The organism is Citrobacter sp. RHBSTW-01044 (genome assembly GCF_013781945.1).
GTDB lineage: Bacteria > Pseudomonadota > Gammaproteobacteria > Enterobacterales > Enterobacteriaceae > Citrobacter > Citrobacter braakii.
Window position 1 is genome coordinate 2470040 of record NZ_CP056180.1, and the last position, 230686, is coordinate 2700725.

Consider the following 230686-nt stretch of genomic DNA (forward strand, 5'->3'; position numbering starts at 1 on the left):
CTGCTGAAGAACCTGCGCGGCGTAAGTTATGACGGCATGGATCGCAGCGTTGATGTCGCGATTTCCCGGTTACGCAAAAAACTGCTCGATAACGCGACTGAACCCTATCGAATCAAAACGGTGCGCAACAAAGGTTATCTGTTCGCACCGCACGCCTGGGACGATGAACCTCAAATGTAATCCCATCGGGCCGACCATTATACGTTACACCGTCACTTATAATATCACCCAGATTTGGGTGATGAAGATGGTGTGTATCATCACCGCGAATTAGTCAGCCCTCAAGTAAGATCCGAGCCTTCCCTTTCACGGAAGGCTTTCTTTTGTGTTAACTAAACGTCAGCCCGTCGTATTTTTTCCAACGGTAATTTACTGCAGAAATAATCCAGCAGCCGATAAAGACGCCAATAATCGCAAACCCGACATTCCCCATATGGTCACTCAACTCGCTGACGGTATCCCACAAACCTCCCTGGAGCGAAAATGCGTCAGAGAGAAGCCCCAGCGCCTCCAGCCCGCCAATAAATAGCGCAACAATTACCGAGGTCCCGGTGATGGTCATATTGTAATAGAGCTTACGCTGCGGCTTATTGAATGCCCATCCGTAGGCCTCAACCATCAGGATACTGTCAAGGCAGTCAATCAGCGCCATGCCGCAGGTAAACAGCGCCGGGAACACGAGAATTGACCACACCGACATGCCACTGGACGCGCTTGAAGCAGAAATTCCGAGCAGAGAAATTTCAGTAGCGGTATCAAAACCCAGGCCAAACAAAAAGCCGACAAAATACATATGCCAGTCTTTGCCTACCAGCCGAAACGCCGAGCGGAAAAGCCAGTTCAGCGGGCCTGAAACTGTCATATCCTCTGTGGTGCCATCGTAAGTACCGGTGCGTTTTAGATGACGAAAAGCCTTCCAGACATGACAGAAAATAACGAGATTAATGGTAGCCAGAATCAGCAGAAATACGGCAGAGACCGTGGTACCTATCAGACCGCCGACATTCTGAAACCATGCCATGTGTTGCTTAAACACGCTGGTGGTCAACGCAATGCCAATGCTTGCCAGTACCACAATGGTGGAATGCCCCAGGGAAAACCAGGCTCCCGTCGTCAGGGCGCGTTTTTTCTGCTGCATAAGTTTGCGCGTAGCGCTATCTATCGCGGCGATATGATCGGCATCAACAGCATGGCGCAAACCATAGCACCATGCGATCAGACTAAGCGCCAGTAACGACGTGTTGTTGCTAAACGCGGTGAAAGCCCACAGCCACGCCACGATGTTTGCCCCGATGAGTAAGACCATCAACAAAATAATGTTCGGGCGCTTTTTTAATAATAAAAACAATGCGTTCATTGCTCACAGCCTGTCAAATTTGCGCTAAAAAACACACTACACCGCCGTTCACTGATTGATTAATAAAACATTTACCAGGCTAATGATAACTCTAAAGAATTACCAGCCCAGTGTCGTAGATCAAAATTGATTACCCCCAAAAGCGAGTTCCGCGCTCGCTAACTCTGCGATGCGCAGGGGTATCGTGGCGCAGTCTCCTTCTTGCAGAAACCAGGCAGACGACAACCCACACCAGGCAATAATCCACATCAGCAAACGCTGCCGTTCAATCCTCGCGATTTCAGACACAATATTTACCCGTTGTGCGAATCTTTCTGGCTCAATGGCGACAGGTTTGGTGGGATCGGCAAGATCGGGATTAGTAAAAATATTGGCGTAATCAAAGCCACGCTCGCCCACCAGCCCTTTAGGATCGATAGCCAGCCATCCTTTCGTTCCGAAATCAAGAATATTGCCGTGGTGTAAGTCACCGTGCAATACGACTTCATTCTGGGGAGAGGAGAGCAATACGTTTGCCACCTCTGCACAATGCGTCAGGATGCCGCCATGCTTTTTCGCGGCAGGAGCCAGATCGCGAAACCAATAAAGTAGCGGTGTTAACGCAGGCGTTGACGCATTCCGGGGGAGATGGAGTCGACTGGCTGCATGGCAAATAATGCGACAGGCCTGCGCATCATTGCCGGACCAGGACATGTCCGCTAAAGACCCCGCCCCTGTTGCACGTTCTAACAGAATCGCCCCTGCTGCATGAGCAAGCACTTTCGCAGCACCATTCCCGTTCCACCAGACCATTAGTTCGCAGCCGTTTCGTTCACTGTCATCGTCGGTGAGTTTGAGTATGGCTTTCTGACCATCTTTGGTCACCACGGGCAAAAGCTGTGATGTGTGCGTCTCAAGCGGTTGGCCATCAGGAGTAAGTCCCCAACGGCTGAGCCAGGAGTTGAACAGACTATTTTCCAAACATTATCCTCATTTTTTCGCCGGAAATGACCCTCGACAGGGACGGTGTAGACATTATTCCTGCTTTCTGCTGGTTGGGCCACAACGACCCACGCCCACCATTCCTGGCTTATCGTGTAGAGCACTAAAGGGCACACCCTTGCGTATCGGTGTGCCATGCTGACTGTGTTTTTTCAATAGAGGAAGACACGATGATCACGTTATGCAAAGCCTGTGGAACATCCTATGAGGTGGCAGACGCCCTTCCTGAACATTGCGATATCTGCCAGGACGAACGTCAGTATGTCCCCGCGACCGGGCAGGAATGGGTCGATTTTGCCGCACTTTGTGCTTCGCACACAAATAAGTGGCGGCAACATGACAGCGACCTCCTCAGCATCCGCACCGTTCCTGGTTTTGCAATTGATCAACGGGCGTTTATTCTGCGTACTCCGGAAGGCAATATTTTATGGGACTGCATTGCCACGCTCGACGACGCCACAAAAATGCTAATAACGTCCCTGGGCGGGCTTAAGGCCATCGCGATTTCGCATCCTCATTACTACACCACCATGCAAGACTGGGCTGACGAATTTAACGCTCCCATTTATCTCCATGCCAATGACCGCAAGTGGGTAATGCGCGACAGCCCATGGATTAAATTTTGGGATGGCGACACCCTGGAACTGACACGCGACGTCAGTGTGATACGCCTCGGCGGACACTTTGCTGGCGGCTGCGTTCTGCACTGGGCGCGAGATGAAGGCGTGGTGCTTTCCGGCGATATCGTTCAGGTCACCCCTGGGGCGCATGCCGTCTCCTTTATGTGGAGCTACCCCAATATGTTGCCATTGCCAGCCGCAACGGTCAGCGACATTACCCACCGCCTGAGTACGGTGAAATTTAAGCAACTCTATGGCGCGTTTGAAGGGAAAGACATAACGAAAAATGCCGATGACATCGTGCAGCGCTCAGGTGAAAAGTACGTTTCCTGTCTCAAGTAAGCAGGCTGCCTGTCACTGACGTTCACCAGGATGAAATGGGATAGAAATGATAGGCCGCTCCGATGACAGACACATTCACTATCACACTGATAATGAAGTAGGTTTTGAATGGCTGTTTTTGTGTTTTATGGCGAAAGAGTTGTTGAGCGGCTATCGCGCCCCCCCACCCGCCAATAACGCCAAACAGCAGCAAAGTGGACTCCGGCACTCGGCGCCAGGCCCTGCGCGCTGCCATTTTATCCGCACCGTACATTGCCAACGTCAGTATGTTGGCGAGCAAAAACCATATAACAAAGGGATGCGAGGTGAAAATGCAGCCTAACGCTGCGAAAATAAGTAGTAAATAACAACAGCGATTGAAATTCATATTTTTATATCACAGCAATTTTGAGAGTATCGGTGAGCATTATATTATGTATTCGGTGATTTTTTATGAAGAAGCTGTTTGTACAGTTTTATCTCCTGCTGTTTGTCTGCTTTCTGGTGATGACCCTGCTGGTCGGCCTGGTCTATAAATTCACTGCAGAGCGCGCAGGCAGACAATCGCTCGACGATTTAATGAAAAGCTCGTTATACCTGATGCGCAGCGAGCTTCGCGAGATCCCGCCACGTGACTGGGGTAAAACGCTGAAGGAGATGGATTTGAACCTCTCCTTTGACCTGCGCGTTGAACCGCTAAATAAGTACACGCTGGACGTTCAAACAATGCAACGTTTGCGCGAAGGCGATATCGTGGCGCTTGACGATCAGTACACATTTATTCAACGGATCCCACGCAGCCATTACGTGCTGGCCGTCGGCCCGCTTCCCTATCTCTATTTTCTCCATCAAATGCGCTTGCTGGACATCGCGTTGATGGCGTTTATTGCCATCTCGCTGGCCTTTCCGGTACTTATCTGGATGCGTCCGCACTGGCAGGAAATGCTACGACTGGAAGCTGCTGCACAGCGTTTTGGGGAAGGACATCTGGGCGAACGCCTCCATTTTGACAGCGGTTCCAGCTTTGAGCGATTGGGTATCGCGTTTAACCAGATGGCAGACAATATCAATGCGCTAATCGCCAGTAAGAAACAACTTATCGATGGCATTGCCCATGAGCTTCGTACCCCACTGGTACGCTTACGTTACCGGCTGGAAATGAGTGATAACCTCACCGCGCAGGAATCCCAGGCGCTGAATCGCGATATTGGCCAACTGGAAGGGTTAATCGAAGAATTACTGACCTATGCCCGGCTGGACCGTCCGCAAAATGAACTGAAGCTCAGCGTACCGGATCTGGCCGTTTGGCTGACAACCCATCTGGAGGATGTGCAAAGCGTAAACCCTGAGCGTGCGGTGCGCTTACGCCATCTTAATATTGGCGACTACGGCGCGCTGGATATGCGCCTGATGGAGCGCGTACTGGATAATCTACTGAATAACGCCCTACGCTATTGCCAGTCTACGGTGCAAGCGAGCCTGTTATTGAATGGCAATCAGGCAACGCTGGTTGTGGAGGATGACGGTCCCGGTATTGCTCCAGACGCCCGCGAACAGGTTTTTGAACCGTTTGTACGCCTTGACCCCAGCCGTGACCGGGCGACCGGTGGTTGCGGGCTTGGGCTAGCCATTGTTCACTCGATCGCATTGGCTATGGGCGGTACGGTCGTCTGTGATGAAAGTGAACTCGGCGGTGCCCGCTTTTGTTTCAGTTGGCCCGTCTGGCATAACATTCCTGAAATTTCAGCTACCTGACCCATTCGGCTCGGTGGTCAAATGGTGTAGGTTGTGCTATAAAAAAGTATGTTGTAACTAAAATGGTAAATCTATGGCCCGTTACGATCTCGTCGACCGCCTGAACGGCACCTTCCGCCAGATGGAGCAAGAGCTGGCGCTTCTGAACGACAATCTGTTGCAGCAGACGCTGCTGATTGCGCGCGTCTTCTCGTTACCGGAAGTGGCCAAAGAGGCAGAGCATGCCCCACTGCAGAACATTGATGTTAAGCAACATTTAGGTAAAGAGGCTGAAACGCTGGCGCTACGCCACTATCGTCATCTGTTTATCCAGCAACAGTCCGAGAATCGTAGCAGCAAAGCGGCCGTCCGCCTGCCAGGCGTACTGTGTTACCAGGTAGATAACGCAGCTCAGCGCGCTCTGGAAGAGCAAATACAGCGTATTAACCAGCTAAAAACCACCTTCGAGCGCATTGTCACGGTGGAATCAGGGCTGGCACCGGCAGCGCGTTTCGAATGGGTGCATCGCCACCTGCCGGGACTGATTACGCTGAATGCCTATCGTACGCTCACCCTTGTCAGAGAGCCTGCCACCCTGCGATTTGGCTGGGCCAACAAACACATTATTAAAAATCTGAAACGCGATGAAGTACTACAGCAACTGGAAAAAAGCCTGACGTCGCCGCGCAGCGTACATCCCTGGACGCGGGAAGAGTGGCAGGCGAAGCTTGAACGGGAATATCAGGATGTCGCCGCTCTGGGCCAGCAGGCGCGCCTGAAGATTAAACGGCCGGTAAAAGTGCAGCCCATCGCCCGCGTCTGGTACAAAGGAGAACAAAAGCAGGTGCAATATGCCTGCCCGACGCCCTTGATCGCGTTGCTCAACAATGAAAACGGCATGACCGTACCAGATATCGGCGAGTTACTGAATTATGATGCCGACAATGTTCAGCATCGTTTTAAACCTCAGGCGCAGCCGTTGAGATTGATTATTCCCCGGCTGCACCTGTACGTTGCGGATTAACTGCCTGACCGCATACTGCCAACCATCAGTTCCGGGCGTACCCAGCTGTCAAACTCCGCTTCGGTTAGATACCCCAGCGCCAGGGCGGAGGCTTTTAACGTCAGCCCCTCTTTGTGCGCCTTTTTGGCAATTTCAGCGGCTTTATCATAACCGATATGGGTATTGAGCGCGGTCACCAGCATTAGCGACTCGTTGAGCAGTTGATCGATTCGTTCACGATTAGGCTCGATTCCTGTCGCGCAGTGCTCGTTAAAGCTTTCCATACCGTCAGCCAGCAGACGCACCGACTGCAGGAAATTGTGGATGACCATTGGTCGGTAAACGTTGAGCTCAAAATTACCTGACGCTCCGCCCATGTTGATGGCGACATCGTTGCCCATTACCTGACAGCAAAGCATGGTCAGCGCTTCACACTGGGTAGGATTGACCTTACCCGGCATAATGGAGCTGCCCGGTTCATTTTCTGGAATCGAAATTTCACCAATCCCGCAACGTGGACCGGATGCCAGCCAGCGCACATCGTTGGCGATTTTCATCAGCGATGCCGCCAGCCCTTTTAGCGCGCCGTGGGCGTGAACCAGAGCATCGCAGGTGGCTAGCGCTTCAAATTTATTCGGTGCGGTAACGAACGGCGCACAGGTAATGTCCCGCAATTCATCCGCGACCCGACGGGCATATTCCGGATGTGTGTTCAGTCCGGTCCCTACCGCGGTTCCCCCCAGCGCCAGCTCCGCCACGTGGGGTAAGCTGTTTTCAATGTGTCTGAGGTTATGTTCGAGCATTGCCACCCAGCCGGAAATCTCCTGCCCAAGCGTAAGCGGGGTTGCATCTTGCAGATGTGTACGACCAATTTTGACGATATCCGCGAAAGCGTGTGATTTATCACTGAGCGTTTTGGTTAAGACATTTAACTGCGGGATCAGTGAGTTACGCAGCGCCAGCAGCGCGGCAACGTGCATTGCGGTCGGGAACACATCATTCGAGCTTTGGCTTTTATTGACATCATCGTTGGGGTGAACTTTCCGTTCCATCCCCCGCACGCCGCCCAGCAACTCGCTGGCCCGGTTTGCCAGCACCTCGTTCATGTTCATATTGCTTTGCGTACCTGACCCGGTTTGCCAGATGGCCAGCGGAAACTCATCGCGGTGTTTATCCGCCAACACCTCATCTGCGGCCTGCATAATAGCCCTGGCTTTATCCTCCGCCAGTAGCCCGAGATCCTGGTTAACCTTTGCTGCGGCGCGTTTCGTCAGCGCCAGCGCATGGATCAGCGAGACCGGCATTTTCTCCGTAGAGATACGAAAATGCTCCAGCGAACGTTGGGTTTGCGCGCCCCAAAGCTTATCGGCTGGAACATCAATCGCCCCCATTGAATCATTCTCGCGGCGTACCGTTACCATTACCTGCTCCTTACATTAACAATTGATTAGGTTATGTTTCGACATTGCCCATTTGCATTGGTCTTATGAGTATTAACGAGGATTAATCTGTCGTTTGGTGGTTCGTGCGGTAAAAAAAACCGCCCCGAAGGGCGGCTGACGTTACTTAACGCAGCGTGCGCACTGCGACGTCTGAATCTGCTTGAAGAAATCGTTGCCTTTGTCATCCACCAGGATAAACGCAGGGAAATCTTCCACTTCAATTTTCCAGATGGCTTCCATCCCCAGTTCAGGGTATTCCACACACTCCAGACTCTTGATACTGCCCTGGGCCAGCACCGCTGCCGGGCCGCCGATGCTGCCTAAGTAGAAGCCGCCATGCTTATGACAGGCATCGGTCACCTGCTGGCTGCGGTTGCCTTTTGCCAGCATGATCATGCTGCCACCTGCGGACTGAAGCTGGTCAACATACGAATCCATACGCCCTGCCGTGGTTGGTCCAAGCGAACCAGAGGCATAGCCTTCCGGCGTTTTTGCCGGGCCAGCGTAATAGATCGGATGATCTTTAACATACTGCGGCAAACTTTCGCCGTTATCCAGCCGTTCTTTCAGTTTCGCATGCGCAATATCACGGCCAACAATGATAGTACCGTTAAGCGACAGACGTGTAGAAACCGGGTACTGCGACAGCTGAGCCAGGATCTCTTTCATCGGACGATTGAGGTCAACGCGTACCGCTTCGCCTTCTCCCGCCTGGCGCAACTCTTCTGGTATATATTTGCCTGGATTATGCTCCAGTTTTTCGATCCAGATACCTTCACGGTTGATCTTAGCTTTGATATTTCGATCGGCTGAGCAAGAAACGCCCATACCAACCGGACACGACGCACCGTGACGCGGCAGGCGGATCACGCGGATATCATGAGCGAAATACTTCCCGCCGAACTGCGCGCCCAGCCCCAAATTCTGTGCCTCAATCAGCAGCTCTTTTTCCAGCTCCACATCGCGGAATGCCTGACCATGTTCGTTACCTTCGGTCGGCAGCTCATCGTAATATTTAGCCGACGCCAGTTTCACCGTTTTCAGCGTGGCTTCCGCTGACGTTCCACCGATCACAAACGCAATGTGATACGGCGGACAGGCCGCTGTTCCCAGCGTTCGCATTTTCTCAACCAGGTAATTTTTTAATTTGCCCGGCGTAAGCAGCGCTTTGGTCTCCTGGTACAGATAGGTTTTGTTCGCCGAACCACCGCCTTTAGCAATACACAGGAATTTGTATTCATCGCCATCGACGGTATACAAATCTATCTGTGCCGGCAGGTTGGTACCGGTGTTCACCTCTTTATACATATCCAGCGCGGCGTTTTGTGAATAGCGCAGGTTGTCTTCGATGTAGGTGTTATACACACCGCGCGCCAGCGCAGCTTCATCCCCGCCGCCAGTCCAGACGCGCTGACCTTTTTTACCCACGATAATCGCGGTGCCGGTGTCCTGACAGGTCGGCAAAATACCTTTTGCCGCAATATCAGAGTTACGCAGGAATTGCAGGGCCACATATTTGTCGTTTTCGCTGGCCTCCGGGTCACGCAGAATGTCGGCCACCTGCTGTTGATGCGCAGGACGCAGCATAAACGATGCATCATGGAAGGCCTGACGAGCCAGCAGCGTTAAGGCTTGCGGCGCGACTTTAACGATCTCCTGCCCTTCAAATTCGGCAACGGAGACATGGTCGCTGGTCAGCAGATAGTATTCGGTATCATCCTTTTTGAGGGGGAAAGGATGCTGATAATGAAAGGGTTTGTTTGACATTGTGCTCTCACTTACTGCTCGGTCTGGTTATTCTCTGGGCAGATGTTCCATTGCCCTGCTTCCCTGCCGCAGGTCGGGTTGTAGAAGGAAAGGCTTTCTGCAACCGGAATTACTCAGGGTATTAAAAGCGAGTCACCATATCCTACACAATTTTTTAACAAAAACTGAGACAAGTACGACTTTTTACATGTGCAGGTTACTTCGCTCAGGGTTTCTTGGTTTAATAGCCGTAGAAAATTCCACATTGAAACAGGGCTTGAGAATGCAAAAACTCATCAACTCAGTGCAGAACTACGCCTGGGGAAGTAAAACTGCGTTAACGGAACTTTATGGGATTGCCAACCCCACTCAGCAACCGATGGCTGAGCTGTGGATGGGCGCGCATCCGAAAAGCAGTTCGCAGGTTCTGGACGCTAACGGCCAGACGGTCGCTCTGCGTGATGTCATCGAACACGATAAATCCGCACTGTTAGGCGATGCTGTTGCGAAACGCTTTGGTGAACTGCCTTTCCTGTTTAAAGTGCTGTGCGCCGCGCAACCTCTTTCGATTCAGGTTCATCCTAACAAGCACAACTCTGAAATCGGATTTGCCAAAGAAATCGCGGCGGGGATCCCGATGGATGCCGCAGAGCGCAATTACAAAGATCCTAACCACAAACCGGAACTGGTTTTTGCTTTGACGCCGTTCCTGGCGATGAACGCATTCCGCGAGTTCTCAGACATTGTCGCATTGTTACAACCGGTGTCCGCCGCGCATCCGGCTATTGCGCATTTCCTGCAGGAACCGAGCGCGGAACGTCTGAGCTATCTTTTCGCCAGCTTGCTGAATATGCAGGATGAGGAGAAATCCCATGCGCTGGCGATCCTGAAATCGGCGCTGAACAGCCAGCAGGGTGAACCGTGGCAAACCATTCGCCTGATCGCCGATTTCTATCCGAATGACAGCGGGCTCTTCTCCCCGCTGCTGCTCAATGTGGTGAAGCTCAATCCTGGCGAAGCGATGTTCTTATTTGCCGAAACTCCACACGCCTACCTGCAAGGTGTGGCGCTGGAGGTAATGGCTAACTCGGACAACGTGCTGCGCGCCGGACTGACGCCAAAATACATTGATATCCCGGAGCTGGTCGCCAACGTTAAGTTTGTCGCCAAGCCAGCCAATCAACTGCTGACCACGCCAGTTAAGACTGACAGCGAACTGGACTTCCCCATTCCGGTCGACGATTTCGCGTTCTCCTTGCATGAACTGACCGCCAATGGCGCAGATATCAGCCAGCAAAGTGCGGCCATTTTGTTCTGCATCGAAGGTGAAGCCGTGCTGAGCAAGGGCGAGCAGCGTCTGGTGCTGCAGCCGGGTGAGTCGGCCTTTATTAGCGCGAATGAATCGCCGGTAAACGTCAGCGGCACGGGCCGTTTAGCTCGGGTTTATAACAAGCTGTAGCAAGATACTGATATTTTTAACAACTCTTGCTAAGCTGTAGTGAGTTAAAGACATGTCACTCCTCCAGGCGTCTTCAAACGCCTGGTTTTATTTTATGGATATCAAAATGAAAAAATCGCTGGTAGCTGCGGGTGTGGTGGTTGCACTGGGTATCGTCTGGACGGGCGGCGCCTGGTACACAGGAAAGAAACTCGAAACGCATCTCGCCGAGATGGTGACGCAGGCAAACGATCAGTTAAAACGCTACTCCCCGGAGGCGGGCATTGAACTGAGTTATCAAAACTACCAGCGCGGCGTGTTCAATAGCCAACTGCAGTTGGTGGTGAAACCTGTCGCCGGGCAGGCAGATTCCTGGCTGAAACCGGGACAAAGCATCGTCCTGAATGAAACCGTTGATCACGGTCCTTTCCCGCTGGCTCAGCTGAAATCACTGAATCTTGTTCCGGCAATGGCCTCCGTGAAAACGACGCTGGTCAATAACGACGTGACGAAACCGCTGTTTGATATTGCCAAAGGTGAGACGCCATTCATCATTAATTCCCGTATTGGCTACAGTGGGGATACCCGTTCCGATCTCTCCCTCAAACCGCTGAACTACGAGAAAGGCGACGAAAAAGTGGCCTTTAGTGGCGGGGAGTTCCAGTTTACGGCAGATAAGGATGGTAATGCGGTGTCGCTGACTGGCGAGGCGCAAAGTGGCCTGGTTAATGCCGTCAATGAGTATGATCAGAAAGTACAAGTTACTTTCAATAACCTGAAAACTGAAGGTTCCAGCAGTATTGCAAGCTTTGGTGAGCGCATCGGCGATCAGAAATTGTCCCTCGAAAAACTGTCGATTTCAGTCGAGGGCAAAGAGCTGGCGGTGCTGGAAGGCATGGGTATCGATGGCAAATCCGATCTGATTAACGATGGCAAAACCGTCAACAGCCAGTTGGATTACACCCTGAACAGCCTCAAATTGCAGGGCCAGGATATGGGGAGCGGTAAGCTGACGTTGAAAGTTGGCCAGATTGACGGTGAAGCGCTGCACCAGTTCAGCCAGCAGTACAGCGCCCAAACCAAAGCGCTGATGGCGCAGATTGATGTGGTCCAAAATCCTGAGCTTTATCAGCAGAAAGTCACCGAAGCCTTCTTTAATGCGCTACCGATTCTGATGAAAGGCGAACCGGTTGTCACTATTGCTCCACTAAGCTGGAAGAATGCAAAAGGTGAAACCACATTTAATCTGTCACTGTTGCTAAAAGATCCGACCGCAAACACGGTAGAGCCGCAAACGCTGGCCCAGGAAGTGGATCGTTCCGTCAAATCGCTGGATGCGAAACTGACCATCCCTGTCGATATGGCGACTGAGTTCATGACGCAAATTGCCAAACTGGAAGGATATCAGCAGGAAGAAGCGGCTGGTCTGGCGAAGCAACAGGTTAATGGCCTGGCGGCGATGGGGCAGATGTTCCGCATTACGACTTTGCAGGACAACGTTATCGGCACCAGCCTGCAATACGCAAACGGCCAGGTGACGCTGAACGGACAAAAAATGCCGCTGGATGAGTTTGTTGGTATGTTCGGTATGCCTTCTCTTACACAGCCGGATGCCCCTGCCATCCCGCAACAATAATCACTCGTCGGTGACAGGCCCGATAACAGTGTTTATCGGGCTTTTTTATTTCGCCGCCACCAGACGAGCGGAAAGCGTCAGATTGCGTGAATGACCTTCATCGTGGGCAATGCGTTGTAGCATACGTTCAGCAAGGGTGTATCCCATTTCCCGTGCGGGCGAACAGGCCCAGGTAATCGGGATATCGTCCAACGCGTTTTCCGCCACATCAGCGAATCCGGCCAACGATATTTGCTGTTCGAAATAGCGATCGACACCAATTTCACCACTCTGACGTCCTGCTCTCATCAGGCCAAACCAGGCGCCTATGGCGATTATTTCGTTGTAGCACACCACCGCGCTGATCGTGGGATTGCGGCGTAACAGCGCCGTTACCTCTTCTGCGGCCTGCTTCTGGCTGGATGAGCACTCCAGCACCCAGTCGCTATGAAACGGTAAACCATATTTTAGTAACGTTGCACAATAGCCGCCGACGCGCTCTGCGCGAGTCAATGAAGAACTCTGCCCGCCCAGCCAGGCAATACGCTGGTGTCCGTGGCGGATAAGATGTTCAACCAGTAACTGTGCAGCCTGCATGTTATCGGGCCTGACGGTGTCTGCGTCATCCATGTAGCTGGCGCGTGATGCAAATACCACCGGGATCCCTTTATCAGCGGCCAACTGTTGCAGCGCATCACTGCTGCCAGCGGCCCCGGCAATGACCACGCCATCTACCCCTTGGTTGAGTAACATCGCGAAACGCTGCGCCAGCTGCTCCCCATCTTTACCGCCGTGCAGTAAGAAGACCATGCGCCCCTGCGCTTCTAACGCTTCCGTCAGACCTGCCGTCAGCTCGGCGTAAAACGGCGTTGAAAGATCGCGTACAATCAAACCAACTACTCCGCTCTGCCCGCCGCGCAGCGCTGATGCCTGGCGGTTACGCACAAACCCCAGTTGCTCAATAGCAGCATTCACCCGCTCCCCGGTCGCTGATGAAATTCGCCCTTTTCCACTGAGCACCAATGAGACGGTGCTGACCGAAACCCCCGCAGCCAGCGCAACATCATGGATGGTTATTTTTTTGGCTATAGCCATAAAAACAGAAAACTCCCTGATAACGTGACAGATAAAACGTTTTATCAATCACTTATATTTATACCTCCTATTATCGTTCGATAATGTGATTTATACCGCACTAAAATTAGGTAAAACGTTTTATCTTCTCGCCATCATTAGTCAGCTAGCCTTTACAAGGAGTCGTTTGATGACGGCGAGAACCACACCAAAAATAACGTTATGGGAATTTTTCCAGCAGTTGGGCAAAACCTTTATGCTGCCTGTAGCGCTGCTTTCATTTTGCGGGATCATGTTGGGGATCGGCAGCTCGTTGAGCAGCCATGATGTCTTAACGCTGATCCCGGCGTTGGGGAATCCGGTGCTGCAGGCCATCTTTACCTGGATGAGTAAAGTTGGCTCATTTGCGTTTAGCTTCCTGCCAGTCATGTTCTGTATTGCCATTCCTCTGGGCCTGGCGCGCGAGAACAAAGGTGTTGCGGCGTTTGCCGGTTTTGTCGGTTATGCGGTCATGAACCTCGCCGTCAATTTCTGGTTAACCGCCAAAGGTATCTTACCCACCACAGATGCGGCGATCCTGAAAGCCAACAACGTGCAAAACATTCTGGGGATCCAGTCGATCGACACCGGGATCCTCGGTGCCGTTATTGCAGGGATCATTGTCTGGATGCTGCATGAACGCTTCCACAACATTCGTCTGCCAGATGCGCTAGCGTTTTTCGGTGGTACGCGCTTTGTGCCTATCATCTCCTCGGTGGTGATGGGACTGGTCGGGCTGGTCATTCCCCTGATTTGGCCGGTTTTCGCCATGGGCATTACCGGACTCGGTCACATCATCAATAGCGCGGGGGAATTTGGTCCTATGCTGTTTGGCACCGGTGAGCGTCTGCTGCTGCCTTTTGGCCTGCACCATATTCTGGTGGCACTCATTCGCTTCACCGAAGCTGGCGGCACACAGGAAGTCTGCGGCCATAGCGTGAGCGGCGCACTGACTATTTTCCAGGCTCAACTGAGCTGCCCGACAACGCAAGGTTTCTCTGAAAGCGCAACACGCTTCCTGTCCCAGGGTAAAATGCCGGCGTTCCTCGGCGGTTTACCGGGTGCGGCATTAGCCATGTACCACTGCGCACGCCCTGAAAATCGTCATAAAATTAAAGGGTTATTAATTTCTGGCCTGATTGCCTGTGTCATCGGCGGTACAACTGAACCACTTGAGTTCTTATTCCTGTTCGTCGCTCCGGTTCTGTATGTAATCCACGCCCTGCTAACCGGTCTTGGCTTCACCGTGATGGCGGTGCTTGGCGTCACTATCGGTAACACTGACGGTAACCTGATTGACTTCGTGGTGTTCGGCATCCTGCACGGATTGTCCACCAAGTGGTACCTGGTCCCTGTTGTCGCGGCTATCTGGTTTGCGGTGTACTACGTGATCTTCCGCTTCGCCATCACGCGTTTCAATTTGAAGACGCCGGGCCGTGAAGTCGAAATTGCCAGCAATATCGAAAAAGTAATGGCCGGAGCGCCTGGTAAATCAGGTTACAACGTCCCTGCTATTCTGGCGGCGCTGGGCGGCGCAGAAAACATTGTCAGCCTGGATAATTGCATCACCCGTCTGCGCTTGTCAGTGAAAGATATGTCGCTTGTTAACGTACAGGCTCTGAAGGACAATCGTGCCATTGGCGTAGTACAACTCAATCAGCATAACCTTCAGGTCGTTATCGGTCCGCAGGTCCAGTCAGTGAAAGACGAGATCGCGGTTCTGATGAACACCGTACAGGCTTAAGGACAACAATATGTTTGATTTTTCAAAGGTTGTGGACAGGCACGGTACCTGGTGTACTCAGTGGGATTACGTTGCCGACCGTTTTGGTTCAGCCGACCTGCTGCCATTCACCATCTCCGATATGGATTTTGCCACCGCACCTTGCATTCTGGAGGCGCTGACTCAGCGCCTGTCACATGGCGTGTTGGGTTACAGCCGCTGGAAAAACGATGAGTTTCTGGCGGCGATAAGCCATTGGTTTCTTTCGCGACATAACACTCAAATAGATCCTCAGTCGCTGGTATATGGCCCCTCGGTCATCTATATGGTGTCGGAGTTGATCCGCCAGTGGTCATCCGTGGGCGATGCGGTGGTTATCCATACTCCGGCTTACGATGCGTTTTACAAAGCGATTGAAGGTAATCAGCGCCAGGTACACGCAGTCGGACTGGAAAAACGCGCCGACGGCTGGTTTTGCGACATGGTTGCGCTGGAGAAAGCCCTGTCTCGACCTGAAAGCAAAATTCTTCTGCTTTGCAGCCCACAAAACCCAACGGGCAAAGTGTGGACGCGCGACGAGCTGGAAGCCATGGCGGAACTGTGTCAGCGCCATGGTGTAAAAGTCATCTCCGATGAGATTCATATGGATATGGTATGGTCAGACCGGCCGCACATCCCGTGGAGTAACGTCGCGCGTGGCAGTTGGGCACTGCTCACTTCCGGCTCAAAGAGTTTTAATATTCCGGCATTAACCGGGGCTTACGGACTCATTGAAGATGCTCAAAGCCGCAACGATTACTTCAGCGCGTTAAAAGGCCGCGATGGTCTTTCCTCGCCTGCGGTGCTGGCGCTTAGCGCACATATTGCCGCTTACCAACAGGGTGCAAGCTGGCTTGATGCGCTGCGCGATTATCTTGCCAGCAATCTGCATTACGTTGCGCGTGAGCTTAATGCCGCATTCCCCGAACTCAACTGGCAAATTCCGCAATCCACTTATCTGGCATGGATTGACCTGCGTCCGCTCAATATTGATGACCATGCCTTGCAGGATGCTCTCATCCACCAGCAGAAAGTGGCTATCATGCCGGGATACACCTACGGAGAAGAAGGTCGCGGTTTTGTACGTCTCAATGCCGGATGCCCGAGATCCAAGCTTGAAAAAGGCGTTCAGGGGCTGATTAACGCCATCCGTTCTGTACGCTAATTAAGTTTGCGCAATGAAATTATTCATTGCGCAACATAGCTTTTTATCCCGATTTTTTCATATAATACGACGCACTTTACCTAAATACACGAGTGCGACCATGATTGATACTTCCCTCCCCCTGACCGACGTCCATCGCCACCTTGATGGTAACATCCGTGCCCAAACGATCCTGGAACTGGGTCGTCAGTTCAATTTAACGCTTCCGGCACAAACGCTGGAAACGCTGATCCCTCATGTGCAAGTCACATCAACTGAGCCGGATTTAGTGAGCTTTTTATCCAAGCTCGACTGGGGCGTGAAGGTACTGGCCTCGCTGGATGCGTGTCGCCGCGTGGCATTTGAGAATATTGAGGATGCAGCACGTAACGGCCTGCACTATGTAGAATTACGTTTTTCACCCGGCTATATGGCGATGGCGCATCAGCTCCCGGTTGAGGGCGTGGTTGAAGCCGTCATTGCCGGCGTACGCGAGGGCTGCAAGACCTTTGGCGTCGAAGCTCGCTTAATTGGCATTATGAGCCGTACCTTCGGCGAAACCGCCTGCCTGCAGGAACTGGATGCGCTGTTAGCCCACCGTGACCATATTACGGCGCTGGATCTGGCGGGTGACGAACTGGGTTTCCCGGGCAGTCTGTTCCTGTCGCATTTCAATCAGGCGCGCGACGCCGGCTGGCGTATTACCGTACATGCGGGCGAAGCCGCGGGACCAGAAAGTATCTGGCAGGCCATTAAAGAGCTGGGCGCAGAACGTATTGGTCACGGCGTAAAAGCCGTTGAAGATCGTGCGTTGATGGATTACCTCGCCGAACACCGTATCGGCATCGAATCCTGCCTGACATCGAACATTCAGACCAGCACCGTCGCCTCTCTGGCAACCCACCCGCTGAAAACATTCCTTGAGCATGGCGTTTTAGCCAGTTTGAATACGGACGATCCGGCGGTACAGGGTGTGGATATTATTCACGAGTACACCATTGCCGCGCCAGCGGCAGGACTCACGCGCGAACAGATCCGTCAGGCGCAAATCAACGGCCTGGAAATGGCATTTCTGAGTAACGAAGAAAAACGTGCCCTGCGCGAGAAAGTCGCCGCAGCGTGACGGTTAAAGTGCCGGATGCGATGCTGAGCATCGCCATCCGGCATTTGCCTAATCAGGCAAGGCACAACGTCGAGCGATGTTTCGCCGATTCAAGACCCAGCTCAATCAGCTCCATGATTTGAATAGCTTGTCTCGCCGGTACCGGGTTTTCACCATGACCATTTAGCGCATCACGAATGCCAGCATAGTACGCCGGGTAATTACCCGGTACAGTCAGCCAGGTCTCTTCAACCTGCTCTTCGCCTTCTATTCGCGTCAACACGCCATCGCGCATGTCATAACCCCAGTCTTCCTGAGGCAGTCGCTCGCCATTTTTCAGGCGCTCTTCCTGCGGGTCAAGACCATACTTCACATAGCTGCCACGCGATCCGTGCACGATATAACGGGCCGACTCAGCGGCAGCGAGCATGGTGCCGTGCAGAATCACACGACGCTGCGGATAAGTCAGGATGGCATGGAAGTAATCCGTCGCTTGCGCACCTGGGCGGAGCTGAGCCAGGTCTACCGTCATGCTGACGGGCAAACCAAACAGGTTAATCGCCTGATCCAGAAGATGCGGTGCTAAATCATACCAGATGCCGCTTCCCGGCCCCCCCTGTTCACGCCAGCGGTCACGAACCTGGGGGCGGAATCGATCGAAATGGGATTCGAAATACGCCACCTCTCCCAAAACGCCATCCGCCAGCAGGGCTTTCAACGTCAGAAAATCACTGTCCCAGCGGCGGTTATGGAAAACGGACAGCACGCGGCCAAGGCTACGCGCCAACGCATCCAGTTCGCGTGCTTGTGACAGTGTCACGGTAAAAGGCTTATCAACAACCACATGCTTGCCCGCTTCCAGTGCAGCCTTCGCTAACGGGAAGTGAGTGTCATTAGGCGTGGGGATCACAATCAGGTCGATATTCGGATCGTTAAAAAGGTGTTTAGGCTCAGCAACAACCGCCACCGTTGGCCAGTCTGCCTTCACTTTTGCTTCATCACTACTGGAAACCGCAGCCAGTTCGAGGCCCGGTGTGCCCACAATCAGGGGGGCATGGAAGGTTTTACTGGCGTAACCATAGCCAATTAGCCCAACGCGGATGTTGTCACTCATGTTATAGCCTCTCAATTCAGGACTGACCTATTTCACACCATACCCTGCAACGTCTCAATAGTTTAATAACCATTGCGCTACAAAGGTTGTTTATTAACTTAAGTCAAACATATGCCACTTATGCTTAACTTGCAGCGAAAAAGAGGGAGAAATCGTTCCCAATTATCTTGCTGTATTATTGAGAGATTAGTAACATTTGCAGCCTGTGTTTATGGATAAATCAAAGCAAATGTCATCAGTAATGAATCGTCTTATTGAATTAGCAGGTTGGATTGTTCTCACCGTCTCTGTGATCCTGCTGGGTGTTGCCAATCATATTGACAATTACCAGCCACCGGAGCCCGTTGCTGCTGTGCAGAAGAAATAAGCATCTGCAGTCCCTTATAACCCGGCAATTAACATCGAGTAACGGCAGGGGTTGGCTGCAAAAGATCGAATTTTGTCAAAAAAAGAGAATAATGCCGCATCCCACTCCGGTGCATATTGCCTGCTGTAGCGAAGCGCGTTACCCTTACCGCAGGTGCGCATAGCGCCTGCTTTTCCACAGGTATGAACACTCTTCTCACATTTGCGCGTCAATCCGCTTTTACCTGTGCATGTTGTTTATTATTTATATTTACTACTCCGTTGGTATTATTTTATTAATATGGATTTCCATTTATGACTGTTCAGGATTACTTATTAAAATTCCGCAAAATCAGTTCACTCGAAAGTCTGGAAAAACTGTTCGACCATCTTAACTACACGCTCACCGACGATAGCGACATTATCAATATGTATCGCGCTGCAGACCATCGCCGTGCGGAGCTTATCTCAGGAGGTCGTCTGTTTGATGTTGGTCAGGTACCCAAATCAGTCTGGCATTACGTGCAATAAAGAAGAAAGTAGCGCTCAACGTTAAAAGCTTTATAATAATTGCCCCAAAATGAATGGCATGTTTGATTGCGCGCGTAAACCTGGAGAAGAGATGACTACCACACCGGCACAACGTATCGGGGGCTGGCTACTTGGGCCACTGGCCTGGCTGTTAGTCGCATTGTTGAGCGCTTCGCTGGCGTTATTACTTTATGTCACTGCGCTGGCTACACCGCAAACCTTCCAAACGCTGGGTGCGCAAAGTACGGCAAATTTGCTGTTATGGGGCGTCTCTTTTATTACCGCGATTGCCATGTGGTATTACACGCTGTGGCTGACGATTGCGTTTTTCAAACGCAGAGCCTGTGTGCCTAAGCATTATATTCTATGGCTGCTGATCTCCGTGTTACTGGCGATTAAAGCGTTTGCGTTTTCACCGGTTCCGGACGCCTTTGCCGTGCGCCAACTGCTGTTCCCATTGCTGGCTGCAGCACTGCTGGTGCCCTATTTCAAACGCTCGCAACGCGTTAAATCGACGTTTGTGAATCCGTAATAACCCTACAGTTAACCTGTTGTCGCCTGTTGTAGATTGTCAGATAATAGGCGGCTTTTTTATTTCAGGCCGAAAAATGACTGATTACCTGCTGCTGTTTGTCGGAACTGTACTGGTCAATAACTTTGTACTGGTCAAGTTTCTGGGGCTCTGCCCGTTTATGGGCGTTTCCAAAAAACTGGAAACCGCAATGGGTATGGGCCTTGCCACGACGTTTGTCATGACACTGGCATCCATCTGCGCATGGCTGATTGACACCTGGATCCTCATTCCACTCAATCTCATCTATCTGCGCACGTTGGCTTTTATTCTGGTCATCGCCGTCGTCGTGCAATTTACCGAGATGGTTGTACGCAAAACCAGCCCTGCACTTTACCGCCTGTTGGGGATCTTCCTACCGCTGATCACCACTAACTGCGCGGTATTAGGCGTGGCGTTACTGAATATCAATCTCGGTCATAACTTTTTACAGTCGGCGCTATACGGTTTTTCCGCCGCCGTCGGCTTCTCGCTGGTGATGGTACTGTTCGCCGCCATCCGCGAACGCCTCGCCGTGGCGGACGTGCCTGCTCCGTTTCGCGGTAATGCGATTGCGCTGATTACCGCTGGTTTAATGTCATTGGCCTTTATGGGCTTTAGTGGTTTGGTGAAGTTGTAATGAATGCTATCTGGATTGCCGTTGCCGCAGTGAGTCTACTGGGTCTGGCGTTCGGCGCTATTTTGGGTTACGCCTCACGACGTTTTGCCGTCGAAGATGATCCTGTCGTGGAGAAAATTGATGAAATTCTCCCGCAAAGCCAGTGTGGACAATGCGGCTATCCGGGCTGTCATCCTTACGCTGAAGCGATCGGCTCTCAGGGCGAAAAAATCAACCGTTGCGCACCCGGAGGCGAAGCGGTGATGTTAAAAATTGCCGCCCTGCTGAACGTCGACCCGCAGCCGATTGATGGTGATGAACACGATGTTACCCCCGTGCGTATGCTGGCGGTCATTGATGAAAATAACTGTATCGGTTGTACAAAGTGCATTCAGGCCTGCCCGGTTGATGCGATCGTGGGCGCGACCCGCGCCATGCACACGGTGATGAGCGATCTCTGCACCGGGTGCAACCTGTGCGTTGACCCGTGCCCGACGCAATGTATCGAATTACGCCCGGTGGCCGAGACACCTGATAGCTGGAAATGGGATTTAAACACCATCCCTGTGCGCATCATTCCCGTGGAACAACATGTTTAAGTTATTCTCTGCATTCAGAAAAAACAAAATCTGGGACTTTGATGGCGGCATTCATCCACCAGAAATGAAGACCCAGTCGAACGGTACGCCGCTGCGACAGGTTCCGCTGGCGCCACGCTTTGTTATTCCGCTGAAACAACATATTGGCGCGGAGGGTGAGCTGTGCGTAAACGTAGGCGACACCGTGCTGCGTGGTCAGGCGTTAACCCTTGGGCGTGGTAAAATGCTTCCGGTACATGCGCCAACGTCAGGCACCGTTGTTGCTATTGCCCCGCATTCTACTGCACATCCATCGGCATTAGCTGAGCTGAGCGTTATTATTGACGCCGATGGCGAAGATCGCTGGATTGAGCGAGACGGCTGGGCCGATTACCGTTCCCGCAGCCGGGAAGAGCTGATCGCACGTATTCACCAGTTCGGCGTCGCCGGACTGGGTGGCGCAGGTTTTCCCACCGGCGTTAAGCTGCAGGGCGGCGGAGATAAAATTGAAACGCTGATCATTAACGCTGCTGAATGCGAGCCGTACATTACGGCTGATGACCGCCTGATGCAGGACTGCGCGGCGCAGGTCGTCGAAGGTATCCGCATCCTGGCGCATATTCTTCAGCCACGCGAAATTCTACTGGGCATTGAAGATAACAAGCCACAGGCAATTTCCATGCTGCGCGCGGTGCTGGCTGATTCACACGATATCAGCTTACGCGTAATCCCCACCAAGTACCCGTCAGGCGGGGCCAAGCAGTTAACGCAAATCCTGACCGGCAAGCAGGTTCCCCACGGGGGACGCTCTTCAGATATCGGCGTGCTGATGCAAAACGTTGGAACCGCCTACGCGATTAAACGTGCGGTGATTGACGGAGAACCGATTACCGAGCGTGTCGTGACGCTGACCGGCGAAGCCGTCAGCCGTCCGGGCAACGTCTGGGCGCGTTTAGGCACGCCGGTTCGTCATCTGCTCAACGACGCGGGCTTCTGCCCTTCCGCCGACCAGATGGTAATTATGGGCGGGCCGCTGATGGGCTTTACGCTGCCGTGGCTGGATGTACCGGTGGTGAAGATAACCAACTGTCTTCTGGCGCCCTCTGCCAGTGAAATGGGAGAAACGCCGGAAGAGAAAGGCTGCATTCGCTGTAGCGCATGCGCCGATGCCTGTCCGGCCGATCTCCTGCCGCAACAGCTTTATTGGTTCAGTAAAGGGCAACAGCACGACAAAGCAACAGCGCACAATATCGCGGACTGCATTGAATGCGGTGCCTGCGCCTGGGTATGCCCAAGCAATATTCCACTGGTGCAGTATTTCCGTCAGGAAAAAGCCGAGATTTATGCCATTAGTCAGGAAGAAAAACGTGCCGCTGAAGCGAAAGCGCGATTTGAAGCCCGACAGGCGCGACTCGAACGTGAAAAAGCAGCCCGTCTTGAACGTCACAAAAGCGCTGCCGTTCAGCCTGCGGCTAAAGATCATGATGCCATTGCCGCCGCGCTGGCTCGCGTAAAAGAAAAGCAGGCTCAGGCAATGCAGCCGGTAGTCATTCAGGCTGGCGAAAAACCTGACAATAGTGCCGTGATTGCCGCACGCGAGGCGCGTAAGGCGCAAGCTCGCGCAACCCGGATGGAAAACCCTCCCCAAACTGGAGGCAACAGCACAGAGGTCGACCCGCGTAAAGCTGCAGTGGAAGCGGCAATCGCTCGTGCCAAAGCCCGCAAGCTTGAACAGGAAACCGTAACGGAAACAGCCGAACCGGTGGATCCGCGTAAAGCCGCCGTGGAAGCGGCTATCGCCCGCGCCAAAGCCCGCAAGCTCGAGCAGGAAACCGTAACGGAAACAGCCGAACCGGTGGATCCGCGTAAAGCCGCCGTGGAAGCGGCTATCGCCCGCGCCAAAGCCCGCAAGCTTGAACAGGAAACCGTAACGGAAACAGCCGAACCGGTGGATCCGCGTAAAGCCGCCGTGGAAGCGGCTATCGCCCGCGCCAAAGCTCGCAAGCTCGAGCAGCAGACGGTTACGGAAACAGTCGAACCGGTGGATCCGCGTAAAGCCGCCGTCGCGGCCGCTATTGCACGCGCTCAGGCAAAGAAAGCCGCCCAGCAGCAGGTTGTAAACGAGGAATAAATGGTATTCAGAATAGCAAGCTCCCCTTATACCCATAACCAGCGCCAGACATCGCGTATCATGATGCTGGTGTTACTGGCTGCATTGCCGGGGATCGCCGCTCAGCTGTGGTTCTTTGGCTGGGGTACGTTGTTCCAGATAGTTCTGGCCGCCATCAGCGCTATCGCCGCCGAAGCGGGCGTGCTTAAACTGCGCAAACAACCCATTGTCGCGATTTTAAAAGACAACTCCGCATTGCTCACCGGGTTACTGCTGGCCGTGAGTATTCCCCCGCTCGCCCCCTGGTGGATGGTAGTTTTAGGCACGGTATTCGCCGTTATCATTGCTAAACAGCTGTATGGCGGCCTCGGTCAGAACCCGTTTAACCCCGCCATGATTGGTTACGTGGTGCTGCTTATCTCATTCCCGGTACAGATGACAAGCTGGCTGCCGCCGCATGAAATTGCGGCGACTGTGCCTGGTTTTTTTGACGCCCTGAACGTTATCTTTAGCGGACATACCGCCAGCGGCGGGGATATGAACACGCTGCGTATGGGTATTGATGGTATCAGTCAGGCAACACCTCTCGATACCTTTAAGACTTCGCTGCATGCAGGACGTACTGTTGAGCAGGTGATGCAATACCCAATCTACAGCGGCATGCTTGCAGGCGCTGGCTGGCAGTGGGTTAACCTTGCCTGGCTGGTGGGCGGCGTCGTGTTGCTATGGCAGAAAGCGATTCGCTGGCATATCCCGGTTAGCTTCCTGCTGTCGCTCGCCGTTTGTGCCACTTTAGGCTGGATTTTCTCGCCAGATTCGCTGGCATCGCCCCAGTTGCACCTACTTTCCGGCGCGACCATGCTGGGTGCATTCTTTATTCTTACCGATCCCGTTACAGCATCAACTACCAACCGTGGTCGCCTGATTTTTGGCGCACTTGCGGGCCTGTTAGTGTGGTTGATTCGCAGTTTTGGCGGTTATCCTGATGGCGTGGCTTTTGCCGTATTGCTGGCAAATATCACGGTTCCCCTGATTGATTATTACACCCGCCCTCGCGTGTACGGACATCGCTAAGGACTCCCTATGCTGAAAACGATTCGTAAACACGGTATTACTCTGGCGCTGTTTGCAGCGGGCTCGACGGGGTTAACCGCGGCAATCAATCAATTAACCAAGTCCACCATTGATGAACAAGCCGCGCTGCAGCAAAAAACGCTGTTCGATCAGGTTCTGCCAGGCGATCGCTACAATAATAACTTGTCCGAAAGTTGTTATCTGGTCGATGCGCAGGCGTTGGGCAAAGGCACTCACCGAGTGTATATTGCCCGCCAGGACGATCGTCCTGTTGCAGCAATTCTTGAAGCTACAGCGCCAGATGGTTATTCCGGGGCTATTCAACTGCTGGTTGGTGTCGATTTTTCGGGTACCGTGTTGGGTACGCGGGTGACCGAACATCATGAAACGCCAGGGCTGGGTGATAAAATCGAACTGCGACTGTCCGACTGGATCACCCACTTTAGCGGCAAAACGATCGCTGCGGGTAACGACGCTCACTGGGCGGTGAAAAAAGACGGCGGCGACTTTGACCAGTTTACTGGCGCAACCATTACGCCGCGTGCGGTAGTTAATGCAGTAAAACGCGCCGGTTTGTATGCGCAGACGCTGCCCGCGCAACTTCCTCAACTTAGCGCCTGTGGAGAATAAACCATGAGCGAAATTAAAGACGTTATTGTCCAAGGGTTATGGAAAAATAACTCCGCGCTTGTGCAGTTACTCGGGATGTGTCCGCTGTTGGCCGTTACCTCGACCGCCACTAACGCGCTGGGCCTGGGACTCGCGACTACGCTCGTCCTGACGCTGACGAACCTTACGATTTCAGCCCTTCGTCGCTGGACACCGCCTGAAATTCGTATTCCGATTTATGTCATGATCATCGCCTCCGTGGTGAGCGCGGTGCAAATGTTGATCAATGCCTACGCTTTTGGCCTGTATCAGTCTCTGGGCATCTTTATCCCACTGATTGTGACCAACTGTATTGTTGTTGGCCGCGCTGAAGCTTTCGCAGCCAAAAAAGGCCCTGCGCTATCCGCACTCGATGGCTTTTCCATCGGCATGGGCGCAACTGGTGCCATGTTTGTTCTGGGCTCGCTACGTGAAATAATTGGTAACGGTACACTCTTTGATGGCGCAGACGGTTTGTTGGGTAGCTGGGCCAAAGTATTGCGCGTTGAGATCTTTCATACCGATACGCCGTTTCTGCTGGCCATGCTGCCACCAGGCGCGTTTATTGGCCTGGGTCTGATGCTGGCTGTTAAGTATCTGATTGATGAGAAAATGAAGAAACGTCGTGCCGAGGCGGCTGTCACGGACAGTCCGGCTGGTGAAACAGGGAATGTGTAATGAACAAAGCAAAACGGCTGGAAATACTGACGCGCCTGCGTGAGAACAATCCGCATCCGACAACCGAGCTAAATTTTACATCGCCGTTCGAACTGCTGATTTCAGTCTTGCTCTCCGCGCAGGCCACCGATGTCAGCGTCAATAAAGCGACGGCTAAGCTCTACCCCATCGCCAATACGCCAGCCGCGATGCTGGAGCTAGGCGTTGAAGGGGTTAAGTCCCACATCAAGACAATCGGTTTGTTTAACAGCAAAGCGGAGAACGTGATTAAAACCTGCCGCATTCTGCTGGAGCAACATAATGGTGAAGTGCCTGAAGACCGGGCCGCATTAGAAGCCCTGCCCGGGGTTGGGCGAAAGACGGCTAATGTGGTGTTAAATACCGCCTTTGGCTGGCCCACTATTGCCGTAGACACCCATATTTTTCGCGTTTGTAATCGTACCCAGTTCGCCCCGGGTAAAAACGTTGAGCAGGTTGAAGAGAAGCTGCTGAAAGTCGTACCCAGTGAATTTAAAGTCGATTGCCATCACTGGTTAATTCTTCATGGTCGCTATACCTGCATAGCCAGAAAGCCGCGCTGCGGTTCCTGTATTATCGAAGATCTTTGCGAATTCAAAGAGAAAGTCGATATCTGATGCTGCCGGGGCATACTGCTTGCCCCTCGCTAACATAACGATTAGTTATGCACTCCCCTGAGTTTATTTTCCCGACAATGATGCCGTTCAACCGCGCATATCTAATGCAATATTCTTGTTAATTAACACCTGAGCAGGTTAATCGTTTTTTTAGTAAAAGAAATTTCTATCTATACGTGATCCAGATCATCCAGATAACACAATGTTAAAAAATATTTATTTTTTAGTTAAAGTGACAATCAGATGACCTAACTGAACAGTTTCTAAACAAAACATTACACTGGCTATTTTTCAGATAATGGCCTATATCACTGGATTCAAGCGCAAATAGCAGAACATATCGCCACATTGCGGTTTTTACCCTGATTAAACAGTGTAAAAATCTGCCATTTTTCAAATGAAGAAATTTAACGCTAGATAACATTTCACAGTCCCGACGATTTCACCAGCCATGATATATGTAACAGATTATTACAAACCACTTGTCTGAATGGTCAAGATAGTGAACATTACTTTCCGTTTCCCCTCCCACTATAACAATCGGACGGATGAACTTGACTCATCACGTGCCTGAACACCCCCGTTGATATGGGATGTAAAAAAAGAGGTAAAAGTGTCTACTGCAAACAATAAACCAACAGAAAGCGTAAGTTTAAACGCCTTCAAACAACCAAAAGCGTTCTATCTCATTTTCTCTATTGAGCTGTGGGAGCGTTTTGGTTATTACGGCCTGCAAGGAATTATGGCCGTCTACCTGGTTAAACAACTGGGTATGTCAGAAGCGGATTCCATCACCCTTTTCTCGTCCTTTAGCGCCCTGGTGTACGGTCTGGTTGCCATTGGCGGCTGGTTAGGTGATAAAGTTCTGGGTACAAAACGTGTCATTATGCTGGGTGCCGTTGTCCTGGCCATCGGTTATGCGTTGGTAGCATGGTCCGGTCACGATGCGGGTATCGTTTATATGGGCATGGCGGCCATCGCGGTCGGTAACGGCCTGTTTAAAGCAAACCCATCATCCCTGCTCTCTACCTGCTATGCCAAAGATGACCCGCGTCTTGATGGTGCATTTACCATGTACTACATGTCCGTCAACATCGGTTCATTCTTCTCTATGCTGGCAACACCGTGGTTGGCTGCGCATTACGGCTGGAGCACCGCGTTCGCTCTGAGCGTCGTGGGTATGCTGATTACCGTTGTTAACTTCGCATTCTGTCAGCGCTGGGTTAAACAGTACGGTTCTAAACCTGACTTTGAGCCGATCAACTTCCGTAACCTGTTGCTGACTATTGTTGGCGTCGTGGTACTGATCGCTATTGCAACCTGGTTGCTGCACAACCAGCAGATCGCTCGTATGGTTCTGGGCGTCATTGCTCTGGGTATCGTGTTTATCTTCGGTAAAGAAGCATTCACCATGCACGGTGCTGCGCGTCGTAAAATGATCGTCGCCTTCATTCTGATGCTGGAAGCGATTATCTTCTTCGTGCTGTACAGCCAGATGCCGACCTCACTGAACTTCTTCGCGATTCGTAACGTTGAGCACTCTATTCTTGGCATTGCTTTCGAACCTGAGCAGTACCAGGCACTGAACCCGTTCTGGATCATCATTGGTAGCCCAATCCTCGCCGCTATCTATAACAAGATGGGCGATACTCTGCCGATGCCAACCAAGTTTGCGATTGGTATGGTGCTGTGTTCCGGTGCGTTCCTGATCCTGCCTCTGGGTGCTAAATTCGCTACTGATGCGGGCATCGTTTCCGTTAACTGGCTGATCATCTGCTACGGTCTGCAAAGTATCGGTGAACTGATGATCTCCGGTCTGGGTCTGGCAATGGTGGCTCAGTTGGTTCCGCAACGCCTGATGGGCTTCATCATGGGTAGCTGGTTCCTGACCACTGCCGGTGCAAACATCATCGGTGGTTACGTAGCCAACATGATGGCTGTACCAGAGAACGTCACTGACCCGCTGATGTCCCTTGAAGTCTACGGTCGTGTGTTCCTGCAGATTGGTGTTGCTACGGCTGTTATCGCTGTTCTGATGCTACTGACGGCACCGAAACTGAATCGTATGACTCAGGACGATGACGTCAATGAGAAAGCCTCTAAGGCCGCGACAGCGTAATTCTCAGGGAAACTCTTTTTCAGGCCGCTAACTGGTGTTAGCGGCTTTTTTTTTGCCTGAGCTAGCACTACCATACGATATACCTCAGCCAAAAGGAGTTACCGATGAAACTGTTCTACAAACCGGGCGCTTGTTCTCTTGCTTCCCACATCACACTTCGTGAGAGCGGTAAAGATTTCACGCTGGATGGTGTTGATCTGATGAAGAAGCGCCTGGAAAACGGCGATGATTTTTTCGCGGTAAACCCAAAAGGGCAAGTTCCCGCGCTGCTGCTGGATGACGGTACGCTACTGACCGAAGGCGTCGCCATCATGCAATACCTGGCGGACACCGTTCCAGACCGTCAACTCCTTGCCCCGACCAGCAGCCTCTCCCGTTACAAAACCATTGAATGGCTTAACTACATTGCGACAGAACTGCATAAAGGCTTTACCCCACTGTTCCGTCCCGATACGCCGGAAGACTTCAAGCCAACCGTTCGCGCGCTGCTGGAGAAAAAAATGCAGTATGTGAACGACGCGCTGCAAGATAACCAATGGATCTGCGGTTCGCGCTTCAGCATTGCGGACGCCTATTTGTTCACCGTGCTGCGTTGGGCCTATGCGGTTAAGCTGAATATGGCAGGATTAAGCAATATCGATGCGTATATGGCGCGTATGGCTGAACGTCCGGCGGTTGCCGCGGCGTTGAAAGCAGAAGGGTTAAATTAATTGTTGTTGCCGGGTAGCGCTTGCGCTTACCCGGCCTTCAGCCAAACGCAGGCCCGATAAGCGTGAGCGCCATCGGGCATTGGTTACAGCTGCGTCGCGCTGAAGTAGTGTTCAGGTTTCGCGATACAATCCTGCGCAGCCACAACCTGCAGCTCATACTCGTGCATTTTTTTGGTGGCAATCATCACTTCGTACACCGCCGCCGTCACGTGCTCCAGCGCCTGCTGTAAAGACGCGCCCTGCAGCAGTTTAACCAACAACAAGCCGCTGGTGACATCACCCACGCCAACCGGTTGACGTGCGCCAAAATCGACTAACGGTCGGCTGATATGCCATGCCTGTTCAGCAGTAACTAACAGCATCTCGAAACGATCTGCGCTGATACCCGCGCGAGCCAGGTGCTTCACCAGCACAATCTCTGGTCCCTGAGCGATGAGTTCACGCGCTGCCGCCACGGCCTCATTAACATTGTTCACCGCATGCTCGCACAGAATTTCGAGCTCAACCAAGTTCGGGGCGATAATATCGCTGGCTGGAAGCGCATGGCGTACATGAAACTCCGCTACGCCCGGCGCGACGATACACCCTTTTTCCGGATGGCCCATCACCGGGTCACAAAAATATTTCGCCTGCGGATTGGCCGCTTTTACTTTGCGTACAATACCCAGAATATGCTCGCCCTGTTCAGCCGAGCCAAGATAGCCGCTCAGTACTGCGTCACAAGTCTGGAGTTTATCGATATCTGCAATGCCCTGGACAATGTCAGTCAGATGACTCGGCGGCATAACGCAACCGCTCCATTTGCCGTACTGTGTGTGGTTAGAAAACTGAACGGTATTCAGCGGCCAGACATTTGCGCCAAGACGACGCATTGGAAATTCTGCTGCACTGTTGCCTGCATGACCAAAAACAACGTGGGACTGGATGGCGAGGATATTCTTCATTTTACTTACCACAACCCTGAAAAAATAAAGGGGCGTAGTTTCCCACGCCCCTGCTAACTAAATCTTACTTCCAGCAAATCAGACAATAGTTCTTCTTGCCACGGCGCAGTAAGGTGTAGCGCCCGAACAGGATATCACTCTCCTGGAAGAAATATTCCGGATCGGATTGCTTCTCACCGTTGATGGTCACCGCATTAGACGCGATAGTCTTACGTGCCTGGCCGCGAGAAGGTTGCAGCTCGGAGTCCACCAGCGCCTGCATCAGATCGGCACCTTTGTCCATCTCGATCATCGGCACGCCATCCTGCGCCAGCTGTTCGAAATCCGCTTCGCTCAAATCGCTCAGATTACCGTTGAACAAGCTTTCGGTAATACGTTTTGCCGCTACCAGACCTTCTTCGCCGTGAACCAGACGCGTTACTTGCTCAGCCAGAACATACTGGGCGCGCGGCGCTTTACCGCTATTTTTATCTTCTTCTTCCAGCGCATTGATCTCTTCAATGTCCATGAAGGTGAAGAATTTCAGGAAGCGATAAACATCCGCATCGGCGGTATTGATCCAGAACTGGTAGAATTTGTACGGACTGGTTTTCTTCGGATCCAGCCACACAGCGCCGCCTTCCGTTTTACCGAATTTCGTGCCGTCAGCTTTAGTGATCAACGGAACGGTCAGACCAAACACCTGGTTCTGGTGCAGACGACGGGTCAAATCGATACCCGAAGTAATATTGCCCCACTGGTCAGAACCGCCAATCTGCAGCGCAACACCGTGCAGTTTGTTCAGGCAGGCAAAGTCATAACCCTGCAGCAGGTTGTAAGAAAACTCGGTAAAAGAGATCCCCTGATCGTCACGGTTCAGACGCTGCTTCACCGCTTCTTTGTTGATCATCTGGTTAACGGAGAAGTGTTTGCCGATATCACGCAGGAAAGTCAGTACATTCATACTGCCAAACCAGTCATAGTTGTTCGCAGCAATCGCCGAGTTGTCGCCACAGTCGAAATCGAGGAACGGTGCAACCTGTTTGCGGATTTTATCCACCCACTCCTGCACGGTGTCTTCGGTATTCAGTTTACGCTCAGCGGCTTTAAAGCTCGGGTCACCAATCAGACCGGTTGCGCCGCCCACCAGTGCGACAGGTTTATGGCCTGCCTGCTGGAAGCGTTTCAGGCATAACAATGGAACCAGATGCCCCAAATGCAAGCTGTCAGCGGTAGGATCGAAGCCGCAATAGAGCGCGATCGGGCCTTGCGCCAGTCGCTCTGCTAACGCTTCCTCGTCCGTCACCTGGGCCACCAGCCCCCGCTCTTGCAATTGTTTAATCAAGTTACTGCTTGCCATCAAAATCTCCATGTATAAAACGACTGCACCTTAGCCGGTACACGACTTTTCGCCTGATGCGAAAGAAACATAGAATAAAGCGCCGGATTGTTCAGCACCAGCGCTTAAAACAAGAATTTTGCATCTTTAGGGGGCCAGGCGATCAATTTTCCACGCGTTATCTTCGCGTTGGTATAAAAAACGATCGTGCAGACGGTTTTCGCCACCCTGCCAGAACTCCATCTGCTCAATACTCACGCGAAAGCCTCCCCAGAAACTGGGCAGTGGAACTTCACCTTGCTGAAACTTCTGCTTCAGTTCGAGGAATTTGCTTTCCAGAATACCGCGCGCGGAGATCCGACTGGATTGCTTAGAGACCCAGGCGCCAATCTGGCTATCACGTGGGCGACTGTGGAAGTATTTCACCACTTCCAGCGTGGATAGGCGCTCAGCCTTGCCGATCACCATCACCTGCCGTTCCAGCGTATGCCAGGGAAACAGGAGGCTGATGCGTGGGTTTTTCTCAATCTGATGTGCCTTACGGCTACCGAGGTTGGTATAGAAAACCAGCCCTTTGTCATCATAATGTTTGAGCAACACGATACGCTGATAAGGCTGACCGTTTTCATCGACGGTAGCAACGACCATCGCAGTGGGATCGGCCAGTTTGGCGTCACAGGCTTGCCCCAGCCAGCGCTCGAACAGCGCAAGGGGCTCGGCGGGAAGATCGCGGCGGCGGAGACCGCCTTTCGTGTATTCACGGCGCAAATGCGCGATTTGCTGCAATTCGTCGTTATCAGACATGATGTTGGCTACGGATTGTCAGTGGGTGACGCTATTGTGCGCCGCCCAGGTGAAAATCTCAACGCTTCGGGTTCTGTAACTGACAGTTATTTAGCACAATTCTGTCTCGTTTATAGACCGTTGCCTCATCGCCTTTAGACCAGAAGACGTAAATACCATCGGTATAGCGAGCACCTGATGCCGACACGCCCTGTTTGAGGTTCAATAGCTGATTATCATAAACAAAACTCGCCATCTGACGGGTATTGTTCAGCTTCACGGTAAGCGGTTTTTCGTCACAGCGGTATTCGAGGGTATCCGTTTGCATACGCTCGACAAATTGGTTGTACACGCTGCACCCGCTAAGCAGTACCGGCAGACACACTAACAACAGTTTTTTCATAGCCATATCCTGAAGACTTTCCTGGTCCTGGAGGGTAATGGCACCCTCCCTAATATCCCTAGTTTATCGACATATGGCGCTGAATAATTTCAGTTAACTCTGAGTTCGTGGGTTAGCAGGGTAAATTGCCCCTAAAACGCTCGGTTCTGATGCGCCGGTCACAGAAGGCAGATTTCCCGGTAATCCCGCCAGCGTTCGCCACGCCAGCCAGGCAAAAGCCAGGGCCTCCATATCATCGCCGCTGATCCCAGCCTCATCGGTTGAAGTGACCTCTGTCCCTGGCAATAACGCCGCCAGACGCATCATCAGTAGCGGATTACGGCTGCCGCCGCCGCATACCATTAGCCGTTCACAGCCTCCGCTTAGCAAGACCTGCTCGGAAATGGTCACCGCCGTCAGTTCGGCAAGCGTCGCCTGCACATCCCGCGGGCTTATTCCCGGGAACTGCGCCATATGACGTTCTATCCAGCCATAATTGAAATACTCGCGGCCAGTGCTTTTCGGCGCAGGCGCAGAAAAATAAGGATCGTTAAGCATATTTTGCAGTAAAGGCAGGATCACCGTTCCCGATGTGGCCCACTGCGCATCTTTGTCGTAGGGTTGGCCGCATTGCCGCCAGATCCAGGCATCCATCAGCATATTGCCCGGCCCGGTGTCGTAACCGCGAACGGGTTGCTGTGGGATAAGCAGAGACAGATTGGCAATTCCGCCAATGTTTAGCACCATCCGCCGCTCCGTTGGATGAGCCAACAGCGCCTGATGAAAAGCGGGAACCAACGGCGCGCCCTGCCCGCCGAGAGCGATATCGCGGCGACGAAAATCGCCGATCACCGTTATCCCGGTACGCGCGACGATTTGATTGTTGTCGCCAATTTGCAGCGTGTGCGGCGCAATTCCCGTCGGTTCATGCCACACGGTTTGCCCATGACAGCCAATCGCAACGATCTCCTGCGGTTTCAATTTTTCCTGTGCCAACAGTGCATTCACCGCCTCGGCAAACAGATAACCGAGCTGTGCGTCGAGTTGGCCAAACTGCGATAGCGTAAGCTGCTGCCCCTGGCAGATATCCAGGATCGCCTGCTTTATATGGAGAGGGATAGGCCAGGTCAGACTCGCCTGTTGCGCAACCATCGTTTCATCTATTGTCGCCAGCACAACATCGACACCATCAAGGCTGGTTCCAGACATTACACCGATAAAACGGCCCGATTTCATATGTCATCCTTTTAAGCAAATTAGCCTTGACACTCAACCATAAAGTGCCGACTAATGCCATGCTTCCTTAATGATTTTTGAGGGCTAATCATTACAATGGACGCTTTATTACATCAATTATATGAATGATTCGTTTATACTCGGTATATCCGATTTCGGTTAAGATTTTCATATTGTTCCAGTAGAACATGTGACCTTAGGCTCACAAGTGCCATATAATTTAGCCATGAAGGGTGCTTTATTAGCGTTTCGTGGTGTTAAAGGAGATTTGTAAATGATTAAACGTGTGCTGATTGTTGCATTAATGGGTGTGTCTTTGGCGGGCTGCGTTAACAATGATAGCCTTTCAGGCGACGTATACACCGCATCCGAAGCGAAACAAGTTCAGAACGTAACCTACGGTACAATTGTTCATGTTCGTCCGGTGCAAATCCAGGGTGGTGATGACGCAAACGTGATTGGCGCCATTGGTGGTGCGGTACTCGGCGGGTTCCTGGGTAACACCGTCGGCGGCGGTACGGGTCGTTCATTAGCCACGGCGGCTGGCGCAGTTGCCGGTGGCGTAGCGGGTCAAGGTGTACAAGGTGCGATGAATAAAACCCAGGGTGTAGAACTGGAAATCCGTAAGGACGACGGTAATACCATCATGGTGGTTCAGAAACAGGGTGCAACCAAGTTCTCAGCTGGCCAGCGCGTTGTTATGGCTAACAACGGCAGCCAGGTTACCGTGTCTCCACGCTAATCGAATTCACGTGTGGTCAGGCTCTGGCCACACGTCATCTTATCGTTTCAGCCCTGTGACTGTAGTTCAATAATATTGTGTTCCAGTCTGGCGACCAGTTTAATCAGCAGATCAATTTCCTCAGCTGAAATCCCTTCCAAAATTTCTCCACGCGTCTTGTTGATAACCGCTTCCATATCTGCAATCAGCGGCTCTGCTTTTTCTGTCAGTTTAATTCTCTTAGCCCGACGATCGCTGGCGCAAGTCTGTCGTGAAATGAGTCCCTTTTCTTCCAGCTGGTCAAGCGTGCGTACCAACGAAGGCTGCTCGATGCCAATCGCTTTAGCCAACTGAATCTGCGATTGATCAGGCGGCAATTGATGAATGTTGTGCAGCGTAACCCAATGCGTCTGCGTCAACTCCAGAGGTTTCAGGCGATGGTCAATCAGAGCACGCCAAATGCGCACCAACCGTGCCAGATCAGAACCTAATGGCGATTCCAATTTCATCTCCTTATAATTAGCTTGCTAAGTTATTATGCTGATTTTAGAATAGTGTGCAGCATTTGTATTCCCAAAACAAATGTATTGCCAAATTTGCTTACCGGCTGACATTTTTTCAGACATTATGCGTTACAGAGACTCATTGTCTCTTTTTTGCTAAACCTATAGCAATGCTCTCTTCCGCCAAGGATTTTGCCCGTGAAGTTTATGTTTAATGCAACAGGATTGCCCCTACAAGATTTAATGATCGGAGCATCTGTCTACTTCCCTCCTGTTTTCAAGGCGTTTGTAGCAGGATTTATTCTCTGGCTGATTGTTCATCGCCTGCTACGCGACTGGATTTACTCCGGCAAAATCTGGCATCCCCTGTTAATGGATCTGTCACTCTTTACGCTTTGCGTATGTCTGGCCTTTGTAATGCTGATTGTGTGGTGATTATGTCGCTTAAAACCATTAAATACTTCTCCACCATTATAGTCGCTGCCATCGCAGTTTTCGCCGGATGGTGGATGTGGAATTACTATATGCAATCGCCCTGGACACGTGATGGCAAAGTGCGTGCTGAGCAGGTCAGCATCACGCCGCAGGTCTCAGGCAGCATTAGCGAACTCAATATAAAAGATAACCAGTTTGTGAACAAAGGCGATGTCCTTTTTATCATCGACAAGACGCCGTTTCACATTGCTGAACTGAATGCGCAAGCGCAGCTGGCGAAGGCACAGTCCGATCTGGCGAAAGCCAATAACGAAGCCAACCGCCGCCGTCATTTATCGCAAAATTACATCTCAGCCGAAGATCTGGATACTGCTAACCTCAACGTGAAAGCCATGCAGGCCAGCGTTGAAGCAGCCGAGGCCAGTCTGCGCCAGGCACAGTGGCAACTGACGCAGACGGTGGTCAAAGCGCCCGTAGCGGGCTGGGTCACCAACCTTTCAACTCGTACTGGAGACTACGCCTCAACCGGTAAGCCCCTGTTTGCCCTTGTCGACAGCCACTCTTTCTATGTGATGGGGTATTTTGAAGAAACCAAGTTGCGCCACATTCGTGAAGGTGCTCCTGCGGTTATCACGCTCTACAGCGGCAACATAAAGTTACAGGGTCACGTATCCAGTATTGGTCGCGCCATCTACGACCAAAGTGTGGAAAGCGATTCCGGCCTGATTCCCGACATCAAACCCAATGTGCCGTGGGTGCGTCTGGCCCAACGCGTTCCGGTCCGCATCGAATTCGACGCTCTGCCGCAGAATGTCACCCTGGTTTCTGGTACGACCTGCAGCGTGTCTATCGGCCAGCGTAAATGAAACTGTCCCACCTGATGCCAGGCCATTGGCCGTGGTTTAAAGCCACGGTAGCGCAGTGGCGTTATGCGTTGCGAAATACCATTGCGATGTGTCTGGCGTTAACATTCGCCTATTACCTGAATCTGGATGAGCCCTACTGGGCGATGACCTCGGCGGCAGTGGTCAGCTTTCCCACCGTCGGCGGGGTTATCAGCAAAAGTCTGGGTCGTGTTGCGGGTAGCTTGCTGGGCGCCACCGCCGCGTTGATTATTGCCGGTCATACCCTCAATGAGCCGTGGTTGTTTTTGCTGAGCATGTCAGTGTGGATCGGTTTTTGTACCTGGGCCTGCGCGCATTTCACCAATAACGTCGCCTATGCCTTTCAACTGGCCGGTTATACGGCGGCGATCATTGCTTTTCCCATGGTCAATACCATAGAGATTACGCAGTTGTGGGATATCGCTCAGGCCCGCGTATGCGAGGTCATCGTCGGTATCCTGTGCGGCGGCATGATGATGATGATCCTCCCCAGCACCTCCGATGGCACCACATTGCTTACCGCGCTGAAAAACATGCATTCGCGTTTACTGGAGCATGCCAGCTTACTCTGGCAACCGGAGACAACGGATGAGATTCGCACAGCTCATGAAGGTGTTATCGGTCAGATTCTGACCATGAACCTGCTGCGTATTCAGGCGTTCTGGAGTCACTACCGTTTTCGCCGTCAAAATGCGTTGCTCAATTCGCTGTTGCATCAGCAGTTACGTATGACCAGCGTGATCTCCAGTCTGCGCAGGATGCTCCTGAACTGGCCCACTCCCCCGGATAATACCCGGGAAATCATCGAACAACTGCTCAGCGAGCTGGTCAAATCCAATACCGACACCTACACCGTCGCGCGTATTATCGCCCCCCTGCGTCCTCTCGATGCGCGCGACTATCGGCACGTCGCCTTCTGGCAACGACTGCGTTATTTTTGTCGGCTGTACTTACGCAGCAGTCATTATCTGCATTTACTGGAAAATGGCGTTACCGCCGAGCGTATTACTATCGCCCGCACGCCAGGACTTGCCCGTCATACCGATAATGCGGAAGCCCTCTGGAGCGGATTGCGTACGTTCTGTACCCTGATGCTTATCGGCGCATGGAGCATTGCCGCGCAATGGGAATCAGGCTCTGGCGCACTAACGCTCGCGGCCATCAGCAGCGTGCTCTATTCCGCCGTAGCCACGCCGTTTAAGTCGCTTTCTTTGCTGATGCGCACATTGGTTCTGCTGTCGCTGTTTAGCTTTGTGGTTAAGTTTGGCCTGATGGTGCAAATCTCTGACCTCTGGCAATTCATTCTGTTTCTCTTCCCGTTGCTCGCTACCATGCAACTCCTGAAGCTGCAAATGCCAGCGCTGGCGGGTCTTTGGGGACAGCTAATCGTGTTTATGGGATCGTTTATCGCGGTGACTAATCCGCCGGTTTATGATTTTGCTGATTTCCTGAATGACAATATGGCGAAAATCACCGGCGTGGCGCTATCGTGGCTGGCATTCGCCATTCTGCGGCCTGGATCGGATGCGCGGAAAGGTCGCCGCCATATTCGCGCCCTGCGCCGGGATTTTGTCGATCAGCTCAGCCGACATCCCTCGCTCAGTGAAAACGAATTTGAGTCGCTGACCTATCACCACGTCAGCCAGCTCAGCAACAGTCAGGATGCCCTGGCGCGACGCTGGCTATTGCGTTGGGGGGTTGTCTTGCTGAACTGCTCGCACGTGGTGTGGCAACTGCGCACCTGGGAGGTGCGTTCAGATCCTCTGGCTCGCGTCAGAGACGTGTGTATATCGCTGCTTCGCGACGTAATGAGTGAGCGCGGCGTTCAGCAACGGCCGCTGAATGCCACGCTGAGTGAGCTACAGCGTATTTGCGACACGCTCGCCCACCATCATCAACCTGCGGCGCAAGAACTGTCGGCGCTTATCTGGCGACTACACTGCTCGCTTTCGCAGCTCGAACAGGCGCCTCCGCCGGGTACGCTAGGCAATTGATTATTTAATAACGCCACAGGCGTAGCGCGCTCCGCCACCGCCAAGCGGTTTTGGTTGATCGGACATATTATCGCCACCGACATGGATCATCAGCGCTTTGCCTTTAACCTCATCGAGCGTTTTCAGCCGCGGCGCAATGACCGGTGTTGTGGCGTTACCGTCGTTATTCACCACCAGCAGCGGCAGGTCGCCCATGTGGCCTGCGCCTTCCGGACCTTCGTGCTTGCCGGTTTGGTGCGGATCATAATGGCCTCCAGCCGATTCCGCGGCTGAGGCTTTTCCTTCTTTAATCGCCGGTTGGCAACTGCCATTCGCATGCACATGGAAGCCATGTTCACCCGGCGGCAGCGCTTTCAGATCGGGCGTAAACTCCAGCCCTTTCCCGGTTTCAGCAATAGTGACCGTACCAATCGCCTGGCCGACGCCTTGCGACGTTACCAGATTCATTGTCACTTTTTCTTCACTGGCAGCCTGCGCACCTGCACAGGCGAGTAGAGTAATAATGGCCAAACTCAAACGCTTCATAAGACCTCCGTCCAAAAGGTGTCTGATTGATAAGTGTAAACCAGTGACACAAATTTGAACGGAGAAGCGTCAAAAACGCGATTACGGTACGTCGTAACCCAGCGCAGCTTTGCGAATACGGAACCACTGCTGGCGAGACATGTTCAATGACTCAGACTCAACGGCGGCGCGTACACGCTCTATCTTCCCTGAGCCAATAATCGGCAGCGGCTGAGACGGCAGACGTAAAATCCAGGCGTACACCACCTGCTCAATGGACTGCGCGTTTAACTCTTCTGCGATTGTGGCAAGTTCATTACGTAATGGCTGGAACGCATCGTCATTAAACAGACGACCACCGCCGAGGCAGGACCAGGCCATCGGACGAATGCGCAGTTGTTGCAGTTGATCTAAAGTACCATCCAGCAGGAGCGGCTGATGTACCGGTGAGATCTCAACCTGGTTAGTCGCCAGCGTGAACGGCAGACGCGATTGCAGCAGTGAGAACTGTGCCGGGGTGAAGTTAGATACGCCAAAGTGACGCACTTTTCCGCTATGGTGCAATTTTTTGAACGCGTCGGCTACGTCGTCCGCATCCATGAGCGGATCGGGACGGTGGATGAGCAGCAAATCAATATGATCGGTCGCCAGTAACTTCAACGATGCTTCCGCACTGGCAATGATATGCGCGCTGTCGGTAATGTAATGACCCAGCGCATTTTCCGTGCGTGCCGTCGTGGCGATCCCGCACTTGGTAACAATCTGCATTTTTTCACGCAGATGCGGAGCCAGCTTCAGTGCCTCACCAAACGCCGCTTCACACTGGTATCCGCCGTAAATATCGGCGTGATCGACGGTGGTAACACCCAGATCCAGATGTTCTTCAATAAAGCTGACTAGCTGGCGCGCGGACATATTCCAGTCCATCAGGCGCCAATACCCCATTACAAAGCGAGAAAATTCCGGACCTTGCGGCGCAATAGTAATACGCTGAACCATAGCAGCTTCCTTATAAGTAAATGTGCATCGAGTATACGCAATTACGCTTTTAAAAGAGTGAAGGTTGTTGCGGTTCTTCCGAAGGGTTGGCTTTGTTTGCTCGTAATTTACGCATCAGGCGCTGACGACAAAGCCGTAGCACTTCCTGCTTTTCGGCATCGCTCATCTTTTGCCAGTTAAAACGCTCATCCCGACTGCGAAAACAGCCGCGGCAAAAACCGCGCTCGTCAGACTGACATATTCCACGGCATGGGCTCTGGACGGGGAAAAACTCCAGCTGTTCGGCCACATCCCCTCCTTTAGTAAGATTGATATACCTATTGAAGACGTTAACTGAATTTCTCGCAAGCGCTATTGCATTAGACCGACTGGTCTATTACACTCCTTTCCATGAACAAAATCACTGAACACGATACACGCGAACATCTGCTGGCGACTGGCGAACTGCTGTGTATGCAGCGCGGCTTCACCGGTATGGGCTTAAGCGAACTACTGAAAACCGCTGAAGTCCCCAAAGGTTCGTTTTATCACTATTTTCGCTCTAAAGAAGCGTTCGGTGTTGCGATGCTGGAACGCCACTATGCGGCCTATCATCAGCGACTGGCTACGCACTTTGATACGGGGGCAGGAAACTATCGCGACCGCATTCTGGCCTACTATCAGGAAACACTGAACCAGTTTAGTCAGCACGGCATTATCAGCGGTTGTTTAACCGTAAAACTGTCCGCCGAAGTGTGCGATCTGTCAGAAGATATGCGCACGGCGATGGATAAAGGCGCGCGGCACATTATTGCGCTGTTAGCGCAGGCGCTGGAGAAAGGTCAGGCAAACCATTGTCTGTCCTTTGTTGGCGAGCCGTTACAGCAGGCGCAGGTATTGTATGCGCTGTGGCTGGGCGCCAACCTGCAGGCCAAGATTTCTCGTAGCGCCACCCCGCTGGAAAATGCGCTGGCGCACGTTAAAACCATCATTACTACGCCTGCCGTTTAACAGGCGTTTTTATTTCTTTTATTACTAGACGACCGGTCTATTCAGGAGTGCCATATGTCATCTGAAAAACTTTTTTCCCCACTGAAAGTGGGTGCTATTACGGCAGCAAACCGCGTATTCATGGCGCCACTGACGCGTCTGCGCAGCATTGAGCCTGGCGACATCCCTACTCCGCTGATGGCCGAGTATTACCGTCAACGCGCCAGCGCGGGTCTTATCATCAGTGAAGCTACACAGATTTCCGCGCAGGCAAAAGGCTATGCGGGGGCACCCGGCTTACACAGCGAAGCGCAAATTGCCGCATGGAAAAAAATCACCGCTGCCGTACATGCGGAGCAAGGTCATATTGCGGTCCAGTTGTGGCATACCGGGCGCATCTCTCACGCCAGTCTGCAGCCCAACGGTCAGGCACCGGTCGCACCTTCCGCGATTAGCGCCGGTACCCGGACCTCGCTTCGTGATGAAAATGGTCTGGCAACGCGTGCGGATACCTCAATGCCGCGTGCGCTGGAAACGGAAGAAATTCCCGGCATCGTTAATGACTTCCGTCAGGCGATTGCCAACGCGCGCGAAGCGGGTTTCGACATGGTTGAACTGCACTCCGCTCACGGCTATCTGCTGCACCAGTTCCTGTCGCCAACGTCTAACCAGCGTACCGATCAATACGGCGGCAGCGTCGAAAATCGTGCACGTCTGGTGCTGGAAGTTGTCGATGCCGGTATTAAAGAATGGGGTGCCGATCGCATCGGTATTCGCGTCTCCCCAATTGGCTCATTCCAGAACGTTGACAACGGCCCGAACGAAGAAGCCGATGCGCTGTATCTGATTGAACAACTGGGCAAGCGCGGAATCGCTTACCTGCATATGTCTGAGCCGGACTGGGCTGGCGGCGAGCCGTATTCCGATGCGTTTCGCGAAAAAGTTCGTGCACGTTTCCACGGTCCGATCATTGGTGCGGGTGCCTACACACCTGAAAAAGCAGAAGCACTGATCGAGAAGGGCCTGATCGACGCCGTTGCTTTTGGTCGCGCCTATATCGCTAACCCGGATCTGGTTGCGCGCCTGCAGCGTAAAGCGGAGCTGAATCCGCAACGTGCCGAAAGCTTCTACGGCGGCGGCGCGGAAGGTTACACCGATTATCCTACCCTCTAACGTCACAAACTACGTTCTGCCATTGATAGCGGCGTAACAACGCCGCTATACTAAAACAACATTTTGAATGTATTAGCCATTTTCGAAGGGGAAAAAGATGCGTTTACTTCATACCATGCTGCGCGTGGGTGACCTGCAGCGTTCCATCGAGTTTTATACCAACGTGCTGGGCATGAAGCTGCTGCGTACCAGCGAAAACCCTGAATACAAATACTCCCTGGCCTTTGTCGGCTACGGCCCTGAAACCAGCGAAGCCGTGATCGAACTGACCTATAACTGGGGTGTCGACAAGTATGAGCTGGGCACTGCCTACGGTCATATCGCCCTGAGCGTAGACAACGCAGCCGAAGCCTGTGAACGTATTCGTCAGAATGGCGGTAACGTCACGCGTGAAGCCGGTCCGGTAAAAGGCGGCACCACCGTAATTGCGTTCGTTGAAGATCCAGACGGTTACAAAATTGAACTGATCGAAGAGAAAGACGCCGGGCGCGGCCTGGGCGACTGACCTCCCCACGGGCGCAGATCGTCTGTGCCCGTAGTTTTATACTCATCATTTTGCCATAATACGCGCTGCAATTTTCCCGTATTAAGAGACCCAGATGTCCGATAACGCTCAACTTTCCGGTCTGTGTGACCGTTTTCGTGGTTTTTATCCTGTCGTCATTGATGTCGAAACCGCAGGGTTCAATGCCAAAACCGATGCGCTGCTTGAGATCGCAGCCATCACACTGAAAATGGATGAACAAGGCTGGCTGATGCCGGACACGACGTTACATTTCCACGTAGAGCCATTTGAAGGCGCGAATTTGCAGCCGGAAGCCCTCGCCTTTAACGGAATTGACCCTAACAATCCGCTACGCGGAGCGGTCAGCGAATATGACGCTCTGCATGCCATCTTTAAAATGGTGCGTAAAGGCATTAAAGACAGCGGCTGCAATCGGGCGATCATGGTGGCGCATAACGCTACGTTCGACCACAGTTTTATGATGGCCGCAGCAGAACGCGCCTCGCTCAAACGTAATCCATTTCATCCGTTCGTCACCTTTGATACTGCGGCCTTAAGCGGCCTGTCTCTGGGGCAAACTGTGTTATCGAAAGCGTGCCTGGCGGCAGGAATGGAATTTGACGGGACTCAGGCGCACTCGGCGCTGTATGACACCGAACGGACGGCCGTGCTGTTTTGCGAAATTGTTAACCGCTGGAAACGTCTCGGCGGCTGGCCTCTTCCCGTACCTGAAGAGGCATAACGGACCGATAAAAAAAGCGACCATCACGAGGTCGCTTTTTTATTTACGCTGATATTATTCAGCGTCCGGCTCTTCGGTTTTGTATTTCGCCGCTGTTTCTTTAATCAGCTGCTGCAACTCACCGCGCTGGTACATTTCGATCAAAATGTCACAGCCGCCAACCAGCTCGCCATCAACCCACAGCTGCGGGAAGGTTGGCCAGTTTGCGTATTTCGGCAGCTCGGCGCGAATATCCGGGTTCTGCAGAATATCAACATAAGCAAAGCGTTCACCACAGGCGGACAGCGCCTGCACAGCCTGAGCGGAGAAACCGCAGCTTGGCAGTTTAGGGGAACCTTTCATGTACAGGAGAATCGGGTTTTCAGCGATCTGGCGCTGGATTTTTTCGATAGTGGTGCTCATTATCTTGCTTCCTTAAACTTCTTTTACGGCAGTAGTCTGACATTGTAGCGGGTCAGACAGGCAACGGAAAATAACATTTTCATTACGCGTTATTATTTTATCCCCTGACGCCAAAAGTTGCATTCACAATCTCATTTATCCCCTTAAAGCCTGTGGATTTGATTATTCGTTCACCAACGCCAACTTTAATTGCTGATTTTTTTTGCGCTCGGTTACGAAACGTAGTTTTAAACAAAAAAGCTATTAACTTTCCCTCTTTCTATAGATTAGAATCATCAAGTTTTGAAAATCACACGCAGGCATGATAGACCTGCCTTACCAGAGGATTGCTCAGTGGCGCGGATAAACCGAATCTCGATCACGCTCTGTGCTTTACTTTTTACTACACTGCCCTTTACGCCCATGGCTCATGCTTCCAAGCAGGCCAGGACGACACCTACCCATTCCCACACCATCAAAACGGTAGATAAAAAGAAAAGCGCAACAACCAGCCAAAAAACAACAAAGACCAGCAAAAAAACGGCGACAAAAACCACCAGCAAAACCAGCACCAAAACCGCTTCCTCTTCTAAACATCGCACTGCCGCTCCGGCAAAGTCGACTAAAACGGCAAACCGTCGTGGTAAAAACACCGCAGCACAAACCGCTGCCGTTACCTGGACTGAAAAATGCACGCCGCGCAAAGGTCATAAGCCGCGCTGTGTAAAAGTGAAAACCACCGCACCAACGACGCTGGCTGACGCGCATAAAGTGAAAGTGCAGAAAGCCACTAAAACCGCCATGTCCACGCTGATGAACCAAATCGGCAAGCCTTATCGCTGGGGCGGCACCTCACCAAGAACCGGGTTTGACTGCAGCGGTCTGGTCTATTACGCCTATAAAGATCTGGTGAAATTCCGCATTCCACGTACAGCGAACGAAATGTATCATCTGCGCGATGCTGCGCCGATTGAACGTGGCGAACTGAAAAATGGCGATCTGGTATTTTTCCGTACCCAGGGGCGTGGAACTGCCGATCACGTTGGCGTTTATGTTGGCAACGGTAAGTTTATTCAGTCACCGCGCAGCGGCCAGGAAATTCAAATCACCTCTCTGAGTGAAGATTACTGGCAGCGCCACTATGTGGGCGCTCGTCGGGTAATGACGCCAAAAACAATTCGTTAAAAACTTACCCTACAGTACCTGCTGTAGGGTAAGTTCTTCTTTTGCATAACCTTTCAATTTGCTACCCTATCCTTACTCACAATGAGGCTATTGTGTGTACTCAATACAAATAATAAGGAGAGAAGCAATGTCGTTTGAATTACCTGCATTACCGTATGCCAAAGATGCTCTGGCACCGCACATTTCTGCCGAAACGCTGGAATATCACTATGGCAAACACCATCAAACTTACGTGACTAATCTGAACAACCTGATTAAAGGCACGGCGTTTGAAGGCAAATCACTGGAAGAGATCGTACGTAGCTCTGAAGGCGGTGTATTCAATAACGCAGCACAGGTATGGAACCACACGTTCTACTGGAACTGCCTGGCACCGAACGCAGGTGGCGAACCTACCGGTAAACTGGCCGAAGCAATTGCCGCCTCCTTTGGCAGCTTTGCGGATTTCAAAGCGCAGTTCACCGATGCCGCTATTAAAAACTTCGGTTCTGGCTGGACCTGGCTGGTAAAAGGAACAGATGGCAAACTGGCTATCGTTTCCACCTCCAATGCAGGTACACCGCTGACCACCGACGCGACGCCGCTGATGACCGTTGACGTATGGGAACACGCCTACTACATCGATTATCGCAATGCCCGTCCTGGCTACCTGGAAAACTTCTGGGCGCTGGTGAACTGGGAATTTGTTGCGAAGAACTTCGCAGCATAAAAAAGATGACGCAGAAGGAGAACCCTTCTGCGTTTTAGCATTAATTCGCGGTAGTGAACGCCTCTTCAGGCTGTTTGCGCGCCGAGATAAAGACCAGCAGCAGCGCAAGTCCTGCCACAATTGCCCCCATCACCGGAACAAAGCTATAGCCCAACCCACCGGAAATCACCGCCCCACCGGCTGCGGCACCCAGAGCATTCCCCAGATTAAACGCGCCAATGTTGACTGACGATGATAATCCAGGCGCTTCGCTGGCAACGCGCATCACGCGCATCTGCAACGGCGGAACGACCGCAAACGTCGCTGCCCCCCAGATGACCATACTGACTGCCGCACCCAGCTCATTACGCGCCAGGAAAGGAATGGCCAGCATAATAATCATCAGCAGCAGTAAAAAGCCTTTCAGCGTACCGTTAACGGAACGGTCAGCCAGTTTGCCACCAAGATAGTTACCGATTGAGAAGCCAACGCCAATCAGCACCAGCATACCGGTCACAAACGCCGGTGTGGCATGGGTAATCGTATGTAACACTGGCGAGATATAGGTATAAAGCGTGAACATCGCCCCGGCTCCCAGAACGGTCGTCAGCAGCGCCGACAGCACCTGCGGACGCATAAGTACCGCCAGTTCGCTACGGACATCCGGGCGCTCTCCCGCCCCACCTTTGGGTAATGAGAAGAACAGGCTGACCATGGCAATGACGCCCAGACCCGCCGTTGCCATAAACGACATACGCCAACCGATGGTTTCACCAAGCCAGGTCGCCGCAGGAACACCGCCGATATTGGCAATGGTCAACCCCATAAACATGGTTGCCACGGCGCTGACCTGCTTATGTTTGGGTACTACGCTTGCAGCGACAACGGAGCCAAGACCAAAAAATGCCCCATGGTTCAGACTGGTCAAAATACGCGATAACATCAGGGTGGTGTAATCCGGCGAAATAGCCGAAAGCACGTTGCCCAGCGTGAAAATCGCCATCAGGAATATCAACGCATTACGTCGCGCACGATGGGACAGCAGTAATGTCATCAGCGGAGCACCCACCATCACCCCAACCGCATACGCGCTGATTAACATTCCGGCCGCGGGAATCGAGACATCCACACCTTTGGCAATGACGGGCAATAATCCCATTGGCGAAAATTCAGTGGTGCCAATACCAAACGCGCCGATCGCCAGCGCCAGTAAAGGATAATTGAGTTTCATATTTCGACTCCGTAACGTCGAGCCGGGGCGCGACATAAAATAAGAGTCAAAAGCATGACATTGATCGCAAAATTAATAAAGTTAACAAAATTGCAAAAGACTTTTGCTTATTCGCAAACAATCGACGGGAAAGGAAAGCGGAAAGGATGAGGGAGAGCGAACTCCCTCGGGGGAAATCAATGCAGCGCTGCGGTCAGGCCACCCGCGACGATCAAACCCAGAACAATAATGGTAGTCACTAACGAAAATTTCAGATCGGTGCTCATCAAGTTTTCTCCTTTTTATTCCCACACAAAAAGTGATATTGCGCATTTTTACACACTTGAAAGCAAAAATCTCTCACGATTTATATTGATAACTGCTTTTAACTCTTCCCCTTTTCGTTAAGATCAGACAAAATTCCACGCTTACTTGATTAGCGTACCGGCCATTGACCCCTTCCTGACGTTCCGTGTCGTTTTCCCGGCGTGCCGCAACCCTTACGTTGCGCTAAGGGTGTGTTAAGGCAAACGTTTACCTGGAGTATTCTCAGGAGCTTAGGATATGGTCTGGAGTGAGATGTAATGGCAACAATTAAAGATGTAGCGAAGCGAGCAAACGTTTCCACTACAACCGTATCACACGTAATTAACAAGACGCGCTTTGTCGCGGAAGAAACGCGTAATGCTGTCTGGGCGGCGATCAAAGAGCTGCACTATTCTCCGAGCGCCGTGGCGCGCAGCCTGAAGGTGAATCACACCAAGTCTATTGGCTTGCTGGCCACCAGCAGCGAAGCGGCCTATTTCGCTGAAATTATCGAAGCCGTTGAGAAAAACTGTTTCCAGAAAGGCTATACCCTGATTCTGGGTAACGCATGGAACAGCCTCGAAAAACAGCAGGCTTATCTGTCAATGATGGCGCAAAAGCGCGTTGATGGTCTGCTGGTGATGTGTTCAGAGTATCCGGAGTCGCTGCTTTCGATGCTCGAAGAGTACCGCCATATTCCGATGGTCGTCATGGACTGGGGCGAAGCTAAAGCCGACTTTACCGATACGGTCATTGATAACGCCTTCGAAGGCGGTTACATGGCGGGTCGGTATCTGGTAGAACGCGGTCATCGTGAGATTGGCGTGATCCCAGGCCCAATGGAGCGTAATACCGGAGCCGGGCGTCTGGCAGGCTTTATGAAAGCGATGGAAGAAGCGCTGATTAAAGTTCCTGAAAACTGGATTGTGCAGGGCGATTTTGAGCCTGAATCGGGCTATCGCGCCATGCAGCAAATTCTGTCACAGTCGCATCGTCCGACCGCCGTCTTCTGCGGTGGCGATATCATGGCGATGGGTGCGCTGTGCGCCGCTGACGAGATGGGACTGCGCGTACCGCAGGATGTTTCGCTCATCGGTTACGACAACGTGCGCAATGCCCGCTTCTTCACGCCGGCTCTGACGACCATTCACCAGCCTAAAGATTCACTGGGGGAAACGGCCTTCAACATGCTGTTAGACCGTATCGTGAATAAACGTGAAGAGTCGCAGTCTATCGAGGTTCATCCGCGCCTGGTAGAACGCCGCTCCGTTGCCGACGGCCCGTTCCGCGATTACCGTCGTTAAGACTGTTGTGCGGGAGCCTCATCGGGCTCCCGCAACCATTCCTTATTCAGCGTTTCACTATCCCCTAAATAGTCCAGCAGCCAGCTCAATGCCGGCGACGTATCGTTCTGTTGCCATGTCAGGCAGCATGCGGCATCAGGAAATGGATTCTCCAGCTGTAGCGCGACCCATTTGCCGCTATCGATCCACGGTTTGGCAAAATGCGTCGGTACCATACCCACGCACAAACCTGCCGATAAACAGGTCGCAGAAGATTCCCAGTCAGGCACCACGACGCGCTTTTGGTTATCCAGCAGCCAGGTAATACGCTTAGGAAGCGTCCGCGACGTGTCTTCACGCACCAGCGACGGCCAGTTGCGCAACGTGTCGTCGCTTAGCGGTCCGGGCATTGACGCCAACGGATGATGGCTTGCCACCACGCAGCTCCAGCTCAGCATTCCCATGTCGCGGAAGGTATAGCGCCCCCCCACCGGAATCGCCTGCGTGGCGCCGATTGCCAGCTCAACGCGCCCATCGGACAGCGCATCCCAGACACCGTTAAACACCTCCTGGAAAACCAGCAGTTCCACATCATCAAAATGACGATAGAAATCCACGATCATCTGTCGGGTACGATCCGGGCGGACAATGTTATCTACCGCGATCGCCAACTGCCCGCGCCAGCCATTGGCAATTTGCTGACATTGCTGGCGGGTGATCTGCATTTTTTTGATAACAGAGCGGCCTTCCTTGAGAAACCATGCACCGGCAGGCGTCAATTCCACGTCCCGATGGCGTCGCTCAAAAAGCGGCACCGCCAGCCACTCTTCCAGTTGACGCACGGTGTAGCTTACCGCCGAGGGTACGCGGTGCAACTCCTGCGCGGCCGAACTAAAGCTACCGTTACGCGCAACCGCATCCACAACTTCAAGTGAATATTCCGACCACATGTTCTGCCTACAAAAAATTTGAAATCAGTAAGCAAATATTAGCGTTTCACAGCAAGAATTACACTCACTACACTCAGCGGCATTGTACTACTGCTAAAAAAAGAGAAATGATGATGCAACCTGGGAAAGGATTTTTAGTCTGGCTGGCGGGTCTTAGCGTACTCGGCTTTCTGGCAACGGATATGTATCTGCCCGCCTTTGCCGCAATTCAGTCCGATCTGCAGACGCCTGCATCTGCCGTCAGCGCCAGCCTTAGCTTATTCTTAGCGGGTTTTGCCGTCGCGCAACTTCTGTGGGGGCCGCTCTCTGACCATTATGGTCGCAAGCCTGTTTTGCTACTGGGTTTATCCATCTTCGCGCTGGGCAGTCTGGGCATGCTGTGGGTTGAAAATGCCACCGGTCTGCTGGTACTGCGCTTTGTTCAGGCCGTTGGCGTTTGTGCGGCATCGGTTATCTGGCAGGCGCTGGTCACCGATTATTATCCTTCACAAAAAGTAAACCGCATCTTTGCCACCATTATGCCATTGGTCGGGTTATCCCCGGCATTAGCGCCGTTATTAGGCAGTTGGATCCTCGTACATTTTTCCTGGCAGGCCATTTTCGCCACCCTGTTTGCCATTACCCTGATCCTGATGCTTCCGGCTCTGCGCTTAAAACCAACAGCTAAAGCACGCGACGACAGCCAGGATAAACTGACTTTCGCTACCCTGTTGCGCTCAAAAGTTTACCGCGGAAACGTGCTGATTTATGCCGCCTGCTCCGCGAGCTTCTTCGCGTGGCTGACAGGTTCCCCGTTCATCCTCAGCGAAATGGGCTACAGTCCGGCGGTGATTGGCCTGAGCTATGTTCCACAAACCATCGCTTTCTTAATTGGTGGTTACGGCTGCCGCGCTGCGCTGCAAAAATGGCAGGGCCGTCAGTTGCTGCCCTGGTTACTCATTCTGTATGCCTTTAGCGTAGTGGCCACCTGGGCAACCGGCTTTGTTCACCATGTTGCGCTGGCTGAAATCCTCATCCCATTCTGCGTTATGGCGATTGCCAATGGAGCAATCTACCCAATTGTTGTGGCTCAGGCGTTACGTCCTTTCCCACAAGCTACGGGACGCGCAGCGGCATTGCAGAACACACTGCAACTGGGTTTATGCTTCCTGGCAAGCCTTGTGGTTTCCTGGTTGATCGCCACCCCGCTGCTCACCACCACCAGCGTGATGCTGACAACGGTGCTGCTGGCGGCCGCGGGTTACAAAATGCAGTCGCAGAAGGCTAACGCCCCGCACACAGATGATCGGGCGCAAATTGCCCACGGTGAGTCTCACTAGTAATCACCCTTGATAATTGATTAGCCTGCTAATATTTATTGGTTGAATCGTCAAAAATTCAGGCCTATACTGATTTCCGGTTGTTAAAAAAACGATAATTGTTATGTTTTAACGGGGACAAGAACGTTCCCGTTTTCCCATGGATGGTCTTTTCGGCAAGGGTTCCTCCCTTCCTCTGTTCTACGTCGGATTATAGATTTGCGGATTAATTCCGTGAGAGTTCTCACAAAGCCCAAAAAAGCGTCTACGCTATTTTAAGGTTCTGATCACCGACCAGTGATGGAGAAGCTATGAGTTCATCGTGTATAGAAGACGTCAGCGTACCGGATGATGACTGGTACCGCATCACCAATGAATTATTGAGCCGTGCAGGTATTACCATTAATGGTCCGGCACCGGCAGATATTCGCGTAACGAACCCCGATTTTTTCAAACGCGTATTGCAGGAAGGATCGTTAGGGTTGGGCGAAAGTTATATGGATGGCTGGTGGGATTGCGACCGGCTGGACATGTTTTTTTGTAAAGTCCTGCGCGCCGGTCTTGAAAACCAACTCCCCCGCCACTTTAAAGATACGCTCCGTATCGCCACGGCTCGCCTGTTCAATTTACAGACCAAAAAACGTGCGTGGGTCGTCGGCAAAGAACACTACGATTTGGGCAACGATCTCTTTACCCGCATGCTGGACCCTTATATGCAGTATTCCTGCGCCTACTGGAAAGATGCCGATACCCTGGAATCTGCCCAACAGGCGAAGCTAAAAATGATTGCCGAAAAACTGCAGTTGAAGCCAGGCATGCGGGTGCTCGATATTGGCTGCGGCTGGGGCGGCTTATCCCAGTTTATGGCGTCACAATATGGCGTTAGCGTGGTGGGCGTGACCGTTTCGGCAGAACAGCAGAAAATGGCGCAGGCGCGTTGTGCGGGGCTGGATGTCACAATTTTGCTGCAGGATTATCGCGACCTTAACGACAAATTTGATCGCATTGTCTCCGTCGGCATGTTTGAGCATGTGGGGCCGAAGAACTACGCGACTTATTTTGAGGTGGTTGATCGTAATTTAAAACCCGACGGCCTCTTTTTGCTGCATAGCATCGGTTCCAAAAAGACCGACAATAACGTTGATCCGTGGATCAATAAATATATCTTCCCGAACGGCTGTTTACCGTCAGTTCGCCAGATTGCCAACGCCAGCGAGCCGCATTTTGTGATGGAAGACTGGCATAATTTTGGCGCGGATTACGATACAACGTTGATGGCATGGCACGAGCGTTTCATGAGATCCTGGCCTGAAATCGCCGATAACTATACCGAACGCTTTAAACGGATGTTCAGCTATTACCTGAACGCCTGCGCCGGTGCGTTTCGTGCTCGCGACATTCAGCTGTGGCAGGTGGTTTTTTCCCGCGGCGTTGAACACGGCCTGCGCGTTCCCCGCTAATCGTTATCACCCCCGTGCCAACGGGGGTTTTACACTCTGGCTTAGGCTCCCGCCTCACCCGTTACGTTACTGATGGCGTTTTCACGCGCCGCCAGTACGCGCTCAACGGTATCAACCACCGCCTGGGTTTGAGGATCGATTTCGATATTGACCCGCGCGCCTAACTTTTTCTTACCCAGCGTCGTACGTTCCAGCGTTTCCGGGATCAAATGCACACAGAAACGCGTCGGTGTCACCTCGCCGACCGTCAGACTGATGCCATCAATTCCGATAAATCCTTTGTACAAGATGTATTTCATCAGCGACGGGTCCTGAACTTTAAACCACACCTGGCGGTTGTTCTCCGAGGTCAGAATTTTCGACACTTCGGCGGTCGTCATAATATGGCCCGACATTAAATGTCCGCCAATTTCATCACTGAATTTTGCCGCTCGCTCAACGTTGACCAAATCCCCAACCTTCAGGTCACCCAGATTGGTGATACGCAGCGTTTCTTTCATCAGATCAAAGCTTATCTGGTTACCGTTGATTTCGGTTACCGTCAGGCAGCACCCATTGTGGGCAACCGATGCGCCGGTCTCCAGCGCATCCAACATATATTCAGGTAACTCCACAACATGCGTACGAAAATTTGGTTTTTCATCAATGGACACCAATTTCGCGGTGCCCTGCACAATACCCGTAAACATACTTCTAACTCCTGAACTGAATTAAGACATCTCTGCACAGCACAATAGCAGGTGGAAATTCAGGTTGCCAGCGATGCGCCGCTACTGCCTGTTTTTTCACTGGAGAATTACGTATTCCTCGCTACAATAGACTGAAATTTCCCCTGCTTTTTCTCCTTGCTGCCATATAAGGCGGCTTTTTTAGTCTCTCAAATAACAACAATATAGTGGTGTACACGTGCAAAAGTATGTAAGTGAAGCGCGTCAGTTATTAGCTCTGGCAATTCCGGTGATTCTTGCGCAAATCGCTCAAACCGCAATGGGATTCGTTGATACCGTCATGGCGGGCGGATACAGCGCCACGGACATGGCGGCCGTCGCCATTGGCACATCTATTTGGTTGCCGGCCATTTTGTTTGGTCACGGACTGCTGCTGGCCTTGACGCCAGTGATTGCGCAACTCAATGGTTCCGGGCGCCGCGATCGTATTGCCCATCAAATACGCCAGGGTTTCTGGCTGGCGGGCAGCGTCTCCATTCTGATTATGATCGTGCTCTGGAACGCGGGATACATTATTCGCTCCATGCATAACATCGACCCGGCGCTGGCAGATAAAGCCGTCGGCTACCTGCGCGCGTTGCTGTGGGGCGCGCCGGGGTATTTGTTCTTCCAGGTAGCCCGTAACCAGTGTGAAGGTCTGGCCAAAACCAAACCGGCGATGGTGATGGGATTTCTCGGCCTGCTGGTGAACATTCCTGTTAACTATGTTTTCATTTATGGGCATTTTGGCATGCCGGAGCTAGGCGGTGTGGGCTGCGGCGTGGCAACAGCGGCGGTTTACTGGGTGATGTTTATCGCCATGCTGTCATACGTTAAACGCGCACGCTCGATGCGTGATATCCGTAATGAGCGTGGTTTCCAGAAACCGGACACCGCCGTAATGAAGCGCCTGGTACAGCTGGGTTTACCTATCGCGCTGGCGTTATTTTTCGAAGTGACGCTGTTTGCTGTGGTGGCGCTGCTGGTTTCCCCGCTGGGGATTGTCGACGTGGCCGGACACCAGATCGCGCTCAACTTCAGCTCGTTAATGTTCGTCCTGCCGATGTCTCTGGCTGCAGCCGTCACCATTCGAGTCGGTTATCGTCTGGGCCAGGGTTCCACGCTGGATGCGCAAACCGCAGCCAGAACAGGTCTGGGCGTCGGCGTCTGCATGGCGGTTATGACGGCGATTTTCACCGTGACATTCCGTGAGCACATTGCCCTGCTCTACAACAATAACCCGGAAGTTGTCGCTCTGGCAGCGCAGCTCATGTTACTGGCCGCGGTGTATCAAATATCGGACTCTATCCAGGTTATTGGCAGCGGTATCCTACGTGGTTATAAAGATACGCGTTCCATTTTCTTTATTACCTTTACGGCATACTGGGTACTGGGTCTGCCGAGCGGTTATATTCTGGCGCTGACCGATCTGGTGGTTGACCGGATGGGACCGGCAGGATTCTGGATGGGCTTTATTATCGGCCTGACCTCTGCGGCAGTGTTGATGATGCTGCGGATGCGTTTTCTGCAGCGCCAGCCGTCAGCGGTTATTTTACAACGCGCCGCACGATAATCCCCAAATAGCCGCCATCTGGCGGCTTTTTTATATCCTCAAAACGGGCTGGCGTTTTGGGCCGTCATCCATTCCTGACTGACCGGATGCCTGAAATGCAGTTCACTGGCATGCAGCATCAGTCTCGACGTCCGTTCGGTGCCTGGCAGCAGACGCCCACCATATAAATCGCACCCCAAAATGGGATGCCCCAACTGCTGACAGTGGATCCGCAACTGGTGGGTACGCCCGGTTTCAGGCGTCAGCCTTACCCGCGTCAAAGCGAGTAATGTCCCATCTTGCTGGCGATGATGAAAACGCTCAATAACCTGATAGCGCGAGCGCGCGGGTTTACCGTTAATGGCGCAAATCGACATCAGTGGAAACAGCGCCGGGTCTTTAGCAATCGCTGCGTCTATAACGCCTTCATCGTTTTTCAGATGCCCGCACAACAACGCACTATACACCTTGCTTACCGCGCGCTGACTGAACTGCTGGCAAAGCGCGGCGTTGATAGCCTTGTTACGGGCAATCACCATCAGCCCTGACGTCCCAAAATCAAGCCGATGTACCAGCGTACAGCCGGGGTAAATCTGTACCAGCCGGTGATGTACCGAATCGAGATTCTGCGGATTTTTCCCCGACAAACTAAGCAGTCCGGTGGGTTTATTGATAAGCACCAGATGCTCGTCCTGATAGAGGATCGCTATCTCCTCATGACAAGGCGGGGCAATAAAGGTATCAAGGATCGTAGACATGAGCGGCCAGGATGAAGTGTGGAAACGGATGATAGCGAATTTTTACCACGCAGGCGAATCAGGGCGCTTAACCAATGACAATCATTGCATGATAGAGTGTGGGATATCCTGAGTGCGATGAGAGGGTTACACCGTGCAACAAATCGATTTCTACATGGTAGATGCCTTTACCACTACGACGTTTGGCGGTAATGCCGCAGCAGTATGCCCGCTCGATGATTGGTTGCCCGATGAAATATTATTAAAAATGTCGCAGCAGCATAACCAGTCGGAAACCGCTTTTTTTGTCGCCAATGAGAATGGCTTCGAGCTGCGTTGGTTTACCACGCAAGGCGAAATTAATCTGTGTGGGCACGCCACGCTTGCCGCCGCACATGTCATCTTTGAACATCTGGATTTCCCGGAAGCGACCATCCATTTTGCCACCCGTTTTGTGGGGCCACTGACGGTCACGCGCAGCGGTGATTGGCTGACGCTTGATTTTCCTGCCTGGCAAAGCGAACCTGCCGAACCGCCCGCCTTACTGCTGGAAACATTGGGCATCACCGAATATAAAGAAGTGCGCGTCGCGCGCGATTACATGGTCGTGATGGAGAATCAACAGCAGGTTGAGGCTGTGCGCCCGAATATCCACGCCATGATTCCCCTCGGGAAAATGGTATGTATCACCGCGCCGGGTGACGGGGAATACGATTTCGTCAGCCGTTTCTTCTGCCCGGGTGAAGCGGTCGCGGAAGACCCGGTCACCGGTTCGACGCATAGCATGCTGATTCCTTACTGGGCTGCAAAACTGAATAAAACGCAGATGCTGGCGCGCCAGGTCTCTGAACGCGGTGGCGATTTACGCTGCCAGCTGACAGGAACGCGTGTTTATATTGGTGGACAAGCAGTAACTTATCTGACGGGTAAAGTGCTGTTACGCTAGCAGCCTTACCCAAATTAACCAATCCATGGAGGATTTATGGCGAACAAACTCGTGCAGATACACTTTGATTTTCCTGGTCCGTTTGGCGCTGAGATGTCACATCAACTTGTTGAACTGGCCGAATCCATCAACCAGGAGCCGGGTTTCATCTGGAAAATCTGGACCGAGAACGCAGCAAACCACGAAGCGGGTGGCATCTACCTGTTTCAGGATGAAGACAGCGCTCTGGCCTATATCAAAAAACACACAGCCCGCCTGAAGCACCTGGGTGTGGAAGACGTGACGTGCAAAATCTTCGATATCAATGAACCGTTAAGTAAGATTAACCACGGCCATATCGGCTAATTTTTGGCTTTAACGCCCCGCCCCGGGGCGCTTCTTCACTCCCCTGCTTTACCCTCATCAAAAGCGTTCCCCCTCTTTCACCGCGCCAGGATAGCTATATAACGTGGGTCACGTTTGCCATAGTTCACAAAATCATCATCTGTGAAAACTATCACTAGCCGAACGCGGTTTGAAAGCGTATAAAATAATACAAACAGTATTATTTTATACAAAATGAATTACCACTAACTACAGGAGATTCTCTTATGTCCGTGGACATTACATTGAACTCATCTGCAGGAGGTTTTCCGCCTGCAGGTCATTACTCACACAGTACAACGGCTGGCGGATTCGTCTTCATTTCTGGTCAGTTGCCGGTCACAAGTGATGGCGAAAAAAAAACCGAGGCCTCTTTTGAAGAGCAGACGCGGCTGGTACTGCAGAATATTGATGCCTGCCTGGCTGGCGCTGGGGTTTCTCGACAGCACCTGGTGTCAGTACGCGTCTATGTAACAGATATCAACCAATGGCCAACGTTTAACAAAATCTATGGGGAGTGGATCGGTGATTTCCGGCCCTCCCGCGCGGTAGCGGGCGTTGCAGAACTTCATTATGGTTTCGCGCTGGAAGTTGAAGCTATAGCCCTGGCCCCACAAGCATGACGTTTAACGACATACAGGTGAACAACAATGACTGAGATGACACTGCCTGATTATAACGATGTTGCCGCCGCGGCAGAGCGCATCGCCGACTATGCCAACAAAACGCCGGTGATGACCTCCCGAACGGTTAATGACGAATTTGGTGCTGAAGTTTTCTTCAAGTGCGAAAACTTCCAGAGAATGGGCGCGTTTAAATTTCGCGGAGCCATGAATGCGTTACGCCAGTTCACGCCAGAACAACGCGCTGCGGGCGTCGTCACCTTTTCGTCCGGCAACCATGCGCAGGCCATTGCCCTGTCGGCAAAATTGTTGGGGATCCCGGCGACGATTATCATGCCGCATGATGCCCCGGCGGCTAAAGTTGCAGCCACAAAAGGCTATGGTGGAAATGTGGTGATTTACGATCGCTATACCGAAGATCGTGAAAAAATCGGACGGGAGCTGGCAGAGAAACAAGGATTGACGCTGATCCCGCCATACGACCATCCGCACGTGATTGCGGGCCAGGGTACCGCCACAAAAGAGCTGATTGAAGAAGTGGGTCAGCTAGACGTTCTTTTCGTGTGTCTGGGCGGTGGCGGCCTGCTTTCGGGCTCCTCACTGGCAGCCAGACATCTGTCACCTGACTGCATCATCTATGGTGTCGAGCCGGAGGCAGGAAACGATGGTCAACAATCGTTTCGCAGCGGAAAGATTGTTCATATCGATACGCCGAAAACCATTGCTGACGGTGCTCAGACCCAACATCTCGGGAATATTACGTTTCCGATTATCCAGCGAAATGTGCACGATATTCTGACTGTCTCAGACGATGAATTAGTCGCCTCGATGAAATTTATCGCTGAGCGAATGAAAATTGTCGTGGAGCCGACTGGCTGTCTGGGTTTTGCCGCCGCCAGAGCGCGCAAAGCTGAACTTCGCGGCAAAAAAATCGGCATTATCATCAGCGGCGGGAACGTGGATATCAGCCGCTACAGTGAATTCCTTGCCGGGTAATCAAGAAGGTATCTGCCATGCGGATACCTTATTACCGTCTGAACACTCGCGTCTGGAAAAGCGAACCCTGCTCACTGTAAACTGCCCGCAATCATGGCAACAGGCATCACCGCAGGAGACTGGCATGCCAAAAACCGATAACAACTCACTTCTCAGCCAAATTGACACTATCGCCAGGGGCTTGAGCGAGACCTTCTCTCCGTTTTGCGAAGTGGTGGTTCATGATCTCAAAAATCCTGAACATGCCATTTTATCCATCCATAATAACCTGTCCGGGCGAGAACCCGGTCAACCGGCAACAGAACTGGGTCTGGCGCGAATCGCATCGCCTGAATTTCCCAGCATTATTGCCAACTACAGCAACCAGTTTGCCGATGGCCGCCCGGTGAAAAGTACCTCCATCGGCATCAAGGATGACGAAGGCAAATACGTAGCAGCACTCTGTCTGAACGTGGATATGACGCTGTTTCGTGGCATGCAGAGTGCTCTTGCGCGTTTTACTGAAACCGCTGACTCTCCCATTAAGGAACATATCGATCCCGGCAGTAACGAAGTCATCCGCCAGCGTATCGATGACTTTGCCGCTAAATGCGCAACGACGGCCCGCGCCCTGAAACCTGAAGACCGTAAACGACTGATTCAACAATTACGCAAAGACGGTTTGCTGAACGTACGAAAATCTATGGACACAGTGGCGCAGCATCTGGGCGTCTCCAGAGCAACCGCGTATCTGTATGCCCGCCAGTCGGCTCAGGCTGGCGAATAAACCCGGTTATGCGGCGCTCAGCAAGGTATATCCGCCTGGCTCATGCAGCAAGCCAGCGCGGCATATTCCCCCAATCGCGGTGCATCCAGCCATTGATAAGTTCATTAAGTTGCTGACGATCCTGTAGGTGATTTTGCATATTTTGAATTCCTGATAATTGACTATTTTTGAACGTCTGCTACGCCTGTGTAATCTAGTCCCGGGAATAGGCAAAAGTTCGATTTATTCAACAAGGTTACCTGCCGATAAAACAACGATTCCCTGTCGCTGCACAAAAAAATAAACCTTTATGATCGTGTGATTTTTTAACAACCACAGAGTGGGTGTTTTTTGTACAGATACAACAAAAATCACCGTCCGTTAATAACAGACTTCGCCTGATTTAATAAATATTCATAACCATTAAGCATGGCAACTCATTGATTTAAATGAATTAAAATACAAATAACTTCACATCATCAATAATAGACAGGCGGAATATATAAATAGCGTGATATCTAAATTATAATTCTTTTACATCCGGCTGATTGGTGAGGTTAGAATGCGGTTAATAGTCATGTTGGTAAGCGTTGTGCTCTCCACCCAGCTTTGGGCGGGTGAACTTTCCAGGCCCACCGGTAAAGTTCTTTTAACGTTATCCGGTAATATTGAAAATACAAATGAAGACGGGAAAGCGGTTTTTGATACCGCCAGCCTTGAGAAGCTGGGCATGGTAAGTTTTCAGACCACCTCCCCCTGGTATAATGGACGTACGACCTTTACGGGTATTCCACTACAAAAACTCATGGATTATGTTGGAGCGAGCGGCTCCGTTGTAAAGGTTACTGCGCTTAATGACTACACCACCGTTATCCCTCTCAGTGATTTCAAAAAATACAATGCCATCCTTGCTTTAAAAATCAACGGAAAATATATGCGCATCCGTGATAAAGGCCCATTATTCATTGTGTACCCTTATGACAGCATGCCGGAACTAAATAATCAGATTTATTATTCAAGGTCTGCATGGCAGGTCAGTAGTATGGATATTGAGTAAGCGTTCAGAGGAACATCATGAACAGAATACTGGCTGGCATCATCTTTTTTCTTTTTATATCGACCGGATATATCTCTTTCCTCGTGCATGAACGGCAACAAGAGCTACAGAAACTGACTCACTACACCGATTCCTGGTCTGCTGCTCAGTTGGTATCACAATATTACCGATTTGAATCGTTGCTTGGTCTTTACACTATCGATGATACGATGAATCTTGATGATGTACGCATGCGTCTCGACATTATGCTCAGCCAGAGTGATTTGATAAAAGAAGGTGATTTGGGGCGCTACATAGAAAGCAACATTGCCCACCGTGAGCTAGCGGTAACACTTGAAAATACCCTTAGTTATCTGGATGATAATCTCGAGAAAATGAACCGTCCAGCACTCCAGGCGTATCTGAAAAAAATGCATACCCTGGATGCACAACTTGGCCGTCTTTCATCCGGCGCATTAAACAAAGATGTTAACTCGATTAATAACGCCAACCAAAACATTCAAACGCTGTACTATATTTACTCAACGACATCTGTACTGCTAATAATACTGAGTGCGATTCTGGGCGTACTCATTTTTTATCAAAACAGAAATATTCTGCGAGCGCACCTTCAGGTCAAGAGTCTTGCCGAAGAACTGCAGAAATCGAAGGAAAAGCTACAAATTCAGAATGCCAAACTGGAATATGACGTCTACCATGATTCCCTCACCGAGATGAATAACCGCCAGCTATTCTGGAGCGATTTAAATAAAACAATCGAAATGGCAGAGAAAAATAACGATGCTGTGACGGTGATGTTGTTTGATTTAGATCGATTCAAAGAGGTCAATGATACGTATGGTCATGATGCCGGTGATATGTTACTGCGCCAGATATCCGATCGTCTGATTTCGACAAGCCTTACGTCGGATACGTTGTATCGCTTAGGCGGGGATGAGTTTGCGTTTCTCTCAAGTGGTCTGACAGAAAGTCGGGCCGTTTCGCGAGCCCAGAAAATATGTGAGTTTATCAGCCAGCCCTACACCATTTACAACACAATTATCAACATAACCACCTGTGTTGGCATTGTTATCTCAGAAAATGAGCGTCGCTCTGACTATCTTTATAAATTTGCCGATCTGGCCCTTTATGAAGCCAAAAATGAAGGCTCTGGCAAAATAAAAGTCTTCCGGCAACGAATGTTAGAAAAATTGCAGGAAAGCAGAACGCTTGAGCATGATATGGCATTAGCAATAGTGAACAAAGAGTTCGTGGTTTATTACCAGCCTATTGTCGATTCTTTCAGTCAGAAAATATACAGCTATGAGGCGCTTATTCGTTGGGTCCATCCTCTCAAGGGCCTCCTGTCGCCGGATAGCTTTATTCCTGTTGCTGAAAAAACAGGGATGATTAATGAGATGGGGAAAGCGGTGCTCGAAATTGCCTGCAGGGAAGCCGCGGGTTGGGCGGTTCCGGCTAAAATTTCAGTCAATGTCTCCCCTGTCCAGCTAAGCAGCAAGGCCTTTGCAGGAATCGTGTTAACCATTCTGAAAGAAACTGGACTTCCACCTGACCGCCTCGAACTGGAAGTGACTGAATCCTCTCTCTTTACCGAGAGTGCTACGCCGATAAATACGCTTAATAAGCTCCGGGCCCTGGGGGTAAAAATCTCCATCGATGATTTTGGTACCGGATACTCTTCTCTTTCGCGCCTCAGCAGACTGGCCTTCGATAAAATCAAAATAGACAAGTCCTTTGTGCATTCGATATCTACGCAGGAAGACGCCCTGACTATCATCAAACTGATCACGGGCATGGCGAAATCTCTCAATATGAAAGCTGTTGCAGAAGGTGTTGAAACGCAGGAGCAACTGACAAGACTTCAGGCTCTGGGCTGCGATTTCGCGCAAGGATATCTGTTTGGCAAACCTCAGCCTTGTATCGATGAGGAAATCAGAAACGGTTAAATCGCGGTCGGCACATTTGCCCGTGGGTGCGGGCCGCATTTTCTCATCGATTACACACCGTGAAAATTATCCCTGCTTAAACGCATCAGAAAACGGCAGGGATAACCTTCCCGAACAACGGATATTTCTGCCCCAGATTTACTCGCCATCAGGCTAATTAATCATTAACCGTAGGGCTAAATCCTTCGGATAAGGATCAAAATAGTTCTGGGTAAGTAAATAGCTGTCTGGGTATTCAGCAAGGTAGTGCTTGAGCAGAGTCAGTGGCGCCAATATTGGCAGCAGTCCGCCGCTATAGTTGAGGATAACGTCACGCAACTCTCCGCGCTGGCGGGTGTTCAACCGATCGCGGAAGTAGCCCTGAATATGCATCAGTACGTTGGTATGATTTTTCCGTGAGGCGGGCGTTTTGAGGATCGCCATTAGCTTTTCGCGATATACCACGAAAAAAGCATCCAAATCATCCCACTGATGGAGCGAGGCCACGAAAGGGCCAATATCCCGGTAACCCGCCTGGTGATGAGCCAAAAGCTGGAGCTTATAGCGACTGTGGAAGTTGAGTAAACCGTGGCGAGTAAGACCAGAGGCTCGCAGCATATTAAGCTCATGTAACGCAAACACTCGCTCAACAAAATTCTCCCTCAGCACCGGATCGTGCAAGCGGCCATCTTCTTCGACCGGCAACCATGGGTAGGTTTCCATTAAGGTGCCGGTAAACAGACCGGTTCCCTCTTTTCGCCCACGATTTCCCTTTTCGTCATACAGCCTCACTCTCTCCATTCCGCAGCTCGGTGATTTAGCACAGACGATAAAACCCGACAGACCGCCAAGCCCATTGATATATGAAGCGGTGAAATCGGACATTTTATCGGTTACATCCTCACCAGGCGCATGGCTAAAACACATGCGGATATTCCCCTGGGCGGTTTGAACCAAACGCAACGCGGGGCGTGGTACAGGCAAACCGATGGACATCTCCGGACAGACAGGTTTAAAAGTCACCCACTGAGCCAGCTCGTCCATCACAAACCCCATCCGTTTATGCCCGCCGTCGAATCGCACGGCTGAGCCGGTTAAACATCCACTAATCCCGATGACAGGTTGAGTGTTCATAACGCCCCCTCTTTTTTTGACGCCCTTTTTCGGGAAGAAAAGTATGACTGTTTCACTAATAAATCATAGCGTACGTTATTTATCTGTCGCAGGCTCCCTACGAAAAACAGGTTAACCAATTTAAGTAAATATGCGCAGCGAAAGTTGGTAATTCCCCTGAACGGTTCTATAGTCGGGACTGCTTCTCATTACAGGGTTCACTAATGCGATTTAACGGACTGACTAAAGGTTTCTTCATTTTCATACTTGCCCTCGTGACCTGGGCGTTCTTCGATGTGTTGTCTCCCTATTTCTCTGCCATTTTGTGGGCCGCAATCTTAACTACCATCTTTAACCCGGTGAAAAACAGACTGCGCAGCGCGCTTGGCGAACGTAACGGGCTGGCGTCACTGCTCACCATCGGCATCATCTGTCTGATTGTTTTTATCCCACTGATGGTGATCTTCTCCTCGTTGGCTATTGAGCTGAACGTGGTGTATGCCAAATTACAACAAAACGACACTCAGTTCCCGGAAGTGGTCACCGCCATTATTTCGTATCTTCCTGACTGGGCCAGAGGATTCCTCGCAGAACATAATCTGGATAACGTCGCGCAGATCCAGAAAAAACTGTCCGACGTTGTACTGCAGGGTGGACAGTACCTCGCCGGCAGCGCGTTCCTGATTGGTAAGGGGACATTCGGCTTTGCTATTAGCTTTGGCATCATGCTGTATCTGCTGTTTTTCTTACTGAAGGACGGGCCGTTCCTGGTGCGCCAGATTCTGGACTCATTACCGCTTTCTGATTTTGCCAAACAGCACCTGTTTGCCAAATTCGTCGGCGTGACGCGGGCAACGGTCAAGGGCACGGCGGTCGTGGCGTTGGTTCAGGGTATTCTTGGCGGCATCGCGTTTGCAATTGTCGACATCGACGGCAGCGTCCTGTGGGGCGCGCTGATGGCGTTTCTCTCCCTCGTGCCCGCGGTCGGCTCAGCGATCGTCTGGGTACCTGCGGCAATATTCCTCTTCGCCACGCACCAGCTGTGGCAAGGGCTGTTTATCGTTGGCTTCTTCGTGATTATCGTCGGGCTGGTGGACAATATCCTGCGCCCGCTGCTGGTGGGTAAAGACACCAAAATGCCGGATTATCTGATTCTGATTTCCACTCTCGGCGGAATGGAGATCTACGGCATTAACGGCTTTGTGATTGGCCCCCTGATTGCCGCACTGTTCATTACCTGCTGGAACCTGTTTTCCGGGCGCGATCATGAAGGTAACGTGGAAGGAATCGACGAAGCCTTTATGGAAGAAGGAAAAAATCCTCCAGATTTATGATGGCAGGACGATAACAGAAGGCGGTCCTGAGACCGCCTTTTTTATTTTCACGCAAAATCATACGTTTCCTATAATTTCAATCATGCTTATTCATTAATCGTCGCAGAAGGAACTAATCAGTGCGAATTGCCACAATCACCAACTGGGCCTACAGCGCGACGGTGTGTCTGACCATTGCCTCCGGCGTTGTCATGTTGATGGCCTCCAGCGCCGATAACACCGAACGCCAGGTGGTGGAGCAACGTTATCAATTCGATCAACTGACCGAAGAAGTCGAGCTCGATGCCTGGTCGCTGTCAGATCTGGCACGCGAATATGTTATTGCAAAAGACCCGGAAGCGCTTAACGCCTACCGCCAGAAAGAAGCGTCGCTGAAAGCCGTTGAACAGCGGCTGTCGAAACTAAAAGATATTGGGGCGACGGATGAAGAGCTGGCGCTATTGCATGAAGGGCTGCAGATTGTTGATGCCCTGCAGGATGAGCAAGCTGCGGCGCTTGCCAGCGTCGCGCGCGGAGAAGAGTCGCAGGCCATCGCCCTGCTGTATGGCAAATCCTATGAACAGGAACTGGAGCGAGCCCAGGACCGGATAGATCATTTCCGTCAGTTACTCGACAGCCGCGTACGCAACACCATTGAAGATGCCACTCAGACATCGCGCACGCTACGTACGGCTTCGGAAGTGATGGTCGGGCTGACGGCGCTGCTATTTTTGTTCGTTCTCGGCTTTATTTTAAAACGCCGCGTACTGCGTCCCGTGGTGCGTTTGAGCGATGTGGTTAACCGTCTGGCATCGCAGGATTACGCCGTTGAGACACCCAGCTTTAATCAGATCGACGAAATCGGCGATATGGCACAGGCGATCCGCATTTTTCGCGAGAACGGCCTGGCACGTCAGCGACTGGAGAAAGAACGAGACGCCGACTGGGCAATCCGCGAGCTGCTCGCACGTATGACTCAACGTTTGCAAGGCTGCGAGAATTTTGCCGATGTCATTAATGTGGCAGAGCTGTTTGCGCCGAATGTTGCTCCCGGTATTGCCGGGCGGCTTTACATACTGGATCGAGAGCCCTGGCAAATGCGCTGCGTTGCGCAATGGCTTTCACCGCAGGGCAAAGCGGATGCTTTCCACCCGGACGAATGCTGGGCAGTGCGCCGCGGTCAGAGCCATCCTCCCGTGCAAGGCGAACCTGATATCGCCTGCTACCATCTACCGGAATCATGCCAGCAGCATACCCTGTGCGTGCCACTGATTGCCCAGGGTGAAGCCATCGGCCTGCTCTCATTCCAGAACCTCAGCAATGATTCCGCTCCCTCTCGCGCGTATCTGGAACTGATGGCGGAAGCACTCGGTCTGGCGTTAGCCAACCAGCGCCTGCGTGATGCGCTGCTGGAGAAAGCGCTCTACGACCCGCTAACCGGCCTGCGCAACCGTCACCATCTGGAAGATACGCTGCGTACCCAGATGAGCCAGGCAGTGCGTAACAAAGAGCCGATCAGTTGCCTGATGATCGATATCGATCATTTCAAAAATATTAACGACCGCTTTGGCCATGAGGCGGGCGATAGCGTGATAAAAAGTATCGCCACCACTATTCAGCGCGTTGTCCATGACAGCGGCATGGCCTTCCGCTACGGCGGTGAAGAGTTTCTGGTGTTGCTGGCCAATACGGATGAGCAGGCTGCCAACCGCTTTGCGACAGATATTTATAATGGTGTACGCGAACTGTCGCTGCGCTTTGGACTCTCAGAGATTGGTCACGTTGATGTCTCTATCGGCGTTGCCAGCTATCCGCAGCACGCCCAGAGCGACAATCTTCTGCGCGCCGCAGACGTGGCGCTGTATCGCGCGAAAGAGTTAGGGCGTTCGCGCATCGTGAGCTTTGGCATGCTGGAAGCGAGCTAAGATACGTCAGTACGCCTCGCATTGCTTTACCTCTGCGCCAGGCGGTGATATGTTGATTGGATGAACACAAAACACGATATCACCGCGTTTAATCACAACCTGTGGTGGCTGCCTTCTTAAAGGCGGTCAGAATGTGTTTTCCCCATTTTAAATAACCGCCGAAAGGCGGTTATTTGCATTTTAAGACCCCTTTCGGTTTTTTGATTAAGGAGTCTTACATGAACAACAAAACTATCATCCTCACTGGCGATCGTCCCACTGGCCCGCTGCATCTCGGCCACTATGTTGGCTCTCTGCGCCAGCGCGCCACGCTGCAACATGATTATCAGCAGTTTATATTGGTTGCTGACCTGCAAGGGCTAACCGATAACGGCAGCACACCACAAAAGATCCGCAACAATATTCCCGAAGTGCTGGCTGATTACCTCGCCGCAGGAATCGACCCGTCACTCACCACCATTTGTCTGCAGTCGGCCCTGCCCGCCCTCGCTGAGCTGACCGCGCTTTATATGAACATTGTTACCGTGGCTCGCGTGGAGCGAAATCCTACGGTCAAAAACGAAATTGCGCAGAAAGGATTTGCCCGCTCGTTACCGGTTGGCTTTCTGGTTTATCCCATCAGCCAGGCGGCAGATATTACCGCCTTCAAAGCCGAGGTGGTTCCCGTCGGCGACGATCAGTTGCCCATGATCGAACAGACCAATGAGATCGTGCATAAGATGAATAGTCTGTTACCGACCTCTGTCTTGTCGCATTGTAAAGCGCTACTGAGTGAGACCAGCCGTCTTCCAGGGATCGACGGTAATGCCAAAATGTCAAAATCGCTCGGCAACACACTACTCCTGTCTGCCAGCGAAGAGGCTATTCATCATGCGATCAGCGCAATGTACACCGATCCCAATCATCTAAAAGTGTCCGATCCGGGGCAGATTGACGGCAATATGGTATTTACTTACCTCGATGCTTTTCATCCGGATAAAGCAAAAGTGGCGGAGATGAAAGCACATTATCAGCGCGGCGGGCTGGGTGACCGGACATGCAAAAACGAGCTGGAGATGTGCTTGCAGGGGCTTATCGCCCCGATGCGCGAGCGGCGGGCAACCTACATCCAGGATAAAGGTATGCTGATGGCGATGCTCAAAAAAGGAAGCGAAGAGGCGCACGAGGTCACGCAGCAGACATTAAAAGAAGTAAAGCAAGGGCTGGGTTTGCCGGTGTTCTGAACTCAAAGCACTACAGGTTCGATAATTAAAGATAGCTCCCGACGAATGACAATCGCCGGGAGTGGCGCAGCTATGCTTTGACGCGTAAAGATAACCTCTGTCACAGAGGCTAATTAATTCGCTGTTTAATAATCCGCGCAATACGATATGTCGTTTTTTATGCAGTGCTATTTCTACCCGGCCCTTCAATTATTTCAGCTAATCATTATGAATTACCCATTACATGTACGGGTTCGAGATTCTCACCTTGCCTGAGATATGATTATTTGTTAAATTAACCGCATTAGCGTTAAATACATTGAGCATTACACAGACGCTATTTATACAATAATGAATGATGGAGTTAAAATGAAGTATGCGTTTGCATTAATGTTGAGTATGGTATTATCAGGTTGTACCGCAAATGATTGGGTGGATGCTGCAAGTGGGATAATGCAGGCAAAAGACCAACACGATAAAGACGCAAGAAACAATCGCATCAAAGAAGCCAACAGGGCTGCAGGCTACTGATATCTAAATGATTAGCACATCCCTCTTCTTGTCTTTATAAACAGAAGAGGAATGGTATTCTAAACAAATTTACTGACTAAATAGCACAATTAAAATTGGTGTATAGCGCATACATATCCTTGCAGAGAATATAATAATCTAACGCTCAGTCCGCTCCGCGCCAAATACTGGCTTTGCAAGTCCCCTATCCCTATTCCTCATGTAAAAATGGCACTAATTGAAAGATGCCAATCCACTTCCTCATGTATATCTATATCCACACATAGTCATAAAGAAAGGATGGATGAAGATGCTAAGAGGTAAAAGAGCTGTAATTACGGGTGGAGGCGGAGGATTTGGTCAGGCGCTGTGCGTGTGGCTGGCGCGAGAAGGCGTCGAGGTGGATTTTTGCGCGCGGCGTGCTGAGGATATTCAAAAAACTTGCAGTATCATCGCGGCTGAAGGCGGGATTGCAAAAGGATATATCTGTGATTTAACCCAGCCTGAATCCCTTTCGCAATTTTCTTCACAGTTGTTAACTTCAGACAAGCCCATCGACATTTTAATCCTCAATGCCGCCCAGTGGCTGTCAGGAACGTTAGACGATCAACCAGACGCAGAAATTATCAATACCGTCAGTTCAGGCCTGACAGGTGCGATTTTATTGACTCATGCATTGTTGCCTGGGTTAAGACGTTCAGAAAGCGCGGATGTCGTCTCAATAATATCTTCATGTGGGATTCCGAATTTTACGGATTCAATTGCGCATCCCGCTTTTTTTGCCAGCAAACACGGGCTTAGCGGATTCACAACTAAACTGTCACACCAGTTGTCCGAAGAAAATATACGTGTGACCGGGTTGTATCCACCGGATTTCGAACTTACAGGGTTAGATACGTTTGTTGATAGTCAATCCAGAATGGGGGAACGTTTATTAAATGGACGCTCAGTCTGGGAAACAATTCGTTTTGTGCTCGCTCAACCGCGTAGTTGCCATATAGGTAGTATCTACTTTCAAGGTCCGACTCGCGAGAAACTGAGTTCCAGGGGCTGAATTTGATGACGTTGAACAACGTGCTCAACGTCCGCTCTTGACATAGCAGCTCTTGAGGGGCGCCAGCCAGACTGCTCCGTGCCAGAGGCGGACTTCTCACACTTCGGCTTATGTGGTCAAAATCTGTATGTCACTACACTTTATAGTATTTATATCAATAGTTAAGATAAAATTAAGGTTAACTGGTATTTCATTCGAATACGTAGCCCCACCCGTTAAATGAATGATGGCCTTAGACAGGAGCATTGCCAAGGTTCATGTAAACGATACACGAAAGAGAACATCAGATGCCATATATACTCACTCAATGACCTGCTCGGACTGCTTATTTTTTCAAGAAAATATCACTTTCTCCACGATAATCTGGACTGCCTGATCATTGCATGGGCTGAAGATAAAATTACCGAAGGAAATGATTCGGTGACTCTCTTAATTCTCGCTTCACTGGGTCTTGATAATCAACCTGAACGGAATGAGGTTGAATTATATCTGTCACGATACATGATAGAGCAGCGGATTATACTGCCACCGCTAAAAACAGCAGCATTGGTCTGGATAAAGCTATTTATGAGTCAACTTTCCCAGTGCACATCCATTCATGATGCAGAACAAAAAATGTATTTTCTGGTGTGTCATTGGTTTGAGCCTGACGTAAAGATTTTCGAGGCAGTGGTCGATATGCTGAAATCACTTTACTGGCGTCTCTTTGATGAATGGAAAGGGCCAGGTACAAGCAAAGCTGTAAGGATGGTGGAGTCAGAATTCTTTGATCTGATTAATCGTGCGATGCTGCCCTATTCCCATAAAATTGAGAATCCAGATTGGCAGAATCTGCTTGTTCGGTAATTTTTACCTGCATCCTGAAAGATGTCTTTCATGTGTGAAAAACTCCATCCAATTTGAATTCCTTTTCGCATTTAACTTAAGCATATTCTGCCAAAACCTCATCGTTCCCCCTTTGAACCTGGAAACAAAGTTAAGCAGACTGAATAGCCGCTTTGTGGCAATGGCAGACTGGCAACGAACGAATCAGAGAGCAGATGCCGTTCTTACTACAAAACAGTGGTCAAATTTCTTGACCAATCCCAGGAAAGAAATCTTCAGCAACTCTATTAAATTGCATTAGTCAATCCTGAAACTGAAAGCCTGCATCGATAATAGATCCATATGGAGTATTTACCAGCCCAAAAGCCCTAACGGCACAATATGGTTGTGGAATACCTCAGTGGGATGAAACAAAGGAAACAAAGCAATTCAATACCCGGCTAACCTCACGATTTTTAAGCCATATCATCATAGTATTGACATTACCAATGTGAGGAGTAATAGAGTGGCACCGTATGGGGAAGCTCGTTTCATACTGTTTGACGACGCTCTCAGGCAATAATGCAATGCCCATTCCGGCACTTACGCAACCAAGTATTGCCTGAAAAGAACCAAACTCCAGCGGGTCGTCATAATCGACATTTTGTAGCCGTAACCATTGCCCAAGCCGGGAACGATAATTACATCCTTTCACAAAGACGAGCGGCCTTGTCACCTCCAGATCGGCTCCCGTCACGACATCACCATGTTCTGCGGCCGTAACCAGAACCAGGGTTTCCTGACACAGCACCTGCGTTTGTAGCCTTGAATTGTCTACGTGCAACGCCTTGTGGTCAGCGACGAAGGCAATTTCAAGTTCACTATTCTGGATCTGACGAACTAACACATCTGTCGGTGACGTTTTTAAGTTTAATTCTACGGAGGGCATTTCACGGTGGAAGTTTGCCAGCAAAGCAGGAAGTCGGACGGCGGCAGTGGTTTCCATTGCGCCAATGCGCAGAGGGCCAGCCGCTTTCGTTCCCTGCATAGACAACTCGGCTTCGTCTAAAAGCGCGAGGATTTTGTTAGCGTAACGCAGAAGCAGTTCACCTTCAGGGGTGATGTGAAGACGATTCTTCTCGCGAACAAACAACGAAACATCCAGGCTGGACTCCAGTTGCTTGAGCCGCGTCGTGACGTTTGAAGAAACGCAGTGCAGATTACGGGCTGCTGCGGTGATAGAGCCGGTTTCCGCGACGGTTTTAAACAAATTTAATGAGGTACTGTTCATCGTGTCTGTCACTCAAAGTGAAGGTTTTCGTCATTTTTATTAACTTTTTATTAGCATTTCTTTATGTAACATAACAATCAAATCTGATTGACATATTGAGCCTGAAAAATGGATCTTGATCACAATGTTATTGGCCATCGCCAGTTGAGCACGGCTGTCTTCGGTATGATTGTTTTAACGCTGGGGATGGGAATTGGTCGGTTTTTATATACTCCGATGCTGCCGGTCATGTTGCATGAAGGCATTTTTAATTTTTCGCAATTATCGTTAATCGCAAGCGCGAATTACGCCGGATACCTGGTTGGCAGCCTCCTGTTCTCGTTTGGTATTTTTGGTGGCCTGAAGAATATCAAAACGATGTTAATTTGTGCTGCATTAGTCACCGGCCTGCTTATTTTTGCGATGGCAGTAGTCACGCACCCTGATATAGTAATTGTTATTCGATTTATCGCCGGTGTTGCCAGCGCAGGCATGATGATATTCGGGTCGATGCTTATGCTACAGCATACCCATAATCCGTTTGTCATTGCTTCTTTGTTTGCCGGCGTCGGGGTGGGTATTTTTATAGGCAATGAATATGTTATAGCCGGTATCGCATATGCATTAAATTCAAAGCTACTATGGATCGGCGCGTCAATCATTTCAGCTGTACTCTTCATCGCGCTGATTATCTTGCTGCCTGCAAATAAACACGTTCTACCTCCTCAGAAAAAAGCTTCGTCATCCGAGCCGAACATCCAGTGGTGGAATTTAGCATTGTTATATGGACTGGCAGGCTTCGGTTATATCATTGTAGCTACTTATCTCCCTTTAATAGCCCGGGGAGTGGGTAATGAATTTCTGGCCAACCATATCTGGTCTATTGTTGGCCTTGCCGTTATCCCAGGATGCTATGGTTGGTTATGGGCTGCACGCAAGTGGAGCATATTGTCCTGCCTGAGTGTTAACTTAATTGTGCAGGCGAGCTGCGTTGTGATGGCCTCGTTTATCCATTCCCCGCTTTTATTGACCTTGAGTTGTATTGGCTTTGGTGCAACTTTCATGGGAACCAGTTCTCTCGTTATGCCACTCGCGAAAAAGATTTCTGCACCACAGAAAATTAATCTTCTGGGTCTGGTGACGTTAACATATGGCATTGGGCAAATTGCCGGGCCATTAATCGTGAGTGCGTTTCAGAACAATAAAAACGGGATGACTATTTCAATATTATCTGGCGCTTGTGCGTTATTTATCGCAGCAGGGATTAGCTATGTTCAACACAGCAAAGTTAAATACTCTCAAAGTTGGAGCAAAGAATGAAAAAGACAACCGTTGCTATTATAGGAATGGGGCCTCGGGGGCTTAGTATTCTGGAAAGAATTTGTGCTCAGCATGCACAACGTAAACAGAATGAACATATTAATATTGTTATCGTTGATAAAAATGCGATGGGTGTAGGTGCGCACAGTTTATCGCAGCCCGACCATTTATTGGTTAACACCGTTGCTTGCCAGATAACATTATTTGGTGATGCGACGGTAAAAAATGCCGGATCTTTCCGTTCAGGCCATGTTTTCATCAGTGGGCTAATGAGCAGGGCTATAAAAATGTTGATGGCCGTTATTTAAAAGACGTGGCTGGCAAACCAATTGACGCCAACGATTATTTACCTCGTCGATTATTAGGTGAATACTTAAATTGGTTTTATCACGAAATTATCAAAAGTTTGCCTGACAATATCTCGGTTACACAGATAAATCAGCAGGCCAACAACATTCTGATTCAGGACGATGCGAAGTCTATTATTGTCTTGGAAGACAGTCAGCGTGTGGTGGCCGATTACGTCTATTTAACCACTGGTCACAGCGACAACGCCAAAACGTTTGACGATCATCTTGTTGAACGATTTATTGCCAATAATTATAAGAAAAATGAACGCCTGGACTACTATCCGACTCCTTATCCAATAAATAATTTGAATAAAATAACAGCGGAATCAAATGTGATTGTTCAGGGTATTGGTCTGACTGCCTATGATGTCATTTCGCAACTCACTATCGGCAGGGATGGAAAATTTAGCCGGAAAGAGGGTGAGCTTCGCTATCATCCTTCCGGAAAAGAACCGGGTATTTTTATCTATTCACGTAAGGCTCTACCTTTTAGCAGTCGCGGCGCGAATCAAAAAGGCGTTTCTGGGCAGTACTCCCCACGCTTCTTAACGGCAATGGCTATCAGAGAATTGCGGGTGAAAAATGTGTTTGAGAAAGGATCTTCAAAAATCGATTTTCTTGAACAAGTTTTCCCCTTACTGCATAAAGAAATGTGTTATGCCTATCGTTCAACCCTAAATGGGCAGTGGTTAGATGCTGGCTCTTATGAACCGAGCGCTGAAGACATCGCGGTAATTGACAGTGTGCTTTATCCACATCAATCGCAGGAACATCTGAGTTTAAAGGATTATACTCAATGGTTTATGTATTTCCTGCGTAAAGATCTCCAGGAGTCTGAGGAGGGCAATGTCCATGGCCCGATCAAAGCGGCGACAGACATTATTCGTGATGTCAGGGATATTTTACGAGAAGCGATTGATAATTCAGGGCTTGAATCGCGGTCACATCAGTATTTCCTTGAGCATTTTAATCCTATTTTTAACCGCATTGCCGTTGGCCCGCCGAAGTTAAGAAATGAACAACTATTAGCATTAATGGAAGCGAATGTGGTGAGTCTGGCCGGTGGTAAAGATTCAAGGTTAGTATTGAACGACTGCGAAGGAAAATTCGAAGTTCACTCACCTTTTAAAGAAGAGAGTACTGAGATTCAGGCTGATGTTTTAATCAAGGCGAAAATTGCCAGTTTTTCGCCACTACATGACGCTTCACCGTTAATCAGAAATATGACAGCCAATGGTATTGTTCGTCCATTTATGAATGAGGGGTATCACCCGGGTGGGCTGGATATCGATCAATGCCAGCATCCTATTAATCGCATGGGGGAAGCGCAGACGGCTTTTTGGGTGCTGGGCAATCCTGCGGAAGGCGCGAATTTTTACACCTACGTCCTGCCACGTCCGCTGGTTAATTCAAGATTCCTGGTTGATGCAGGCCGTTGTGTCGCAGATATGTATCATCAAATGATGGTGCGGCAGGCTCAGCCAGAGGTAGCGATAAATGCAGACTGAGCAAATCCAGGCCCGTGGCAAGGCGTGGCAATCATTGCAACCTGCGTTAGCGATAACATCATTGCTGGTATTTCTGTTCGCTTGTGCGTTGACGGATAAACATGCGGCGATGTCGGCTATTGCGGGAGTTACCGCCGTACTCTACTTCGCATCGACATTTGCTTTCTGGTCAAAAAAATCATCCGCCAGAAGTGGTGTGATTATTTTTCTCTGCTCGATGATGTTTCTTCTTGCTACAAACAACCTGAAAGGCATTGTGCTCCCTGCAATTTTTTCGCGATATTTTGATGTGATTTTACTGCTTGTTGGTATTGCCTTATTACGACAAGTCATGGCCTCTCTTAATTTTACAGCTGTTCTGGGAGGATATTTTTCGCGTAGAAAAACATCGAACATGACTTTTGGGGTTACGTTATTGACGGCGTTCTTAACATGGCCAATGAGTCTGGGGGCAATATCATTGCTGCTCGATGGCCTCAAGTCAGTTATTGGGCCAAGATTCAACCTGGCAAAGATTATTACGCGCACCGTATGCATTACGATGGTACTGATGCCAACCACCATCGGCGCTGCTGCCGTTTGGGCGGCAATGCCTGACGTACCGCGTCTTAAGGCGATGCTGGTGGGTATCCCTCTCTTTTTATTCAGTATCTTGTTCAACCAAAGCGCAAAAGTGACGGTAATCGCTGAAAACGAGACGGTGACACCCAGCCGTGATGGGATGCGGTATATCCTGCTATGTGTAGGTCTGTTCTGGGGAGTATTCATTTTTTCATTAACGGTACTGAATCTTAATTCACTGCAAAGTATTGCCTTTACAGCAGTCGTGCTCTTTGTTGTCGATCATCTGGTTAAAAAGGATAAACCCTGGGCTGAGCAATTAACTGAATCAGCACAGAATATATCCGGTGAGGTATTGTTGCTTTTAAGCTGTAGTGTGTTGACCTCAGTTTGTTGGCTGCTTTTTTCCCATGTACCTGAGGGTATCACTGCTTATGTTGGCGGGCTGACAACGTTGCAGATCTACGCGATTATTTTGTTCATCGTACCGCTTTTTGGTTTATTAGGTATCCATCCACTGATTATCTTTAGTATCGCATGGTCGATATTTTCTGATTATCTTACGGGGGGGATGGTTGATTATCAGATATGGATTTGCTTATTTATTGCAACTCAGCTTATTTCTCCCGTATCGATCAATGCTATTTTCGCCGCAAACAGTCTGAATGTATCACCCAGTAACACCAGTTTTAAAATGCACTACGGTTATGTTCTATCGTTTAATCTCTTTGCACTTGTTTATCTTGGTGCAATGTCAAAAATTATCTAATAAAAGGAGTTCATATGCCCTACGTAAATATTAAAATTACTAATGAAGGTGCTACCGATCAGCAAAAGAAAAAATTAATGGAGGGAGTGACACAACTATTGGTTGATGTCCTGAATAAAAACCCCAGCACAACCATCGTGGTCATTGATGAAGTGGAGACTGATAACTGGGGAATTGGTGGCGTGCCAGTGACGGAGTTACGTAAAAAAAACAAGTAGAGTGATTTAAAAAGTAAGGAGCCTGCCTCCTTACTTTTGCCCATAGATTATCAGTATAAAAGAGTCTGCAATATTATTTATTGTTGGATATGCATTTCATATCTTATAAGTAGACTGCTCAAACTACCGTATTAAGGACGTTATCTATGCACGCCTATCATCATATTCGACTGGGGAAGACTTCAGCGAAAGTCAAAAATAGTTTTGATGAATTACTACCCGATCCATGGCTTAAGGCTGAAGATGGTATTTTTCGGTTCAGAAGTTACATGCAGGCCAGGGCCGGACGTGAAAAGTATTTTGATCTGTGCGCAGTGGGTGAGTTTTTTCAAGCGGAAAAACTGAACAATTACGCTGGCGGTATTGCAAGAAAATACCCAGAAATAAAACAAGACGTTGCTGAAGAAGTGATGAATCTGGTGTTTCGTAAGCTTTTGCCATTGCTTCCAGACACGACTTACAATATTGGCATTCATCAAATAAGAATAACGACAGATGACCGAAGGCCTGGATATCCTGCTCCAGAGGGTATTCATAAAGATGGTTTTAAGTACATTGCAATCTATTGCAGCGAAATTGAGAATGTGACTGGTGGAGAAACCACGCTTATTCCTAATCATGATGGGGGCAATGATGCCTCTACGTTCAAACTGCATGCGGGCGATGCAGTAATATTCAATGATGTGAATTATCAGCATTATACCGCGGCAGTGGTTCCTTTGTTGCCAGGAAAAGGTTATCGGGATGTATTTGTCATTACATTTGATATTGAATGAGAAAAACAATGAATATCTTGCTGTGTCCACCAAAAATTATTTTTCAGCACTCACGTGAAGAGTGGCAGTCATTGCAATCAGTGGCCCCGGTTCTGATTGCAACGTGCGCAAGCCAGATCGATAATATTCTTGATCATATGGGGGCAGGTTTTTCTTTCCTTTTTTATGAAAACTTTAATGATAATCCCTTCGTGGAAATGGATATTTACCACTACGCCCAGGACAATAAAGCAACGGGTATCTTTTACCTCGCCGAAATCGATGTTCTGAGGGCCGCGCGAATCAGCGATCGTCTGGGTTTGACACACGACCGTGAAAAAAAGGCCATGTTCTTCCGTGATAAATTTATGATGAAATCGCTTGTTCAGTCTCATCAGTTACCGGTTCCTGCTATGGCACGCGTCGACAGTGCGACTGCGATGGCGCGATTCATTGCCGAACAGGGATATCCCTGCGTCATCAAACCTAATGATGGGCGTGGATCACAGGGCGTGGTGGTTCTTAAAAATGAAGGCCAGCTTTATAAATATCTGGCGCAGGTTAAGCCGCCAGAGTATCACAATCTGCTCATTGAAAAATTTATCGAAGGCGAAGCTTATCAAATTAATGCGTTGTATTTAAAAGGAAAGGCGATATTTGTTTCTGCATCTCGTGCAACCGTCTCCTGCCTGGATTTTCTATCCGGGAAAACATTAGGTCTGGTTATGGAAGATGACACGCCGCTGCATCGTAAACTGATTGCCTACACCAAATATCTTGCTGAAGAGGTTTTTCCAACGGAAGAAAACGCATTGCTTCACCTTGAAGTTTTTGTCGATAAAGATAACAACATTATTTTTGGCGAGCTTGCTTGCCGATTAGGTGGCTGCTTTGTCAATGAAGAATTAGGGGCCGCTTTTGGTCTTGATCCTCGAATGACCTGGCTTAAAGCCAGTTTATGCGAAATCTATCCGCAGGATTTATCGCAAAGACAACCCGTTTTACGGGTTGGCCAATTAAATGTGCCGCCTGCACAGGGCACGCTCCTCTCTATTGCGGAAAAATGTCCATTGCCTTTTGTGGTTAAATATCGGGCAACAGGTGTCGTCGGCCGCCAATATGACGCGATGAAATTAACAAATGGCGAGATCGTGAGTGCTATTGTTCAAGCGGAGTCCAGCCGGGAAATACACGAACGTCTTGATGCATTGACCCAATGGGTTGCTGAAAATACCCTTTGGGTTAACGAAACCGTTCACTGAGTATTTAACACTCCCGGTAGCCAGGAGAAAGGTGTATGAAATTATTGTTAGGTTTTGCTCTTTGTATCCTGGCTGGGTTGGGTTTTACCTATTGCAACGTTCCGTTAGGTATGATGTTTGGCCCCCTTATTACCGTGCTGGTGTTAAAACGTACCGCTCTTTCTGTGCCAGTACTGCCGGGCAGCCTGACGGTGATTCAACTCTCTCTTGGTACGTCAATTGGTCTTTTATTTCGCGATTTTTCTTTTGGGGCGCAAGGAAATATCGCATTTTTACTGGTGTTGTTATTAGTATGCTTATCCCTGCAATTCACCGCATGCTACTTGTGGTGTATTCACCGATTACGCTGGAGTAAGGAAGAGGCGTTATTGGGCGCCGTTCCGGGGGCAATGGCAGCGGTATTAGCGCTAGCGTCCCATGTTAAAACGCCGCCGCAAAAAATTATCATTTCGCACTCGCTTCGGCTCATCACATTGACCTTATTTGCCGGATATATTACCGGCGGTGCGCAAACCCATATGGCCATGCCGCCTGTATTGTTTGCAACGACTAATGTGCTCTGGCTATTGGGTATTGTCTTTGCGGGCTATGTGTTGGGCAAATGCCTTGAACGCTTCCACTTTCCTGCGCCCTTTATGATCACGTCGTTGCTTTGTGCAGCACTCCTGCACCCTTTGTCATCTCAGACTGTGTTTTTTCCCGATATTTTCAATCAGTTCAGTATGATCCTGATGGGCATATTACTGGGGCATCATTTTATTGCGTTTACGTTGACTGCATTTTTGCGTCATCTTTGGTCTTCAATACAGCTCATTGCTATTGGACTGGGTGTGACGGTCATGATGGCATTTACAGCGGCGCATCTTCTGGATTATCCATTTTATGTATTGATGCTCTCCTGGGTTCCCGGGAGCGTGGAATCAATGTCCTTTGCGGCACTGGCGCTTAACGCGAATGCGAGTTTTGTGATGGCAAGCCATATTATACGCATGTTGCTCATCCAAACGATCCCTGCAATAGTTATCTACCGCAAAAGAGAGGTTATAGAAGGTAATAGCGCTAAAACCAGTAAGCCGACGAGGCCGCTGTAGGGGGTTATGACCTCCGTTATGAGCATAACGTTCGTTGCGAATTTTATACAGCTCATCATGAACAGCCCGTAGGTGGACAGGGAGATCATTCCGCTGGAGAACGCAAGTGCCATTGCTTTTGGCGAACAAACGTGCGTAGCTGACCACAAAAGCGGTTGTTAACATCTCCTGTTCCATCATCGATTCAGTAGTGATTTCAAACTTGGTCGTACGAAGCCGACGATAAATGTAACTAAGGCTTGTTGTAGTAGGTATTACCTTTATAAGTCTAATCAGACTTTCAATCTCTTTATCGCAACCGCTAATAATCTCCGCCCCTTTCTTCATTATTTGTTCAAAAGGCGCTCTTAGATCAGCTGGTAATTTGCTAAAAAATTCTTCAGAGACGCTCTAATAGTCGTTGCCTTCAAAAATAGGAGGTGGTGACATAGCCATCTGGGTAAACCCTGTGTTGAGAAATTGCACCATTTTCAAACTAACTGGCGGGGTTTATCAAGATAAATTAAAGTCTCCATTTGGCTTAGAAGCGGAAATGTAAATAGACCCGTTTTAGTTCCATGCATTTTTTGAGATCCCGGCCAAATAATGGTGCTGTCGGTATTCCTCCGGTGTCATATTGTTCAGTGATTCATGCGGGCGTTCACAGTTATATTCTGACAACCATTTCTCCGTGATTTCCCGCACTTCATTCAGCGTTCTGAACAGATAAAAATCGAGTATTTCTGTACGGTATGTCCGGTTAAAGCGCTCAATGAAAGCGTTCTGCGTAGGCTTACCTGGCTGGATAAACTCCAGTTTTACTGCATGTTTCTCTGCCCATTCAGCCAGTGCCAGAGAGATAAATTCCGGACCATTATCCATGCGCAGCATGACCGGATAGCCGCGATTTGCCGCAATCCTGTCGAGTACACGGACCACGCGCAGAGCTGGCAGATTCAGATCGATTTCAATCGACAACGCCTCACGGTTAAAGTCATCAACAACATTGAACGTGCGAAAACAACGACCACAGACCAGGGCATCAAGCATAAAATCGACAGACCAGCTCTGGTTTAGCGCTTAAGGCGTGGCCAGTGGCGAGGGATTACGCACCGGCAACCGCTGTTTGCCCTTACGACGAAAGTTCAGCTTCAGCAGACAGTAAATACGGTGGATCCTTTTGTGATTCCACGGGTGTCCCTGCCGCCTCAGAACCTGAAAAAGTTTCGGAAAACCGTATCGTGGGTATCGCTCTGCCACTGCCTGCAACGCGACAATAACGGGTTCGTCACGCGTGGTATCCGGACGGTAATGGTAAACCGTTCTGCTCAGGTTAAGACTCCGGCAGGCCTGACGGATACTGAGTCCAAATGTCGTTATCAGATGAGTGACCAGCTCACGCTTAAAGGCTGGTTTTAAAGCTTTTTTTCGATAACGTCTTTCAGCGCCCGGTTCTCAAGGCTCAGGTCGGCAAACATCTGTTTGAGACGTCGGTTCTCGTCCTCAAGATCCTTGATCTTTTTAATATCAGAAGCCTCCATGCCGCCGTATCTGGACTTCCAGTTGTAGTAGGTGGCTTCAGAGATACCGGCCTCCCGGCAGACATCTTTAACAGTTCGTCCGGCTTCAACCGACTTAATCACAGCGATGATCTGATGCTCAGTAAAACGGGCTTTACGCATAGCGATCTCCTTCGTTGGCAGATTGATTATGCCGGATGATCTCTAAATGTGAATGGCACGATTATGCGGGATGTTTACAGTCCCACAGCCCGGTGCGGGGCGCAACGAACGGTATGCAGGTGATGAGCGCCTATGTCGAGACTGTTTTTGGCGTTTATGGCCGGGTGTTGTTGGCGGCGATCATTACCCTCGCCTGTCTGGTCACGGCCATTGGTCTGACGACCGGAACAGCGCGCTATTTCAACCAGACGACCGGTGCGTCTTATGGGCTGCTGGTGACGCTCTCCCTGATGGTGTCAGCAGCACTTGCCGTGCTGGGATTGAATTCCCTCACCGCAATGGCGGTTCCCGTGCTGTGCGCCATTTACCCGGCTGCGCTGGTCGTGGTCGCGCTGGGCATCGTTAGAAAATGGACAGACGTGCCGACGAATCTATATCAGTTGCTTTTCTATAGCGCCCTGGCAGTGGGAATAATGAGCTTGTTTGTAAAATCCTGAATGAACAGCCGCAAGTTCGGAAGATGTCTTTTCATTTTCGCTCAAAGCAGACCAGGCAATCAGTTGGCCTGTCTGCTTCGAGCCAGAAGCTAACATCGATAAAAAATAACTTAATGGTCGAGCTCCACCAACTTCAGACCTTAGATTGCGTATTCAAAGTTTGAGGGTAAGACTGTCACAACGGACATGTAGACTTAACAGGCCGTATATATTACAAATTTAATATCACTTTTCTCTCATAAAGTAAGGGCCTATCCCATGTCTTTAATCATACGACAAGCAACATTAGCCGATTCGGCATTACTAAATGAGCTTGGCTACCGCTTCTATACTGCGCACTTTAAGCATATGTGGAAGTCAGAATCAGAATTTGATAATTATTTGGAGGGTGAATATTCACTTCCTGTTATTGAGCAGAGTATTAATGATAAAAACATTAGCTGGTATATAGTTGAAATCGAGCAGCCGATTGGTTTTGTGAAGCTGACATGGCAAGCAACTGTCCCGAATACAGACATCAGCGGTGTTTTACTTAATAAACTCTACCTTGCCCCAACCAAAACGAATCAGCATTACGGTCAACTAATGTTTAATAAAGTCATAGATATTGCCCGAAGTCAGGGGAAAAAATATTTATGGCTGGAGGTTCTTGAACAAAATGAACGTGCTCAAAAATTCTATAAAAAGCAGGGAATGAAACACATCAGCGACATCATTTTCGAAACAAATTCACAGAGGAGCATACTCAAGTTAATGGGGATGTGTATATAAGGCCCGCACCTCGCTCAGACCCGTTACCCTGACACGTGTGCAGCCTCGCCTTCATTCATAAATTCTCAGTGTATCGATAACTGCTCGCAGAGCGGGAGACACATTGCGGTGCGGATAATAGAGAAATGAGCCTTCCAGGCGTTGACTGTAGCGTTGTAAAACTCTGATGAGCGAACCCTCTTCTAAATCATCGGACACCAGTTCTTCCGGAACATAAGCCAGCCCCAGCCCCAGTCTGGCGGCTTTGGCTTCCATATAACTGTCAGCAAAAGCCCATTGTCCCTGCGGCTGATGAGTTATTTTTTTACCATCCTGTTGAAGCTCCCATGTATAGAGGCTTCCATCGCCAAATTGATAAGCGATGCAGGGATGAACCGCCAAATCTGCCGGGACTTGTGGAAAGCCATAGCGGCGAAAGTGTTCTGGCGTACCAACAATGGCCATCTCCATGTCGGGGGAAATACGGACCGCTATCATGCCACCGCCAACTTCCGGTCCGAGACGTACACCGGCATCGAATCTTTCCGCAATAATATCGACAAACCGACTTTCGCTAATGAGTTCCAGCCGGATGTCAGGATAGCGTTGCTTAAACACCGCAAGCTTTGGCAGGAGCAGTTTATCAATAGCGTGCTGACTGGCATTAATCCGTACCGTACCTGACGGGGACTGGCGATAATGGGCCAGCGTGGCAAGCCCCATATCTAAAGCGTCGAATCCTGACTCAATAGTCCGGTAGAGTTGTTCGCCGGCATGGGTGAGCGATAGCCTACGCGTAGTGCGAGCCAGAAGCTGAACGCCCAGTCTTTCTTCAAGTTCGCGTACGGAACGGCTTATACCTGATTGTGCCAGGCCGAGTCGTTGCGCCGCAGCGGTAAAACTCCCTTCCCGCACCACCTGCATGAACAGGTATAAATCATTATAGTTTTCCCGTTTCGCCATCACGTTTCCCTCGCTATCGCATCACTATTTAGAACAATATGGTATTAATTCTAGCAATTTTACCCCTCTAATAAGCACTATTACTGCTCACTATAATGCTCGCATTGCAACAAAGCACAGCAGTGTTGTCCGTATGAAACCTGTATCTATCACGTTTTATGAGGGGATTTTGATGACTGCCTTCACCAAAAAACTGACAGCCGCGATACCAGCCATGCTGCTCTGCGCATCATTAAGTGGAGTTACAACGATGAGTTATGCCAATACAACCAATCCGAACGCGCCAGTTTCACTGGTCGAGACATGGGATAAAACCTTCGCTAAAAGTACGAAAATTAATCACCGTAAAGTAACCTTTCAGAACCGCTTCGGGATCACCCTGGTCGGTGATCTCTACATTCCAAAGGATCGCGGCGAGCGCAAACTGGCGGCCATTGCCATCAGCGGGCCTTTCGGCGCGGTGAAAGAGCAGTCCAGCGGTCTGTATGCGCAGACGTTGGCTGAGCAGGGATTTGTTACCCTGGCTTTTGACCCTTCATATACGGGGGAAAGCGGTGGCTATCCGCGTAACGTTGCCTCTCCGGATATCAACACCGAGGATTTCAGCGCGGCTGTTGATTTCCTTGGCCTGCAAAATGAGGTTGATCGAAATCGTATCGGATTACTGGGTATCTGCGGATGGGGCGGGATGGCCTTAAACGACGCCGCGATGGATACCCGCGTGAAAGCAGTGGCGACCAGCGTGATGTATGACATGAGCCGTGCGATGGGGCATGGCGTAGGTGATGGTAAAGACCGTTATACCACTGCGGATCGTCGCGCCGTATTACAGTATCTGAACGCACAGCGCTGGGAAGATGCGAAGAACGGAGCTTTCGCGCCCGGCGGGCATGACATTTATGTTGATGAAAAGGGGGACGTCAGTACGTCGAAACGTATTCTGCCAGAAACGTTACCCGCAAATCCTAATCCGGTTCTGAAAGAATTCTTTGATTATTATCGCATGCCGCGTGGTTTCCATGCGCGTTCGGTCAACTCAACCGGGGCCTGGAATGCGACGATGCCGCTGTCATTTATGAATATGCCGCTGCTGAGCTACGCCAATGAAGTCACTATCCCCACGCTTATCGTGACCGGCGAAAAAGCCCATTCACGCTATTTTGCTGAAGATGCCTTTAGGGCGATCGGCAGCAATGAGAAAGAGCTGGTGATTGTGCCGGGGGCAAATCATGTTGATCTGTACGACAACGTTGCGGGTAAGATTCCGTTTGCTAAATTTGAGCAGTTTTTCAATACCAACCTAAGATAACCGCCCCAAGCCGCCTGATATTTGCAGGCGGCTGTAAATCGCCTGCAGATCATTTTCATCCATGTTTTGACGTGATTTCCTGAATGACGTCTGTCCGGACTGCGCCTGAACCTGGCCGATTCGATATTAAGAGATCTGATAATGTCCACAGTAAGACTAAAACCGCATTACGAAAAAAAGCATGCGCATTGGGGGGGCGTGTTTGCCATGACGCTGTGCGTGTTTGTGCTGATCGCTTCCGAGTTTATGCCGGTCAGCCTACTTACGCTTATTGCCAGTGATTTACACATTACCGAAGGGCTGGCTGGCCAGGGAATTGCAATCTCTGGCGCGCTGGCGGTCATTACCAGCCTGACTATCTCCCATATTGCCGGAGATCTGAACCGAAAACATCTCCTGCAGGGGCTGACGGTTTTAATGGCCATATCGGGGATAGTCGTCGCCCTGGCACCCAGCTACCCGGTTTATATCCTGGGGAGGGCCCTGCTTGGGGTGGTCATTGGTGGATTCTGGTCCATGTCTGCTGCAACCGCCATTCGGCTCGTTCCGCAGCATCAGGTTCCCCGCGCGCTGGCGATTTTTAACGGTGGGAACGCGCTGGCTACCGTTGTAGCGGCACCGCTTGGCAGCTATCTGGGGACGACCGTGGGCTGGCGAGGGGCTTTTTTATGCCTCGTTCCCCTGGCTATAGCCGCGTTCATGTGGCAGTGGGTCAGCCTGCCATCGATGGAAAACGATAAAAAACAAAAATCCCAGAAATCTATGCATCATCTGTTCCGCATCACCATTGTCCCTGCGGGACTCCTGGCCTGCGGGCTCTTCTTCATGGGGCAGTTTGCCTTATTTACCTACGTGCGCCCCTTTCTTGAAACCGTAACCCGCGTAGGCCCTTCTGGTCTCTCTCTGATTTTGCTCGCAATAGGCGTGGCGGGTTTTGTCGGCACACTGGCCGTATCAATATTCCTGAACACATGTTTTTATAAAACTTTAATCATGATCCCCCTGCTTATGGCAGCGACTGCCGGGGCGTTACTGCTGGTTGGACACAGCATCTGGGCTGTTGCCGTATTGCTCAGCCTGTGGGGACTACTAGCAACGGCTGCGCCAACGGGATGGTGGACATGGATAGCGCGGGCACTACCCGAAGATGCAGAGGCGGGTGGTGGCTTAATGGTTGCGGTGATCCAGCTATCAATTGCACTGGGTTCAACGGCAGGTGGGTTGGTATTCGACACTCTGGGATGGCGCAGTACTTTTGGCTTGAGTGGTTTCTTACTTCTGGCGGCGGCAGCAATGACGATTGTCACATCCCGTCAAAACAGCAAAGCAAACTAGAACTATCCATTCATTTCTGGCGTGCTCTCTGTCATGGCATAGGGCAGAGAGCCGAGTGTCCGTCCTCGCTGATCGCGGACCTTTAGCCCAGTTATCTTCTATTTTTTCACCAAATATTTTCGCATCAGTGCATTTTGTAATGTCACTCCGCGACAGGCAGGAAACCCACGTTCCACAACATGAAAGCCGTGTCGTAGAAAGAACGCCTCCGCAGCCTTACTGACATTTGAAGTCAGTTCGCCAATTCCACGTTGTCTGGCTTCTTCATGAATGCGATTCATCAATAGTGTCCCTACTCCCTGTCTCGGGTAGGTTCCCGAGACAAAGAAATGGTCAATGTACCCATTTGGCTGAACATCTGCATATCCAGCTATTTCACCATCCACTTCAACAACAAAGGGGCGTAATTCCTTCATATGATTGGCCCATTGTTCCGGGTCGATATCCGTTGGGGCCCACGCATCTATTTGTTCCTGTGTGTAGTAATGTGATGCGAGGGTATGTACAGAAGATAAAAAGACGCTGAACAACGAAATTTCATCTCCATTACTAAACCTTCTGATTTTCATAAGACCTCGTCAGGAGAGTGACTTGTAGAACAAGTCCATTTTTGGTGCAGCGGAGTGTCAGCTCCTCGCGGTGAGTTTAATGGGTCAATGCAACGCTATTCTTAATCAAGGGAGATGCCCAGGCAACACCGTTGAGTCAACATCAAACCATCGGCCTGTGGCGGTAATGTCGCTGCGCCACGGGTAAGACTTTTTCCAGTTGAGTATGTAATATTGACTTATTGTGTAAAAAGATTACTTTTCAGGACATGAAGAAGATACTCATTATTGTTCCCGATGGCGGTATGCTGTTTGAGTCCGCCGGTATTGCCGACATTCTGATGCAGGCCAACCGCCTGCATCCCAAAGGCGCTACGGAGACGTGTTACCAGGTTCAGTTAGCGACAACGCAACCGCATCAGGTGATCCATGGTCAGTCCGGCCTAAATCTACTGGCAGATCATCGCCTGCATGAGATAGACCCTCGCGAACCTCTCGATACCATCATCATCACTGGCAGAGGTCAAAACCCGCAGGAAGGGATTGCGGTGGTTGACTGGCTACGCCTTGCCGCTCCCCACGCCCGCCGCATTGCATCCATTTGCGGCGGCGCGATGCTGCTGGCAGAAACCGGGCTGCTGGACGGCAGACGAGCCACCACCCACTGGAAGCTACTGGAAACTATGCAGGCAGAATTCCCAAAGGTGCGCGTCGAAAGCGGTCCGCTCTATATCCAGGACGAACATATCTGGACATCAGGTGGCGTCAGTTCCGGCTTTGACCTGACGTTAGCGTTAGTTGAAGAGGATTACGGCTTCAGTCTGGCGCGCGACGTCGCTCAGGATTTCGTCATGTACCTGCGCCGTCCCGGGGGACAACTCCAGTTTAGCCGCTACAACCTTCAGCAGACCAGCACCCTGGGCCCGATTAACGATCTGCTCGCCTGGCTGCTTGAGAACCTCACCGCCGATCTCAGTGTGGATAAACTGGCGGAAAAAGTCGCCATGAGTCCGCGTAATTTCACCCGCGTGTTTACCCGAGAAACGGGCGCATCACCGGCACGCTACGTGGCCGAAGCCCGTCTGGCCGCTGCCCGACAGCGTCTGGAGCAGACCAACGAGACGCTGGAGCGTATCGCCGAACAAACAGGATTTGGCAGCAGCATTAACCTGCGACGGCTGTTTGAAAAACAGCTTCACCTGACGCCTGGTGAATATCGCCAACGCTTTCATTGTCGTAAAATGGCGTAAAGTGATCCTTATTTGTCATTTACGCCAATCCGTGACCGGCCTAAATTGACTCCAGAGACAACAGATAAGGAGTTCATCATGGTAAAGGTCGGTATTAACGGTTTTGGCCGTATCGGACGTAACGTACTGCGTGCTGCACTGGGTAACCCGGAGATCCAGATCGTGGCAATCAACGATCTGACAGACAGTAAAACGCTGGCGCATCTGCTGAAATACGACTCGCTGCTCGGTAAACTCGACGCCGACGTCACCGCCGGTGAGGGGCAGTTGGTGGTTAACGGTAAATCCATCACCGTATTCAGTGAACGCGACCCAGCCAACATCCCATGGCGTCAGCGTGAAGTCGATATTGTCATTGAAGCAACCGGCTTCTTCACTGAACGTGACAAGGCGGCGGTGCATATCCACAGCGGTGGCGCAAAACGAGTGATTATCTCCGCCCCTGGTAAGAACGATGATTTAACCATCGTGATGGGCGTTAACGATCACCTCTACTCCGCGGATAAACACTTTGTCGTCAGCAACGGTAGCTGCACCACTAACGGTCTGGCACCTGCCGCACAGGTTTTGCACCAACATTTCGGCATTAGGCATGGTTTGATGAATACCACCCACGCCTATACCAACAGCCAGGCGCTGCACGACCAGCCGGAAAAAGATCTTCGTGGTGCCCGCGCCGCTGCATTGTCGATTGTCCCCTACTCCAGCGGTGCCGCGAAGGCGCTTGGCAAAGTCATCCCGGAGCTGGATGGTCGCTTAACCGGTTACTCGCTGCGCGTACCGGTTCCGGTGGTGTCCATTGTCGATCTGACCGTAACGCTTGAGCGGGATGTTACAGCAGAGGAGGTCAATAATGCGTTTCGTGACGCCGCCGCGACAGGGCCACTGAAAGGGATCCTCGGTTACAGCGATGAACCGCTTGTCTCAAGCGACTATCAGGGTGACCCGCGCTCATCCATCATCGACGGCCTGTCAACGCTGGTGATTGGCGGCAATATGGTCAAAATTCTGGCGTGGTACGACAACGAATGGGGATTCTCTAATCGCCTCGTCGACCTGGCACTGCTAATGGCAAAGCACGAACGTTAATCCCCTGCTCTCACACTCTCTCTAAATCCACGCCAGGCGTGGATTTTTTTATATCTGTCACGTGTTTGTCGCAGTGACAATCGCCCACAACGTCACGTCCCCCATTTTTAGTCGTCACCTAACGATGCTGCTGGGGTGACGCGTTTAAAAAAATTAGCGATAACCCGACAAAATAATAAATCGGCAGCACTTTAACGGTCAGTTTATTAATCAGACAGTTGCGACCATAATAAAATGAGTAATGCGATCTTATTTGAGGATTCCGGCATGATCACCTTTTATCAACTTACAGCCACCCGTCTGCATGGTGAGCCCGTCTCTATGGCCGACTATGCTGGCAAACTGGTTCTGGTGGTCAATACTGCCAGCCATTGTGGCTTCACGCCGCAATATGCAGGCCTCGAAGCGCTTTACAAGAAGTACGCCGCGCAGGGTCTGGTGGTGCTTGGTTTCCCCTGCAACCAGTTCGGTAATCAGGAGCCCGGCGGGGCCGACGAAATCTCGCAAACCTGTCACATCAACTACGGTGTGAGCTTCCCGATATTTGAGAAAGTGGAAGTCAACGGTGCTGCTACGCATCCGGTGTTTCGTTACCTGAAAAACGAATTACCCGGCGTGCTGGGTGGGCGTATTAAGTGGAATTTCACTAAGTTCCTGATCGGACGTGACGGCAAACCGCTCAAGCGTTTTTCGCCGTTCACTACCCCTGAGAAAATAGAAACCGCGATCCTTGCTGCGCTTAAAGTCTGAGCGCACCTGTCATTCAAACCGTCCCCATTATGCCCCAGCGCACTGTCTGAATAAAAAACACGCTGCAAAATCAACAAAATATAATCAACTTGCTTAATTACTCTGCAATCGCGTGAGTTCAGGAAGAAAAATGCTATTTCCCTCTTGCCTCATTCGGTCTGTGCCGCTAATATTCGTCCCCGTTGTCACCTACAACGTTGCGTTCATAGCTCAGTTGGTTAGAGCACCACCTTGACATGGTGGGGGTCGTTGGTTCGAGTCCAATTGAACGCACCATCTTGCGTCCGTAGCTCAGTTGGTTAGAGCACCACCTTGACATGGTGGGGGTCGGTGGTTCGAGTCCACTCGGACGCACCAAATTATATTCTATAATTTGGTGCTATTTCCCTTCGTTACTCCTCATAATTTCTTTTTATTCCCCTGCTCGTAACCTTAAGCTTAATCATTACTCCGTATGATGCTGGCACAAAGCGATGCGCCAAAGCCTTCTAAACGCTATGCTCAGCGCGTATCATTTATCCTCTTCGCAAACCTTTTTCGCCAGAGATCGGATACCATGCCCTCTTCCATTATTCTGTTTGCCGCGGGCAGTTTACGCCTGGCATTTGCCCCTTTGATAAGCCAGTTCTCGCGCCATAGTGGAATAGACGTGAAAGTGGAATATGGTCCGGCCGGTTTATTACGCGAGCGTATTGAAGCCGGTGAACCGTGTGCGCTCTTTGCCTCAGCCAATCGGGAGCACCCGCAACGCCTGCTGGCTTTGCAAAAAGCTGTCCTCACGCAAACCTTTAGCTGGAATCAACTGAGTCTGGTCAGCAACCGAAACGGCGCCTGGCTGGATTTGCTCCGCGACCCAACGCTACGAATAGGTACATCCACGCCCGGCTGCGACCCTTCCGGAGACTATACCTGGGCATTTTTCGACAATATGGATGTACTGGAGCCAGGACTCGGACAACAGCTTAGGGCGCGCGCCATCCCGCTGGTTGGTGGGCGTGATACGGTGAAAATCCCGTCTGGTGAACTGGCGAGCGCTTGGATCCTTCGCCAGGGACTGGCCGATCTGTTTATCGGCTACGCGCATTACGCGAAAACGCTGCGCGCCCAACCCGACGTGCATTATGTAGCTATCCCTGATGAGCACAATATTCGCTGCGAATACCAACTGGCGGTGCTCGAGGCATCCAACGAGGTGATGGCGCTGGTTAAATTCATGCTCTCCAACGGCGGTCAGGCGTTTCTTACCGCCGCCGGGTTTTTACCTCTTAACGACGAACAGAAAACAGCGGTGCGATAAACGGCGTCGGGTGGTTCTCCAGACTGAGTTTTCGCAGCGGTAAGCCATAGGCCTGGAACAGATTCTCTTCCGTCACAATGCTGTCCGTTGGCCCTGCCCGCCATTTTCCTTCGGGGAGCAGCAGCAAAGTATGGGTGGCTATTTGTAACGCATGCAGCGGATCGTGGGTCGAAAAAAGAATGCTGCATCCCTGTAGATGGGCCAGATCGCTGATGAGCTGAAGCACCACCTGCTGATTGGCGAGATCCAGCGCGGAGCACGGTTCATCAAGCAGCAGCGTTTGACACTCCGTCACCAGCGCCCGGGCTATCATCACCAGTTGCTGTTGCCCCCCGGAAAGTAAGCTAAACGAGTGGGAAGCAAGCTGGGCAATATTTAACTGCTCCAGCGCCTGGGTCGCTCTTTGTTGATCCTGCTGGCTGGGTTGCGCAAAAAGCTTCACGTGCTGTACCCGCCCCATCAGCACCACGTCGCTCACCGTATAAGGAAATGGCAGGTGGCAATGCTGCGCCACAATTCCTATCCCGCCGTCATTTTCAATGCTGCCGTCCAAAGCTGGCAGCGTGCCGGTTAGCGTATCGAGCAGCGTACTTTTCCCCAGGCCGTTACGTCCCAGCACAGCCCAGATCTCACCTTTCTGACAACTGAATGTAAGCGGCTCAAATAGCGGCACGCGATACCCATAAGTAAGCGTATTTACACGCAATGCGGCAGGTTTCATGATGTCCCCCGGCGGCTGGAGCGGATGAGTAAAAAAGCAAACAGCGGCGCGCCGAATATTGCGGTGATGATCCCAAGCGGTATCTCCGCGTGCATCAGGGTACGCGCAATATCATCCACCACAATCATAAAACCGCCTCCCATCCAGAAGGCGCACGGCAGTAGACGACGATGATCAACCCCCACCAGCAAACGCGCCAGATGCGGAATAACCAACCCAACCCAGGCGATACTGCCGCTGACCGCTACCTGAGCGGCGACTAAAAAAGCGCAGCACAGCAAAACGCTGCGTCGCAGAGGAACTACCGCGACGCCTAGCGAACGGGCATCTTTATCATTGAGTGATAACAGGTTTATCCGCCAGCGTAGCTGGTACAAAACTGTCGCAGCGATACCGACTGGAATCGCCAACAGCAGAACTTTATGCCAGTTAGCCGTCGCAAAGCTGCCGAGCAGCCAGAACACGATATTGGGTAACGTTTCTTCGGTATCAGCCTGATACTGAATCAGGCTCACCAGCGCGGCAAAAAAACCACTCAAAATGATACCCGACAAGATCAGCACCAGCGTATTCTCCAGCCCCTGCAGCGCAGCAATGGCATACACCAGGACCAGCGCCGTCAGACCGAAGAAAAACGTTGAACCCATCATCAACCACGGCGACAGGCCGAGCAGAATAGCCAGCGTTCCGCCAAAAGCGGCCCCGGACGTCACGCCAATAATATGCGGGTCGACCAGCGGATTATGAAATACCCCTTGCAGCGTCGCGCCACATAACCCCAACGCCCCACCCGCCAGCAGCGCCATCAGAATTCGCGGTAGCCTGACCGTCCAGATAACCTGACCGGCAATCCCTTCAGCGTCGCTATAGTGCATCAGGTGATAAAAGACTTCGCTTAACGACAGCGGATATTGTCCGAGGCACAACGAACCAAGGCCCAGCAACAGGACCGTCGCGATTAAGAGTGGTTGCTGGAGTAAAATGCGCTTACTTAACTGCATCAGGCTGCCAGTTCACACCATAAAAACGCTGATAGTAGTCTTGCGCCTGCGCATCAACATCCACGTCTTTATAGGCGTCCGGGTACAGTTTTTTGGCCATCCACAGCTCACCAATCGCCAACGCTTCTGGCATCGGATAGCCCCAGGCTTTGGCGTACTCAGGCATCAACCAGACGCGATGATTTTTCACCGCATCAATCCCCTGCCAGTTAGGATCGTTTTGGATCTCCGTTACCACCTGCGGGTAGCGATCCTGAACAAAAATTACCTGCGGGTTCCACGCCAATACCTGTTCCAGCGCAACCTGACGGGCGCCTTTTACACTGGCAGCCGCCACGTTTAGCCCACCCGCGTGCTGCATCATGAGTCCCGTGTACTTCCCGGAACCGTAAGTCATCAGGTCGGGGTTAGCCATATAAATACGGACTTTTTGCGCATCCGGGATTTTTGCGACCGGCGCATTGAATTTTGCCCGCGCCGCAAAAACGTAGTCGATTAACGTCTCAGCTTGCGGTTTGCGCCCCACGACGTCCGCAATCAGGCGAATCCCCTGCTTTAACCCTTCGTTGTAGACCTGCTCTTCATCTGCCATGGTCGGGTTCATTTTATTCTGTTGCCCGGCTGCATCCTTGCGCAATGAGATTGCCACGACCGGAATACCGGCGTTCTGAATCTGCTGGATCATCTCCGCTGGCGCATAGTTGGCGACAAAAACCACCTGTGGATGAATCGCCAGTAGGCTTTCAATATTCACGCTGGTGAGATCGCCCGGCGTCGGCAATGTGGCAATTGTCGGCATAAAGCGCGCAAACTCAGGCCCGAGCTGTTTTTTCCAGCTCGACATCACGCCAATAATGTCCTGCTGAGCATTAAGCTGGACCAGAATATTCAGCGTCTGGTGTTGCAGCACGACCACTTTGTCGACGTGGTCCGGAATCGTGACCTGACGACCAAGCTGGTCGGTGATCGTACGGTCGGCCTGGGCAGAAAACGTAAACAACATGCTGGCGCATACCAGCACAAAAGAGCGGAAAGTTAACATGGGATACCATCTGGATAGCGGAGTAAAAACGATGTGTATTAAATTATATAACGATATAACAGGCAACCCATTCGCGATAAATACCGCACGACACACGAGGAAGATCAATTTATGCCGACAAAAAAGCCGACGGTGATGACCACCTTCGGCTGTGGGTAACACTAGGACTAACGGATTATTTGGTTGCCGCTTTAATGATATCGAGCGCTTTGACGAACTGATCCTGCGGGATCGTCAGCGGATAAAGGAAACGAATAACGTTGCCATACTGACCACAGGTCAGCAGCAGTAATCCTTGCTCAAGGGCTTTCTTCTGCACGCGTTGTGCGGCGGCTGCGTTGGGTTCTCCCGTCGCTGCATCACAGAATTCAGCGGCGATCATAGAGCCTAAGCCGCGCACTTCGGCCAGTTCAGGACACCCGGTTTGCGCGTCAGTCAGAGTGGCGCGCAGTTGTTCGCCAAGAGCTGCCGCACGCTGGCACAGCTGTTCATCACGAATAATATCCAGCACCGCATGAGCTGCCGCAATTGACAGCGGGTTTCCGGCGTAGGTTCCGCCCAGACCACCCGGCGCAGGCGCATCCATAATTTCAGCTTTGCCCACGACGCCAGACAGCGGCATGCCGCCTGCAAGGCTTTTTGCCATAGTCATCAGGTCAGCTTTGTCAGCGTAGTGGTCCATCGCAAACAACTGGCCTGTACGGGCAAACCCGCTTTGCACCTCATCGGCAATCATCACGATGCCATGCTCGTCGCAAATACGGCGGATGGCAGCCACAAACTCCGGCGGCGCCACCACGAAGCCCCCTTCACCCTGGACGGGCTCGAAAATAATCGCCGCGACCTGAGTGGGATCGATATCGGCTTTAAACAGGCGCTCAATCGCTTTGATGGAGTCCGCCGTAGAAATCCCCTGCAACTCGCAAGGATACGGTGCGTGGTAAACGGAGCCAGGGAACGGGCCGAACCCTTTTTTATACGGCGCCACCTTGCCGGTTAACGCCATCGTCATGTAGGTACGCCCATGAAAACCGCCGCCAAAAGCAATAACGCCAGGACGGCCGGTATGTGCGCGCGCAATTTTCACCGCATTTTCGACCGCTTCAGCCCCGGTGGTGAAGAATGTGGTTTTGCGCTTGCCGTCGATTGGCGCAACGGCGTTGATTTTCTCCGCCAAAGACACATAGCTTTCGTACGGGACAATCTGATAAGCCGTATGGGTAAAAGCCTGCAGTTGCGCTTCGACTGCCTGCACCAGGCGAGGATGACGGTGTCCGGTGTTCAGCACGGCAATCCCGGCGGCAAAATCAATGTACTGATTGCCTTCGATATCGGTAATTGTGCTGTTTTCTGCTGACTGGGCATAAAAATCACACATTACACCCACGCCACGCGGGGTGGCATCCAGACGACGTTGTTGCAGGTTTTTATTGTTCATTCTCTACACCTTGTCCATTAATACATTTAGGTTGAATTACCCTTTAAATTTAGACGCCATCTGGTACTTTAATCGAGAGCCAAATCGTTTTATTTTAAGGATCCAAATGCGTTCACTTGCCGGAGATGTGATCAAGCAGGCATTTAGCCAGCAGACCGATGAAAAGCTGCATCGTCGCCTGTATGCCGCCATCTGCAGTTGCATCCTCGAAGGTAGCCTGAAACCGGCGACCCGAATGCCTCCGTCGCGTGATCTGGCAGGCGAACTGACGCTATCGCGCAATACCGTCCTGCGGGTTTACGAGCAATTGCAGGCCGAAGGTTATATTTCCGCGCGCACCAGCAGCGGCACATTTGTCACCGACAGCGTGCTGGACAATCTCGACCTGCGTCCCCACAAAGAGCCCGTTGCCGCCACACTGGAGGATCACACCCGCTTATCTGCCCGCTGCCTTGAGCTGCTGGGTCATGCCAGCGCCAGCCCCCGTCAATGGGGCGCATTTATTCCAGGCGTGCCTGATGTGGAGCATTTCCCTCACCGGGTGCTCAAAAAAATTCAGGATCGGCTGGCGAGACGGTTGCGCCCGGAGTTTCTCACGTACGATGCCGCAGGCGGCGTGACTGAGCTGAAAGAAGCGCTGGCAGACTATCTGCGCACCGCACGCGGGGTGCGGTGTTCACCGGCGCAAATTCTGATTACTGAAGGTATTCACCAGGCGCTGGATCTGGTGACCCGGACGCTATGCAACCCGGGGGATAACGCCTGGATTGAGGAGCCGGGCTACTGGGGAATCAAAAATATTCTGCGCATCAATGCGGTTAACTTTTCGGCGATCCCGGTTGATGAACAAGGTATGGTGCCGCTGGAGGCTGGCGAATCTGCGCCAAAGCTGATTTTTGTGACACCGTCACATCAATATCCGCTCGGTTCGGTAATGAGCCTCAACCGCCGTCGGGCACTTCTCTTTCGCGCACGTGAAACGCGAAGCTGGATAGTGGAAGATGACTACGACAGCGAGTTTCGCTTTTCCGGCCAGCCAATTCCATCATTGCAGGGTCTGGAAGAAGAGACGCCGGTCATCTATATCGGGACATTCAGTAAAACACTCTATCCCGCACTGCGGCTCGGTTATGTGGTACTGCCCAAACCGCTCGCCGCGCCGCTGAAGAAGGTTCATAACGACCTCTATCGTGGTGGACATTTGTTGATTCAGGCAGCGCTGGCGGAGTTTATCCGCGAGGGTTACTACGCGGCGCACATTCGTAAAATGCGCCAGTTGTACAGTCGTCGCCGCCAGACGTTGGTGGAGCTTATCAGCCGCCAGTTGGGCGAGCAGTATCTTGGCTCCTTCAGCAGCAACGCCGGGCTGCACATGATTCTACAGTTGCCCGTCGGGAGCGATGACGTTGTCATTGCCCAACAGGCGAATGCGCAAGGGCTGCTGGTGCGCCCGCTGTCTCGCTATTACGTGAATGAAGAGAAACGCAGCGGCCTGCTGCTGGGATTTGCCAGTATTGCAGAGCATGAAATGGCGGCGGCGTTTACCCGACTGGTGGGTATTATCAGAGTAAACGCCGTTTAAGCACTGCCGGATGGCGCTGCAAGCACCTTGTCCATCCGACATGCTGTTTAATGTGACGCTTTTTTAATCCCTGCCAGGTCCTCCTGGCTTACTTCGCCATTCCCTTCTCCCCAACTTTTACGCACGTAATTAATCACGTCGCGCATTTCGTTGTCGCTTAACATGCCACCGTAAGCCGGCATCTTAAAGGAGACGCTGCCACGCGTTGTCGGTGTTTCTGCGCCGTGGGCAATCACTCTGAACAGCGGCGTCGGGTCATCAACCATCACCAACGGATTGTTGATCAAAGAAGGTGCGTTATCATCCGTACCTTTCCCCTCCAGACCGTGACAGGTGGAGCAGTAGCGGTTATAGGTCACTTTGCCCGCCTCGGGTGAATTCGACCAGGACACCGTAGTTGCCGCTGCGCGCACCGTTTCAGGCTTCTCGCTTTTCAGGCTCAGCAAATATTGCGCGATCGCCGTGGCATCGTCATCGGTCAGGTACTGTGTACTCTGCGTAACGACTTCAGCCATCGAACCTGAAACCGCGGCATGCTTGCTTTTACCGGTCAGCAACAGCGATTTTAATTCCTGCTCAGACATTCCCGTGCCGCGTAGCGAAGGCGCATACCAGCCGTCGATCATCGCGCCGCTCAGGTACTCGGCATCAGCATTGGTATACGCTTTTTCGTTCATCGCCATGCCTCTCGGGGTATGGCAAGAACCGCAGTGTCCGGGACCTTCCACCAGATAAGCGCCCCGTTTTACTAACGCAGCGTTGTCATCCGTTTTTGCACGTTCTACAGCCGTCGCTGGCGCGTCGGTAAATAGCCAGTTCCAGATATGCAGCGGCCAGCGGGCGGAGAGTAGCCACGGAATGGCATTCTCTTTATTGGGCTGCGCAGAGGGGGTGACATCATGCATAAAATAGCGATACAACGCCTGTACATCGTCATCAGAAAGTTTCGCGTAAGAGGGATAAGGCATGGCCGGATAGAGTAGATGACCATCTTTAGCAATTCCCTGACGTACGGCCTTGTCAAAATCCTCGTATGAGTAATTACCAATACCCTGGGTCTTGTCTGGGGTAATGTTGGTCGAATAAATATCCCCTACCGGAGTAGGAAACTTTTTGCCACCCGCCATCGCCGCGCCCCCTTCGGTGGTATGACAGGCCACACAGTCAGAGATACGGGCGATATATTCGCCGTTAGATTCCGCTGCACTCACAGAGGCGGTAAACAAACAGGCGGCAAGAACGGTTACATTACGCATAGATCACCCCATATCCTTGAGTTCATTAACCGCACGCCATGCCTGATCGATGGCCGTATGGGCATAAGCGCCCCAGTCAGAATCGGAATTAGCGATGGCAATGCGACCAACTGGCTGACGCGCCCGCTCGATAATTTCTGGCATTTTATCCATATCATCGAACAACGCGTTGGCGTAATACGCATAGCCATGCGCCCAGCGGTTAACCGTAATGGCGGAGATATCGCGTTGATTATCAAAGCCCGTTGAGCCAAACATTTCCTGCAACTGGGAGCGAATCATCTCCTCATGCGTCGCAAATGTGGTCCCCAGTAAATACGCTCGCCCCAGACGGAACTGTTCTCTGGCCGACAAATTACTGCCCGGATAAGTAGGCACATAGACCATGTGAATGACCATCGGATCGTCCGGTGAGGCTGGGTGTTGATACCCGCCGATGCTGACCGGATAGTCGAGCTTAATCCGGCTGTAAGGTGCGGCCGGAGAGTAAAATTCATGCACGCCAAGCTGTTTGAACGCCTGCCAGTTTTTGACCACCACGTTGGTGTACACCAGCGGTGCCTTCACGTTCAGTTTGAGATCCGCCTGCTGCTGTTCCGGCATCTCAGGCACCAGATACGGGATCATCATGTTATAGCCCGCCATGATGGTGTTTTTACCGCGCACGCGATGCATTTTGCCGTCACGCAGATAGGTCACCACCACGCCATCCTTTGTGTTGGCCGCATTAATCACCGTGCTATTCAGACGCAAGCGCGTGGTGTTTTCCGGCAGATCCAGCTTTTCGTAATGCAGTCTGGCAAGGACAGAGTCTTCCATCGTGTTACCCGGTAGCGCATCCGGCAGCATATACCTGACTAACAGTCGGGCCAGCCCGGCGTTACCGTCAGGGAAATGGTAAACATACGGCTCTTCGAGGTCGGCCAGCGACTCGCCGTCCAACGGCGGTATTCCCAGCGCCTCCATGCCGGGTAATGCGCACGCTCTGGCATCGCTACAGGAAATGCCTTCAATGCCGATGGCAAAGAAGTCATTAGAACGCTGCTGAAAATAGAGCAGCGCCATTTTGCTCAAACCAACTTTTGTGGCCAAAAATTCACTGTAGCTGTGGGTATCCAGCCATTCCATTTTCTCATCGACCGTCATGCCCGGAAGATAGTCGCCAGGATGGACGTGCAGGTCGATCAACGCCTTTCGGTCGTGCTCACTTAGCGGAAAATCATTGATAAAGTCTTCAATTTTACGGCCATTGAGCCTGTTCGGCGGGATATCATCAGATACCGCGCGCCCCGGATCGCCGCTGACGATTTTTGTTTCGCCAAAATTCTTTTTGTCGAAGAACACGCCACGACTGAGCTGCCAGTCGGGATAGAAGTTTACGTCAAAGCTCTCTTTTAACCGCGTGACGCTGACGCCCACGGTTTCCATCAGTTTTTGCACCTCAGGGCTGAAATTGTGCGCGGGCGACTGGAATGCTTCGCTGCCGCCATAGCCGAGTAATTTCTTACCTGAGCTCGTAAATTCGTTACGTTTGGCGTGCCCGCCAAAATCGTCATGGTTATCGAGGATCAGGATCCGGCTATTTTGACCGGCAAGCTGGCGCCAGAAACAACCGGCAGCCAGCCCGCTAATACCGCCGCCCACAATCACCAGATCGTACTCTTCCTCAACGGGCAGAGCGTTTAAATCAAAATGTTTATGCTCGCGGCCTACTGCATGCGCCATTTCAAACGACCCAGGATGATTACCCCGCAGCCCCGTCAGCCCTGGCGGATAATAATTTCCATCTATAAATGCGTTTCCCTTTCCTGCCGCCCTGACCCATTCCAGCGGGGTAAGCCCCGCCGCAATAGTCACCGCGACGCCGTTGAGAAAATCACGTCTGGTAATTGCCATTAACTTTTTTCCTTATTGCTACACACTGCCCTAAATACGACACAAATAAGAGATGTCCCCCTTCATAGTAATAAAGGGGTACAGCCGACTATTTCCCTGGCTTTAACTCTTCATCCAGTTTTTTAGAATCATAATAATCACCCTGCCAGGTGATTTTACCTGCTTTAACATGAATATAGCTGACACCTTCAAATTTTATCGGATTATTTGTCGGCGGACTCCCTGCCCATTCACCACTATTTTTGCCAGAAAATTCCCAACGAAACGCCACGGTATCTTCGTCGTAAACGGGTTTGCCGACCATTTTCCAGCTCAGGTCTGGCACCGCCTTAATAAAGGCACCGATAACCTCTTTTTCAGCTTTTTCTCTGCCATTTATCGGTTCGCCAGCGGCGGCATCATAATAGACTGCGTCATCAGCAAGATATTGCGCGGCTCGCGAAGCATCGTGTGCATTCCAGGCTGCCATGTACTCTTTAACGGTATTCAGCGATGTGCTTTCTGCCAGGCTATAGCCCGAGAACATCACGAATGAAAGCACCGCTATGTTTAATGTTTTCATCGACATCCTCTCTATTCAGAAATGTCACACATGATATGTTTCACCCGGGTATATTCTTCGAGCGAGTAGGATGAGAGATCTTTGCCATACCCCGATTTTTTGAACCCGCCGTGCGGCATTTCGGCGCACAGAGGAATGTGATTGTTAATCCACACGGTGCCAAAATCGAGGTCAATGCTGAAGCGCTGTGCGCGACCATGGTTACTGGTCCAGACGCTGGCGGCCAGACCATATTCCACATCATTCGCTTTGTGTAGACCCTCTTCATCAGTCGAAAACGGCTGAATAGTCATTACCGGTCCAAATACTTCATGCTGAATAGCTTCGTCATGTTGATGCAATCCGGAGACGATCGTCGGCTCAAAATAGAAGCCCGGACCTGGCCCGGCACGCCCACCTGTTTCAATTTTTGCATGTGCCGGTAAACGCGCAATAAAGCCTTTCACCTGCTCCAGTTGGTTTTTACTGTTCAATGCGCCATATAGCGCAGCCTGATCCGCTGGCGGTCCAAATTTAATACTCTTCGTTTTCTGAACCAGCTTTTCCAGGAATTCAGCGTAGATGGATTGTTCGACCAGAATACGCGTAGCCGCCGTGCAATCCTGGCCGGCATTGAAGAAGCCTGCCGTGGTGATCGTCGCGATCGCCTTGTCCATATCTGCATCAGCAAACACCACAGCAGGCGCTTTCCCGCCCAATTCCAGATGCGCCTTGGTCAGGTTCGCCGCTGCCGAAGCCGCAACCTGTAGGCCCGCGCGGACCGAACCGGTAATCGAAACCAGTGAGGCCTTTGGGTTTGAAACCACCAGCGAACCGGTGCTGGCTTTACCTAATACGACGTTAAACGCCCCTCTTGGGAACAACGGCGCGGCCAGTTCAGCCAACAGCAGCGTGCTGACCGGCGTGGTGTCGCTGGGTTTTAATACAACCGTATTGCCTGCCGCCAGCGCTGGCGCAATCTTCCATACCGCCATCATGAACGGGTAGTTCCATGGCGTGACTTGTCCAACGATACCCAGTGGTTCACGGCGGATAGTCGAGGTAAACCCGGCGGAATATTCCCCTGCCGCTTTCCCTTCAAGACAGCGCGCCGCACCGGCAAAAAAGCGGATGGCATCGCAGGATGCCGCGATCTCTTCCTTCTCAATAAAATGGCGAAGCTGACCGGTCTCCTGACTCTGCGCGTTCACCAGCCGCTCAACGTTTCGTTCAATCTCATCTGCCAGTTGCAATAACGCCTTTTGCCGCTGTGCCGGCGTCGATTTTCGCCAGATGCTAAACGCCGCCTCCGCCGCCGAGTAGGCCTGCTCCACCTCTTCCGCATTGGCGTTGGGTGATAATGCGTACGTTTCGCCGTCGACCGGACTCACCAGTTCGAAGGTATCTTCGCTACGACCTGCTACATATTGCCCATTAATAAAATGCTTCAGGGTTTTCATGTCTGTCTCCTGCCCGTTAATACATAAAGAATCTTATGTAATATATATATTGTAAAAGATTTTCAAATGCGCAACATTGACACTATGATAAGCCTCGCATTTTTAACTTAATTTTTACATTTTCGAGATAAGGCTTTTCATTGTGAGCCGAGGCTTTATGCTCAGCTCATCATGAGGTTATCGGGACACACATCCGCTTGTGCAGTGACATTGCGCATAGGCATGTAAAATAACTCGGCCATTCTTACCTTCCTTGCCTGACGGGCATGTGTTAAAAATGGTCGTTGTTTCAGGGAATTGAGTGCAGAAAAGATTATGATTACTCACGCGGTCATATTTGCGCCTATCGGGCAGGTCAGTCGTTCAGACCAGATAGTGCAGCGCCTGTCAAACGCCATTATCACGGGGTTGCTGGAGCCAAAAGAACAGCTCCCCAACGAAACTGATTTGGCAAAGATGATGGGTGTCTCACATATCACTATCAGAGAAGCGCTAAACACGCTTCGGGCTAATAATCTTATCCATACGGTTCGTGGTCGTAATGGCGGGAGCTTCGTTTGCGAAAATATTGATGGCAAAAACAGCGCCCTGCATCCGTTCAAAGCGATCAGTACGGATTATCTTTCTGACCTGGGCGAAATGCATTGCGCCATTATCAGCCATAGCGCAAGGCTGGCTTCCAGACGGATGACCGGCGCGGATATCGCCAAATTTCGCGAGTTTGTTGAGGTGCTCAGCAAGGCAAACTCACCAGAGCTGATGACCCAGGCCGATATGCGCTGTCTACTGGCGATAGCTGCCAGTTCACATTCGGCGCGACTGGCCAATCAGGAGCTGCAGGTCCAGGCTGAATGGGCATCGCTGGTGGCGATACTTTATCGCGCAGACAACATTCATGCCGAAATTATTGCGCTTTACTCGGCACTGGCCGATGCGCTGGCAGCTCACAACGAGGCAGAATCCGTGCAGCTTGCCACACGGATCATCGACACGTTTACCTATTACCTTATTGAAAAAAAGCTGAAATATAACTCGAACTGACAATCAGTGAAGGCAGGACAGACAATGAGCTCTTCGACATCCTTAAGCGCATTAATTCGTAAGATTGATGATATTACCGCCTCTACCGTAGATTCTACCGTTGCGCTGGCGAGGAGCATCCATGAGGCGATTTCCGGGGTGCAAAAGGCCTCAGCAGAAGTTGTCCTCGATCCATCGGTGAGATCTACCGTTCAGCAACACATCAAGCGCACCCTCAGTAACAATCATTACTGTTCAGGGGCCGGGTTCGCCAGCCATATTGAGAGCACTGCCACCACAAAAGAGTATTGGCTGCTGGAATGGTGGTATAAGAAAGATAATGGTTTGAGTCAGGCGCACCTCGATTTAGATCAGGCCACCCAGCAACGTCTGGATTTCAGAACCTTCGAGTGGTTTAAGCACTCACCTCCGGCAGGAAAAGCCTATATCCACGGTCCCTACGTCGACTATATCTGCAATATTTCCTACACCCTGACCTCGGCAGTGCCGATCTACTACAACGATCAGTTTCTTGGCGTTGCCGCCGTCGATCTGCTGGTCAGTCAGATTGAGGCCGAACTGCTCTCCTGCGCTCATCCTGACTATGTCATTCTGACCAATCTGGAAAACAGAATTATCTTTTCCAGTTGGCCACGTTTTCGCGTGGGTGAATTACTCTCTCCCGCAAACAGTACCGTTGTTTATCAGAGCGACTACTTTATCCTTTATCACTATCAAAACTAAGGGCCCGAAGGCCCTTAGTTTTTAGTTATCCTGCCCCATATTCAGCTTGTTAGCGTAGGCAATGGCGTCGTTTTCCGGCGCAGCAGAGCGACCAAACGGTCGGGTCAGGAACATATAGATAAGCCCGGAGCCAACGACAATCGCCAGGCCGAACAGTACCGTCCAACGGTCGATGAAATCGCTGCTGTCTGCCGGTTGCGCCAACAACCAGATCCCACACAATCCATAGGCTAGCGCCAGCACGTTCACAATCACGCCCCAACCGCCAATGGTCCACTCCCCGGCCGGTTTCCAGCCTTTCAGGCGCTGGCGCAGTGCGGCAAGCACAACCATCTGGAACGAGATATAAATACCGATGACGGCAAACGCGGTAATACGCGACAGATTGTCTGGCTGAAAATAGACCCAAACGCAAATGATGACTGGCAGCAGACAGCTAACAACCATGGCATTATCCGGAACGCCATTTTTAGAGATCTTTGACATCCACTCACTTCCCGGCAGCATTCTGTCGCGGGAGAAAGAAAAGATAAGGCGGCTTAACGCAGCCTGCAGAGACAAAATGCACGACAGCATCGCCACAATCGCGACGATGATAAAGATAGTTGCGCCAGTTTCACCAAGAGCTTCATTAAGGATGGCCGGAATCGGGTCAGACGTTTTGCCATTCACGATACTGACCAGATTTGGTGAAGCCAGGAGGTATCCCATGACGGAAATAATCGCCGAAATCGCACCAAATACGATGCTTAAAATCATCGCGACCGGGATCTTTTTACTCGGATTCTGTACCTCTTCCGCAACGTTACCGCAGGCCTCAAAGCCAAAGAACATAAACAGCCCCATCAGCGCGGCAGACATAAATGCGGTGGAATAGCTGCCGTCATGCGCCAGCACGCCCATCGAATCAAAAATTACGGAGAATGGCTGCGAACGGTGGAATATCAGCAGATAAATTCCCAGCGCAATCACGCTAACGATTTCACACCAGAAGCCAATTTTTGCAACCCGGGCCAGATTTTTAGTCCCGGACATATTAACAGCCATCATCAAAAGCAGCAGCAGGACGGAAGTCGCCAACATAGTGGCTGGCGTCTGACCATAGTGGAAGAGCGACTCAACAAATGTTGAAGTATATTCCGCGATTGACGTAATGGTGACCACCAGTGCCCACAGGTAAATCCAGGCAGCGATCCACGCATATTTCTTGCCCCATAACCTTCTGGCCCACGGATAAAGCCCGCCGGTTATCGGATACTGGGAAGCCACCTCACCAAACACCAACGCCACTAAAAGTTGTCCACATGCGACGATTAAAATCCACCAGACTGCGGGCGGCCCCGCCAGCGTTACGGCCAGTGCAAACAGCGAATAGACGGCGGTAAGCGGCGAAAGGTAGGTAAAACCCAACGCAAAGTTTGAAATAAGACCGATCGAGCGATTGAACTGTTCTTTGCCATCTTTTTGAAAATTATCGTTTTTCTTATCAGGTGTCTGTTCCATATAGCTTTCTCTTTTGTGGAATAGTCGCAGGGTTGAACAATTAATGTATAAAAGATATTAAGTTATATGTATAGTGATTTTGTCGCTAATTTGTTAAAAATGATCGCGCATCACGTTAATGAAAAAGTGGAAGTAGAACAGTCGAGGGCACAAGTATTTTTCGGTATTTCCGCTTCACGGTTCTTTAGCAATGGCGAATTGTTGGTCAACTGGCGGGTAAACAGGCACCCCGAATTGAGTTCGACGCTAAGTAGCAAGAATCGCTGCTGTTAAGCAACATTTTTGCAATATAATAATGTGATGTTAAACGCTGAACCTGAGCAGGTGAATGATGGAAATTGATCTCGATAATCTGGTCTTTGATGGACTTGAAGAAGCGCAAGAGCGTAATGCTGAACGTCTGGAAGATGCAGACAAGAAAGCGCAGGACATTATTGCTGATAATGACTGCGGCGACGCCTGTAAAATCTGATTTCCAAACCGGCGCAATGCCGGTTTTTTTACCGCCAGACTATGCCCCTCCTCTTATCTACATATCCCATCACGTTTACCCATTGTTAACACCGCTTTCACTAATAACATTTTGTAAATAGATAAGAATTTTTTCTTATTTTGTCCTGAACGTAAGTTATGGGAGCGTAAAAAGCACAAACCAAAAACGACAGGGATTTACATCATGATGGCAACGAAAACTTACCGCGCTAAAAAAACACTGCTGGCACTCGGCGTGCTGCTGGCCACCGGCATTGCCGCCTCGCAGGCTCAGGCTGACCAACTGGCCGATATCAAAGCCGCTGGTGTAGTAAAAGTTGCGACATTCGACGCGAATCCGCCGTTTGGCTCCATCGATGCAAAAACGCATAAGATTGTCGGCTATGACGTTGATTTTGCTGAAGCGCTGGCAAAATCCCTCGGCGTAAAACTGGAACTGGTAGCGACTAATCCGGCAAACCGCATTCCGTTATTACAATCCGGTAAAGCCGATTTAATCGTGGCGGATATCACGATTACGCCTGAGCGGGCGCAGGTCATTGACTTCTCCGTCCCCTATTTTGTTACCGGGCAGCAGTTCCTGGTACCGGCCAAATCCCCGGACCAGCTCGATGCATACAGCAAAGCGCGAATCGGTGCGGTGAAAGGCACTACCGGTGAGCAGGCGTTACATCAGCGCTTCCCGCAGTCGCGTGTGCTGGCCTACGACGATATTCCACTGGCGTTGACCGCGCTACGCAATGGCAATGTTCAGGCCATCACCCAGGACAGTACGATTCTGGCTGGTCTATTAAGCGGTGCGCCGGATAAAGCAGATTTCAAAATTCTGCCTGATCTGTTGAGCAAAGAAGAGATCGGCGTGGGAGTGAAAAAAGGTGAGCCAGCGCTGTTAAAAGCCGTCAATGATGAGCTTTTGAGGCTGGAATCTACCGGGCAGGCGGCAAAAATTTATGATGTCTGGTTTGGCCCTGAAACCAAAAACCCGCAACCCCGCGCCTTTAAAATAGAAGCGAAGTAATATGCTCTCAGCCCTGTTTCATCGTTGTGCAGTTTCCGCGGCGGATTTTAACCATTTGCGCCAGGCAAGCGTCGAACTGCGCAATGTCATCAAACAGTTTGACACTCACACCGTACTTAACGGCGTCAGCCTGTCAGTTGAACCCGGTGAAGTGGTGACTATTCTGGGCCCTTCTGGCTCGGGAAAATCCACGCTTATACGCCTTATCAATCAGCTTGAGTCGCTCAGCGGTGGCGAGATTTTCATTGATGACAAACCAATTAGTCAGTTGCGCGGGGCAGCATTACGCCAGTTACGCAGCCGTATCGGTTTCGTTTTTCAGCAATTCAATCTCTATTCGCATCTGACAGCGCATCAGAACATCTCGCTGGCACTGGAATATGTTCACGGCTGGAACAAGGCGGCAGCCGCGCGTCGGGCACTCGAATTGCTGGATCAGGTGGGACTGGCAGAAAAAGCGAGCGCTTATGCCGCACAGTTGTCCGGTGGGCAGCAACAGCGCGTGGCCATCGCCCGCGCGCTGGCCTCATCGCCACAAATCCTTCTGTTTGATGAACCCACCTCCGCGCTGGATCCGGAAATGATCGGCGAAGTATTACAGGTGATGAAAAACCTGGCCCACAGCGGTATCACCATGATCGTCGTGACCCATGAAATGCATTTTGCCCGTGAGATTGCCGATCGCGTGGTATTCATCGATGGCGGAGAAATTCTTGAAGTGGCCGCGCCGGAGGATTTTTTCACCCGGCCACAGCACCCGAGAACCCAGCGTTTCCTGAAAAAAGTGCTCGACCCGTTACACCAGGAGTCATCGCTATAATGCTTGCAATGGACTGGCAGGGAGTGCTGAGCGGGCAACCTCTGCAATGGATAATTTCCGGTTTTTTCACCACGCTCTGGGTGACACTGGCAGGTGTCGTACTCGCCACGCTCATTGCCATCTTCCTACTCGGGCTGCGTCTGACGGGCCATCGCTTCAACAAAGCGGTGGTCAGTGTATGGGTTTCGGTGTTTCGCAACACGCCTTTACTGGTGCAACTGATGTTCTGGTATTTTGCCGCATGGAACTGGCTGCCCCGCAACGTTATTACTTTCATCAATGCAGAGCATCCCTGGTCTATTCTGCCAGGCGATGTCTGGTGGTTAACACCAGAGTTTATCTGTTCAGCATGGGGGCTGGGCGTATTTACCTCGGCATTTTTGGTCGAGGAGATCGCCTCTGGTTTACAGGCGGTTTCTGCCGGACAACGTGAGGCTGCCGCGGCGCAGGGTTTTTCATCCTGGGCAACGTTTCGTCACATTCTGCTTCCTCAGGGACTGACGAACGCCTGGCAACCCATTGTTGGGCAATACCTTAACCTGATGAAACTTTCCTCGCTTGCCAGCGGTATTGGATTTGCTGAGCTCACCTACCAGGTGCGGCAAATTGAGAGCTACAACGCGCACGCGCTGGAAGCCTTTGCTGTTGGCACTGCGCTCTATCTGTTCACCGGCATCGTTCTGGGTATGCTGCTTACGCGTCTTGGCCCACGACCTGCATCGGGTAAATCGTCCAAGGTTAAAACGCGTATCTTCAGCGTCAGGAGCATACTGCATGATCGCTAACATTTCGGTCATTACCGACAATCTTGATTATCTCCTGTGGGGACGGGCGGCGGAGGGACAACCCGGCGGCGTTCTGCTCACGTTGTTGATGGCTCTCGGCGCAGCGCTGCTGGCCTTGCCTGGTGGGATAGTTCTTGCCTGCTGCGCCTGGCGTTTTCCGGGCACGGTTCGCAACGGGTTGTTTATCTGGGCGGAGTTTATTCGCGGCATTCCGCTAATCTTTGTGATTTTCTGGATGTGGTATTTGCTACCCATGCTGACCGGAAGCGATCTCCCCGGAGCCGTTACCGTGACGCTGGCGCTGGCATGGTTCACCGCTGCCTCGGTCATGCACTCAGTGTATGCAGGAATTAGCGCGCTGCCTGGCGGGCAATATGATGCTGCCGTGGTTCAGGGTTTTCGCCCGTATCAGGCCCTGTGGCTTATCTTATTGCCGCAGGTGCTGCGTAACGTACTGCCATCGCTGACGGGGATTTTTATTGGATTACTGAAGGACACGTCGCTGGCGTTTATCGTTAACGTGCCGGAACTCACAACGGTTGCGGGTCAGGTTAACAGCCGGGTACAAATCTATCCGGCAGCCATTTTTATTTTTACGGGACTGGTCTATTACCTACTGTGCCTGAGTCTGGAGAAAATCACCCAACGCCGCTTCGCGTTAAAATGAGATCACGGCTCAACATTCCACAAACTGGTGGTCTTCGTTGAGCCGATATTTCACGCCCGCCCGAATGTTATTTTCCCCCTCAACGGCAAGCGCAAAACGCATTCTCTCGCCATCGTGATAGGCTAGCGCCGCGCAGCCGCCGGGACCGAGTATTATCGAATCGACAACACCGGTACTGGCAACAACGGCGTTCTCTCCGCTGGCAATAATGTGGACGTTGTCGGCGCAGTTGGCGATTTTAGACTCTGCGCCAAAACAGGCCAACTGAGTTAAATCACCACCGCAAGCAATCCGGTTTCTGTCGCCGAGCGAACTGATGCGTACGCGCATGCCGGTACTGGCGATACGCGTCCCGTCACCCACGCTACTGATACGTGCCGAATTTCCCACAACCGCAATTCGCCCGCGATCGCCTGAACTGCCGATATGCGCGTTATAGCCTACGCTACCAATACGTGCGCTGTAACCTGCGCTGGCGATCTGTGCGGCATACCCGGCGCTGGTGATTTTAACGTTATCGCCTGCACAACTGAATCGGGCATTATCTTCCGCACTCGCCAGCGGAGGGCTGATTTCCCCCGCCGTTTGCACACGGGAAATATTCCCCATCGCGCGAATATCCTGCTGGGCAAAACTCGCCTCTTCCCGCCATTTTGACCAACCGTATTCCACCAGGCTATTTGCCCAGTCTGTATACCCATCCCGCTGGAGCGCACGATGGACATCAGCATAGCTTCCGCCAGTTGGAAACGCGCGTAGAAACCAGCGATACATTACGGGCCCAACGCGCCAGGCCCGTAAGTCACTTCGCGTAATCATCATCGCTTAATGCCGGTGATAGCCATCCACCATACACTTGAAGGTTTCGCCCGGCGTACGACCTGTCGTGCAGAGATAAAGATGCCCAAAAATGAAAAACAGACTGATTATTGCCAGCGCGAAGTGCGCCTGGAGCAACCAGTAACGCACGCCGGGGAACAGGTCACCGACAACCGTCGGATAGAGCGATAACAACCCTGAGATCAGCAGCAGTGGCAGTAAGCCGTACATCACGCCAACATAGGCCGCCTGCTGTAGCGGGTTGAATTTACAACGCTTTGATGCCGGGAATGGGTGTGACTCGCCCTGCATAATGCCAAACAGGTAAAAACGCGTTTGTCTTTGCGCTCGTCCGATCCAGCCCTGACGTTGAATAATATAGTGATGCCCGTTGCCGCCAATCAGATTGATCAGGACAAAGCCAATCCAGCAGGCAAGCAGCAAAAAGCCGCAGACCTCATGCACGGTAAGCAGGCTTTTCATCACCGACGCACTGACAGCGGAGAAGTGATTGACCAGGCCACTGACCAGAAGTAGCAGAAATAGCAGCGCATTCGACCAGTGCCACAAACGAACGGCCTTCGAGTATAAATAGACTTTCTCACCGTGCCCTGCCGACGCTTTATGTGCGGCCCGAAAGCGCAGCATGGCGTGTAGCGCCAGCACCAGCCACATCCCCACCAGCATTAATCCGGCGATGACCAACCACACAGGCCAGTAGTCCGGTGAAAACAGGGGAACATACTGCGCAAGCTGGGCGTGAAACTGTTCGGCATTCTGCGACGCGTTCATACATTTTCCTTTTTAATCAAATGTTGACCGAACCGACGATACAGATGGGGTTTCCCGGCGCCTGCAAGTTGATGCTCGTAATACTTATTTTCTCTCAACCAAGTCTGAATTTCCGGGCTATCTTCGCGACCAAAAATCAGCGCATGTTCCGGGCAGGCGTTAACACAGATCGGCGGGAAACCTTTCGCCAGACGAGATTCAGCGCAGAAGTCGCATTTATCCGCCACTTTGGTCTGCGGGTTGAGATAGCGCACCTGATAAGGACACGCGCCAATACAGTAACTGCAGCCGATACAGGAAGACGTGTCTACCCGCACAATGCCGTTGTCATCTCGCCATGAGGCGCCAGTCGGACACACCTCAATACAGGGGGCATCATCACAGTGCTGGCAGGACTGACGGAAGTAGTGATACAGCGTTTCGTTGTCGTTGTCCGAAACCGGAATATGAGCTATCGACAAACGGCTACCCTGCGCAGGAACATGGTTGGTTTTCCTGCATGCGCGGGCGCAGATATTACATCCGTTACACAGTGATTCGTCGTGAATCATGACGTAATGTACGTCTTTAGAACTCCTGGTACTCGCTAACAGATTTTGACCTGGGCCAGTGAAAAAAATCACCGTCCCCATGCCAATGACAAATTTTCGTCGGGTGAAGGACATCGGGTTATCCTCTAATACTGTGACAGTGGTCGTCCACACGTTCCATGACATCAACCTGAATAATTCAGGGGTTCTGATACTGCTCAACCTCAAGCCATTCGCACAGGCCGTACGCTTTGCCATAACTCATAAAACGTTCGCTGAACAAATAAGGCTCCGCATTTGACGATTCCACAGTCCGTATATCTGCATAATCAGGATGCGTTTCCATAGCCGTGAGCGCAGCGGCAATCTGTTGAGACTCAAAGCGATACGGCGGTTGCGTCAACATGGCGACCTTATAAGGGCGAGGATACGTTCGACAATCGAAGCGTACCGCCTCGGCAATCGCACGGCAGATGTCGTTTTCCACCACCTGCACACACATGTCGGCGTAATTTGCCGTCATGGTTTGCGTCGAATAGAAATATGCTTCTTCCGCACCCTGCACACAGGTGATATCCGCACCATTCGCGTCCTGGCCCAGCACATCCAGCAGCGCGGAAAGATCGGTTTCAGGAACCGAATAAGGCGGCAGCAAAAAGACACTGCGCGCCACCAGTTGCCCCGATGCTGAATGCTGGCGGATAAAATCTGCCACAATCAACTCCGGGCTGGCTGGTTCCTGAACCTGGGGCGCATTCATCTGTTCTACAGGCGGGTGAAACGCCTGCAGCCACTGTCTCTTTCGGCTATCCACTTCGTCAGGAAACGCCTCAACGGGGGTCAGCACGTCGCTCACGTTAGTCATCTCGCATTCCTTACGCCGGCAACAGATCTTGTGCAGCCAAATCAGCGGCTACATCTTCAAGTCCGAGTCGGTTCAGGGTTTCACGCGTTGGGCAACCCAGCTCTGGATCCCAGCCCATTTCCTGATAGAACATCGTCAGCGACTGACGCATATCCTCCCGGTCCATCTTGTCGGTCCCTTCAGTGAAGACCGGGATCTTCGGATCTTTATCAAACACCCAGGAGCAGATGAGATCGTGCTCATTGCGCATATCTTTGGTTTGCATCAATTTGACCGTATAGGCACGGTGCAGAGTAAAGATGCGTTCAGCGGCCAGGTCCAGACTCTCCTGCGTGGTTTCATCGCCGGTGACCGCCTGGAAGAATTTTGCTTCCAGATCCAAATCGCCGCGATAGTTACGGCTCTTGAGTGGTGAAACCGTCATCGGCCACACCCAGTTGCACAGCGTAACCGCGTTATGCAGGCAGACTTTCAGCAGCGTCCATTTGGCGTATTTGATCTTGGCGGCATTGATCGGGGTGTAGTTTTTGGTTTCGTCGTATGCATCCTCCGAACCAAATAGCTCGCCCGCCACTTCGCGCTGTAATTTCAGCGGTAAACCGGAACCGATGAAGTTGATATGGGTGTGCGCCATACAGTCACGGTTAAACATACAGTTGGTGATAGCCCCAACCTGTGCAGAGGCCTCGTTTGCATGGTGGACAGGAAAACCAAACGGCGACCACAGTTTATTTTTGGCATAACCCCAGTACTCTTCGCCCAAATTCCAGCGTTCCGCAATGGCATACGATCCGTCCGCAAGATGGCTGAGTTCCCCCACGCGATGCGCCAACCGGTAGTAAAAATCCTTAATAAAATGAGGATCGCCCGCTTCCAGCTGATCCCAGCGGATCTCCGCATACTCTTCAGCTGGCAGTACGCGCTTAAAGACGCCTTTCGAATAGCAGTAAGTAAAATCACGATGCAACTGCCCGTAGTTACACCAGATGCCATAATCGTCAAACAGGTTCAGGCCAATCAGATTTCCCACCACGCGCCCATCGTCTTTATCGTCGAAATCTTTCGGGCCATTGGGGAAAATGGTGGTGTGGACAAAGTTCGCCACGCAGGTGTTACCGCCGGTACTTGGCACGCCAAAATCTTTCACCCGCGGGACATTGAGCTGCGACATACAGCGAATGGGGCATGAATGGCAGCCGCTCATTTTGACCGTGTATTTCTCAGCGGCTGGCCCCAAATCGAACACGGATTTATAGGTACGGAAACCCACGGTATTCTGGTTACCCGGCGGGATTTCCCCGGTTTCGATTGGTCCCCCTTCTGCCGCGCCCCAGAACAGTCCCTTACGGGCCGTCCAGCGCGAGTTTGGCGAAGAGTATTCTGCCCAGGCCTGCGGGGTGCTTGGCACAACGTGGTTGTTGTTGGCACCGATGAGCTCGGTCATCATGTAATCATTGAGCCGCTTCATCTCTTTACGATCGGCAATATTGACCCCTTTGGTCCCTTCTACCGCAATAGCCTTCAGGTTTTTCGACCCCATTACCGCGCCAGTACCGGCGCCTCCGCTGTGGTTGCGACTGTTGATCATGCAGGAGAGCGGCACCAGATTTTCACCCGCCTGACCAATAGCGGCGACGCAGGTTTCCGGGCTGGTAATGCGGCAAATCTCTTCGGTTGTGGCGCGCGTTCCCTTACCCCACAGGAAATCGGCTTTTTCGATGCTGACCTTTTCGTCTTTAATGTTGATCCAGACAGGCGTCGCGGACTTGCCTTCGATAATAATGGCGTCGTAACCGGCGAATTTCATTTGCGCAGCAAAGAAGCCGCCCATATGAGCATCCACCACTAAATTGCCTTTGGTAAAAGTCGATAAGGAGGTGATATTGACGCGGGAGCTACAAGGGGCACCAGAGCCCGTTAATGGCCCGGTGGCGAAAACCAGTTTATTCCCTTCATCGAAAGGCATGGTGCCTGGCGGGACTTCGTCGTACATAATTTTATAACCAAAGCCCATCCCGCCGACAAATTTTTTAAATTTACTGGAATCTTCAAGGGTGATATTCCCCGTGGTGAGATTGACCCGTAAAATATTACCTGTCCAACCATTAGCCATCATGTTTTCCTTTGCAAGAAGGTTTAATAGATATACCCGCCATCCTTCAGGCAGTTTTTTTGCAAAACTGCGATATTTTTGGCAATTAATGACGCGTATCAGGCATACCTGCTATCTATCAAACAGTAATATCTTTCCACTCGATAATTTTTAATGCCCCAGTCGGACAAGCATTGGCGCACTCCCCACATAACACACATTTTGAGGATTTTTTTGTTTCGGTATTCACGGTCGCCATCATCCACGGGCAGGCGGTGGTACAAGCGCTGCAGCCAATACAACGTTTATGATCCACCGCAATACAGCCGTCTTCCTGTTTCCAGGTAATAGCGCCAATGGGGCAGACCTTCATGCATTGCGGATCTTTGCACTGACGGCAGGTATCAGCGGTATAGTTTAAATCGCCATAAAGTCCGCCACCGGACCCGACGCCATCATCGCCAAAGAAGAAGTTGCGATGGATTTTTATACGAGAAAAGAAAGTCCCCACGGCACCATCGTTATAATTGGTACAGGAAATTTCACAGCGGTGGCAGCCAGTACAGCGCGCTCGCTGGGTCACCAGCACCCCTTTCGGCGTATTGATAAGCCCCACGGTACCGCTGTCGATATCTTCCTGCTTACAGCCAAAAAGTGATAACAGTGCAGGGGCGATGGTTAATCCCGCCAAACCTTTTCCTGATATCCGCAGAAATTCAAGCCGCGTTAAACCACAATCTAAAAATGGACGATCAACCTGATTCATTTATTTCGCATCCTCTTCGCAAACGCTGTGTTAGCAACACCTCCAGGCTAAATTAAACCCGTGCAACTCAAGCCATTTCGGGCGGTTAATGTTGCCAACAACACGTAAATTTTTGCCCTAACCTGATCGCGTAAAATGACGGTGGTTAAACTGAATGAATCCAATCCTTTAGGGTTAGGCGTAAAGATAATGTGGTTATTCAGCGCTCATAGTTTTGATCGTCATCAATTAAAAAACGGAAGGGAAATAATAAATGCGGAGTGAGATTTATTATCATTAAGATAAGTTGAAATAATATTTCACATGCTTTGCAAATATTTGTGACTCTACTCGCATATATATTTTAATATATCATTCGGAATATAACTCAATATACAGCGAAGGTTACTCTTCTAATTGCAGCACTAAATTATATATATTGATAAATTAACGTGACGAGAATAAAAGGACGGCGAACGAGACCACCATCCTCTTTTTGTGGATTAACCGGCTAATGCTTTAATGACGGTCTCAATAGCCTGTTTTTCTAACTCGCTGCGCTTCACACGCTGGTTGGCGAGGGTGGTTCTCAGTACTCCCGCAATGACGATATGCTTAGGCTCTTGTCCCAGATCGCGCATTTCCAGCACTACTTTACCGACAACTCTGCACATTTCACGGTACAACTCATCGTCTTTGGTCTGATTTCCCATTTTTTCCCGCTCGTCATTAACTCAAACCAACAGCATATATCAGTCTGACGGATTAGACAAAATTCAATGAAAATCAAATAAATGTCATAAATTTACTGAATCCTCTGCAGTCGATTAACCAGTTCAGCAAGACTCCCCGACTGCATTTTTTCCATCACCCGCGCCCGATGAACCTCAACCGTGCGCACGGCAATATTCATAGCATCAGCAATTTCCCGATTCATTAACCCTTTTGCTACCAGTTGCGCCAGTTCTCGCTCCTTTGGCGTAAGCTGCTGATAGCAAACCACGATCTCTTGTCGCGAAAAGGCGGCGTGAGAAATCTGCACTGCATGCTCTAACGCCGCTTGCAGAGGCGCGGCGGAAACCGGCTTTTGCAAAAAATCGACCGCACCGCGTTTCATTTGTTCAACCGCCATCGGCACATCGCCATGCCCGGTGAGAAATACCACCGCCAGCGTACTCTCACGCTGGCGCATGGCTTCATGCACAGCATGCCCATCCATTACAGGCATACGCATATCCAGCAAAAGTACGCCCACCTGGTGCAGATTTGCCTCGGTGAGGAATGTTTCGCCTTGCTCCCAGCAACACACCTCATATCCCAGACTTTCCAGTAAAAACGCGCAAGCCTGGGTGACGGCAATATCGTCATCCAGCAGATGAATGATTGCCACGACGGCCTCCCTCCGGGTTTTGCTTAAAATGTAATGTCACCACCACGCCCGCTTTTTCATCTGGAGCCTGATGATTTTTGATCTCAATGTCTCCGTTTGCGTAGCGCACCAGCCGCTGACAAATGGCTAGCCCCAGCCCCATGCCCTCTTTACGGGTGGTCATAAACGGCTGAAAAGCCTGGTACAGCTGCATCTCATCAATACCTCCGGCGTTATCCTGCACCTGAATACTCACATCACCATCCTCACGCTGAGCGCTAAACCACACGGTGGTTGCCCCCGCCTGGGCGGCGTTGAGAACCACATTGGCCAGTACCTGTTCGAGGAGAACACACGGCAACGTTAATGTTAACGCCTTACCGATCTGCGTTTGCAGCGCTACCGCCGGAAATTGCTGGGGCATGCGTAATAATTGCCAGACGTGATGGATAGCATCGTGAACGTTAACAACTTGCCAGTCATCGGTCATCACCGGATTGCCCTGTGCCTGGCTGACCCACTGGCGAAGATTGTGCAGCGTATCAGCCCCCCGCTGCGCCTGGGTATCAATGTGTTCCAGCGCGGGCAGCAGTGGATGCTGTTGATCCTGATTACGCAGGCGGATCAGACAGCCCTGCGCATAATGACGGATAGCCGATAGCGGCTGATTGAGCTCGTGGGCAAAACCCGACGTCATCTCGCCAAGCACGCTCATTTGGCGAGCGGTTTCCAGCTCCTGTTCCTGTTTACGCAACAATACGTTGTTTTGCTCCAACTGCCTGCCGCGTCGGCGGACCAGCAACATCACCCAGATGTAATTGAGCGTCAACAACAACAAGACAAGAGCCGCGGCCCCCATCGCCAGCCGATGTTGAATAAACCAGCTTTTGACATCCAGCCACAGCTGGCGCTGCTGCGGATGCTGGCGGACATCGCGCAGCAACGCTTCCACCTCGCGGGTCGAGGCGGGCGCCCCCCAGCGAAACGTCGCGTTCTGCGGCGCATTGAACAGGGCCCGCGTGACGCGATCGGCCAGCTCGTCGCTTACCGCAGGCAGTGCCGCAAATGACCAGTCAGGATAGAGCGGCGTACTGGTTAAACAGGGAATCGACGTTGGATGGTTAAGCACGGCCGTAAAATCTGTTTTACGAATAAGCCCTTCTTCGTCCATTTTTTCCAACAGGCACACCGGCACAATCACTGCCTGCACGGCTTTTTCGCGTAATAAATAGAGTAAGGCATCGGCGGGAAATCCGGTAAACGTCAGGCGCAAATCGCGCTCCGGGCGCAGGCCGGCATCGCTGAGCGCTTTATATCCCAGCAAATAGCCGCCAAATGCCTGAGCGTCAATGGCACCCACCGTTTTGCCGATCAGATCGTGTGCGGAGGTTATCCCGCTATCGCGCCTGACGAGGATCGCGCTGCCAATCACATTACTGGTGGCTTTCCCCCCGCGAGTAGAACGGAGTGACGCCAGCCAGCGTAGCGCAGCGCGGCTGTTTAGTTGAACAAATTGCGCCGGATTAGTGACCACAAATTGTACCGTTCCACGATTCACCGCCTCCTGCATCTGCCGCAGGTCCAGCGGTTGAATATGAAACTGTTCGCCGGGAATTTGTTGATTCAACAGGGTTTCCAGCGGCTGCCAGTGATTACGCGTGGAGACCTCCCCACGCATCGCCAAAACGCCAATGTTCCACGTCTGGGCCCTGACCACACCGCTTAGCATCCATAGCGACACCAGCACCGTCAGACATTTTGCTACGTTGCGTCCCACTCAATTATCCCTGTCAATTATGTTGTTTTAGATCAACAACAAGCCGGGTATGTGGTTAACCACAATAGAGTCCCCCCCGTCACGATTTTTACACTGTAAATCATCAAGATTTTTTATTCATCACACGCAAACCAACGGCGTGACCAATGTTTCGTTGTTGCATCGTGACGGGAGAAAATATGGACAGCAGTAAACGGCAGTTTCTCCAGCAACTGGGCGTCCTGACCGCTGGCGCATCACTGGTACCCTTGGCTCAGGCGCAATTTCCCTTCTCGCCTGAACGCCATGAAGGCTCACTTCAGCATCGCTACGCCATGCTGGTTGACCTGCGACGCTGTATCGGCTGCCAAGCCTGTACTGTCAGTTGCGCCATTGAAAACCAGACGCCGCAGGGTGAATTTCGCACCCTCGTTAACCAGTACCAGGTGCAGATTGAAGGTCAGCAGAGCGTCACCAACGTCCTGCTGCCGCGGCTGTGCAACCATTGTGATAATCCTCCCTGCGTGCCCGTTTGCCCGGTACAGGCTACCTTCCAACGCGAAGACGGCATTGTGGTGGTCGACAACACGCGCTGCGTGGGCTGCGCCTACTGCGTGCAGGCCTGCCCTTATGATGCGCGGTTCATCAACCATGAAACACAAACCGCCGATAAATGTACCTTTTGCGTTCACCGCCTCGAAGCTGGCCTGCTCCCGGCCTGCGTGGAATCCTGCGTCGGCGGCGCGCGCATCATAGGCGATATCAAAGATCCGCACAGCCGGATTTCTCAAATGCTGCGTGAACACCATGACGCCATCAAAGTCCTGAAACCGGAAAACGGGACATCACCGCACGTGTTCTATCTGGGTCTGGACGAAGCGTTTGTAACCCCGTTGATGGGACGTGCTCAACCCGCTCTCTGGCAGGAGGTTTAAATGAACCATTCACTGGTTATTGAAGAGGTTCTGGCCCATCCCCAGGACGTAAGTTGGTTACCCTGGGCCGTACAATATTTCTTTTTCATCGGCATTGCCGCCTGCGCCGCGCTGTTCGCCTGCGTGCTTCACTGGCGTAAACAAGAGATGCCGGAACTGGAAAACCTGACGCTGTTAATCGCCCTGACCTGCGCGATTACCGCGCCGCTGGCGCTTACCGCTGACTTACACCAAACCGCCCGCGTCTGGCATTTCTACGCCTGGCCGACGCCGTGGTCCTGGATGCCCTGGGGCGCGCTGTTTTTACCGCTATTTACCGGCTTCTTAGGTCTGTGGTTTCTGGCGCAGCATGTTAAACGGTTAACGCTTAAAAGTTACAGCGTCACTAAGTGGCTGGCGATAGGTAGCGCCTTGTCAGCCATCGGGTTGCTGGTATACACCGGCCGCGAAGTGTCGGTAGTGCAGGCGCGTCCCGTCTGGTTCAGCTACGCCTTTCCGGTTGCGATGTTCCTCAGCGCGCTGCAAACGTTTCTCGCCCTGCTCATCGCCGCGACAAAACGCGAGGGAACATTGACCCGCAAACTGGCGTGGGGGCAGACAGTCACCCTGATGGTACTGGCTTTAGTCGTAGTGATATGGGTGAGCGGCAATACGCTTTCCGGTTCGGCTATTCGCCAATGGCTGAACGTTGCCCCGTTAGCACGACACTACGCTATCGGTTGGGTTGCGCTATGGCTTGTTTCGCTTGTCCTGTGCGGGCTGGTGCTCCGTAACCCCTTATCGCTGCCGCTGCGCATATTACTTGCATTTAGCGCGATGGCGCTGTGCTGGCTGATGCGCTGGACGTTACTTATCCAGGTGCAGACCGTACCGAAATTTAACGCGCTGTTTAATCCTTATACCCTGCCCGGTGGTACCGATGGCTGGCTGGCCATTGTGGGCACCTTCGGCCTGTGGATAGCACTGATCATTATTGTTCGTGAAGCCCTGAACGCGATCGCAAGGAGAATGCAACATGGCTAATTTAACCCGTCGTCAGTGGCTTAAAGTAGGCCTTGCCGTAGGTGGTATGGTGACTTTTGGCCTGAGTTATCGGGATGTGGCAAAGCGCGCGATAGACGGTTTGCTGGACGGCTCCTCGGGCAAAATTACCCGAGACCGCATCTTTGGAAACGCCCTCATCCCCGAAGCCAATGCCCAGCCGCGCTGGCAGCAGAACCCGCAGCAAGTTATCTCCATGACGCAGTGCTTCGGCTGCTGGACGCAGTGTGGCGTGCGGGTGCGCGTTGACAGCGAACAAGGCAAGGTGTTGCGCATTGCGGGCAACCCCTATCACCCATTGTCTCACGAGCACCATATTGACGCCTCCGTCCCCTTTGCCACCGCAATGGAACAACTGGCGGGCGAAACGGGTCTTGACGCGCGTTCCACGGCCTGCGCCCGTGGCGCAACCTTACTTGAAGGTTTATACAGCCCGTTACGCATTCTCCAGCCCATGAAACGTGTCGGCAAACGCGGTGAGGGAAAATGGCAGAGCATCAGCTTCGAACAGCTGATCAAAGAGGTGGTGGAAGGCGGCGACTTGTTTGGTGAAGGCCACGTTGACGGCTTGCGGGCAATCCATGACACCAACACGCCACTTGATGCCGGGCATCCCGGCTTTGGCCCTAAATCCAATCAACTGCTGGTCACCAATACCAGCGATGAAGGACGTGATTCATTTTTGCGCCGCTTTGCATTAAATAGTTTTGGCAGTAAAAACTTCGGCGCTCATGGCGCTTACTGTGGTCTGGCATACCGGGCCGGTTCCGGTGCGTTAATGGGCGATCTGGATAAAAACACCCACGTGAAGCCCGACTGGGACAATGTCAAATTCGCGCTATTTATGGGAACGTCTCCGGCGCAATCCGGTAACCCGTTTAAGCGCCAGGCTCGCCAACTGGCCAGCGCCCGTTTACGCGATGACTTCCGTTATGTGGTGGTGGCACCGGCCCTGCCATTGACCACGGTGCAGGCTGACAATCGCGGCCACTGGCAGCCTGTACGTCCGGGAAGTGACTCCGCGCTGGCGATGGGGATGATCCGTTGGATTATCGAAAAACAGCGTTATAACGCCGATTATCTCACCATTCCCGGCGTACAGGCCATGCAGCAGGCCGGGGAAAAAAGCTGGACTAACGCCACGCATCTGGTGATTACCGATGAGCTTCCAACCCTTGCCGGACAGCATTTAACCCTCGCGCACCTGAGTGCAAATGCCGCCCAGGAGCCGGTGGTCATTAACGAAGCCGGCGAAATTGTCGCCGCCAGCAGTTGCCCACGCGCGCAGCTGTTCGTCACCCGCCAGGTCACGCTGGCAGACGGTCAGACGGTGACGGTAAAAAGCAGCTTCCAGTGTCTGAAAGAGTCCGCCGGGAAACTAACGCTGACGCAGTACAGCCAGCAATGCGGCGTGTCTGAAGCTGACATTGGCGCCCTGGCCGACGCGTTTACCCGCCATGGCCGCCAGGCAGCGGTGATTACGCACGGTGGAATGATGGCAGGCAATGGATTTTATAACGCCTGGTCGGTGATGATGCTCAATGCGCTGATTGGCAATCTCAGTCTTGAAGGCGGCGTGTTTGTCGGCGGCGGCAAGTTCAATGGCGCCACCGACGGTCCGCGCTACAACATGGACAGCTTCGCCGGGAAGGTAAAACCAAAAGGATTAAGCATCGCGCGCAGTAAAACTGCTTATGAGTCTTCCGAAGAGTATCGCAATAAGGTGGCCGCCGGACAATCGCCCTTCCCGGCCAAAGCCCCGTGGTATCCGTTTGTCGCAGGCCAGCTTACTGAACTCCTCGTCTCGGCGCTGGAAGGCTACCCTTATCCGCTGAAAGCCTGGATCTCCAACATGACCAACCCGTTCTACGGCATCGCAGGGTTGCGCGGCGTGGCGGAAGAAAAGCTCAAGGATCCTGCGCGTCTGCCGCTGTTTATCGCTATTGACGCCTTTATGAACGAAACCACGGCGCTGGCCGATTACATCGTGCCGGATACCCACAACTTTGAAAGCTGGGGATTCAGCGCCCCGTGGGCCGGCGTTGCCAGTAAAGCCACCACCGCGCGTTGGCCGGTAGTGACAGCGGCAACCAGCAGTACCGCTGATGGTCAACCCGCCTCGATGGAATCTTTCTGTATCGCAGTGGCAAAACGCATCGGGCTCCCCGGATTTGGTGACAATGCGATTACCGATCCGCAGGGCAATCACTATCCGTTGAATCGTGCGGAAGATTACTACCTGCGACTCGCCGCCAATATTGCGTTTATGGGCAAAGCGCCGGTCGCTGAAGCGCAACCGGAAGACCTAGCGCTGACTGGGGTACAGCGGATCGTGCCGGTGATGACCCAAACGCTGAAAGCCGATGAAATCAGCCGGGTGGCGTTTATCTACTCCCGCGGTGGGCGTTTTGCGCCAGACAACAGCGGGCGGGTTGAGAATCGGATAGGCAATGCGTGGGAAAAACCGCTACAAATCTGGAATGCGGACGTCGCCGCGCACCGCCATGCAATTACCGGCGAGCGCTACAGCGGCTGCCCGGCCTGGTATCCTTCACGCCTGTCAGATGGGCGTGCGGTCGAGGAGTTGTTCCCGGAACAAGAGTGGCCGCTGAAACTGATTTCTTTTAAATCCAATACCATGTCCAGCGCCACGGCGGTGATCCCACGTCTGCATCATCTGAAGCCGGTTAATCTGGTGGCGCTTAATCCGCAGGATGGTCAACGGTATGGTTTAGCGCACGGCGATATGGTGCGTATCACCACGCCTGGCGGTCAGGCGCAGGCGCAGATAAGCCTGCTTAATGGCGTGATGCCGGGCGTGATCGCCATTGAACACGGTTATGGGCATAAAGAAATGGGCGCGGCGCAGCATACGCTCGACGGCAAGCCGATGGCGTTTGACGCACAAATAAGGTCGGGGATTAATCTCAACGATTTGGGCTTTGCGGACCCTACCCGGCAGGTAGCCAATACCTGGCTTGACTGGGTGTCAGGTGCAGCGGTGCGCCAGGGTTTACCAGCGAGGATTGAGCGAGTGAAACTCTAGCGCCGGATGGCCACGCCAACGCGTTTTATCCGGCCTACAGAACGTCGTAGGCCGGATAAGGCAACGGCCGCGGATCAGTTATTTACCGGGATCACCGCACCTTTATATTTGGTGCGTATCCAGTCCTGGATCTCTTTTGAGTGCAGGACATCAACCAGCGCCACGATATCTTTTTTCTTCTCGTCGCCACGATGCACGGTAATGATGTTGGCATACGGGTTGTTTTCACCACTTTCGACGGCGATAGGATCTTTTACCGGATCCAGCCCGGCGTCGATGGCGTAGTTGGCGTTAATCACCACCGCATCGCCTTCGTCGTTGTTATACATCTGCGGTAACAGCGCGGCTTCCACGTTAGGCAGGAACTTCAGTTTTTTCGGGTTCTCGACGATATCGCTAATGCGCGCGGTGACTTTATCCACTCCCGGCTTCAGCTTGATTACGCCCTCTTTTTCGAAAATCGACAGAATACGGCCTTCCTCAGATACCGCATCGCGCATGATGACCTTGCCGCCTTCCGGCAGATCTTTAAGCGATTTTACTTTTTTCGAATAGATCCCAATTGGCTCGATGTGAATCGCTCCGGCGCTGACGAAATCATAGGTTTTATCGCCCGCATGATCTTTAATCACGCTGTTCAGGTACGGAATATGCTGGAAGTAGTTAGCGTCAATCTCACGGCCAGCCAGCGCGGTGTTGGGCAGAATGTAATCCTGGAACGGTTTAATCTCTAAATCGATCCCTTGCTTCGCCAGAATAGGCTTAGCCTGCTCAAGGATCTCCGCGTGCGGCACGTTAGAGGCGCCAACGGTCAGAGTATCGGCCCAGGAGGCAAAGCTCAGGGCGCTTAAGGTTGCTGCGGCGAGTAACGTCAGTGATTTTTTCATGATAATGGTTTCCGTATTTTATTAGCGTTTATCTAACAGAGAGGTGATCACATCGCCGCAAAGCTGGATGATGAAGACAATGAGCAAAATCGTCACCGTCGCCACCAGCGTGACGTCGCTGTGGTTGCGCTGGAATCCTTCCAGATAGGCCAAATTCCCTAAACCACCGGCACCAATCACCCCTGCCATCGCGCTGTAGCTGACCAGCGCAATCAGCGTCACGGTGATCCCGGACACCAGAGCAGGAGAGGATTCCGGCAGTAAAACCCGAAAAATAAGCGTGCTTAGCCGTGCGCCCATCGAACGCGTCGCTTCAATAACGCCTTTGTCGACTTCACGCAGGGCTATTTCGACCAGACGCGCATAAAACGGTGCAGCCCCTACGATCAGCGCAGGCAACGCGGCATTAGCGCCGAGAATGGTGCCAACCATCGCTTTGGTAAACGGGATCAGCAGCACGATCAGAATGATGAACGGGATGGAACGAAAGATATTCACCACCAGCGAAATAACGCTATACACCGCGCGATTGTGAAACAGTCCGCCGCGTGCGGTCAGGAACAGCGCCAGACCAAGTGCAACGCCTAGGACAAAGGTCGCCGCGCCAGAAAGGACCGTCATGTAGAGCGTTTCCTGGGTTGCTGCCAGCAGTTGCTCCCACTTCAGATGAGGAAACAGTTCTTCAGCCATGGTTGATCACCTCGCCTTCAATGTCGCTCTGGCGCAGATCGGCCAAAATATTGTTCAATTGTTCCTCAGAGGCCACAACGTGCACCCAAAGCTGACCAAACACACCGTGCGCGGTTTGCGTCATCTTGCCGTGTAAAATGTTAAACGGCAGGCCATAGCGCAGGGTCAATTCGCCAACCACAGGCCGATGCGTACGTTGCCCGGTAAACGTTAGCTTGATCACCACACCGCCCAGCTCGCTGGCCAACTGTGGGTTAAACTCGTCTTCCTCGGTGTACTGACTCACCTGACGAACAAACTGTCGGGTGATCGGCTGTTGGGGATGGGTAAAGACGTTGAGCACGTCGCCTTCCTCAACGACCCTGCCGTTTTCCATTACCGCCACGCGATCGCAGATTTTGCGTACCACGTGCATTTCATGCGTGATCAGCACAATGGTTAATTTGAAGCGGCGATTAATATCGAGCAGCAAATCGAGGATCTGATCGGTAGTTTGCGGATCCAGCGCCGAGGTGGCTTCGTCACACAGCAGAACGTCAGGATTGTTCGCCAGCGCACGGGCAATTCCTACCCGCTGTTTTTGCCCACCGCTAAGCTGGGACGGGTACGCATTTTCACGACCGCTCAGCCCCACCAGCGAAATCAGTTCAGCAACTCGCGCTTTAATTGATGCTTTTGGCGCTCCAGCAATTTGCATAGAGAACGCAATATTTTCACTAACCGTTCGTGACCACAGCAAATTGAAGTGTTGAAACACCATGCTGATTTTCAGTCGCGCCTGACGTAAAGATTCCCCACGGGCGGCAGAGATATCGTGGCCGTTAATCGTTACGCTGCCTGAAGTCGGTTTTTCCAGACCATTAAGTAAGCGTATTAAGGTGCTTTTCCCCGCCCCGCTGTAACCAATAATTCCGTAAATCTGTCCCTGTTCAACCGTCAGGTTGACGTTATCGACAGCGGTAATGGCAAGCCTGCCTGGCGTAAACACTTTCGAAATATTTTTCAGGACAATCATGTCGTTTAGGTATCCGCTGCTGCTTTTGTTCTGCTGCTAGCGCTTTTGGCTATTTAGCAGTATGGATGTCCAAACGAGTGTAATCAGTGAGATTGGCTTTTAAAATGAATTAAAACGCATTTGATATAACTTTTAGAAATATGTCGGTTTGGTCGGCGTTATACACAAAAAGTCAGGGATTGGGATGACAATTACACCTTGTTGCGCAACAAATGCTGCTGCGAACAACCTCTTTATCCATACCTGGAAACAAATTAATGAATATTTTCTGTAAAACTGCACAGAAGTGTTTTGAAACGCTGTTTCCATTTTCCTTTTTGATAATTTTCAGCGTATAATGCGCGCCAATTGTCTCTTGAATGGTTTCAGCACATTGACCTGTAAAACTCAACGACTACAAAATTCACCATCCCGTTGGGCTGAAACACAAGCACACATTCCTCTGCACGCTCTTTCGATGTCACCTATCCTTAGAGCGAGGCATCACAACTTTCGTAACTCAGGTTTAGCTTCCCGTCCGTGCGCGGCGGGAGCCAGATTTCCATATCCTTCTCAACTTAAAGACTAAGACTGTCATGAAAAAGACGAAAATTGTTTGCACCATCGGTCCGAAAACCGAATCCGAAGAGATGTTAACCAAAATGCTGGACGCGGGCATGAACGTCATGCGTCTGAACTTCTCCCACGGGGACTATGAAGAACACGGTCAGCGCATCAAGAATTTGCGCAACGTCATGAGCAAAACCGGCAAGAAAGCCGCAATCCTGCTCGACACCAAAGGTCCGGAAATCCGTACCATCAAACTGGAAGGCGGTAACGACGTTTCCCTGAAAGCGGGCCAGACCTTCACCTTCACCACCGACAAATCCGTTGTCGGCAACAACGAAATCGTTGCTGTTACTTATGAAGGCTTCACTAAAGATCTGTCCGTCGGCAATACCGTTCTGGTTGACGATGGTCTGATCGGCATGGAAGTTACCGCTATCGAAGGTAACAAAGTTATCTGTAAAGTGCTGAACAACGGCGACCTGGGCGAAAACAAAGGCGTTAACCTGCCGGGCGTTTCCATCGCGCTGCCAGCACTGGCTGAAAAAGACAAACAGGACCTGATCTTCGGTTGCGAGCAAGGCGTTGACTTCGTTGCAGCATCCTTTATCCGTAAACGTTCTGACGTCGTTGAAATCCGTGAGCACCTGAAAGCGCACGGCGGCGAAAACATCCAGATCATCTCCAAAATCGAAAACCAGGAAGGCCTGAACAACTTCGACGAAATCCTCGAAGCATCTGACGGCATCATGGTTGCTCGTGGCGACATGGGCGTTGAGATCCCGGTTGAAGAAGTTATCTTCGCGCAGAAGATGATCATCGAAAAATGTATCCGTGCACGTAAAGTCGTTATCACTGCGACCCAGATGCTGGACTCCATGATCAAAAACCCGCGTCCGACCCGCGCTGAAGCCGGTGACGTCGCGAACGCCATCCTCGACGGTACCGATGCAGTCATGCTGTCTGGCGAGTCTGCAAAAGGTAAATACCCGCTGGAAGCCTTCACCATCATGGCAACCATCTGTGAGCGTACCGACCGCGTGATGACCAGCCGTCTGGACTTCAACAACGACAGCCGCAAACTGCGCATCACCGAAGCCGTTTGCCGTGGCGCGGTTGAAACTGCAGAAAAACTGGATGCTCCGCTGATCGTTGTAGCAACCCAGGGCGGTAAATCTGCTCGCGCAGTACGTAAATACTTCCCGGATGCCACCATCCTGGCGCTGACCACCAACGAAACTACCGCGCGTCAGCTGGTGCTGAGCAAAGGCGTAGTTGCACAGGTGGTTAAAGAAATCAGCTCTACCGATGATTTCTATCGTCTGGGTAAAGAAGTCGCTCTGGAAAGCGGTCTGGCTCAGAAAGGTGACGTTGTGGTGATGGTTTCCGGTGCACTGGTTCCGAGCGGCACGACCAACACGGCATCCGTTCACGTGCTGTAATAATTCCAACGCGAATTAATTTGCTTAAAAAAGCGCCCTGGTGGCGCTTTTTTTATTTTATCGATAGCTACAATTAATAAAAAATCAAATCGGATTTCACTATCTAATCCGTGATTATCTAAGATGAATCCGATGGAAGCTTTCTGTTTTCACTCGGGTTTTTAGCCGTTTTTGCACAATTCGATGCTTCTTTGAGCGAACGATCAAAAATAAGTGCATTCCCATCAAAAAAATATTCTCAACATAAAAAACTTTGTGTAATACTTGTAACGCTACATGGAGATTAACTCAATCTAGAGGGTATTAATAATGAATCGTACTAAACTGGTACTGGGCGCGGTAATCCTGGGTTCTACTCTGCTGGCAGGTTGCTCCAGCAACGCTAAAATCGATCAGCTGTCTTCTGACGTTCAGACTCTGAACGCTAAAGTTGACCAGCTGAGCAACGACGTGAACGCAATGCGTTCCGACGTTCAGGCTGCTAAAGATGACGCAGCTCGCGCTAACCAGCGTCTGGACAACGCAGCTACTAAATACCGCAAGTAATAGTATCTGTGTAATAAAAATGGCGCACATTGTGCGCCATTTTTTTTGCTCTGAATTTCCCTTCCCTGTTATTGCGTAGCACGCACCTCTGCATCCTCTCCCGGCACGCCATTCTGTGCAGACTTCACTTCCGCGCCATTGCTTACGACCGACGCTTGCCCGGCCGTTACGGTGACCGGATAGCCAGCACGACGATACAAGGCTCTTTCCACCAAACTATTATCCACGGCTTTATTGTCTTTAAACTGGGTAAAACCGGCTGGCAGCACATACGGCATGGTCTGGACGTTTTGCTCCTCCTCCGGCGACAGCGGTCGATGCACCTCGACATAGCGCATTCCGTTCGGCTCTATCGAATATTTTATCGGCTCATTAATCACCCGAACCGGCGTTCCTGTCCGGACCTGAGCAAACAGTGCTTTGATGTCCGGCGCGTTCATGCGAATACACCCAGAACTTACGCGCAGCCCCACGCTGTCCGGCGCACTGGTGCCATGGATAAGATATTCACCGTTTCCATGCGCCAGACGCAGTGCAAAGCGTCCTAACGGGTTATTTGGCCCGGCAGGTACTACCGGCGGTAATGTTATGCCGCGCTCCAAAGAGCGTTTACGGATGCCTGCTGTAGGGGTCCAGGTCGGATTCGGGATTTTCTGCCCAACCCGGGTTTCCATTACCGGCGTTTCCAGCCCCTGCAAACCGATACCAATTGGGAAAACCTGAACAATATTCTCTCCCGGCGGGAAGTAATACAGACGCAGTTCCGCCAGATTCACAATAATGCCTTCTCGGGGTGCATCCGGTAGCAGTAGTTGCGAGGGAATAGTAATTAGCGTTCCGGGTTTAGGTACGGGGGCAATCGTATTATTGGCTTCAAGGATCAGCATTGCGGCGGTATCAAACTTACGGGCAATCGCCTGTAGGTTTTTATCGCCTTCCTGCACGGTGTAGGTTTGATTTTGCCCAACAAGACGGCTGTTCGCCTGAGGCAAAGGATAATCGACCGCCCATGCGGCCTGAATAGCGCTGTAAGCGCCGATTAGCATTAACGTAATAACAGACGCGCGTTTCATACTCACCCCCCTGGCGTTCCTGCCGGACGGCGTCGAGCGCCCGATCCGGCCTACGAGTCACTGCGTTGCACTACCTCACTCTTTCACGTCGAGCTGAAATTGACGTGTTTTATCAGTTTAGCTAAGAGTTGCGGCTTTGGTGCGAATAGCCCGAATCATCGCCTCCAGCCCTTGTGAACGAGACGGTGTGAGATGCTGTGCGAGCGCCATTTTTTCAAACCACGGACGCACATCAAAATTCACAATATCCTGGGCCGTCATGCGGTCGTATAAAATGAATACGACAGCTATAAGCCCTTTCACAATTGCCGCATCGCTGTCGCCTTGTAATTCAATAATTCCTTCAGCATTCTGACGCATGACAATCCATACCTGACTTTGACAGCCCTGGATGCTATTTTCCGTATTACGATCGTCGTCGTTTAATTCCGGCAAACGCTGACCCAGTTCAATAATGTACAGGTATTTCTCTTCCCAATTAGCGCAACGCAGAAAATTACGCAACAACTTTTCTTTATCCGGCAGCGCAGCCATAACGCCTCCCTGTTATCCCAGTAAGTGATGAATACGCTTGAGGCCCGTTACCAGGCGATCCACTTCTTCGTGGGTGTTGTACATGGCAATCGACGCCCGGCACATCGCAGGAACGTTATAGTGGGCCATCAGCGGCATAGCGCAGTGATGCCCTGTCCGCACGGCGATGCCATAGTTATCAAGAAAACTCCCGACATCATAGGCATGATGTTTGCCGAGGTTAAACGCAATCACCCCCAGACGGTTATCCGGCCCGTAGAGCGTTAAATCCGGCACATCCGCCAGCTGTTCCAGCGCATAGCGCATCAGGAATTGTTCATATTCGCTGATTTCAGTAAGCCCCAGCGCGGAAACATATTCAATAGCCGCGCCGAGTCCAATAATTCCCCCGGTGTTTGGCGTTCCGGCTTCAAACCGCCAGGGGGCTTTGGCCCACGTCGTCCCCTGGCTCAGGCTCACCGTCGCAATCATCGACCCACCGCCTTCCCACGGCGGCATCTCCTGCAGCAACGACTCTCTGGCATACAGAACGCCAATACCGGTTGGCCCGTAGAGCTTGTGCCCAGAGAAAACATAGAAGTCGCAATCCAGCGCCTGCACATCCACCTGATGATGCATAACTGCCTGTGCGCCATCCACCAGCACTTTCGCGCCGTATTGATGCGCCAGCTCAATCATCTCAACCAATGGGTTTTCCGTGCCCAGCACGTTAGACACATGGGTAATCGCCAGCAGTTTCGTGCGATCGTCAAACAGCGTCGGCAGCGTTTCCAGTTGCAACGTACCCTCTGTATTGAGCGGAATAACGCGCAGTTCTGCACCTACGCGGGCGCACAACATCTGCCAGGGCACAATATTGGCGTGGTGCTCCATTTCGCTGATGATAATGTTATCGCCCGCCCGCACATTGCTGCCGCCCCAGCTGTTAGCTACCAGGTTGATACCTTCCGTTGTGCCGCGGACAAACACCAGTTCTTCAGCTGAACGGGCATTGATAAACAGCGAGGCGAGCTTGCGCACATTCTCCATTTTTTCCGTGGCCTGCGCGCTCAGCGTATGGATCCCGCGGTGGACCGCGGCATAGCCGTGACGGTAAAACTCGGCTTCGGCATCAATCACCTGGTTAGGCTTTTGCGCACTGGCGGCGCTATCCAGATACGCCAACGGTAAACCGTTCACTTCACGCGTCAGGACCGGAAAATCAGCCCGCACTTTTTCAATGGGAAATGTCATGCTACGCCTCCCGGCAAGCGTTGGGCGATCCGTGCCAGGACCTGTTGTTTCAGCGTTTCCTCGCCCAGGGCTTCCGTCAGCTCAGCGGCAAACGCATAGAGAATCATTTGTTGGGCATCCTGCTGGCCGATCCCGCGCGAACGCAGATAGAACATCTGCTCGTCGTCGATCCGCCCTACCGTCGCCCCGTGGCTGCATTTCACGTCGTCGGCATAAATTTCAAGCTGCGGTTTGGTATCTACTTCCGCCAGTTTTCCGAGCAGCAAATTATTGTTGGTCATCTGACCGTCGGTTTTAATGGCGTGCTGAGCGACGTTGATCAGGCCATTGAATACCGCCCGCCCCTTATCGCTGACAATCGTTTTATGCAGTTGTCGACTGTTGCAATATCCCTTGTTGTGCGCAAGCCAGGTGCGGGTATCGCAGACTTCATTTTTCACCGGCATCGCCAGGCTGTTAAGCCGAAGCGTGGTGTTTTCGCCGTTAAGCTGGGTGCTGGTGTTATGGCGCAACACCGCATCACCGAGTAAAAAGCTGTGGCTGGCGGCCGTGGCATCAGCGCCCAACTGAATATCATTATGCGCGAAGTGGTGGCTGAGCGGATTCTCAAACGCCAGTTTGATGTGACGCAAGTGTGCGTTTGCCGCGACGTTCATCGTTAATCGTGCACCGGTAAAATGGCGATATTCGCTGAGGCTGACATAGTGTTCAATGACGGTGGCTTCTGCGCCTTCTGCCAGATCCAGATGGTGGCGATAGTGCGCCGTGTTCACCTCATCACCCGCCAGCCCCTGGGTAATGTGCAGCAGCAGCAACGGTTTTGCCGGTCGCTGGTTACGCTTCACCTGAATGTGCGTTACGCTGCGGGAGAGGCTTTCGGTCAGGTGCAGAAAGACTTCCGGTTGGATAGCCGCCGGTAGCGACTGGCGCACATCATCAACGGTAATGTTAAACCCGCTACCTTCCACGCTGTCGCTGAGCGTTGGACAGAATTGCCCGTCAACAAACACCAGGCGGACAGCATCAATAGCCGGCGCTAACGCTTCACACTGGGCGGACGTTATCTCAGTGACATGACTGACAAACTGGCTGTTGGTTAATCCTTCCAGCGGTGTGTGTTTCCAGTCCTCATGCTTACGCGTTGGCAGTCCCAGACGCAGCATCTGCTGCAGGTGCTGATGGGCATGGTGCGAGCGCGTCTCCCCTTGCGTTTCAAACAGATGATGCCACTGTTGCAGCACGTTACTGCTGTTCGCTAAGCCAGCCATAACCTTGCTCCTCCAGTTGTTTGACCAGCGTGAAATCACCGGATTTCACAATTCGCCCCTGGTAGAGAACGTGCACATAATCGGGTTTGATGTAATCCAGGATGCGCTGATAGTGGGTGACGATAATGAATGAACGTTGCCCGTCGCGCAGCGAGTTCACGCCATCCGCAACGACTTTCAGCGCGTCGATATCCAGCCCGGAGTCCGACTCATCAAGAATGCACAGCTGAGGTTCCAGCACCGCCATTTGCAAAATGTCATTACGCTTTTTCTCGCCACCTGAGAAACCAACGTTGACCGAACGCGTTAGCAAATCTTCCGGCATCTTCAATAACGCGATTTTCTCTTCCATCAGATCCTGGAAGTCAAACCTGTCCAGAGACTCTTCGCCACGGTAGCTGCGCACCGCATTCAGTGCCGTTTGCAGGAAAAACTGATTACTGACGCCGGGGATTTCTACCGGATACTGAAATGCCATAAAGATCCCTTCACCGGCCCGGTCTTCGGGTGACAGTTCCAGTAAATCCTTACCGTTAAATTCTACCGTCCCGCCGGTGACTTCGTAGTCATCGCGCCCGGCGAGCGTTGCGGAAAGCGTACTTTTCCCGGAACCGTTCGGCCCCATAATGGCGTGTACCTCTCCGGGGCCAATATCCAGGCTCAGCCCACGCAGGATCGCCTTATCTTCCACACTGACCTGTAAATCTTTAATGCTTAACATGTGCTTTCCTTAAATTTTAACCGACGCTGTGTTCAAGACTTATGGCGAGAAGTTTTTGCGCTTCAACGGCAAATTCCAGCGGCAGTTCAGAGAACACGTCTTTACAGAAACCATTGACGATCATCGAAATGGCATCCTCTTCGCTGATGCCGCGCTGCAAACAGTAAAACAGCTGGTCTTCACCAATGCGCGAGGTCGTGGCTTCATGCTCAAGCTGGGCGCTATTGTTACGACACTCCACATACGGGAAGGTGTGCGCTCCACAATCCGCGCCAATCAGCATCGAGTCGCATTGGGTATAGTTGCGGGCGTTGGTTGCGGTCGGCATGATCTTCACTAAGCCGCGATAGCTGTTTTGACTGTGTCCCGCAGAGATCCCTTTCGAGATAATGGTCGATTTGGTGTTCTTGCCGATGTGGATCATCTTGGTGCCGGTATCGGCCTGCTGATAACCACTGGTCAGCGCGACGGAGTAGAATTCGCCGATAGAGTTGTCGCCGCGCAGAATACAGCTTGGGTATTTCCAGGTAATGGCCGAGCCGGTTTCCGACTGCGTCCACGACATTTTGCTGTTTTCGCCTTCGCACAGAGCGCGCTTGGTGACGAAGTTCAAAATGCCGCCGGTGTTACCATCACCAGGGAACCAGTTTTGTACCGTCGAGTATTTCACTTCGGCATCTTTGTGGATGATGACTTCTACCACCGCGGCATGCAGTTGGTAGCTATCGCGTACCGGGGCTGAACAGCCTTCGATATAGCTGACGTAACTGCCCTCATCCGCAACCAGAATGGTGCGTTCAAACTGACCGGTTTTTTCCGCATTTATACGGAAATAGGTCGACAGTTCCATTGGGCAACGCACACCTTTCGGGACATAAATAAACGTGCCGTCGGAGGCCACCGCCGCATTTAGCGCCGCAAAGAAATTGTCATTACCCGGGACAACCGTACCCAGATATTGTTTTACCAGCTCAGGGTGATCGTGAATCGCCTCACCAAACGAACAGAAAATAATGCCCTGTTCCGCCAGTTTATCGCGATAAGTTGTCGCCACCGACACCGAGTCAAAAATGGCATCAACCGCCACCTCTTTGCCTTCGCGGACCGGCACGCCAAGCTGCTCGAATGCGTCCTCAACTTCTTTACTTAAAAACGCATTTGCCCCCGTTTGCTGCACCGCGCCCGGCTCAGACGCGCAGGTTTCATCGCAATTACCGCAGGACGGCGCGGAGTAATAACTGTACTCCTGGTAGTTCAGCTTATCGTAATGCGCTTTTAGCCAGTGCGGCTCTTCCATGGTTAGCCACGCTTTAAAGGCATTCAGGCGAAATTCCAGCATCCAGTCGGGTTCATTACGTTTTGCCGAAATCGCGCGCACGACATCTTCGTTGATCCCTTTCGCCAGCTCATCGGTTTGTAGATGGGTGAAGAAGCCCTCTTTGTAATTAAGGTGCCCGCCAGCCCAGGTGTTGACATCGTCAGTTGCTTCAGTATTACGAGACATAGTACCGCCTATACCCCAAAACTTTCGCCACAGCCGCATTCGTTCTGGGCTTTCGGGTTATGAAATTTAAATAGCTGATTTAATCCTTCGCGCACGAAATCAACTTCTGTGCCGTCGATAAACGGCATCGCCTGTAACGGTACATAAAGTCTGGCCCCCTCCGTTTCAAACAGCAGATCGTCTTTTTCCGCCTGGCGAACGGTGTCCAGCACGTAGCCAAATCCCGCGCATCCCGTTTGCTTCACGCCTAAACGCACGCCTAACATGTCGGGTTGCTTTGCCACCAGCTCGCGGATGTGCGCCGCAGCCGCTGGCGTTAACGTCAGACCACGCCAGGCAAAATCGTCCGGGTTAAATGTTCCTGAATGCAATTCCATAGGGTTACCTCGAGTCACTAGCTTTCAAGCTATAACAACATGTTAGTGATAATGATTATCACTTCAACCCCTCAACAGCAGGGGCATTCGGGTTAATCGCCCTTTTTGCCCCCTTTTACTAAGCATAGACCCTGCTGCGTGGGTTAACAGGGATGGATTTTTTTGTTCAATGCATTGATTAATAATGGATTTTAACAATTGAATCGTACAGACAGGTCAAAGACTAAAAGATGTATAGATAATGTCTATTTAAGTGATAAGTTTTAAAAATTTAATGAAATCATACGACTATTGTATAATCATTCTCTTAATCTCTTCTTGTTATAGACAAAAACGGACTAGTTAATCCTCTAAATTGCGCCCCAGTGCGTTTTTGCCCCCCAAACTTCACCCTTTTTCATGCGCCCTCTGCGCGTGATTTATCCCAAACACCACAACACCTTCCGAACAAAATCGACAGTACGGTTTGCGCGTCTACTTTTAAGATCCTGCTTGATAGCATTACAAAGACTTTCTCAATATCAGAATTAAGAAATATATTTCGCTTCAAAATCTCACTATTCTTATATGTGCATCATTACTATTCATTTTTAATTCTAAGCTTTTTATTCCTCTCATAAATATCAATAAAACATAATAAAAATGTATGACATTTATTGCCTTGCGTATTCATGCGTCATGTCGTTTATTACAGTTACCTTGCGTATGTGAAATGGAGTTTTAAATGGCTATACCTGCGTATTTGTGGTTAAAAGATGATGGAGGAGCAGACATCAAGGGTTCTGTAGATGTTCGCGACCGTGTGGGGAGCATTGAGATCTTAGGGTTTAGTCATGGCCTGCACCTCCCTACCGACAACAACACAGGGAAAATAACAGGAACACGAGTACACACCGCTCTTATGTTTGAAAAGGAGTTTGATAGCTCCAGTCCATATTTTTACAAAGCAGTAGCCACTGGACAAACCCTTAAAGAGGCCGAATTTAAATGGTACAAAATCAATGATGCAGGACAGGAAGTTGAATACTTCAATATGCTACTCGAAACAGTGAAGGTGGTTTCAATTTGTCCTCTAATGCATGACGTGAAAAACGCAGCCACTGAAAAACACAATCACCTTGAAAGTATTGCTCTTAGATATGAACGAATAACCTGGAAACACTGCGACGGGAATATAATATTTTCTGATTCCTGGAGTGAACGGTGATTCGTTGCACATTTCATTTAAACGGTGGGCAGCTATCAAGTCTTAGCTGCCCCGGAGTTGGCTTCTTCCCTGCATATTCAGGTAACAGTGGGGAGCATAGAAACAACCCTGAATCGATAGCAATTAAGGATATCGGGCCGCTTCCTCCCGGTAAATACTATATTGTTTCGCGTCCGAAAGGCGGGATTTTCAGCGCAATTAAAGATTATACTGCGTCAGAGATTAGCGGTTCAGACCGCGATATCTGGTTCGGATTATTCAGAGAGGATGAAAAATTAGATGACGTTACGTTCTATAACAAGGTCAGCCGTGGGTATTTCAGATTGCACCCTGCGGGGTATACTGGCGTCAGTAATGGCTGCATAACTCTTCCCAGCAGAGCTCATTACAACATACTCCGGGAAGCACTTTTAAGCACTCCACAAATGCTGGTTACCCCCAGTCTTCGTGCATACGGCACTATTCAGGTGTATTAATGAAACATATTAAAAAAGTCATCACATGGTATTTATTTGCAATATCTTGGGTTTGTTTTTTTCTATTTATTTTCAAATATTTACCTGAAAATAAATTATTTGATTTAATCTATCCCGATGTGAAAGAGATGGACCCCAGCGTCTGGGACAATACACACATGACCATTATCTTTATGGGCGCATTATTATTGAACGGAATTTTTATATTGTTCATGTCAATGATAATGGAAAGATGCAAAAATTAAATGAAAATGCTGAACAGTGGGACTTCAGTCCCACTGTTTTCAGTATCGAACCTACCCCACTGCCAATTTAGGCGAGTTCACATTCCACAACCCAATTGGCTGGCAACAAGGTCATCTAGTCAGTATGCGTCGTTGATAGCCAGTTGCCTACAGCACTGTCCTCAATCGCAAGGCTGGTAAAAAAAATTCTTTAGATTTAGATATATACTCATTTTACAGAATTAATATCTATTTAGAGAGACGTAGGAATGACGGGAGGGAAAAAATTCAAATTATGAACAAACAACAAAAAACCCTTAAGGCTGCTTGCTGGCAGGCTTAAGGGTTCCGGCCCCATCCGGCGCTTATCTCCGGCACTCACGATGGCTTAGCTCTTGAAGGGGCGATAAGAATAATCTCACTTCCGGATATGTTTTGTTTAACACAAATTGCGATTTGACTATTTTATAAGCGTATTCAATCAATTATTAGGCGCTGTTTTTCACTGAGCGCGTCCAGCAACAGGCGCAGTCCTGCAGGCTGATGCTCCCGCGAAAGATATAAACCATAAATTGGCAGGCTTTTTGGTTGAAGCTCGGGCAAGAGTCTAACCAGCTTTCCCTGTGCCAGCCCTTCCCGCGCCTCCAGTTCCGGCACCAGCGCAATGCCCGTTCCCGCCAACGCCGACTCACAGAGCAACGAAGAGATCCCGGCGCTCAAATTGCCTTTAATCGCAACAGCGGCAGCCCGCCCCTGGGCATCCAGAAAGTGCCAGGATTTTCCGGCAAACCCGCTGTAGTAGAGACAATTATGCTGCGTAAGGTCGTCGATAGTCTCAGGAGTGCCATGTTGATGCAGGTACTCTACAGACGCGCACAGTACCGATTTACAGTCGCCAAGGCGACGGGCAATAGTTCCAGGTTCAGGGTTTTCCGTTATACGGATCGCCACATCAATGCGTTCTCCAACGAGGCTTACCGGTTGATTATTGATCTCCACCTCGATACGCAGTTGCGGATACTTCGTCAGAAACGCGGGCAGTACCGGCGCTAAAATATGCATAGCTGTAAAATGCGCACAGGCCACACGTAGCGTGCCAGAGGGAGTTTGCGCGGCGCTGGCGGCACCAATATCCAGCGAAAGCTGCGCCAGAGAACGCGTTTTCACTAATGCCTCTTCACCCGCTGGCGTGATTGTCAGACGGCGCGACGAGCGATGGATAAGCCTTGCACCCGCCCATTTCTCCATCTCGTCGAGGTAACGACTGACCATCGGACGGGAAAGCCCCAGCGCACGCGCGGCAGCGCTCAGACTGCCCAAATCACAGATATGGTTGAATACCGTTGCCGCCATCACTCTGTCCATTGCATCCCATCCGATCGTTTTATGAAACTCAGCATGTCCTAATAAGGGAATTCTAACAGATCCGAATTTCCTTAAAATACAGGAACTATCAAAAGACAATTTCCTGCACAAGGATACCTGACATGAAAGTTAAAACGCTGGCCCTGCTGTTACCTCTGTTCGCCTCTTCAGCCTTTGCCGCGACGCTACAGCTGGACGTCTACAATCCACAGGACAAGGCTATTTTCCCGGTCTCTTCAACGCTGGTTTCAGGACCGAAAGAAGCGATATTGTTTGACGCACAGTTCAGTACTAAAGATGGTGAACAGCTGGTGCAGATGATTCGCGCCAGCGGTAAAACGCTGAAGGCCATCGTGATCACCTCCGGCGATCCGGATTTCTATTTCGGACTGCAGCCTATCGTCAAAGCCTTCCCACAGGTAAAAGTCCTGGCAACACCGCACGTAGTAGACCATATCCGTGCCACCAAAGAGGCCAAACTGCAATTCTGGGGTCCGCAAATGAAGGATGGCGCGCCAACATCGCTCACCGTTCCGCAGGCGACAACGCAAACGCATTTCACAGTTGATGGTGAAACGCTGGAGCTGCGCCACCCTAATGATTATGCAGCCTATGTCTGGATCCCGGCGAACCGTGCCATTATTGGCGGTACCGGCGTGGCGTCTGGTATACACGTCTGGACGGCGGATACGCAATCTGCAGAACAGCGTAGCGCGTGGCGTAGCGTATTGGGCGAAATGCAGAAGTTACAACCCACCCAGGTGGTCCCGGGGCATTACATCGGCGAACGCCCTGCGGGCGATAAAGCGATTCGCTTCACACAGGACTATCTGCAATCGTTTGAGCAGGCGTTAGGGGCGAAGAAAGGTTCGGATTATGTGATTAAAACCATCACCGCGGCATGGCCAGGTCTTGCAGACGCAAGTTCTCTGGAGCTAAGTGCGAAGGTTAATACTGGTGAGATGAAGTGGTGATTGAGATTTAACGCAAAAAATAACCCCGAACGCGTGTCGGGGTTTCATTACGATAAGCATACCGGAATCAATGAACGCCCATGCGCCAGGCAAAATAGATCTCTTCTTTAAGTTCAGTCGAAGAAAGCGTCAATAAATCCGCGAACTCCAGCTCTAACTGTTTCAGTCTTTTCAGGTACTGAGCTGGTGAAAGATCGGTTTTATCACGACGTAAAAACTCTATTGCCAGTTGGGCCGGGTCTAATTGGGTAGACATATCATCCTCGCTTGTGTTCAAAACCTGCACAGTATAACACCATTCCCTGTGCAGATAATGACCAAAAGCAATATGCATCACAAAATTGCTGTTGTCAGACGCGACGTGCAGCACAATCGTCCCTGCTCATCGAAGATTTCGATTTGCCATACCTGATGACGGGAGCCGGTATGCACCGCGCGACATACCCCTCTGACGCGCCCTTCCCGCGCCGAGCGAATATGGTTGGCGTTGACCTCCAGGCCCACCACTTTCTGCTCACCCTGAGTACACAGATAACCAGCCACCGAACCAATGCTCTCAGCCAGCACCACGGACGCGCCGCCGTGCAGCAAACCAAATGGTTGTTTAGTACGGTGGTCTACCGGCATTGTGGCTTCCAGCGTGTCATCGCCAATGTGCACAAAACGAATATCAAGCAGCCCAACCATATTTCCTTCACCCATGGCGTTGAGCGCTTCGAGTGTGACTTCACGTTTCCAGATCATCCTATAATCTCCAGCAGTGCCTGTAATGGATGGCGAACGCCCGTGCCTTCAACGCGTTTAACCTGACTGCGACAGGAGTATCCGGTAGCCAGACAACGGTTACGCGGCAATCGTTGCATTGCCTGGTGCCATGATAGCTCATAGATCCCCAGTGAGTTCTGATGATTCTTCACTTCGTGGCCATAGGTGCCCGCCATCCCACAGCACCCTACGCTGATGTTCTCCAGCTTTGCGCCAAAGCGGGCAAAAATAGCCGCCCACTGAGCAGGCGCGCCCGGCAGGGCCGTCACTTCGGTACAGTGTCCAAAGAAGTACCACGGTTCACCGCCCACAGCGACTGGCGGCTGTGACTCCACAACCGTCGATAACCATTCGTTGGCGAGTAACACATGGAAATCGCCCCGCTGTTCCCCGAGCGCCAGTTTGTATTCATCGCGATAGCAAAGCACCAGCGCCGGATCGACACCCACCATCGGAATATTCAGCTTCGCCACCCGATTGAGAAACTCAGATGTTTTCTTTGCGGTTTTAGCAAAACGGTTTAAAAAGCCCTTAATATGCTGGGCCTTGCCGTTTGGCGAGAACGGCAACAGTACCGGCTGCAAACCCAGCTTTTCAACCAGACGTATAAAATCAGCCACCACCTGTGCATCGTAATAGCTGGTGAACGGATCCTGCACTACCAGCACCGTACGGGCTTTTTGCTCAAGGCTGAGTAATTCGAGCTGTTCCAGCGTCATATTGGCGGAACGATGACCAACCAGCTGACGTTGAAGCGACGGCGCAGACAGCAGCGGTAAGTCGACCATGCCGATGTGCTTTTTAGCCAGATTACGCACCAGCGGCTGGTTGATGAAGAAGTTAAACGTGTTGGGCGCCCGCGCCATTAACGGCGCATAGCTCTCAACGGTCGCCACCATGTGATCGCGCAACGGCCGCAGATAACGCGTGTGATACAACTGCAGGAAGCGTGAGCGGAACTCCGGCACATCGATTTTAATCGGGCACTGTGTGGAACAGGCTTTACACGCCAGACAACCCGACATTGCCTCTTTCACTTCGTGCGAGAAATCGTATTCGCCTTTGCGCGCATGCCAGCTGTTGCGGGTACGGGCAATCAGCGTACGTAAACTGGCACGTTTTTCCGGTAGCTCTTTTTCCAGCTGTAGCGGGTCAATCCCGCGATCTGCCAACAGACGCAGCCATTCACGCACCAGCGTAGCTCGCCCTTTCGGTGAATGGATGCGGTTGAGGCTGATTTTCATCGACGGACACATCGGGCTTTTCGCATCAAAGTTAAAGCATAACCCGTTGCCGTTACACTCCATCGCCCCACGCCACTCCTGGCGTACGGCCAGCGGGATCTGACGGTCATACGTTCCGCGCTTCACCGCGTCCACTTTCATCATCGGCGCATCAACATCTTCCGGTGGACAGATTTTGCCAGGATTGAGCCGGTTTTGCGGATCAAACACCGATTTCACTTTACGCAGTTCGCGATACAGTTCCTCACCGAAGAACGCCGGGCTATATTCTGCACGAAAACCTTTCCCGTGCTCACCCCACAGCAGACCGCCATATTTTGCCGTCAGCGCGACAACATCGTCAGAAATGCGTTTCATCAGCACTTCCTGCTGCGGGTCGCACATATCCAGCGCCGGTCTGACGTGCAGCACGCCTGCATCCACGTGACCAAACATGCCGTAACTCAGGCCGTGGCTATCGAGCAGCGCACGGAACTCGGCAATATAGTCAGCCAGATGTTCCGGTGGAACGCAGGTATCTTCAGCAAACGGAATCGGCTTCGCGGCCCCTTTCGCATTCCCCAGCAGACCGACGGCTTTTTTACGCATCGCGTAAATGCGCTCGACGCCTGCCAGCTCGGTACATAGCTGCCAGCCTATAACACCCGCTTCCTGACGCGCAATTAAGCCATCCAGCCGTTCGCACAGTGCGCTGACCTGCGAATCAATCAATGCTTCATCGTCACCGGCAAACTCCACAATATTCAGACCCAGCATCTCTTTATCCGCCACATCGGTAATCAATTCACTTACCGAGTGCCAGACAATATCTTCCCGTGCCAGGTTAAGCACTTTGGAGTCGACGGTTTCTACCGACAGCGCGCGCGCTTCCACCATCACCGGGGCATTACGCAATGCCGAGTCGAAAGAGTCGTACTTAACGTTAACCAGTTGTCTGACTTTGGGTAGCGGCGTGATATCCAGACGGGCTTCGGTGATAAACGCCAGCGTACCTTCAGAGCCGGTAAGAATGCGGGTTAAATCAAATTCGGTCATCTCATCGTTAAAGACGTGCCGCAGATCGTAACCGGTCAGGAAGCGATTAAGTTTCGGGAATTTATCAATGATCAGCTGTCGGTTGTCGCGGCAACGCTCATAAACCGTCTTGTAAATGCGGCCAATAGTGGTGTTGCTATTACCCAGCGTTTGGGCAAGTTCGACCGGCATTGGCTGGGTATCAAGAATATCGCCGCCCATCAGCACCGCGCGGATACCCAGCACGTGATCGGAGGTTTTACCGTAAACCAACGAGCCTTGTCCGGATGCGTCGGTATTGATCATCCCACCCAGCGTTGCCCGGTTACTGGTGGATAACTCGGGGGCAAAGAAATAGCCGTAAGGCTTCAGAAACTGGTTGAGCTGGTCTTTTATCACCCCGGCTTCGACCCGCACCCAACCTTCCTGCGCATTGATTTCAATGATGCGGCTCATATAGCGGGACATATCAACAATAATGCCCTGATTCAGCGCCTGACCGTTGGTCCCGGTGCCGCCGCCGCGTGGGGTAAAAATCAACGAAGAGAAAAGAGGTTCCGCCGCCAGACGAGCGATGAGCGCCACATCTGCGGTTGAACGAGGGAATACGACAGCATCAGGAAGCAGCTGATAAATACTGTTATCCGTCGACATTGTCAGACGATCGGCATAGCTCGTTGCCGTATCGCCCGTAAATCCTTGCTGCTCCAGTGCCTGCAAAAAATTGAGCACCAGTTGAACGACACCTGGCGCCTGAGAAATTTGTGGAATCATTATAGTGACCCTTTCCTGCGGTCTGTGTTGTGAATTTAATCGTTTGCGTGTTGCTTTGTTTGTTGTATCACATTTTTTTCTAATACGCTCAGCAGATTTACAGGCAGAATCCGCCTGTTAAAAACCGCTGAAATTGCTCATCATTACAGGGTGTCATTTAAGTGTTCACGTCGCGTCAACGTTCTGGCGCAAAGACAAAGGTGAAAAGTATTTATGGTAAATTTCCGCCAGCCCAAGGATATTGCACAAGTGCTGCTATCGGCGCTGTTTTTAGCCGTCATGATTGTGGCCTGTCTTTGGATTGTTCAGCCCTTTATCCTCGGTTTTGCATGGGCGGGGACGGTGGTCATTGCGACCTGGCCGATCCTGCTACGCTTACAAAAATTGCTCTGGGGCCGTCGCTCGCTGGCCGTGCTGGTGATGACCCTGCTGCTGGTGCTGTTGTTCATCATTCCTATCGCGCTACTGGTCAATAGCATTGTTGATGGCAGCGGGCCATTGATCCATGCCGTAACCGCAGGCGATATGACCCTGCCGGATCTGGCGTGGCTGAACAGTATTCCGTTGGTCGGCGCAAAATTGTATGCCGCGTGGCACAGTCTGCTGGATATGGGCGGCGCGGCCATCATGGCCAAGGTTCGTCCTTATATCGGCACGACGACGACCTGGTTTGTTGGCCAGGCTGCACACCTTGGCCGCTTTATGATGCACTGTGGTCTGATGCTGCTTTTCAGCGCCCTGCTGTACTGGCGCGGTGAACAGGTGGCGTTAGGTATTCGCCACTTCGCTTGTCGCCTGGCATCCAAACGTGGCGATGCCGCCATTCTGCTGGCAGCACAAGCCATTCGCGCCGTCGCATTAGGCGTTGTGGTCACCGCGCTGGTGCAGGCAGTGCTCGGTGGTATTGGTCTGGCGGTAACCGGCGTGCCGTACGCCACGTTGCTGGCGGTATTGATGATCCTGTCTTGTCTGGTGCAACTGGGGCCATTGCCGGTGCTGGTCCCGGCCATTATCTGGCTGTACTGGACGGGCGATTCAACCTGGGGCACGGTGCTGCTGGTGTGGAGCGGCGTGGTCGGAACGCTGGATAACGTTATTCGCCCGATGCTGATTCGCATGGGGGCCGATTTGCCGCTGATCCTGATTCTCTCAGGGGTCATCGGAGGACTGATTGCCTTCGGCATGATTGGTCTGTTTATCGGCCCGGTGGTACTGGCCGTGTCCTGGCGTCTGTTCTCTGCCTGGGTAAACGAAGCCCCTGCGCCAGGTAGCGATCCCGACGAAATCCTCGAAGAAATTGCTGAAATCGAACGCAATAAGTAATCCCACGTCAGGCGGCACCGCCGCCTGATTGTTTAACAATACTAATCAATTCCGCCCGCTTACTGAATAAGACCCAACGTTATCCTTCTTTAAATACTCATTTGCTTCGCAAATTATTTACAGTTTTTAAACTATTGAGATGAATCTGATCGACGTAAAAAATCAGTATGCCTACTATTAGCCCATGGCTTTAGATCAACACATTGATTTATAAGCATGGAAATCCCCTGAGTGAAACAACGAATTGCTGTGTGTAGTCTTTGCCCATCTCCCACGATGGGCTTTTTTTTGTCCTTCGCGCGCCTCGCCACCAACCTTACCGCACCACAGCTCCGCTCTTCCCCGTTGATAAACAAATAATATTGCACAAGATACTGTGACTCTCTTCAAGCCGAAATATCCACAGCAATGTTATTACTATTCCACCGTCTTTTATGAGGTGATCAAATAATGAACGCATTAGAACTCCAGGCTATCCGCCATATTTTTGCTATGACGGTAGAAGAAAGCGCTATGTATATCTCGCGGGATCACAATGTTGCCGCCTGGCAACAATGGGAGAATGGCGAAAGGGAAATCCCGGAAGACATCACGCGCATTTGTGCAGAAATGAAAGCCAGACGAAAGTTAAGAATTAACGCCATTATCGAAAAAATAAATAACCGTATCGGTAATAACACCATGCGTTTCTTTCCCGATCTGATCTCTTTTCAGGCGGTTTATCAGCACGATGATTTTCTCGACTGGAAAATCTATCAATCGGCCGCTGTTGAACTGTATGCCCACGACCTTGAGCGTTTGTGTTAAGAGACCGCAGCGCCACACTCATTTAGCCTCTTCGCTGAGTAACATATTATGAAAAACACCTATTTCTCCACTGCGATAGGGCTGTACTTTAATTACCTGGTACACGGCATGGGGGTCATTCTGATGAGCCTCAATATGTCTTCACTGGAACAACAGTGGCACACCGATGCCGCAGGCGTCTCAATTGTTATTTCCTCACTCGGCATTGGCCGTTTAAGCGTGTTATTGGTGGCGGGCATGCTTTCCGATCGCTATGGCCGCAGACCGTTTATTATTTTCGGCATGGCCTGCTACCTGCTGTTCTTTGTAGGCATCATCAATACTCACAGCATTTATATTGCCTATGCTTTTGGATTTTTAGCCGGAATGGCAAACAGTTTTCTTGACGCCGGAACTTACCCCAGCCTGATGGAGGCGTTTCCCCGCTCTCCCGGCACGGCTAATATCTTAATTAAAGCGTTTGTTTCCATCGGTCAGTTTCTGCTGCCGATGATTATCAGTCTGCTGGTGTGGGCAGAACTTTGGTTTGGCTGGTCCTTCCTTGTGGCGGCCGCGGTAATGCTAATCAATGGCATATTTTTGTTTCGCTGTCGATTCCCGGCCCATCCTGGGCATCAAGCCCACCTCAAGGCATTACCCGTTGAACAGAAAAGCATACAATCTGAACATCGTTGTTCTCTTCTCGATCTCGCCAGTTACACTCTGTACGGCTACATCGCCATGGCGACATTTTATCTGATAAGCCAGTGGTTGGCACAGTACGGACAGTTTGTCGCCGGGATGTCCTACACCTTATCAATCAAGCTGTTAAGCATTTACACCTGCGGTTCTCTACTGTGTGTGTTGATCACCGCGCCACTGGCACGAAAGACGGGGCGCGCAACCTCTCTGTTAATGCTGTACACCTTTATCTCATTTATCGCATTGCTGATGGTTTGCCTGCATCCGTCGATCTACATGGTGATCGTCTTCGCGTTTGTCATCGGTTTCTCTTCAGCCGGAGGCGTTGTACAAATCGGTTTAACGCTGATGGCCGCACGCTTTCCCGATGCGAAGGGCAAAGCTACCGGGATTTACTACAGCGCGGGCAGCATTGCGACCTTCACCATCCCACTGATAACGGCAAGACTCTCGCAGACCAGCATTGCTCACATCATGTGGTTTGATACCGGCATAGCCGCGGTAGGCTTCCTGTTAGCATTGTTTATTGGCTATCGCAGCCGTATCGCGACAAAGCAGCAACTAAACATGGCGACGGTCGTAAAATAATGCGGATGCAATATTGTTCTCCCCCGCTGCAAAATAATTGGTCGCGGTTTTAAAACTTCAGCAAAATGTTGGTTGAAAGAATTAAGTTTCACAGTTGAGCATGCAACATACCTGGTAACTTAAACGCCATGCTATGTAGGCACAATATCAGCGCCTCGGTATATTAATCACAAGGTCGCCGCAATTTAAACAAAATCGACGAGCACAGAACAATTTTAAAATCCGCAAGGAGTTGTGAACATGTCTCAAAATAAGACCTTTAATACGCCATTCCTTTTGGCGATAATCTGTATTTATTTAAGTTATTTTTTACACGGCATTAGCGTCATTACACTGGCGCAAAATATGAGCTCTCTCGCAGAAAAATTCTCCACTGACAATGCTGGGATAGCCTATTTAATTTCCGGCATTGGTCTTGGTCGCCTGGTGAGTATTTTATTCTTTGGCGTGCTCTCAGATAAATTTGGTAGACGGGCTATCATTCTGTTAGGGGCAATTCTGTACATGCTGTTTTTCTTCGGCATTCCCGCCAGCCCGAATCTGATGATTGCCTTTATTCTCGCTGTTTGTGTCGGCGTCGCTAACTCGGCCCTGGATACAGGTGGCTATCCGGCTTTGATGGAATGCTTCCCTAAGGCGTCTGGGTCAGCGGTTATCCTGGTTAAAGCGATGGTCTCATTTGGGCAGATGATCTACCCCATCGTCGTCAGCACCATGCTGCTCAACCATATCTGGTATGGCTATGCGGTCATTATCCCGGGGGTACTGTTCGTCGTCATAACGTTGATGCTGCTCAAAAGCCGTTTCCCCAGCCAGATGGTGGATGCGGGCATTGCAAAAGAGCTACCACAGATGAACAGTAAACCGCTGGTCTGGCTGGAAGGCGTAGCCTCCGTTATGTTTGGGGTGGCCGCATTCTCGACCTTTTACGTCATCGTAGTCTGGATGCCGAAATACGCGATGGCATTTGCCGGCATGGCAGAAGCCGACGCGCTGAAAACCATCTCTTACTACAGTATGGGATCGCTGGTCTGCGTGTTTATTTTTGCTGCACTGCTCAAGAAAATGGTTCGCCCAATTTGGGCGAATGTATTTAACGCCGGGCTGGCAACCCTCACCGCAGCGGTTATCTATTTATATCCATCCCCATTGGTGTGTAACGCCGGTTCATTTCTTATCGGGTTTTCTGCCGCAGGCGGTATTTTACAGCTCGGCGTTTCGGTGATGTCAGAGTTTTTCCCCAGGAGCAAAGCCAAGGTCACCAGTATTTATATGATGATGGGGGGTGTAGCCAACTTTATTATCCCATTAATCACCGGATACCTTTCAAACATTGGTCTGCAGTACATCATTTTGCTGGACCTTGCATTTGCTTTGCTGGCCTTCATCACCGCCATCATCGTCTTTATTCGTTACTACCGCGTATTTGATATTCCCAAAAATGATGTGCGGTTGGGCGAACGTTATTTTCAATAAATTGCTTAGAAGGAGTATCAAATGGACGTAACTGCAAAATATGAACTGATTGGTCTGATGGCCTACCCGATCAGACACAGCCTGTCGCCTGAAATGCAAAATAAGGCATTAGAAAAAGCGGGATTACCTTTTACCTACATGGCATTTGAAGTCGATAACTCCACGTTTGCTAATGCGATTGCCGGGCTGAAGGCCTTAAAAATGCGCGGTACCGGAGTCTCAATGCCCAACAAGCAACTGGCATGTGAATATGTTGATGAATTAACGCCTGCAGCCAAACTGGTCGGCGCGATTAATACTATCGTCAATGATGATGGTTACCTGCGCGGCTACAATACTGATGGTACGGGTCATATTCGTGCCATCAAGGAAAGCGGTTTCGATATCAGGGGTAAAACCATGGTACTGTTGGGCGCAGGTGGCGCGTCAACGGCCATTGGCGCCCAGGCGGCGATTGAAGGCATCAAAGAAATCAAACTCTTTAACCGTCAAGATGAGTTCTTTGCCAAAGCGCAGGAATTCGCCAAACGTGTTAATGAAAATACCGATTGCGTGGTCACCGTTATCGATCTCGACGATCGACAGGCTTTTGCGGACGCACTGGCCAGCGCGGATATTCTGACCAACGGTACGAAAGTGGGAATGAAGCCGCTGGAGAACGAATCTCTGGTGACCGACGTTTCCCTGCTACGCCCGGATCTGCTGGTGACTGAATGCGTCTACAACCCGCATATGACCAAATTATTGCAACAGGCACAACTTGCCGGTTGCAAAACGATTGATGGTTACGGCATGTTGTTATGGCAAGGGGCTGAACAGTTCAAACTCTGGACCGGGAAAGATTTCCCTCTTGAGTATGTGAAACAGGTTATGGGTTTTGCAGCCTGATGGGCAAGCATTTGTAAAATATTTAAAGGGTAATCGATGAAAACCGTAACCGTAAAAAACCTCGTCATTGGCGAGGGTGCGCCGAAGATCATTGTCTCACTGATGGGTAAAGACATCGCAACGGTAAAAAGCGAAGCGCTGGCCTATCGCGAGGCGGATTTCGACATTCTGGAATGGCGCGTTGACCATTTCACCGAGGTGTCCTCCGTTGATGCCATACTGGAAGCTGCACGCGCCATCCGCGAGGTGATAGCTGACAAACCGCTGCTGTTCACCTTCCGTAGTGCCAAAGAAGGTGGTGAACAGGCGCTGGCTGTCGAAAACTATATTGCGCTAAACCGTGCGGCGGTAGATAGTGGTCTGGTCGATATGATTGACCTGGAGCTTTTCACCGGTGACGAACTGATTAAAGCCACCGTCGAATATGCACATGCAAAAAATGTCGCCGTCATTATGTCGAATCATGATTTCCATAAGACGCCAGCGGCACAAGAGATTGTCCTGCGCCTGCGTAAAATGCAGGAGCTTGGCGCTGATATCCCGAAAATCGCCCTGATGCCGCAAAACAAAACGGATGTATTGACCCTGCTTGGCGCCACGCTGGAAATGCAGGAACGCTATGCCGATCGCCCGATCATTACTATGTCGATGGCTAAAACAGGGGTGATTTCACGTCTGTCCGGTGAGGTTTTCGGTTCAGCTGCAACCTTTGGTGCGGTGAAAAAAGCCTCTGCCCCTGGGCAAATTTCGGTCACCGACCTACGTACCGTTTTGACCATATTGCATCAGGCGTAATAGTACCGTTTATCCATATTAATATCAGTAATGCCCTGCCCCAGATATTCGCTTAATCACGAATATCGGGCAGATGGCCGGACATTATTAAATAGCTCACATTATTATTGTCGAATATAGCGACAGGTAGTCGCACGCATATAATCTGGAGTTCATATGAAATTATCAAGACCAAAACGCATTGATGGTCGGGTCCCCGTATTATCCGCAGCGGATGCCATTAATTATATTCCTGATGAGGCAACGCTCTGCGTATTAGGCGCAGGTGGCGGTATTCTCGAAGCAACAACATTAATTAATGCGCTGGCTGAAAAATATAAAAACGCACACTCACCCCGAAACTTATCATTGATTAGCCCAACGGGATTAGGTGACCGTGCTGACCGTGGAATTAGCCCGTTAGCACAAGAAGGTTTAGTCAAATGGGCATTATGCGGCCACTGGGGACAATCACCACGAATTTCCGACCTCGCTGAGCAGAATAAAATTGCCGCCTATAACTATCCTCAGGGCGTATTAACCCAGACCCTGCGTGCCTCGGCAGCCCACCAGCCGGGTATTCTGAGTGAGATCGGTATCGGAACATTTGTCGATCCCCGCCAACAGGGCGGAAAGCTGAATGAAGTGACCACCGAAGATCTGATCAAGCTGGTGGAAATTGATAACAAAGAGTACCTCTACTACAAAGCCATTGCGCCAAACATCGCCTTTATTCGCGCCACCACCTGCGACAGCGAAGGTTACGCCACGTTTGAAGATGAAGTTATGTATCTCGACGCGCTGGTGATTGCTCAGGCCGTTCACAACAACGGCGGCATCGTCATGATGCAGGTGCAAAAAATGGTGAAGAAAGCCACACTGCACCCAAAAGCCGTGCGTATTCCGGGCTATCTGGTCGATATTGTGGTCATCGATCCCGATCAAACCCAATTGTACGGCGGCGCACCGGTTAACCGCTTTATATCGGGTGATTTTGTCCTTGATGACAGCCAGCAGACTGCCCTGCCGCTCAATCAGCGTAAACTGGTGGCCCGACGCGCCCTGTTCGAAATGCGTAAAGGCGCGGTCGGCAACGTTGGCGTGGGTATCGCCGATGGTATTGGTCTCGTTGCACGCGAAGAAGGCTGCGCTGACGACTTTATTCTGACGGTCGAGACCGGCCCGATTGGCGGAATTACCTCCCAGGGCATCGCTTTTGGTGCCAACGTCAACACCCGCGCGATTCTGGATATGACCTCCCAGTTTGACTTCTACCACGGCGGCGGGCTGGATGTATGCTATTTAAGCTTCGCCGAAGTGGATCGCCACGGCAATGTCGGCGTACATAAATTCAATGGCAAAATTATGGGAACCGGCGGTTTTATCGATATTAGCGCCACCTCGAAGAAAATAATATTTTGCGGCACGTTAACTGCCGGAAGCCTGAAAACGGAAGTTGCCAATGGCAAATTAAATATCGTGCAGGAAGGCCGGGTGAAAAAATTCGTCAACGAATTACCTGAAGTCACTTTCAGCGGAAAAATTGCACTCGAGCGCGGACTGGATGTGCGTTACATCACCGAGCGTGCTGTATTTACGTTAAAAGAAGATGGCCTTCATTTAGTCGAAATTGCGCCAGGAGTCTCTTTGCAGGAAGACATTCTGGACAAAATGGATTTCCCTCCGGTTATTTCTCCGGAACTGAAACTGATGGACGAAAGATTATTTATCGATGCTTCGATGGGTTTTATATTGCCCGATGCCGCCAATTAAAAGGAGTACCCTGATGGATTTTTCATTAACTGAAGAACAAGAGCTGCTGCTTGCCAGCATTCGCGAACTGATTACCAGCAATTTCCCGGAGGAATATTTCCGTACCTGCGATCAGACGGCGACCTATCCGAAAGAGTTTATGCGCGCCCTTGCGGACAACGGTATTTCAATGCTGGGCGTTCCGGAAGAATTCGGCGGTATCCCGGCAGATTACGTCACGCAGATGCTGGCACTGATGGAAGTTTCCAAATGCGGCGCACCCGCTTTTTTAATCACGAACGGTCAGTGTATTCACAGTATGCGTCGTTTTGGCTCCGCCGAGCAGTTACGTAAAACAGCAGAAAGCACCATGGAAACGGGCGATCCGGCTTATGCGCTGGCATTAACCGAACCGGGAGCAGGTTCAGACAATAACAGCGCTACCACCAGCTACACCCGCAAGAACGGCAAGGTATATCTCAACGGGCAAAAAACCTTTATCACCGGCGCTAAAGAGTATCCTTATATGCTGGTACTGGCTCGCGATCCGGAGCCGAAAGATCCGAAGAAAGCCTTTACGCTGTGGTGGGTGGATTCGAAGAAACCCGGCATTAAGGTGAACCCGTTGCATAAAATCGGCTGGCACATGCTCAGCACCTGCGAAGTTTATCTTGATGATGTTGAAGTAGACGAAAGCGATATGGTCGGCGAAGAAGGCATGGGCTTCCTCAACGTCATGTACAACTTTGAGATGGAACGGTTGATCAACGCCGCGCGTAGTACCGGTTTCGCCGAGTGCGCCTTCGAAGATGCCGCCCGTTACGCTAACCAGCGTATCGCATTTGGTAAACCGATTGGCCATAACCAGATGATCCAGGAAAAACTGGCGCTGATGGCGATTAAAATTGAAAACATGCGCAATATGGTGTTGAAAGTGGCCTGGCAGGCCGATCAGGAACAGTCGCTGCGGACCAGCGCGGCGTTGGCAAAACTGTATTGCGCCCGCACGGCAATGGAAGTGATTGATGACGCCATTCAGATCATGGGCGGGCTGGGTTACACCGATGAAGCGCGAGTTTCCCGATTCTGGCGCGATGTTCGCTGCGAGCGCATTGGCGGCGGCACCGACGAAATTATGATTTACGTCGCCGGACGCCAAATCCTGAAAGATTACCAGAATAAGTAAGCGGTAATTCGTGCCGGATAGCGCACAAGCGTTTTCCGGCACGAGCCAGGATAATCAGACCTCTGGCATCAAGCATTCCTGCTCAACCAGATTATTTTTAAACTGCTTGCGATAATCACTGGGGGTACAACCCACATGCCGCTGAAAGAGTTTGGCAAAGTGATCGACATTTTCATACCCTACCCGCCAGGAGATTTCCGCTAACGAAGCTTCCGTATTCGTCAGGGCAAATTTCGCCTCGGTCATTCGTCGCTGAATCACATAATTGATCGGCGAAATTCGATACTCCTTAGTAAATTCATGGCAGATATAACTCACGCTGGCCCGGAATTTTTTGGATAACTGATCGAGAGTAATTTTTTCACGGAAGTTATTATTTAAATAAACCAGCACATCTTTAATTAAGACATCTTTTTTAATATAACCTTGCTCAGAACGATAGGCATTTTTAAAGTTTTCGTAAAATAAAACGGTTAGAGCATAAGCAAAAGCGTCGTAGGCTGAAGATGTCAGGTTATTTTTGCTCTGGGGGAGCATAACCCCCAACTCATTAAAGATACTCTTAATAACTTCCTTCCCCTGAGTAACGCTAATCACCGGACACGAGTGCATCTGCAATAGCTGATTATCCTGCCAGCCGTTGAAACGAAAACCGTAGAGCGCGCAGGTGTAAGTCGTTGCAGGCGCGCTACTATCCGAAGCAACCGCATGGAGTCGCCCTTGCTCTATCACCACGATATCCCCGGCATGCGCGACATACAGCGACGAATCGATAATTAATCTTGCGACCCCTTTTTTGACATAAATAAGCTCTGTTTCATTATCGTGAACGTGATGACCCGACTCCCAGTTAGGGTCATCACTGATGACGAATCGCGAGAATCTCGGGGTTTTCCCCTGTTCAAAAAGGGTCTCCACGGCATTATCAAAGCAGCGTTGATACATGACAACCTCCACCTAAAGGCAGCAATTTTGGGATTATTAATATCAGAAAATAAAAATGATAATGACGTTATACAACGTTATTCCTTCCCGGCGAAACAAAATTATTTGCCCCGTCTGCAAGATGACACCTTTTGCTTTGGTACATTGCTGCCATTGATTATTTGCGTTTTATAATAATCAAAAAGAATAAATGTTATTAAGTCTGCATTAATAATTTACATATAAGAAACAAATTCAGCGCAGAGGCGATTAAAAACATGACGCATTTCGCAATTATTTTCACTGTCTTTGTGTTCCCGTTTTTTCCTCTGGGACGCACAGTCTGATTATTGCTGATAAACCAGGCATTCCCGGGACGTTTTTTTTGCAAGATTGTTGGCAATGAAAACAGATTTCCCCGTCGAAAACAGCCCTCCCTCTGTCGCACACTATTTTCAGTCAATTTTCCCTACTGTCGATAATGACGCACCACGTCATCATCCACACGAGAATCACTGGAGATGCCATGAAAATAATAACCTGCTTTAAGTTGGTGCCTGAAGAACAGGACATTGTTGTTACCCCACAGCGCTCGCTTAACTTTGACCGGGCCGATGCCAAAATCAGCCAGTTTGACTTAAATGCGATAGAGGCCGCAGCGCAGCTTAGCGCGGAGGGTGATGAAATCATCGCCTTAACGGTGGGCGGGTCGCTACTACAAAACTCCAAAGTGCGTAAAGACGTGCTGTCCCGCGGGCCGGACAGTTTGTATATGGTGCAGGATCCACAGCTGGAGCATTCATTACCCCGGGATACCGCTCAGGCGGTGGCCTGTGCAGCCAAAAATATGGATTTCGACCTGATGCTGTTCGGTGAAGGATCGGGGGATATCTACGCGCAGCAGGTCGGCTTACTGGTTGGCGAACTATTACAGCTCCCGGTGATTAATGCCGTCAGCAGCATCCAACGTAACGGCGATCGCCTTGTGGTTGAGCGCACACTTGAAGATGAAGTCGAAGTAATTGATCTGCCGCTCCCCGCCGTACTGTGCGTGACGTCGGATATCAACACACCGCGTATTCCCTCGATGAAGGCGATTCTGGGCGCGGGTAAAAAACCGGTCACCCCGTGGCAAGCCAGCGATATTGGTTGGATACCTGCGTCACCGTTAGCGGAGCTGGTGAGTCTCACCGTGCCGCCGCAAACCGAACGTCAGCACATCATTCTGGAAAATGACTCAGCAGAAGCCATTGCCGAACTGGCTGAACACCTGAAAAAAGCCCTGAACTAAGCCCAACGGAGAGAAATCATCATGAGTAAATTAGCCAACGTCTGGGTGTTCAGTGATAACGTAGAACGCTATGCAGAATTAATGGCCGGCGCTCGCCTGTGGGGTGAGCAGGTTCACCTTATCGTACAAGGCAGCGACCAGGCCAATCAGTTGCAAGCCCTGGGCGCCGATAAGATAGTCGTGCTCGACGCAACCTCCGGTTTACAGCGTGTTGAAAATTACGCTGAGACCATCGCCGCCCTGATGCAGGAACACGCCGGGCTGCTGCTGATGTCCGCGACTAAACGAGCCAAATCCCTTGGCGCACGCTTAAGTATTCAGCTCAACGCAGCGATGGTGAACGACGCCACATCGGTAACGCTGGATGCAGGCATTTTGTTCGCCGAACACCGGATGTATGGTGGTCTGGCATTTGGCAAAGAAAAAATCAAAAGTACGCTGGCGATTATCACGCTTGCTCCAGGCCTGCTTGAACCGGTCGCGGAAAACGCCTCGCACAACTGCCCGGTTGTCTCAGCAACGTACATCGCGCCGTACCATGAAGTGATGTGCCTGGAGCGTCGCGCCAAATCCGTGAGCAGTGTGGATCTCAGCAAAGCTAAGCGCGTGGTGGGTGTGGGTCGCGGTCTGGTGGCGCAAAACGATCTGGAAATGGTGCGCCAACTGGCATCGGTGCTGGGTGCTGAAGTGGGTTGTTCACGACCGATTGCCGAAGGCGAAAACTGGATGGAACGCGAACGCTACATTGGCGTTTCTGGCGTGTTATTGAAATCAGACCTGTATCTCACGCTGGGCATCTCAGGACAAATTCAGCATATGGTCGGCGGTAACGGCGCGAAAGTCATTGTCGCCATCAACAAAGATAAAAAAGCCCCTATTTTCAATTACGCCGATTACGGTCTGGTGGGCGACATCTACAAAGTGGTTCCGGCCCTTATCGACCATCTCAGCCGCTAATCCCGTTAACGCACATCTCCCGCTGCCCTCGCGGCGGGAAAGGAGCATAAAGCATGTCAGATGAAAAATTTGATGCCATTGTGGTCGGTGCTGGTGTAGCGGGTACAATGACAGGTTACGTTATGGCCCGGGCCGGACTGGACGTACTGGTCATTGAGCGCGGCAACAGTGCGGGCAGTAAAAATATGACCGGCGGGAGACTCTACGCGCATAGCCTTGAGCGCATCATGCCCGGATTCGCGCAGGAAGCGCCTCTCGAACGTAAAGTCACCCGCGAAAAAATCTCCTTCCTGACCGAAGAGAGCGCCGTTACCCTCGACTTCCATCGTGAAAAAGACAACGCGCCAGCGCAGGACTCTTATACCGTTTTGCGCAACCGGCTTGACCCATGGCTAATGGAAAAAGCGGAACAGGCTGGCGTGCAGTTCATCCCCGGCGTGCGCGTCGACGCGCTAATTCGCGAAGGCAATAAGGTCACCGGTGTGCAAGCCGGGGACGATATCCTTGAAGCCAATATTGTCATCCTTGCCGATGGCGTTAATTCTATGCTGGGACGGTCGCTGGGGATGGTTCCCCCCTCTTCTGCACAGCACTATGCCGTTGGCGTAAAAGAGCTGATCGGCTTACCGTCAGCGGTGATTGCGGATCGGTTCAATTTGTCAGGCAACGAAGGTGCAGCCTGGCTGTTCGCAGGCTCACCGTCTGATGGACTGATGGGAGGCGGATTTCTGTATACCAACCAGGATTCCATCTCTCTGGGCCTGGTGTGTGGTCTGGGGGATATTGCCCATGCCACGAAAAGCATTCCGCAAATGCTGGAGGACTTTAAGCGACACCCGACTATTCGTCCGCTGATTGCCGGCGGTGAACTGCTGGAGTATTCCGCACATATGGTACCGGAAGGCGGTCTGGCAATGGTTCCGAAACTGGTTGATGACGGGGTAATGATCGTCGGCGATGCCGCTGGTTTCTGTCTGAATCTGGGTTATACCGTGCGCGGCATGGATTTGGCGATAGCTTCCGCAGAAGCCGCCGCCCAAACAGCCATTGCAGCAAAAGAGCGCCAGGATTACTCGGCCAGTAGCCTGATGGATTACAAACGCGCCCTCGAACAGGGCTGTGTGATGCGTGATTTGCAGCATTTTCGCAAGATCCCGGCGCTGATGGAAAACCCGCGCCTGTTCACCCAGTATCCCCGCATGGTGGCCGATATCATGAACGATATGTTTACCGTCGACGGAAGCCCAAATCAGCCCGTTCGCAAGATGATCATGTCCCATGCCAGGCAAATTGGGCTGATGAACTTACTGAAAGACGGCATCAAGGGGGCCACCGCACTATGAATCAGGACACTAACGTTAACGTCGACGTCAAACTGGGCGTCAATAAATTTAATGTTGATGAAGGCCACCCACATATCATTCTGGCTGAACATCCCGACCTTAATGAATTTCGCAAGTTGCTGAAAGCCTGCCCCGCCGGACTGTATAAACAGGATGAGAGTGGAAATATTCATTTTGATTCCGCAGGCTGCCTGGAGTGCGGCACCTGCCGGGTGCTGTGCGGTGACACGATCCTCACACAATGGGAATACCCGCTCGGAACATTTGGCGTTGATTTCCGCTACGGCTAATGGATTTTGCATGTTGTACGCCGGATTGGCCGCGCCGGCCATCCGGTCAGATGTATGCCGAAATAATCCTGGGAATAACTTCATGAGTATCACACTTACGTTTAACGCCGAACGTCGCCAGGCCTGGCGACAACTGGGTTTATGGGGAGATGCTTCGCTTGGCGATTACTGGCACCAAACCGCCAGAGCCATGCCGGATAAAATCGCCGTGGTTGATAATCATGGCGCTTCATATACCTACGCTGCACTCGACGATGCTGCCAGCAGTCTGGCAACCTGGTTTGTAGCCTGCGGGATCCAACCCGGCGATCGCATTGCCTTTCAGTTGCCTGGCTGGTGCGAGTTCACCATTATCTACCTGGCCTGCCTGAAAACCGGGGCCGTTTCCGTACCACTGCTGCCTGCCTGGCGCGAAGCGGAACTGGTGTGGGTACTGAACAAATGCAAAGCGAAGATTTTTTTCGCACCGACGTTGTTTAAACAGACCCGACCGGTCGATCTGATCCTCCCCTTGCAAAACCAGTTGCCGCATCTGCAACAGATTGTCGCCGTAGATAAACTGGCACCGGCCACCGCCTCGCGGGCGTTCAGCCAACTGCTTCAGGCTCCGCCATTAACCCAGGTTATTAACGTTCACGCCGATGAACTGGCTGCCGTGCTGTTTACCTCCGGGACAGAGGGAATGCCGAAAGGCGTAATGTTAACCCACAACAATATCCTTGCCAGCGAACGCGCCTACTGTGCCCGACTCAATCTCACCTGGCAGGATGTGTTTTTGATGCCCGCCCCACTGGGACACGCTACCGGTTTTTTGCATGGCGTTACCGCGCCGTTTTTAATCGGCGCACGCAGCGTATTGTTGGATATATTCACCCCAAGCGCCTGTCTTGAACTGCTCGAGCAACAACGCTGTACCTGCGTGCTCGGTGCAACCCCCTTCGTCTACGACATGTTGTGTAGTCTGGAAAAACGGCCCTGTGATCTCACATCACTACGTTTTTTCTTATGCGGTGGCACCACTATTCCGCAAAAGATTGCCCGTGACTGCCAACAGCGCGGCATTAAATTGTTAAGCATCTATGGTTCGACGGAGAGCTCGCCGCATGCGCTGGTCAATCTCGACGATTCACTTTCACGCATGATGAACACCGATGGATATGCCGCCGCAGGCGTTGAAATTAAAGTCGTCGATGAAGAGCGCAATACGTTGCCTGCAGGGATCGAAGGTGAAGAGGCCTCGCGTGGTCCCAATGTTTTTATGGGCTACCTCGATGAGCCTGAACTAACCGCCCGCGCGCTGGATAAAGATGGCTGGTATTACAGTGGCGACTTATGCCGCATGGACGAAGCGGGATACATCAAAATTACCGGGCGTAAAAAAGATATTATTGTGCGCGGTGGGGAAAACATCAGCAGCCGCGAAGTGGAGGATATTTTATTGCAGCATCCGCGCATTCATGATGCCTGCGTTGTCGCTATGCCAGACGATCGGTTAGGTGAACGGTCGTGCGCTTATGTGGTGCTGAAACCGCCGCATCATTCGCTGTCGCTGGAATCAGTGGTGGCCTTTTTTAGCCGCAAACGGGTGGCAAAGTATAAATATCCGGAACACATCGTCATTGTCGAAACGTTACCGCGCACGGCGTCAGGCAAGGTACAAAAATACCAGCTGCGTCAGGATATCATTCAGCGTTTAAGCGTGGAGAGTGTGGAAAGCGTTGAAGGGTAAAGTACCGGATGGCGATGCTAACACCTCTAATCCGGCCTACGTTGCATACTAACCGTAGGCCGGGTAAGGCATTTACGCCACCATCCGGCATGATGTTACTTCTTCAGTTCAGCCAGGCTCAGCCAGGTCTGCACGACGGTGTCCGGGTTCAGCGACAGACTGTCGATCCCCTCTTCCATCAGCCAGGCGGCGAAGTCTTCGTGATCGGATGGACCCTGACCGCAAATACCCACGTATTTGCCCTGTTTCTTGGCTGCACGAATCGCCATCGACAGCAGCGCTTTCACCGCGTCGTTACGCTCGTCAAACAGTTCAGAAACCACACCAGAGTCACGGTCCAGTCCCAACGCCAGCTGCGTCATGTCGTTTGAACCGATGGAGAAGCCGTCAAAGTACTCAAGGAACTGTTCGGCCAGCAAGGCGTTGGACGGGATCTCACACATCATGATGATCTTCAGTCCGTTCTCACCGCGTTTCAGCCCCTGACGCGCCAGCTCTTCCACTACCGCTTTCGCCTGGGCAACGGTACGGACAAACGGTACCATCACTTCTACGTTAGTCAGGCCCATATCGTTACGGACACGTTTCACTGCGTCACATTCCAGCGCGAAACAGTCGCGGAAGCTATCAGCAATGTAACGGCCCGCCCCGCGGAAGCCCAGCATCGGGTTCTCTTCATGCGGCTCATAACGCTCACCGCCGACGAGGTTGGCATATTCGTTGGACTTAAAGTCTGACATACGCACGATAACGCGTTTTGGATAGAACGCCGCACCCAGCGTAGCGATCCCTTCCGTCAGACGACCAACGTAGAATTCACGCGGGGAATCAAAACCTTTCATCATGCCGCGGATTTCGTTTTGCAGCTCAGGCGTCTGGTCATCGAACTCCAGCAACGCACGCGGGTGTACGCCAATCATGCGGTTGATGATAAATTCCAGACGCGCCAGGCCGACACCTTCGTTTGGCAGACAGGCGAAGTCGAAAGCCCGGTCCGGGTTACCCACGTTCATCATCACCTTCAACGGCAGATCCGGCATGGTCTCCACGCTGGAACTCTTCACGCTGAAGTCGAGCATCTCAGCGTAAACATAACCGGTATCACCTTCGGCACAGGAGACAGTGACTTTCTCACCGTCCTTCATACGCTCGGTGGCATCACCACAGCCAACCACGGCCGGGATCCCCAGTTCACGGGCAATGATCGCCGCGTGACAGGTACGACCGCCACGGTTGGTGACAATCGCCGCCGCTTTCTTCATGATCGGTTCCCAGTCCGGATCGGTCATGTCGGTAACCAGGACGTCGCCAGGTTCGATACGGTTCATTTCGCTGATGTCCTGAATGACTTTGACCGGACCCGCGCCAATGCGGTGACCGATAGCACGACCTTCAGCAATAATTTTACCCTGAGCATGCAGCGTATAACGCTCCATCACCTGGCCGCGCGAGCGCACGGTTTCCGGACGCGCCTGCACAATGAACAGCTTGCCGGTATGACCGTCTTTCGCCCATTCGATGTCCATCGGACGACCGTAGTGCTTCTCGATCTGTACCGCCTGCTTCGCCAGCTCCTGCACTTCTTCGTTGGTCAGGGAGAAAATGTCGCGCTGCTCCTGCGGTACATCTTCAATCGTCACCTGCTTGCCGTGTTCCTGGGTTGGCGCGTAGACCATACGGATTTTTTTCGAACCCATTGTGCGACGGACGATCGCCGGACGGTTTGCCGCCAGAGTCGGTTTGTGCACGTAGAATTCATCCGGGTTAACGGCACCCTGCACGACCATCTCGCCCAGGCCCCATGCGGAAGTGATGAACACCACCTGATCGAAACCGGATTCGGTATCGATGGAGAACATTACGCCGGAAGACGCGAGGTCTGAGCGCACCATCCGCTGAACGCCAGCAGAGAGCGCTACGCCACGATGGTCATAACCCTGGTGAACGCGATAAGAGATTGCTCGGTCGTTAAACAGCGAGGCGAAGACGTGTTTGATAGCAACCAGTACGGCATCAAATCCCTGGACGTTGAGGAAGGTTTCCTGCTGACCGGCAAATGACGCATCTGGCATATCTTCTGCGGTGGCGGAAGAGCGCACGGCAAAAGAGGCATGGGCATCGTCTGCTGACAGCTGCGCGTAGGTATCGCGGACGGCATTTTCCAGCTCCGGCTGGAAAGGAGTGTCGATAATCCACTGGCGGATCTGTGCGCCGGCTTTCGCAAGCTCGGTGACATCGTCAATATCCGTTTTATCCAGCAGCTCATAAATGCGCTGGTTTACACCGCTCTGGTCCAGAAACTGGTTAAACGCATCGGCGGTCGTTGCAAAACCATTCGGTACGGAAACACCCATACCGGAAAGGTTAGTAATCATTTCACCCAGGGAGGCATTTTTGCCCCCAACTCTGTCTACATCATTCATGCCGAGTTGGTTATACCAAAGCACCAGCGGTGACGAGCCATTGTTGGACATCGAACAATCCTTATATATGAACGAGGTTAGGAAACTCAATTTTGCGTAATTATCTTTGCATATTTACTTCAGCGAAAAAAACGGTGAATCGTTCAAGCAACTTTATTTTTTATTTTTTCAGATTGTTTCCGCATTTGCGCAAACCCGCGAGCCACAGGGGATCACCACAAAAACTACCGGTATAAACATTTGTTCCGAAAAATGAAATGTACTTTTCAGTAAATATAAAAACACCGTTTCATTTTACAAAATAGATGCAGCAATATTCGCTTCTGGCGAATTTTAATTTATGCTTTCAGAGAATTATGTCAGCCCCAGGATGAGCAAAATGGATAATGCTGTTGATCGTCACGTATTTTATATTTCTGATGGTACGGCCATCACCGCCGAGGTATTGGGCCACGCGGTAATGTCGCAATTTCCGGTTACGATCAGCAGCATTACGCTGCCGTTTGTGGAAAATGAGAGTCGTGCGCGAGCGGTTAAAGACCAGATTGACGCGATCTATCAACAAACTGGCGTGCGCCCTCTGGTGTTTTACTCAATCGTTTTGCCGGAAATTCGCTCGATCATTTTGCAAAGCGAAGGATTTTGTCAGGATATCGTGCAGGCGTTGGTGGCCCCACTGCAGCAAGAGATGAAGCTCGACCCTACGCCGATCGCCCATCGTACCCACGGCCTGAACCCCGGCAACCTTAACAAGTACGACGCGCGCATTGCCGCCATTGATTATACCCTCGCCCATGACGACGGCATTTCGTTGCGCAACCTCGATCAGGCGCAGGTGATCCTGCTTGGCGTTTCCCGTTGCGGTAAAACCCCGACCAGTTTGTATCTGGCCATGCAGTTTGGCATTCGCGCGGCCAACTACCCCTTTATTGCCGATGATATGGATAATCTGGTGCTGCCAGCATCCCTGAAGCCGTTACAGCATAAATTGTTCGGCCTGACCATTGACCCTGAGCGCCTGGCGGCCATCCGCGAAGAGCGCCGGGAAAACAGCCGTTACGCCTCGATGCGCCAGTGCCGGATGGAGGTTGCTGAGGTGGAAGCGCTATACCGGAAAAACCAGATCCCATGGCTGAACAGTACCAATTATTCGGTAGAAGAGATTGCTACCAAGATCCTCGACATCATGGGGCTGAATCGCCGCATGTACTAGAATGCTAGTGCATTGGTTCGATTTTTTGTTATTATGCTGGCCACCAGGCAGGATGAGTATGATATTGTGATATACATCACTTCCCGGTAGTCCTGCCGTTGAAGCAACAAATTTCTGAGACAAGTAATGAACAGAACCGATGAACTCCGTACTGCGCGTATTGACAACCTGGTCACTCCAGCAGAGCTTGCGCAACGGCATCCTGTTTCGTCCTCCGTCGCCCGTCATGTTACGGACTCCCGACGCCGGATAGAAAAAATATTAAATGGTGAAGACGCTCGTTTACTGGTGATCGTAGGTCCCTGCTCGATTCACGATCTTGATGCCGCCATGGAATACGCGACGCGTTTACAGGCGCTGCGCGAAAAACATCAGGCGCGTCTGGAAATCGTGATGCGCACTTATTTTGAAAAACCGCGCACCGTAGTGGGCTGGAAAGGCTTAATTTCCGACCCGGATTTAAACGGCAGCTACCGCGTGAACCACGGCATTGAACTGGCGCGTAAACTGCTGTTGCAGGTCAATGAACTGGGCGTACCCACGGCAACAGAATTCCTCGACATGGTGACCGGTCAGTTTATTGCCGATTTAATCAGTTGGGGAGCCATTGGCGCACGCACCACCGAAAGCCAGATCCACCGTGAAATGGCCTCTGCGCTTTCCTGCCCGGTCGGCTTTAAAAACGGTACGGATGGCAATACGCGTATTGCCGTCGATGCGATTCGCGCCTCCCGTGCCAGCCATATGTTCCTCTCTCCGGATAAAACCGGCCAGATGACCATTTATCAGACCAGCGGTAATCCTTACGGGCATATCATCATGCGCGGCGGTAAAAAGCCGAATTATTATGCTGAAGATATTGCCGCCGCCTGCGATACCCTGCACGAATTTTCCCTGCCTGAACATCTGGTGGTCGATTTTAGCCATGGCAATTGCCAGAAGCAGCATCGTCGTCAGTTGGACGTTTGTGATGATGTGTGCCAGCAAATTCGCAATGGTTCGACGGCGATTGCCGGGATTATGGCGGAGAGTTTCCTGCGTGAAGGTACGCAAAAAATCGTTAGCGGCCAGCCGCTGGTTTACGGCCAGTCCATTACCGACCCGTGCCTGAACTGGGAAGATACTGAACTGCTGGTTGAAAAACTCGCCTCTGCGGTTGATAGCCGTTTTTAATGCTGTTCGCCGGGTAACATCACGTTGCCCGGTGCTAATCCTTTGTTTTCCCCCTCCTTATTGTACAAAATTTATTCTCGTCACAATTATTTCACAAAAAGGCTTGCCGCAATTTTGCAGTTTGATGATAATGATTATCATTGTTAAATTGATTGTTATTTTTAAAAACTATTCACGTATGGATAACACAACAACGCCCGCAAAAGAAAAAACACCGCCTGCCGTCGCGCCAAACGAGCGCCGAATTGACAGTAAAAGTCTGCTGGGCAAAGAGGGGCGCGTGATCATAGAACACGATGGCCAGCTCTATTTGCTGCGCCAGACACAAGCCGGAAAACTCATTCTGACCAAATAAACACCACTTTTCGCCAGCCACCCAGGTAATACCCAGGCAGCCAGCGCTTTTCGATTTCCTAATGGAGAGTTGCTATGCCACACCTGCACACTGCATCCTTGCGCCCTTCGCTCTTGGCGCTGGCGATTATCAGTAACCTGCCCACCGTCGCGTATGCGGCGGTAGAAGATATGACCGTCACCGCTACCGGCAATGCCCGTAGTGCTTTTGAAGCGCCGATGATGGTCAGCGTGATTGATGCCACCGCGCCGGAAAACCAGACCGCCAGCTCAGCAGCCGACCTGTTGCGTACGGTTCCGGGCCTGACCCTTGACGGCACCGGTCGCACTAACGGCCAGGACGTGAATCTGCGCGGCTACGATCGACGTGGCGTTCTGGTGCTGGTTGATGGCGTTCGTCAGGGAACCGACACCGGACACCTGAACAGTACCTTCCTCGATCCGGCGCTGATCAAACGCATCGAGGTCGTCCGTGGCCCTTCTGCACTGCTGTACGGTAGCGGCGCGTTAGGTGGAGTGATCGCCTATGACACTGCGGATGCCAAAGATCTGCTGGAAGCCGGACAAAACAGCGGTTATCGCGTGTTCGGTACCGCGGCAACCGGCGATCACAGCCTCGGTATGGGCGCCAGCGCGTTTGGTCGCACCGATACGCTGGACGGACTGCTTGCCTGGTCCAGTCGCGATCGCGGTGATTTGCGCCAGAGCGACGGTACTACGGCACCAAACGACGAAGCGATTAACAATATGCTGGCGAAAGGCAGCTGGAAAATTGACAGCGCCCAGACGCTGGCCGGCTCGCTGCGTTACTACAACAATGACGCCCGTGAACCTAAAAACCCGCAAACCAGCGCAGCGGATGCCACCAGCAACCCGATGACCGATCGCTCAACCATCCAGCGCGACGCGCAACTGACCTACTCGATTGCTCCAGCAGACAATGACTGGTTGAACGCGGATGCCCGCATCTACTGGTCCGAAGCACGCATTAATGCGCAAAACACGGATAACACCGGCGAGTTTCGCAAACAAACCACCAAAGGCGGCAAAATCGACAACCGCAGCCGCCTGTTTACCGACTCTTTTGCATCTCACCTGCTGACCTACGGCGGGGAATACTATCGTCAGGAACAACAGCCAGGCGGCGCAACCACCGGTTTCCCGGAGGCAAAAATCGATTTCAGCTCCGGTTGGTTACAAGATGAAATCACCCTGCGCGACCTGGCGGTTACGCTGCTGGGCGGTACCCGTTATGACTCTTATCGCGGCAGCAGCGACGGCTATGAAGATGTCGATGCCGATAAATGGTCGTCCCGCGCCGGGCTCACCGTTGCGCCAACCGACTGGCTGATGCTGTTCGGATCATACGCTCAGGCCTTCCGTGCGCCGACCATGGGCGAGATGTATAACGATGCGAAACACTTCTCGATTGGCCGTTTTTACACCAACTACTGGGTGCCGAACCCTAACCTACGCCCGGAAACCAACGAAACCCAGGAATACGGATTTGGCCTGCGCTTTGACGATCTGTTGATGGCGAGCGATGCGCTCGAATTTAAAGCCAGCTATTTCGACACCAAAGCGAAAGATTACATCTCCACCAGCGTCGACTTCGCCGCCGCGACAACCATGTCCTATAACGTACCCAACGCCAAAATCTGGGGCTGGGACGTGATGGCGAAATATTCCGCCGATCTGTTCAGCCTCGACATGGCCTATAACCGTACGCGCGGCAAAGATACAGACACCGGCGAATACATTTCCAGCATTAACCCGGATACCGTCACCAGCAAACTGAACGTACCGGTTGCGCACAGCGGTTTCTCCGTTGGCTGGATAGGTACATTTGCTGACCGTTCAACGCATATCAGCAACAGCTACACGAAACAGCCCGGTTATGCGGTAAACGATTTCTACGTGAGCTATCAGGGCCAACAAGCGCTGAAAGGCATGACCACCACGCTGGTACTGGGCAACGCCTTCGACAAAGAGTACTGGTCGCCGCAGGGCATTCCGCAGGATGGTCGTAATGGCAAAATTTTCGTGAGTTATCAGTGGTAATCACTTTTCCCCGGTTCGCCGGGGCAGCAATCTGGAAGGAAGAGACAATGAATCATTACACTCGCTGGCTGGAACTGAAGAAAGAAAATCCTGGCAAATACGCACGTGATATTGCGGGATTGATGAATATTAGCGAAGCCGAACTGACCTTCGCGCGCGTCGGTCATGACGCCTGGCGCTTACGGGGCGAAGTGCGTGAAATCCTCGGCGCACTGGAAGCCGTCGGCGAAACCAAATGTATATGCCGCAACGAATATGCGGTGCATGAGCAGGTTGGTGCGTTTACCAATCAGCACCTGAACGGTCATGCCGGACTGGTACTCAATCCGCGCGCTCTCGACCTGCGCCTGTTCCTCAATCAGTGGGCAAGCGTGTTCCATATCAGCGAAACAACCGCCCACGGCGAACGTCAGAGCATTCAGTTCTTTGACCATCAGGGGGATGCGCTGCTGAAGGTCTATGCCACACAGAATACCCTCATTGAGGAATGGGCTGCGTTGCTGACCCGTTTCATCTTCGCTGAAAACCCGCCTCTGGCGCTGCAACCCGCCCCCCCTTCTGCTCCAGCCACCGTCACGGTCGATGCGCAGACCGTGGATCAAGAGTGGCGAGCCATGACCGATGTACACCAGTTCTTCGGTCTGCTGAAACGCCACGATCTCACCCGCCAACAGGCGTTTAACCTGGTGGGCGACGATCTGGCCTGTAAAGTCGCAAATAGCGCTCTGGCGCAGTTACTCGACACCGCGCGCCAGGATGGCAATGAAATTATGGTCTTTGTGGGTAATCGTGGCTGCGTACAGATTTTTACCGGTGTGATAGAAAAACTGGTGCCGATGAAAGGCTGGCTGAACATATTCAACCCGACATTTACCTTACACCTGCTGGAAGAGAGCGTGGCAGAAACATGGGTAACGCGCAAACCGACCGCCGATGGCCACGTCACCAGCCTGGAACTGTTTGCTGCCGACGGCACGCAAATCGCCCAGTTGTATGGTCAACGAACGGAAGGCGAACCGGAGCAGACGCAATGGCGCGCGCAAATTGACGCACTGACGCCGAAGGGGCTGGCCGCATGAAAAAACTGCTGGTCCTGATTGCGCTACTGCCCATCGTCGCGATGGCTGCGTCCAGGGAACGGGTTGTTGCTCTCGGTGGCGATGTCACCGAGATTGTATACGCACTGGGAGCACAGTCTTCCCTTGTGGCTCGAGACAGCACCAGCCAGTGGCCTGAAGCAGCAAACGCCCTACCTGATGTCGGTTATTTGCGCCAACTCAACGCCGAAGGGATCCTTGCCACCCGCCCTACGCTGGTCCTTGCCAGCGCGCAGGCGCAGCCCTCTCTGGCGCTAAAACAGCTCGAACAGAGCAACGTCAGGGTTGTGACGATCCCGGCAAGCAACGCGCTTAATGTGATTGATGAAAAAATTCGCGTCATCGCCGAAGCCACCCATAGGGAGGCCGATGGCGAAACGCTGCGCACCCGCTTACGTCAGGAACTGGCGGCGCTGCCGTCATCTGAACTTAACAAACGCGTGCTGTTTATTCTCAATCATGGCGGGATGACCGCGATGGCAGCGGGCCAGCAAACTGCAGCCGATGCGGCTATTCGTGCCGCCGGTTTGCGCAACGCAATGCAGGGCGTTAACCGCTATCAGCCGCTGTCGCAGGAAGGCGTCATTGCCAGCCAGCCCGATCTGGTGGTGATTTCACAGGACGGCGTTAAGGCGATGGGTGGCGAAGATAACCTGTGGGCGCTGCCGGGCCTGGCGCAGACGCCTGCCGGACGAAATAAACAGGTATTGCAGGTTGACGATATGGCGCTGCTCGGCTTTAGCGTACGCACCCCGCAGGCCATTTTGCAGCTTCGCGCTAAAGCTGAGCAATTGCCCTGATGTCGCGACGTATCCGTTGTTCTTTATGGACACTCGCACTCATGTTGGTCGTGATGACAATTATGGCTACCGGTTTTGGCGCGTTGCGCCTGCCGGTAAGTCTGCTGTGGCGTGATGGCGATGAGGCACTGCGTCAAATCTGGCTCACCATTCGCCTGCCCCGCGTCCTGCTGGCGCTGGTGATTGGCGGTTCTCTGGCGCTCGCGGGCTGCGTGATGCAGGGCCTGTTTCGCAACCCGCTTGCCGATCCGGGATTACTGGGGATAAGCAGCGGTGCCGCCTTCGCCGTCGCCCTGTGGGTAGTGCTGCCGGTCTCTTTGCCCGCGCTGTTGATGCTGTACGCCCCCATGCTGGCCGCTTTTCTCGGTGCGCTGGCGGCAACGGTGGTTATTTTTATCCTTAGCCAACAGCGCGACGCTTCACTCTCACGTCTGCTGTTGGTCGGTATTGCCATCAACGCGCTGTGCGGGGCGGCGGTTGGCGTTCTGTCGTGGGTCAGTAATGACGCGCAACTGCGCCAGCTGTCGCTATGGGGGATGGGCAGTCTGGGGGCCGCGCAATGGTCCACGCTGCTGGCTGTCACTTCATTGACTGTCCCGACGGTGCTGATCATCTGGCGTCTGGCACCGGCGCTGAACCTGCTGCAGTTAGGTGAGGAAGAGGCGCATTACCTCGGTGTAGATGTGCGTACTGTTCAGCGTGTTTTGCTACTTTGTAGCGCACTGCTGGTTGCCGCAGCCGTGGCGGTAAGCGGCGTAATTGGCTTTATCGGGCTGGTTATCCCGCATCTGATGCGCATGTGGCTCGGCTCAGACCATCGGGCCGTTATCCCAGGTTCCGTGCTGGCGGGCGCATTTTTATTGCTGATAGCCGACACGCTGGCCCGTACGGCGGTTGCGCCTGCGGAAATGCCGGTCGGTTTGCTAACCAGTCTTCTGGGCGCACCGTGGTTTTTATGGCTTATTTTTCGTCAACGAGGACCGCATGGCTGAACATTTCATCGCTGAAGGGCTTCACTATCGCGTCGCGGGCAGAGCGGTGATTGACGACGTCTCTCTTGCCCTCGAAAAAGGTGAACTGGTGGCGCTCATCGGCCCAAACGGTGCGGGGAAATCCACCCTGCTGCGCCTGCTGACCGGTTTTCTGAAACCGGCTACAGGGCGCTGCGTGCTGGCGGGTAAATCGCTGGATGAATGGCATAGCCAAACACTGTCGCGGCATCGGGCGGTGATGCGCCAGCAAACACAACTGGGATTTGACTGGCCGGTAGAGGCCGTCATCGCGATGGGGCGTGCGCCCTGGACCCAGCGGTCGGAACCTCGACTTATCGCTCAGGTGATGGAAATGACCGGATGTACACCGCTGGCGGGCCGGCAATACGCCGCGCTTTCCGGCGGCGAACAACAGCGAGTACAGTTAGCCCGTGCACTGGCGCAACTTTGGTGCGACGGCGCGCCTCGCGGCTGGTTATTCCTTGATGAACCTACCTCTGCGCTGGATCTTTACCACCAGCAGCATCTGTTGCGCTTGCTGAAGACGCTTACCGCTTCACAAGAGCTGCATGTGTGCATTGTGCTTCACGATCTGAATCTCGCCGCACTGTGGGCAGACAGAATAGTGTTGCTGCACAACGGCAGGCTGGTGTCGCAGGGAACGCCAGAGGCCGTGTTACAGGCCGATGACCTGAAGCGCTGGTATGGCGCCCAGGTACACGTTGGCCAGCATCCGGCCAACGGATCCCCGCAGGTGTTTCTGGCCCCTTAGCTTGAACAGCTCACCTCCAGCCGTTTGCCCCAGTCAGGTGGACGGCTGACATACTCATCATCACGATCGACAAATGGGGTACGCAACGCTTCGTGTAACCGATGCAGCTCGGCGTAATCCCCCTGCTCTGCCTGATTAATCGCCCGTTGCGCCAACCAGTTACGCAATACCATCGCCGGATTAGCCGCCTTCATCTGCGTTTGTCTGACTGAGTCGGCAATGTTGTCTTGCTGCAGGCGTGAGCGATACCGCGTGAACCAATCGTCAAACGCTGCGCGATCGATAAACTCATCGCGCAGCGGGGATTGCGCGCTGTGTTGTTCCGTCTGACTGAGCATGCGAAACGTTCGCGTATAGTCGCTTCTTTCCCGCGCCATCAGGTTAAACAGTTCACTAAGCAGTTCGTTATCGTTTTTTTGCTCGCTAAAGAAGCCAAGCTTTTGTCGCATCCGCTGACCGTAGCGAGTTAACAGCGCCAGTTGATAACTGTCCAGCGCATCATTAAGCGCCTCGACCGGGATAAATGGCGACAGAGTTTGCGCCAGACGTTGCAGGTTCCAAAGCGCCGCGGCCGGTTGATTATCGAAACTGTATCGCCCCTGGTTGTCTGAGTGGTTGCAGATAAAATCGGGCACGTAGTCATCAAGGAAACCGAATGGGCCGTAATCCATCGTCAGTCCCAGAATCGACATGTTGTCCGTGTTCATGACACCATGCGCAAATCCCACCGCCTGCCAGTCCGCGATTAACGTCGCAGTACGCGTGACAACATCGTTAAACCACAGCTGATACTTATCGGCTTCTTCCTGCCATTGCGGCCAATAATAGCGAATCGCAAAGTCAGCCAACTGGCGCACTTTTTCCGGCTCGCGGCGATAGTAAAAATGCTCAAAATGGCCAAAGCGCATATGGCTTTGCGCCACGCGAATGAGCATCGCCCCTGATTCTACCGTTTCGCGATACACCGGCGTGTCGCTGGTAACAATCGACAATGCCCGCGTAGTCGGTATTCCCAGGTAATGCATCGCTTCGCTGGCCAGGCTTTCGCGAATTGTCGAGCGCAGTACGGCGCGACCATCCCCCATACGGGAATAAGGCGTAAGTCCGGCGCCTTTCAGGTGCCAGTCACACATTGAGCCGTCAGCGAGCTGTTGTTCGCCCAACAGGATCCCGCGTCCATCGCCAAGCTGGCCCGCCCAGACGCCAAACTGATGTCCGCTATAAACTTGCGCTAAAGGCGACATCCCGGGAAGCAACGATTCACCGCCCCAAACACCGGCTCCGGTCGGAATATCAAATAGCGTCTCTGGAATAGCTAATTGCTCCGCCAGCGCAGCGTTATGCCAGATCAGGCGCGCGTTTTTCAGGGGAGTGGGTGAAAGTGCTGTATAGGTTGCTGGTAATTCATCACGCCAGCGGGTGGTAAAAGACAGGGTCATAGGGCCTCCTGTCTCTAGTGTAGACTGTTAAAAGCCTGTTAAACACCAGCAAATATGAGGGTTATATCTTCGCGAGCGAAATTATCTGCGCGGGGGGCACAGCAGGCCACAGCGCGCCCTGCATGGCGCTGAATCCCAGAGGCAGTACGCGCGCTAACATCTCGGGTGTATCAATACCGCTAATGATAATTGACTCACTGCTGGGAAATAGCTGTGCCAGGATAGCCCGCATAAATGGCTCAAACGAAATATGTGTAATCCTTTGTTGAACAAAGTTTTTATCGAGCACGACGCGTTTGAACAGCCCATCAAAAATTGCTCGGTTTGATATGCCGCCAGCACCATAGTTTGTCAGTACTAATGGAAATCGCGCCGCCAGTGCTGCCAGCGTTGGATTCGCTTTTCCATTATTTAACTCTGGATAGTTTTCATTAATAGCCAGTTCCAGAAATGACAATCGTTCAACTTGTGAAGCAAATTTAGCATCTGATAATAAAGTATTAGCAATTGCCGGCGTTAAATTAATCCAGGCAGAAACCTTTCGTTGAATAAAAAAATGTTGGCACGTTTCGATTAATTCAAGCTTTTCGGTAAATAAGCGACATTGCTCTTCGTCCGACATCCGAGGTAGGACCAGCTCGGTGGGTATACGCACATCCGCCTGCGCACTGGCAAAACTGGTAATGATATCTACGTATTCAAGATCGCCTTTTTCGTTTCTCGCAGGGAGAAAAGAGAACTCTGAATGGTAAAGAGTATCCATTGAAACAATCATCGTGCCAGCCCCTCTGCATAGGTGTTATCCGGCATCCTGTAGCAAAGGATGGAGAAATACGTTATTGCTGATGCAAGTAGAGGCCCTTTCATTTTTCCCTTTATAGCCAGTAAATCGAATCCTTTTTTTTAGCTTATCCTGATTATAAGCGAATATCCAGCTTTGCACTTTTTAATATCTCGGAATAAATCATATTTTTAGCAAGATACGCTCTTAATGTTCAGGAGTATTGTCCGGCTGGCGGCAGAAATAAGAAGTTACTAACAAATGGAAATGTCGAGGCTGCTCAGCCGTAGGCAGCCTCGTGACTGATGAGGATTAAATACGTCGCGCCTGCCAAAAGTTTTTGCGCCAGTAAACGTTGTCCAGTGACGAGCGCATCACACCACGGCTGGTTGAGGCATGAATAAATTGATTATTGGTGTCGTAAATTCCGACATGCAGACCGCTTTCCCCAGAACCGGTTTTAAAGAACACCAGATCGCCGGGCAGCAAATCATCTTTATCAATTTCGGTACCAATCTTTGATTGCGTGCGGGTATCACGCGGGAGTTGCAGATCGAATTTATCGCGCATTGTCATCAATACAAATCCAGAACAATCCACTCCGCTACGGCTCATGCCGCCATAACGATAGGGTGTGCCATGCCAGGTTTGTAGCTGGTCATTAAGCCCGGCGATAACGGCGATAGAATCCGACAAGCGGGCATTTGGCGCAGGAGCACGATGGCTGCTGCAGCCCGCCAAAAACAATGCTGTGATGAAAAGAAGCCAAAAGCGCATTCAGGACGAATCCTCTGAATTATATTTTTATGTCAATTTAGCGTGGAAATTATATGATTTTCAAGAACCCATTTAACTTAAGTGGTTGATATGAGCATTCTGTGGCCTTCAATATCCAAACGACGGAAGTTCACGCCATAAGCCGCAGACAGATTGGCCGGCGTTAGTACCGTATCACGAGCACCACTGGCAAGCAGCTTCCCGCGTTTGAGGAGCCAGGCCTTGTGCGCATGACGTAAGGTATGATTAAGGTCATGGCTGCTCATTACAATCGCGATGCCCTGCAAACACAGCTGACCCAGCATCCGGTCCAGCGCATTTTGTTGCGCCACGTCCAGGCTGTTCATCGGCTCATCCAGCAGCAAAAGCTGGCCGAATGGATTCGCTTGTGGGCAAATCTGCAGGATAACCGCAGCCAGGCGCACGCGCTGCCACTCACCGCCGGAGAGCTGATTCACGCTGCGTCCCAGCTTATCCCCAAGCCCAAGCGCATCGGCGACTTCCTGTAACAGATCGGTGCGTGCTTTATCGGGTTGATGCAGCGTCAGAAAATGCCAGACCGGCATCGCAAACGGCGGGTTTTGCTGTTGCGCAAGATAAGCGCGATATTGCGCCAGCTTTGCTGCCGGCCATTCATCCAATGACACATCATCAAAGGTGATGCTGCCCTTTCCGGTCGTCAGCCCCGCCATTCGCGCCAACAGCGTGCTCTTTCCTGCGCCGTTAGGCCCCACTAAATGCAGGATCTCCCCTGCTTTTATCTCACCAGAAAGCGGGCCGAGTCGGGTCGATTCTGCTACGTCCTGTAGCTGCATCAATCGAGACATTAGTTTGCCAGCGCCATCTTGATGGATTGCACCAGAACAGGATCCTCAGGCGTCATATCGGGTGAAAATCGTTGCAGTACCTGACCATCCCTACCCACTAAAAACTTCTCGAAATTCCACAGAATATCGTCCGGGTAGAGCGGCGCCCGACCTTTACTCGCCATTCGCTCATAGAATCCACTATCCGCAGGCGCAACGGCGGTTGGCGCGGCATCAATCAGTTTCTGATACAGCGGATGGCGTCCCTCGCCGTTGACCTCAATTTTGCTGAACATCGGGAAGGTAACGCCCCAGGTGGTACTGCAGTACGTTTTTATTTCCTCTTCACTGCCCGGCTCCTGGCCCAGAAACTGGTTGCAAGGGAACCCAAGAACGGTAAAGCCCTGCTGATGCCAGGCTTTCTGCAGATTCTCCAGTTGCTCATATTGCGGCGTTAGCCCACATTTTGAAGCAACGTTGACGATTAACAGCACATTTCCGGCATACGGCTGCAGTGAGGTAACCTCGCCGTCGATGGTCGTCACGTCTGTATCGAGGATAGTGTTTTGCATAGCATCTCCAGAACAACAGGTGGATTTTCAGTTTTTAATCATAGACCGAATCAACGCGTTCTAGCGCGCGGCTTTTAACAATAGCCAGATAAATACCGGTGCGCCCATGGTGGCCGTCACCACGCCAATTGGCAGCTCAGCCGAGGCCAGCACCAGACGCGCGACAACATCAGCCAACAGTAACACGATAGCGCCAGCCAACGCGCAGCCCGGCAGTAACACGCGATGATCGGTTAAGCCGCACAGCCGCAGAATATGTGGGATCACAAGCCCAATAAAGCCAATCGCTCCCGCCAGAGCCACGCTTACGCCAACCATCCAGCCCGTGGCGACCACCAGCAGGTTGCGCCAGAACCATAATGGCAATCCCAACTGACGTGCAGAAGTCTCCCCCAGCGCCAGCATATTCATCGGCTGCGACTGACAGCAGATCCACACCAGCACCGGAATCAACGCCACCATGAGCCAGGCCTGATGCCAGTCAACGCCGCCAAAGCCCCCCATCATCCAGTACATTAGCTGTCGCAAATCAAAAGAAGTGGAGAAGTAGATGGCCCATGTCATCAGCGCGCTACAGATAATGCCCAGCGCCACCCCCGCCAACAGCAGGCGGCTGGTAGACAAATGACGGCGGGCAAAACGGAGCAGAATAAGCGTGATAATCAGCGCCCCTGCGATGGCGCATAAACCCAACGCCCAGCCAGGGAGCTGCCCCTGCCCCAGCAGCACCGCCGCGATGAGCCCGACTCCCGCGCCATTCGACACGCCCAGTAATCCAGGCTCTGCGAGCGGGTTTTCAAAGAGAGCTTGCATCACTGCGCCAGATAAGGCCAACGCAGCGCCTACCAGCAAAACGGCGAGGGTACGGGGAAATCGGATTTGCCAGACGAACAGATCGCCGCGGGCGCTGAACCAGTCGCCGGGGGCGATCCACTGTTCTCCTGCGCATAAGCTAATCACGAGCATGACCAATAGCAACAGCGATAAAGTGCCTAACCAGTATCGGTCTCGCCGACGTTGTAATTGTGCAAAAGGTTGCATGTTTATACTTTTTTTATGGGTTATCTCATTAATTTTACGATGAAAGCAAAAAACATGGAAGGAAGCTCTACCGCAAATGAGGCAATGGCCCAAAACAGCATGAACCTTAGACTTTTGCATAATGCAATGCTGGCAGCAATACCAGGTAGAAGCTGTCATTATTAATATCGCCCCTGAGATTAAATAAATAACCACAATCGGACAAGATGTCCGGTTGCAGAAGTTTTGTGTGATTGTCTTCTCATCAATACGTAAATATATTGTGTAGTCTTCGTATCATCATAACACCCTCAGGAATTATCTTATGGATATAATTCTTTCGCTTATTGCCGGCGCAATTATTGGTTTCATATTTACATTAATAAAACTCCCCATTCCAGCCCCTGCTGCCTGGCCTGGTGTATTTGGTATCATCGGTGTACTTAGTGGTAATCAGATCTTTAATTATTTATTCAACAAATAAATTCATTCACCAAAGAAATTAACGTATAGACAAAATAAACTTATTACATGGACCTCTCATCACATTCATGAAAAGTGAGGATTAGATGCCCTGTCGTTACAAAAAACAGCGTCTTCGCTATATTTTAACACTACTCAAAAAACAAGGAAGTGTAAAAATATCATCTCTTGTTAAGGTACTTGATGTTACGGAAAGAACACTCCGCCGCGACATCAATGACCTCGTAAAAACAGGACATGTCCGCTCATGCTATGGAGGTGCTGTATATAATCACGACAATGAATTCCCATTATATGAGAACAACTCTCTTTATTTGCACCAAAACATCATCATTAACCAATCAAAGATCGAACGAGAAATATCAATGAACGAAAACAGTGGGAAAGTTTACATTCTGGGTTCATTTAATACCGACTTAGTCTATCGGCTTCACCGTTTTCCTATTTCAGGGGAAACCACGCGCGCGCTTTTTTCCTGTTGTTTACCCGGAGGGAAAGGCAGCAACCAGGCGATAGCATCCGCACAAGCCAATGCTCGCACTTATTTTACAGTCAAATTAGGTGAAGATGAGTTTTCAACCAAAGCCCAGCATTTTTTAAATGGCGTAGGATTAGAAAAACTAACCATCTTTACCAAAAATGATGCACCAACCGGCAGTGCCGTAGTGATGATATCCGAAGAGGCTGGCGATAATGTAATCGTTATTAATCCAGGGGCTAATCAGGAAATAACGAGTGAAGAAATTATATCCTGTTATGACGAGATTGGCACCGCCAATGTTTTTTTGACGCAGATGGAAAACAATCCTGACGCTACAGCTCAAGCTATTAAGTTCGCACATGCCGCTGGGGTGATGACAATCCTGAATCCAGCACCATGGCGTAAGGAAGTGACAGAGCTTCTCCGCTGGACACACATCCTGACCCCAAACCTCACAGAAGCAGAGGCGATAATTGGCAAGGCTATTCGTACGCCAGACGATATTCGTCAGGCCGCCGAAACCATGCACCAAATGGGACCACAATATATTCTAATTACGTTAGGCAAAGATGGGTGCTGGTTATTTGATGGTTCTACTCACCAACAGTTCCCGGCATATCCCGCCGTTAATATTGATACCTCCGGCGCCGGTGATGCATTTAATGGTGCACTCGCTGCACGACTTGCCTGTGGAGAAAATATTGCCAACGCAATTCATTACGCCTGTGTATTTGCAGCACTGGCCGTAGAGCGTGAAGGTGCAGCCAATATGCCATCCCATGAACTCGTATTAAAACGATTAGCTTGTAATAAATACTGATATTAACCCACCACCAAAATAGGGATATGGAATGAAAAAAATCGCCTTCGGGGCTTTATTATCGTGCGTAGCTTTTTCCTCATTAGCTGAACAACAATACGGCTGGGGGAATATACATTTTGACTATCAATCCTGGGATGCCGGTGTTAAAGACCTCGAATATGAACAAGCCTTAATTGGTATTGAGGGAGGTATTGGTTTTGATTGGGGTGAAATGTACGGTTTTTATGATTTTGAAAACATTCTAGATGACGAGGGAAATCAGGGGCAGACTGCGAATGGTGAAATCCATACCTACCTCTGGAAAACAGGTGCCAGCTTATTTACAAAAGTCTATAATTCGCAAAGCCCCAATTTTAAAGAGACGAATCAATTTATTGGGCTTGGCTATACCGACCTGAAAGGCGATGGATGGTGGTTTAAACCCTGGATTGCTCGTCAGTACATTACCGCGCACAGTAATTTTGGCCCAGCTTATGATATTAATGGACTCAATGGTTTCTCAATCGGATGGAACGCTGGCTATGCTTTCAATCTTCTCAACCAGGACTTCTTACTGTCCAATTGGAATGAAATAGAACTTGACCGTAATGATGACTATACCGCTAACAATCATGGTAGCAATGGTTTAAACGGCGGCCTGAATATTACCTGGAAAATCATGCCTCATATATCCACCACATTAATGTATCGATACTTTTATAACAAACTTGGTGCGGATGGATATGGCGATATTCTCATTTATCGACTGGCCTACGACTTCTAACTTAAGGAACATTAACGATGTTAAGTATCCACTGGCCTGAATTAACTTCAGCGCAGCGTATTGCCTTAATTACGCCACCTAAGTATGGCAAAGTACCTATCGTTATTGACAGCGATACCTACAATGAAATTGACGATCAGATGGCCATTGCCTGGGCATTCTTACACCCGGAGCGCCTCGATCTGCAAGCTGTTTACGCCGCTCCGTTTACCAACCACTATTTTGGTAAAGAGGGCTCGCACACATATGTTGACGATCCCGCAGTAGGCATGCAACTGAGCGTCGATGAGATCTATCGCGTATTTAACAAACTCCCCCGCCGCGAAAACATACCGCAAATATTCCAGGGTTCAACACGCTATCTGAAAGATAGCAACCAGCCGGAGATGTCAGCAGCAGTACAGGATTTGATTAACCGGGCAAGAACGGCTGAGCAAACATTACATGTACTCGCAATCGCCGCGCCGACCAATATCGCTAACGCACTGCTCCTCGCGCCGGACATCGTCACAAAGATTCATGTCATCTGGCTTGGGGGTAACAGTTATGCCTGGAAAGATAATCATGAATTCAACCTGATGCAGGACATTGCGGCGAGTCGGGTACTTTTTGATAGTGGCGTAGCGCTCACCCAAATCCCCTGCTTTGGCGTGGCTAACACTATGGCCTCATCGGTCCCAGAGATGCAGTACTATTTTGCAGAGACCAGCCGCATTGGTAGCTACTTTGCTGAAATTGCCCCGCGATGCCCCTGGATTGGTTTTGCATCCCGCAAAGTCATTTGGGATATCACTACGGTTGGCTATGTCCTGAATCCTGACTGGTTCACCTGTGAATACCGTACATCCCCTTTGATCAATGACAATCTGAGCTGGAGTTTTGATAACCGCCGTCACGTCATTCAGGTCGCAAAATTTATTGAACGGGATGCTCTCTTTAAAGATCTTTTCCGTAGCATCATTGATGCCGATGAGGGATAAACCATGCAGATACTCATCGTCATACTTGGCATTGTTGTCCTGTTACTCGTTGCCTGGCTATGTTCAGAAAATCGCAAAGCTATCCGGTTTCGCAATGTTGGCGGCGCCTTTGCAATCCAGGCTCTTTTTGCTGCATTTATCCTGTATGTCCCCTTAGGGGAAAAAATCTTACTCGCCATATCAAACAGTCTGTCAGGCATGCTGAACTATTCGTCGGAAGGGATTAACTTTCTCTTCGGTAATCTCGGACAGTTCAAAATGGGGTTTGTATTTGCCGTGCATGTTCTGCCGATTATCATTTTTATGTCAGCATTGTTCTCCGTGCTGTACTACCTGGGCATCATGCAGTGGATTATCCGCCTCATCGGTACGGGTATCCATAAACTGCTGCGCACCAGCCCGGCAGAATCCATGGCTGCAACGGCCAATATTTTTGCGGGCAATACTGACGTCTTCGTCCTGATGAAGCCTTATGCGCCACGCATGACGCGCTCAGAACTGTTTGCCCTCATGACAGGTGGTGTTGCCTCTATCGCAGGCTCAGTGCTGGTTGGCTATGCCAGTATGGGGATCGAAATTCGCTATCTGGTAGCCGCCTCTTTTATGTCAGCGCCAGGCGGTCTGTTAATGGCGAAAATGCTGTTTCCAGAAACGGAACCCGAAAACACTGCCGACGTGTCAGGCGATATGCTTGGTCAAGATGAAAAGCCTATCAACATCGTTGAAGCGGCTACAAATGGCGCGACTATCGGGCTGAAGCTCGCCGCTAACGTGGGGGCAATGCTTCTGGCACTGATTGCATTAATTGCTATGGTGAACGGCTTGTTGGGCTGGTTTTGTAGCTTTTTCGGCTATGGTAACGTCACGCTACAATTTATCTTTAGTTACCTCTTTGCTCCGGTTGCCTGGCTGTTGGGCATTCCCACTAACGAAGTCTTGCAAATTGGCAGCCTGTTAGGTCAAAAATTGGTGTTGAATGAGTTCGTCGCGTATACCAGCTTTATTCCAATGAAAGACCAACTGTCGGAATATTCGCAGATAATAACGATCATGGCGCTGGCTGGGTTTGCCAATTTGTCCTCTCCTGCCGCATTGATTGGCGTACTGGGGGGGATTGTGCCGGGGAAAAAAAGTTTCATTGCTAAAATGGGGCTTAAAGTGATCCTGGCGGGCACGTTGTCTAACCTGCTGAGCGCAGCACTGACCGGGCTGTTTTTCCTTCTGGCCCACTAAGAAAAAAGGCCGCATTCGCGGCCTTTTTAGTTAGTTCAGATTACTCTTCTTTCGGCGTTGCGTTTTCAACCCGGCTTTTTAACTTCTGTCCGGGTCTGAAGGTCACCACGCGCCGTGCTGTAATGGGAATATCTTCGCCCGTTTTCGGATTACGGCCCGGACGTTGATTCTTATCACGCAGATCGAAGTTACCAAAACCAGAGAGTTTTACCTGCTCACCATTTTCCAGAGCACGACGGATCTCTTCGAAAAACAGCTCGACCAGTTCTTTGGCATCCCGCTTGCTAAGCCCAAGCTTATCAAACAGATATTCTGACATTTCAGCTTTTGTAAGCGCCATAGGTTCAATCCCTCAATGATGCCTGGAATCGCTCTTTTAATGCCTCTACACATTTGGCGACGGTAGCGGCAATCTCCTCTTCTTCAAGTGTACGGCTGGTATCCTGAAGGATCAGGCTGATAGCGAGGCTCTTATAACCCTCCGCAACACCCTTACCGCGGTACACGTCAAACAAGTTTACGCCAACTACCTGATTTACGCCAACTTTCTTACATTCGGATAAAATATCCGCAGCGGGAACGTTTTCTGCCACAACGACCGCGATGTCGCGACGGTTCGCCGGGAAGCGAGAAACTTCACGCGCCTGAGGCACCACGCGGTCTGCGAGCTTGTTCCACTCCAGTTCAAACACCAGAGTGCGACCGTTCAGATCCAGTTTACGTTCCAGTTCAGGATGAACAACCCCAATGAAACCAATGCGTTCACCTTTCAGATAAATCGCCGCAGACTGCCCCGGATGCAGGGCTGGATTCGCTTCAGCTTTGAACTGAATATCCGCCAGCTTGCCGGTCAGGTCGAGAACCGCTTCCAGATCGCCTTTCAGATCATAGAAATCAACGGTCTCTTTTGCCAGATTCCAGTGTTCATCATGACGGTTACCGCAGATCGCACCTGCCAGCATCAGATCCTGACGGATCCCGAGATTAGCCTGCATGTCCGGTACGAAACGTAAACCCGTTTCGAAAATACGCACGCGGTTTTGCTGACGATTCTGGTTGTACACTACCGTAGACAGCAAGCCGGTCCACAGGGATAAACGCATTGCCGACATATCAATCGAGATTGGGCTTGGCAGCAGCAGCGCTTCTTCACCCGGGTGCAGCAGCGCCTGGACTTTCGGGTCGACAAAGCTGTAGGTAATAACTTCCTGGTAGCCTTTGTCATTCAGCATGGTTTTTACGCGTTTCAGCGACAAATCCGCTTCACGATGCGTACCCATGATAAGACCCGCCTGAATTGGCGTATTCGGGATATTGTCATAACCGTATACGCGGGCGACTTCTTCGACCAGGTCTTCTTCGATCTCCATATCGAAACGCCAGCTCGGTGCTACCGCTTTCCACTCATCTTGCCCTTCCGTGACATCACAACCCAGACGGCGCAGAATATCGCTCACCTGCTCATCTGCAATATGGTGTCCGATCAGACGATCCAGTTTGCTACGGCGAAGCGTAATGGTTGCGCGTTTTGGCAGCGAGGCTTCGTTCGTCACGTCAATGATTGGACCCGCTTCGCCGCCGCAGATATCAATCAGCAGGCGCGTAGCACGCTCCATGGCTTTATGTTGCAGCGCCGGATCGACACCACGCTCATAGCGGTGAGAGGCATCGGTGTGCAGACCGTGACGACGTGCGCGACCGGTAATAGACAGCGGGCTGAAGAACGCGCATTCCAGCAGGACGTTTTGCGTTTCATCATTCACACCGGAGTGTTCGCCACCAAAGATGCCGCCCATTGCCAGCGCTTTGTTATGGTCCGCAATCACCAGCGTATCCGCATTCAGCTTCGCTTCACTGCCGTCCAGCAATACCAGGGTTTCACCTTCTTTTGCCATGCGGACAACAATCCCGCCTTCAATGCGGTCTTTGTCGAATGCGTGCATCGGCTGGCCCAATTCGAGCAGCACATAGTTAGTCACGTCAACCACGGCATCGATCGAGCGGATGCCGCAACGACGCAGTTTTTCTTTCATCCACAGCGGGGTTGGCGCTTTAACGTTAATGCCTTTCACCACGCGGCCCAGATAGCGTGGGCAGGCTTCCACCGCGTCGACCTGAATCGGCAGGACGTCGCTAATGGTTGCGGCTACTGGCGCTATTTCCGGCTCAACCAGAGGGGCTTTGTTCAGTACAGCAACGTCACGTGCCACACCGATAATGCCTAAGCAGTCGGCACGGTTCGGAGTGACGCTGATTTCGATAGTATTATCGTCAAGCTTCAGGTATTCACGGATATCGGTACCAATTGGTGCATCGACAGGCAGTTCGATAATACCGTTGTGATCGTCGGAAATGCCCAGCTCGGAGAACGAGCACAGCATGCCTTCAGACGGCTCACCGCGCAGTTTTGCGGCTTTGATTTTGAAATCGCCCGGCAGAACGGCACCAACGGTTGCTACAGCCACTTTCAGCCCTTGACGGCAGTTTGGCGCACCGCAGACGATATCCAGCAGGCGGTCGCCGCCGACATTCACCTTGGTGACGCGCAGTTTGTCAGCGTTCGGATGCTGAGCGCACTCAACCACTTCGCCCACCACAACGCCGTTGAACGCGCCAGAAACAGGATCCACACCGTCAACTTCCAGACCCGCCATCGTGATTTGGTTTGACAACGCATCGCTATCAATCGCCGGGTTTACCCATTCGCGTAACCACAGTTCACTGAATTTCATTGTTTTATCCTGCCTTTATTTAAACTGTTTGAGGAAACGCAGATCGTTTTCGAAGAAAGAACGCAGATCGGTTACGCCGTAACGCAGCATGGTCAGACGCTCCATACCCATACCGAATGCAAAGCCAGAGTAGATTTCCGGATCGATACCGACGTTACGCAGCACATTCGGATGAACCATTCCGCAACCCAATACTTCCAGCCATTTGCCATTTTTACCCATCACATCAACTTCCGCAGAAGGTTCGGTGAACGGGAAGTAGGAAGGACGGAAACGAACCTGCAGGTCTTCTTCAAAGAAGTTGCGCAGGAAATCGTGCAGCGTGCCTTTCAGGTTGGTGAAGTTGATGTTGGTATCAACAATCAGCCCTTCCATCTGATGGAACATTGGGGTGTGCGTCTGATCGTAGTCGTTACGATATACGCGACCCGGAGCGATAATACGGATCGGCGGCTGTTTTTCTTTCATAGTGCGGATCTGCACGCCGGAAGTCTGCGTGCGCAGCAGACGCGTCGCATCAAACCAGAAAGTGTCGTGGTCAGCGCGCGCCGGGTGATGGCCAGGAATGTTCAGCGCATCGAAGTTATGATAGTCATCTTCGATTTCCGGACCGGTCGCCACGGTAAAGCCCAGCTCACCAAAGAAACTTTCAATGCGATCGATAGTCCGCGTTACCGGATGCAAACCGCCGTTTTCGATACGACGCCCAGGCAAGGAGATATCGATCGTTTCTTCAGCCAGACGAGCATTCAGCGCGGCATTTTCTAATTCGGCTTTACGCGCGTTCAGCGCTTGCTGAACCTGCTCTTTGGCTTCGTTTATCACCGCACCTGCTGCCGGGCGCTCTTCTGCCGGCAGTTCACGCAGGGTAGTCATCTGAAGGGTCAGGTGCCCTTTCTTGCCCAAATATTCGACGCGGACATTGTCTAACGCGGCAACATCTGAAGCCTGGTTAATGGCGGCCGTTGCACTGGCAACCAGCTCTGCGAGATGTGACATGGTTTTCCTCGTTATGTTGCGATATTCACTAGTCGCTCGTATATACACAAAATCATTCTGGCTGAGTCAAGACAGCAGTAGAGCGCTAATCCTCAGACAAATATGTGACTGGGGTAAGCGACTGCAGCCAATGCAGAGGCAGCCTGAAGGATAACGTGTATAAAAAAAGCCTCCACCAGGGAGGCTTTTAGGCGCTGTTTTCCGTTTCTTCTTTCACGCGCAAGCCTCCTGAGTTCAGGTGCTAAAGTAAAAGAAGAAGCGGAAAATAGCAGCATTCATGCTTGCGTTACCTTGTGTGGTAAAAACCGGACAACCTTTATTGAAAAGGCTTACGGATAAATTGTCAACCAATTGATTGCACTACAAATAAAAGAGAGGGAGCCAGGCTCCCTCTTTTCACCGGCTTATGCCAGAGCTGCTTTCGCTTTTTCGACCAGAGCGGTGAACGCTACTTTGTCGAATACTGCGATGTCAGCCAGGATCTTACGGTCGATTTCAACAGAGGCTTTTTTCAGGCCGTTGATGAATTTGCTGTAAGAAATACCGTTCTGACGTGCTGCTGCGTTGATACGCGCAATCCACAGTTGACGGAACTGACGCTTTTTCTGACGACGGTCACGATAAGCGTACTGACCAGCTTTGATAACAGCCTGGAAGGCAACGCGGTATACGCGAGAACGCGCACCGTAGTAGCCTTTAGCTTGTTTCAAAATTTTCTTGTGACGTGCACGGGCAACTACACCACGTTTTACGCGAGCCATATGTGCTCTCCTGTATCTATATTCTTAGTAAAAAAATTAATTAAACGTTAACGGCTTATGCGTACGGCAGGCACGCGATAACCAGACCCAGATCGCCTTTAGAAACGAGGCCTTTTGGACGCAGGTGACGTTTACGCTTAGTAGATTTTTTGGTCAGAATATGACGCAGGTTTGCGTGCTTACGCTTAAATCCACCACCACCGGTTTTTTTGAAGCGCTTAGCAGCACCGCGTACGGTCTTAATTTTTGGCATTTTAATAACTTCCACTTCGCATTGTTAATAAACGAAACGTAGGCGAACAACGGCTGTGGAACCCGCAGGCTCCACAGACATTGCTACTTGAAGGCCTTACTGTTTCTTCTTAGGAGCGAGCACCATGATCATCTGGCGGCCTTCGATCTTCGTAGGGAAGGATTCGACTACTGCCAGTTCACTCAGATCGTCACGGACGCGGTTGAGCACTTCCATACCGATCTGTTGGTGGGCCATCTCACGACCGCGAAAACGCAGCGTGATCTTAGCCTTATCGCCATCTTCCAGAAAGCGTACCAGGCTGCGGAGTTTTACCTGGTAATCGCCATCGTCGGTGCCAGGACGGAATTTAATTTCCTTAACCTGGATAACTTTTTGCTTTTTCTTCTGTTCCTTAGAAGACTTACTCTTTTCATAAAGGAACTTGCCGTAGTCCATAATACGACAAACTGGCGGTTCGGCGTTAGGGCTGATTTCAACTAAATCTACTCCAGCTTCTTCAGCTTTTTCGATCGCTTCTCTCAGACTCACAATACCCAAAGCTTCGCCTTCCAGACCTGTTAAGCGAACTTCCAGGGCGCGAATCTCGCCATTGATACGATTCGGACGTGCCGTTTGAACTCGTTTTCCGCCTTTAATACCTTATTCCTCCAGTTGTTGAAGACTGCGGCTGCGAATCTCTTGTTGCAGCTTCTCAATCACTTCATTTACGTCCAGGCTGCCCAAGTCTTTGCCACGACGGGTGCGCACGGCAACTTTGCCTGCTTCTACCTCTTTGTCGCCACAGACCAACATGTAAGGGACACGACGTAAAGTGTGCTCGCGGATTTTAAAGCCAATCTTCTCATTTCTCAAGTCTGCTTTTACACGAATACCCGCATTTTGTAGTTTCTGCGTTAATTCGTTGACGTATTCAGACTGTGAATCGGTGATGTTCATGACGACAACCTGAACTGGCGCAAGCCAGGTCGGGAAGAAGCCAGCGAACTCTTCGGTCAGGATACCGATGAAACGTTCCATCGACCCAAGAATTGCGCGGTGAATCATAACCGGCACCTGACGCTCGTTGTTTTCGCCAACATAAGAGGCGCTTAAACGGGACGGCAGAGAGAAGTCCAGCTGTACAGTACCGCACTGCCATGCACGATCGAGGCAGTCATACAGGGTAAATTCAATTTTCGGACCGTAGAATGCGCCCTCACCCAGTTGGTACTCAAACGGGATGTTGTTTTCTTCCAGCGCAACGGCCAGGTCAGCTTCAGCACGGTCCCACATTTCATCGCTACCGATACGTTTTTCGGGGCGAGTGGACAGTTTGACGACGATTTTCTCGAAGCCAAAGGTGCTATACATATCGTAGACCATACGAATGCAAGCGTTAACTTCATCACGGATCTGCTCTTCTGTACAGAAGATATGTGCATCATCCTGAGTGAAGCCACGAACGCGCATCAGGCCATGCAGCGCGCCTGACGGCTCATTACGGTGGCAGCTACCAAACTCAGCCATACGCAACGGCAGATCACGATAGGATTTCAGACCCTGATTGAAGATCTGCACGTGGCCCGGGCAGTTCATGGGCTTAATGCAGTATTCACGGTTCTCAGAGGAGGTCGTGAACATCGCATCTTTGTAGTTATCCCAGTGACCTGTTTTTTCCCACAGCACGCGGTCCATCATGAACGGACCTTTAACTTCCTGATACTGGTATTCTTTCAGTTTTGAGCGAACAAAGACTTCCAGTTCACGGAAGATTGTCCAGCCATCATTGTGCCAGAACACCATACCCGGCGCTTCTTCCTGCATATGATACAGGTCAAGCTGCTTACCGATTTTACGGTGGTCGCGTTTGGCCGCTTCTTCCAGACGTTGCAGGTAGGCACTCAGGGCTTTTTTATCGGCCCATGCAGTACCATAAATACGCTGCAGCATCTTGTTATTGCTGTCGCCACGCCAGTATGCCCCAGCGGTCTTCATCAGTTTGAAGTGATGACAGAAACGCATGTTCGGCACGTGCGGGCCACGGCACATATCGACATATTCTTCATGATGGTACAAGCCAGGCTTGTCATCATGGGCAATGTTTTCATCAAGAATGGAGACTTTATAGGTCTCGCCACGCTTCACGAAGGTTTCACGCGCTTCGTACCAGCTGACTTTCTTCTTAATGACATCGTAGTTTTTCTCAGCGAGCTCGTGCATCCGCTTCTCGAGCGCGTCGACATCTTCCTGGGTTAGCGTACGGTCAAGATCGATATCGTAGTAAAAACCGTTATCAACAACCGGTCCGATCGCCATTTTGGTGTGCGGCCAGAGTTGTTTGATCGCGTGCCCTAACAGGTGCGCACAGGAGTGACGAATGATCTCCAGACCTTCTTCATCCTTCGCGGTGATGATGGAGAGCTTCGCATCGTGCTCAATCAGATCGGAAGCATCTACCAGCTCACCGTCAACACGGCCAGCAATAGTGGCTTTCGCCAGACCTGGACCGATGTCCAGCGCAACATCCATGGGGCTTACAGCGTGGTCGTAATGGCGTTGGCTGCCATCAGGAAGAGTAATAACAGGCATGTTATATCCTTATTTGCAGTGGTGACCCACACGTAAGATCACATACAAAGATTCAATATTTAAAATCATCAAAAAGGTGTGGGCTGATTCCCGCTTCACTCTGCGAAATATGTCACTGGTCGCCTTAATGGCTACACTGGACCTACACCCGCTTTTTGATAACACCGTTTGACAGTGTACACGGCATTACGAGCCGATCAAAGCAACAATCAACGCGTACTCTATGATGTAAATCAATTCACTGACACCCTGACGTTTTTGTTACACTTGTATAAAGTTATCTAACCTGAGCAGGAAAAGGACAATGCCAACAAATCGCTTTGCGAAGAAACACTGGAAGATGGTTGTGATACTGCTCGTTATTTGTGCGGCAATGCTGATGCTACGTTGGGCTGCGATGATCTGGGGTTAAAATACTGGTACACGCAGTTCCGGTTCCGTTGTATTTATCAATTAAATCGAATTCGTCTGAAAATAGCGCGTTATTGATAAGTATTAAAAATAAAACACAGATTTAATATTAAATAAATTTAACGTTAATTGAGAAAAGCCGGGCCAATTATTTGACCCGGCTTGTCATTACATACGATAGCCGAGTGACACAGTAGTACGACGATCGGTATGCTCCGGCGCTGTTGCCGGTGGTTCAGAGTTCCAGGTAACGTTGTAAGCCACCTTTAACCCAAAGTGTTCGTTGATAGCAACGTTCAAGGCCGTTTCAGAATTGAGCGTTGTATCGTCAGCACCAAATACCGACACACCTTGCGTAAACTTAGTATTATCCGTCATCTGCCACGCATAGGCCCCGGACGCATAGCCCAGCGGCTGTGTTTCGGTGGTGCCATCCGTGTGCTCGTCATAGCGCACACCTGGACCGAATTCAAAACGGAAGCTGTGCACCGGTCCGTTGAGGAACTGACGACCATAACCTGCGGTCAGCACGTCACGCTCGCGATAGCCGTTGTAACGGTCGGTCAGCCAGCTTGCCTGCCCAAAGAGATAATCATAGTCGGTCATGTTGTAACGACTACGACCACCTACGGCATATTTCTCCGATGAACGCTCATCATTTGAGGAGGTATTGCTGGCATTTCCCCACAAAGACCACGCCGTAGTTTGACCGTACCAGGTCATGGTGGTGTCTGCAGTTAAAGAAGAACTTTTTGTGTTGCCTGACTGGGCGAGATATCCCGCGTTCAGGTTACCTTCAAAGGGTTTTTTCGCGCTGGAAGGGTCATCCATGACAGTAAAAACGGAATCATCGGCGGCAGCCTGCATTGACGCAAGCAGGCCACCCGTCAGCAGTAACGCTGCGGGCACTGTCTTCAAAAGCTTCATTTATTAAGAGTCCGTACAACAAAAAAAGAGACCATAACGGTCTCGGAAACTTTCATATGGATCAATGACAAAAGACCCTTGAAAGGTAACAAATTATAAAAAGACTCGAATAACATAGCAATAAATTCTTATTTCATTTTTTGAATAAGAGCGTTCCTAAACCGTTTTTTTATTTATATATCTTTAACGCGATTATTTTAAATAAAGATATGAAAAATCATGTTGTTAATTACTTCACTTTCGGGGGGTTAAGTGCCAGACTGAGGACAGCCTAACAGGAGGTAAAGATGGTACGTATCTATACGTTAACACTTGCGCCCTCTCTCGATAGCGCAACAATCACGCCGCAAATCTACCCGGAAGGTAAGCTTCGCTGTACCTCGCCGGTTTTTGAACCCGGCGGCGGCGGCATCAACGTCGCTCGCGCAATTGCCCATCTTGGCGGCACCGCTACGGCCATCTTCCCTGCGGGTGGCGCCACCGGAGAGCATCTTGTTACTTTGCTCGCCGACGAAAATGTTCCCGTATCCACCGTCGAAGCTAAAGACTGGACCCGACAAAATCTCCATGTCCACGTTGAGTCCAGCGGCGAACAGTATCGTTTCGTCATGCCAGGCGCTGCGCTCACCGATGATGAGTTCTACCAACTTCAGGATCAGGTGCTGGAAATTGAGTCTGGCGCACTGCTGGTTATTAGCGGCAGTTTGCCGCCTGGCGTACAGCTTGAGAAGCTGACCCGGCTCATTACCACAGCACAAAAACAAGGGATTCGCTGTATCGTCGATAGTTCTGGCGAAGCGCTGGCAGCAGCATTAACCATCGGCAATATCGAACTGGTCAAACCCAACCTCAAAGAACTGAGCGCGCTGGTGAATCGCGAACTCACGCAGCCCGATGATGTGCGCAACGCCGCGCAGGAAATCGTGCAAAGCGGAAAAGCGCATCGCGTAGTGGTCTCGCTTGGACCACAAGGAGCGCTTGGCGTTGATCGTGAAACCTGTGTCCAGGTGGTTCCGCCACCGGTGAAGAGTCAAAGTACCGTAGGTGCGGGCGACAGTATGGTCGGGGCCATGACGCTTAAACTGGCGGAGAGCGCACCTTTTGCAGATATTGTTCGTTACGGTGTCGCCGCAGGTAGCGCCGCCACCCTGAATCACGGTACGCGTCTGTGCGCTTTAGACGATACGCAAAAAATATACGCGTATCTGGCTCAGTAATGACGGCTTCCCCTTGTCTAGATACAAGGGGATTTCCCCGTAAAACTGTCGGCATGGGTGTTATACGTCTATGATAAAAAATCACATGATTACAAAGCAGTGAATCATGTGCGACCAGGCGTCTTCACAACGATGCGAGGTGAAGAAGAACGACACACATTAAGTGCCTTTCCAGCGATGACGCGTCCGTGGTGTGCGTCAGTTCGTGTTTTTTAACCGCATTCTTGCGCTAACCTTATGATCTGGCAGACAACATGGGGAGAGACATCATGTGGCAGGCTATCAGTCGTCTTTTAAGCGAGCAATTAGGTGAAGGCGAAATCGAACTGCGTAACGAACTGCCCGGCGGAGAGATCCACGCCGCATGGCATTTACGCTATGCGGGGCGCGATTTTTTCGTTAAATGCGATGAAAGAGAGCTGTTAACCGGCTTTACGGCGGAAGCCGATCAGCTGGAGCTACTTTCTCGCAGTCAAACCGTATCTGTACCGAAAGTCTGGGCGGTAGGCGCAGACAGAGATTACAGCTTTCTGGTGATGGATTTCCTCCCTCCCCGTCCGCTTGATGCGCACAACGCGTTTATCCTCGGCCAACAGTTGGCGCATTTGCATGAATGGAGCGATCAGCCGCAGTTTGGGCTCGACTTCGATAATGCGCTCTCTACCACGCCGCAGCCCAACACCTGGCAACGTCGCTGGTCAACCTTTTTTGCCGAGCAGCGTATTGGCTGGCAGTTGGAACTCGCCGCTGAAAAAGGCATTGCGTTTGGCAATATCGACGCCATCGTCGAGCATGTTCAGCAGCGTCTCTCTTCTCATCAGCCGCAGCCGTCTCTTCTGCATGGTGATTTGTGGTCCGGGAACTGCGCTCTCGGCCCGAACGGCCCGTACATCTTTGACCCTGCCTGCTACTGGGGGGACAGAGAGTGTGACCTGGCAATGCTGCCGTTACATACCGATCAGCCGCCGCAACTCTATGACGGTTATCAGTCTGTTTCTCCGCTACCATTGGATTTTCTCGACAGACAGCCTGTCTACCAGCTCTATACGCTGCTGAACAGGGCTATTCTGTTCGGGGGACAGCATCTGGTCGTGGCGCAGAAAGCGCTGGACAGGTTACTGGCGGCTTAGCAAAGTCGCACGTTGCTTATCTGGCCTGGCGTTTCACAACGCGTCAGGCCTGATAGTGCAGCAGTTACAAAAAACCCAGTAATGAAAAGAAGAAGTAGCCAATCACGATAACGATCACCGGCAAAATATAGAGCGGAAAAATTTGTAAAAAGATCGTATGGTGCGGTACCACAATACGCGACTCAAGTTGCTCGCGTGATGACCCTTCACTGCCCTTTGCCTGTTCCAGAATCAACTGATCCTCAACGCCCTCGCGTAAATAACGCGCCTGACGGCTCATTCTGGCGCCTGAATCCTGCAACGCCAGACCGATAAAAATCAGAATGAAAATCAGCCAAAAAACGAGATTCAGTCCACTTTGAAAATCGGGCGTCGGCGAGTTATACCAAAACACGTTAAGAAAAGGTGTGTTCACGCGCATCATATCGATCATCACGTGAGCAAAATCGAGCATGACCGCGTTAATCCCTTCCTGCTTTTCGCTGTGCGCATACATAAACTTCAGTACTGAAACCAGGGTTGAAATCAGCGCGGGAATGAAAATCACCCATCCCACCAGCCTTTTCAAGATGGCAATGCGTCCAGCTTGTTGATACGTCATGAGTTCCCCTTGATTAAGACGTGTCATTTTGGCCTAAGTTTACCCGTTGATTATCGTTTTCGCCTGATCTTTAAAGGCGGTATACTGCTGAATTAGCCATAATGAACGCTCAGAGCCCGTCCTGGCTGGCTCTTAATCCCTTTTATCACCCGTAAAGGAGAGGTTGTGATGTCAACCCCGCGTCAAATTCTTGCTGCAATTTTCGATATGGATGGATTACTGGTCGATTCTGAACCGCTTTGGGATCAGGCCGAACTGGATGTGATAGCAAGTTTAGGCGTTGATATATCCCGCCGCCATGAACTTCCCGATACACTTGGCTTACGCATCGACATGGTGGTTGATTTGTGGTTTGCGCAGCAACCGTGGAACGGTCCCTCACGTCAGGAAGTAACCGAGCGCATCATTACCCGCGCAATTGCGTTAGTTGAAGAAACAAAACCACTGCTGCCGGGCGTGCGTGAGGCCGTGGCATTGTGTAAATCTCAGGGGTTGAAAGTAGGACTGGCATCCGCCTCGCCGCTGCATATGCTGGAAAAAGTGCTAACCATGTTTGATCTGCGCAGCAGCTTCGACGCACTGGCTTCTGCGGAAAAACTGCCCTACAGCAAACCGCACCCGCAGGTTTATCTCGATTGCGCGGCGAAACTGGGCATTGACCCTATAAACTGCGTAGCACTGGAAGACTCGGTGAACGGCATGATTGCTTCGAAAGCCGCCCGTATGCGTTCCATCGTAGTACCTGCGCATGAAAATCAGGACGATCCTCGCTTCGTTCTGGCCGACGTCAAACTGGCCTCGCTCACCGAACTCACTGCCGCTAACCTGCGCGGCTAATCCTGCGACGGGCAATGATCGCATTGCCCGCCTGCCGGACGCTGGGCACGCCTGATGACCTGAAAGGCCCGGTCGTGTTCCTCGCAAGTGCTGCCTCGGACTATATACATGGTTATACGCTAGCCGTGGATGGCAGTTGGCTGGCGCGGTAAAGGCGCACTTGTGACAAAGGGTTACAACGTCACCTCTTCCGCCTACTGTATAAAACCCCTATACTGTATGAATCGACAGTTTATTGGGTTTTATCATGACGGCGGAAGGTCACCTTCTTTTTTCTATTGCCTGTGCGGTATTTGCCAAGAATGCCGAGCTAACGCCCGTTCTTGCGCAGGGTGACTGGTGGCATATTGTTCCTTCAGCCATTTTAACGTGCTTGCTGCCGGATATCGATCATCCCAAATCCCTGCTGGGGCAGCGTCTGAAGTGGATATCAAAGCCCATTGCCCGGGCATTTGGTCATCGCGGATTTACACATAGCCTGCTGGCGGTTTTTGCCCTGCTGGCCACGTTTTACCTGAAAGTCCCTGATACCTGGATAATTCCAGCGGATGCCTTACAAGGTATGGTTCTCGGTTATCTCAGCCACATTCTGGCCGACATGTTGACCCCGGCGGGCGTCCCCCTGCTTTGGCCCTGCCGCTGGCGTTTTCGTCTGCCTATCCTCGTGCCGCAAAAAGGCAACCAACTGGAGCGGTTTCTGTGCATGGCGCTGTTCGCGTGGGCAATCTGGATGCCGCAGACCGTACAAGAGAACAGTGCGGTGCGCTGGTCATCACAGATGATAAATACGCTGCAAATGCAGTTTAATCGTTTTATAACGCACCAGGTTGACTAATAAATCAGCCATAAAGTTATTTTTGGCATAAACAATTCCATTTGAATATAAGAGGCAAGTCACAGTTCTGCTAATCTTGCGCCAACAGAATCACCGTCACACGGTGATACGCATAATAAGATCAGGAGAACGGGGATGAACTATCCATTAATCGCGAACATTATCGTGTTCGTAGTGCTGCTGTTCGTGCTGGCGCAAGCCCGTCACAAGCAGTGGAGTCTGGCAAAAAAAGTACTGGTCGGTCTGGTCATGGGTGTGGTGTTTGGCCTCGCCCTGCACACCATTTATGGTTCCGACAGCCAGGTTCTTAAAGATTCAGTACAGTGGTTCAACATTGTCGGCAACGGTTACGTCCAACTGCTGCAGATGATTGTCATGCCGCTGGTGTTTGCGTCTATTCTCAGCGCCGTTGCGCGTCTGCACAACGCCTCTCAGTTAGGTAAAATCAGCTTTCTGACCATCGGTACGCTGCTGTTTACTACGCTGATTGCCGCGCTGGTAGGGGTTCTGGTGACCAACCTGTTCGGCCTGACCGCAGAAGGTCTGGTGCAAGGTGGGGCCGAAACCGCTCGTCTGAACGCGATTGAAACCAACTATGTTGGCAAAGTAGCTGACCTCAGCGTTCCACAGCTGGTGTTGTCGTTTATACCGAAAAACCCGTTTGCCGATCTGACCGGAGCTAACCCGACGTCAATTATCAGCGTGGTTATCTTCGCGGCATTCCTCGGTGTTGCCGCACTGAAGCTGCTGAAAGATGATGCGCCGAAAGGCGAGCGTGTGCTGGTCGCTATCGATACCCTGCAAAGCTGGGTGATGAAGCTGGTTCGTTTGGTGATGCAGTTGACGCCGTACGGTGTTCTGGCGCTGATGACCAAAGTGGTTGCGGGCTCCAACCTGCAGGACATCATCAAGCTGGGTAGCTTCGTCGTGGCCTCTTATCTCGGTCTGGGCATTATGTTTGTGGTACACGGGATCCTGTTGGGTGTTAACGGCGTTAGCCCGCTGAAATACTTCCGCAAGGTGTGGCCGGTGCTGACTTTCGCCTTCACCAGCCGTTCCAGCGCAGCCTCAATTCCTCTGAACGTTGAAGCGCAAACCCGTCGTCTGGGCGTGCCTGAATCCATCGCCTCTTTTGCCGCCTCCTTTGGCGCCACCATTGGCCAGAACGGTTGTGCAGGGCTGTACCCGGCAATGCTGGCAGTAATGGTCGCCCCGACCGTCGGGATCAACCCGCTGGACCCGATGTGGATTGCCACGCTGGTTGGTATCGTAACCGTCAGTTCCGCAGGGGTTGCGGGTGTGGGTGGCGGTGCAACGTTTGCCGCGCTGATCGTCCTGCCAGCTATGGGTCTGCCGGTCACGCTGGTTGCGCTGCTGATTTCCGTTGAGCCGCTGATCGATATGGGTCGTACCGCGCTGAACGTGAGCGGTTCTATGACAGCCGGTACGCTGACCAGCCAATGGCTGAAACAGACCGATAAAACAATTCTGGACAGCGACGATAACGCCGAACTGGCGCATCGCTAAGTCTGTTAGACTGAAAAACAAAAAAAACCGCCGGAGTGTCATGCTCCGGCGGTTTTTTTATATCCATTAATCGCTCAGTTCATTTTCCTGGCGAACCTGATTAGCCCAGCGTTGCGCTGATTCCGGGACCGTAAATGCAGGCGAACGCTGAAACGCCTCCCCTATTAAGACAAAAGCGACATATTTTCCGCGCAGTATCCATACGTCACGAAACGCATCCATTTTAACTGCATGCTCTGGTGGGGCTGGCTCCACGCGAGGAACATAGCTAATTACCGGACGATTTTGTTGGCGAAGAGGTTTCATAATCAGTTGCTTCACTAAAGACTAATTCTAAAAATCAGAAAACGGCTATCTTAGCCGATTTTGCCTCCTGACGTCCTGCCTTGCGTGCGCTGTTTGCCTGGTTCATCGCGCTTTACGCCCTCGGTCAGTTCCTGCACCACTGAGCAAGTGGTCTATAGTTAAAGCTTTTGACGGCAACAACGACCTTTAAGCGATGAAAACAGGAGACGAGTTTAATGTCACAGAATGATAAGCACCCACTCCATCACTCAGCGCCGGTTCATGATGCCAGCGAATCCCAGCCAGGACTTGACTCACTGGCGCCAGCAGACGGTTCACATCGGCCAACACCTGAACCCACACCACCTGGCATGCAGCCCACTACGTCCGGCAGCTTAAAAGCGCCTGACACCAAAAGTGACAAACTCAACGCGCTGGAAAGTTTTCGCAAAGGCAGCGAAGATTTTGCTCTGACAACCAATCAGGGAGTGCGCATCGCGGACGATCAAAACTCTCTGCGCACAGGAAACCGTGGGCCAACTCTGCTGGAAGACTTTATCCTGCGGGAAAAAATCACCCATTTTGATCACGAACGCATCCCGGAGCGGATCGTACATGCTCGAGGTTCGGCCGCTCATGGTTACTTTCAGCCCTATGCCAGTCTCAGCGCGACGACGAAAGCGGACTTTCTGAGTGATGAAAATAAAATCACCCCGGTTTTTGTCCGTTTCTCTACGGTTCAGGGCGGCGCAGGCTCAGCGGATACGGTCAGAGATATTCGAGGATTTGCGACCAAATTTTATACTGAGGAGGGCATTTTCGATCTGGTGGGAAACAACACGCCAGTCTTCTTCATTCAGGATGCCCATAAATTCCCGGATTTCGTTCATGCGGTAAAACCGGAGCCGCATTGGGCTATCCCACAGGGTCAAAGCGCCCACGATACCTTTTGGGATTATGTCTCGTTACAGCCAGAAACGTTGCACAACGTTATATGGGCGATGTCCGACCGGGGTATTCCACGCAGCTATCGCACGATGGAAGGCTTTGGCATTCACACGTTCCGGTTGATAAATGCGCAAGGGAAAGCCACCTTTGTCCGTTTTCACTGGAAACCGCTGGCGGGCAAAGCTTCGCTGGTATGGGATGAAGCGCAAAAACTTACCGGTCGTGATCCCGATTTTCATCGCCGCGATCTGTGGGAAGCTATTGAAGCAGGCGATTATCCGGAATACGAACTGGGGCTGCAGCTCATTCCTGAAGAAGACGAATTCAAGTTCGATTTTGACCTGCTCGACCCGACCAAGCTGATCCCAGAAGAGCTGGTTCCGGTGCAACGCGTCGGTAAAATGGTGCTGAATCGTAATCCGGATAATTTCTTCGCCGAAAATGAACAAGTCGCTTTTCATCCCGGACACATCGTCCCTGGTATCGATTTTACCAACGATCCCTTGCTGCAAGGCCGCTTGTTTTCGTATACCGATACCCAAATCAGCCGCCTGGGCGGGCCCAACTTCCATGAAATCCCGATTAATCGCCCGACCTGCCCGTACCATAATTTCCAGCGTGACGGCATGCATCGTATGGACATCGATACCAACCCTGCCAACTATGAACCAAATTCCATCAATGATAACTGGCCGCGTGAAACGCCGCCGGGGCCAAAACGCGGTGGATTTGAATCGTATCAGGAACGGATTGAAGGAAACAAAATCCGCGAACGTAGCCCCTCTTTTGGCGAATACTATGCGCACCCTCGCCTGTTCTGGCTAAGTCAGACGCCAATTGAACAGCAGCATATTATCGGCGGATTCAGCTTCGAACTCAGCAAAGTTACGCGCCCCTATATTCGGGAAAGAGTGGTCGAACAGTTAGCCCATATTGATACAGCCCTCGCCGAGGCGGTTGCCGATAATCTCGGTTTTGAGCTAACCGAGGAACAGGCCAAAATCGCCCCACCGGCTAACGTGAATGGTTTGAAAAGTGCGCCGTCACTCAGTTTATATGCGGGTGCGCAAGGTGAGATTAAGGGCCGCGTGGTCGCCATTCTACTTAATGACCAGGTGAAATCGGGCGACCTGCTTGCCATCATGCAAGCCTTACAGGCCAAAGGCGTTCACGCCAAACTGCTCTATTCCCGAATGGGTAATGTGGTTGCCGATGATGGTTCCGTCCTGACAATCGCCGGTACCTTTGCGGGTTCACCATCGCTGACCGTCGATGCGGTTATCGTTCCGTGTGGCAATATCGCAGATATCGCTATGAACGGTGATGCCCGATATTACTTACTCGAAGCGTATAAGCACTTAAAACCTATCGCACTGGCTGGCGATGCGCGTCAGTTTAAAGCAACGTTGAATATCAAAAATGAAGGAGAAGAAGGCGTGGTGGAGGCAGACAGTGCAGACGCACAGTTTATGGATACCCTGCTGACGCTAATGACTGCGCACCGCGTCTGGTCACGCGCCGGAAAAATCGACACGATACCTGCCTAAAAAAATGCGGCGCATTATGCGCCGCAAACTCAGGAGTTACACGTTCAGAAAACTGCCAAGACGATAACCGCGCTCCGCAATAGCATATTTCAGTGACGGAGACGTCAGCACGTCGAGCTCAGTTAAGCGGGGGTAACAGTAGGCACTTTGACGAATAATGTCATCGATAAAGGCCGGATGACACATCACTTCCAGCGAGGACTCTCCCCGGTCTGCTGACGCGTCAAGCGTTTGCAAAAACAGGGCTTCAGAAATCGCTTCGCCATAAAACTCGCTGCTGAATCCCTGGGAAGTCCGTAACGTCTGCGGAAAGTCAGACGCCTGGAATACCGTCTGACGATCGATCCGTAACGCAATCCCCCGTTGGGCAGCAAACCCGGCCACGATCGGGAAAATCTGCGGGAACATATGCACATGGTGATGGCTATCCAGATGCGTTGGCTCCCGCCCGAACAGGTCAATAAAACGCTGATACTGCGCGGCCAGTTCCTGAGAAATTTCATCCAACGGCAAGGTGTCTTCTTCAGCCATCTGCCAGATCCATTTTCCCAGTAACCCGTCACGAGTAAGGCCTGGCATTGCCGTCAACGGCCTGCCCAGCGTCAGAACAAAATGCATCCCAACGGCAAGTTCAGGAATGTCGCGACTCAGCTGTACCGCATGGTCAATGGCTGCGCCATTAACCAGTGCGGTTGTCGAGGTGACCACGCCATTGCGACAGGCTTCAACAATGCCGTAGTTTTGTCCTTTACTCAGGCCAAAATCATCCGCATTTACAATCAGTACGCGTTCCATAGCCGACCTCAGTTAGTGTTGTTCGCTTTTGAGTTTCTCGATACACCCGGCGAAGTTTGGCAGCCATTTTTCATGCGCCAGAATCAGCTCACGCGCCAGAATCTCGGCATCGCTGTCAGAATGCACCAGCGGACTCAGGTTCAACGCCAGCAGCACATCATTCAGTTCGCCGCTCAGTGCCGCATTGCTCGCCGCGACTTCAAAGCCTTTTATGGTATAGATAAGGCCGAGCACTTTCTCATCAAAATGGGTAATACGTGGGTGCGGCGTGGCGCCGTTGCGTCCCAGTATACAGGTCATCTCAACCGCCCAGTCCGCCGGGATATTGTCAACATGCCCATGATGTGGAACGTTGACATAGTGCTCGGTCTGTTTGTCGTTGTAGATGGCGTTGATCACTTCACAGGCCGCATCGGAGTAATAGGCTCCACCGCGCTGTTCCAGCTCTTTCGGTTTCACGTTCAAATCCGGATTTTTGTACAGATCAAACAGTTGTTTCTCCACTTTCTGTACCACCTGAGCGCGAGCGCCGCCCTTATAGTATTCACCCATTTCAATCGCCAGCATCTCTTTTGGCTTGAAGTAATAGAGCAAATATGAGCACGGCAGCAGCTTCAGCGAGCGAATCAAACCTTCACTGAACGGCAGATCGAAGATGTTCTTCACGGTGGAGGCTTTCAGTTGACCTGAAGCCACGCCATCCAACAGTTCATCAAAGCGTGATTTACCATTCACCAGTACGTCTTTAATAAAGACCATATGGTTCAGACCGAACAGATCGATGGATAAGTCATCGCTCTCTTTCAGCGCCAGCACATCGCTAATGAACATTTTCATGCCGACAGGAATATTACATACACCGATGAATTTCTTAAAATTCGTATGGCGATAGACCGCTTCCGTCACCATCCCGGCCGGGTTAGTAAAGTTAATCACCCACGCATTCGGGCACAGTTCTTCCACATCTTTGACAATATCAAAGATAACCGGAATAGTACGCAGACCTTTGAACAGCCCACCAGCGCCGTTGGTTTCCTGCCCCAAATACCCGTGGCTCAGCGGAATGCGTTCATCCTTTTCGCGAGCTTTCAGTTGCCCTACGCGCAGTTGGGTGGTAACGAAATCAGCATCTTTCAGCGCTTCACGGCGGTCCAGCGTTTTAAACAACTTCATCGGCACGCCAGCTTTATCGATCATGCGCTGGCAAAGGTCAAAAATAATGTCCAGCTTCTCTTTTCCATCGTCGACATCAACCAGCCACAATTCAGAAACCGGTAATTCATGATAGCGCTTAATAAAGCCTTCAAGTAACTCAGGGGTGTAGCTGCTCCCGCCACCGATAGTGACGACTTTTAATTTCTGGCTCATACTTTCTCCCTTCAGTGTCAAAACACTGACGTGTATTATGCTCAACCCGTTTGTCAGGTATAGCGTGGCTGTCCCGACGCTATTTTGGGCAAGCTATAAAAAATGGGTTATTGGCAAATAATATCTACTGATTAAATTCAGTTAATTTCTTACGATAGCTATTAGGTGTAAATGACGTCAGCTTTTTAAACGTTTTAATAAACAGACTTGGACTACTGTAGCCAGATTCGTAAGCAATATCCGTTACAGAATAGTTAGTCATTTCCAGCTGTTTTTTAGCAAAGTTAATGCGGATTTCATTAATGATCTGCATCGGCGTTTTGCTGTAATAACGCTGGGTTGCGCGGGTCAGATACTCCTGGGATTTCGCGGACAGGTGTACCATGTTTTCCAGCGCATTCTCGCTAAACTGCCGTTTGTCATGCATGGTCTCCACGGTGGTTTTAAGCCACTGCGGAATATCATCCAGCACCTGCTCTTCGCGATGATGGCGCAACCGGTTAATAATATAGAAGGTGACCACTTCTACAAATTCATCCAGTCCGCTCTCGCGAAAGTTTAGTGATGCAATAACCGTTTCAATGTAGGTGAGAAACGAATTATTCGCCCGATAGACCTGCGATGCAACGAAACAAAATGGCAGCAGCGGGTGGTAGTGCTGTTCAAAAAAGCGTTTACTGATACCGACGTTCAGGATCCTTGTCGCCCCAAAATCATAAAAACTCTGGTGGTGCGATCCCAATGGAATAAAAACAAAGTCCCCGCGTTCGAGCAATACGCGTTTACCGTTGATTTCCTGATAATAGCGCCCGGTTAAAACCAGGGTAAATTCGTAGTAGTCATGTTGATGCAGCCCGCTGATGCTCTCAGTTTTGTTATAGATGAACACATGGAAATTTTTGCCATTAAACAGCTGCTGCTCATAGACGGTTTTGATTTCCGGTGCGTTAATCTGTAGCTGCATTATGCACTCCTCGCTATTTCAGCTTTTCGTGAAGCTCAATCAGTTCAGTCACCAGCTCACGCGCCAGCATTGATGTCATCAGGTGGTCCTGAGCATGAACCAGCACCAGGCTAACTTTCATTTTACCTTCGCCCTGATCGCCTTCAATCAGTTTCGTTTGCACGAGGTGCGCTTCATTCAGCGCCAGGCGAGACTGGTCCATCATAGCCTTAGCTGACTCGAAATCGCCTTGCTTGGCCATTTTGAGCGCGCCGTACGCCAGGCTACGCGCCTGACCGGAGTTGATGATGAGACCCATCACCACTTCTTCGAGTTCTTCTGCTTCTGACTGCGTGTCGACGATGTTTTCGATATCCAACATACTTTTTTCCTCTGGTTCAGTCCGGCATGACAGTGAAGCCATGCCGGATTAAATTTAGAATTTCAATGCGTTAGCGATATCTTCTTCGCTTTCTTCTTGATCAATAACGTTCTGCGCTTTGTTGGCTACCACCACGAACGGCAGGTAAACCAGCGTGGCGATACCGAGGTTGAACAGCGCGACCAGCAGAGCAGCGACGCTACCGTTGGTGTTAAAGAACGCGCCCAAACCGGTTGGCATGGTCCACGGTGCGATGTTGGTAATCGGTGGAATAATGCCGGAGTAATAAGCTGCCAGCGTAATCGCCGCCAGAATCGGCTGCACCAGAATGAACGGGATAAACATCACCGGGTTCATGATGATCGGCAGACCGAACAGGATAGGTTCGTTAATCTGGAACAGGCCTGACGGCAGTGCCAGTTTAGCAACCTGACGATAATCCGGACGACGCGATGCCAGGAAGATAGCGATAATCAGACCCAGCGTAGCCCCGCTACCCCCGAGGAAAATATAGGAGTCGAGCATCGGTTTCGCCCAGACGTGGAAGGTCTTTCCGGCTTCCAGCGCGGCGTCTACGGAACCAAACTGTTGGTAAATGGAGATGTTTTCCAGCGCCCATGGCGTCATGATACCGCTGTCCAGCGCGGTCAGCGCCAGTGAACCATGAATACCGAAGAACCACAGCAGCGGAACAAAAATAACGTAGGCCCAGCCCACTACGCTGCCCAGCGATGCCAGCGGAGTTGAAATGGAATCCATGATGATCTGGTGGAAGTTCGTACCCCAGGTGTTCAATGCCCAGGCGATGATCCCCATAATGGAGAGGATAAGGAAGCCAGGAATCAGCGCAGAGAAAGAGCGCGACACGGATGTCGGTACGCTATCAGGTAATTTAATTACCCAATTGCGACGGACCACAAAGGTGAACATTTCCGCGACCGCGAGGCCGATAATAATACCGGAAATAATATTGGCACCGCCGAGCCAGTTCGCGCCAACGGCATAGGCTTCACCCACGCTATATGGCGTTACGGTCATAAACGCGGCGACGGATAACAGCCCGGCAGCCAGTGAGTCGACTTTGCGTTCTTCTGCCAGCGCCATACCGATAAAGAACGGCGCCATCAATGACATGATACCCAGCGTACCGTTATAGACGTTTCCACCAATGCCTTTCAAACTATTCAGCGTTTCAATAGTTGAAGCATCAAGTCGAATGCCCATTGAATAAAAAAACGACCCCTCCCCAAAGCTTAGGAAAACGTTATTGATTAATACAAACATGGCCCCTGCGAGGGTTAACGGCATTAAACGAATAAAACCGTTTTTGATTGCATTAACGTGTGGCTGCTTTCCAATTTTTACAGCAAAAGGAAGGAGTACCTTTTCAAGTGAAGCAATAGCGTTACTCATAGAAAAATACCCTTAAATACCGCAATTAATAATTACGGTGAATGTTAATGAAATAACTCTTTGACGGGAAAATTAAAATAAAATAATTAATTTGCTGCGGCTTTTTTAATTGCTGCAACCGCAGCCTTAAGCACGCCTAAACCATCGACTTTGCCATACAGCAGCGAGTCAATCACTTCCACAGGCTTGTTGGGTAACAAACGCTGAATTTCGGGCAACATATAAGCAATTTGTGGACCTAATAATACAACATCGGCCACTGGACCTTTTTCTCCGGCCAGCGTTTCAGGAAACGCTTCAATAATAACCGGTACTTCGTATTTTTCGGCCTGAGCACGCATCTTCGAAACCAACAATGAAGTCGACATGCCCGCAGAACAAAACAGATAAATGTGTTTCTTTTCCATTAAAACGATCCTCATGTGCGATTATCTGTCACCAGACACTCCGCAAGCCCTAACCTGCATCCATGCTCTGGGTAACTTGCGTCAGCTAAATTACTTTTTTAGGTGGCTGAAATGAGTATACGGGATTGCACCGGCGGATGGTATTTCCTTGACCAACTAAATTGTCTCTCCTTGACCTGGCGTTATGACCACCCTCACACTTCAGGCAAATAATTCGCGTCAATAATTAAGATCGTGTGACATAAAAAAACCGGCGCAGTGGCCGGTTTTCCCGAGTGCTCAGGCAATAAACAGTTGTTACTTCTTCGCTGCCTGCGGGTCGGTGTCGTACTCTGCGCAGGTCTGGTAGCCAGAGTTAATCACGTGTCCGGTGTCATCTAAAGCAACAAAATAGGTCTCAGCTTTACCATCTCGTTGACCCAGGATGTAGGTCTGACACGTCCCACGCGCATGGATCATACTGACTTCGGAAGACGGTTTACCGGCAATCTGCGCTACCTGCGCCCGGCTCATCCCTTTCTTCACATCTTTCACCACGGGCTGAACAAATTGGTCTTTCGTACGATCGTAGGCCGTACACCCTGCCAGCATAGTCAAAACAGCCGCTGCGCTCAGAATTCCTGTTAGATTCTTGTTCATATTCCGTCCTCTTGTATTTCAGCGTGTTATATAAGCCTGGAGCACAACAACGCATTTTTCAAGCAATCAGAGGATACTTAGGTGGTTTCGGAAAATTCTATTAAAACAAAATGATGCTATATCAGGCTCGCATCCCTTGTCGTTTGGGCCTCAACGCGTTAGCTTTAACACATCATTTTTTTGATCATTTTATTTTTCGGAGGGGGTTAAATGACTCTGCAGCAAGAGATAATCCAGGCGCTTGGCGCAAAACCGCACATCGATGCAGAAGAAGAAATTCACCGCAGCGTGGATTTCCTGAAATCGTATCTGCAGACCTACCCCTTTCTGAAATCACTGGTGTTGGGAATTAGCGGCGGACAGGACTCAACGCTCGCGGGAAAACTGTGCCAGATGGCGATCACCGAGCTGCGAAAAGAAACGGGTAATGACGCCCTGCAGTTTATTGCCGTACGCCTACCGTATGGCGTTCAGGCCGATGAGCAGGACTGCCAGGATGCCATCGCCTTTATTCAACCGGACCGCGTACTGACCGTCAATATTAAGGGCGCGGTGCTGGCCAGCGAGCAGGCCCTGCGTGAAGCGGGTATTGAACTGAGCGATTTTGTGCGTGGCAATGAAAAAGCCCGTGAACGTATGAAGGCACAATACAGTATCGCCGGCATGACCAGCGGAGTTGTCGTGGGTACCGATCATGCTGCAGAAGCCATCACCGGATTTTTCACTAAGTACGGCGATGGCGGTACCGACATTAACCCACTATTTCGTCTGAACAAGCGCCAGGGCAAACAACTGCTCGCCGCGCTGGGGTGCCCGGAGCACTTATATAAGAAAGCACCAACTGCCGACCTCGAGGACGATCGCCCTTCTCTGCCGGATGAAGCCGCACTGGGCGTCACTTACGACAACATCGACGACTATCTGGAAGGAAAAACGCTGGATCCCGACGTCGCGAAAAAAATTGAAGGCTGGTACGTGAAAACTGAGCATAAACGTCGCACACCGATCACCGTGTTTGATGATTTCTGGAAAAAAGCGTAATCCTTTTCCCTTCAAAATGCCGGGTAGCGCCAGGATTGGCCCTATTTGGCATTAGCCTGCTGAATCTCATGCCGCTTTTTTAATCGTCCTCAAACTGCTATACTGGATGAATAACCAGCATCTGGAGTCAACAGTGGTACAGCGTCAATCAGCCCCTCGTCTGACATTTGAGGCAGCGGCAATCTATGAATATCCCGAGCACCTGCGCCCGTTTTTGAGTGCGCTTCCCACCGCGCCAGGCGTCTATCTGTTTCACAGTGATAGCGACACCATGCCGCTTTATATTGGTAAAAGTGTCAATATTCGCAGCCGTGTGCTGGCGCATCTGCGTACCGCAGACGAAGCGAGTATGCTGCGTCAGGCCAGGCGCATTAGCTGGATTTGTACGGCCGGAGAAATTGGCGCCCTGCTGCTGGAAGCGCGGCTTATCAAAGAACAGCAGCCCCTGTTTAACAAACGGCTGCGACGCAATCGCCAGCTGTGTGCCTTGCAGCTTACCGACCGAACGGTTCAGGTGGTTTACGCACGAGATATTGATTTCTCCCACGCCCCCAATCTGTTTGGCCTGTTTGCCAACCGCCGCGCAGCGCTACAGACGCTGCAAAGCCTCGCCGATGAACAACAGCTGTGCTACGGCCTGTTGGGGCTGGAACCCCTCAGCCACGGGCGCGCCTGTTTTCGCTCCGCGCTTAAACGCTGCGCCGGAGCCTGCTGTGGGAAAGAAAGCCCTGAAGCGCATCATGTGCGTCTGGTAGAAGCCCTGGAAAGAGTGCGCGTAATCTGCTGGCCGTGGAGCAATGCCATTGCGCTGCAGGAAACCCGCGCTGAAATGACGCAGTACCATATCATCAATAACTGGCTGTGGCTGGGAGCCGTTTCAACGCTGGATGAGGCAGCTACACTGGCGCGAATGCCGGCCGGCTTTGATCAAGATGGCTACAAAATTCTCTGCCGGCCTATTCTGTCTGGTCAATATGACATTATTGAACTGAGTCCGGAGAATGCCCCGGCATCCAGTTGATCTCGCTGAACAGCAGTTTCCCCTCGCGCTCCAGCAGTCGTAACGTGTGTTTACCGTCGTGCCAGCTTGCACCCTGATCGACGGTCAACAACTTATCACCCAGTTGCCAGGCTCCGCTGATAACAAACACTACGCCGCCGCGCGAACCAAAGGTCGTAAAGGTGCGATCGGCAACTCTGACTTTTGCCTGGCAGACATCACGTCGGGTCATGATATTAAAATCCATCGACATCTGCCCTTCCGTCAGCTTCGCTTTTACCACCTTGTCACCGGCAAAGGTAAAAGGCTGATGCTGTTTCAGGGTATGCGTGAAGGTGTTCGGCTCTTCCAGCGTCACTTCTCCACCTTCCAGCAGGGTAATCACGCGTTCTACGCCGGGAAAAAGAGAAAACTCTCCATTCGCTGCGATGGAGGCGATACTCGCCCGCCAGTGAAAATCTCGTGTTGCTGGCGGAAAACAGCAAATCTCACGCGTTTCTCCCGCACCATTTCGCCACAGATTGACCGGCATTTTGCGGATATCAAAGTATTCCATCATCCCTCCAGAAAGGCGCAGCACGGCAGCCCACCGTAAACAGGCAGCCATAAATCATCATTGTTATGTTCACCCTGCAGATTATTGTTATCGGCAGCAGAGTTGATTTGCCTTAGCGATGAACCCGGTGTTTTGCAAAAAAGAACAACGCGCCCTCCAGGTGGAATTTTCGCGGGCTTCAGGAGAATAACGTGTCACAAGCGCGGTGCAAGAGGCAGCAAAGAAAAAACCGCCGATCCTGCCCACCTCGTTAAACGTGTTGTGGACAAGAGCGGCGGTCTTGAGTTTGGTTTCACACTGTGCGGCAATCAGCACACACAGCGTGAATGATATAGTGTAGACGCTGAACGATTACTCAGCAGCTTGCGGCATTTTACCCTTCTGCGCGGCACGTTCTGTCAGACGCTTCTCAAAATTGGCATTAAACTGCTTTTTCTGTTCCGGGGTCAGAATGTTGTAAATCTTGTTCTGGGTTTCCATATGCGCCAGCATGTTGGCTTTGCGCTGTTCTTCCATCTTCGCAATCTGCGCTTCCGCTTTCGCTTTATCGAAGCTATCGCTGGCGATGATGTCGTGCATTGCGCGGCGCTCTTCCAGCGGCGGACGTTTCATCTGATCACGCTGACCTTTCATGATCTCGCGAATCTGCTGTTTCTGCGCATCGGTCAGGTTCAGGTCTTTAAACATCATGTCGTGATGCGGGGCAAACTTACCGTTGTGGTGCATCATTGGTTTGGCATCAGCTGGCGCAGCTGTTGTCGTGTCAGCGGCGTGGGCCAGGTTAGCAGCGCCCAGCGCCAGGGTAGAGGCAACAAACAGAGCAGTCAGTTTACGCATAATTTCTATCCTTTCTTTCAGTTATTTTTACGACACTCATGCGACTCTTATGCAATGTGATGTCGTGTTGACGAGATTAACTTTACCGGCTTAAGCGTCAATTAATCAGAGCAACGGTAAAACAATGAAAGTGTAAAAAACAAACTTTCATCAATTATGGAGAAAAAAAGAATAAATTGCGCAGAGTTGCAATAAAAAATTACAACGGGATGATTTTGAAGGGATTATGAAGAACTATACCTCATCCCTGATTATTAAGAAAGCAATTCACCAGGAATAATCCGTAATAAATAAAAACAGCACGTAAAAATAAGCCCTTAGGGATAAACCAAAAGGGCATATATATTTGTCACAATTTTTCGAGCATCAATCCGGCACGTAAACCACAGGCCACGTTTGGATTTGGAAAGAGAACGTATTCAACATCATGGGTGACGGTAAAACGTTCATCACCGTCCTGCGCCAGCAAGGTGCCCTCTGTAAAAGGGGTAAAGTTGAGCGTCTGGTTATCCATGTGAAGAATGAAATCGTCGCTACGCCGCGTGATTTGCGACACCACGCGGTAACGCAGCGGAGATGTTTCTCCCAGTGACATTCGCTCGCCCTTTAGCAGCTTCGCCAGCGCATCTGCCGTCTGCGCAAACTGAGTCAGATCGTTTTGTCCAAACGGCAGCGCTTTACCCAGTTCCAGCGTGCAGGCCAGCGCGCCAAAATGTTCAGCGCTAAAATGGGTGAACGTGCCGCCAGGTGTCTGATGGAAAACCAGCGCCTCCAGCCCTGCCTCTCCCAGCCATCCCAAAAAATCTTCGTCCCAGGCAACGTTGCGTTGTGGCAACACGCCAAAGCGCAGATGCTGCGAGCCGCGAATCGCGGTGTGCAGATCCAGATGCCAGCGGACTGGCTCTTTCGCCCGCGAATAAAAATCCTCCAGACACAGCTCAAGCTGATGGGCTCGGTGCGTTTCTTCACTCGCGGCAAAAATCTGCCAACGGCCGCCAAACATACGGTTCAGGTCGCTATGACAATAACGTTGTCCCGCCGCCAGCGCCTGCGGGTTCCCCAGAATCACCAGCAGCCGCCATGTCAACGTTAGTTCACCGCTAAACAGCCTGGAGAGAATTGAATCAAGTATCTCTACCGGGGCCGTTTCATTGCCGTGGATCCCCGCAGACAGCACCAGCGAATATTCCGCCGGAGTGTCCGGCGTCAGCTCCAGAATCCCATGACCAATCCACTGCCAGGAAAAGCCGCGAGCTGTGCCCTCGGTTGTCTCGGGGGTTATCCCTGCCAGCGTCTGGGCCAGAAAATTATCCATGGCTGGTCCTCTCCTGCTGGAAGGGATACACAGAGCCGAGGTTGAGCAATTGCGTCAACGTATCCAGCGCTTCACGCCCCTCACGCAACAGCTGCGGGTCGGCAAGGTCGGCGGCGGTAAGACGATCGCGATAGTAACGGTCGACCCAATTATTCAGCGTGTTAAACAGCGTATCGTTCATGATAACCGCCGGATTTACGGCCTGCAGCTCCTGTGGCGTAAGCACCACTCTCAGGCGCAGACATGCCGGACCGCCGCCGTTGGACATACTTTCACGCAGATCGAATACCTGCAGGTCATCGATCGGATTGTCTTCCTCGAGCAGACGGTTCAAATACCGCCACACGCCCGCATGCTCCCGACACTCCTGCGGCAGGACCAGCATCATCGAACCGTCATCACGGCTCAGTAACTGGCTGTTAAACAGATAGGTAGTCACCGCATCCTGCACCGACACTTCCGCAGCCGGGACTTCCAGCGGGGTAAAACCTGCCACCTGACTGCGTAACTGCTCGAACAACGCCTGCTGTCTGACAAACGCCAGCTGATGACAAAACAGTACCTGGCGATTCGACACCGCAATCACATCGTTATGAAACACGCCAAGATCGATAACGTCCGGGTTTTGTTGGGCAAAAATGCGCTGATGCGGGTTAACCTGATTCAGTCGGGCGACCGCCTCGCTGGCCTCACGGGATTGCCTCGCCGGATAGCGCTTCGGATGGGACGCATTCCCTTCTTCACGACCGTAAACAAACAGCTGTACGCCAGGGTCGCCGTAATCCCCGCCGAGGCGGTTATGGTTTGCCGCACCTTCATCACCGAATAGCGCAACCTGGGGTAACGCACCGTGGACCGTAAAACTATTCTCATCACGGAAAATCGCCCGTAGCAACGCTTCGGTGGTCGGCGCTTCCAGCGAACGGTGAAACTTATTATTCAGATTCGCCACCGTCAGATGCACTTTCCCGTCCAGCGCATCGGCTGAAGGGCAGACCGTTGCCGCATTCGCCACCCACATAGACGATGCGGAGCTGGCGCTGGAGAGCCAGTGAGGCGCCTGACGCGCCACGTTCTCCAGTATCTGTTCGTCGCGGCCGGTAAAGCCCAACTGACGCAGCACCGGAATATACGGCCGCTCATGAGGCGGGATCACCGCTTGGGGAAATCCCGCATCCGCCAGCGCTTTCATCTTTAGCAGACCCTGCTTCGCCGCCAGACGCGGGTTCGATACCTGAAAACGATGTTTGGTTGAGGCCTCATTACCAAATGACAGCCCCGCATAGTGGTGGGTCAGCCCCACCAGACCATCAAAATTTACCTCACGGGCTTTCATAGCTTATCCTCGCGAGAAAAATCCAGGCCGGGGCTAAGCGTCGTTGGCAGCGTTAAGGCCGGTGATTCCAGACTTGCCATCGGCCAGGCGCAATAATCTGCGGCATACCACGCGCTGGCGCGATGGTTCCCGGAAGCGCCAACGCCGCCAAACGGCGCTGTACTCGCCGCGCCGGTTAACGGCTTATTCCAGTTGACGATCCCGGCCCGCGCCTCAAGCAGCAGTTGATCAAACTGGCTGCGATCGGGGGAAACCAACCCACACGACAATCCAAAGCGGGTGTTGTTCGCCATACGAATTGCGTCATCAAAGCTGTCATAACGCCAGACGCCAAGCAGCGGTCCAAAGACCTCTTCATCGGGTACGTTCGCCGCCCCGGTCAGTTCGATGATCCCTGGGGTGAGCAGTGACGTTCCGGCTTGCACCAGACGTGGCGCTAACAGCGTCCGGCCCCCTAACGATTCCAGACGCTGCCAGGCATCATAGACATGCCGCGCGGCTTGTTCGGAAATCAGCCCGCCAATAAATGGCTGCGGTTCTGCGTCCCAGTTGCCGGGCATTAAACGCTGGCTGACGTCCACCAGGCGCGTCAGGAACGCATCCCCCTGCGCGCCTTTTTTAACTAACAGGCGACGGGCGCAGGTACAACGCTGTCCGGCGGTGACAAACGCGGACTGAATAGTCAGATGCACTGCGGCATCAATATCTTCCGGGTTCTCAATAATCAGCGGGTTGTTGCCCCCCATCTCCAGAGCGAGGATTTTTTCCGGCTGGCCGGATAGCTGTCGATGCAGTTGATAACCAGTATTGGCACTGCCGGTAAACAGCAGGCCATCGAGATCGTCCTGCCCGCTCAGCGCCTGCCCCGTATCGCGACCGCCCTGCACCAGGTTCAGCACACCCGGCGGCAATCCCGCCTGCTCCCACAGCTTTGTCACGGCTTCACCGGTCCACGGCGTCAGCTCGCTGGGTTTGAAAATCAATGTGTTGCCTGCCAGCAGTGCCGGAACAATATGACCATTGGGTAAATGGCCAGGGAAGTTATACGGGCCAAAAACTGCCAGCACGCCGTGCGGGCGATGGCGCAACGTCGCTGCGCCATCCGGTAATTCGCTGTGATGCTCTCCGGTACGCGCATGCCAGGCTTTCACGGAGATGGCAATTTTATTGATCATCGCCGTCAGTTCTGTAGCGGCTTCCCAACGGGGTTTGCCGGTTTCCCGGGCGATAATCTGTGTGAGTTCGGCTTTATTGCTTTCCAGCAATGAGGCAAATTTTTCAACAATGGCCTGGCGTGCGCCAAAGGGCTGTTTAGCCCAACTGGCAAAGGCTGCGCGCGCGGCCCGGCACGCCTGCGCCACCTGGGCTGCATCTGCATCATTCCCCTGCCACAGTACATCACCGCTTACGGGATTGGTTTTCACCCGACGCTCGCCCAGCCCCGTCAACCAGTCGCCGTTTATCCATAATGTCATGCTGTTTTCTCCTCTGCACAAAGACGCACAAAACGTACATGGTCGCCCGCGTGACATTTCAGGGCGTCCAGTTGCGCCGCCGTCAGTACCAGACGCTGAGTATCCGGGTCGGCACGAACCAACATGACGCGGAAATTTTGATAATTTTCATTGGCAACCAGACAAGCAGGATAGTCGCCCGGCGCAGGCTGCCCTTCAGCCACCTCCACCAGCCTGCTTTTACGGATAGCCCGTACCCGGTCAATATCGCATTCCAGGGTCGGTCCGCCGTCGAAAATATCGACGTAGTTGCGGTAGCGAAATCCTTCTTTCTCCAGCACCGCCCGCGCAGGAGCCGTTTGCGGATGCACCTGACCAATCACGCTCTGCGCTTCGTCAGACAGGAAATGGGTATAAATCGGATGCTTAGGCATCAGTTCAGCAATAAAGGCTTTTTGCCCGGTTCCGCAGAGAAAATCCGCCCGGCTGAACTCCATTGAGAAAAAACGTTTGCCGAGGCTTTGCCAAAACGGAGAGTAGCCGTGTTCATCGATCACGCCGCGCATCTCGGCCACGACCTTCTCATTGAACCGGTCACGAAAGGCCGCCATAAACATAAAGCGCGACTTCGACAACAAATAGCCGTTGCCTTCTTTACGCCAGTCCGGATCGAGAAACAGAGAACAAAGTTCGCTACTGCCCGTGTGATCGTTGCTCAGAAACAGCGTCGGCAGCGCGTTATACACGTTCAGCTCTTTCGAGGCGTGCACCAGAGTACCGACCCGGTAGTTGTACCAGGGATCGTTAAGCCCTACCGCCACCTCAATGGCGCAAATCCCTGCCACGGTTCCGCTGGCGCTGTCTTCAAGCACAAACACATATCCCTGCTCACTTTTGGGCAACTCACCGCGCCAGGTTTGTAGCGAACGTTCGATACGCGCCATCAGCGTAGCTTCATTCGCCGGTAGCGAGGTCAACCCGCCGCCGGTCTTACTGGCAAGCTGCATCAGCGCGGTGATATCAGCGCGTTCAATGGGACGAATCACCATCATGATGAACCTCCTGCTTTACTGCGTTCGCAGGCCAGCGCAAAGCGATCCAGTCCGGTGGCGATTTCTTCTTCGCTGACGTTTAACGCTGGCGCAAACCGCACCACATTAGCGCCAGCAATCAGCACCATCACTCCGGCAACGGCCGCTTCTTGCGAGATGAGTTTTGCTTTCCCGGCAAATTCCGCGTTCAGCACACAGCCAATCAGCAGTCCGAGTCCACGAATTTCACTAAACAGTCCAAAACGTTCGTTAATGGCGTTAATACGCTCCACAAACCAGTCGTGGCGCTGTTTCACTCCGTTAAGCACTTCCGACGTGTTAACAATTTCCAGCAGTTTTCCCGCCACCGCAGTGGCCAGCGGGTTTCCGCCGTAGGTTGTACCGTGCGTACCGACCGTCATCACACTGGCGCAACGCTCTGTCGCCAGCAGTGCGCCGATGGGGAAACCGCCGCCCAGCGCTTTCGCTGTCGTCAGCAGGTCCGGCGTAACGCCGTAGTGCATGTAGGCATACAGTTCGCCGGTACGACCAACTCCGGTCTGAACTTCATCAAAAATCAACAGCGCATTATGGCGATCGCATAATTCACGCAGCCCCTGCAAAAAGGCGTTTGTTGCCGGCACTACGCCGCCTTCCCCCTGCACCGGCTCCACAATAACCGCACAGGTGTTGTCATCAATCAGTTGGCTGGCAGAGTCGAGATCGTTATACACGGCATGGCGGATATCCGGCGGCAGCGGCGCGAAGTCCTGTGAATAGGCGGGCTGTCCTCCGGCACTGACGGTAAACAGCGTGCGACCATGGAAAGCATTTTTAAACGCCACAATGCCGCTCTTCTGGCTACCAAAACGATCGTGGGCATATTTACGTGCCAGTTTTAATGCCGCTTCGTTAGCTTCTGCGCCAGAGTTACAGAAGAAAATGCGCTCGGCAAAAGTGGCATCAATCAGCTTTTTCGCCAGGCGCAGCACCGGCTCGTTGGTGTAGCCATTTCCCGTATGCCAGAATTTGCTCGCCTGGTCGTTTAATGCCTCGCGCAATGCCGGATGTGCATGACCCAGCGCGTTAACCGCAATGCCTCCCGCGAAATCGATATACTCTTTACCCTGCTGATCCCACAGACGTGAACCTTCGCCACGCACCGGAATAAAAGGGGCCGGAGCGTATACGGGCATCATCCATTCATCAAAATTTTCACGCGTAATTGACAGAGACATAGCGACCTCAACGGTAAATAAAAGGTTATTTATATGTTAATAAATATAGTGTTTGCGGTGTAAATGTAGATTGCAGGCTTCGTGCCAGCCAGCGAAAAAAGTGCATAAACGGAGGGCGGTGACGGAATATCAACGAGTTACAACCTGACGATATTCACTGTATGTGCATATAAAGTGAATATGTTTGCGTACCAGATGACTAAACAGAGGAAAAAACGCAATTTTATTCAGTCGCCAAATATAATTCTGGAATTGTGATCGTATACGAAATTTATCGGAAATTATTGCTCTATTCCGACGCGCTACGCGCCAAAACGGTGCAGTTTTTGCTCCATCGTTAACACCATTAGCAATCATTGTTGGAATCAGGTGACAAGAAGCAGTCAGCCTGCAGAAATTCTGCTACCATCCTTGCACTATTCATCTTGCAAAGTGGCAGCGACTATGAAATTTGTCTCTTTTAATATCAACGGCCTGCGTGCCCGTCCCCATCAACTGGCAGCCATTGTCGAAAAACACCAACCGGATGTTATTGGCTTACAGGAGACAAAAGTCCACGACGATATGTTCCCTCTCGAAGAGGTAGCAAAGCTGGGTTATAACGTCTTTTATCACGGTCAGAAAGGCCACTACGGCGTAGCACTATTAACGAAAGAAACGCCGATTGCGGTGCGTCGTGGCTTCCCGGGTGATGGCGATGAAGCGCAGCGTCGTATCATCATGGCGGAAATTCCGTCGCCTCTGGGCAGCATCACGGTGATCAACGGCTATTTCCCGCAGGGCGAAAGCCGTGACCATGAAACCAAGTTCCCGGCCAAAGCCGCGTTTTATCAGAACCTACAAAACTACCTGGAGACTGAACTGAAGCGCGACAATCCGGTATTGATCATGGGTGATATGAATATCAGCCCAACCGACCTCGATATTGGTATTGGCGAAGAGAACCGTAAACGCTGGCTGCGTACCGGCAAATGTTCCTTCCTGCCAGAAGAGCGCGAGTGGATGGAACGTCTGCTGGGCTGGGGCCTGGTAGATACCTACCGTCACGCCTGGCCTGAAAAGAACGACCAGTTCTCGTGGTTTGATTACCGCTCAAAAGGCTTTGATGATAACCGTGGCCTGCGTATCGATCTGCTGCTGGCGAGCAAACCGCTGGCGGAGCGCTGCGAAGAAACCGGCATCGACTATGAAATCCGCAGCATGGAAAAGCCGTCCGACCATGCGCCTGTATGGGCTAAATTCCGCGTCTGATCGTCTGCGTATTTTCACTCTCCGGGCCTTGCCTGGAGAGTCTGTTTATTCTGTGCAAAATCAATAAAGCCACGGTAATACATTGTTGCGGCCGGAAATTTATTATATCTTCGCGCGCACTTTTCGCTGACGAAAACGCTACATTGCATTCGGTTTTACAGGAGAACCCCCATGAAAAAGAAGTTCGCATAACGCAGAATACCGGCTGCTAATTGTTGCGGTATTGTTCTGCGTTCTGGCGGGAGTTTTCCATCATTACGGTCTGACCGATCTGATCACCAATTTCCATCATTTACAAGATGTCATCGGCCAAAGCGGCCTGTTCGGCTATACCCTTTATATCCTGCTGTTTATAGTTGCCGCGCTGTGTCTGATCCCTGGCAGCATCCTGGTGATCGTCGGCGGTGTGCTGTTTGGCCCGGTGACAGGGACGCTTATCTCGTTAGTGGCGGCAACCACGGCTTCGGCGCTTTCGTTTATGCTGGCTCGCTGGCTTGGGCGGAAATTACTGTTGAAATACGTTGGCCATACGGCAACGTTTCAGGCTATCGAAAAAGGCATTGCCCATAGCGGAGTAGACTTTCTGATCCTGACCCGGCTCGTGCCACTGTTCCCCTATAACATTCAAAACTATGCCTATGGGCTGACGGCCATTCCGTTCTGGTCATTTACCGTGATATCTGCGCTAACCACCTTGCCCGGCATCTTTATCTATACGCTGATGTCGCACGAACTGGCCAGCGAAGGGATTAGCTGGGCATTTATCGGTAAGCTCAGCGTTGCGGGGCTGGCGCTATTCGTCCTCGTTCAGGCCGCCAAAGCCTGGGCGCGGCATAAACATGTCGATCCGGCGCCCGGTCACGAGTACGCGGGTAAATGATCAAGATGAATAAAGCGCGGCGGACACGCTATTACCGTATAAGCTTGCTTGCCCTGCTGCTGCTCGCCCTGATGGCGTGGGCGTGGATACCTGGCGTGAGTGATTTTCTTCACGGCAGTCTGGCGGCATTTACCACGCTCGATCAGCATGCTCTTGAGAACTTCATTCGTTCTTACGGAACCCAGGCGGCGGTCGTGTCGTTCTTCCTGATGATCTTACAGGCCATCGTCGCGCCGCTTCCCGCCTTTGTGATCACCTTTGCCAATGCCTCGCTGTTTGGCGCATTTTGGGGCGGCGTACTGTCCTGGAGCAGCGCGATGGCAGGCGCGGCGCTGTGCTTTTTTATTGCCCGCGTTTTAGGTCGCAGCGCGGTGGAAAAACTGACCGGAAAAACGGTGCTGAACAACATGGACTCTTTTTTCGAGCGCTATGGCAAGCACACAATTCTTGTCTGTCGCCTATTACCTTTTGTGCCGTTCGACCCGGTAAGCTACGCAGCAGGCCTGACCTCGATTCGTTTTCGCCATTTCTTCATCGCCACCGGCATCGGTCAGTTACCGGCCACTATCGTCTATTCATGGGCTGGTAGCCTGTTAACCGGCGGCACATTTTGGTTTGTTACCGGCCTGTTCATCCTGTTCGCTCTGAGCGTGGTGATTGCCGTGGCCAGAAGCCTTTATCTTGAGCATCAACGGAAAAAGACCTGAGTCTTTCCCCCATTTTTAGCAAGGGAGATATTATGCGTTACTGCTTATTGTGCCTGAGTTTGCTGCTCTCTCCGCTGGCGGCTTTCGCCGAGGACGCCAGTTGGCAGCAAATCAAAAATGACGCCCGCGGTCAGACGGTGTGGTTCAACGCCTGGGGTGGCGACAACGCAGTTAACCAGTATCTCGACTGGGTTAGCGGCGAGATGAAAACACACTATGCCATTAACCTGAAAATCGTACGCCTGGCGGATGCCGCCGACGCCGTAAAACGTATCCAGACGGAAGCGGCATCCGGGCGAAAAACCGGTGGATCGGTCGATTTACTGTGGGTGAACGGCGAAAATTTCCGCACGCTGAAAGAAGCCGGGTTGCTACAGACCCAGTGGGCGCAAACGCTGCCTAACTGGCGCTATGTTGATACCCAGAAACCGGTGAATGAAGACTTTTCCATTCCAACGGAGGGGGCTGAATCACCGTGGGGCGGCGCACAGCTTACATTTATTGCCAGGCACGATCTCACCGCGCAGCCGCCGCAATCCCCGCAGGCACTGCTTGAGTTTGCCCAGGCGCACCCTGGCACGGTGACCTATCCGCGGCCGCCAGACTTTACCGGAACGGCTTTTCTGGAGCAGTTGTTAATTTCGCTCACCAACAAACCGCAGGCGCTGAAAATAGCGCCAGATGCGTCCACATTCGCCGACGTTACCGCTCCATTGTGGCATTACCTTGATGCTTTGCATCCTGCCCTGTGGCGCGAAGGTAAAGATTTTCCGCCCACGCCCGCGCGAATGGATGCGCTGCTCAACGGTGGCACCCTGCATTTATCAATGACCTTTAATCCTGCCCACGCGCAGCAAAAAGTGGCCAGCGGTGAATTACCCAAAAGCAGCTATAGTTTTGGTTTCTCACAGGGCATGCTCGGCAACGTGCATTTTGTCACCATTCCAGCGAATGCGCGTGCCAGCGCCGGAGCGAAAGTCGTGGCAAATTTCCTGCTTTCACCCGAAGCGCAGCTGCGTAAAGCCGACCCGTCAGTCTGGGGAGATCCTTCGGTGCTTGATCCACAAAAATTGCCTGTCGACCAGCGTAATGCGCTGCTGGCGCGGATCCCACAAGGGCTCCCTGCCATGCTGCCAGAACCGCATGCTGCATGGGTAAACGCTCTGGAACAAGAATGGCTACGCCGCTACGGTACACATTAATTCTGCTACTCTGGGCCATCATGGCGGGCGTTTATCTGCCGCTGGCGCCAGCGGCTTTTTCTCTGATAACGCCGGCGCTGAGCACCAGACACTGGCTGGCGCTATTTAGCGATCCTCAACTCCCGCAGGCGTTACTGGCAACGCTGGTTTCCGTAAGCCTCGCGGCTGGCGGCGCGCTGATCATCGCCCTGCTGGCGATCCTCGCCTTATGGCCCGGCGCAGGCTGGGCGCGTCTGTGCACGCGTCTTCCGTGGCTGCTGGCGATTCCGCACGTTGCCTTCGCCACCAGCGTGCTGTTGGTTTTTGCCGAAGGCGGCATGCTCTGGCAATGGCTCCCGTTTCACAGCTCCCAGCCTGACCGCTACGGCATTGGGCTTGGCGTGACGCTGGCGGTAAAAGAGAGTGCCTTTTTGTTATGGATCCTCTCAGCTCTGCTGAGTGAAAAACAGCTTTCGCAGCAGGTTATCGTCCTGGATTCGCTGGGTTACAGCCGACTGCAATGCCTGAACTGGCTGGTTCTGCCCTCTCTCGCCCCCGCGTTAGGCAAAGCCATGCTGGCGATCGTCGCCTGGTCGCTCTCGGTAGTGGATGTAGCAATCGTCCTTGGTCCCGGAAACCCACCAACGCTTGCCGTGTTGAGCTGGCAATGGCTCAGTCAGGGCGATGCCGAGCAACAGGCTAAAGGAGCACTCGCCAGCCTGCTGCTGGTACTGCTGCTACTCATCATCGCGCTGGCGGGGTATCTGCTCTGGCGCGCCTGGCAACGCACTATTCCCGCAGTAAACGGGGAACGCCTGCGTTTTTCATCCTGTACAATCGGCCGTTCGCTGGTACAACTTTTGCCCTTTGGCGGTGTGGTGTGCGCGCTGGTTCTGGCGCTGATCGCCAGCTATTCGTCGCTAAATAGCGAGGCGCTCAGCACTAGCCTGCAACTGGGGCTTCTCTCCAGCGTGCTGGCGCTGCTGATACTTTTTGCCTGGCTGGAATGGGGTCCGCAAACCGGACACCGTTGGGTCTGGCTACCGCTCATTTTGCCTGCACTGCCGCTGGTAACTGGACAGTATCTGTTGGCGTTATATGCCGGACAGGATGGGTTGATGATAACCATTGTCTGGGGACACCTGCTGTGGGTGATGCCATGGATGCTGTTTGTGCTCAAACCGGCGTGGCAACGCATTGACCCACGATTGATTTTGATTGCGCAAACGCTGGGTTGGACCCGGGGCCGCATATTCTGGCAAGTAAAATGTCCGCAGCTGGCGCGCCCGGCGCTGGTTGCCTTCGCGGTAGGGTTCTCAGTCAGTATCGCCCAGTATATGCCGACGCTGTGGTTAGGCGCCGGGCGCTATCCCACGCTGACCACCGAAGCGGTGGCATTAAGCAGCGGCGGTAGCACCGCCATTCTGGCAACCCAGGCGCTATGGCAGCTTCTGTTACCGCTTATAATTTTCGCACTGGCGGCGTTCCTCGCTGCGTTGATTGGCCGCTTTCGACAAGGACTCCGCTAATGCTCATTGTACAAGGCGTTTCGTTGTACCAGGGTACGACAGCGCTACTGAAGGACGTTAATTTCCAGGTTAATAAAAGTGACATTGTCACCATTATGGGACCTTCCGGCAGCGGTAAGTCTTCGTTATTTTCGTGGATGATCGGGGCGTTGTCTCCTCAGTTTCAGGCGTCAGGCGAACTGTGGCTCAACGAACAGCGCGTAGACACACTGCCTACCGCGCAGCGCCAGATTGGCATTCTGTTTCAGGATGCGCTGCTGTTTGACCATTTCAGCGTTGGGCAGAATTTACTGCTGGCCTTACCCGCCAGCGTGCAAGGTCCCGCCAGACGCCATGCGGTGGAAAGCGCCCTCGCACGCGCGGGCCTGGCAGGATTTTATTCACGCGATCCGGCTTCGCTCTCCGGCGGGCAACGCTCGCGTGTCGCCCTGCTTCGCGCGCTGCTGGCGCAACCCCAGGCGCTGTTACTCGATGAACCCTTTAGCCGGCTGGATGCGTCGCTGCGCGATACCTTTCGCCAGTGGGTCTTCACCGAAGTACGTAAACTGGGTATTCCGGTGGTCCAGGTTACCCACGATGCGCAGGACGTTCCGCCAGCAGGTCGCGTATTACAGATGGAAAACTGGGCGTGAATGTGGCGATATGCTGCGTTAACGCAAGGTTTTTACTTAACTGGCGGCACAGAATGTCGTCCTCTTTTTCAACGTCGGGCTATTCGATGAAACGTGTTTCTCAAATGACCGCGCTGGCACTGGCTTTAGGGCTCGCTTGCGCTTCTTCCTGGGCTGCTGAAACAGCACAGACGCTCACCCTCAACCAGTTACAGCAAAAGCAAGGCGCGGCGATCGATACCCGTCAGAGCGCTTTTTACAACGGCTGGCCGCAATCGCTTAATGGTCCTTCAGGACACGAGCCTTCCGCACTGAACCTGTCTGCCGCCTGGCTCGACAAGATGAATGATGAACAACTCAGCGCCTGGGTTAAGGCACATCACCTGAAAACTGACGCGCCGGTGGCATTGTATGGCAGCGATACTGACATGCAGGCCGTCAAATCCCGCCTGCAGAAAGTCGGCTTTAACGCTATCTCAACCCTCAGCGATGCGCTTACGGACCCTGCCCGCCTGCAACGTCTGCCGCACTTCGAACAGTTGGTTTACCCGCAGTGGCTGCACGACCTTCAGCAGGGTAAAGAGGTAACCGCCAAACCGGCCGGTGACTGGAAAGTGATTGAAGCCGCCTGGGGCGCGCCGAAGTTGTATCTGCTCAGCCATATCCCTGGCGCGGGCTATATTGATACCAACGAAGTCGAAAGCGAACCGCTGTGGAATAAAGTGTCCGACGCGCAGCTCAAAGCGATGCTGGCGAAACACGGCATCCGCCACGACACCACGGTGATTTTATACGGCCGCGATGTCTACGCCGCCGCGCGCGTGGCACAAATTATGCTGTATGCAGGTGTGAAAGATGTTCGTCTGCTCGACGGCGGCTGGCAGACCTGGTCTGACTCAGGTTTACCGGTCGAACGCGGTACGGCACCAACGGTGAAGCCTGAACCTGATTTCGGCGTGACGATCCCTGCCCAACCGCAACTGATGCTGGATATGGAACAGGCTCGCGGTCTGCTGCATCGCCAGGATGCGTCTTTGGTGAGCATTCGTTCATGGCCGGAATTTATCGGTACGACCAGCGGCTATAGCTACATTAAGCCAAAAGGTGAGATCGCAGGGGCGCGTTGGGGCCATGCAGGCAGCGACTCCACCCACATGGAAGATTTCCATAACCCGGATGGCACCATGCGCAGCGCCGATGATATCGCCGCCATGTGGAAGCAATGGAATATCCTGCCAGAGCAACAGGTCTCATTCTATTGTGGTACCGGCTGGCGTGCTTCGGAAACGTTTATGTATGCCCGCGCAATGGGCTGGAAAAACGTCTCCGTCTACGACGGCGGCTGGTATGAGTGGAGCAGCTCTCCGAAAAACCCGATCGCCAGCGGTGAACGGGGTCCGGACGCCAGCAAGTAAGATTGTCATTGTTGCCGGATGCAGCGAGAACGCTTTACCCAGCCTACATAAACCATCGTTGTAGGCCAAATAAGCGAAGCGCATCCGGCAACGCACTACGTTACGCCTGACGCTGGACCGCTTTCAGCGTCAGATATCCGCTCCAGATCCGGGTGAACGTCGTCATCCAGCACAGCGCGCCAAAGACCCACGCCATTACGGCAAAATATTCCGGGAACAGACATCCCAACACAAACAGCAAAATCGTCTCGGTTCCTTCGGTCAGTCCGCCCAGATAATAAAACGATTTATGCGCATAACCGGGGTTATCAATCTGATGCTTTGCCGCCAGCGCGGCGAAGGCCAGGAAGCTGCTGCCGGTGCCAATAAACGCGAACAACAGCCAACCGCCTGCCAGCGCATTTTGCGCCGGCGCAGCAAGAATAAAACCAAACGGCACTAAGGCGTAAAACAGAAAATCGAGCGAGATATCGAGAAATCCTCCCGCGTCCGTTAGCCCTCTGCGCCGTGCCAGCGCCCCATCCAGCCCGTCAAACAGCCGATTGAGTACAATGGCCACCAGCGCCGCCATATACCAGCCTAACGCCAGAAATGGCAACGCCAGCACGCCAATAGCAAAACCGACCAGCGTAAGTCCGTCCGGGGTAATCGCCGGTTGATCAATGATGCCCACGCAGCGATGCAAAAGCGGTTTTAATCGCGGATGAAGATGGCGGTCAAGCATGCGGGCGTCCTTTAAAACTGTCGCACAGTCCCTGGGAGGGAATATCGAGAGCGGCATTAAAACGCGCCGAGAGATTTTGAAACGCAATCAGCGCGGTCATTTCAGTAATGGCGTCATCGGTAAAATACTGCTTCATCTGCGCTTTCAGCGCATCGTCAACCTGTGGTGGCGTTGCGGTGACCGCATCAGCATAGGCCAGCCCTACACGTTCTTCTGCGCTAAATAGCGTCGATTCTTGCCAGTTGGCAACCTGTAAGACTTTATCCAGCGCGCCGCAGCGTTCAGCCAGCCGTAAACTGTTGGCGTCAACGCAGAAAGCGCAATGGCACACCTGAGAAACGCGGGTCATCAACAGCGCGCGCATCACCGGCGACAGGCGCGCCTTTTTACGCTCCAGAAACCCGACAAACAGCGCCACCAGCCAGAACAGGAACGGCATCCGCCCCCACCAGCGCGTGGGATGCAGCACATCGCCATAATGTTTTTTCTGCGTAGCAACGAGCGGTTGCAAACTGGAAGGGATACGCGTTAACGGTTTTACCCACGACTGAGGATCGTTCAACGGTGGCTCCTGAATACTTTAGATAAAACAAAGATAACGATAGTATGTCATTTTCTACCGTTAGATCTTGATGAATATAATGAAAACCCTCGACGTGGTCGCCGCTATCATTGAACGTGATGGCAAAATTTTACTGGCTCAACGCCCGCAGCATGCGGATCAGTCAGGTATGTGGGAGTTTGCTGGCGGTAAGGTTGAGCCGGGGGAAAGTCAGCCAGAGGCGCTGGTCCGTGAACTGCGTGAAGAGTTGGGCATCGAGGCGGTCGTTGGGCGCTACATTGCCAGCCATCAACGCGAGGTTTCAGGCCGACTCATTCACTTACATGCCTGGCATGTACCGTCATATCAGGGGGAGCTGAAAGTGTATGAACATCAGGATATCGTCTGGTGTTCACCCGAAGAGGCGCTGCGTTATCCGCTGGCGCCTGCCGATATCCCGCTATTAGAAGCGTTTATCCTTTTACGCGACGCCAGACCAGCGGATTCGTGCTGATCGTTTTATCATCACGCTGGCACTGAAGCAAAACGCCATCCGCTTTAATCACCGCCCCTTCTGAGTAGTTTTGATCCTGATAAATACAGCACTGACTACAGGGTTGCGCCCGCTGACCGCTGGAACTGAACACTTCCGGCGGGACATTCACCTGCACGTCCGGGCGATAGAGCTGATTTGCCAGCGTCGCGCTGGACACCAGTGCCAACGCTCCTGCCATGATTATACGGCGCATATTCTTTCCTTTTTGACTGACAGTTATGCTCAGTATAACGGTATAAACCGGCAGAAACTTTAGCCCTTGCCATCATCGCTTTTGGTTATGACCCACGCCGCAATATTAATTTACTTAGCGCGGTTAATTTTTTCTTGCGTCCCGTCACACTGCTGATGTTATAGTCAAAAACTGCAAAACACTTAACACAAAAATCAAAAATATAACCATATCAATACATAAGAGGTACTTATATCTATGGATCAGACACGTTCTCTGGAGTCATTCCTTAACCATGTGCAAAAGCGCGACCCGAATCAGACCGAGTTCGCGCAAGCCGTTCGTGAGGTAATGACGACACTGTGGCCCTTCCTCGAGCAAAACCCGCGTTATCGTCAGATGTCGTTGCTGGAACGTCTGGTTGAACCGGAGCGCGTGATCCAGTTCCGCGTCGTCTGGCTGGACGATCGCAATCAGGTGCAGGTCAACCGCGCGTGGCGCGTGCAGTTTAGCTCCGCCATTGGCCCATACAAAGGCGGGATGCGTTTCCACCCTTCCGTGAACCTGTCGATCCTGAAATTCCTTGGCTTCGAGCAAACATTTAAAAACGCCCTCACCACGCTGCCAATGGGCGGGGGTAAAGGCGGGAGCGATTTCGATCCTAAAGGTAAAAGCGAAGGCGAAATCATGCGTTTTTGTCAGGCACTGATGACCGAACTGTTCCGCCATTTAGGACCCGATACCGATGTTCCAGCGGGCGATATCGGCGTAGGCGGTCGTGAAGTCGGCTTTATGGCCGGGATGATGAAAAAACTGTCCAACAACAGCGCCTGTGTCTTTACCGGTAAAGGTCTCTCTTTCGGCGGCAGCCTGATTCGCCCGGAAGCTACCGGCTACGGTCTGGTGTACTTCACCGAAGCGATGCTCAAACGCCATGGCCTGGGCTTTGAAGGCATGCGCGTGGCCGTCTCTGGTTCCGGTAACGTGGCGCAATTCGCCATTGAGAAAGCCATGGAGTTTGGCGCGCGAGTAGTCACCGCCTCCGACTCCAGCGGAACTGTGGTCGACGAAAGCGGATTTACCAAAGAAAAACTGGCGCGTCTGTGCGCGATCAAAGACAGCCGCGACGGCCGCGTGGCGGATTACGCCCGCGAATTTGGCCTGACCTATCTGGAAGGCCAACAGCCGTGGTCGGTTCCGGTTGATATCGCCCTGCCGTGCGCCACCCAGAACGAACTTGATGTCGATGCGGCACGCGTGCTGATCGCCAACGGCGTGAAGGCTGTCGCCGAAGGGGCAAACATGCCTACCACCATCGAGGCCACCGATCTGTTCCTGGAAGCCGGTGTAATGTTCGCGCCGGGTAAAGCGGCCAACGCGGGAGGCGTAGCGACATCCGGTCTGGAAATGGCGCAGAACGCCGCACGTCTGGGCTGGAAAGCGGAGAAAGTGGATGCGCGCCTGCATCACATCATGCTGGATATTCATCATGCCTGCGTCGAGTACGGCGGCGAAAGTAAGCAAACCAACTACGTACGTGGCGCCAACATCGCGGGATTCGTGAAAGTTGCCGACGCGATGTTGGGCCAGGGTGTGATTTAATTCAGATCTGTTGTTCCCGTAGGCTAGATACGGCACACGTGCCTTATCCAGCCTAAGAGCGCACTACAGGCCCGCCTCTTCAGATGGCGGGCTTTTTTTCGCCGTGCGTTTACGCGGCGCGCTCTTTTTCTTGTCACCACCACTACTACCCGGTGCGGCAATACCACGGAAGCGTCGTACCGGCGTGCTGCGCGCCTGATCGATTAGCTGATACAGCGTCCCCACCAGCGGCTGCATGAAATCCTGATATCGACACTGTTTTTCGCTGATTTGGGTCAGGATAGATTCCCAGTGCGCAGTCATATCCGGACGCGTCGCCATTTCAGGCAGCGAATGAAACAGCGCTTTTCCGGCATCGGTAGAATGAATATAGCGCCCCTTCTTCACCAGGAAACCACGCTTAAACAGCAGCTCGATAATCCCGGCGCGCGTCGCTTCCGTTCCCAGTCCGTCCGTTGCGCGCAGGATCTTTTTCAGATCTTTATCCTGCACAAAGCGCGCGATTCCGGTCATCGCTGACAGCAGCGTGGCATCGGTAAAGTGCCGCGGAGGCTGGGTCTGTCGTTCAACCACTTCGCCTTTTTCGCACAGCAGCTCGTCGTCTTTTGCCACCACCGGCAGCGGCGTCCCGTCGTTATCTTCGTCGCGCTCTTTGTTGCCAAGCAGCGTACGCCATCCGGCCTCTGCTAGAAAACGGGCTTTGGCGACAAACTTACCTTTCGCGATATCCAGCTCAATAACGCACTTCCTGAATACCGCATCCGCGCAAAACTGCATCAGATATTGACGGGCAATCAGGTTGTATATCTTCGCTTCATTATCGTTCAGGTTGATGGACGAACTGCGCGCGGTTGGAATGATGGCGTGGTGCGCATCCACTTTTTTATCATCCCAACAGCGGTTTCGCGTATCGGGATTGACCGCCGGTTGCGGAAGCAGATCCGGCGCATGGACGCTAATCGCGTTCAGCACCGCGTGACGTCCGGCAAAGTGTTCTTCCGGCAGATAACGGCTATCCGAACGCGGATAGGTGATCAGTTTATGGGTTTCATACAGCTTCTGGCAGATATCCAGAACGTTTTGCGCACTTAAGCCAAAGCGTTTCGCCGCTTCAATCTGCAACGCCGACAGCGAAAACGGCAGCGGCGCGGATTCTGATTCCCGTTTATCGTTATAGCTGGTGACGATCGCCGGCTGACCGTTAATGCGATTTACCACGTGTTCAGCCAACGTGCGGTTTAGCAAGCGCCCTTCTTCATCCTGATACGGCTCACACGCTTCGCTCGGCTGCCAGATAGCGGTAAACCGCTCATCGGCGGGCGTCACGATATGCGCTTTCACCTCGAAGAAGTCTTTGGCAACGAAGTTTTCAATCTCTTCATCGCGGCGCACAACCAGTCCGAGCACCGGCGTTTGCACGCGCCCGACCGAAAGTACGCCCTGATAGCCCGCGTTACGCCCCAGAATGGTATAAGCGCGCGTCATGTTGATACCGTACAGCCAGTCCGCCCGCGCTCGCGCCAGTGCCGACACGCACAGGGGGATGAACTCACTGTTGGCGCGCAGACGCTCAATCGCCCGCTCGACGGCCTGCGGGTTGAGGTCGTTAATCAGGCAGCGTTGCACCTGCTGGCGCTTTTCAGGGGCCAGTTGCAGGTAATCCAGCACTTCATCCACCAGCAGTTGTCCTTCACGATCGGGGTCACCTGCGTGAATGACTTCACTGGCCTCATGCAAAAATCGCTTAATAACGTTGAGCTGTTTGGTCACCGAGGGACGCGGCTGCAGTTGCCACTTTTCCGGGACAATCGGCAGATCAACCAGACTCCAGCGAGCATAACGACTGTCGTAGGCATCTGGCTGCGCCTGCTCAAGCAGGTGACCAATACACCAGGTCACCACTTGCCCGTTTCCGCACTCGATAAAACCGTCACCTTTGCGATGCGGCTTCGGCAGCACATCGGCGATAGCGCGCGCCAGACTCGGTTTTTCGGCAATAAACAACCGCATCGAGTTAACGGATCTCAACCATGGCGCGACCGCCACGAGCTTCCACTAACTCACCAATCGCAGTGAGGTCGATGCCAAACTGCGCCGCTGCCGCTTTAACTTCGGCTTCAGCTTCCGGCGTTACCGCTAACAGCAGACCACCGGAAGTTTGCGGATCGCAGAGCAAATCGCGAACCGACTGCGGCATTTCACCCATCAGGTGTCCGTAGCTGGCAAAGTTACGCTGGGTACCGCCCGGCACCGCGCCCTGCGCGATGTATTCTTCAACACCTGGCAGCTTAGGAATAGCCTGGTAGACGATCTGCGCCTGAACGCCGGCCCCCTGACACATCTCGCTCAGATGCCCCAGCAGCCCAAAACCGGTAACGTCGGTCATGGCTTTCACGCCGTCGATATCGGCAAATGCCGCCCCGGCAATGTTCATCCGGCACATTACTTCCGTCGCCAGCCCTTTGTGCTCGTCCTTCAGCAGCGATTTTTTCTCTGCGGTGGTCAGGACACCAATACCCAGAGGCTTGGTCAAAAACAGCTTGCATCCCGCCTCGGCGGTGCTGTTTTTCTTCACGCGTTCAGTTGGAACAACGCCGGTTACCGCAAGACCAAAGATAGGCTCAGGGGCATCGATAGAGTGCCCCCCCGCCAGCGCGATACCCGCCTGACGGCAGGCAAAGCGTCCGCCTTCGGTTACTTCGCGGGCGATTTCCGGCGCCAGCTTATCAAGCGGCCAGCCCAGGATAGCAATTGCCATAATCGGTTTGCCGCCCATGGCGAAAATATCGCTGATGGCGTTGGTGGCGGCGATGCGGCCAAAATCAAACGGATTATCGACAATCGGCATAAAGAAATCGGTAGTGCTGATTACGCTGGTGCCGTTCCCCAGATCGTATACAGCCGCGTCGTCGCGGGTTTCATTACCCACCAGTAAGTTTGGATCAACAAACTTCGCCTGCTCACTGTGCAGGATGGTTTCCAGCACTTTTGGGGAAATTTTACAACCGCAACCGGCTCCGTGGCTGTATTGCGTTAAACGAATAGCTTGCTCGCTCATGGACATCTCCTGTCATTGCAATCCGGATATGGTAGCGCTCATTCCATGATGTGGTAAGAGTGACTGTCTGAATTCGGGTGCCTTTGCTCATAATCCAGACAGTTTTGCCGTTGATATCAGAAATAACGGACGAATGCGCTCGGATCGGCAAGGGTAATCGTCGTGGATGCTTTCAACTGTGGTGTGCCCAGATAGAGAAAACCGACGATTTTATCTTGTGGGCGACAGTCAAACGCTTCGCGGACGACCTCACTTTCGGTTAATGCGCCACTGCGCCAGATACCGCCAAAGCCCTGGGCAATGGCAGCCATCTGCATGGCCATCACCGCACAACCGGCAGACATTTCCTGTTCCCATAGCGGAACCTTGTCGTTTGCTTCACATTTCGCCACCACGGTAATAATCAGCGGCGCGCGAAACGGCGCGCTGCGCACTTTTTCCTGGGCCTTCTCATCGCTGCCAGATGCAATAGCGCCTTTTTCAAGCACGGCGGCAAAGCATTCACGCCCTTCGCCCTCAATGACAAAGAATTGCCACGGTTGCAGCGTTTTGTGGTCCGGCGCGCGCATTCCCGCACGCAGAATATTTTGCAGTTGCTCTCCTGCCGGGGCCGGTTCGACGAGACGAGAGGCGCTACGACGGGTCATAAGTAATTCGAGTGCATCCATTTGCTTAACTCCAACAATGAAATTTGTTCACAAAATTAACACGTGAGCGGATTTTGTTACAGCACAGGCGGTGATTCCTGCTGACAAGTGCCTGTCGGGTCATTACGATAGCCTCATCTTATCGCCTTTCTCCGGGATTTCGGGGTGGCGTGTTGTTAATTGGTAGGGAGAATACATGCGAACCCTGTGGCGATTTATTGCCGGATTTTTTAAATGGACATGGCGATTACTCAATTTCGTCCGTGAATTTGTGCTTAACCTGTTCTTCATCTTTTTGGTGCTGGTTGGCGTGGGCATCTGGATGCAGGTCAGCAGCAGCAACACCAGCGAACACGCTGAGCGAGGCGCGCTGCTGCTGGATATCTCCGGGGTGATTGTCGATAAGCCTTCGAGCACCAGTCGTTTAAGCGTTATTGGCCGTCAGCTGTTTGGCGCCAGTTCCGATCGTCTGCAGGAAAACTCCCTGTTCGATATCGTGAATACGATTCGCCAGGCAAAAGATGATCGCAACATCACCGGCATCGTGATGGATCTGAAAAATTTTGCCGGGGCAGACCAGCCTTCCATGCAGTATATCGGCAAAGCACTGCGGGAATTCCGCGACAGCGGTAAACCGGTCTTTGCCGTGGGCGATAACTTCAGCCAGGGGCAGTATTACCTCGCCAGTTTTGCTAACAAAATTTACCTCTCTCCGCAGGGTTCCGTTGATCTGCACGGCTTTGCCACCAACGGTCTGTACTACAAGTCCCTGCTCGATAAGCTGAAAGTTTCCACGCACGTATTCCGCGTCGGGACCTATAAGTCTGCCGTAGAACCGTTTATCCGCGATGATATGTCTCCTGCCGCGCGTGAAGCCGACAGTCGCTGGATCGGCGAGCTGTGGCAGAACTATCTCGACACGGTCGCCGCCAACCGCCAGATCCCAGCTCAGCAGGTGTTCCCTGGCGCACAGGCGATGCTGGACGGTTTGACGAAGGTCGATGGAGATACGGCGAAATATGCGCTCGACAACAAACTGGTGGATGCACTCGCCTCCAGCGCCGAAGTCGAAAAAATGCTGACCAAACAGTTTGGCTGGAGCAAAGCGGATAAAAACTATCGCGCCGTCAGCTATTACGATTATTCGCTGAAAACACCGGCGGATACCGGAGACAGCATTGGCGTTATCTTCGCCAACGGCGCGATTATGGACGGTGAAGAAACCCCAGGAAATGTGGGGGGCGACACCACTGCCGCACAAATCCGCGAAGCACGTCTCGATCCGAAAGTGAAAGCTATTGTACTGCGCGTGAACAGTCCTGGCGGCAGCGTCAGCGCCTCGGAAGTCATTCGTGCTGAGCTGGCTGCGGCAAAAGCGGCGGGTAAACCGGTTGTCGTGTCCATGGGCGGCATGGCGGCCTCCGGTGGCTACTGGATCTCCACCCCAGCCAGTTACATTGTGGCAAACCCCAGCACGTTAACCGGTTCAATCGGGATCTTTGGTGTGATCAACACCGTAGAAAACAGTCTGGATTCCATTGGTGTACATACCGATGGCGTGGCCACTTCCCCGCTGGCGGATATCTCCATCACCAAAGCGTTACCGCCTGAAGTGCAGCAAATGATGCAATTGAGCATTGAAAATGGCTATAAGCGCTTTATCACGCTGGTCGCGGATGCACGTAAGACAACCCCTGAGCAGATTGACAAAATCGCGCAGGGTCACGTCTGGACCGGTCAGGATGCGAAAGCCAACGGACTGGTAGACAGCCTCGGTGATTTTGACGACGCCATCGCGAAAGCGGCTGAGCTTGCCAAGCTGAAACAGTGGCACATTGCGTATTATCAGGATGAACCGACATTCGTCGATATGGTAATGGACAGCATGTCAGGCTCCGTTCGCGCCATGCTGCCCGAAGCTATTCAGGCCATGCTCCCGGCGCCGCTTGCTTCTGCGGCCAGTGCAGTTAAAGCGGAAAGCGATAAGCTGGCCGCGTTTAACGATCCGCAAAACCGATATGCGTTTTGCCTGACCTGCGCCAACGTTCGCTAACAATTGCCCCCTCTTCGGGATGAAGAGGGGTTTTCATTGAGACAGAAGAAAAGTCATGCAAAAGAAATCGATTTACGTTGCCTATACCGGCGGTACCATTGGTATGCAGCGCTCAGAACAGGGTTATATTCCAGTTTCTGGTCATCTCCAGCGTCAACTGGCATTGATGCCTGAATTCCACCGCCCGGAGATGCCAGACTTCACCATCCACGAATACGTCCCGTTGATGGATTCCTCCGACATGACGCCGGAAGACTGGCAGCATATTGCGGAAGACATTAAAGCACACTACGACGATTACGATGGTTTTGTCATTCTGCACGGCACCGACACCATGGCGTTTACGGCTTCAGCGCTCTCTTTTATGTTGGAGAACCTGGGTAAACCGGTAATTGTGACAGGGTCACAAATCCCGCTGGCAGAGCTACGTTCAGACGGGCAAATCAACCTGCTCAATGCGCTGTACGTTGCGGCAAATTATCCGATCAATGAAGTAACCCTGTTTTTCAACAATCGACTGTTTCGCGGCAACCGTACCACTAAAGCGCACGCCGATGGCTTTGACGCCTTTGCCTCACCCAACCTTGCGCCGCTACTGGAAGCCGGGATCCACATCCGTCGACTGGGAACTCCGCCAGCACCGCACGGCGCAGGTGAACTGATTGTTCATCCTATTACTCCACAACCGATTGGCGTAGTCACCATTTACCCAGGTATCTCCGCTGATGTGGTGCGTAACTTCCTGCGCCAGCCGGTAAAAGCGTTAATTTTGCGCTCCTACGGCGTGGGCAATGCACCGCAAAATAAAGAGTTTCTGCAAGAACTTGAAGATGCGAGCTCACGTGGCATTGTGGTGGTGAACCTGACCCAGTGTATGTCCGGCAAGGTAAACATGGGTGGCTACGCGACGGGTAATGCCCTCGCCCACGCTGGCGTGATTGGCGGCGCGGATATGACCGTCGAAGCCACGCTCACCAAATTGCATTATTTACTCAGTCAGGGACTGGATGTGCAGAGCATTCGTGAAGCTATGACGCAAAATCTGCGCGGCGAGCTCACCCCGGACGAATAAAGGAGTCTATGCCCATGGCCCGAGCCTTACTGTTGGTTGATTTACAAAATGACTTTTGTGCCGGCGGCGCTCTCGCTGTTCCGCAAGGCGACAGCACAATCGAGATTGCCAACCGTCTGATTGACTGGTGCGCCCTACGCGGCGACACGGTTGTTGCCAGTCTGGACTGGCATCCGGCTAATCACGGTAGTTTTGCCAGCCAGCATCAGGTCGCCCCCTACAGTCAGGGACAACTGGATGGTCTGGCGCAAACGTTCTGGCCCGATCATTGCGTGCAAAACAGCGAAGGGGCGGCCCTGCATCCGCTGCTGAACCAGCGTGCAATAGCGAAAACCTTCACCAAAGGCGAGAACCCGCTGGTCGACAGTTACAGTGCA

The 230686-nt window shown here is 51.7% G+C and carries 224 protein-coding genes, 2 tRNA genes, 1 other RNA gene, 3 pseudogenes and 1 other annotated feature (2 of these 231 cut by a window edge); of the genes and pseudogenes, 132 read left to right on the top strand and 98 right to left on the bottom strand.

Annotation, left to right across the window (positions count from 1 at the left end; all coding sequences use genetic code 11):
* Positions 1-180 carry the 3' end of a two-component system response regulator RstA gene (gene rstA / locus HV352_RS11905; protein ID WP_016153025.1) on the top strand. It extends 564 nt beyond the left edge of the window, so 180 of the gene's 744 nt are visible here — the last part of the coding sequence; its start codon lies off the left edge, out of view; it ends in the stop codon at positions 178-180.
* A 148-nt stretch (positions 181-328) separates the two neighbouring features.
* Here rstA and HV352_RS11910 read toward each other — a convergent pair whose 3' ends face one another.
* Both HV352_RS11910 and HV352_RS11915 read right to left on the bottom strand, forming a co-directional pair.
* The gene (locus tag HV352_RS11910) at positions 329-1357 is read right to left on the bottom strand and encodes a HoxN/HupN/NixA family nickel/cobalt transporter (RefSeq protein WP_101700679.1); all 1029 of its coding nucleotides are present in this window, start codon (positions 1355-1357) and stop codon (positions 329-331) included.
* A 120-nt stretch (positions 1358-1477) separates the two neighbouring features.
* The gene (locus tag HV352_RS11915; RefSeq protein ID WP_047417565.1) at positions 1478-2317 is read right to left on the bottom strand and encodes an aminoglycoside phosphotransferase family protein; all 840 of its coding nucleotides are present in this window, start codon (positions 2315-2317) and stop codon (positions 1478-1480) included.
* A 191-nt stretch (positions 2318-2508) separates the two neighbouring features.
* On the opposite strand from HV352_RS11915, the gene HV352_RS11920 reads away from it, so the two are divergent.
* The gene (locus tag HV352_RS11920; protein WP_065554468.1) at positions 2509-3300 is read left to right on the top strand and encodes an MBL fold metallo-hydrolase; all 792 of its coding nucleotides are present in this window, start codon (positions 2509-2511) and stop codon (positions 3298-3300) included.
* A 22-nt stretch (positions 3301-3322) separates the two neighbouring features.
* Here the strand turns inward: HV352_RS11920 and HV352_RS11925 are convergent, their stop codons facing one another.
* Positions 3323-3667 carry a DUF1294 domain-containing protein gene (locus HV352_RS11925; protein ID WP_104652092.1) on the bottom strand — a complete coding sequence of 115 codons (345 nt, stop codon included), beginning with the start codon at positions 3665-3667 and terminating at the stop codon, positions 3323-3325.
* Positions 3668-3732: 65 nt separating this feature from the next.
* On the opposite strand from HV352_RS11925, the gene rstB reads away from it, so the two are divergent.
* Together rstB and tus are read left to right on the top strand one after the other, a co-directional pair.
* Positions 3733-5034 (top strand): two-component system sensor histidine kinase RstB, encoded by a 1302-nt coding sequence (gene rstB, locus HV352_RS11930; protein WP_181634761.1) that lies wholly within the window; start codon positions 3733-3735, stop codon positions 5032-5034.
* Between the two features lie 73 nt (positions 5035-5107).
* A complete protein-coding gene (gene tus, locus HV352_RS11935) occupies positions 5108-6037 on the top strand; it encodes a DNA replication terminus site-binding protein (protein ID WP_019076745.1) in 930 nt (309 codons plus the stop codon).
* Here tus and fumC read toward each other — a convergent pair.
* Together fumC and fumB are read right to left on the bottom strand one after the other, a co-directional pair.
* Positions 6034-7437 carry a class II fumarate hydratase gene (gene fumC, locus HV352_RS11940; protein WP_046276337.1) on the bottom strand — a complete coding sequence of 468 codons (1404 nt, stop codon included), beginning with the start codon at positions 7435-7437 and terminating at the stop codon, positions 6034-6036. The genes tus and fumC overlap by 4 nt on opposite strands.
* A 141-nt stretch (positions 7438-7578) precedes the next feature.
* Entirely contained in the window at positions 7579-9225 is a 1647-nt protein-coding gene (gene fumB / locus HV352_RS11945; protein WP_016153017.1) for a class I fumarate hydratase, read from the bottom strand.
* A 262-nt stretch (positions 9226-9487) separates the two neighbouring features.
* On the opposite strand from fumB, the gene manA reads away from it, so the two are divergent.
* Positions 9488-10663 carry a mannose-6-phosphate isomerase gene (gene manA / locus HV352_RS11950; protein ID WP_181634762.1) on the top strand — a complete coding sequence of 392 codons (1176 nt, stop codon included), beginning with the start codon at positions 9488-9490 and terminating at the stop codon, positions 10661-10663.
* A gap of 106 nt (positions 10664-10769) precedes the next feature.
* The gene (locus HV352_RS11955; RefSeq protein ID WP_029139531.1) at positions 10770-12278 is read left to right on the top strand and encodes a YdgA family protein; all 1509 of its coding nucleotides are present in this window, start codon (positions 10770-10772) and stop codon (positions 12276-12278) included.
* Positions 12279-12323: 45 nt separating this feature from the next.
* On the opposite strand, the gene HV352_RS11960 is transcribed toward HV352_RS11955, so the two are convergent.
* A complete protein-coding gene (locus HV352_RS11960) occupies positions 12324-13352 on the bottom strand; it encodes a Mal regulon transcriptional regulator MalI (protein WP_016153014.1) in 1029 nt (342 codons plus the stop codon).
* Positions 13353-13521: 169 nt separating this feature from the next.
* Between HV352_RS11960 and malX the strand changes: the two genes are divergently transcribed.
* From malX to add, 3 genes are all read left to right on the top strand, one after another.
* On the top strand, positions 13522-15114 hold the full coding sequence (gene malX, locus HV352_RS11965; protein WP_016153013.1) for a maltose/glucose-specific PTS transporter subunit IIBC: 1593 nt from the start codon (positions 13522-13524) through the stop codon (positions 15112-15114).
* 10 nt (positions 15115-15124) lie between these two features.
* A complete protein-coding gene (locus tag HV352_RS11970) occupies positions 15125-16297 on the top strand; it encodes a MalY/PatB family protein (protein ID WP_181634763.1) in 1173 nt (390 codons plus the stop codon).
* Between the two features lie 100 nt (positions 16298-16397).
* Positions 16398-17399, top strand: a complete 1002-nt coding sequence (add, locus tag HV352_RS11975; protein ID WP_181634764.1) for an adenosine deaminase — start codon at positions 16398-16400, stop codon at positions 17397-17399.
* A gap of 52 nt (positions 17400-17451) precedes the next feature.
* On the opposite strand, the gene HV352_RS11980 is transcribed toward add, so the two are convergent.
* Entirely contained in the window at positions 17452-18492 is a 1041-nt protein-coding gene (locus tag HV352_RS11980) for an oxidoreductase (protein ID WP_016153010.1), read from the bottom strand.
* A gap of 241 nt (positions 18493-18733) precedes the next feature.
* Between HV352_RS11980 and blr the strand changes: the two genes are divergently transcribed.
* From blr to gstA, 12 genes are all read left to right on the top strand, one after another.
* Complete coding sequence (gene blr, locus HV352_RS11985; protein ID WP_019076739.1) at positions 18734-18859, top strand: division septum protein Blr; 126 nt, start codon at positions 18734-18736, stop codon at positions 18857-18859.
* Positions 18860-19152: 293 nt separating this feature from the next.
* The gene (gene ydgT, locus HV352_RS11990) at positions 19153-19368 is read left to right on the top strand and encodes a transcription modulator YdgT (RefSeq protein WP_003832804.1); all 216 of its coding nucleotides are present in this window, start codon (positions 19153-19155) and stop codon (positions 19366-19368) included.
* 91 nt (positions 19369-19459) lie between these two features.
* Positions 19460-19900: a DUF2569 domain-containing protein gene (locus tag HV352_RS11995; RefSeq protein ID WP_016153009.1), complete on the top strand. Its 441-nt coding sequence runs from the start codon at positions 19460-19462 to the stop codon at positions 19898-19900.
* 76 nt (positions 19901-19976) lie between these two features.
* A complete protein-coding gene (rsxA, locus tag HV352_RS12000; protein ID WP_003029144.1) occupies positions 19977-20558 on the top strand; it encodes an electron transport complex subunit RsxA in 582 nt (193 codons plus the stop codon).
* Positions 20558-21136, top strand: a complete 579-nt coding sequence (rsxB, locus tag HV352_RS12005) for an electron transport complex subunit RsxB (protein WP_006684670.1) — start codon at positions 20558-20560, stop codon at positions 21134-21136. Before rsxA ends, rsxB begins: the two co-directional genes overlap by 1 nt.
* A complete protein-coding gene (gene rsxC / locus HV352_RS12010; RefSeq protein ID WP_181634765.1) occupies positions 21129-23246 on the top strand; it encodes an electron transport complex subunit RsxC in 2118 nt (705 codons plus the stop codon). Before rsxB ends, rsxC begins: the two co-directional genes overlap by 8 nt.
* Positions 23247-24299 (top strand): electron transport complex subunit RsxD, encoded by a 1053-nt coding sequence (gene rsxD, locus HV352_RS12015; RefSeq protein ID WP_016156437.1) that lies wholly within the window; start codon positions 23247-23249, stop codon positions 24297-24299. It abuts the gene before it with no gap.
* A gap of 9 nt (positions 24300-24308) precedes the next feature.
* The gene (gene rsxG, locus HV352_RS12020; RefSeq protein WP_016153006.1) at positions 24309-24929 is read left to right on the top strand and encodes an electron transport complex subunit RsxG; all 621 of its coding nucleotides are present in this window, start codon (positions 24309-24311) and stop codon (positions 24927-24929) included.
* A gap of 3 nt (positions 24930-24932) precedes the next feature.
* Positions 24933-25625 (top strand): electron transport complex subunit E, encoded by a 693-nt coding sequence (locus tag HV352_RS12025; protein ID WP_016153005.1) that lies wholly within the window; start codon positions 24933-24935, stop codon positions 25623-25625.
* Positions 25625-26260: an endonuclease III gene (gene nth, locus HV352_RS12030; RefSeq protein ID WP_181634766.1), complete on the top strand. Its 636-nt coding sequence runs from the start codon at positions 25625-25627 to the stop codon at positions 26258-26260. Before HV352_RS12025 ends, nth begins: the two co-directional genes overlap by 1 nt.
* Before the next feature lie 613 nt (positions 26261-26873).
* Complete coding sequence (dtpA, locus tag HV352_RS12035; RefSeq protein ID WP_016153003.1) at positions 26874-28379, top strand: dipeptide/tripeptide permease DtpA; 1506 nt, start codon at positions 26874-26876, stop codon at positions 28377-28379.
* 104 nt (positions 28380-28483) lie between these two features.
* Complete coding sequence (gene gstA / locus HV352_RS12040; RefSeq protein ID WP_016153002.1) at positions 28484-29089, top strand: glutathione transferase GstA; 606 nt, start codon at positions 28484-28486, stop codon at positions 29087-29089.
* Positions 29090-29172: 83 nt separating this feature from the next.
* Here the strand turns inward: gstA and pdxY are convergent, their stop codons facing one another.
* The 5 genes from pdxY to anmK form a co-directional block, all read right to left on the bottom strand.
* Positions 29173-30033, bottom strand: a complete 861-nt coding sequence (gene pdxY, locus HV352_RS12045) for a pyridoxal kinase PdxY (protein WP_181625944.1) — start codon at positions 30031-30033, stop codon at positions 29173-29175.
* Positions 30034-30097: 64 nt separating this feature from the next.
* A complete protein-coding gene (gene tyrS, locus HV352_RS12050) occupies positions 30098-31372 on the bottom strand; it encodes a tyrosine--tRNA ligase (protein ID WP_003836431.1) in 1275 nt (424 codons plus the stop codon).
* Positions 31373-31498: 126 nt separating this feature from the next.
* Complete coding sequence (pdxH, locus tag HV352_RS12055; protein ID WP_003029169.1) at positions 31499-32155, bottom strand: pyridoxamine 5'-phosphate oxidase; 657 nt, start codon at positions 32153-32155, stop codon at positions 31499-31501.
* Positions 32156-32213: 58 nt separating this feature from the next.
* A complete protein-coding gene (gene mliC, locus HV352_RS12060; RefSeq protein ID WP_085951051.1) occupies positions 32214-32543 on the bottom strand; it encodes a C-type lysozyme inhibitor in 330 nt (109 codons plus the stop codon).
* A gap of 87 nt (positions 32544-32630) precedes the next feature.
* Entirely contained in the window at positions 32631-33752 is a 1122-nt protein-coding gene (gene anmK, locus HV352_RS12065; RefSeq protein WP_016152999.1) for an anhydro-N-acetylmuramic acid kinase, read from the bottom strand.
* Between the two features lie 274 nt (positions 33753-34026).
* Between anmK and slyB the strand changes: the two genes are divergently transcribed.
* On the top strand, positions 34027-34494 hold the full coding sequence (slyB, locus tag HV352_RS12070; protein ID WP_046276343.1) for an outer membrane lipoprotein SlyB: 468 nt from the start codon (positions 34027-34029) through the stop codon (positions 34492-34494).
* 47 nt (positions 34495-34541) lie between these two features.
* On the opposite strand, the gene slyA is transcribed toward slyB, so the two are convergent.
* Positions 34542-34982, bottom strand: coding sequence for a transcriptional regulator SlyA (gene slyA, locus HV352_RS12075; RefSeq protein WP_019076732.1), 441 nt, complete (start codon positions 34980-34982; stop codon positions 34542-34544).
* Positions 34983-35174: 192 nt separating this feature from the next.
* Between slyA and HV352_RS12080 the strand changes: the two genes are divergently transcribed.
* The 3 genes and pseudogenes from HV352_RS12080 to HV352_RS12090 all read left to right on the top strand — a co-directional run bounded on the left by HV352_RS12080 (position 35175) and on the right by HV352_RS12090 (position 38314).
* Positions 35175-35411 carry a DUF1656 domain-containing protein gene (locus tag HV352_RS12080; protein ID WP_181634767.1) on the top strand — a complete coding sequence of 79 codons (237 nt, stop codon included), beginning with the start codon at positions 35175-35177 and terminating at the stop codon, positions 35409-35411.
* Between the two features lie 2 nt (positions 35412-35413).
* Positions 35414-36277, top strand: a complete 864-nt coding sequence (locus HV352_RS12085; RefSeq protein ID WP_016156431.1) for an HlyD family secretion protein — start codon at positions 35414-35416, stop codon at positions 36275-36277.
* A pseudogene (locus HV352_RS12090) lies at positions 36274-38314 on the top strand (FUSC family protein). The gene HV352_RS12085 and the pseudogene HV352_RS12090 overlap by 4 nt, the downstream one beginning before the upstream one ends.
* On the opposite strand, the gene sodC reads toward HV352_RS12090, so the two are convergent.
* The 3 genes from sodC to HV352_RS12105 all read right to left on the bottom strand — a co-directional run bounded on the left by sodC (position 38290) and on the right by HV352_RS12105 (position 40081).
* Positions 38290-38814 (bottom strand): superoxide dismutase [Cu-Zn] SodC, encoded by a 525-nt coding sequence (gene sodC / locus HV352_RS12095; protein ID WP_016156429.1) that lies wholly within the window; start codon positions 38812-38814, stop codon positions 38290-38292. The pseudogene HV352_RS12090 and the gene sodC sit on opposite strands and share 25 nt — an antisense overlap.
* Positions 38815-38895: 81 nt before the next feature.
* Entirely contained in the window at positions 38896-39792 is an 897-nt protein-coding gene (locus HV352_RS12100) for an aldo/keto reductase family oxidoreductase (RefSeq protein ID WP_016152993.1), read from the bottom strand.
* A gap of 49 nt (positions 39793-39841) precedes the next feature.
* Complete coding sequence (locus HV352_RS12105; RefSeq protein WP_016156428.1) at positions 39842-40081, bottom strand: DUF1289 domain-containing protein; 240 nt, start codon at positions 40079-40081, stop codon at positions 39842-39844.
* A 101-nt stretch (positions 40082-40182) separates the two neighbouring features.
* Here HV352_RS12105 and HV352_RS12110 point away from each other — a divergent pair, with 101 nt between their 5' ends.
* The 4 genes from HV352_RS12110 (at position 40183) to rnt (ending at position 43181) form a co-directional block, all read left to right on the top strand.
* A complete protein-coding gene (locus HV352_RS12110; protein WP_016152991.1) occupies positions 40183-40782 on the top strand; it encodes a TetR/AcrR family transcriptional regulator in 600 nt (199 codons plus the stop codon).
* A 54-nt stretch (positions 40783-40836) separates the two neighbouring features.
* Entirely contained in the window at positions 40837-41934 is a 1098-nt protein-coding gene (locus tag HV352_RS12115) for an alkene reductase (protein WP_003029197.1), read from the top strand.
* A gap of 97 nt (positions 41935-42031) precedes the next feature.
* Positions 42032-42439 carry a lactoylglutathione lyase gene (gene gloA / locus HV352_RS12120; protein ID WP_003029198.1) on the top strand — a complete coding sequence of 136 codons (408 nt, stop codon included), beginning with the start codon at positions 42032-42034 and terminating at the stop codon, positions 42437-42439.
* A 94-nt stretch (positions 42440-42533) separates the two neighbouring features.
* On the top strand, positions 42534-43181 hold the full coding sequence (rnt, locus tag HV352_RS12125) for a ribonuclease T (protein ID WP_016152990.1): 648 nt from the start codon (positions 42534-42536) through the stop codon (positions 43179-43181).
* Positions 43182-43235: 54 nt separating this feature from the next.
* Here the strand turns inward: rnt and grxD are convergent, their stop codons facing one another.
* Positions 43236-43583, bottom strand: a complete 348-nt coding sequence (gene grxD, locus HV352_RS12130) for a monothiol glutaredoxin 4 (RefSeq protein ID WP_003832760.1) — start codon at positions 43581-43583, stop codon at positions 43236-43238.
* 333 nt (positions 43584-43916) lie between these two features.
* Here grxD and HV352_RS12135 point away from each other — a divergent pair, with 333 nt between their 5' ends.
* Together HV352_RS12135 and sodB are read left to right on the top strand one after the other, a co-directional pair.
* A complete protein-coding gene (locus HV352_RS12135; protein WP_019076728.1) occupies positions 43917-44747 on the top strand; it encodes a C40 family peptidase in 831 nt (276 codons plus the stop codon).
* 127 nt (positions 44748-44874) lie between these two features.
* Positions 44875-45456 (top strand): superoxide dismutase [Fe], encoded by a 582-nt coding sequence (gene sodB, locus HV352_RS12140; protein WP_016152988.1) that lies wholly within the window; start codon positions 44875-44877, stop codon positions 45454-45456.
* Between the two features lie 40 nt (positions 45457-45496).
* On the opposite strand, the gene HV352_RS12145 is transcribed toward sodB, so the two are convergent.
* Complete coding sequence (locus HV352_RS12145) at positions 45497-46666, bottom strand: MFS transporter (protein ID WP_181634769.1); 1170 nt, start codon at positions 46664-46666, stop codon at positions 45497-45499.
* A gap of 176 nt (positions 46667-46842) precedes the next feature.
* Positions 46843-46932 (bottom strand): cytochrome bd-I accessory subunit CydH, encoded by a 90-nt coding sequence (gene cydH / locus HV352_RS12150; RefSeq protein WP_003029209.1) that lies wholly within the window; start codon positions 46930-46932, stop codon positions 46843-46845.
* Between the two features lie 297 nt (positions 46933-47229).
* Between cydH and purR the strand changes: the two genes are divergently transcribed.
* Entirely contained in the window at positions 47230-48255 is a 1026-nt protein-coding gene (gene purR, locus HV352_RS12155) for an HTH-type transcriptional repressor PurR (RefSeq protein WP_003832757.1), read from the top strand.
* Here purR and punR read toward each other — a convergent pair.
* The gene (punR, locus tag HV352_RS12160; protein WP_019076726.1) at positions 48252-49184 is read right to left on the bottom strand and encodes a DNA-binding transcriptional activator PunR; all 933 of its coding nucleotides are present in this window, start codon (positions 49182-49184) and stop codon (positions 48252-48254) included. The genes purR and punR overlap by 4 nt on opposite strands.
* Positions 49185-49297: 113 nt before the next feature.
* Here punR and punC point away from each other — a divergent pair, with 113 nt between their 5' ends.
* Positions 49298-50503 carry a purine nucleoside transporter PunC gene (gene punC, locus HV352_RS12165; RefSeq protein ID WP_109017346.1) on the top strand — a complete coding sequence of 402 codons (1206 nt, stop codon included), beginning with the start codon at positions 49298-49300 and terminating at the stop codon, positions 50501-50503.
* 290 nt (positions 50504-50793) lie between these two features.
* Positions 50794-51942, top strand: coding sequence for a cyclopropane fatty acyl phospholipid synthase (gene cfa / locus HV352_RS12170; protein WP_181598270.1), 1149 nt, complete (start codon positions 50794-50796; stop codon positions 51940-51942).
* A 41-nt stretch (positions 51943-51983) separates the two neighbouring features.
* Here cfa and HV352_RS12175 read toward each other — a convergent pair whose 3' ends face one another.
* The gene (locus HV352_RS12175) at positions 51984-52631 is read right to left on the bottom strand and encodes a riboflavin synthase (RefSeq protein WP_047417658.1); all 648 of its coding nucleotides are present in this window, start codon (positions 52629-52631) and stop codon (positions 51984-51986) included.
* Positions 52632-52848: 217 nt separating this feature from the next.
* Between HV352_RS12175 and mdtK the strand changes: the two genes are divergently transcribed.
* The gene (gene mdtK / locus HV352_RS12180) at positions 52849-54222 is read left to right on the top strand and encodes a multidrug efflux MATE transporter MdtK (protein ID WP_181634770.1); all 1374 of its coding nucleotides are present in this window, start codon (positions 52849-52851) and stop codon (positions 54220-54222) included.
* 38 nt (positions 54223-54260) lie between these two features.
* Here mdtK and HV352_RS12185 read toward each other — a convergent pair whose 3' ends face one another.
* Complete coding sequence (locus HV352_RS12185) at positions 54261-54959, bottom strand: RluA family pseudouridine synthase (protein ID WP_016156422.1); 699 nt, start codon at positions 54957-54959, stop codon at positions 54261-54263.
* 133 nt (positions 54960-55092) lie between these two features.
* Between HV352_RS12185 and HV352_RS12190 the strand changes: the two genes are divergently transcribed.
* From HV352_RS12190 to HV352_RS12225, 7 genes are all read left to right on the top strand, one after another.
* On the top strand, positions 55093-55884 hold the full coding sequence (locus tag HV352_RS12190; protein WP_065554474.1) for a PhzF family phenazine biosynthesis protein: 792 nt from the start codon (positions 55093-55095) through the stop codon (positions 55882-55884).
* A 36-nt stretch (positions 55885-55920) separates the two neighbouring features.
* Complete coding sequence (locus HV352_RS12195) at positions 55921-56229, top strand: monooxygenase (RefSeq protein WP_016152978.1); 309 nt, start codon at positions 55921-55923, stop codon at positions 56227-56229.
* A 245-nt stretch (positions 56230-56474) separates the two neighbouring features.
* Positions 56475-56870, top strand: coding sequence for a RidA family protein (locus tag HV352_RS12200; RefSeq protein ID WP_019076721.1), 396 nt, complete (start codon positions 56475-56477; stop codon positions 56868-56870).
* A 27-nt stretch (positions 56871-56897) separates the two neighbouring features.
* Positions 56898-57866: a threo-3-hydroxy-L-aspartate ammonia-lyase gene (locus HV352_RS12205; protein ID WP_016156418.1), complete on the top strand. Its 969-nt coding sequence runs from the start codon at positions 56898-56900 to the stop codon at positions 57864-57866.
* Between the two features lie 124 nt (positions 57867-57990).
* On the top strand, positions 57991-58632 hold the full coding sequence (locus tag HV352_RS12210; RefSeq protein ID WP_016152975.1) for a PAS domain-containing protein: 642 nt from the start codon (positions 57991-57993) through the stop codon (positions 58630-58632).
* Positions 58633-59173: 541 nt separating this feature from the next.
* On the top strand, positions 59174-59668 hold the full coding sequence (locus tag HV352_RS12220) for a molybdopterin-dependent oxidoreductase (protein ID WP_016152974.1): 495 nt from the start codon (positions 59174-59176) through the stop codon (positions 59666-59668).
* A gap of 17 nt (positions 59669-59685) precedes the next feature.
* Positions 59686-61614: a bifunctional diguanylate cyclase/phosphodiesterase gene (locus tag HV352_RS12225; RefSeq protein ID WP_181634771.1), complete on the top strand. Its 1929-nt coding sequence runs from the start codon at positions 59686-59688 to the stop codon at positions 61612-61614.
* A gap of 153 nt (positions 61615-61767) precedes the next feature.
* On the opposite strand, the gene HV352_RS12230 is transcribed toward HV352_RS12225, so the two are convergent.
* On the bottom strand, positions 61768-62727 hold the full coding sequence (locus HV352_RS12230; protein ID WP_103283850.1) for a DUF523 and DUF1722 domain-containing protein: 960 nt from the start codon (positions 62725-62727) through the stop codon (positions 61768-61770).
* A 203-nt stretch (positions 62728-62930) separates the two neighbouring features.
* Here HV352_RS12230 and HV352_RS12235 point away from each other — a divergent pair, with 203 nt between their 5' ends.
* The 6 genes from HV352_RS12235 (at position 62931) to HV352_RS12260 (ending at position 69556) form a co-directional block, all read left to right on the top strand.
* Positions 62931-64040, top strand: a complete 1110-nt coding sequence (locus tag HV352_RS12235; protein WP_053389371.1) for an AI-2E family transporter — start codon at positions 62931-62933, stop codon at positions 64038-64040.
* A gap of 119 nt (positions 64041-64159) precedes the next feature.
* Positions 64160-65944 carry a diguanylate cyclase gene (locus HV352_RS12240; RefSeq protein WP_047417683.1) on the top strand — a complete coding sequence of 595 codons (1785 nt, stop codon included), beginning with the start codon at positions 64160-64162 and terminating at the stop codon, positions 65942-65944.
* Between the two features lie 218 nt (positions 65945-66162).
* Positions 66163-67167, top strand: a complete 1005-nt coding sequence (gene trpS, locus HV352_RS12245; RefSeq protein WP_181634772.1) for a tryptophan--tRNA ligase — start codon at positions 66163-66165, stop codon at positions 67165-67167.
* A 348-nt stretch (positions 67168-67515) separates the two neighbouring features.
* On the top strand, positions 67516-67677 hold the full coding sequence (locus HV352_RS12250; RefSeq protein WP_016152967.1) for a hypothetical protein: 162 nt from the start codon (positions 67516-67518) through the stop codon (positions 67675-67677).
* A 289-nt stretch (positions 67678-67966) separates the two neighbouring features.
* On the top strand, positions 67967-68710 hold the full coding sequence (locus HV352_RS12255; protein WP_181634773.1) for an SDR family oxidoreductase: 744 nt from the start codon (positions 67967-67969) through the stop codon (positions 68708-68710).
* Between the two features lie 282 nt (positions 68711-68992).
* Positions 68993-69556 carry a hypothetical protein gene (locus HV352_RS12260; protein WP_181635473.1) on the top strand — a complete coding sequence of 188 codons (564 nt, stop codon included), beginning with the start codon at positions 68993-68995 and terminating at the stop codon, positions 69554-69556.
* 376 nt (positions 69557-69932) lie between these two features.
* On the opposite strand, the gene HV352_RS12265 is transcribed toward HV352_RS12260, so the two are convergent.
* Positions 69933-70805, bottom strand: coding sequence for a LysR family transcriptional regulator (locus tag HV352_RS12265; RefSeq protein WP_016152964.1), 873 nt, complete (start codon positions 70803-70805; stop codon positions 69933-69935).
* A 108-nt stretch (positions 70806-70913) separates the two neighbouring features.
* Between HV352_RS12265 and HV352_RS12270 the strand changes: the two genes are divergently transcribed.
* From HV352_RS12270 to HV352_RS12300, 8 genes are all read left to right on the top strand, one after another.
* Positions 70914-72104, top strand: coding sequence for an MFS transporter (locus tag HV352_RS12270; protein ID WP_172860434.1), 1191 nt, complete (start codon positions 70914-70916; stop codon positions 72102-72104).
* Positions 72101-72412 carry an FAD/NAD(P)-binding protein gene (locus HV352_RS23795; protein WP_256434248.1) on the top strand — a complete coding sequence of 104 codons (312 nt, stop codon included), beginning with the start codon at positions 72101-72103 and terminating at the stop codon, positions 72410-72412. Before HV352_RS12270 ends, HV352_RS23795 begins: the two co-directional genes overlap by 4 nt.
* Positions 72337-73962: an FAD/NAD(P)-binding protein gene (locus HV352_RS12275; RefSeq protein ID WP_256434315.1), complete on the top strand. Its 1626-nt coding sequence runs from the start codon at positions 72337-72339 to the stop codon at positions 73960-73962. Before HV352_RS23795 ends, HV352_RS12275 begins: the two co-directional genes overlap by 76 nt.
* The gene (locus HV352_RS12280) at positions 73952-75292 is read left to right on the top strand and encodes a hypothetical protein (protein WP_181634774.1); all 1341 of its coding nucleotides are present in this window, start codon (positions 73952-73954) and stop codon (positions 75290-75292) included. Before HV352_RS12275 ends, HV352_RS12280 begins: the two co-directional genes overlap by 11 nt.
* 14 nt (positions 75293-75306) lie before the next feature.
* Positions 75307-75510, top strand: a complete 204-nt coding sequence (locus tag HV352_RS12285; RefSeq protein WP_114683069.1) for a 4-oxalocrotonate tautomerase family protein — start codon at positions 75307-75309, stop codon at positions 75508-75510.
* A 146-nt stretch (positions 75511-75656) separates the two neighbouring features.
* Positions 75657-76286, top strand: coding sequence for a 2OG-Fe dioxygenase family protein (locus HV352_RS12290; protein WP_016156404.1), 630 nt, complete (start codon positions 75657-75659; stop codon positions 76284-76286).
* Between the two features lie 8 nt (positions 76287-76294).
* Positions 76295-77527: an ATP-grasp domain-containing protein gene (locus HV352_RS12295; protein ID WP_016156403.1), complete on the top strand. Its 1233-nt coding sequence runs from the start codon at positions 76295-76297 to the stop codon at positions 77525-77527.
* 35 nt (positions 77528-77562) lie between these two features.
* Complete coding sequence (locus HV352_RS12300; RefSeq protein ID WP_181634775.1) at positions 77563-78618, top strand: AbrB family transcriptional regulator; 1056 nt, start codon at positions 77563-77565, stop codon at positions 78616-78618.
* Between the two features lie 549 nt (positions 78619-79167).
* Here HV352_RS12300 and HV352_RS12305 read toward each other — a convergent pair.
* Positions 79168-80279: pseudogene (locus HV352_RS12305) on the bottom strand (IS3 family transposase).
* 35 nt (positions 80280-80314) lie between these two features.
* On the opposite strand from HV352_RS12305, the gene HV352_RS12310 reads away from it, so the two are divergent.
* Positions 80315-80776, top strand: coding sequence for a branched-chain amino acid transport system II carrier protein (locus tag HV352_RS12310; RefSeq protein WP_019076709.1), 462 nt, complete (start codon positions 80315-80317; stop codon positions 80774-80776).
* Between the two features lie 258 nt (positions 80777-81034).
* Positions 81035-81547 carry a GNAT family N-acetyltransferase gene (locus tag HV352_RS12315; RefSeq protein WP_181634776.1) on the top strand — a complete coding sequence of 171 codons (513 nt, stop codon included), beginning with the start codon at positions 81035-81037 and terminating at the stop codon, positions 81545-81547.
* Positions 81548-81598: 51 nt separating this feature from the next.
* On the opposite strand, the gene HV352_RS12320 is transcribed toward HV352_RS12315, so the two are convergent.
* Positions 81599-82489 (bottom strand): LysR family transcriptional regulator, encoded by an 891-nt coding sequence (locus HV352_RS12320; RefSeq protein WP_016152950.1) that lies wholly within the window; start codon positions 82487-82489, stop codon positions 81599-81601.
* Between the two features lie 172 nt (positions 82490-82661).
* Between HV352_RS12320 and HV352_RS12325 the strand changes: the two genes are divergently transcribed.
* On the top strand, positions 82662-83798 hold the full coding sequence (locus tag HV352_RS12325) for an alpha/beta hydrolase (protein WP_181634777.1): 1137 nt from the start codon (positions 82662-82664) through the stop codon (positions 83796-83798).
* A 141-nt stretch (positions 83799-83939) separates the two neighbouring features.
* Positions 83940-85133 carry an MFS transporter gene (locus tag HV352_RS12330; protein WP_181634778.1) on the top strand — a complete coding sequence of 398 codons (1194 nt, stop codon included), beginning with the start codon at positions 83940-83942 and terminating at the stop codon, positions 85131-85133.
* Positions 85134-85231: 98 nt separating this feature from the next.
* Here the strand turns inward: HV352_RS12330 and HV352_RS12335 are convergent, their stop codons facing one another.
* Positions 85232-85702 (bottom strand): GNAT family N-acetyltransferase, encoded by a 471-nt coding sequence (locus HV352_RS12335; RefSeq protein ID WP_019076706.1) that lies wholly within the window; start codon positions 85700-85702, stop codon positions 85232-85234.
* A 248-nt stretch (positions 85703-85950) separates the two neighbouring features.
* Between HV352_RS12335 and HV352_RS12340 the strand changes: the two genes are divergently transcribed.
* From HV352_RS12340 to HV352_RS12365, 6 genes are all read left to right on the top strand, one after another.
* Entirely contained in the window at positions 85951-86931 is a 981-nt protein-coding gene (locus tag HV352_RS12340) for a helix-turn-helix domain-containing protein (RefSeq protein ID WP_049281863.1), read from the top strand.
* Between the two features lie 78 nt (positions 86932-87009).
* Positions 87010-88020 carry a type I glyceraldehyde-3-phosphate dehydrogenase gene (gene gap, locus HV352_RS12345; protein WP_019076705.1) on the top strand — a complete coding sequence of 337 codons (1011 nt, stop codon included), beginning with the start codon at positions 87010-87012 and terminating at the stop codon, positions 88018-88020.
* Positions 88021-88287: 267 nt separating this feature from the next.
* A complete protein-coding gene (locus tag HV352_RS12350) occupies positions 88288-88770 on the top strand; it encodes a glutathione peroxidase (RefSeq protein WP_019076704.1) in 483 nt (160 codons plus the stop codon).
* A gap of 199 nt (positions 88771-88969) precedes the next feature.
* Positions 88970-89046: transfer RNA gene (locus tag HV352_RS12355), tRNA-Val, on the top strand.
* Between the two features lie 4 nt (positions 89047-89050).
* Positions 89051-89127, top strand: a tRNA-Val gene (locus HV352_RS12360).
* Between the two features lie 199 nt (positions 89128-89326).
* Positions 89327-90067 carry a substrate-binding domain-containing protein gene (locus HV352_RS12365; protein WP_181635474.1) on the top strand — a complete coding sequence of 247 codons (741 nt, stop codon included), beginning with the start codon at positions 89327-89329 and terminating at the stop codon, positions 90065-90067.
* Here HV352_RS12365 and HV352_RS12370 read toward each other — a convergent pair.
* From HV352_RS12370 to puuE, 4 genes are all read right to left on the bottom strand, one after another.
* Positions 90036-90788: an ABC transporter ATP-binding protein gene (locus tag HV352_RS12370; protein WP_181634779.1), complete on the bottom strand. Its 753-nt coding sequence runs from the start codon at positions 90786-90788 to the stop codon at positions 90036-90038. The genes HV352_RS12365 and HV352_RS12370 overlap by 32 nt on opposite strands.
* Complete coding sequence (locus tag HV352_RS12375; RefSeq protein ID WP_047417753.1) at positions 90785-91789, bottom strand: iron ABC transporter permease; 1005 nt, start codon at positions 91787-91789, stop codon at positions 90785-90787. Before HV352_RS12375 ends, HV352_RS12370 begins: the two co-directional genes overlap by 4 nt.
* Positions 91776-92831, bottom strand: coding sequence for an ABC transporter substrate-binding protein (locus HV352_RS12380; protein ID WP_019076700.1), 1056 nt, complete (start codon positions 92829-92831; stop codon positions 91776-91778). Before HV352_RS12380 ends, HV352_RS12375 begins: the two co-directional genes overlap by 14 nt.
* 175 nt (positions 92832-93006) lie before the next feature.
* Entirely contained in the window at positions 93007-94269 is a 1263-nt protein-coding gene (puuE, locus tag HV352_RS12385) for a 4-aminobutyrate transaminase (RefSeq protein WP_019076699.1), read from the bottom strand.
* Positions 94270-94375: 106 nt separating this feature from the next.
* Here puuE and HV352_RS12390 point away from each other — a divergent pair, with 106 nt between their 5' ends.
* Positions 94376-95851, top strand: coding sequence for a PLP-dependent aminotransferase family protein (locus HV352_RS12390; RefSeq protein WP_019076698.1), 1476 nt, complete (start codon positions 94376-94378; stop codon positions 95849-95851).
* A gap of 47 nt (positions 95852-95898) precedes the next feature.
* Here HV352_RS12390 and HV352_RS12395 read toward each other — a convergent pair whose 3' ends face one another.
* The 4 genes from HV352_RS12395 to HV352_RS12410 all read right to left on the bottom strand — a co-directional run bounded on the left by HV352_RS12395 (position 95899) and on the right by HV352_RS12410 (position 101004).
* Complete coding sequence (locus tag HV352_RS12395) at positions 95899-97107, bottom strand: cytochrome c (protein ID WP_181634780.1); 1209 nt, start codon at positions 97105-97107, stop codon at positions 95899-95901.
* A gap of 3 nt (positions 97108-97110) precedes the next feature.
* The gene (locus tag HV352_RS12400; RefSeq protein ID WP_016156387.1) at positions 97111-99003 is read right to left on the bottom strand and encodes an NAD(P)/FAD-dependent oxidoreductase; all 1893 of its coding nucleotides are present in this window, start codon (positions 99001-99003) and stop codon (positions 97111-97113) included.
* Between the two features lie 88 nt (positions 99004-99091).
* Positions 99092-99565, bottom strand: a complete 474-nt coding sequence (locus HV352_RS12405; RefSeq protein WP_016152935.1) for an ester cyclase — start codon at positions 99563-99565, stop codon at positions 99092-99094.
* Between the two features lie 11 nt (positions 99566-99576).
* Positions 99577-101004 carry a gamma-aminobutyraldehyde dehydrogenase gene (locus HV352_RS12410; RefSeq protein WP_016152934.1) on the bottom strand — a complete coding sequence of 476 codons (1428 nt, stop codon included), beginning with the start codon at positions 101002-101004 and terminating at the stop codon, positions 99577-99579.
* Between the two features lie 315 nt (positions 101005-101319).
* Between HV352_RS12410 and HV352_RS12415 the strand changes: the two genes are divergently transcribed.
* Both HV352_RS12415 and HV352_RS12420 read left to right on the top strand, forming a co-directional pair.
* Positions 101320-102045, top strand: a complete 726-nt coding sequence (locus tag HV352_RS12415; RefSeq protein ID WP_016156385.1) for a GntR family transcriptional regulator — start codon at positions 101320-101322, stop codon at positions 102043-102045.
* 24 nt (positions 102046-102069) lie between these two features.
* Entirely contained in the window at positions 102070-102768 is a 699-nt protein-coding gene (locus tag HV352_RS12420; RefSeq protein ID WP_016152932.1) for a cache domain-containing protein, read from the top strand.
* 21 nt (positions 102769-102789) lie between these two features.
* Here the strand turns inward: HV352_RS12420 and HV352_RS12425 are convergent, their stop codons facing one another.
* Positions 102790-104271, bottom strand: coding sequence for an APC family permease (locus HV352_RS12425; RefSeq protein WP_016152931.1), 1482 nt, complete (start codon positions 104269-104271; stop codon positions 102790-102792).
* Between the two features lie 331 nt (positions 104272-104602).
* Between HV352_RS12425 and HV352_RS12430 the strand changes: the two genes are divergently transcribed.
* From HV352_RS12430 to HV352_RS12450, 5 genes are all read left to right on the top strand, one after another.
* On the top strand, positions 104603-104743 hold the full coding sequence (locus HV352_RS12430; RefSeq protein WP_016152930.1) for a hypothetical protein: 141 nt from the start codon (positions 104603-104605) through the stop codon (positions 104741-104743).
* A gap of 204 nt (positions 104744-104947) precedes the next feature.
* A complete protein-coding gene (locus tag HV352_RS12435) occupies positions 104948-105781 on the top strand; it encodes an ABC transporter substrate-binding protein (RefSeq protein WP_016156383.1) in 834 nt (277 codons plus the stop codon).
* Between the two features lies 1 nt (position 105782).
* Entirely contained in the window at positions 105783-106601 is an 819-nt protein-coding gene (locus HV352_RS12440; protein ID WP_016156382.1) for an amino acid ABC transporter ATP-binding protein, read from the top strand.
* On the top strand, positions 106601-107386 hold the full coding sequence (locus HV352_RS12445; RefSeq protein ID WP_181634781.1) for an amino acid ABC transporter permease: 786 nt from the start codon (positions 106601-106603) through the stop codon (positions 107384-107386). The genes HV352_RS12440 and HV352_RS12445 overlap by 1 nt, the downstream gene beginning before the upstream one ends.
* On the top strand, positions 107376-108053 hold the full coding sequence (locus tag HV352_RS12450) for an ABC transporter permease subunit (RefSeq protein WP_181634782.1): 678 nt from the start codon (positions 107376-107378) through the stop codon (positions 108051-108053). The genes HV352_RS12445 and HV352_RS12450 overlap by 11 nt, the downstream gene beginning before the upstream one ends.
* A 9-nt stretch (positions 108054-108062) precedes the next feature.
* Here HV352_RS12450 and ydhT read toward each other — a convergent pair whose 3' ends face one another.
* The 9 genes from ydhT to ttrS form a co-directional block, all read right to left on the bottom strand.
* A complete protein-coding gene (ydhT, locus tag HV352_RS12455; protein WP_181634783.1) occupies positions 108063-108875 on the bottom strand; it encodes a protein YdhT in 813 nt (270 codons plus the stop codon).
* Positions 108876-108878: 3 nt separating this feature from the next.
* A complete protein-coding gene (gene phsC, locus HV352_RS12460; protein ID WP_181634784.1) occupies positions 108879-109664 on the bottom strand; it encodes a thiosulfate reductase cytochrome B subunit in 786 nt (261 codons plus the stop codon).
* Entirely contained in the window at positions 109661-110329 is a 669-nt protein-coding gene (locus tag HV352_RS12465; protein WP_016152923.1) for a 4Fe-4S dicluster domain-containing protein, read from the bottom strand. The genes phsC and HV352_RS12465 overlap by 4 nt, the downstream gene beginning before the upstream one ends.
* 64 nt (positions 110330-110393) lie before the next feature.
* Entirely contained in the window at positions 110394-111059 is a 666-nt protein-coding gene (locus HV352_RS12470; protein ID WP_016156378.1) for a YdhW family putative oxidoreductase system protein, read from the bottom strand.
* Positions 111060-111069: 10 nt separating this feature from the next.
* Positions 111070-113172 (bottom strand): aldehyde ferredoxin oxidoreductase, encoded by a 2103-nt coding sequence (locus HV352_RS12475; protein ID WP_047417780.1) that lies wholly within the window; start codon positions 113170-113172, stop codon positions 111070-111072.
* Between the two features lie 118 nt (positions 113173-113290).
* Positions 113291-113917: a ferredoxin-like protein gene (locus tag HV352_RS12480; protein ID WP_016152920.1), complete on the bottom strand. Its 627-nt coding sequence runs from the start codon at positions 113915-113917 to the stop codon at positions 113291-113293.
* Positions 113918-114399: 482 nt separating this feature from the next.
* On the bottom strand, positions 114400-114609 hold the full coding sequence (gene fumD, locus HV352_RS12485) for a fumarate hydratase FumD (RefSeq protein ID WP_003029345.1): 210 nt from the start codon (positions 114607-114609) through the stop codon (positions 114400-114402).
* A 92-nt stretch (positions 114610-114701) separates the two neighbouring features.
* Entirely contained in the window at positions 114702-115286 is a 585-nt protein-coding gene (gene ttrR, locus HV352_RS12490) for a tetrathionate respiration response regulator TtrR (RefSeq protein ID WP_181634785.1), read from the bottom strand.
* Complete coding sequence (gene ttrS / locus HV352_RS12495) at positions 115261-116994, bottom strand: tetrathionate respiration histidine kinase TtrS (protein WP_087121883.1); 1734 nt, start codon at positions 116992-116994, stop codon at positions 115261-115263. The genes ttrR and ttrS overlap by 26 nt, the downstream gene beginning before the upstream one ends.
* A gap of 227 nt (positions 116995-117221) precedes the next feature.
* Between ttrS and ttrB the strand changes: the two genes are divergently transcribed.
* Genes ttrB through ttrA form a run of 3 tightly spaced genes read left to right on the top strand, consistent with a single transcriptional unit; the run spans position 117222 to position 122043 of the window.
* Complete coding sequence (ttrB, locus tag HV352_RS12500) at positions 117222-117956, top strand: tetrathionate reductase subunit TtrB (protein ID WP_019076686.1); 735 nt, start codon at positions 117222-117224, stop codon at positions 117954-117956.
* The gene (ttrC, locus tag HV352_RS12505; protein ID WP_047417786.1) at positions 117957-118979 is read left to right on the top strand and encodes a tetrathionate reductase subunit TtrC; all 1023 of its coding nucleotides are present in this window, start codon (positions 117957-117959) and stop codon (positions 118977-118979) included. It abuts the gene before it with no gap.
* On the top strand, positions 118972-122043 hold the full coding sequence (ttrA, locus tag HV352_RS12510; RefSeq protein WP_181634786.1) for a tetrathionate reductase subunit TtrA: 3072 nt from the start codon (positions 118972-118974) through the stop codon (positions 122041-122043). The genes ttrC and ttrA overlap by 8 nt, the downstream gene beginning before the upstream one ends.
* A 74-nt stretch (positions 122044-122117) precedes the next feature.
* Here the strand turns inward: ttrA and HV352_RS12515 are convergent, their stop codons facing one another.
* From HV352_RS12515 to HV352_RS12525, 3 genes are read right to left on the bottom strand one after another with little or no spacing between them, the layout of a single operon-like run.
* Positions 122118-122930 (bottom strand): MetQ/NlpA family ABC transporter substrate-binding protein, encoded by an 813-nt coding sequence (locus tag HV352_RS12515; RefSeq protein ID WP_003029358.1) that lies wholly within the window; start codon positions 122928-122930, stop codon positions 122118-122120.
* A 21-nt stretch (positions 122931-122951) separates the two neighbouring features.
* Positions 122952-123620 (bottom strand): methionine ABC transporter permease, encoded by a 669-nt coding sequence (locus HV352_RS12520; protein ID WP_016152914.1) that lies wholly within the window; start codon positions 123618-123620, stop codon positions 122952-122954.
* Positions 123613-124635, bottom strand: coding sequence for an ATP-binding cassette domain-containing protein (locus HV352_RS12525; RefSeq protein ID WP_016152913.1), 1023 nt, complete (start codon positions 124633-124635; stop codon positions 123613-123615). Before HV352_RS12525 ends, HV352_RS12520 begins: the two co-directional genes overlap by 8 nt.
* Positions 124636-125008: 373 nt before the next feature.
* On the opposite strand from HV352_RS12525, the gene HV352_RS23685 reads away from it, so the two are divergent.
* From HV352_RS23685 to lpp, 3 genes are all read left to right on the top strand, one after another.
* Positions 125009-125203, top strand: coding sequence for a hypothetical protein (locus HV352_RS23685; protein WP_242637968.1), 195 nt, complete (start codon positions 125009-125011; stop codon positions 125201-125203).
* A 7-nt stretch (positions 125204-125210) separates the two neighbouring features.
* Positions 125211-126623: a pyruvate kinase PykF gene (pykF, locus tag HV352_RS12530; RefSeq protein WP_181634787.1), complete on the top strand. Its 1413-nt coding sequence runs from the start codon at positions 125211-125213 to the stop codon at positions 126621-126623.
* Between the two features lie 309 nt (positions 126624-126932).
* The gene (lpp, locus tag HV352_RS12535; protein ID WP_003029373.1) at positions 126933-127169 is read left to right on the top strand and encodes a murein lipoprotein Lpp; all 237 of its coding nucleotides are present in this window, start codon (positions 126933-126935) and stop codon (positions 127167-127169) included.
* A 68-nt stretch (positions 127170-127237) separates the two neighbouring features.
* On the opposite strand, the gene HV352_RS12540 is transcribed toward lpp, so the two are convergent.
* The 7 genes from HV352_RS12540 to sufA all read right to left on the bottom strand — a co-directional run bounded on the left by HV352_RS12540 (position 127238) and on the right by sufA (position 133879).
* On the bottom strand, positions 127238-128242 hold the full coding sequence (locus HV352_RS12540) for a L,D-transpeptidase family protein (protein ID WP_016152911.1): 1005 nt from the start codon (positions 128240-128242) through the stop codon (positions 127238-127240).
* Positions 128243-128359: 117 nt separating this feature from the next.
* Positions 128360-128776, bottom strand: a complete 417-nt coding sequence (gene sufE / locus HV352_RS12545; RefSeq protein WP_016152910.1) for a cysteine desulfuration protein SufE — start codon at positions 128774-128776, stop codon at positions 128360-128362.
* A gap of 12 nt (positions 128777-128788) precedes the next feature.
* On the bottom strand, positions 128789-130009 hold the full coding sequence (gene sufS / locus HV352_RS12550; protein WP_080858722.1) for a cysteine desulfurase SufS: 1221 nt from the start codon (positions 130007-130009) through the stop codon (positions 128789-128791).
* Positions 130006-131277, bottom strand: coding sequence for a Fe-S cluster assembly protein SufD (sufD, locus tag HV352_RS12555; protein WP_181634788.1), 1272 nt, complete (start codon positions 131275-131277; stop codon positions 130006-130008). The genes sufS and sufD overlap by 4 nt, the downstream gene beginning before the upstream one ends.
* Entirely contained in the window at positions 131252-131998 is a 747-nt protein-coding gene (sufC, locus tag HV352_RS12560; RefSeq protein WP_019076682.1) for a Fe-S cluster assembly ATPase SufC, read from the bottom strand. Before sufC ends, sufD begins: the two co-directional genes overlap by 26 nt.
* A 16-nt stretch (positions 131999-132014) precedes the next feature.
* Positions 132015-133502 carry a Fe-S cluster assembly protein SufB gene (gene sufB, locus HV352_RS12565; protein WP_016152906.1) on the bottom strand — a complete coding sequence of 496 codons (1488 nt, stop codon included), beginning with the start codon at positions 133500-133502 and terminating at the stop codon, positions 132015-132017.
* A gap of 8 nt (positions 133503-133510) precedes the next feature.
* Positions 133511-133879, bottom strand: a complete 369-nt coding sequence (sufA, locus tag HV352_RS12570) for a Fe-S cluster assembly scaffold SufA (RefSeq protein WP_016152905.1) — start codon at positions 133877-133879, stop codon at positions 133511-133513.
* A gap of 724 nt (positions 133880-134603) precedes the next feature.
* Between sufA and HV352_RS12575 the strand changes: the two genes are divergently transcribed.
* Both HV352_RS12575 and HV352_RS12580 read left to right on the top strand, forming a co-directional pair.
* The gene (locus HV352_RS12575) at positions 134604-135086 is read left to right on the top strand and encodes an Hcp family type VI secretion system effector (protein ID WP_181634789.1); all 483 of its coding nucleotides are present in this window, start codon (positions 134604-134606) and stop codon (positions 135084-135086) included.
* Positions 135083-135562 carry a DUF2778 domain-containing protein gene (locus HV352_RS12580; RefSeq protein WP_016156367.1) on the top strand — a complete coding sequence of 160 codons (480 nt, stop codon included), beginning with the start codon at positions 135083-135085 and terminating at the stop codon, positions 135560-135562. Before HV352_RS12575 ends, HV352_RS12580 begins: the two co-directional genes overlap by 4 nt.
* Before the next feature lie 701 nt (positions 135563-136263).
* On the opposite strand, the gene HV352_RS12585 is transcribed toward HV352_RS12580, so the two are convergent.
* Positions 136264-137151 carry a LysR family transcriptional regulator gene (locus HV352_RS12585; RefSeq protein WP_016156365.1) on the bottom strand — a complete coding sequence of 296 codons (888 nt, stop codon included), beginning with the start codon at positions 137149-137151 and terminating at the stop codon, positions 136264-136266.
* A 122-nt stretch (positions 137152-137273) separates the two neighbouring features.
* Between HV352_RS12585 and HV352_RS12590 the strand changes: the two genes are divergently transcribed.
* The gene (locus tag HV352_RS12590) at positions 137274-138125 is read left to right on the top strand and encodes a Vmh family MBL fold metallo-hydrolase (RefSeq protein ID WP_049268703.1); all 852 of its coding nucleotides are present in this window, start codon (positions 137274-137276) and stop codon (positions 138123-138125) included.
* Positions 138126-138192: 67 nt separating this feature from the next.
* On the opposite strand, the gene HV352_RS12595 is transcribed toward HV352_RS12590, so the two are convergent.
* The 3 genes from HV352_RS12595 to HV352_RS12605 all read right to left on the bottom strand — a co-directional run bounded on the left by HV352_RS12595 (position 138193) and on the right by HV352_RS12605 (position 141922).
* Positions 138193-138381 (bottom strand): YdiH family protein, encoded by a 189-nt coding sequence (locus tag HV352_RS12595; RefSeq protein ID WP_029139522.1) that lies wholly within the window; start codon positions 138379-138381, stop codon positions 138193-138195.
* A 77-nt stretch (positions 138382-138458) separates the two neighbouring features.
* On the bottom strand, positions 138459-138869 hold the full coding sequence (gene menI / locus HV352_RS12600; protein WP_016152900.1) for a 1,4-dihydroxy-2-naphthoyl-CoA hydrolase: 411 nt from the start codon (positions 138867-138869) through the stop codon (positions 138459-138461).
* Positions 138866-141922, bottom strand: coding sequence for an FAD-binding and (Fe-S)-binding domain-containing protein (locus HV352_RS12605; RefSeq protein WP_019076678.1), 3057 nt, complete (start codon positions 141920-141922; stop codon positions 138866-138868). The genes menI and HV352_RS12605 overlap by 4 nt, the downstream gene beginning before the upstream one ends.
* 213 nt (positions 141923-142135) lie before the next feature.
* Between HV352_RS12605 and ydiK the strand changes: the two genes are divergently transcribed.
* The 9 genes from ydiK to HV352_RS12650 all read left to right on the top strand — a co-directional run bounded on the left by ydiK (position 142136) and on the right by HV352_RS12650 (position 151397).
* On the top strand, positions 142136-143245 hold the full coding sequence (gene ydiK, locus HV352_RS12610) for an AI-2E family transporter YdiK (RefSeq protein ID WP_016156362.1): 1110 nt from the start codon (positions 142136-142138) through the stop codon (positions 143243-143245).
* A gap of 184 nt (positions 143246-143429) precedes the next feature.
* Positions 143430-143537, top strand: an RNA gene (rprA, locus tag HV352_RS12615) — antisense sRNA RprA.
* Positions 143538-143695: 158 nt separating this feature from the next.
* Positions 143696-144052 (top strand): YdiL family protein, encoded by a 357-nt coding sequence (locus HV352_RS12620; RefSeq protein WP_016156361.1) that lies wholly within the window; start codon positions 143696-143698, stop codon positions 144050-144052.
* A gap of 48 nt (positions 144053-144100) precedes the next feature.
* Positions 144101-145321: an MFS transporter gene (locus HV352_RS12625; RefSeq protein ID WP_047417808.1), complete on the top strand. Its 1221-nt coding sequence runs from the start codon at positions 144101-144103 to the stop codon at positions 145319-145321.
* Positions 145322-145561: 240 nt separating this feature from the next.
* Positions 145562-146797 (top strand): MFS transporter, encoded by a 1236-nt coding sequence (locus HV352_RS12630; protein ID WP_047417810.1) that lies wholly within the window; start codon positions 145562-145564, stop codon positions 146795-146797.
* Positions 146798-146818: 21 nt separating this feature from the next.
* Complete coding sequence (gene ydiB / locus HV352_RS12635; protein WP_016156358.1) at positions 146819-147685, top strand: quinate/shikimate dehydrogenase; 867 nt, start codon at positions 146819-146821, stop codon at positions 147683-147685.
* A 36-nt stretch (positions 147686-147721) separates the two neighbouring features.
* Positions 147722-148480, top strand: a complete 759-nt coding sequence (gene aroD, locus HV352_RS12640; RefSeq protein ID WP_181634790.1) for a type I 3-dehydroquinate dehydratase — start codon at positions 147722-147724, stop codon at positions 148478-148480.
* A 156-nt stretch (positions 148481-148636) separates the two neighbouring features.
* Positions 148637-150232 carry an acyl CoA:acetate/3-ketoacid CoA transferase gene (locus tag HV352_RS12645; RefSeq protein ID WP_046274671.1) on the top strand — a complete coding sequence of 532 codons (1596 nt, stop codon included), beginning with the start codon at positions 148637-148639 and terminating at the stop codon, positions 150230-150232.
* Positions 150233-150245: 13 nt separating this feature from the next.
* Positions 150246-151397 (top strand): acyl-CoA dehydrogenase, encoded by a 1152-nt coding sequence (locus tag HV352_RS12650; protein WP_003836610.1) that lies wholly within the window; start codon positions 150246-150248, stop codon positions 151395-151397.
* 54 nt (positions 151398-151451) lie between these two features.
* Here the strand turns inward: HV352_RS12650 and HV352_RS12655 are convergent, their stop codons facing one another.
* Complete coding sequence (locus tag HV352_RS12655; protein WP_016152891.1) at positions 151452-152342, bottom strand: AraC family transcriptional regulator; 891 nt, start codon at positions 152340-152342, stop codon at positions 151452-151454.
* A 505-nt stretch (positions 152343-152847) separates the two neighbouring features.
* On the opposite strand from HV352_RS12655, the gene HV352_RS12660 reads away from it, so the two are divergent.
* The 5 genes from HV352_RS12660 to fadK all read left to right on the top strand — a co-directional run bounded on the left by HV352_RS12660 (position 152848) and on the right by fadK (position 157931).
* Positions 152848-153612 (top strand): electron transfer flavoprotein, encoded by a 765-nt coding sequence (locus HV352_RS12660; RefSeq protein ID WP_101700829.1) that lies wholly within the window; start codon positions 152848-152850, stop codon positions 153610-153612.
* A 21-nt stretch (positions 153613-153633) separates the two neighbouring features.
* Positions 153634-154569 carry an electron transfer flavoprotein subunit alpha gene (locus HV352_RS12665; protein ID WP_181634791.1) on the top strand — a complete coding sequence of 312 codons (936 nt, stop codon included), beginning with the start codon at positions 153634-153636 and terminating at the stop codon, positions 154567-154569.
* A 53-nt stretch (positions 154570-154622) separates the two neighbouring features.
* Positions 154623-155912, top strand: a complete 1290-nt coding sequence (locus HV352_RS12670; RefSeq protein ID WP_016156351.1) for an FAD-dependent oxidoreductase — start codon at positions 154623-154625, stop codon at positions 155910-155912.
* Positions 155909-156202 carry a ferredoxin gene (locus tag HV352_RS12675; protein ID WP_016152887.1) on the top strand — a complete coding sequence of 98 codons (294 nt, stop codon included), beginning with the start codon at positions 155909-155911 and terminating at the stop codon, positions 156200-156202. The genes HV352_RS12670 and HV352_RS12675 overlap by 4 nt, the downstream gene beginning before the upstream one ends.
* 82 nt (positions 156203-156284) lie before the next feature.
* Positions 156285-157931, top strand: a complete 1647-nt coding sequence (gene fadK / locus HV352_RS12680; protein ID WP_016156350.1) for a medium-chain fatty-acid--CoA ligase — start codon at positions 156285-156287, stop codon at positions 157929-157931.
* A 95-nt stretch (positions 157932-158026) separates the two neighbouring features.
* Here the strand turns inward: fadK and ppsA are convergent, their stop codons facing one another.
* A complete protein-coding gene (gene ppsA / locus HV352_RS12685) occupies positions 158027-160405 on the bottom strand; it encodes a phosphoenolpyruvate synthase (RefSeq protein WP_181634792.1) in 2379 nt (792 codons plus the stop codon).
* A 328-nt stretch (positions 160406-160733) separates the two neighbouring features.
* On the opposite strand from ppsA, the gene ppsR reads away from it, so the two are divergent.
* From ppsR to HV352_RS12725, 8 genes are all read left to right on the top strand, one after another.
* Positions 160734-161567 (top strand): posphoenolpyruvate synthetase regulatory kinase/phosphorylase PpsR, encoded by an 834-nt coding sequence (gene ppsR, locus HV352_RS12690; RefSeq protein ID WP_016152884.1) that lies wholly within the window; start codon positions 160734-160736, stop codon positions 161565-161567.
* Between the two features lie 126 nt (positions 161568-161693).
* Positions 161694-162740: a 3-deoxy-7-phosphoheptulonate synthase AroH gene (gene aroH / locus HV352_RS12695; protein ID WP_016152883.1), complete on the top strand. Its 1047-nt coding sequence runs from the start codon at positions 161694-161696 to the stop codon at positions 162738-162740.
* A gap of 124 nt (positions 162741-162864) precedes the next feature.
* Positions 162865-163095: a hemin uptake protein HemP gene (hemP, locus tag HV352_RS12700; protein WP_016156349.1), complete on the top strand. Its 231-nt coding sequence runs from the start codon at positions 162865-162867 to the stop codon at positions 163093-163095.
* A gap of 74 nt (positions 163096-163169) precedes the next feature.
* Positions 163170-165155, top strand: coding sequence for a TonB-dependent hemoglobin/transferrin/lactoferrin family receptor (locus tag HV352_RS12705; protein WP_181634793.1), 1986 nt, complete (start codon positions 163170-163172; stop codon positions 165153-165155).
* Between the two features lie 47 nt (positions 165156-165202).
* A complete protein-coding gene (gene chuS / locus HV352_RS12710; RefSeq protein WP_016152880.1) occupies positions 165203-166234 on the top strand; it encodes a hematinate-forming heme oxygenase ChuS in 1032 nt (343 codons plus the stop codon).
* Entirely contained in the window at positions 166231-167052 is an 822-nt protein-coding gene (locus tag HV352_RS12715; protein ID WP_101700822.1) for a hemin ABC transporter substrate-binding protein, read from the top strand. The genes chuS and HV352_RS12715 overlap by 4 nt, the downstream gene beginning before the upstream one ends.
* A complete protein-coding gene (locus HV352_RS12720) occupies positions 167052-168044 on the top strand; it encodes an iron ABC transporter permease (protein WP_149380947.1) in 993 nt (330 codons plus the stop codon). Before HV352_RS12715 ends, HV352_RS12720 begins: the two co-directional genes overlap by 1 nt.
* Positions 168037-168816 carry a heme ABC transporter ATP-binding protein gene (locus HV352_RS12725; protein WP_181634794.1) on the top strand — a complete coding sequence of 260 codons (780 nt, stop codon included), beginning with the start codon at positions 168037-168039 and terminating at the stop codon, positions 168814-168816. The genes HV352_RS12720 and HV352_RS12725 overlap by 8 nt, the downstream gene beginning before the upstream one ends.
* Here HV352_RS12725 and selO read toward each other — a convergent pair.
* The 6 genes from selO to btuC all read right to left on the bottom strand — a co-directional run bounded on the left by selO (position 168813) and on the right by btuC (position 174232).
* Positions 168813-170255 carry a protein adenylyltransferase SelO gene (selO, locus tag HV352_RS12730; RefSeq protein ID WP_181634795.1) on the bottom strand — a complete coding sequence of 481 codons (1443 nt, stop codon included), beginning with the start codon at positions 170253-170255 and terminating at the stop codon, positions 168813-168815. The two genes, HV352_RS12725 and selO, sit on opposite strands and share 4 nt — an antisense overlap.
* Positions 170256-170316: 61 nt before the next feature.
* The gene (locus HV352_RS12735; protein ID WP_181634796.1) at positions 170317-171030 is read right to left on the bottom strand and encodes an EAL domain-containing protein; all 714 of its coding nucleotides are present in this window, start codon (positions 171028-171030) and stop codon (positions 170317-170319) included.
* A 318-nt stretch (positions 171031-171348) separates the two neighbouring features.
* On the bottom strand, positions 171349-171813 hold the full coding sequence (locus HV352_RS12740; protein WP_003832591.1) for an NlpC/P60 family protein: 465 nt from the start codon (positions 171811-171813) through the stop codon (positions 171349-171351).
* 77 nt (positions 171814-171890) lie between these two features.
* Positions 171891-172640 (bottom strand): vitamin B12 ABC transporter ATP-binding protein BtuD, encoded by a 750-nt coding sequence (btuD, locus tag HV352_RS12745; RefSeq protein WP_181634797.1) that lies wholly within the window; start codon positions 172638-172640, stop codon positions 171891-171893.
* Complete coding sequence (locus HV352_RS12750; protein WP_047500296.1) at positions 172640-173191, bottom strand: glutathione peroxidase; 552 nt, start codon at positions 173189-173191, stop codon at positions 172640-172642. Before HV352_RS12750 ends, btuD begins: the two co-directional genes overlap by 1 nt.
* A gap of 60 nt (positions 173192-173251) precedes the next feature.
* On the bottom strand, positions 173252-174232 hold the full coding sequence (gene btuC, locus HV352_RS12755) for a vitamin B12 ABC transporter permease BtuC (RefSeq protein ID WP_032931198.1): 981 nt from the start codon (positions 174230-174232) through the stop codon (positions 173252-173254).
* A gap of 304 nt (positions 174233-174536) precedes the next feature.
* Here btuC and HV352_RS12760 point away from each other — a divergent pair, with 304 nt between their 5' ends.
* The 5 genes from HV352_RS12760 (at position 174537) to HV352_RS12780 (ending at position 178974) form a co-directional block, all read left to right on the top strand.
* Complete coding sequence (locus HV352_RS12760) at positions 174537-174695, top strand: DUF1427 family protein (RefSeq protein WP_016152871.1); 159 nt, start codon at positions 174537-174539, stop codon at positions 174693-174695.
* 85 nt (positions 174696-174780) lie between these two features.
* Positions 174781-175995 (top strand): PfkB family carbohydrate kinase, encoded by a 1215-nt coding sequence (locus HV352_RS12765; protein ID WP_181634798.1) that lies wholly within the window; start codon positions 174781-174783, stop codon positions 175993-175995.
* 31 nt (positions 175996-176026) lie between these two features.
* On the top strand, positions 176027-176761 hold the full coding sequence (locus HV352_RS12770) for an outer membrane protein OmpK (protein ID WP_016152869.1): 735 nt from the start codon (positions 176027-176029) through the stop codon (positions 176759-176761).
* A 17-nt stretch (positions 176762-176778) separates the two neighbouring features.
* Positions 176779-177741: a nucleoside hydrolase gene (locus HV352_RS12775; protein WP_053389680.1), complete on the top strand. Its 963-nt coding sequence runs from the start codon at positions 176779-176781 to the stop codon at positions 177739-177741.
* A 3-nt stretch (positions 177742-177744) separates the two neighbouring features.
* Complete coding sequence (locus HV352_RS12780; protein ID WP_181634799.1) at positions 177745-178974, top strand: NupC/NupG family nucleoside CNT transporter; 1230 nt, start codon at positions 177745-177747, stop codon at positions 178972-178974.
* Positions 178975-179014: 40 nt separating this feature from the next.
* On the opposite strand, the gene ihfA is transcribed toward HV352_RS12780, so the two are convergent.
* From ihfA to thrS, 8 genes are all read right to left on the bottom strand, one after another.
* The gene (gene ihfA, locus HV352_RS12785; RefSeq protein WP_003030571.1) at positions 179015-179314 is read right to left on the bottom strand and encodes an integration host factor subunit alpha; all 300 of its coding nucleotides are present in this window, start codon (positions 179312-179314) and stop codon (positions 179015-179017) included.
* 4 nt (positions 179315-179318) lie between these two features.
* On the bottom strand, positions 179319-181706 hold the full coding sequence (pheT, locus tag HV352_RS12790) for a phenylalanine--tRNA ligase subunit beta (protein WP_181634800.1): 2388 nt from the start codon (positions 181704-181706) through the stop codon (positions 179319-179321).
* A 15-nt stretch (positions 181707-181721) separates the two neighbouring features.
* A complete protein-coding gene (gene pheS, locus HV352_RS12795) occupies positions 181722-182705 on the bottom strand; it encodes a phenylalanine--tRNA ligase subunit alpha (protein WP_016152865.1) in 984 nt (327 codons plus the stop codon).
* Positions 182706-182864: 159 nt separating this feature from the next.
* Positions 182865-182989 (bottom strand) — a sequence feature (Phe leader region).
* Positions 182940-182984: a pheST operon leader peptide PheM gene (pheM, locus tag HV352_RS23590; protein ID WP_001386830.1), complete on the bottom strand. Its 45-nt coding sequence runs from the start codon at positions 182982-182984 to the stop codon at positions 182940-182942. (Overlaps the previous feature by 45 nt.)
* Before the next feature lie 120 nt (positions 182990-183109).
* Complete coding sequence (rplT, locus tag HV352_RS12805) at positions 183110-183466, bottom strand: 50S ribosomal protein L20 (RefSeq protein WP_003030578.1); 357 nt, start codon at positions 183464-183466, stop codon at positions 183110-183112.
* Positions 183467-183521: 55 nt separating this feature from the next.
* Complete coding sequence (gene rpmI, locus HV352_RS12810; protein WP_003030583.1) at positions 183522-183719, bottom strand: 50S ribosomal protein L35; 198 nt, start codon at positions 183717-183719, stop codon at positions 183522-183524.
* 96 nt (positions 183720-183815) lie between these two features.
* Positions 183816-184358 (bottom strand): translation initiation factor IF-3, encoded by a 543-nt coding sequence (gene infC, locus HV352_RS12815; protein ID WP_048997935.1) that lies wholly within the window; start codon positions 184356-184358, stop codon positions 183816-183818.
* Between the two features lie 3 nt (positions 184359-184361).
* Positions 184362-186290, bottom strand: coding sequence for a threonine--tRNA ligase (gene thrS / locus HV352_RS12820; RefSeq protein ID WP_016152864.1), 1929 nt, complete (start codon positions 186288-186290; stop codon positions 184362-184364).
* Between the two features lie 304 nt (positions 186291-186594).
* On the opposite strand from thrS, the gene yniD reads away from it, so the two are divergent.
* Positions 186595-186702: a small membrane protein YniD gene (yniD, locus tag HV352_RS12825; protein WP_003030590.1), complete on the top strand. Its 108-nt coding sequence runs from the start codon at positions 186595-186597 to the stop codon at positions 186700-186702.
* 167 nt (positions 186703-186869) lie between these two features.
* Here the strand turns inward: yniD and HV352_RS12830 are convergent, their stop codons facing one another.
* Positions 186870-187628 (bottom strand): YdiY family protein, encoded by a 759-nt coding sequence (locus HV352_RS12830; protein ID WP_016152863.1) that lies wholly within the window; start codon positions 187626-187628, stop codon positions 186870-186872.
* Between the two features lie 287 nt (positions 187629-187915).
* Between HV352_RS12830 and pfkB the strand changes: the two genes are divergently transcribed.
* Positions 187916-188845 (top strand): 6-phosphofructokinase II, encoded by a 930-nt coding sequence (gene pfkB / locus HV352_RS12835; protein WP_181634801.1) that lies wholly within the window; start codon positions 187916-187918, stop codon positions 188843-188845.
* A gap of 269 nt (positions 188846-189114) precedes the next feature.
* Complete coding sequence (locus HV352_RS12840; RefSeq protein WP_016152861.1) at positions 189115-189975, top strand: fructosamine kinase family protein; 861 nt, start codon at positions 189115-189117, stop codon at positions 189973-189975.
* Positions 189976-190039: 64 nt separating this feature from the next.
* Here the strand turns inward: HV352_RS12840 and HV352_RS12845 are convergent, their stop codons facing one another.
* Positions 190040-190576: a YniB family protein gene (locus tag HV352_RS12845; RefSeq protein ID WP_181634802.1), complete on the bottom strand. Its 537-nt coding sequence runs from the start codon at positions 190574-190576 to the stop codon at positions 190040-190042.
* A gap of 168 nt (positions 190577-190744) precedes the next feature.
* Here HV352_RS12845 and hxpB point away from each other — a divergent pair, with 168 nt between their 5' ends.
* The 4 genes and pseudogenes from hxpB to tcyP all read left to right on the top strand — a co-directional run bounded on the left by hxpB (position 190745) and on the right by tcyP (position 193775).
* Complete coding sequence (hxpB, locus tag HV352_RS12850; RefSeq protein WP_181634803.1) at positions 190745-191413, top strand: hexitol phosphatase HxpB; 669 nt, start codon at positions 190745-190747, stop codon at positions 191411-191413.
* Between the two features lie 23 nt (positions 191414-191436).
* Positions 191437-191565 (top strand): annotated as a pseudogene (locus HV352_RS12855) (2-deoxy-D-gluconate 3-dehydrogenase); the annotation flags it as partial.
* Positions 191566-191648: 83 nt separating this feature from the next.
* Positions 191649-192248, top strand: a complete 600-nt coding sequence (locus tag HV352_RS12860; RefSeq protein WP_087050648.1) for a metal-dependent hydrolase — start codon at positions 191649-191651, stop codon at positions 192246-192248.
* A 135-nt stretch (positions 192249-192383) separates the two neighbouring features.
* The gene (tcyP, locus tag HV352_RS12865) at positions 192384-193775 is read left to right on the top strand and encodes a cystine/sulfocysteine:cation symporter (RefSeq protein WP_019078417.1); all 1392 of its coding nucleotides are present in this window, start codon (positions 192384-192386) and stop codon (positions 193773-193775) included.
* Between the two features lie 66 nt (positions 193776-193841).
* On the opposite strand, the gene cedA is transcribed toward tcyP, so the two are convergent.
* A complete protein-coding gene (cedA, locus tag HV352_RS12870) occupies positions 193842-194084 on the bottom strand; it encodes a cell division activator CedA (protein WP_029139771.1) in 243 nt (80 codons plus the stop codon).
* A gap of 212 nt (positions 194085-194296) precedes the next feature.
* On the opposite strand from cedA, the gene katE reads away from it, so the two are divergent.
* Entirely contained in the window at positions 194297-196555 is a 2259-nt protein-coding gene (katE, locus tag HV352_RS12875) for a catalase HPII (RefSeq protein ID WP_181634804.1), read from the top strand.
* A gap of 36 nt (positions 196556-196591) precedes the next feature.
* Here katE and chbG read toward each other — a convergent pair whose 3' ends face one another.
* The 7 genes from chbG to osmE form a co-directional block, all read right to left on the bottom strand.
* Positions 196592-197350, bottom strand: a complete 759-nt coding sequence (gene chbG, locus HV352_RS12880) for a chitin disaccharide deacetylase (RefSeq protein ID WP_019076632.1) — start codon at positions 197348-197350, stop codon at positions 196592-196594.
* A gap of 12 nt (positions 197351-197362) precedes the next feature.
* On the bottom strand, positions 197363-198718 hold the full coding sequence (locus tag HV352_RS12885; protein ID WP_103283882.1) for a 6-phospho-beta-glucosidase: 1356 nt from the start codon (positions 198716-198718) through the stop codon (positions 197363-197365).
* A 124-nt stretch (positions 198719-198842) separates the two neighbouring features.
* Complete coding sequence (chbR, locus tag HV352_RS12890; protein WP_085951046.1) at positions 198843-199685, bottom strand: transcriptional regulator ChbR; 843 nt, start codon at positions 199683-199685, stop codon at positions 198843-198845.
* A gap of 10 nt (positions 199686-199695) precedes the next feature.
* On the bottom strand, positions 199696-200043 hold the full coding sequence (gene chbA / locus HV352_RS12895) for a PTS N,N'-diacetylchitobiose transporter subunit IIA (RefSeq protein ID WP_003030618.1): 348 nt from the start codon (positions 200041-200043) through the stop codon (positions 199696-199698).
* A 54-nt stretch (positions 200044-200097) separates the two neighbouring features.
* On the bottom strand, positions 200098-201456 hold the full coding sequence (gene chbC / locus HV352_RS12900; protein WP_003030619.1) for a PTS N,N'-diacetylchitobiose transporter subunit IIC: 1359 nt from the start codon (positions 201454-201456) through the stop codon (positions 200098-200100).
* Between the two features lie 86 nt (positions 201457-201542).
* A complete protein-coding gene (chbB, locus tag HV352_RS12905) occupies positions 201543-201863 on the bottom strand; it encodes a PTS N,N'-diacetylchitobiose transporter subunit IIB (protein WP_003832547.1) in 321 nt (106 codons plus the stop codon).
* A 297-nt stretch (positions 201864-202160) separates the two neighbouring features.
* Positions 202161-202502, bottom strand: coding sequence for an osmotically-inducible lipoprotein OsmE (gene osmE, locus HV352_RS12910; protein ID WP_003030621.1), 342 nt, complete (start codon positions 202500-202502; stop codon positions 202161-202163).
* A 210-nt stretch (positions 202503-202712) separates the two neighbouring features.
* Between osmE and nadE the strand changes: the two genes are divergently transcribed.
* Together nadE and cho are read left to right on the top strand one after the other, a co-directional pair.
* The gene (gene nadE, locus HV352_RS12915; RefSeq protein ID WP_181634805.1) at positions 202713-203543 is read left to right on the top strand and encodes an ammonia-dependent NAD(+) synthetase; all 831 of its coding nucleotides are present in this window, start codon (positions 202713-202715) and stop codon (positions 203541-203543) included.
* A 133-nt stretch (positions 203544-203676) separates the two neighbouring features.
* Positions 203677-204564: an excinuclease Cho gene (gene cho, locus HV352_RS12920; RefSeq protein WP_196093927.1), complete on the top strand. Its 888-nt coding sequence runs from the start codon at positions 203677-203679 to the stop codon at positions 204562-204564.
* Here the strand turns inward: cho and ves are convergent.
* The 7 genes from ves to HV352_RS12955 form a co-directional block, all read right to left on the bottom strand.
* Positions 204524-205099, bottom strand: coding sequence for an environmental stress-induced protein Ves (gene ves / locus HV352_RS12925; RefSeq protein ID WP_016152850.1), 576 nt, complete (start codon positions 205097-205099; stop codon positions 204524-204526). The two genes, cho and ves, sit on opposite strands and share 41 nt — an antisense overlap.
* Positions 205100-205450: 351 nt before the next feature.
* Positions 205451-205936, bottom strand: coding sequence for an ATP-independent periplasmic protein-refolding chaperone Spy (spy, locus tag HV352_RS12930; RefSeq protein WP_003030629.1), 486 nt, complete (start codon positions 205934-205936; stop codon positions 205451-205453).
* 349 nt (positions 205937-206285) lie between these two features.
* Positions 206286-207251: a succinylglutamate desuccinylase gene (astE, locus tag HV352_RS12935; RefSeq protein ID WP_047358615.1), complete on the bottom strand. Its 966-nt coding sequence runs from the start codon at positions 207249-207251 to the stop codon at positions 206286-206288.
* Positions 207244-208587 (bottom strand): N-succinylarginine dihydrolase, encoded by a 1344-nt coding sequence (gene astB / locus HV352_RS12940; protein ID WP_075847319.1) that lies wholly within the window; start codon positions 208585-208587, stop codon positions 207244-207246. Before astB ends, astE begins: the two co-directional genes overlap by 8 nt.
* Positions 208584-210062 (bottom strand): succinylglutamate-semialdehyde dehydrogenase, encoded by a 1479-nt coding sequence (gene astD / locus HV352_RS12945; RefSeq protein ID WP_181634806.1) that lies wholly within the window; start codon positions 210060-210062, stop codon positions 208584-208586. Before astD ends, astB begins: the two co-directional genes overlap by 4 nt.
* The gene (gene astA / locus HV352_RS12950; protein WP_016152846.1) at positions 210059-211093 is read right to left on the bottom strand and encodes an arginine N-succinyltransferase; all 1035 of its coding nucleotides are present in this window, start codon (positions 211091-211093) and stop codon (positions 210059-210061) included. The genes astD and astA overlap by 4 nt, the downstream gene beginning before the upstream one ends.
* On the bottom strand, positions 211090-212310 hold the full coding sequence (locus tag HV352_RS12955) for an aspartate aminotransferase family protein (RefSeq protein WP_181634807.1): 1221 nt from the start codon (positions 212308-212310) through the stop codon (positions 211090-211092). Before HV352_RS12955 ends, astA begins: the two co-directional genes overlap by 4 nt.
* Before the next feature lie 444 nt (positions 212311-212754).
* On the opposite strand from HV352_RS12955, the gene xthA reads away from it, so the two are divergent.
* From xthA to HV352_RS12990, 7 genes are all read left to right on the top strand, one after another.
* Positions 212755-213561 (top strand): exodeoxyribonuclease III, encoded by an 807-nt coding sequence (gene xthA, locus HV352_RS12960; RefSeq protein WP_181634808.1) that lies wholly within the window; start codon positions 212755-212757, stop codon positions 213559-213561.
* 223 nt (positions 213562-213784) lie between these two features.
* Positions 213785-214441 carry a TVP38/TMEM64 family protein gene (locus HV352_RS12965; protein WP_181634809.1) on the top strand — a complete coding sequence of 219 codons (657 nt, stop codon included), beginning with the start codon at positions 213785-213787 and terminating at the stop codon, positions 214439-214441.
* Positions 214438-215148 carry a TVP38/TMEM64 family protein gene (locus HV352_RS12970; protein WP_046275881.1) on the top strand — a complete coding sequence of 237 codons (711 nt, stop codon included), beginning with the start codon at positions 214438-214440 and terminating at the stop codon, positions 215146-215148. Before HV352_RS12965 ends, HV352_RS12970 begins: the two co-directional genes overlap by 4 nt.
* 32 nt (positions 215149-215180) lie before the next feature.
* A complete protein-coding gene (locus HV352_RS12975; RefSeq protein ID WP_181634810.1) occupies positions 215181-216350 on the top strand; it encodes an ABC transporter substrate-binding protein in 1170 nt (389 codons plus the stop codon).
* On the top strand, positions 216323-217858 hold the full coding sequence (locus HV352_RS12980) for a thiamine ABC transporter permease (RefSeq protein WP_181634811.1): 1536 nt from the start codon (positions 216323-216325) through the stop codon (positions 217856-217858). The genes HV352_RS12975 and HV352_RS12980 overlap by 28 nt, the downstream gene beginning before the upstream one ends.
* Complete coding sequence (locus tag HV352_RS12985; RefSeq protein WP_049271258.1) at positions 217858-218490, top strand: ATP-binding cassette domain-containing protein; 633 nt, start codon at positions 217858-217860, stop codon at positions 218488-218490. The genes HV352_RS12980 and HV352_RS12985 overlap by 1 nt, the downstream gene beginning before the upstream one ends.
* 86 nt (positions 218491-218576) lie before the next feature.
* A complete protein-coding gene (locus HV352_RS12990) occupies positions 218577-219884 on the top strand; it encodes a sulfurtransferase (protein ID WP_047418447.1) in 1308 nt (435 codons plus the stop codon).
* 100 nt (positions 219885-219984) lie between these two features.
* Here HV352_RS12990 and HV352_RS12995 read toward each other — a convergent pair whose 3' ends face one another.
* Together HV352_RS12995 and HV352_RS13000 are read right to left on the bottom strand one after the other, a co-directional pair.
* A complete protein-coding gene (locus HV352_RS12995) occupies positions 219985-220608 on the bottom strand; it encodes a CDP-alcohol phosphatidyltransferase family protein (protein WP_047358607.1) in 624 nt (207 codons plus the stop codon).
* Positions 220601-221170, bottom strand: coding sequence for a carboxymuconolactone decarboxylase family protein (locus HV352_RS13000; RefSeq protein WP_016156315.1), 570 nt, complete (start codon positions 221168-221170; stop codon positions 220601-220603). Before HV352_RS13000 ends, HV352_RS12995 begins: the two co-directional genes overlap by 8 nt.
* A gap of 79 nt (positions 221171-221249) precedes the next feature.
* Here HV352_RS13000 and HV352_RS13005 point away from each other — a divergent pair, with 79 nt between their 5' ends.
* Positions 221250-221663, top strand: coding sequence for a pyrimidine (deoxy)nucleoside triphosphate diphosphatase (locus HV352_RS13005; RefSeq protein WP_032947020.1), 414 nt, complete (start codon positions 221250-221252; stop codon positions 221661-221663).
* Here HV352_RS13005 and HV352_RS13010 read toward each other — a convergent pair.
* Positions 221623-221883 (bottom strand): YnjH family protein, encoded by a 261-nt coding sequence (locus HV352_RS13010; protein ID WP_170973731.1) that lies wholly within the window; start codon positions 221881-221883, stop codon positions 221623-221625. The two genes, HV352_RS13005 and HV352_RS13010, sit on opposite strands and share 41 nt — an antisense overlap.
* A 252-nt stretch (positions 221884-222135) precedes the next feature.
* Here HV352_RS13010 and gdhA point away from each other — a divergent pair, with 252 nt between their 5' ends.
* Positions 222136-223479: an NADP-specific glutamate dehydrogenase gene (gene gdhA, locus HV352_RS13015; RefSeq protein ID WP_137380470.1), complete on the top strand. Its 1344-nt coding sequence runs from the start codon at positions 222136-222138 to the stop codon at positions 223477-223479.
* A gap of 63 nt (positions 223480-223542) precedes the next feature.
* Here the strand turns inward: gdhA and topB are convergent, their stop codons facing one another.
* The 3 genes from topB to HV352_RS13030 form a co-directional block, all read right to left on the bottom strand.
* Complete coding sequence (topB, locus tag HV352_RS13020) at positions 223543-225489, bottom strand: DNA topoisomerase III (RefSeq protein ID WP_019076618.1); 1947 nt, start codon at positions 225487-225489, stop codon at positions 223543-223545.
* 4 nt (positions 225490-225493) lie between these two features.
* The gene (gene selD, locus HV352_RS13025; protein ID WP_016152831.1) at positions 225494-226537 is read right to left on the bottom strand and encodes a selenide, water dikinase SelD; all 1044 of its coding nucleotides are present in this window, start codon (positions 226535-226537) and stop codon (positions 225494-225496) included.
* Between the two features lie 116 nt (positions 226538-226653).
* On the bottom strand, positions 226654-227205 hold the full coding sequence (locus tag HV352_RS13030) for an NAD(P)H nitroreductase (RefSeq protein WP_181634812.1): 552 nt from the start codon (positions 227203-227205) through the stop codon (positions 226654-226656).
* 175 nt (positions 227206-227380) lie between these two features.
* Between HV352_RS13030 and sppA the strand changes: the two genes are divergently transcribed.
* The 3 genes in view from sppA to pncA are tightly spaced (at most 55 nt apart) and all read left to right on the top strand, a layout consistent with a single transcriptional unit that may run on beyond the window.
* On the top strand, positions 227381-229237 hold the full coding sequence (sppA, locus tag HV352_RS13035) for a signal peptide peptidase SppA (RefSeq protein WP_016156312.1): 1857 nt from the start codon (positions 227381-227383) through the stop codon (positions 229235-229237).
* Between the two features lie 55 nt (positions 229238-229292).
* The gene (ansA, locus tag HV352_RS13040; protein WP_016156311.1) at positions 229293-230309 is read left to right on the top strand and encodes an asparaginase; all 1017 of its coding nucleotides are present in this window, start codon (positions 229293-229295) and stop codon (positions 230307-230309) included.
* 8 nt (positions 230310-230317) lie between these two features.
* Positions 230318-230686, top strand: partial view of a bifunctional nicotinamidase/pyrazinamidase gene (pncA, locus tag HV352_RS13045; protein WP_094761837.1) — the 5' portion only. 276 nt of this gene lie beyond the right edge of the window; the window shows 369 of its 645 coding nt (coding positions 1-369); its start codon is at positions 230318-230320; its stop codon lies off the right edge, out of view.

Excerpts from the sequence above, each read along its gene's own strand:
- HV352_RS12955 (WP_181634807.1), bottom strand. The coding sequence starts at position 212,310 with ATGTCTCTGTCAATTACGCGTGAAAATTTTGATGAATGGATGATGCCC.
- pykF (WP_181634787.1), top strand. The coding sequence starts at position 125,211 with ATGAAAAAGACGAAAATTGTTTGCACCATCGGTCCGAAAACCGAATCC.
- HV352_RS12430 (WP_016152930.1), top strand. The coding sequence starts at position 104,603 with ATGGAAATTGATCTCGATAATCTGGTCTTTGATGGACTTGAAGAAGCG.
- chbG (WP_019076632.1), bottom strand. The coding sequence starts at position 197,350 with ATGGAACGCGTACTGATTGTAAATGCGGATGATTTTGGCCTGAGTAAA.
- HV352_RS12230 (WP_103283850.1), bottom strand. The coding sequence starts at position 62,727 with ATGAACACTCAACCTGTCATCGGGATTAGTGGATGTTTAACCGGCTCA.
- sufS (WP_080858722.1), bottom strand. The coding sequence starts at position 130,009 with ATGACATTTCCCATTGAAAAAGTGCGGGCTGATTTTCCGGTCCTGACG.
- sodC (WP_016156429.1), bottom strand. The coding sequence starts at position 38,814 with ATGAAGCGTTTGAGTTTGGCCATTATTACTCTACTCGCCTGTGCAGGT.
- astE (WP_047358615.1), bottom strand. The coding sequence starts at position 207,251 with ATGGATAATTTTCTGGCCCAGACGCTGGCAGGGATAACCCCCGAGACA.
- HV352_RS12290 (WP_016156404.1), top strand. The coding sequence starts at position 75,657 with ATGCACGCCTATCATCATATTCGACTGGGGAAGACTTCAGCGAAAGTC.
- HV352_RS12675 (WP_016152887.1), top strand. The coding sequence starts at position 155,909 with ATGAATCAGGACACTAACGTTAACGTCGACGTCAAACTGGGCGTCAAT.
- selO (WP_181634795.1), bottom strand. The coding sequence starts at position 170,255 with ATGACCCTGTCTTTTACCACCCGCTGGCGTGATGAATTACCAGCAACC.
- astB (WP_075847319.1), bottom strand. The coding sequence starts at position 208,587 with ATGAAAGCCCGTGAGGTAAATTTTGATGGTCTGGTGGGGCTGACCCAC.
- HV352_RS12735 (WP_181634796.1), bottom strand. The coding sequence starts at position 171,030 with ATGATTGTTTCAATGGATACTCTTTACCATTCAGAGTTCTCTTTTCTC.
- rsxG (WP_016153006.1), top strand. The coding sequence starts at position 24,309 with ATGCTGAAAACGATTCGTAAACACGGTATTACTCTGGCGCTGTTTGCA.
- HV352_RS12885 (WP_103283882.1), bottom strand. The coding sequence starts at position 198,718 with ATGAGCCAGAAATTAAAAGTCGTCACTATCGGTGGCGGGAGCAGCTAC.
- HV352_RS12420 (WP_016152932.1), top strand. The coding sequence starts at position 102,070 with ATGAGCTCTTCGACATCCTTAAGCGCATTAATTCGTAAGATTGATGAT.
- HV352_RS12325 (WP_181634777.1), top strand. The coding sequence starts at position 82,662 with ATGACTGCCTTCACCAAAAAACTGACAGCCGCGATACCAGCCATGCTG.
- HV352_RS12220 (WP_016152974.1), top strand. The coding sequence starts at position 59,174 with ATGCGGTTAATAGTCATGTTGGTAAGCGTTGTGCTCTCCACCCAGCTT.
- chuS (WP_016152880.1), top strand. The coding sequence starts at position 165,203 with ATGAATCATTACACTCGCTGGCTGGAACTGAAGAAAGAAAATCCTGGC.
- HV352_RS12515 (WP_003029358.1), bottom strand. The coding sequence starts at position 122,930 with ATGAAAAAATCACTGACGTTACTCGCCGCAGCAACCTTAAGCGCCCTG.
- HV352_RS12350 (WP_019076704.1), top strand. The coding sequence starts at position 88,288 with ATGATCACCTTTTATCAACTTACAGCCACCCGTCTGCATGGTGAGCCC.
- cydH (WP_003029209.1), bottom strand. The coding sequence starts at position 46,932 with ATGAGCACCGATCTGAAATTTTCGTTAGTGACTACCATTATTGTTCTG.
- ves (WP_016152850.1), bottom strand. The coding sequence starts at position 205,099 with ATGGAATACTTTGATATCCGCAAAATGCCGGTCAATCTGTGGCGAAAT.
- ppsA (WP_181634792.1), bottom strand. The coding sequence starts at position 160,405 with ATGTCCAACAATGGCTCGTCACCGCTGGTGCTTTGGTATAACCAACTC.
- HV352_RS12980 (WP_181634811.1), top strand. The coding sequence starts at position 216,323 with ATGGCTACGCCGCTACGGTACACATTAATTCTGCTACTCTGGGCCATC.
- cfa (WP_181598270.1), top strand. The coding sequence starts at position 50,794 with ATGAGTTCATCGTGTATAGAAGACGTCAGCGTACCGGATGATGACTGG.
- manA (WP_181634762.1), top strand. The coding sequence starts at position 9,488 with ATGCAAAAACTCATCAACTCAGTGCAGAACTACGCCTGGGGAAGTAAA.
- HV352_RS12195 (WP_016152978.1), top strand. The coding sequence starts at position 55,921 with ATGGCGAACAAACTCGTGCAGATACACTTTGATTTTCCTGGTCCGTTT.
- grxD (WP_003832760.1), bottom strand. The coding sequence starts at position 43,583 with ATGAGCACCACTATCGAAAAAATCCAGCGCCAGATCGCTGAAAACCCG.
- HV352_RS12285 (WP_114683069.1), top strand. The coding sequence starts at position 75,307 with ATGCCCTACGTAAATATTAAAATTACTAATGAAGGTGCTACCGATCAG.
- aroH (WP_016152883.1), top strand. The coding sequence starts at position 161,694 with ATGAACAGAACCGATGAACTCCGTACTGCGCGTATTGACAACCTGGTC.
- HV352_RS12650 (WP_003836610.1), top strand. The coding sequence starts at position 150,246 with ATGGATTTTTCATTAACTGAAGAACAAGAGCTGCTGCTTGCCAGCATT.
- xthA (WP_181634808.1), top strand. The coding sequence starts at position 212,755 with ATGAAATTTGTCTCTTTTAATATCAACGGCCTGCGTGCCCGTCCCCAT.
- yniD (WP_003030590.1), top strand. The coding sequence starts at position 186,595 with ATGCCAACAAATCGCTTTGCGAAGAAACACTGGAAGATGGTTGTGATA.
- sufE (WP_016152910.1), bottom strand. The coding sequence starts at position 128,776 with ATGGCTGCGCTGCCGGATAAAGAAAAGTTGTTGCGTAATTTTCTGCGT.
- pdxH (WP_003029169.1), bottom strand. The coding sequence starts at position 32,155 with ATGTCTGATAACGACGAATTGCAGCAAATCGCGCATTTGCGCCGTGAA.
- HV352_RS12110 (WP_016152991.1), top strand. The coding sequence starts at position 40,183 with ATGAACAAAATCACTGAACACGATACACGCGAACATCTGCTGGCGACT.
- HV352_RS12725 (WP_181634794.1), top strand. The coding sequence starts at position 168,037 with ATGGCTGAACATTTCATCGCTGAAGGGCTTCACTATCGCGTCGCGGGC.
- HV352_RS12845 (WP_181634802.1), bottom strand. The coding sequence starts at position 190,576 with ATGACGTATCAACAAGCTGGACGCATTGCCATCTTGAAAAGGCTGGTG.
- chbC (WP_003030619.1), bottom strand. The coding sequence starts at position 201,456 with ATGAGTAACGCTATTGCTTCACTTGAAAAGGTACTCCTTCCTTTTGCT.
- HV352_RS12765 (WP_181634798.1), top strand. The coding sequence starts at position 174,781 with ATGCCCTGTCGTTACAAAAAACAGCGTCTTCGCTATATTTTAACACTA.
- HV352_RS12605 (WP_019076678.1), bottom strand. The coding sequence starts at position 141,922 with ATGATTCCACAAATTTCTCAGGCGCCAGGTGTCGTTCAACTGGTGCTC.
- pdxY (WP_181625944.1), bottom strand. The coding sequence starts at position 30,033 with ATGAAGAATATCCTCGCCATCCAGTCCCACGTTGTTTTTGGTCATGCA.
- rstB (WP_181634761.1), top strand. The coding sequence starts at position 3,733 with ATGAAGAAGCTGTTTGTACAGTTTTATCTCCTGCTGTTTGTCTGCTTT.
- tyrS (WP_003836431.1), bottom strand. The coding sequence starts at position 31,372 with ATGGCAAGCAGTAACTTGATTAAACAATTGCAAGAGCGGGGGCTGGTG.
- thrS (WP_016152864.1), bottom strand. The coding sequence starts at position 186,290 with ATGCCTGTTATTACTCTTCCTGATGGCAGCCAACGCCATTACGACCAC.
- HV352_RS12410 (WP_016152934.1), bottom strand. The coding sequence starts at position 101,004 with ATGAAAACCCTGAAGCATTTTATTAATGGGCAATATGTAGCAGGTCGT.
- HV352_RS12840 (WP_016152861.1), top strand. The coding sequence starts at position 189,115 with ATGTGGCAGGCTATCAGTCGTCTTTTAAGCGAGCAATTAGGTGAAGGC.
- HV352_RS12625 (WP_047417808.1), top strand. The coding sequence starts at position 144,101 with ATGAAAAACACCTATTTCTCCACTGCGATAGGGCTGTACTTTAATTAC.
- ydiK (WP_016156362.1), top strand. The coding sequence starts at position 142,136 with ATGGTAAATTTCCGCCAGCCCAAGGATATTGCACAAGTGCTGCTATCG.
- ydgT (WP_003832804.1), top strand. The coding sequence starts at position 19,153 with ATGACTGTTCAGGATTACTTATTAAAATTCCGCAAAATCAGTTCACTC.
- HV352_RS12990 (WP_047418447.1), top strand. The coding sequence starts at position 218,577 with ATGAAACGTGTTTCTCAAATGACCGCGCTGGCACTGGCTTTAGGGCTC.
- tcyP (WP_019078417.1), top strand. The coding sequence starts at position 192,384 with ATGAACTATCCATTAATCGCGAACATTATCGTGTTCGTAGTGCTGCTG.
- HV352_RS23795 (WP_256434248.1), top strand. The coding sequence starts at position 72,101 with ATGAAAAAGACAACCGTTGCTATTATAGGAATGGGGCCTCGGGGGCTT.
- HV352_RS12720 (WP_149380947.1), top strand. The coding sequence starts at position 167,052 with ATGTCGCGACGTATCCGTTGTTCTTTATGGACACTCGCACTCATGTTG.
- HV352_RS11955 (WP_029139531.1), top strand. The coding sequence starts at position 10,770 with ATGAAAAAATCGCTGGTAGCTGCGGGTGTGGTGGTTGCACTGGGTATC.
- ydhT (WP_181634783.1), bottom strand. The coding sequence starts at position 108,875 with ATGATGATTACGCGAAGTGACTTACGGGCCTGGCGCGTTGGGCCCGTA.
- blr (WP_019076739.1), top strand. The coding sequence starts at position 18,734 with ATGAATCGTCTTATTGAATTAGCAGGTTGGATTGTTCTCACCGTCTCT.
- gstA (WP_016153002.1), top strand. The coding sequence starts at position 28,484 with ATGAAACTGTTCTACAAACCGGGCGCTTGTTCTCTTGCTTCCCACATC.
- pfkB (WP_181634801.1), top strand. The coding sequence starts at position 187,916 with ATGGTACGTATCTATACGTTAACACTTGCGCCCTCTCTCGATAGCGCA.
- trpS (WP_181634772.1), top strand. The coding sequence starts at position 66,163 with ATGAACAACAAAACTATCATCCTCACTGGCGATCGTCCCACTGGCCCG.
- HV352_RS12425 (WP_016152931.1), bottom strand. The coding sequence starts at position 104,271 with ATGGAACAGACACCTGATAAGAAAAACGATAATTTTCAAAAAGATGGC.
- HV352_RS12200 (WP_019076721.1), top strand. The coding sequence starts at position 56,475 with ATGTCCGTGGACATTACATTGAACTCATCTGCAGGAGGTTTTCCGCCT.
- katE (WP_181634804.1), top strand. The coding sequence starts at position 194,297 with ATGTCACAGAATGATAAGCACCCACTCCATCACTCAGCGCCGGTTCAT.
- HV352_RS12280 (WP_181634774.1), top strand. The coding sequence starts at position 73,952 with ATGCAGACTGAGCAAATCCAGGCCCGTGGCAAGGCGTGGCAATCATTG.
- HV352_RS12595 (WP_029139522.1), bottom strand. The coding sequence starts at position 138,381 with ATGTCTACCCAATTAGACCCGGCCCAACTGGCAATAGAGTTTTTACGT.
- HV352_RS12525 (WP_016152913.1), bottom strand. The coding sequence starts at position 124,635 with ATGATTGTCCTGAAAAATATTTCGAAAGTGTTTACGCCAGGCAGGCTT.
- HV352_RS12645 (WP_046274671.1), top strand. The coding sequence starts at position 148,637 with ATGAAATTATCAAGACCAAAACGCATTGATGGTCGGGTCCCCGTATTA.
- gloA (WP_003029198.1), top strand. The coding sequence starts at position 42,032 with ATGCGTTTACTTCATACCATGCTGCGCGTGGGTGACCTGCAGCGTTCC.
- astA (WP_016152846.1), bottom strand. The coding sequence starts at position 211,093 with ATGATGGTGATTCGTCCCATTGAACGCGCTGATATCACCGCGCTGATG.
- spy (WP_003030629.1), bottom strand. The coding sequence starts at position 205,936 with ATGCGTAAACTGACTGCTCTGTTTGTTGCCTCTACCCTGGCGCTGGGC.
- HV352_RS12445 (WP_181634781.1), top strand. The coding sequence starts at position 106,601 with ATGCTTGCAATGGACTGGCAGGGAGTGCTGAGCGGGCAACCTCTGCAA.
- gdhA (WP_137380470.1), top strand. The coding sequence starts at position 222,136 with ATGGATCAGACACGTTCTCTGGAGTCATTCCTTAACCATGTGCAAAAG.
- HV352_RS12660 (WP_101700829.1), top strand. The coding sequence starts at position 152,848 with ATGAAAATAATAACCTGCTTTAAGTTGGTGCCTGAAGAACAGGACATT.
- rsxD (WP_016156437.1), top strand. The coding sequence starts at position 23,247 with ATGGTATTCAGAATAGCAAGCTCCCCTTATACCCATAACCAGCGCCAG.
- HV352_RS12830 (WP_016152863.1), bottom strand. The coding sequence starts at position 187,628 with ATGAAGCTTTTGAAGACAGTGCCCGCAGCGTTACTGCTGACGGGTGGC.
- ihfA (WP_003030571.1), bottom strand. The coding sequence starts at position 179,314 with ATGGCGCTTACAAAAGCTGAAATGTCAGAATATCTGTTTGATAAGCTT.
- HV352_RS12415 (WP_016156385.1), top strand. The coding sequence starts at position 101,320 with ATGATTACTCACGCGGTCATATTTGCGCCTATCGGGCAGGTCAGTCGT.
- rsxB (WP_006684670.1), top strand. The coding sequence starts at position 20,558 with ATGAATGCTATCTGGATTGCCGTTGCCGCAGTGAGTCTACTGGGTCTG.
- HV352_RS12250 (WP_016152967.1), top strand. The coding sequence starts at position 67,516 with ATGAAGTATGCGTTTGCATTAATGTTGAGTATGGTATTATCAGGTTGT.
- anmK (WP_016152999.1), bottom strand. The coding sequence starts at position 33,752 with ATGAAATCGGGCCGTTTTATCGGTGTAATGTCTGGAACCAGCCTTGAT.
- HV352_RS12185 (WP_016156422.1), bottom strand. The coding sequence starts at position 54,959 with ATGTCTACGATCCTTGATACCTTTATTGCCCCGCCTTGTCATGAGGAG.
- rpmI (WP_003030583.1), bottom strand. The coding sequence starts at position 183,719 with ATGCCAAAAATTAAGACCGTACGCGGTGCTGCTAAGCGCTTCAAAAAA.
- ttrS (WP_087121883.1), bottom strand. The coding sequence starts at position 116,994 with ATGCTAAGCGGTGTGGTCAGGGCCCAGACGTGGAACATTGGCGTTTTG.
- HV352_RS12210 (WP_016152975.1), top strand. The coding sequence starts at position 57,991 with ATGCCAAAAACCGATAACAACTCACTTCTCAGCCAAATTGACACTATC.
- HV352_RS13010 (WP_170973731.1), bottom strand. The coding sequence starts at position 221,883 with ATGGCAGGAGCGTTGGCACTGGTGTCCAGCGCGACGCTGGCAAATCAG.
- fumD (WP_003029345.1), bottom strand. The coding sequence starts at position 114,609 with ATGGGAAATCAGACCAAAGACGATGAGTTGTACCGTGAAATGTGCAGA.
- HV352_RS12365 (WP_181635474.1), top strand. The coding sequence starts at position 89,327 with ATGCCCTCTTCCATTATTCTGTTTGCCGCGGGCAGTTTACGCCTGGCA.
- HV352_RS12770 (WP_016152869.1), top strand. The coding sequence starts at position 176,027 with ATGAAAAAAATCGCCTTCGGGGCTTTATTATCGTGCGTAGCTTTTTCC.
- HV352_RS12775 (WP_053389680.1), top strand. The coding sequence starts at position 176,779 with ATGTTAAGTATCCACTGGCCTGAATTAACTTCAGCGCAGCGTATTGCC.
- slyB (WP_046276343.1), top strand. The coding sequence starts at position 34,027 with ATGATTAAACGTGTGCTGATTGTTGCATTAATGGGTGTGTCTTTGGCG.
- HV352_RS12390 (WP_019076698.1), top strand. The coding sequence starts at position 94,376 with ATGCGTTCACTTGCCGGAGATGTGATCAAGCAGGCATTTAGCCAGCAG.
- ttrC (WP_047417786.1), top strand. The coding sequence starts at position 117,957 with ATGAACCATTCACTGGTTATTGAAGAGGTTCTGGCCCATCCCCAGGAC.
- sufC (WP_019076682.1), bottom strand. The coding sequence starts at position 131,998 with ATGTTAAGCATTAAAGATTTACAGGTCAGTGTGGAAGATAAGGCGATC.
- HV352_RS12400 (WP_016156387.1), bottom strand. The coding sequence starts at position 99,003 with ATGGCAATTACCAGACGTGATTTTCTCAACGGCGTCGCGGTGACTATT.
- HV352_RS12235 (WP_053389371.1), top strand. The coding sequence starts at position 62,931 with ATGCGATTTAACGGACTGACTAAAGGTTTCTTCATTTTCATACTTGCC.
- HV352_RS12970 (WP_046275881.1), top strand. The coding sequence starts at position 214,438 with ATGATCAAGATGAATAAAGCGCGGCGGACACGCTATTACCGTATAAGC.
- HV352_RS12450 (WP_181634782.1), top strand. The coding sequence starts at position 107,376 with ATGATCGCTAACATTTCGGTCATTACCGACAATCTTGATTATCTCCTG.
- HV352_RS12395 (WP_181634780.1), bottom strand. The coding sequence starts at position 97,107 with ATGCGTAATGTAACCGTTCTTGCCGCCTGTTTGTTTACCGCCTCTGTG.
- HV352_RS12655 (WP_016152891.1), bottom strand. The coding sequence starts at position 152,342 with ATGTATCAACGCTGCTTTGATAATGCCGTGGAGACCCTTTTTGAACAG.
- HV352_RS12740 (WP_003832591.1), bottom strand. The coding sequence starts at position 171,813 with ATGCGCTTTTGGCTTCTTTTCATCACAGCATTGTTTTTGGCGGGCTGC.
- HV352_RS12175 (WP_047417658.1), bottom strand. The coding sequence starts at position 52,631 with ATGTTTACGGGTATTGTGCAGGGCACCGCGAAATTGGTGTCCATTGAT.
- malX (WP_016153013.1), top strand. The coding sequence starts at position 13,522 with ATGACGGCGAGAACCACACCAAAAATAACGTTATGGGAATTTTTCCAG.
- nth (WP_181634766.1), top strand. The coding sequence starts at position 25,625 with ATGAACAAAGCAAAACGGCTGGAAATACTGACGCGCCTGCGTGAGAAC.
- HV352_RS12750 (WP_047500296.1), bottom strand. The coding sequence starts at position 173,191 with ATGCAAAACACTATCCTCGATACAGACGTGACGACCATCGACGGCGAG.
- astD (WP_181634806.1), bottom strand. The coding sequence starts at position 210,062 with ATGACATTATGGATAAACGGCGACTGGTTGACGGGGCTGGGCGAGCGT.
- hemP (WP_016156349.1), top strand. The coding sequence starts at position 162,865 with ATGATAATGATTATCATTGTTAAATTGATTGTTATTTTTAAAAACTAT.
- nadE (WP_181634805.1), top strand. The coding sequence starts at position 202,713 with ATGACTCTGCAGCAAGAGATAATCCAGGCGCTTGGCGCAAAACCGCAC.
- HV352_RS12985 (WP_049271258.1), top strand. The coding sequence starts at position 217,858 with ATGCTCATTGTACAAGGCGTTTCGTTGTACCAGGGTACGACAGCGCTA.
- HV352_RS12225 (WP_181634771.1), top strand. The coding sequence starts at position 59,686 with ATGAACAGAATACTGGCTGGCATCATCTTTTTTCTTTTTATATCGACC.
- HV352_RS12520 (WP_016152914.1), bottom strand. The coding sequence starts at position 123,620 with ATGGCTGAAGAACTGTTTCCTCATCTGAAGTGGGAGCAACTGCTGGCA.
- HV352_RS12620 (WP_016156361.1), top strand. The coding sequence starts at position 143,696 with ATGAACGCATTAGAACTCCAGGCTATCCGCCATATTTTTGCTATGACG.
- HV352_RS12370 (WP_181634779.1), bottom strand. The coding sequence starts at position 90,788 with ATGAAACCTGCCGCATTGCGTGTAAATACGCTTACTTATGGGTATCGC.
- HV352_RS12540 (WP_016152911.1), bottom strand. The coding sequence starts at position 128,242 with ATGAAACGCGCGTCTGTTATTACGTTAATGCTAATCGGCGCTTACAGC.
- HV352_RS11980 (WP_016153010.1), bottom strand. The coding sequence starts at position 18,492 with ATGAGTGACAACATCCGCGTTGGGCTAATTGGCTATGGTTACGCCAGT.
- HV352_RS11995 (WP_016153009.1), top strand. The coding sequence starts at position 19,460 with ATGACTACCACACCGGCACAACGTATCGGGGGCTGGCTACTTGGGCCA.
- HV352_RS12575 (WP_181634789.1), top strand. The coding sequence starts at position 134,604 with ATGGCTATACCTGCGTATTTGTGGTTAAAAGATGATGGAGGAGCAGAC.
- HV352_RS12100 (WP_016152993.1), bottom strand. The coding sequence starts at position 39,792 with ATGGTTCAGCGTATTACTATTGCGCCGCAAGGTCCGGAATTTTCTCGC.
- HV352_RS12085 (WP_016156431.1), top strand. The coding sequence starts at position 35,414 with ATGTCGCTTAAAACCATTAAATACTTCTCCACCATTATAGTCGCTGCC.
- HV352_RS12465 (WP_016152923.1), bottom strand. The coding sequence starts at position 110,329 with ATGTCCTTCACCCGACGAAAATTTGTCATTGGCATGGGGACGGTGATT.
- HV352_RS12440 (WP_016156382.1), top strand. The coding sequence starts at position 105,783 with ATGCTCTCAGCCCTGTTTCATCGTTGTGCAGTTTCCGCGGCGGATTTT.
- sufA (WP_016152905.1), bottom strand. The coding sequence starts at position 133,879 with ATGGAATTGCATTCAGGAACATTTAACCCGGACGATTTTGCCTGGCGT.
- sppA (WP_016156312.1), top strand. The coding sequence starts at position 227,381 with ATGCGAACCCTGTGGCGATTTATTGCCGGATTTTTTAAATGGACATGG.
- pheS (WP_016152865.1), bottom strand. The coding sequence starts at position 182,705 with ATGTCACATCTCGCAGAGCTGGTTGCCAGTGCAACGGCCGCCATTAAC.
- HV352_RS12330 (WP_181634778.1), top strand. The coding sequence starts at position 83,940 with ATGTCCACAGTAAGACTAAAACCGCATTACGAAAAAAAGCATGCGCAT.
- HV352_RS12630 (WP_047417810.1), top strand. The coding sequence starts at position 145,562 with ATGTCTCAAAATAAGACCTTTAATACGCCATTCCTTTTGGCGATAATC.
- rsxC (WP_181634765.1), top strand. The coding sequence starts at position 21,129 with ATGTTTAAGTTATTCTCTGCATTCAGAAAAAACAAAATCTGGGACTTT.
- HV352_RS12205 (WP_016156418.1), top strand. The coding sequence starts at position 56,898 with ATGACTGAGATGACACTGCCTGATTATAACGATGTTGCCGCCGCGGCA.
- ydiB (WP_016156358.1), top strand. The coding sequence starts at position 146,819 with ATGGACGTAACTGCAAAATATGAACTGATTGGTCTGATGGCCTACCCG.
- HV352_RS12590 (WP_049268703.1), top strand. The coding sequence starts at position 137,274 with ATGAAAGTTAAAACGCTGGCCCTGCTGTTACCTCTGTTCGCCTCTTCA.
- purR (WP_003832757.1), top strand. The coding sequence starts at position 47,230 with ATGGCAACAATTAAAGATGTAGCGAAGCGAGCAAACGTTTCCACTACA.
- selD (WP_016152831.1), bottom strand. The coding sequence starts at position 226,537 with ATGAGCGAGCAAGCTATTCGTTTAACGCAATACAGCCACGGAGCCGGT.
- HV352_RS12475 (WP_047417780.1), bottom strand. The coding sequence starts at position 113,172 with ATGGCTAATGGTTGGACAGGTAATATTTTACGGGTCAATCTCACCACG.
- HV352_RS12300 (WP_181634775.1), top strand. The coding sequence starts at position 77,563 with ATGAAATTATTGTTAGGTTTTGCTCTTTGTATCCTGGCTGGGTTGGGT.
- HV352_RS11925 (WP_104652092.1), bottom strand. The coding sequence starts at position 3,667 with ATGAATTTCAATCGCTGTTGTTATTTACTACTTATTTTCGCAGCGTTA.
- HV352_RS13005 (WP_032947020.1), top strand. The coding sequence starts at position 221,250 with ATGAAAACCCTCGACGTGGTCGCCGCTATCATTGAACGTGATGGCAAA.
- HV352_RS12715 (WP_101700822.1), top strand. The coding sequence starts at position 166,231 with ATGAAAAAACTGCTGGTCCTGATTGCGCTACTGCCCATCGTCGCGATG.
- topB (WP_019076618.1), bottom strand. The coding sequence starts at position 225,489 with ATGCGGTTGTTTATTGCCGAAAAACCGAGTCTGGCGCGCGCTATCGCC.
- sufD (WP_181634788.1), bottom strand. The coding sequence starts at position 131,277 with ATGGCTGGCTTAGCGAACAGCAGTAACGTGCTGCAACAGTGGCATCAT.
- menI (WP_016152900.1), bottom strand. The coding sequence starts at position 138,869 with ATGATCTGGAAACGTGAAGTCACACTCGAAGCGCTCAACGCCATGGGT.
- HV352_RS12025 (WP_016153005.1), top strand. The coding sequence starts at position 24,933 with ATGAGCGAAATTAAAGACGTTATTGTCCAAGGGTTATGGAAAAATAAC.
- fumB (WP_016153017.1), bottom strand. The coding sequence starts at position 9,225 with ATGTCAAACAAACCCTTTCATTATCAGCATCCTTTCCCCCTCAAAAAG.
- sodB (WP_016152988.1), top strand. The coding sequence starts at position 44,875 with ATGTCGTTTGAATTACCTGCATTACCGTATGCCAAAGATGCTCTGGCA.
- HV352_RS12405 (WP_016152935.1), bottom strand. The coding sequence starts at position 99,565 with ATGAAAACATTAAACATAGCGGTGCTTTCATTCGTGATGTTCTCGGGC.
- rnt (WP_016152990.1), top strand. The coding sequence starts at position 42,534 with ATGTCCGATAACGCTCAACTTTCCGGTCTGTGTGACCGTTTTCGTGGT.
- puuE (WP_019076699.1), bottom strand. The coding sequence starts at position 94,269 with ATGAACAATAAAAACCTGCAACAACGTCGTCTGGATGCCACCCCGCGT.
- HV352_RS12665 (WP_181634791.1), top strand. The coding sequence starts at position 153,634 with ATGAGTAAATTAGCCAACGTCTGGGTGTTCAGTGATAACGTAGAACGC.
- fumC (WP_046276337.1), bottom strand. The coding sequence starts at position 7,437 with ATGGTAACGGTACGCCGCGAGAATGATTCAATGGGGGCGATTGATGTT.
- HV352_RS11970 (WP_181634763.1), top strand. The coding sequence starts at position 15,125 with ATGTTTGATTTTTCAAAGGTTGTGGACAGGCACGGTACCTGGTGTACT.
- HV352_RS12380 (WP_019076700.1), bottom strand. The coding sequence starts at position 92,831 with ATGTTAACTTTCCGCTCTTTTGTGCTGGTATGCGCCAGCATGTTGTTT.
- phsC (WP_181634784.1), bottom strand. The coding sequence starts at position 109,664 with ATGAACGCGTCGCAGAATGCCGAACAGTTTCACGCCCAGCTTGCGCAG.
- HV352_RS12995 (WP_047358607.1), bottom strand. The coding sequence starts at position 220,608 with ATGCTTGACCGCCATCTTCATCCGCGATTAAAACCGCTTTTGCATCGC.
- fadK (WP_016156350.1), top strand. The coding sequence starts at position 156,285 with ATGAGTATCACACTTACGTTTAACGCCGAACGTCGCCAGGCCTGGCGA.
- HV352_RS12670 (WP_016156351.1), top strand. The coding sequence starts at position 154,623 with ATGTCAGATGAAAAATTTGATGCCATTGTGGTCGGTGCTGGTGTAGCG.
- HV352_RS13030 (WP_181634812.1), bottom strand. The coding sequence starts at position 227,205 with ATGGATGCACTCGAATTACTTATGACCCGTCGTAGCGCCTCTCGTCTC.
- HV352_RS12480 (WP_016152920.1), bottom strand. The coding sequence starts at position 113,917 with ATGAATCAGGTTGATCGTCCATTTTTAGATTGTGGTTTAACGCGGCTT.
- aroD (WP_181634790.1), top strand. The coding sequence starts at position 147,722 with ATGAAAACCGTAACCGTAAAAAACCTCGTCATTGGCGAGGGTGCGCCG.
- ansA (WP_016156311.1), top strand. The coding sequence starts at position 229,293 with ATGCAAAAGAAATCGATTTACGTTGCCTATACCGGCGGTACCATTGGT.
- pheT (WP_181634800.1), bottom strand. The coding sequence starts at position 181,706 with ATGAAATTCAGTGAACTGTGGTTACGCGAATGGGTAAACCCGGCGATT.
- chbA (WP_003030618.1), bottom strand. The coding sequence starts at position 200,043 with ATGTTGGATATCGAAAACATCGTCGACACGCAGTCAGAAGCAGAAGAA.
- gap (WP_019076705.1), top strand. The coding sequence starts at position 87,010 with ATGGTAAAGGTCGGTATTAACGGTTTTGGCCGTATCGGACGTAACGTA.
- sufB (WP_016152906.1), bottom strand. The coding sequence starts at position 133,502 with ATGTCTCGTAATACTGAAGCAACTGACGATGTCAACACCTGGGCTGGC.
- HV352_RS12315 (WP_181634776.1), top strand. The coding sequence starts at position 81,035 with ATGTCTTTAATCATACGACAAGCAACATTAGCCGATTCGGCATTACTA.
- HV352_RS12145 (WP_181634769.1), bottom strand. The coding sequence starts at position 46,666 with ATGAAACTCAATTATCCTTTACTGGCGCTGGCGATCGGCGCGTTTGGT.
- HV352_RS12115 (WP_003029197.1), top strand. The coding sequence starts at position 40,837 with ATGTCATCTGAAAAACTTTTTTCCCCACTGAAAGTGGGTGCTATTACG.
- tus (WP_019076745.1), top strand. The coding sequence starts at position 5,108 with ATGGCCCGTTACGATCTCGTCGACCGCCTGAACGGCACCTTCCGCCAG.
- HV352_RS12335 (WP_019076706.1), bottom strand. The coding sequence starts at position 85,702 with ATGAAAATCAGAAGGTTTAGTAATGGAGATGAAATTTCGTTGTTCAGC.
- HV352_RS12340 (WP_049281863.1), top strand. The coding sequence starts at position 85,951 with ATGAAGAAGATACTCATTATTGTTCCCGATGGCGGTATGCTGTTTGAG.
- punC (WP_109017346.1), top strand. The coding sequence starts at position 49,298 with ATGCAACCTGGGAAAGGATTTTTAGTCTGGCTGGCGGGTCTTAGCGTA.
- HV352_RS12270 (WP_172860434.1), top strand. The coding sequence starts at position 70,914 with ATGGATCTTGATCACAATGTTATTGGCCATCGCCAGTTGAGCACGGCT.
- HV352_RS12320 (WP_016152950.1), bottom strand. The coding sequence starts at position 82,489 with ATGGCGAAACGGGAAAACTATAATGATTTATACCTGTTCATGCAGGTG.
- HV352_RS12265 (WP_016152964.1), bottom strand. The coding sequence starts at position 70,805 with ATGAACAGTACCTCATTAAATTTGTTTAAAACCGTCGCGGAAACCGGC.
- HV352_RS12705 (WP_181634793.1), top strand. The coding sequence starts at position 163,170 with ATGCCACACCTGCACACTGCATCCTTGCGCCCTTCGCTCTTGGCGCTG.
- ppsR (WP_016152884.1), top strand. The coding sequence starts at position 160,734 with ATGGATAATGCTGTTGATCGTCACGTATTTTATATTTCTGATGGTACG.
- HV352_RS12255 (WP_181634773.1), top strand. The coding sequence starts at position 67,967 with ATGCTAAGAGGTAAAAGAGCTGTAATTACGGGTGGAGGCGGAGGATTT.
- rplT (WP_003030578.1), bottom strand. The coding sequence starts at position 183,466 with ATGGCTCGCGTAAAACGTGGTGTAGTTGCCCGTGCACGTCACAAGAAA.
- HV352_RS12780 (WP_181634799.1), top strand. The coding sequence starts at position 177,745 with ATGCAGATACTCATCGTCATACTTGGCATTGTTGTCCTGTTACTCGTT.
- HV352_RS11960 (WP_016153014.1), bottom strand. The coding sequence starts at position 13,352 with ATGGCTATAGCCAAAAAAATAACCATCCATGATGTTGCGCTGGCTGCG.
- HV352_RS12975 (WP_181634810.1), top strand. The coding sequence starts at position 215,181 with ATGCGTTACTGCTTATTGTGCCTGAGTTTGCTGCTCTCTCCGCTGGCG.
- punR (WP_019076726.1), bottom strand. The coding sequence starts at position 49,184 with ATGTGGTCGGAATATTCACTTGAAGTTGTGGATGCGGTTGCGCGTAAC.
- rsxA (WP_003029144.1), top strand. The coding sequence starts at position 19,977 with ATGACTGATTACCTGCTGCTGTTTGTCGGAACTGTACTGGTCAATAAC.
- add (WP_181634764.1), top strand. The coding sequence starts at position 16,398 with ATGATTGATACTTCCCTCCCCCTGACCGACGTCCATCGCCACCTTGAT.
- btuC (WP_032931198.1), bottom strand. The coding sequence starts at position 174,232 with ATGCAACCTTTTGCACAATTACAACGTCGGCGAGACCGATACTGGTTA.
- HV352_RS12375 (WP_047417753.1), bottom strand. The coding sequence starts at position 91,789 with ATGCAGTTAAGTAAGCGCATTTTACTCCAGCAACCACTCTTAATCGCG.
- chbB (WP_003832547.1), bottom strand. The coding sequence starts at position 201,863 with ATGGAAAAGAAACACATTTATCTGTTTTGTTCTGCGGGCATGTCGACT.
- slyA (WP_019076732.1), bottom strand. The coding sequence starts at position 34,982 with ATGAAATTGGAATCGCCATTAGGTTCTGATCTGGCACGGTTGGTGCGC.
- ttrB (WP_019076686.1), top strand. The coding sequence starts at position 117,222 with ATGGACAGCAGTAAACGGCAGTTTCTCCAGCAACTGGGCGTCCTGACC.
- HV352_RS11920 (WP_065554468.1), top strand. The coding sequence starts at position 2,509 with ATGATCACGTTATGCAAAGCCTGTGGAACATCCTATGAGGTGGCAGAC.
- osmE (WP_003030621.1), bottom strand. The coding sequence starts at position 202,502 with ATGAACAAGAATCTAACAGGAATTCTGAGCGCAGCGGCTGTTTTGACT.
- HV352_RS12760 (WP_016152871.1), top strand. The coding sequence starts at position 174,537 with ATGGATATAATTCTTTCGCTTATTGCCGGCGCAATTATTGGTTTCATA.
- ttrA (WP_181634786.1), top strand. The coding sequence starts at position 118,972 with ATGGCTAATTTAACCCGTCGTCAGTGGCTTAAAGTAGGCCTTGCCGTA.
- HV352_RS12435 (WP_016156383.1), top strand. The coding sequence starts at position 104,948 with ATGATGGCAACGAAAACTTACCGCGCTAAAAAAACACTGCTGGCACTC.
- HV352_RS12295 (WP_016156403.1), top strand. The coding sequence starts at position 76,295 with ATGAATATCTTGCTGTGTCCACCAAAAATTATTTTTCAGCACTCACGT.
- HV352_RS12585 (WP_016156365.1), bottom strand. The coding sequence starts at position 137,151 with ATGGACAGAGTGATGGCGGCAACGGTATTCAACCATATCTGTGATTTG.
- mliC (WP_085951051.1), bottom strand. The coding sequence starts at position 32,543 with ATGGCTATGAAAAAACTGTTGTTAGTGTGTCTGCCGGTACTGCTTAGC.
- HV352_RS12310 (WP_019076709.1), top strand. The coding sequence starts at position 80,315 with ATGATCTCTAAATGTGAATGGCACGATTATGCGGGATGTTTACAGTCC.
- lpp (WP_003029373.1), top strand. The coding sequence starts at position 126,933 with ATGAATCGTACTAAACTGGTACTGGGCGCGGTAATCCTGGGTTCTACT.
- HV352_RS12470 (WP_016156378.1), bottom strand. The coding sequence starts at position 111,059 with ATGACTAACGTGAGCGACGTGCTGACCCCCGTTGAGGCGTTTCCTGAC.
- btuD (WP_181634797.1), bottom strand. The coding sequence starts at position 172,640 with ATGTCTCGATTGATGCAGCTACAGGACGTAGCAGAATCGACCCGACTC.
- hxpB (WP_181634803.1), top strand. The coding sequence starts at position 190,745 with ATGTCAACCCCGCGTCAAATTCTTGCTGCAATTTTCGATATGGATGGA.
- HV352_RS11910 (WP_101700679.1), bottom strand. The coding sequence starts at position 1,357 with ATGAACGCATTGTTTTTATTATTAAAAAAGCGCCCGAACATTATTTTG.